The organism is Streptococcus australis, from assembly GCF_003943615.1.
Classification (GTDB): domain Bacteria; phylum Bacillota; class Bacilli; order Lactobacillales; family Streptococcaceae; genus Streptococcus; species Streptococcus australis_C.
The window spans coordinates 173,015-346,802 of the sequence record NZ_RJPZ01000003.1; the positions used below are offsets into that span (position 1 = coordinate 173,015).

Annotated in this window: 152 protein-coding genes, 5 tRNA genes, 1 rRNA gene, 1 other RNA gene, 2 pseudogenes and 1 other annotated feature (1 of these 162 only partly in view); of the genes and pseudogenes, 45 read left to right on the top strand and 116 right to left on the bottom strand. The window is 41.6% G+C overall.

Annotated features, from left to right (window positions below; all coding sequences use genetic code 11):
* From D8785_RS09915 to D8785_RS04590, 21 genes and pseudogenes are all read right to left on the bottom strand, one after another.
* On the bottom strand, positions 1-175 hold the 5' portion of the coding sequence (locus tag D8785_RS09915; RefSeq protein WP_125374618.1) for a C69 family dipeptidase. The gene continues 2,477 nt to the left of window position 1, outside the view; only the first 175 of its 2,652 coding nucleotides appear in the window; its start codon is at positions 173-175; the stop codon falls past the left edge of the window.
* A gap of 242 nt (positions 176-417) precedes the next feature.
* A complete protein-coding gene (locus D8785_RS04490; protein WP_125374619.1) occupies positions 418-1,092 on the bottom strand; it encodes a rhomboid family intramembrane serine protease in 675 nt (224 codons plus the stop codon).
* Positions 1,076-1,615 (bottom strand): 5-formyltetrahydrofolate cyclo-ligase, encoded by a 540-nt coding sequence (locus D8785_RS04495; RefSeq protein ID WP_125374620.1) that lies wholly within the window; start codon positions 1,613-1,615, stop codon positions 1,076-1,078. The genes D8785_RS04490 and D8785_RS04495 overlap by 17 nt, the downstream gene beginning before the upstream one ends.
* Before the next feature lie 12 nt (positions 1,616-1,627).
* On the bottom strand, positions 1,628-2,761 hold the full coding sequence (locus D8785_RS04500) for an N-acetyldiaminopimelate deacetylase (RefSeq protein ID WP_125374621.1): 1,134 nt from the start codon (positions 2,759-2,761) through the stop codon (positions 1,628-1,630).
* Positions 2,762-2,824: 63 nt separating this feature from the next.
* The gene (dapD, locus tag D8785_RS04505; RefSeq protein WP_125374622.1) at positions 2,825-3,523 is read right to left on the bottom strand and encodes a 2,3,4,5-tetrahydropyridine-2,6-dicarboxylate N-acetyltransferase; all 699 of its coding nucleotides are present in this window, start codon (positions 3,521-3,523) and stop codon (positions 2,825-2,827) included.
* A 106-nt stretch (positions 3,524-3,629) separates the two neighbouring features.
* On the bottom strand, positions 3,630-4,610 hold the full coding sequence (locus D8785_RS04510; protein WP_125374623.1) for a hypothetical protein: 981 nt from the start codon (positions 4,608-4,610) through the stop codon (positions 3,630-3,632).
* A gap of 21 nt (positions 4,611-4,631) precedes the next feature.
* A complete protein-coding gene (locus D8785_RS04515; RefSeq protein WP_125374624.1) occupies positions 4,632-5,369 on the bottom strand; it encodes a hypothetical protein in 738 nt (245 codons plus the stop codon).
* 10 nt (positions 5,370-5,379) lie between these two features.
* Entirely contained in the window at positions 5,380-6,111 is a 732-nt protein-coding gene (locus D8785_RS04520) for a hypothetical protein (protein ID WP_125374625.1), read from the bottom strand.
* A gap of 350 nt (positions 6,112-6,461) precedes the next feature.
* Positions 6,462-7,265 (bottom strand): hypothetical protein, encoded by an 804-nt coding sequence (locus D8785_RS04530; RefSeq protein WP_123159622.1) that lies wholly within the window; start codon positions 7,263-7,265, stop codon positions 6,462-6,464.
* A 21-nt stretch (positions 7,266-7,286) separates the two neighbouring features.
* Positions 7,287-8,423 carry a hypothetical protein gene (locus D8785_RS04535; RefSeq protein WP_125374626.1) on the bottom strand — a complete coding sequence of 379 codons (1,137 nt, stop codon included), beginning with the start codon at positions 8,421-8,423 and terminating at the stop codon, positions 7,287-7,289.
* A gap of 183 nt (positions 8,424-8,606) precedes the next feature.
* Positions 8,607-9,083, bottom strand: a pseudogene (pgi, locus tag D8785_RS04540) (glucose-6-phosphate isomerase); the annotation flags it as partial.
* A 440-nt stretch (positions 9,084-9,523) separates the two neighbouring features.
* Positions 9,524-9,895: a PTS glucitol/sorbitol transporter subunit IIA gene (locus D8785_RS04545; RefSeq protein WP_008808177.1), complete on the bottom strand. Its 372-nt coding sequence runs from the start codon at positions 9,893-9,895 to the stop codon at positions 9,524-9,526.
* Between the two features lie 98 nt (positions 9,896-9,993).
* Positions 9,994-10,974 (bottom strand): PTS glucitol/sorbitol transporter subunit IIB, encoded by a 981-nt coding sequence (srlE, locus tag D8785_RS04550; protein ID WP_020992831.1) that lies wholly within the window; start codon positions 10,972-10,974, stop codon positions 9,994-9,996.
* A 16-nt stretch (positions 10,975-10,990) separates the two neighbouring features.
* Positions 10,991-11,533 carry a PTS glucitol/sorbitol transporter subunit IIC gene (gene srlA / locus D8785_RS04555; protein WP_023024625.1) on the bottom strand — a complete coding sequence of 181 codons (543 nt, stop codon included), beginning with the start codon at positions 11,531-11,533 and terminating at the stop codon, positions 10,991-10,993.
* Positions 11,530-12,027: a transcriptional regulator GutM gene (locus D8785_RS04560; protein ID WP_001086645.1), complete on the bottom strand. Its 498-nt coding sequence runs from the start codon at positions 12,025-12,027 to the stop codon at positions 11,530-11,532. Before D8785_RS04560 ends, srlA begins: the two co-directional genes overlap by 4 nt.
* Positions 12,027-13,853: a BglG family transcription antiterminator gene (locus D8785_RS04565; protein ID WP_080981318.1), complete on the bottom strand. Its 1,827-nt coding sequence runs from the start codon at positions 13,851-13,853 to the stop codon at positions 12,027-12,029. The genes D8785_RS04560 and D8785_RS04565 overlap by 1 nt, the downstream gene beginning before the upstream one ends.
* Before the next feature lie 62 nt (positions 13,854-13,915).
* Positions 13,916-14,716: an SDR family oxidoreductase gene (locus D8785_RS04570; RefSeq protein WP_001000838.1), complete on the bottom strand. Its 801-nt coding sequence runs from the start codon at positions 14,714-14,716 to the stop codon at positions 13,916-13,918.
* 183 nt (positions 14,717-14,899) lie between these two features.
* A complete protein-coding gene (locus D8785_RS04575) occupies positions 14,900-16,249 on the bottom strand; it encodes a glucose-6-phosphate isomerase (protein ID WP_125374627.1) in 1,350 nt (449 codons plus the stop codon).
* Positions 16,250-16,671: 422 nt separating this feature from the next.
* Positions 16,672-16,767: signal recognition particle sRNA small type (ffs, locus tag D8785_RS04580), an RNA gene on the bottom strand.
* Between the two features lie 38 nt (positions 16,768-16,805).
* Entirely contained in the window at positions 16,806-17,321 is a 516-nt protein-coding gene (tadA, locus tag D8785_RS04585; RefSeq protein WP_125374628.1) for a tRNA adenosine(34) deaminase TadA, read from the bottom strand.
* A 215-nt stretch (positions 17,322-17,536) separates the two neighbouring features.
* Positions 17,537-18,829, bottom strand: a complete 1,293-nt coding sequence (locus D8785_RS04590) for an adenylosuccinate synthase (RefSeq protein WP_125374629.1) — start codon at positions 18,827-18,829, stop codon at positions 17,537-17,539.
* Between the two features lie 375 nt (positions 18,830-19,204).
* Between D8785_RS04590 and hslO the strand changes: the two genes are divergently transcribed.
* Both hslO and dusB read left to right on the top strand, forming a co-directional pair.
* Positions 19,205-20,077: an Hsp33 family molecular chaperone HslO gene (gene hslO, locus D8785_RS04595; protein ID WP_312023834.1), complete on the top strand. Its 873-nt coding sequence runs from the start codon at positions 19,205-19,207 to the stop codon at positions 20,075-20,077.
* Positions 20,064-21,044, top strand: coding sequence for a tRNA dihydrouridine synthase DusB (dusB, locus tag D8785_RS04600; RefSeq protein WP_006595451.1), 981 nt, complete (start codon positions 20,064-20,066; stop codon positions 21,042-21,044). The genes hslO and dusB overlap by 14 nt, the downstream gene beginning before the upstream one ends.
* 194 nt (positions 21,045-21,238) lie before the next feature.
* Here the strand turns inward: dusB and D8785_RS04610 are convergent, their stop codons facing one another.
* From D8785_RS04610 to D8785_RS04660, 11 genes and pseudogenes are all read right to left on the bottom strand, one after another.
* A complete protein-coding gene (locus tag D8785_RS04610; protein ID WP_125374631.1) occupies positions 21,239-22,036 on the bottom strand; it encodes an NUDIX domain-containing protein in 798 nt (265 codons plus the stop codon).
* The gene (pnuC, locus tag D8785_RS04615; RefSeq protein WP_125374632.1) at positions 22,037-22,819 is read right to left on the bottom strand and encodes a nicotinamide riboside transporter PnuC; all 783 of its coding nucleotides are present in this window, start codon (positions 22,817-22,819) and stop codon (positions 22,037-22,039) included. It abuts the gene before it with no gap.
* Positions 22,820-22,831: 12 nt separating this feature from the next.
* Positions 22,832-23,890 carry an AAA family ATPase gene (locus D8785_RS04620; protein ID WP_125374633.1) on the bottom strand — a complete coding sequence of 353 codons (1,059 nt, stop codon included), beginning with the start codon at positions 23,888-23,890 and terminating at the stop codon, positions 22,832-22,834.
* Between the two features lie 205 nt (positions 23,891-24,095).
* Positions 24,096-24,839: a hypothetical protein gene (locus D8785_RS04625; RefSeq protein WP_125374634.1), complete on the bottom strand. Its 744-nt coding sequence runs from the start codon at positions 24,837-24,839 to the stop codon at positions 24,096-24,098.
* Between the two features lie 162 nt (positions 24,840-25,001).
* Complete coding sequence (locus D8785_RS04630; protein WP_125374635.1) at positions 25,002-25,406, bottom strand: DUF4430 domain-containing protein; 405 nt, start codon at positions 25,404-25,406, stop codon at positions 25,002-25,004.
* Positions 25,387-25,875, bottom strand: coding sequence for an ECF transporter S component (locus D8785_RS04635; RefSeq protein WP_125374636.1), 489 nt, complete (start codon positions 25,873-25,875; stop codon positions 25,387-25,389). The genes D8785_RS04630 and D8785_RS04635 overlap by 20 nt, the downstream gene beginning before the upstream one ends.
* A gap of 11 nt (positions 25,876-25,886) precedes the next feature.
* Positions 25,887-28,316 (bottom strand): ATP-dependent Clp protease ATP-binding subunit, encoded by a 2,430-nt coding sequence (locus D8785_RS04640; RefSeq protein WP_125374637.1) that lies wholly within the window; start codon positions 28,314-28,316, stop codon positions 25,887-25,889.
* 7 nt (positions 28,317-28,323) lie between these two features.
* Positions 28,324-28,782 (bottom strand): CtsR family transcriptional regulator, encoded by a 459-nt coding sequence (locus D8785_RS04645; protein WP_125374638.1) that lies wholly within the window; start codon positions 28,780-28,782, stop codon positions 28,324-28,326.
* A gap of 230 nt (positions 28,783-29,012) precedes the next feature.
* The gene (locus D8785_RS09940) at positions 29,013-29,138 is read right to left on the bottom strand and encodes an LPXTG cell wall anchor domain-containing protein (protein WP_125374639.1); all 126 of its coding nucleotides are present in this window, start codon (positions 29,136-29,138) and stop codon (positions 29,013-29,015) included.
* A 15-nt stretch (positions 29,139-29,153) separates the two neighbouring features.
* Positions 29,154-31,472 (bottom strand): alpha-L-fucosidase, encoded by a 2,319-nt coding sequence (locus tag D8785_RS04655; RefSeq protein WP_260469865.1) that lies wholly within the window; start codon positions 31,470-31,472, stop codon positions 29,154-29,156.
* Positions 31,473-31,621: 149 nt separating this feature from the next.
* Positions 31,622-36,446 (bottom strand): annotated as a pseudogene (locus D8785_RS04660) (Ig-like domain-containing protein); the annotation flags it as partial.
* Positions 36,447-37,058: 612 nt separating this feature from the next.
* Here D8785_RS04660 and D8785_RS04665 point away from each other — a divergent pair.
* Complete coding sequence (locus D8785_RS04665; RefSeq protein WP_125374640.1) at positions 37,059-37,529, top strand: COG2426 family protein; 471 nt, start codon at positions 37,059-37,061, stop codon at positions 37,527-37,529.
* Between the two features lie 236 nt (positions 37,530-37,765).
* Here the strand turns inward: D8785_RS04665 and tsf are convergent, their stop codons facing one another.
* Entirely contained in the window at positions 37,766-38,806 is a 1,041-nt protein-coding gene (gene tsf / locus D8785_RS04675) for a translation elongation factor Ts (protein ID WP_125374641.1), read from the bottom strand.
* A gap of 79 nt (positions 38,807-38,885) precedes the next feature.
* Entirely contained in the window at positions 38,886-39,668 is a 783-nt protein-coding gene (gene rpsB, locus D8785_RS04680; protein WP_048716695.1) for a 30S ribosomal protein S2, read from the bottom strand.
* A gap of 310 nt (positions 39,669-39,978) precedes the next feature.
* Between rpsB and D8785_RS04685 the strand changes: the two genes are divergently transcribed.
* Positions 39,979-40,049, top strand: a tRNA-Cys gene (locus tag D8785_RS04685).
* Positions 40,050-40,165: 116 nt separating this feature from the next.
* Positions 40,166-40,888, top strand: a complete 723-nt coding sequence (locus D8785_RS04690; protein WP_260469866.1) for a hypothetical protein — start codon at positions 40,166-40,168, stop codon at positions 40,886-40,888.
* A gap of 320 nt (positions 40,889-41,208) precedes the next feature.
* Here the strand turns inward: D8785_RS04690 and nusG are convergent, their stop codons facing one another.
* From nusG to rpmG, 3 genes are all read right to left on the bottom strand, one after another.
* Positions 41,209-41,745, bottom strand: a complete 537-nt coding sequence (gene nusG, locus D8785_RS04700) for a transcription termination/antitermination protein NusG (protein ID WP_006595435.1) — start codon at positions 41,743-41,745, stop codon at positions 41,209-41,211.
* A 185-nt stretch (positions 41,746-41,930) separates the two neighbouring features.
* The gene (secE, locus tag D8785_RS04705; protein WP_006595434.1) at positions 41,931-42,107 is read right to left on the bottom strand and encodes a preprotein translocase subunit SecE; all 177 of its coding nucleotides are present in this window, start codon (positions 42,105-42,107) and stop codon (positions 41,931-41,933) included.
* Between the two features lie 9 nt (positions 42,108-42,116).
* The gene (gene rpmG, locus D8785_RS04710) at positions 42,117-42,269 is read right to left on the bottom strand and encodes a 50S ribosomal protein L33 (RefSeq protein ID WP_006595433.1); all 153 of its coding nucleotides are present in this window, start codon (positions 42,267-42,269) and stop codon (positions 42,117-42,119) included.
* A 126-nt stretch (positions 42,270-42,395) separates the two neighbouring features.
* Between rpmG and ypfJ the strand changes: the two genes are divergently transcribed.
* Complete coding sequence (gene ypfJ / locus D8785_RS04715; protein ID WP_125374642.1) at positions 42,396-43,316, top strand: KPN_02809 family neutral zinc metallopeptidase; 921 nt, start codon at positions 42,396-42,398, stop codon at positions 43,314-43,316.
* A 356-nt stretch (positions 43,317-43,672) separates the two neighbouring features.
* Here the strand turns inward: ypfJ and pbp2a are convergent, their stop codons facing one another.
* The gene (gene pbp2a / locus D8785_RS04720) at positions 43,673-45,904 is read right to left on the bottom strand and encodes a penicillin-binding protein PBP2A (protein WP_125374643.1); all 2,232 of its coding nucleotides are present in this window, start codon (positions 45,902-45,904) and stop codon (positions 43,673-43,675) included.
* A 183-nt stretch (positions 45,905-46,087) separates the two neighbouring features.
* Between pbp2a and D8785_RS04725 the strand changes: the two genes are divergently transcribed.
* On the top strand, positions 46,088-46,963 hold the full coding sequence (locus D8785_RS04725; protein ID WP_185759618.1) for an RluA family pseudouridine synthase: 876 nt from the start codon (positions 46,088-46,090) through the stop codon (positions 46,961-46,963).
* Between the two features lie 325 nt (positions 46,964-47,288).
* Here the strand turns inward: D8785_RS04725 and D8785_RS04735 are convergent, their stop codons facing one another.
* From D8785_RS04735 to D8785_RS04890, 31 genes are all read right to left on the bottom strand, one after another.
* Positions 47,289-50,510, bottom strand: a complete 3,222-nt coding sequence (locus tag D8785_RS04735) for a pneumococcal-type histidine triad protein (protein ID WP_125374644.1) — start codon at positions 50,508-50,510, stop codon at positions 47,289-47,291.
* A gap of 10 nt (positions 50,511-50,520) precedes the next feature.
* A complete protein-coding gene (locus tag D8785_RS04740; RefSeq protein WP_125374645.1) occupies positions 50,521-51,456 on the bottom strand; it encodes a metal ABC transporter solute-binding protein, Zn/Mn family in 936 nt (311 codons plus the stop codon).
* A gap of 181 nt (positions 51,457-51,637) precedes the next feature.
* Entirely contained in the window at positions 51,638-51,844 is a 207-nt protein-coding gene (locus D8785_RS04745) for an LPXTG cell wall anchor domain-containing protein (protein WP_260469867.1), read from the bottom strand.
* A gap of 167 nt (positions 51,845-52,011) precedes the next feature.
* Positions 52,012-54,165, bottom strand: coding sequence for a GBS Bsp-like repeat-containing protein (locus tag D8785_RS04750; protein WP_125374726.1), 2,154 nt, complete (start codon positions 54,163-54,165; stop codon positions 52,012-52,014).
* A 113-nt stretch (positions 54,166-54,278) separates the two neighbouring features.
* Positions 54,279-55,334 carry a glycosyltransferase gene (locus D8785_RS04755; protein ID WP_125374646.1) on the bottom strand — a complete coding sequence of 352 codons (1,056 nt, stop codon included), beginning with the start codon at positions 55,332-55,334 and terminating at the stop codon, positions 54,279-54,281.
* Positions 55,335-55,344: 10 nt separating this feature from the next.
* Positions 55,345-56,337, bottom strand: a complete 993-nt coding sequence (locus D8785_RS04760; RefSeq protein ID WP_125374647.1) for a Stealth CR1 domain-containing protein — start codon at positions 56,335-56,337, stop codon at positions 55,345-55,347.
* Positions 56,334-57,434: a UDP-galactopyranose mutase gene (gene glf / locus D8785_RS04765; RefSeq protein WP_125374648.1), complete on the bottom strand. Its 1,101-nt coding sequence runs from the start codon at positions 57,432-57,434 to the stop codon at positions 56,334-56,336. Before glf ends, D8785_RS04760 begins: the two co-directional genes overlap by 4 nt.
* 20 nt (positions 57,435-57,454) lie before the next feature.
* Complete coding sequence (locus D8785_RS04770; protein WP_125374649.1) at positions 57,455-58,453, bottom strand: acyltransferase; 999 nt, start codon at positions 58,451-58,453, stop codon at positions 57,455-57,457.
* On the bottom strand, positions 58,450-59,871 hold the full coding sequence (locus D8785_RS04775; protein ID WP_125374650.1) for a flippase: 1,422 nt from the start codon (positions 59,869-59,871) through the stop codon (positions 58,450-58,452). The genes D8785_RS04770 and D8785_RS04775 overlap by 4 nt, the downstream gene beginning before the upstream one ends.
* A gap of 49 nt (positions 59,872-59,920) precedes the next feature.
* Positions 59,921-61,096 carry a polymerase gene (locus D8785_RS04780; RefSeq protein WP_185759619.1) on the bottom strand — a complete coding sequence of 392 codons (1,176 nt, stop codon included), beginning with the start codon at positions 61,094-61,096 and terminating at the stop codon, positions 59,921-59,923.
* 79 nt (positions 61,097-61,175) lie between these two features.
* Positions 61,176-62,165 (bottom strand): glycosyltransferase family 2 protein, encoded by a 990-nt coding sequence (locus D8785_RS04785; RefSeq protein ID WP_125374652.1) that lies wholly within the window; start codon positions 62,163-62,165, stop codon positions 61,176-61,178.
* Between the two features lie 17 nt (positions 62,166-62,182).
* Entirely contained in the window at positions 62,183-63,157 is a 975-nt protein-coding gene (locus D8785_RS04790; protein ID WP_125374653.1) for a glycosyltransferase, read from the bottom strand.
* 133 nt (positions 63,158-63,290) lie between these two features.
* Positions 63,291-64,439: a glycosyltransferase family 4 protein gene (locus D8785_RS04795; protein ID WP_125374654.1), complete on the bottom strand. Its 1,149-nt coding sequence runs from the start codon at positions 64,437-64,439 to the stop codon at positions 63,291-63,293.
* A 2-nt stretch (positions 64,440-64,441) separates the two neighbouring features.
* Positions 64,442-65,614: a beta 1-4 rhamnosyltransferase Cps2T gene (cps2T, locus tag D8785_RS04800; RefSeq protein WP_125374655.1), complete on the bottom strand. Its 1,173-nt coding sequence runs from the start codon at positions 65,612-65,614 to the stop codon at positions 64,442-64,444.
* 37 nt (positions 65,615-65,651) lie between these two features.
* Complete coding sequence (locus D8785_RS04805; protein WP_125374656.1) at positions 65,652-67,025, bottom strand: sugar transferase; 1,374 nt, start codon at positions 67,023-67,025, stop codon at positions 65,652-65,654.
* Between the two features lie 19 nt (positions 67,026-67,044).
* Positions 67,045-67,740 (bottom strand): tyrosine-protein kinase, encoded by a 696-nt coding sequence (locus D8785_RS04810; protein ID WP_125374657.1) that lies wholly within the window; start codon positions 67,738-67,740, stop codon positions 67,045-67,047.
* 12 nt (positions 67,741-67,752) lie between these two features.
* A complete protein-coding gene (locus tag D8785_RS04815; protein WP_125374658.1) occupies positions 67,753-68,448 on the bottom strand; it encodes a Wzz/FepE/Etk N-terminal domain-containing protein in 696 nt (231 codons plus the stop codon).
* Positions 68,449-68,490: 42 nt separating this feature from the next.
* Positions 68,491-69,222, bottom strand: coding sequence for a capsular polysaccharide biosynthesis protein Cps4B (cps4B, locus tag D8785_RS04820; RefSeq protein WP_125374659.1), 732 nt, complete (start codon positions 69,220-69,222; stop codon positions 68,491-68,493).
* Positions 69,215-70,693 carry an LCP family glycopolymer transferase CpsA gene (gene cpsA / locus D8785_RS04825; RefSeq protein WP_260469869.1) on the bottom strand — a complete coding sequence of 493 codons (1,479 nt, stop codon included), beginning with the start codon at positions 70,691-70,693 and terminating at the stop codon, positions 69,215-69,217. The genes cps4B and cpsA overlap by 8 nt, the downstream gene beginning before the upstream one ends.
* Before the next feature lie 326 nt (positions 70,694-71,019).
* Positions 71,020-71,886, bottom strand: coding sequence for a hypothetical protein (locus D8785_RS04835; RefSeq protein ID WP_185759620.1), 867 nt, complete (start codon positions 71,884-71,886; stop codon positions 71,020-71,022).
* Between the two features lie 150 nt (positions 71,887-72,036).
* Positions 72,037-73,572: a cardiolipin synthase gene (gene cls, locus D8785_RS04840; RefSeq protein ID WP_125374661.1), complete on the bottom strand. Its 1,536-nt coding sequence runs from the start codon at positions 73,570-73,572 to the stop codon at positions 72,037-72,039.
* A gap of 265 nt (positions 73,573-73,837) precedes the next feature.
* The gene (locus D8785_RS04845; protein WP_125374662.1) at positions 73,838-74,302 is read right to left on the bottom strand and encodes an SP_0198 family lipoprotein; all 465 of its coding nucleotides are present in this window, start codon (positions 74,300-74,302) and stop codon (positions 73,838-73,840) included.
* 123 nt (positions 74,303-74,425) lie between these two features.
* Positions 74,426-75,673, bottom strand: coding sequence for a bifunctional folylpolyglutamate synthase/dihydrofolate synthase (locus D8785_RS04850; protein ID WP_125374663.1), 1,248 nt, complete (start codon positions 75,671-75,673; stop codon positions 74,426-74,428).
* Positions 75,674-75,948: 275 nt separating this feature from the next.
* Positions 75,949-76,260 carry a DUF1292 domain-containing protein gene (locus D8785_RS04855; protein ID WP_006595405.1) on the bottom strand — a complete coding sequence of 104 codons (312 nt, stop codon included), beginning with the start codon at positions 76,258-76,260 and terminating at the stop codon, positions 75,949-75,951.
* Positions 76,261-76,278: 18 nt separating this feature from the next.
* The gene (gene ruvX, locus D8785_RS04860) at positions 76,279-76,698 is read right to left on the bottom strand and encodes a Holliday junction resolvase RuvX (protein WP_117744821.1); all 420 of its coding nucleotides are present in this window, start codon (positions 76,696-76,698) and stop codon (positions 76,279-76,281) included.
* Complete coding sequence (locus D8785_RS04865; RefSeq protein ID WP_006597020.1) at positions 76,698-76,964, bottom strand: IreB family regulatory phosphoprotein; 267 nt, start codon at positions 76,962-76,964, stop codon at positions 76,698-76,700. Before D8785_RS04865 ends, ruvX begins: the two co-directional genes overlap by 1 nt.
* A gap of 141 nt (positions 76,965-77,105) precedes the next feature.
* On the bottom strand, positions 77,106-77,657 hold the full coding sequence (locus D8785_RS04870; protein ID WP_125374664.1) for an SP0191 family lipoprotein: 552 nt from the start codon (positions 77,655-77,657) through the stop codon (positions 77,106-77,108).
* A gap of 10 nt (positions 77,658-77,667) precedes the next feature.
* Positions 77,668-78,261 carry an SP0191 family lipoprotein gene (locus tag D8785_RS04875; RefSeq protein WP_125374665.1) on the bottom strand — a complete coding sequence of 198 codons (594 nt, stop codon included), beginning with the start codon at positions 78,259-78,261 and terminating at the stop codon, positions 77,668-77,670.
* Between the two features lie 183 nt (positions 78,262-78,444).
* Positions 78,445-78,843: a transcriptional regulator Spx gene (spx, locus tag D8785_RS04880; protein WP_006595399.1), complete on the bottom strand. Its 399-nt coding sequence runs from the start codon at positions 78,841-78,843 to the stop codon at positions 78,445-78,447.
* Between the two features lie 87 nt (positions 78,844-78,930).
* Positions 78,931-80,073 (bottom strand): recombinase RecA, encoded by a 1,143-nt coding sequence (recA, locus tag D8785_RS04885; protein WP_006595398.1) that lies wholly within the window; start codon positions 80,071-80,073, stop codon positions 78,931-78,933.
* Between the two features lie 46 nt (positions 80,074-80,119).
* A complete protein-coding gene (locus D8785_RS04890; RefSeq protein WP_125374666.1) occupies positions 80,120-81,388 on the bottom strand; it encodes a competence/damage-inducible protein A in 1,269 nt (422 codons plus the stop codon).
* Positions 81,389-81,746: 358 nt separating this feature from the next.
* Between D8785_RS04890 and D8785_RS04895 the strand changes: the two genes are divergently transcribed.
* Positions 81,747-82,784: a S66 family peptidase gene (locus tag D8785_RS04895; RefSeq protein WP_125374667.1), complete on the top strand. Its 1,038-nt coding sequence runs from the start codon at positions 81,747-81,749 to the stop codon at positions 82,782-82,784.
* 52 nt (positions 82,785-82,836) lie between these two features.
* Here the strand turns inward: D8785_RS04895 and D8785_RS04900 are convergent, their stop codons facing one another.
* The 3 genes from D8785_RS04900 to mutL are packed head-to-tail and all read right to left on the bottom strand — an operon-like array spanning position 82,837 to position 85,976.
* Entirely contained in the window at positions 82,837-83,403 is a 567-nt protein-coding gene (locus D8785_RS04900) for a DNA-3-methyladenine glycosylase I (protein WP_125374668.1), read from the bottom strand.
* Positions 83,404-83,412: 9 nt separating this feature from the next.
* Positions 83,413-84,006, bottom strand: a complete 594-nt coding sequence (ruvA, locus tag D8785_RS04905) for a Holliday junction branch migration protein RuvA (RefSeq protein WP_125374669.1) — start codon at positions 84,004-84,006, stop codon at positions 83,413-83,415.
* A 20-nt stretch (positions 84,007-84,026) separates the two neighbouring features.
* Positions 84,027-85,976, bottom strand: coding sequence for a DNA mismatch repair endonuclease MutL (gene mutL / locus D8785_RS04910; RefSeq protein ID WP_125374670.1), 1,950 nt, complete (start codon positions 85,974-85,976; stop codon positions 84,027-84,029).
* Positions 85,977-86,229: 253 nt separating this feature from the next.
* Between mutL and D8785_RS04915 the strand changes: the two genes are divergently transcribed.
* Positions 86,230-86,667, top strand: coding sequence for a LytTR family DNA-binding domain-containing protein (locus tag D8785_RS04915; RefSeq protein ID WP_023027387.1), 438 nt, complete (start codon positions 86,230-86,232; stop codon positions 86,665-86,667).
* Complete coding sequence (locus D8785_RS04920; protein ID WP_023027388.1) at positions 86,664-87,122, top strand: DUF3021 domain-containing protein; 459 nt, start codon at positions 86,664-86,666, stop codon at positions 87,120-87,122. The genes D8785_RS04915 and D8785_RS04920 overlap by 4 nt, the downstream gene beginning before the upstream one ends.
* 187 nt (positions 87,123-87,309) lie before the next feature.
* On the opposite strand, the gene mutS is transcribed toward D8785_RS04920, so the two are convergent.
* Both mutS and argR read right to left on the bottom strand, forming a co-directional pair.
* Positions 87,310-89,853: a DNA mismatch repair protein MutS gene (mutS, locus tag D8785_RS04925; RefSeq protein ID WP_125374671.1), complete on the bottom strand. Its 2,544-nt coding sequence runs from the start codon at positions 89,851-89,853 to the stop codon at positions 87,310-87,312.
* A 106-nt stretch (positions 89,854-89,959) separates the two neighbouring features.
* On the bottom strand, positions 89,960-90,403 hold the full coding sequence (gene argR, locus D8785_RS04930; protein WP_125374672.1) for an arginine repressor: 444 nt from the start codon (positions 90,401-90,403) through the stop codon (positions 89,960-89,962).
* Between the two features lie 102 nt (positions 90,404-90,505).
* On the opposite strand from argR, the gene argS reads away from it, so the two are divergent.
* Positions 90,506-92,194: an arginine--tRNA ligase gene (gene argS, locus D8785_RS04935; RefSeq protein ID WP_125374673.1), complete on the top strand. Its 1,689-nt coding sequence runs from the start codon at positions 90,506-90,508 to the stop codon at positions 92,192-92,194.
* Between the two features lie 165 nt (positions 92,195-92,359).
* Positions 92,360-92,605 carry a MarR family transcriptional regulator gene (locus tag D8785_RS04940; protein ID WP_125374674.1) on the top strand — a complete coding sequence of 82 codons (246 nt, stop codon included), beginning with the start codon at positions 92,360-92,362 and terminating at the stop codon, positions 92,603-92,605.
* A 108-nt stretch (positions 92,606-92,713) separates the two neighbouring features.
* On the opposite strand, the gene nrdI is transcribed toward D8785_RS04940, so the two are convergent.
* From nrdI to malQ, 4 genes are all read right to left on the bottom strand, one after another.
* Positions 92,714-93,181, bottom strand: a complete 468-nt coding sequence (nrdI, locus tag D8785_RS04945) for a class Ib ribonucleoside-diphosphate reductase assembly flavoprotein NrdI (RefSeq protein ID WP_123159926.1) — start codon at positions 93,179-93,181, stop codon at positions 92,714-92,716.
* A gap of 55 nt (positions 93,182-93,236) precedes the next feature.
* Positions 93,237-93,749, bottom strand: coding sequence for an ABC transporter permease (locus D8785_RS04950; RefSeq protein ID WP_125374675.1), 513 nt, complete (start codon positions 93,747-93,749; stop codon positions 93,237-93,239).
* A gap of 174 nt (positions 93,750-93,923) precedes the next feature.
* Entirely contained in the window at positions 93,924-96,182 is a 2,259-nt protein-coding gene (gene glgP, locus D8785_RS04955) for a glycogen/starch/alpha-glucan family phosphorylase (RefSeq protein WP_125374676.1), read from the bottom strand.
* 21 nt (positions 96,183-96,203) lie between these two features.
* Complete coding sequence (gene malQ / locus D8785_RS04960; protein ID WP_125374677.1) at positions 96,204-97,721, bottom strand: 4-alpha-glucanotransferase; 1,518 nt, start codon at positions 97,719-97,721, stop codon at positions 96,204-96,206.
* Positions 97,722-98,187: 466 nt separating this feature from the next.
* Here malQ and D8785_RS04965 point away from each other — a divergent pair, with 466 nt between their 5' ends.
* From D8785_RS04965 to pulA, 6 genes are all read left to right on the top strand, one after another.
* Positions 98,188-99,447, top strand: a complete 1,260-nt coding sequence (locus D8785_RS04965) for an extracellular solute-binding protein (RefSeq protein WP_125374678.1) — start codon at positions 98,188-98,190, stop codon at positions 99,445-99,447.
* 81 nt (positions 99,448-99,528) lie between these two features.
* Positions 99,529-100,824, top strand: coding sequence for a sugar ABC transporter permease (locus D8785_RS04970; protein WP_023027397.1), 1,296 nt, complete (start codon positions 99,529-99,531; stop codon positions 100,822-100,824).
* Between the two features lies 1 nt (position 100,825).
* Complete coding sequence (locus D8785_RS04975) at positions 100,826-101,668, top strand: sugar ABC transporter permease (protein WP_023024736.1); 843 nt, start codon at positions 100,826-100,828, stop codon at positions 101,666-101,668.
* Between the two features lie 245 nt (positions 101,669-101,913).
* Positions 101,914-102,726, top strand: a complete 813-nt coding sequence (locus D8785_RS04980) for a DUF1189 family protein (protein ID WP_023027399.1) — start codon at positions 101,914-101,916, stop codon at positions 102,724-102,726.
* An 11-nt stretch (positions 102,727-102,737) separates the two neighbouring features.
* Positions 102,738-103,721 carry a LacI family DNA-binding transcriptional regulator gene (locus D8785_RS04985; protein WP_125374679.1) on the top strand — a complete coding sequence of 328 codons (984 nt, stop codon included), beginning with the start codon at positions 102,738-102,740 and terminating at the stop codon, positions 103,719-103,721.
* An 8-nt stretch (positions 103,722-103,729) separates the two neighbouring features.
* Positions 103,730-105,781, top strand: a complete 2,052-nt coding sequence (pulA, locus tag D8785_RS04990) for a type I pullulanase (RefSeq protein WP_125374680.1) — start codon at positions 103,730-103,732, stop codon at positions 105,779-105,781.
* A gap of 33 nt (positions 105,782-105,814) precedes the next feature.
* Here pulA and D8785_RS04995 read toward each other — a convergent pair whose 3' ends face one another.
* From D8785_RS04995 to D8785_RS05035, 9 genes are all read right to left on the bottom strand, one after another.
* The gene (locus D8785_RS04995; protein WP_125374681.1) at positions 105,815-106,756 is read right to left on the bottom strand and encodes a YitT family protein; all 942 of its coding nucleotides are present in this window, start codon (positions 106,754-106,756) and stop codon (positions 105,815-105,817) included.
* 73 nt (positions 106,757-106,829) lie between these two features.
* Positions 106,830-108,584 carry an aspartate--tRNA ligase gene (aspS, locus tag D8785_RS05000; protein ID WP_125374682.1) on the bottom strand — a complete coding sequence of 585 codons (1,755 nt, stop codon included), beginning with the start codon at positions 108,582-108,584 and terminating at the stop codon, positions 106,830-106,832.
* 100 nt (positions 108,585-108,684) lie between these two features.
* Positions 108,685-108,921, bottom strand: coding sequence for a hypothetical protein (locus D8785_RS05005; RefSeq protein WP_185759621.1), 237 nt, complete (start codon positions 108,919-108,921; stop codon positions 108,685-108,687).
* Between the two features lie 144 nt (positions 108,922-109,065).
* Complete coding sequence (gene dltD, locus D8785_RS05010; RefSeq protein WP_125374684.1) at positions 109,066-110,334, bottom strand: D-alanyl-lipoteichoic acid biosynthesis protein DltD; 1,269 nt, start codon at positions 110,332-110,334, stop codon at positions 109,066-109,068.
* Positions 110,327-110,566 carry a D-alanine--poly(phosphoribitol) ligase subunit DltC gene (dltC, locus tag D8785_RS05015; RefSeq protein ID WP_006595371.1) on the bottom strand — a complete coding sequence of 80 codons (240 nt, stop codon included), beginning with the start codon at positions 110,564-110,566 and terminating at the stop codon, positions 110,327-110,329. Before dltC ends, dltD begins: the two co-directional genes overlap by 8 nt.
* A gap of 18 nt (positions 110,567-110,584) precedes the next feature.
* Positions 110,585-111,835: a D-alanyl-lipoteichoic acid biosynthesis protein DltB gene (gene dltB / locus D8785_RS05020; protein ID WP_023024745.1), complete on the bottom strand. Its 1,251-nt coding sequence runs from the start codon at positions 111,833-111,835 to the stop codon at positions 110,585-110,587.
* Positions 111,832-113,382: a D-alanine--poly(phosphoribitol) ligase subunit DltA gene (gene dltA, locus D8785_RS05025; protein ID WP_125374685.1), complete on the bottom strand. Its 1,551-nt coding sequence runs from the start codon at positions 113,380-113,382 to the stop codon at positions 111,832-111,834. Before dltA ends, dltB begins: the two co-directional genes overlap by 4 nt.
* 14 nt (positions 113,383-113,396) lie before the next feature.
* Positions 113,397-113,525, bottom strand: coding sequence for a teichoic acid D-Ala incorporation-associated protein DltX (locus D8785_RS05030; RefSeq protein ID WP_006595368.1), 129 nt, complete (start codon positions 113,523-113,525; stop codon positions 113,397-113,399).
* A gap of 173 nt (positions 113,526-113,698) precedes the next feature.
* Entirely contained in the window at positions 113,699-114,964 is a 1,266-nt protein-coding gene (locus D8785_RS05035) for a S41 family peptidase (RefSeq protein ID WP_125374686.1), read from the bottom strand.
* Positions 114,965-115,223: 259 nt separating this feature from the next.
* Here D8785_RS05035 and D8785_RS05040 point away from each other — a divergent pair, with 259 nt between their 5' ends.
* Positions 115,224-115,889: a DUF4947 domain-containing protein gene (locus D8785_RS05040; protein WP_260469870.1), complete on the top strand. Its 666-nt coding sequence runs from the start codon at positions 115,224-115,226 to the stop codon at positions 115,887-115,889.
* 214 nt (positions 115,890-116,103) lie between these two features.
* Here D8785_RS05040 and D8785_RS05050 read toward each other — a convergent pair whose 3' ends face one another.
* Positions 116,104-118,899, bottom strand: coding sequence for a YhgE/Pip domain-containing protein (locus tag D8785_RS05050; protein WP_125374687.1), 2,796 nt, complete (start codon positions 118,897-118,899; stop codon positions 116,104-116,106).
* Positions 118,900-119,033: 134 nt separating this feature from the next.
* Between D8785_RS05050 and D8785_RS05055 the strand changes: the two genes are divergently transcribed.
* Positions 119,034-119,570 carry a TetR/AcrR family transcriptional regulator gene (locus D8785_RS05055; RefSeq protein WP_125374688.1) on the top strand — a complete coding sequence of 179 codons (537 nt, stop codon included), beginning with the start codon at positions 119,034-119,036 and terminating at the stop codon, positions 119,568-119,570.
* A 37-nt stretch (positions 119,571-119,607) separates the two neighbouring features.
* On the opposite strand, the gene D8785_RS05060 is transcribed toward D8785_RS05055, so the two are convergent.
* The 11 genes from D8785_RS05060 to apf all read right to left on the bottom strand — a co-directional run bounded on the left by D8785_RS05060 (position 119,608) and on the right by apf (position 133,276).
* Positions 119,608-120,969 (bottom strand): bacteriocin secretion accessory protein, encoded by a 1,362-nt coding sequence (locus D8785_RS05060; protein WP_125374689.1) that lies wholly within the window; start codon positions 120,967-120,969, stop codon positions 119,608-119,610.
* 27 nt (positions 120,970-120,996) lie between these two features.
* Positions 120,997-123,150, bottom strand: a complete 2,154-nt coding sequence (gene comA / locus D8785_RS05065) for a peptide cleavage/export ABC transporter ComA (RefSeq protein WP_125374690.1) — start codon at positions 123,148-123,150, stop codon at positions 120,997-120,999.
* A 283-nt stretch (positions 123,151-123,433) separates the two neighbouring features.
* Positions 123,434-124,045 carry a 30S ribosomal protein S4 gene (rpsD, locus tag D8785_RS05070; RefSeq protein ID WP_003009175.1) on the bottom strand — a complete coding sequence of 204 codons (612 nt, stop codon included), beginning with the start codon at positions 124,043-124,045 and terminating at the stop codon, positions 123,434-123,436.
* Between the two features lie 583 nt (positions 124,046-124,628).
* Positions 124,629-124,901: a Veg family protein gene (locus D8785_RS05075; RefSeq protein WP_006595358.1), complete on the bottom strand. Its 273-nt coding sequence runs from the start codon at positions 124,899-124,901 to the stop codon at positions 124,629-124,631.
* A gap of 3 nt (positions 124,902-124,904) precedes the next feature.
* Positions 124,905-126,260: a replicative DNA helicase gene (dnaB, locus tag D8785_RS05080; RefSeq protein ID WP_061564521.1), complete on the bottom strand. Its 1,356-nt coding sequence runs from the start codon at positions 126,258-126,260 to the stop codon at positions 124,905-124,907.
* Positions 126,261-126,284: 24 nt separating this feature from the next.
* Positions 126,285-126,737, bottom strand: a complete 453-nt coding sequence (rplI, locus tag D8785_RS05085; protein ID WP_125374691.1) for a 50S ribosomal protein L9 — start codon at positions 126,735-126,737, stop codon at positions 126,285-126,287.
* A complete protein-coding gene (locus tag D8785_RS05090) occupies positions 126,734-128,710 on the bottom strand; it encodes a DHH family phosphoesterase (RefSeq protein WP_398575132.1) in 1,977 nt (658 codons plus the stop codon). The genes rplI and D8785_RS05090 overlap by 4 nt, the downstream gene beginning before the upstream one ends.
* Before the next feature lie 214 nt (positions 128,711-128,924).
* Positions 128,925-130,838 carry a tRNA uridine-5-carboxymethylaminomethyl(34) synthesis enzyme MnmG gene (gene mnmG / locus D8785_RS05095; RefSeq protein WP_125374693.1) on the bottom strand — a complete coding sequence of 638 codons (1,914 nt, stop codon included), beginning with the start codon at positions 130,836-130,838 and terminating at the stop codon, positions 128,925-128,927.
* Positions 130,839-130,846: 8 nt separating this feature from the next.
* The gene (locus tag D8785_RS05100; protein ID WP_125374694.1) at positions 130,847-131,302 is read right to left on the bottom strand and encodes an NUDIX hydrolase; all 456 of its coding nucleotides are present in this window, start codon (positions 131,300-131,302) and stop codon (positions 130,847-130,849) included.
* A gap of 137 nt (positions 131,303-131,439) precedes the next feature.
* A complete protein-coding gene (gene mnmA / locus D8785_RS05105; protein ID WP_125374695.1) occupies positions 131,440-132,561 on the bottom strand; it encodes a tRNA 2-thiouridine(34) synthase MnmA in 1,122 nt (373 codons plus the stop codon).
* Between the two features lie 202 nt (positions 132,562-132,763).
* Positions 132,764-133,276 carry an aggregation-promoting factor gene (apf, locus tag D8785_RS05110; RefSeq protein ID WP_125374696.1) on the bottom strand — a complete coding sequence of 171 codons (513 nt, stop codon included), beginning with the start codon at positions 133,274-133,276 and terminating at the stop codon, positions 132,764-132,766.
* Between the two features lie 230 nt (positions 133,277-133,506).
* On the opposite strand from apf, the gene sdaAB reads away from it, so the two are divergent.
* From sdaAB to D8785_RS05125, 3 genes are read left to right on the top strand one after another with little or no spacing between them, the layout of a single operon-like run.
* Positions 133,507-134,178, top strand: a complete 672-nt coding sequence (sdaAB, locus tag D8785_RS05115) for an L-serine ammonia-lyase, iron-sulfur-dependent subunit beta (RefSeq protein ID WP_023024775.1) — start codon at positions 133,507-133,509, stop codon at positions 134,176-134,178.
* Between the two features lie 9 nt (positions 134,179-134,187).
* Positions 134,188-135,060, top strand: a complete 873-nt coding sequence (gene sdaAA, locus D8785_RS05120; RefSeq protein ID WP_125374697.1) for an L-serine ammonia-lyase, iron-sulfur-dependent, subunit alpha — start codon at positions 134,188-134,190, stop codon at positions 135,058-135,060.
* A 3-nt stretch (positions 135,061-135,063) separates the two neighbouring features.
* Complete coding sequence (locus tag D8785_RS05125; RefSeq protein WP_125374698.1) at positions 135,064-135,690, top strand: HAD hydrolase-like protein; 627 nt, start codon at positions 135,064-135,066, stop codon at positions 135,688-135,690.
* A gap of 164 nt (positions 135,691-135,854) precedes the next feature.
* On the opposite strand, the gene D8785_RS05130 is transcribed toward D8785_RS05125, so the two are convergent.
* The 7 genes from D8785_RS05130 to yfmF all read right to left on the bottom strand — a co-directional run bounded on the left by D8785_RS05130 (position 135,855) and on the right by yfmF (position 142,276).
* Positions 135,855-136,493 carry a LysM peptidoglycan-binding domain-containing protein gene (locus D8785_RS05130; RefSeq protein WP_125374699.1) on the bottom strand — a complete coding sequence of 213 codons (639 nt, stop codon included), beginning with the start codon at positions 136,491-136,493 and terminating at the stop codon, positions 135,855-135,857.
* 171 nt (positions 136,494-136,664) lie between these two features.
* A complete protein-coding gene (locus D8785_RS05135) occupies positions 136,665-137,459 on the bottom strand; it encodes an energy-coupling factor transporter transmembrane component T family protein (RefSeq protein WP_125374700.1) in 795 nt (264 codons plus the stop codon).
* Positions 137,452-138,294, bottom strand: a complete 843-nt coding sequence (locus tag D8785_RS05140; protein ID WP_125374701.1) for an energy-coupling factor transporter ATPase — start codon at positions 138,292-138,294, stop codon at positions 137,452-137,454. Before D8785_RS05140 ends, D8785_RS05135 begins: the two co-directional genes overlap by 8 nt.
* Complete coding sequence (locus D8785_RS05145) at positions 138,279-139,106, bottom strand: energy-coupling factor ABC transporter ATP-binding protein (protein ID WP_125374702.1); 828 nt, start codon at positions 139,104-139,106, stop codon at positions 138,279-138,281. The genes D8785_RS05140 and D8785_RS05145 overlap by 16 nt, the downstream gene beginning before the upstream one ends.
* Complete coding sequence (gene pgsA / locus D8785_RS05150) at positions 139,107-139,646, bottom strand: CDP-diacylglycerol--glycerol-3-phosphate 3-phosphatidyltransferase (protein ID WP_125374703.1); 540 nt, start codon at positions 139,644-139,646, stop codon at positions 139,107-139,109.
* A gap of 96 nt (positions 139,647-139,742) precedes the next feature.
* On the bottom strand, positions 139,743-141,029 hold the full coding sequence (yfmH, locus tag D8785_RS05155; RefSeq protein WP_125374704.1) for an EF-P 5-aminopentanol modification-associated protein YfmH: 1,287 nt from the start codon (positions 141,027-141,029) through the stop codon (positions 139,743-139,745).
* Complete coding sequence (gene yfmF, locus D8785_RS05160) at positions 141,026-142,276, bottom strand: EF-P 5-aminopentanol modification-associated protein YfmF (RefSeq protein ID WP_125374705.1); 1,251 nt, start codon at positions 142,274-142,276, stop codon at positions 141,026-141,028. Before yfmF ends, yfmH begins: the two co-directional genes overlap by 4 nt.
* A gap of 152 nt (positions 142,277-142,428) precedes the next feature.
* On the opposite strand from yfmF, the gene yaaA reads away from it, so the two are divergent.
* Both yaaA and recF read left to right on the top strand, forming a co-directional pair.
* Positions 142,429-142,800 (top strand): S4 domain-containing protein YaaA, encoded by a 372-nt coding sequence (gene yaaA, locus D8785_RS05165; protein WP_125374706.1) that lies wholly within the window; start codon positions 142,429-142,431, stop codon positions 142,798-142,800.
* A gap of 1 nt (position 142,801) precedes the next feature.
* Positions 142,802-143,890, top strand: coding sequence for a DNA replication/repair protein RecF (gene recF, locus D8785_RS05170; protein ID WP_125374707.1), 1,089 nt, complete (start codon positions 142,802-142,804; stop codon positions 143,888-143,890).
* 232 nt (positions 143,891-144,122) lie between these two features.
* Here recF and guaB read toward each other — a convergent pair whose 3' ends face one another.
* Positions 144,123-145,604 carry an IMP dehydrogenase gene (gene guaB, locus D8785_RS05175; protein ID WP_040803190.1) on the bottom strand — a complete coding sequence of 494 codons (1,482 nt, stop codon included), beginning with the start codon at positions 145,602-145,604 and terminating at the stop codon, positions 144,123-144,125.
* Between the two features lie 167 nt (positions 145,605-145,771).
* On the bottom strand, positions 145,772-146,797 hold the full coding sequence (gene trpS / locus D8785_RS05180) for a tryptophan--tRNA ligase (RefSeq protein WP_125374708.1): 1,026 nt from the start codon (positions 146,795-146,797) through the stop codon (positions 145,772-145,774).
* A 51-nt stretch (positions 146,798-146,848) separates the two neighbouring features.
* Positions 146,849-147,073: a binding site (T-box leader), on the bottom strand.
* A 144-nt stretch (positions 147,074-147,217) separates the two neighbouring features.
* On the opposite strand from trpS, the gene D8785_RS05185 reads away from it, so the two are divergent.
* Positions 147,218-148,840: an ATP-binding cassette domain-containing protein gene (locus D8785_RS05185; RefSeq protein WP_061564539.1), complete on the top strand. Its 1,623-nt coding sequence runs from the start codon at positions 147,218-147,220 to the stop codon at positions 148,838-148,840.
* Between the two features lie 62 nt (positions 148,841-148,902).
* Positions 148,903-151,491 carry a YfhO family protein gene (locus D8785_RS05190; RefSeq protein WP_125374709.1) on the top strand — a complete coding sequence of 863 codons (2,589 nt, stop codon included), beginning with the start codon at positions 148,903-148,905 and terminating at the stop codon, positions 151,489-151,491.
* Positions 151,492-151,724: 233 nt separating this feature from the next.
* On the opposite strand, the gene D8785_RS05195 is transcribed toward D8785_RS05190, so the two are convergent.
* From D8785_RS05195 to rlmH, 7 genes are all read right to left on the bottom strand, one after another.
* Positions 151,725-151,798 (bottom strand) — tRNA-Asn (locus D8785_RS05195).
* Positions 151,799-151,806: 8 nt separating this feature from the next.
* Positions 151,807-151,878 (bottom strand) — tRNA-Glu (locus tag D8785_RS05200).
* A 47-nt stretch (positions 151,879-151,925) separates the two neighbouring features.
* Positions 151,926-152,678, bottom strand: coding sequence for a response regulator transcription factor (locus D8785_RS05205; protein WP_125374710.1), 753 nt, complete (start codon positions 152,676-152,678; stop codon positions 151,926-151,928).
* On the bottom strand, positions 152,679-153,599 hold the full coding sequence (locus D8785_RS05210; protein WP_260469871.1) for a sensor histidine kinase: 921 nt from the start codon (positions 153,597-153,599) through the stop codon (positions 152,679-152,681).
* A 398-nt stretch (positions 153,600-153,997) separates the two neighbouring features.
* Positions 153,998-154,141 (bottom strand): bacteriocin, encoded by a 144-nt coding sequence (locus D8785_RS05215; RefSeq protein WP_117744856.1) that lies wholly within the window; start codon positions 154,139-154,141, stop codon positions 153,998-154,000.
* A gap of 240 nt (positions 154,142-154,381) precedes the next feature.
* Positions 154,382-154,455, bottom strand: a tRNA-Arg gene (locus D8785_RS05220).
* A gap of 44 nt (positions 154,456-154,499) precedes the next feature.
* A complete protein-coding gene (gene rlmH, locus D8785_RS05225; RefSeq protein WP_120701438.1) occupies positions 154,500-154,979 on the bottom strand; it encodes a 23S rRNA (pseudouridine(1915)-N(3))-methyltransferase RlmH in 480 nt (159 codons plus the stop codon).
* Positions 154,980-155,181: 202 nt separating this feature from the next.
* Between rlmH and htrA the strand changes: the two genes are divergently transcribed.
* From htrA to D8785_RS05250, 5 genes are all read left to right on the top strand, one after another.
* Positions 155,182-156,360 (top strand): serine protease HtrA, encoded by a 1,179-nt coding sequence (gene htrA, locus D8785_RS05230; RefSeq protein WP_125374711.1) that lies wholly within the window; start codon positions 155,182-155,184, stop codon positions 156,358-156,360.
* Positions 156,361-156,425: 65 nt separating this feature from the next.
* Complete coding sequence (locus D8785_RS05235) at positions 156,426-157,187, top strand: ParB/RepB/Spo0J family partition protein (RefSeq protein WP_125374712.1); 762 nt, start codon at positions 156,426-156,428, stop codon at positions 157,185-157,187.
* 278 nt (positions 157,188-157,465) lie between these two features.
* Positions 157,466-158,806 carry a chromosomal replication initiator protein DnaA gene (dnaA, locus tag D8785_RS05240; RefSeq protein ID WP_398575133.1) on the top strand — a complete coding sequence of 447 codons (1,341 nt, stop codon included), beginning with the start codon at positions 157,466-157,468 and terminating at the stop codon, positions 158,804-158,806.
* 160 nt (positions 158,807-158,966) lie between these two features.
* Positions 158,967-160,103 carry a DNA polymerase III subunit beta gene (gene dnaN, locus D8785_RS05245; protein WP_125374714.1) on the top strand — a complete coding sequence of 379 codons (1,137 nt, stop codon included), beginning with the start codon at positions 158,967-158,969 and terminating at the stop codon, positions 160,101-160,103.
* Positions 160,104-160,166: 63 nt separating this feature from the next.
* Complete coding sequence (locus D8785_RS05250; protein WP_125374715.1) at positions 160,167-160,358, top strand: DUF951 domain-containing protein; 192 nt, start codon at positions 160,167-160,169, stop codon at positions 160,356-160,358.
* Positions 160,359-160,545: 187 nt separating this feature from the next.
* On the opposite strand, the gene D8785_RS05260 is transcribed toward D8785_RS05250, so the two are convergent.
* Complete coding sequence (locus D8785_RS05260) at positions 160,546-161,040, bottom strand: DUF1307 domain-containing protein (protein WP_125374716.1); 495 nt, start codon at positions 161,038-161,040, stop codon at positions 160,546-160,548.
* A gap of 158 nt (positions 161,041-161,198) precedes the next feature.
* Between D8785_RS05260 and ychF the strand changes: the two genes are divergently transcribed.
* The 13 genes from ychF to D8785_RS05330 all read left to right on the top strand — a co-directional run.
* Complete coding sequence (gene ychF, locus D8785_RS05265; RefSeq protein WP_125374717.1) at positions 161,199-162,314, top strand: redox-regulated ATPase YchF; 1,116 nt, start codon at positions 161,199-161,201, stop codon at positions 162,312-162,314.
* 70 nt (positions 162,315-162,384) lie between these two features.
* Positions 162,385-162,954 (top strand): aminoacyl-tRNA hydrolase, encoded by a 570-nt coding sequence (pth, locus tag D8785_RS05270; RefSeq protein ID WP_125374718.1) that lies wholly within the window; start codon positions 162,385-162,387, stop codon positions 162,952-162,954.
* Positions 162,947-166,459, top strand: a complete 3,513-nt coding sequence (mfd, locus tag D8785_RS05275) for a transcription-repair coupling factor (RefSeq protein ID WP_125374730.1) — start codon at positions 162,947-162,949, stop codon at positions 166,457-166,459. Before pth ends, mfd begins: the two co-directional genes overlap by 8 nt.
* 63 nt (positions 166,460-166,522) lie before the next feature.
* Positions 166,523-166,789, top strand: coding sequence for an RNA-binding S4 domain-containing protein (locus D8785_RS05280; RefSeq protein WP_023027435.1), 267 nt, complete (start codon positions 166,523-166,525; stop codon positions 166,787-166,789).
* Positions 166,782-167,150, top strand: a complete 369-nt coding sequence (locus tag D8785_RS05285; protein ID WP_023024832.1) for a septum formation initiator family protein — start codon at positions 166,782-166,784, stop codon at positions 167,148-167,150. The genes D8785_RS05280 and D8785_RS05285 overlap by 8 nt, the downstream gene beginning before the upstream one ends.
* Positions 167,150-167,278, top strand: a complete 129-nt coding sequence (locus tag D8785_RS09870; RefSeq protein WP_006595319.1) for an SP_0009 family protein — start codon at positions 167,150-167,152, stop codon at positions 167,276-167,278. Before D8785_RS05285 ends, D8785_RS09870 begins: the two co-directional genes overlap by 1 nt.
* Positions 167,271-168,554 carry a serine hydrolase gene (locus D8785_RS05290; protein ID WP_125374719.1) on the top strand — a complete coding sequence of 428 codons (1,284 nt, stop codon included), beginning with the start codon at positions 167,271-167,273 and terminating at the stop codon, positions 168,552-168,554. The genes D8785_RS09870 and D8785_RS05290 overlap by 8 nt, the downstream gene beginning before the upstream one ends.
* Positions 168,554-169,828, top strand: a complete 1,275-nt coding sequence (gene tilS, locus D8785_RS05295; RefSeq protein ID WP_125374720.1) for a tRNA lysidine(34) synthetase TilS — start codon at positions 168,554-168,556, stop codon at positions 169,826-169,828. The genes D8785_RS05290 and tilS overlap by 1 nt, the downstream gene beginning before the upstream one ends.
* Positions 169,829-169,833: 5 nt before the next feature.
* Complete coding sequence (hpt, locus tag D8785_RS05300) at positions 169,834-170,376, top strand: hypoxanthine phosphoribosyltransferase (protein WP_125374721.1); 543 nt, start codon at positions 169,834-169,836, stop codon at positions 170,374-170,376.
* A 10-nt stretch (positions 170,377-170,386) separates the two neighbouring features.
* Complete coding sequence (gene ftsH / locus D8785_RS05305; RefSeq protein WP_125374722.1) at positions 170,387-172,357, top strand: ATP-dependent zinc metalloprotease FtsH; 1,971 nt, start codon at positions 170,387-170,389, stop codon at positions 172,355-172,357.
* Between the two features lie 118 nt (positions 172,358-172,475).
* Positions 172,476-172,547: transfer RNA gene (locus D8785_RS05310), tRNA-Glu, on the top strand.
* A 172-nt stretch (positions 172,548-172,719) separates the two neighbouring features.
* Entirely contained in the window at positions 172,720-173,202 is a 483-nt protein-coding gene (locus D8785_RS05315) for a sigma-70 family RNA polymerase sigma factor (protein WP_125374723.1), read from the top strand.
* A gap of 389 nt (positions 173,203-173,591) precedes the next feature.
* Positions 173,592-173,788: ribosomal RNA gene (locus D8785_RS05330) — 16S ribosomal RNA — on the top strand; the annotation flags it as partial.

The window sequence follows — 173,788 nt, forward strand, 5'->3', positions numbered from 1 at the left end:
TGTGTTTTCCGCCATTTGGATAATAAGGATAGTCCTCAGTCCGACCAAAAAGGGTGGTACCATCCTTGGTTAACTGGCGACCAATAATAAACCCACAGCAGGCCTGAACGGCTTGAATTGGTAGGAGTAAGAACGTCATCGCTACCAAAGCTAGTTTAAACAACCATTTCTTCATCGCAAATCTCCTTTTTGCTTATTTTATGTCCTCAAGCGTTTTTTGGACACAAGAAGGTTTTATATACCACCAGTCTACTCCTTTCCAATCAACATTGCAAGCGCTTTCTTTTTTACGTTTTTATTCATTTATTTGTGATATTTCTAGCTTTCTATATCATTTTTAAGAGATATATACAAAAAAACTGAGACTTCACTCAGTTTTCAGATAATTTACAAATGTGCTACAAATCCTTGGAAAGACTAAGATATAAGAGCCCAAGCATATAGAAGACCTGCAACAGCTGTATAAAGGAGCAGAGCTCCCAAGCGCCAGCTTTTTTTCACGCTATCTCGCTCACCATAGACGGGAAAGACAAAGGATAGAATCCCTCCTCCTACCAAGCCTCCTAGGTGACCTGCTAGACTAATCCCGGGCATAAAGCTAAAGAGGATATTGACCAAGATCAATGAAGTATAACTTTGGCTCAGATACTGAATGTAGGGACTCCGAGCAATGAAGCGCAAACTGGCAATAGCCCCAAAGATACCGAACAAAGCGGTAGAAGCCCCAGCTGCGACGACTTCTGGAGAAAAGGCCAAGACAAAGAGATTCCCCATCAAGCCAGATAGCAGATAGAGGGCTAAGAAGGCCTTTGAGCCAAATAAATCTTCAGCGATCCTTCCGAGGAAATAGAGGGTAACCATGTTTAAAACAAAATGCTGCAAGCCAATATGAACAAACATGGCAGCAAGCAAACGCCAGCTCTGAATCGGGTCTACTTGGATTTCATCTCCTAAGACACCCCCAAAATCATAAACAGTTTGGACAGATTCATAGTCAAAACCACGAAGTAGCAACATGGATAGAAAAACGCCAGTTGTTAATAGAAGCAAGCTACTGGTCACTGGGTATTTCTTATCAAATAGTTGATTCATCCACAAGAACCTCCTTAACAGGGACATCATGGGGAGCAGGTGTAAAGTCTACTTCTTGGCAAGCATAGATGGTGCTGACGGTCGCCCCGTCATAATCTGCCAAATAGCGATCGTAATAGCCTCCTCCATAACCCAGCCGATAGCCATCCTTTTGAAAGGCTACTCCAGGAACATGGATCAAATCAATCTCCGACTTATCGATTGCTTGGCTCCCATCCTCTGGTTCCAAGAGGCCAAAAGATGTTTGTTTCAACTTCTGCGAATCATAGGCCACAAATTCCATGCGTCCTTTTGGATAGGTTTTTGGAATGACGACCTGCTTGCCATCTGCTTGAACTGCAGCAATCAGAATACTCGTATTCACCTCATGCGGGAAGGACAAATAGGTCGCTATAACACTTGCTTCTTGGTAAGCTGACAAAGAGCGTAAACGCTGGATCAAGGCTTGATCGGCCCTTCGCTTGGTCTCCGACTCCAAACCTCTCATCTTCTTCAACACACTTTTTCGAATACTTGCTTTCATTTCCATCTTTCTTTATTGGTTAGCTTTCATTTGTAAGAAAGGACTAATAGCCTTTACACCGAAGGACAGGGCTTCTTCCTTGGGACTCATCTGGGGGTGGTGGAGGGCATAAGGGCTGTCCACTCCCAACCAGAACATGACCCCATCCACTTTTGATAAGAGGTAAGCGAAATCCTCTCCGGTCATCGCAGGAAGGATATCAATCAAGGTGACATCTTCTTCTTGATCAAAGAAGGTCATCAACTCATCTGCCAAGTCTGGATTATTTTCTACCGGCAAATAGCCCCCCTGCTTGAGTTCCAGTTCTAAGTCCATATCAAAAGCAGCTGCAACTCCTCTCGCAATCGTCTCGAGTCGCTTCTGGGTCAAGAGGTTCATTTCCATGGTCAGGGTCCGAATCGTCCCATGCAGAAAGGCCGTCTCCGCAATGACATTATTGGTCGTCCCCGCATGCATAGAACCGAAGGTCACAACTGCTCCCTCGATAGGATCAACATTGCGACTAACAATGGTTTGAACCTGGGTGACAAAATAGCTGGCAGCAACCAAGGCATCCTTGGCTTCATGCGGAAAAGCAGCGTGTCCTCCTTTTCCTTTAAAGGTCAGCTTCACTTCACAGGTCCCTGCAAAGAGGGTCCCCCGATTGGTCGCAATCTCACCTACCTTTAAGTCTGGACGGACATGAAGGCCGTAGAATTGGTCAGGCAACCAGTCTCCAAAGGCTCCATCCTCATACATGAGCATGCCTCCAGCTTCATTTTCCTCAGCCGGTTGAAAGAGGAACAAGAGATTGTTCTTAGGTTGTACTTGGACCAGTTGCTCCAACAAGCCCAAGGCTAAGGTCATGTGGATATCATGGCCACAGGCATGCATCCGACCTTCGTGGCGGGACGCAAAGTCAAGACCAGTCTGCTCAACAATAGGCAGTCCATCAATATCCGTCCGCCAGCCAATAGTCTTTTCGGGATTGGATCCCTTCAGAAAAACCAGGATGCCCGTCCGCCAGGTCCGTTGCTCGACGAACTCTTTTCCCTCGGTGATTTCTGCGATGCGCTCCAAAAGATAGGCTTGTGTTTTAAATTCTTCTAGTCCAATTTCTGGGATTTGATGCAGGTCCCGTCGAATCTTTACTAAATCAAGTGTCATATCCGTCTTCCTCTTTTGAGAAGAAGCCGAGGTATCCCCCAGCTTCCTTTTCTTATTCATCTATTAAAGGTTACGCAAGGCATCCTCAAGTGCTGTTTTTTGTTGCGTCTGCTCGTCAATGATCTTGATCACGCGCGCAGGTACACCAGCTACTACCACATTTTCAGGGACATCCTGGGTAACAATCGCACCCGCCGCTACGACAGAGCCATTACCAACTTGAACTCCTTCGATGACGACAGCATTGGCTCCCACCAAGACGTTATCCCCGATTCGGACTGGTTCTGCAGAGGCTGGCTCAATGACCCCAGCTAGGACCGCTCCTGCTCCGATGTGGCTGTTTTTACCAACTGTTGCACGGCCACCAAGAATGGCTCCCATGTCGATCATGGTCCCTGCACCAATTTCAGCACCGATATTGATGACGGCTCCCATCATGATCACCGCATTGTCTTCAATAGTCACCTGATCTCGAATGATCGCACCCGGTTCAATCCGAGCATTCAAATAACGCTTGTCCAGCAAAGGTACCGCTGAATTGCGACCATCTTGCTCTACGATGTAATCTTTATTTTCTGTTAAGTTAACAAGAAGGGGCTCAATCTCTTTCCAGTCTCCAAATAGGACATTGCCTAGTTTCACAACGGATGCTGGAAGATCTCCTGCCAGTTCCCCTTCAAAAGTTACTTTAACATTGGTTTTCTTTTCTGCATTGCCGATAAAGGCGATAATCTCTTGTGCAGTCATTTTTTGTGCAGTCATGGCAATACCTCTTGTTCTATGTAGTCAGTCCTCTAGGAAGATAGGCTCCTTTTGAACTCTTTGATTTTACTATTATAGCATAATTTAACGGACACATTAAATCACGCTATGGTTTCTTTTTAACAGCTATTCCTTTTAGATACCACTGCTCGGAATTTTCCTCGAAATTTAGGGAAACTAGTTCATTGTCTACTGTTGAATAGGAGAGGGTGCAGGAGTATACTTTCTGAGAAGATGAGATGGAAAAATGTGTGACTTCAGGAGTTCCCATTTGAGAAATAACGTCATGAATTTCCTGTCCATCTTGAGAAAAGAGAGCTCTAAATTCTTCTGTTGTTTTGGTCGGCTCTCCTAAAGAATTACCGTAATATCCCATATAGATATTAGTGACCCTATACTCATTGTCATGTCCCAATAGATTAAAACTGACATTTCCACGATTATCCGGTAGTTCATATTGTAAGGTAATTCCCCGATTGTCTGCACTTACATTAGAAAAAAAACCTCTTTTGGCTTTTCCATACTGATTCACAAGTTCTTCTGCGGTCACATTGGATAATTTATTTTTTTGACTGAGAACTAATAACTCGTCAAAATTAAAGTCACGAATCCCATTATCTCCATCTATATAAGGGGAATTTTCGGCAGTCAATTGTCCCGATTTCATATCTGACTCACTCTTCTCTTCCTTTGTTGAGCTAGAAGATTCTGATGTTTGGCTAGAGGAGGCAGATGATTGTTTAGAGGATCTCGAACTGAAAGAATGGCGGTCCTGTTTCTTACTTACTGGGGTATCCTGCTCTGTCTTTTGGGAAGATTGACTCACATAGCCAATTACCCCAATTATAAAAGTAAAGAGAAGAATCACCCCCACGCCAGCTACTAGAAGCGAACCGAAACGAGGCAAGCCTGATCCACGAAAAGCGTCCTCACGGACACTTCTCTTCACTCCTTTTTGATAGCTCCGAAGACTGGGACTTTCAAAAGCTTCTCCTTCAGGTCCACGATCCGAAAAGACTTCAGACACTTCACGATTCCTACTTGGGAACCTAGACCATTCTCTTTGAATCTGTCTATCTTTTTCCATTCCATTTTCCCTTCTATTTACTTACATTTGTTTTTTAGGGTCTAGTTGACGCTTACGCAACAAGTAATAGGAATCCTCTACCTGTTCAAGCACCAATAAATAAGTTTCCCCCTTCTCATCCTGATAGGACAGTTGAAAGCCTTCCTGATCAGGGCCGATTTGGCGTCGGACAAGGGATTGTAAGCCCTGATAGCTACCTAGAAGTGCCTTCAAATCTATCTTTTCTCCAGGTTCTAAGCTCTGATAAACTCTTTCTGAAAAAACTTTTTTCCCATCCCGATCGAGATTGGCCAGACTCGCATCAATCTCTTCTAACAGATAGCTACCATCAACCCCCTTGCTAAAAAGCAAACGGATGGATGACCCCTTGCCTCTGTCGTCCCATCGATAGAGCAGGGAGAGACTGGGCTGTTTACTTGCTGCAGATTGAATGAGGACTTTCTCTTGCGGATGTCCCATCTCCTTCAGAAGGGTCTCCAGGCGACTTCCAGTCTGCTTTAGGCTACTGTTTTGGTTCTTTATCGACAGAGGGAAATGTTCGATCTGATCCAAGGTCCATGACGAATCCTTTTTTTCATTCGTTTCTTTCAAGAGTCGCTCCCCTTGAAATTCTTTCGCTTTAAAAGTTGATAAGTTCCTTATTTCATTTATGGCTGTAGAATTTTTCTGCGGATGACTAAGGACCTCTAGACCCATCCCTAAGAGGAGCGCCAGCAGCAGGAGACCAGGAATTTTTAGCTTCTTGATGACTGTATCCATTTACTCCTCCTTATTCGACCTTGACTAAATGATAGCGAGCATCTTTTTGGGGTTGCAAAGTGAGAAAGACCAGACCCTCTTGTGCACGGTAGGTCAAAACCAAAACTGTCTTTCCATCCTTATGATTCAAAAGCAATGATTGTGGCAAGCCGACCTTTTGTAAAATGTCTTCTAGTTTCATGCCTGTTTTCTCTTTCCCACTAGCAAGACTGGTCAGGACCGCCTTTTTCAGCTGTTTACTTTCTAAATTGTGCTTAGAGCTTGGTTGATAGCCCTGAATAGCGGTCAGATAGTAACCATCCCTCATATGGGTAAATTCAAATTGGTATCTATCTCGACCATCTTGTGTCGTCCCATAGCTGAGCCGAAGGAGTTGCGTTCTAGCTTTTGATTCAAGCCGAGCCTGCTTGGCTCCCCCTAATTTTTCGACCAGGGTCTCTGGGGTCGTCCCCTTGGTGCTTGGCACAAGAGTCGCATCTCCTATTTTAAACTCCAGCAATTTCTCCAAATTCACCCCAACTTCTGGGCGATCTGATTTCGCTAGGAAGTCCTTCAGATAGACTTCTTCCTTACTAAAGGTCACTTGCCGGTCTGGACTTAGCTGGTCTTGTGGTCTCCCAGAAGCAGCGAGTCCATAGCCTACTCCCAGCATTCCGAGAATCCCTATAATAATCCCTCTTTTTTGGATGAAAGCTAAGAGGGTCTTCAGATGTTTTCTTGTTATTTCCTTTACATTATCCATTCTGCAATCGTATCTGTATCCCTTTCCTTCCAACTGTTTACCCCTGTTTCCTATGGTAACATATCCTACTATACCATAAATAGCCCGTCCTCGCTAGAATAGAGAAGAGGCTGGGACAAAAGTCCTAGCCTCTCAATTGTCTTTGGATTGTCGAGCAAGACGCAGTGGTTGAGTGGGCTCTACTACGCTGATTTCATCAGCTTTTACAGTCCTACTCAACTGTGCGGAGGTGGGACGACGAAATCGAATTCTAACCAATTACCGATTTCTGTCCCACTCTCTTTTTCTAGCATTAGGAAAGTTGATTTTTTCTCTTCCCCTACCATTGTGAGGCAGAAAAGTGACCGATCTTAGTCATCGCCTTTTTTAGCAAGAAGGAAATCTCCATCTGATTGTTTCACAAAAGTCAACTTATATTGGTCTGTCGTTGAGGATTTAAAACGGATTGTCATGGTAGTAACAATATCGTGAGTTTTATAGTCTTCATCTGCAGACAAAGAGAGAGAATAAATAGTATTATCTTTCAAGACTTCCTTGTAAGAAACCCCATCCTTACCAGTTTTGGAATCCCCGACTTTAAGCTTGTCATAGTAAGAAGAAGTCATGAAATTGTCCTCAGCTTCGTTATAATCCCCTGAATAATAGAGGTCCTGTAAATAATAGGTATCTCCCTCTTTCTTAAAGGTCAATCTCATATCACGAACGGTATGGTATTGAGAATAGGTATCATCCTGATCTTCTTTTAACTCGCCCCACTCTAAATCAATGAGATCTCTTCTAAATGAACCTTGTAAAGCTTTTCCGTGCTTATCCACAACATCTTCAATGGATGTTCCCAAATTTGAAGTTGAGTAAGTACCAAGCTCGAGGTCAGCCAAATCAGTAATGTTCCATGTGAAATCAGTATCTTCTGGATCAATATACTTTCCAGACTGATCGCGTTTTGATTCCCCTGCATCAGCTTTCGGATGAAGGGCAGGATAGGAACTTTTAGCACTATTTGCTGCACCCATAGAATGGCCGACGAAGAGACCGATAATGACTCCTAAGACGGCAAAACCACTAATACAAGCAATTAACAGACCTTTCCCTGGCTTCTTCTGATCACCAGTTTCTGGCACACCAAATGGTGCCTGTGATTGATTCGTATTCATCTTTCATCTATCTCCTCTATATTAAAAACGTTCTGGACCAATGTATAAGAAGTCCCCATCTGGTTGTGCTAAGAAGCGTAATGTCTTATAATCGTCTCCCACTTTAAGGTTGATCTTTGCAACCACTCGAGTAGAGTCATACTCTTCTCCATCAGCAGTGATTTTTGTCTCTGTACCAATTTGAACATTTTGTTTATGTTTTTTCAAAACTTCTAATAAGGAGGTTCCACCTTTACCAGTTTTCTTATCTCCTTTTTTCAGATCTTTGAATTCTTTCGTGCTCATCTCACGTTCGTTTGAAGTATCTTCATCTTCATCGTCTTCACTAGCATAGACTTCTTCCAAGTTAAAGGCTTCTACAGATTTCAAATAATAGTTACCATCCACTTTTTCAAATCGGAAATAAATATTTTGGTGAGAGGCGTTCTTTGCACGATCCCAAGTAAGGGTCATGCCTTTCTTTTCATATTCGACACTAGTAGCCAATCCATACGTATCAACAATCTGATCAGCAGTCAAGCCATAACCGTCCTTGTTGCTGTAACTTAATGCTGCAAGGTCTTTAAGGGTCCAAGTAAAGACAACCTCATCCTTTTCTGTGGTGAAGCCCTTCTTTGTCTTCTTTGCTTCTTCGCTGGCACGATCTAATCGTTTGGTACGTTTGGCATCTGCTTGAGGTTTAGATGAATGTCCCCAGAAATAACCAGCTCCGCCACCAATCAAGCCACCAAGAAGGAGTGCAAGAATAGAAAAGACAACAAATTTCGTCCATACACGCTTCGGATTTGGCTGAACATTCCATTGCGATTGGAAGGCTTGAGGGGTCCCTTGTTGGTAGAAAGGATTGTTTTCTACCTGAGGAGCTTGGTTTTGGAAAAATTGTCCCTGCCCTCCAGCTTGTGGTCCTTCTACTGGAGAAGACTGTTGAAAGGCTTGCGCTCCTGGTGCGCCAAATGGCTCATAAGCTGTTTGACCATTTTGTGCCCCAAAAGGTTCTTGAACAGTCTGCCCTACTTGTGATCCAAAAGGTTCTTGAACGCTTTGACCAGTTTGGGCTTCAAGAGGTGGTTGAACGGTTTGTTCGGATTGTGCTCCGAAAGGTTCTTGAACAGTTTGTCCCTCTTGTGTTCCAAAAGGTGTCTTGTCTTCTGTTGTCATAATCTCTCCTTTACTAAGAACCTTCGCCCATCATCCTCCCCACTTTTTGTGGCCATAGTTTGACGTGCAAAGTATAAATATAGTAGTTCTACTATATCATAAAACAATCCTTTTTTCCACCTCATTCTGAGATTGGGAAAGCAATTAAAAAACGACCCCTTTCGAGATCGTTTTGTCTGTCGATTAAAGGCGAGCGTTGAGTTCTTTACTCAATTCTTCAAATCCTGGTTTACCAAGAAGGGCAAACATGTTGCGTTTGTATGCTTCAACACCTGGTTGGTCAAATGGGTTGATCGCGTTCAAGTAACCTGAAAGGGCAATGGCTAATTCGAAGAAGTAGATAGTGTAACCAAGAGTGAAGGCGTCTTGCTCAGGAAGAGTCACGTACATGTTTGGCACGTCACCGTCTGTGTGGGCAAGAAGAACACCGTCAGTTGCTTTTTTGTTAACGAAGTCAACGTCTTTTCCTTGAAGGTATCCAAGTCCATCAAGATCTTCTTCCAATGTAGGGATGATCACGTTCTTACGTGGTTTATCCACACGGACAACTGTTTCAAACATGATACGAGTTCCTTCTTGGATAAATTGACCCAATGAGTGCAAGTCTGTTGAGAAGTTAGCTGAAGTTGGGTAAATCCCTTTTTGGTCTTTCCCTTCTGTTCAGGCACCCCTTATGGATGCATCTGCTGGAAATTCCCTTGCACTGGCTGGCTAGTTTGATTGACTTCAAGCTCTTTGCGCTTGACCCTGACCGTCTTTTTCTGGCATGTTTTTATCCTTATAAATTTTGTTGATTTGTCATATTGCGAAAACATTGAAAAACAATGACAAATTTTACAATATTAAAACATAAATTATTTTCCCTATCAAAAAGGGAGTGGGAAAGAACTTCAAACAAGTTAAAAAGTTCATCTTCCCACCCCCGCACAGTTGATCAGGCAATCTTTGGGGCTTAAAAAGCGAAGGAAGATGCCAATCAACCACTGCGTCATCTATTTTTTCTAATTTAGACCCAGAAGCCTGGACTTTTTGTCCAAGCTCTGAATCAATTTTTTAGACTTTTATTTTTCTAAATTGCTTGATTTTAAATTTTGTTATGGTCAAGCAGTTTCGAAAATCTGAATGGTAGAGTCCTTTTCAATTACTACTGCTTGGTCTGCTGCAACATGGAGAGTGCCCGGCAGGCTGCCCTCTTTTGAACCATCAAAAGAAATAGTGATATGGCCCAGTCCAGTTAAATTTTTTTCTACTACATTTCCTACTGCAGTAATCGAATATTCCTGACTATCTACGACCAGCTTTCCACCTTCTAGTATTGCACCTAGAAGATTTTTGTTATCGATTTTAAAACAATACTCTGCTAAGTCTTCTGGAGCTTCTTCTCCAAATAAAATGAGCATATTAGCGTCTTGAATCATATTCTGAGCTTCAGGCCCCACTTGAATTACTTTAGCTTCAAAAATTTTCTTCATCTAATTCCTATTCATCCTTTCTCAAATCTGTCATAAACTTATGTTTGTAGATAAGTTTAACATAATAGTTGCTATATTTACGTGCATCTATCAAAGGTCTACTGATAAAGGCCAATACTAGCTATCCAAGCTACTAGCACCCGCGGAACACCATTGAGAAAGCGTGAATAAAGCACAGAAGGGACACCAACCTCAACTGTTTCAGCCTTGGCTTCAGATAGACCGAGTGCTACAGGAATGAAATCACAACCGTTTTGAGTGTTGATAGCAAATATAGCTGGCAGAGCCATTTGGGGCGGAATATTCCCTTTGCCGATTTCAACTCCAATTAAGGTTCCAATAATCTGACTGATAACAGCTCCGGGGCCTAACAAAGGAGATAGGAATGGCAAGGAACAGATAAAGCCAATCAAAATGAGTCCCCAGATGTTCCCAGCTAGGGGAACCATTAATTTTGCCAGCCAATTTCCAACACCTGAACCTTGAATAACCCCAATCAGCAAGGAAACAAAGGCCATGAAAGGAATGATCGTATTGAGCATTGTTTGTATGGCTTCACGAGCAGCCTGGTTGAAAGTCGCAACGACCTTCCCAGCACCCATCCCAATTCTTGCTACAATACTTGTTTCAGCTTTTTGCTCTGTAATTTTTTTACTAGTATCGTAAGTTGGCTTTTCTGTTACCACAGTTGTCGCTTTTTCGTCTTCATTAGCAGCAGAAATTTGATTAAGACCAACTGCTGACACATAGATTTCCTCGGTTATATATTGAGCTAGAGGCCCACTTTTCCCTGTAGCGACAATATTTATTGTAGGGATCCCCTTTTTAGGATAAATACCACAGCGAAGAGTACCGCCACAATCCACGATTGCTAAAGCAATTTCCTCATCTGGGATAGAAGTTTTAAACCCATTAACAGCTTCCATACCGGTCAAATCAGCAATTTTATCTACAATATCTGGCTTTTCTCCTCCGCCAGTGATATAGATGAATTTATGCTTAGCTTCACTAGGTGTAATGACCAAAGGTCCTCCGAAACCGCCATTTCCTTTAACAACTTTTATACTCTTATATGACATAATTTCACTCTTTCTATCAATCAAATGTTTTACTCAAGGTAACACCTTGCTGTTTTGCTACATAAGCAGTTGTAAAATCGGTCACCCAACCGCCTACAAAGTTCATGACAAGCCCAACAAGCATGTAACGAATGGCTAAGTCCATTTGACTTAAACCTAAAGTTTGAATTCCTGTTGCAATTCCCATCCATACAAACAATTCCCCAGGATTGATATGCGGAAATACACCATTTGAAGTATGGCAGAACTGCATCTGAGCTGCTACAAAACTAGGTTTATAATATTCTGGTAAGAAACGTCCCATACTGATTGCCATCGGATTCCCCAGCATAAAGGCTGAAATGAAAGGTAAAATCATATACCGGCTAACAGGATTTTTGGCAGAAATCTTAGCCAGGGAATTGACCTTCTCTTCTCCCAAGAAAGCGATAAGGGTATTCATTGCAATCAATAGCATTAAGACAAGCGGTACAATATTTGTCATCCAGCTAATAAAGGTTTCTCCACCTAATTGGAAGAGTTTCATAAAACTCTCTGCAAAATTTGTAATGTGATTCATAAGGAACTCCCTTTCTTATTTTTTTTAAATAACTGTTTAATAGATAATTGTAAGTAATTCGCATAAAAGCCGAATCCCAGAAAAGAATCAGATGAACTTGTCTCTTTCTCAATACCTGCCTCATGCCAAAGATAGACTTTTCTAGCATCTTCTATGGCTGATTGCATCAACTTATTTTCTTTTCTCACAAGAGGATTATACTTGTCAAAATAATGGATGTCTTCTCCAACATAATCGTCCATATTTTGAAAACGTGCTAAGATTGTGACTCCTTGCATTTTGCTAGCTTTAAGAACCCGACCGTTTTCATCAACCGCGAACATGACAATCGTACCGGATTTGATTCTTCCGGACTTCCTGCCAATCGCTACGCGCCCCAGTCTTCGGAGCATCGTATAGGTCTTATTGAAGTCTTTGAGTTGCTGCCAGCCGAGGAACATTTGAAATATATAAGCTGCCATGACAAATACAGCGAAAATTATTAGCGAATTCATTAAAATACTCCTTTGCTCTTAGAAAATGATAGAAACTCTGTCTCTGTTTCTACAGCCCTCAAAGCTTCTTTTAGAGAAGGCTCTCCTGCAATTCGAAAAATGTCGTCATACAATTCCAGCAATTCACTCTCCATTTTGCTTTCAATTTCTGAGGGAATGGCGACTAGAAAGATAAATTCAATCCAATCATCTCCTTTTTGATAAGGCTCTTCTAGCTTTCCAAACATTAAAATAGTCTTTGCATAACCCTGGTTAATTGTATGGGGGAAGGCAATTCCTCCACCAAAAATGGTTGATTGTTTTTTCTCCCTATCAATTATCCGATTTCTAAAACCTTCATCAATCATCTGAAGTTTCTCTAACTCTGCAACCATATTTAGCAAGTATTGCTGATAGGTTTTTTGGGGACTCAACCGAAGAAAACGTAAGCTGACTGTTTCTAGATTTTTTTGATGAAAAGCATTGGCCCTCTGCCATTCTTCCCGCAGCCATTGATCATCAAAAAGATGATTAACTTGAATGACTGGAGATTTAGAATCTTTATATTTTAGAGGAACTGTCGTAAAAATCGCGAAATAGTCCTGATTCAAATCCAGATTAAAATCCTCTTCAGAATACTGAGTAATGTCTACATCATTTCCAAGGATTCGTCTGAGTTGCTGAATAATCATCGCAGCAGTTCCTCTTCCTGTTGTGCAAACTACTGCTATCTGCTTGCGAGAACCATTTACAACAGAGTTTTGCTTTCTTAAAATCATTTCAAAATACAAAGCCAGATATCCGATTTCAGATAATTCCAATTCAGAACCAAAAATTGCAGACAGTTCTTCTCCAGCAATTTTCGCCATTTCAAAAGCAAAAGGATATTGAGTTTGAACCTCGCCATGGAATATATCATTAGCTTGCACATGGAAAATCAGTCGATTGATTAAGGGGCCTAGATGAGACTTGATTTCTTCAAATAATTCTTCATCATCAAAGTTAACCAACATTGTTTCTTTGACTTTCTTGACAATCCCTTGAAAAATGTTTGCAAGCTGTTCAGATTGATAAGACGGCTTGCTTAAAGTGTCAATAAAACGGATATTAAACGGAAAACACAAAAAGTCTATTTCAAACTGACTGAGGGAAATCTTATAAGTCATCTCAATATGATAGATTAATTTTTCAACCAAAGGTGTCTCTGTTAAATCATTCCTATAGTAAGGAATAGGGCAACTCAACACCCTAGATGCATAAATACGCTCCACCATAATTGAAATTGTCTTTCGAAGGAGTTCCTTTGTTTCTTTCGGGATTTTATACTCCTGGAGTAGCGTCTCCAGAAAAGAAGATGTTGCCTCGGTGAGTGTCTTTCCTTCAAAGTAAGGGGCCACTTGGTGAATATAGAGCAAGCGCAAATTCAGCTCGGACCCCAAGACCTCCAGCCCACGGTTGGGCTTTCCTGAAATAGTGATAGAGTAACTCTCTGCCAAAGATTTTACTTGTTTTAAATCCTTATTAAGGGTACTTCTACTAACACCTGCCTCCTCAGCCAAGTCGTCAATAAGAAGAGGGGAGGTTGACTTAATTAAACGTTTTAGTAAATAGGCAATTCTTTTACTGGAAGAATTGAAGTCACTCTCCCGTTTTAAACTACCAGATAAAATCCTTTCCAACTCAGTATAGTCATACACCTCTAACATTAACTTATCATCTTGTGAGATAATCTGGATACTCGGAGCCAAAACATCATTTAATTGTTGGATACTCTTTTGCAAGGTTTGCATACTAATATCCAGCTCTGAGCGCATATCTACCAAGGAATAAGTTGGCTGTGAGACCATTTTTTCTAAAATGTTATACCATCGATTTACTATGGTCAACTCTCTTCCTCACCTTCATTTTTTTAACCGCGAGTTTTCCCCCCGGCAATATTTGTAGTGACTCCAGTTATATAGCTAGAACGGTCTGAAATATAGAATGCTACAAGGTCAGCTACTTCCCGTAGTTTACCACTTCGTCCCAAAGGAGTTGTTGAAGTTGAAGCATAACCAGCTCGAATATCTTCTACCGTCTTTCCACGGGTATAAGCAAGAGCTTCCTCATAAGAAAGAGTTCGAAGTCCCGTAGCTTCCATAATTCCTGGAGCAATTCCAACCACACGTACACCATGCTTACCCAGCTCTTTCGCCCATGAACGAGTGTAACTATAGACTGCTGCTTTTGTTGCAGCATAGGCACTTTGTCCTTCAGAACCTTCCAAACCTGCTTCTGAAGCCATGTTCACAATTACACCTTTTCTATTTTTCACTAAAATACGTCCTACTGCCTGACTAACCAAATACAAACCTTTTTGATTAATCATTGTTACTTTTTCAAACGTTTCATCGTCTAACTCGTAAGGACCTTTAGGATTTTCTGCATCAATTAATAATCTGGGAACATTAATCCCTGCATTATTGACTACCGCATCAATATTGCCAAATCTTTCAACTATTTTGGCAACACCCTCTTCTACTTCAGAGCGAGAAGTTACATCAACTTTTACAAATAATAGATTCGGGTGACGCAAATCGTTGTCGCTAAGATCAAAATTCGCTACATTGACTCCTAATTCCAGCAATTCTTCAACGATTGCCTTACCGATCCCAGATGACGCGCCAGTCACAAGAACTGTTTTGCCTTTTATGTTTAACCAATCATTCATTTTGATACCTCTCAAATTTTATTTACAAGGCAATTATACAGCGCTTTCATAAAAGAATTAAGACACTCTTTTTTACACTTTTAAAAAAAATAATAAACTAATTAAGAGGCTTGTACTAAAAATCCACAAGAAATGAACTTGTGGATCTTTTTATATTCTAAATGAACTCAAAGCATATGAGAATCAAAGGCGTGCATTCAACTCAGCACCCAGCTCTTCAAAGCCTGGTTTCCCAAGAAGAGCAAACATGTTTTTCTTATAAGCTTCAACTCCAGGCTGGTCAAATGGATTGATACCATTCAGGTAGCCAGAAAGAGCAATAGCCAACTCAAAGAAGTAAATAGTGTAGCCCAAAGTGAACTCATCTTGCTCAGGCAGTGTCACAAACATATTTGGAACTCCACCATCAGTGTGTGCTAACAGCACTCCATCTGTAGCTTTTTTATTGACAAAGTCAACATCTTTTCCTTGCAAGTAGCCAAGACCGTCCAAGTCTTCTGCCAATTCAGGAATCAGCACATTTTTGCGAGGTTTATCTACACGGATAACTGTTTCAAAGAGGATACGGGTACCTTCCTGGATAAATTGTCCCAGAGAGTGCAAGTCTGTTGAGAAGTTAGCTGAAGTTGGATAAATCCCTTTTTGATCTTTCCCTTCTGACTCACCAGCCAGTTGCTTCCACCACTCAGAGAAGTATTGCAGAGATGGTTCATAGTTAGCTAGAACTTCTGTCAGATAACCTTTACGGTACAAGATATTGCGCACAACTGCATATTGATATGCTTCATTTTCAGCCAACTTATCAGAAGCATAAGCCTTGCGAGCAGCATTTGCTCCTTCCATTAACTTGCTGATATCAGCTCCTGCAGCTGCGATTGGCAAGAGCCCCACTGCTGTCAATACTGTAAAACGACCACCTACACTATCAGGCACTACAAAAGTATCCCAGCCATTAGCATCTGCTTCAACCTTAACTGCACCTTTAGCGCGGTCTGTAGTTGCGTAGATACGTTGGTTAGCTTCTTCTTGACCGTACTTCTTAACCAAGAGTTCTTTGAAGACACGGAAAGCAATAGCCGGTTCAGTTGTTGTACCTGATTTAGAAATCACGTTTACTGAGAAATCTTTGTCTGATACATAGTCTACCAAATCAGCCAAATAGCTTGAAGAGATAGAGTTTCCAGCATAGAGGATCTGAGGTGCCTTGCGTTCTTCCTTTCTTTGCAAGTTTACAAATGAATTATTCAAGAAATCAATAGCTGCACGAGCTCCTAAATAGGAACCACCAATACCGATTACGATCAATACCTCACTATCAGATTGGATTTTAGCAGCAGCCTTTTGAATACGAGCAAATTCTTCGCGGTCGTAGTTTTCAGGAAGGTCCAACCAACCCAAGAAGTCGCTACCAGCACCAGTTCCTTTACGGATCAATTCGTCTGCTGCTGTAACTTGTGCTTGCATGTAGTCCACTTCATGTGGGGCAACAAATTTACCCAAAACTTTTGAGTAGTCAAATTTAATATGAGACATGTTATTCCTCCAAAATTTCTTCTTCTCTATGATATCGCTTTACTGGGATTTAATCAAGGGAAACCATCCTGTAAAACGTTTTCATTTGCTAATTTTTTTATTTTCACAAATCAAGCAACGACGCAATAGCAATAGTTTGCATATAGAGCCTTATTTTGAACGGAACAGACAAAAAAAGGAGCCTCTTCCGAAGCTCTATTTTTACGCTATTATTCTTTGAATCCACTAATGAATTTCGAGATAATGCTAGTGAATTATAGCCCTCACGTCGCAAAGCTCCTCAGGATCAATATCTCTAAACTCATCTGCGATTTGCAGGCTTGTTTCGTTAAGAGCTTTTATCGGTTTACAGCTTTTTCCCTAGCGGGAAAAACTGCATCCATTGCTCTAGGATTCATCTGCGTCCCTTGGACTTGATTCATCAAGAGCAATAGAAAAGAGCACACAGTTCACTTCGCTTAGGGCTGCTGGATTCCTCCCCTGACCCGCTTCACGCAGAACTGTTGCTCCGATAGGTATTATATCATAATTTGTGGATTTTGCAAAGGTCCGGTTTTTATTCTTGTGTTTCGGCCTTGGCTGCGAGCTTGGCTTGTTTTTTTCTTTCCCGGCCTTGGCGGAAGAAGGTTTGCATGATGGCTGCACATTCCGCTTCCAAAATCCCTGTTTCTACTTCTACCCGGTGATTGAGGCGTTCATCTGTCAAAATATCGTAAAGGCTCCCTGCCCCGCCAAACTTCTGATTGGTCGCACCATAAACCACCTGAGGAATCCGGGCCAGACCAATGGCGCCACTGCACATGACACAAGGCTCAATGGTCACAAATAGGGTGGTATCTAGCAAGCGCCAGCTCTCTTCGTACTGATTGGCTTCTTCGATCGCCATTACCTCTGCATGCATGACAGCTCGCTGCAATTCTTCCCGTGCATTGTGGCCCCGTCCAATGATCTCACCATCTTTGACGATGACACAACCAATGGGGATTTCCTCATGGGCCAAGGCGATTTCTGCTTCTTTTAAGGCCTCTCGCATAAAGGCTTCTTTCTCTTCCGTCGTGTAATCTCTCACCATATCTCCTCTCATCTCCACGTTTCATGTTCTATTATATGATGAAGCCACAAAAAAAGCCACCAATGGGTGACTTCTTATAGGGAGATATTATGAAAAAAAGTTTGGATTCTAAACAAAGTTGGGAGGTCTTTGTTTATGGTCTTAGTATAGACCGCGTGTCTTAAAGTAATCTTAAGAAGAAAAAAGTTGAGAGAGAACTCCCAACTTTTATTTGATTATTTACTTGACCAGACACTTTCAAGGATATTGGTTTGGTCACGATCTGGTCCGACCGAGAAGGTTGAAATGCGCACACCAACCAATTCACCGACACGGCGAACATAGTTGCGGGCATTTTCTGGAAGCTCATCCAAGTGGCGGACACCTGTGATGTCTTCTGACCAGCCTGGCAATTCTTCATAGATTGGTTTGCAACGTTTGAGTTGCTCCAAGCTTGCTGGGTAGTAGTCGATGCGTTCTCCATCCAAGTCGTAGGCTACACAGGTTTTCACTGTATCCAATCCTGACAAAACGTCGATTGAGTTCAAGCTAAGGTTGGTAATTCCTGACACACGACGGCTATGGCGCATGACAACAGAGTCAAACCAACCCACACGACGAGGACGACCCGTTGTTGTCCCATACTCATGGCCGACTTCACGAATCCGATCACCTACTTCATCAAAGAGCTCTGTAGGGAATGGTCCATCACCGACACGGCTGGTATAGGCTTTACATACACCAACAACCTTATCGATCTTGCTTGGGCCGACACCTGATCCGATCGTCACCCCACCAGCGACTGGGTTTGAAGAGGTTACAAATGGATAGGTTCCTTGGTCGATATCCAACATCACCCCTTGGGCCCCTTCAAAGAGCACGCGCTTGCCGTTATCCAAAGCATCGTTCAAGATCACGGAAGTATCGGTGACATATTGTTTGATTTGTTGACCATATTCGTAGTATTCTTCAAAGATATCGTCAAAAGAAAGAGCTTCTGCATCATAGAGCTTGGTAAATTGACGGTTCTTTTCTTCCAAGTTGATGCGCAGGCGTTCCGCAAAGACCTCTCGATCCAAGAGATCCGCGATCCGGATTCCCACACGCGCAGCCTTGTCCATATAGGCTGGTCCAATCCCTTTGATGGTGGTTCCGATTTTGTTTTCGCCTTTAGACTCTTCTTGGAGACGGTCCAATTCAATATGGTAAGGAAGGATGACATGGGCACGGTCAGAAATGCGAAGGCTATCCGTTGATACCCCTTCTTCATGGAGATAAGCCAACTCTTTGACCAATGATTTAGGATTGACCACTACTCCGTTTCCGATCACAGAAATCTTTTCAGGGAAGAAGATACCCGAAGGAATCAAGTGCAACTTGAACTTTTTGCCGTCGATCACGATGGTGTGACCGGCATTGTCCCCACCTTGGTAACGAGCAATGACTTCTGCATTGGCTGACAGGAAGTCTGTAATCTTCCCTTTTCCTTCATCACCCCATTGGGTTCCTACTACAACAACTGATGTCATAATTCTTTTTCATATACCATAGATAGTTGCCTATCTATGCCTTTCTTCAAACTAGGGGCAGGAGTCTCACCTGCAAGTTTGTCTTACACCCTATTATAAGAAATTTCCTCGTTTTTTTCAAGGTTGGCTATTTCTTTGCTTGGTTTTTTACCCTTAAAAGTTGACTCTCATTTTCTAAACATCCATCTTTTGACCTTCATATCCCAGCTTATACAATGATCGTTCGTCTTTTACCTTATTTTCTCCCTAAAATAGATCCTAGTCTATTCAGTTTCTAAGCAAGATTCTCCTCAGAAAGATTTTCTCCCTTCACAGTCTAAATAAATCAAGTTACTCCCCTCACCTCTTTTCTTTTTTTATGCTAAAATAGAAGCTATGGACAAAATTATTAAAACTATCTCAGAAAGTGGCTCTTTCCGTGCCTTTGTACTAGACAGTACAGAGACCGTGCGAGCAGCCCAAGAAAAACATCAAACTCAAGCAAGTTCAACAGTGGCCCTCGGTCGGACCCTCATCGCTAGTCAAATTCTCGCAGCCAACGAAAAAGGGGACACCAAGATTACGGTGAAAATCCTCGGTACCAGCTCACTGGGTGCTATTATCACTGTGGCAGATACTCAAGGAAACGTTAAAGGCTACGTGCAAAATCCTGGTGTGGATATCAAGAAAACCGCGACCGGTGAAGTCGTGGTCGGACCATTTGTCGGAAATGGGGAATTCTTAGTCATCACCGACTATGGCACAGGCAATCCTTACCACTCCATGACACCCCTGGTCACTGGCGAAATCGGTGAAGACCTGGCTTATTATTTGACTGAAAGCCAACAAACGCCATCTGCGGTTGGGCTCAATGTGCTTTTAGACGAAAACGACAAAGTCAAGGTCGCTGGTGGTTTCTTGGTACAGGTCTTGCCAAATGCCAAGGAAGAAGAAATTGCCCGCTTTGAAAAACGTATCCAAGAAATGCCTGCCATTTCTACCCTTTTAGCCTCTGACGACCATATTGAAGCCCTTCTTGCTGCCATCTATGGCGAAGAGCCTTACAAACGTCTCTCTGAAGAAGAACTTCGTTTCCAATGCGACTGTAGCAAGGAACGCTTCATGGATGCCTTGGCTAGCTTGCCAGCCAAAGACCTTCAAGAAATGAAGGACGAGGACCAGGGAGCAGAAATTATTTGCCAATTCTGTCAGACAGCTTATCACTTTGACGAAAACGACTTGGAGGAACTCATTCGTGACAAATCTTAATACGCCTTTTATGATTGGGAACGTCGAGATCCCAAACCGGACGGTCCTAGCACCTATGGCCGGTGTGACCAACTCCGCTTTCCGGACGATTGCTAAGGAACTGGGAGCAGGGCTTGTAGTCATGGAAATGGTCTCTGATAAAGGAATCCAATACAATAACGAAAAGACCCTGCATATGCTCCATATCGATGAAGGAGAAAATCCTGTATCAATCCAACTTTTCGGGAGCGACGAAGATAGTCTCGCACGCGCAGCAGAATTTATCCAAGAAAATACCAAGACCGATATCGTGGATATCAACATGGGCTGCCCAGTGAATAAAATCGTGAAAAACGAGGCGGGTGCTATGTGGCTCAAGGACCCTGATAAGATCTACTCCATTATCAACAAGGTCCAATCCGTCCTTGATATCCCTCTCACTGTCAAAATGCGGACAGGTTGGTCAGATCCTTCTCTAGCAGTGGAGAATGCCCTCGCAGCTGAAGCTGCAGGTGTCTCTGCCCTTGCTATGCACGGACGGACCCGGGAGCAAATGTACACTGGTCACGCTGACCTTGAGACCCTTCACAAGGTTGCGCAAGCTCTGACCAAGATTCCATTTATCGCAAACGGAGACATCCGGACGGTTCAAGACGCCAAACAACGCATCGAAGAAGTCGGTGCTGATGCAGTCATGATTGGCCGTGCCGCTATGGGCAATCCTTACCTCTTCAACCAAATCAATCACTACTTTGAAACAGGAGAAATCCTGCCTGATTTGACCTTCGAAGACAAGATGAAGATTGCTTATGAGCACTTGAAGCGCTTGATCAATCTCAAGGGCGAGCACATTGCCGTCCGCGAATTCCGTGGCTTAGCCCCTCACTACCTCCGTGGAACATCTGGCGCTGCCAAACTTCGCGGAGCAATCTCCCAAGCTAGCACCCTAGCTGAGATTGAAGAACTTCTTCAATTGGAAAAAGCTTAAGAACAAAAAAGAGGCTGGGACAAAAGTCCTAGCCTCTCAATTGTCTTTGGATTGTCGAGCAAGACGCAGTGGTTGAGTGGGCTCTACTACGCTGATTCCATCAGCTTTTACAGCCCTACTCAACTGTGCGGAGGTGGGACGACGAAATCGAATTCTAACGAATTGCCGATTTCTGTCCCACTCTCTTTTGTATGTTATTGGTCCTTTTGGCTTTCACTTTCTTTCCAGCGATAGGTCTTACGCGGTTTTTTCTTAGGTACTCGCTTGACTCCCACCTCTTCAACATAGGAACCGTAGGTGACAAGGAAATTATTGGTCAAAATTTCTTTATCTGGATGGATCAGATTCACCAACTCAGTTGCTTCGTAAACAGTGAAAGGTTCTTCTAGGAGATGGAGGAAGGTTGGATTCCAAGCCAAGCGCCCTTGGATCCGCTTGATGGATTCTTGGACAATCTCATAGTGGTCAAAGGCAAAATCTTCAGCCGTCAAGACACGACCATCTAGGGAACACTCCCCTTGTTTGAAGTCCACATCGAGGAAAAGGACCTCTTTGGCATCATCCCCAGCTCGGACCAGATTGACGGCCTCCGCAGGCAAGTAGACCAGGTGGGCAATGGTTATGACCCAGCCCCGTGGATCCCGTCCAGGAGTCGAAACTGTCATTAACTGCTCGACCTTTTGAGGGGTCAACTCTAGTCCAACTTCTTCCTGGACCTCACGGATACAAGCCTGGATAGCATCTTCATGCTTTTGTAAGAATCCTCCAACCAAGGCTACCCGATGCTGACAAGGGTGGGTTTTCCGGCGAATCACCAGGAGTTTCAAGCGCCCCTCCACAAAGCAGTAGGCCACCATATCGGCAGTTACGCTCGGATTTTCATAGGTAGGGTGGTCCTGTTCCTTATACCAACGGAGAAATTCTTCCTCGCTGACGACCGTTTCGTAGTATTCCTTTTCGTTCATTCCTTCCGGAATGCTTGTTGCTGTCATTTAAGCAACCTCCTTTTTCACTGCTTTACTCCACTGATACCAACCGACAAGACTGTTAAGCGTATAAACCCAGTACATACCTTGAATATGGATGCTCTCTCCCCACCAGAGGTAAATACTGAAGAGGTTGGTCGCAATCCAGAAAATCCATTGTTCGCGATAGAGACCGGTCATCAGAAGCTGTCCGACACCATTGGTCGCATCTGTTACACTATCACGGAAAGGCCGAGCACTGTGGATGCTTTTATAGGCGTAGCCCATCCCAATCCAAATCAGAGCTGTTAGGACCAAGTACTTGATCCATTCCACTAAAGTTAATTTCTTAGACTCAAAGTGAGACTTTTCTGCCCCTCCCTGGTCATTGATCCGATTCGATAACCAGACATAGAGACCAATTGGCTGCATAACGAAGAAATACAAGGTCGTTAAAACTTCTCCATAGAAGTTTTTGTTCAAGGCTAGGATTAAATAAATAGCAGAGTTTACTGCCCCAAAGAGATAGTTACTAGCCCGACCCTCTGCTACTAGTATAACACAAACTATTCCTGTCCAGGATGCAAAGAGCCCCAACCAATCGTGACTTGCTTCCTGATTGGTAAACTCTAGGACAAAGGGCACGCTGGATAAAGCAAGCAAATAGAGCCATTGTGTCAACGTGCGGCCAGCGAATAGGTCTTTCCAAAGGAGTTTCATAATTCCTATAAAGCCACGTTTACCAGCTTCTCGATGGACATTTTTTAAATGTTCCCCAAATGTTTGAATTTTTTCTTGTAGTCGTTTCATGCTGCTTCTCCTTTAATCAGCTTGATAAATCGTATCGATGACACGTTTCGCTTCTTCATAATTTCCTAAGTAGTCTTGCCCGAGATAGGCTGTAGGGATATTCGAGAGGTATTGATGGCGGAGTTGATCCAGGTGATTTGAAAAACTGTTGCGAATTTCATCATCTGCCATGGTCATATCACGGAAACCATCATTGACATAGGATCCAATGGGTTGGACAAATAAGATCAGATCCCATTTTTCCTTAGCTAGGATACTGACGAAGAGGTTGTCAAAGGTATCCGTCATACTGGTCTCTTGGCCTTCTACCTCCATATAGTAGTCGTAATAGCCCTTTGTCACCAAAGAGTTGGTATCTGCAATGACTAAGCCACGATTGGCATTACTGTCGATTAATTTTGAGGTTTGATCGTATTGTCCTAGCAAGAGGTAATAGTAATCTTTTGGTGTTAATTCATCATCCCGTACATTATTTCTAATTTGGTACTCCCGAGCATATTCTAAGCTCACTGGCGCATCATAGAAACGGGCCAAATCCTTTGCCAAAGTCGTCTTCCCGTTACTAGCACTCCCCATAATAAGAACCTTTTTCGTAAACTGACGACGGAAGGGTTGGGCGATGTATTTCCAATACTTGCTCGGGTTCTCTCTGATGAGGGTTCCTGAGATGCCAAACTGACGCTCCTGCAGGCGGGCTTCAAAGCCTCGCGCTTCGAGTTCTTCTTGATAAGTCTTCTCTCCAACAAAGAAGATCAGTTCTTCTCTTTCTGCATGATATTGAATGGTCTCTAAGGCTGTTTTCAACCAAGGCTCCCATCCCAAGGGATAGCGGGGAAGATCTGTCTCGTCAAGTTTATAAATTTGAGTGAGTTCATCATTTGAAAAACCTTCTCGGATATAGCGAAAACGTTTCTGCAAAGGAAGGCCAACTTCTTCTCCACGGTCTCCTTTGTACCCAGAAACAATTACACGAACGCGGTCACATTGGCGTTTTGCCCGTTGAATTAAATCAATATGCCCTTGATGAAGGGGGGCAAATGTTCCAAAAACCACTGCCACTTTTTCTTTCATCTTACTGGCTCCTTTTTATTATTATTTCAAAACATGCTTTGCTTATACTTTTATTATAAACTATAATTAGCCAGTGTCAATACTTTTTTATAAAAAAATATATTTTTATAAAATAAAAATTAAAAAGGTCCAACTCTGTATGTTATTATACAGAATTGAACCTTTGATTTCAATCATTTTTTTAATATTTCTTAGTGGCGAGCCATTATTCCCGAATCAAGGCGTGCGTATGTCCATTTTCAGCCACTTGAACACTTGCCACTTGGCCATCTTGACCGATGACTATATCCAAGCTAGCTGTAGATCCATCTTGAGTGGAAATCAAGCCAGCATGATAATGACCATGATCCAAGTTGTATTCATAGCTTCCAATCGTATAGCTCACTGCATCGCCCCCTGGAGTTTGAATGGTCACTTGGCCTCCTTGCCCGATCGTTACGCTGGTATCACGACCATCGGTCCAACTACCTGCTACTGTAGAATAATCCCCTGAGGCATAAGCTAATACACCTTTATAGCGTGGGTTCTCTGTCTTAGAGGCTTGCTCTTTGGCACTTGTGCGACCTTCCTCCAAGCTAGGTAGTTTTGGTTTTTCAGGCGCCGGCGTCACTGCTGGATTCGTTTTTTGAGAAGGGGTTGGAGCCAGGCCTTGATGGACTTTTGGAACTCTTGGTGTCACCGGAGTTGACGGACTTTCTTGGCTGGCTTGTGTTTCGCTCGAAGCGCTAGCAGAAGATGATGCTAGCTCTCCGTTTTGTTGGTTTTGTGTGGTTTTGCTTGTCGCCTTTTTCTCTTCTTTCTTACTAGTAGAACTTTCTTTTACTTGTGCAATTTTACTAGTTGAAGATGGACTGGTTTCCTTTTTCTTTTCTGATCCACAGCCGCTTAAGAGAAGAGCAGCTGTTAGAGCAAGGGTGGATAGACTAAATAAGGTTCCTTTCATTTTCATGGCAATACCTCTCTTTTGTAACATTTGTTACATTTTGTAATATAATTGTAACATTCATTTATGGGGAAGTCAAGAGGATTTCCAATTCTTATAAAAAATAGAAACTAGTTTCAAAAAAAGAGTGAACCCGTGGAGTCCTACTCCAAGCATTCACTCTTTTTCTTATTGATATACTTCTTGATAAAATTCGATAGTGTCTCCATCTTGAACAGTGGTCTCTGCTGCCCCTTTTGGTGCCATCTCTCCATTGATCTTGTACATCCAATAGAGCCCCTTGCTTTCGTCTTGGGCTACTCCATCAATCGAGGTGATGAGGCCACTCTTTTCCTCAATTTTGTAGTTGGCTTTAAGGACTTCCATCAGGTTGGCTTTCTCTGCAACCTTTAGGGTCTTGCTTTGAACTTCCTGCCCTTCAGGGGCGATACTTACAGTAATGGTGATTTCTTTTTCTTTGGCTACTTGTGAGCTAGAAGCTGAGTTTTTCGTAGTCGATGGTGTGCTTTGTCCGCAACTGACCAATACAAGAGCTGCTAGGACAGCAAACAAGCTATAAAGTGTTTTTTTCATGATACAATCTCCTAAATATGACATAAAGTAAAGGATAAAAACAAGCGGTGGAAAGGGCGTGGGCTAGGTTAAAGCTGAAGCCATTGATCAGGGCATAGGTCCACCAAGGCATGTGATAAAGGACAGCATAAAGACTGTCAATCAACATCCCGTAGAGAAAAGATAAGATGCCGACCACTAGGGTTTGGACTTCCAAAGACAAGTGGCGGTAAAGCCCCCGCCAAAGAGTCAAGAGGAGGGCAAAGACTAGAATCTGAGCGACTACCACTGGACTCATCCCCAAGAGAAAAGCCGAGGTGAACATGGTGACAGCCATCACCAAACAGGCGAATGCCCAGTCTTCGAATAACACCAATAAAAAGAAAATGGCACTAATGGGTTGGATATTGGGTAGAAAGGCAAAAGCTTGTCTCAGCACCACACAGAGGGCTGCTAAGAGGGTGATTCGGGTCAAGCGTTTGAGAGGCACTGCAGATCCTCCTAGTCAATCGTGAAGTTCAGCTGACCAGACTTGACACCTACCTTGAGGGTTTGACCTTCTGCAACTTCTCCTCTCAAGAGGATCTCTGCCAAGTAGTCTTCCACCTGGGTCTGGATGGTCCGACGCAAAGGACGCGCTCCCATCTCTGGATCATATCCGTGAGTTGCCAGCCATTTAAGGGCAGACGCTTGGAATTTCAGAGTAATTCCCTTCTCTGCTAGAGATTGAACCAACGGTTTCACCATAATCTTGACAATCTCGTGCATTTGGTCACTGGTCAGGCTATGGAAGACGACCTTTTCATCAATCCGGTTAATGAACTCCGGTCGATAGGTCTTCTTCAACTCTTCGAAGATGCGTTTTTCCATATTGGCTTGGTCAAAGCGAATATCCTTGGCTCCAAAACCGACTGTCTTATCATCTCGTAAAGCAGTAGCTCCCAAGTTTGACGTCATGATAATAATGGTATTGGAGAAATCTACCTTGCGTCCCTTGCTGTCGGTCAAGACACCGTCATCCAAGACTTGCAAGAGAACGTTAAAGATATCTGGATGGGCTTTTTCCACCTCATCAAACAAGAGGACTGAATAAGGTTTGTTGCGGACTTTTTCCGTCAACTCACCACCTTCTTCATAGCCAACGTAACCCGGAGGAGCTCCGTTGAGACGACTAGCCGCAAATTTCTCCATGTATTCACTCATATCAAAGCGAATCAAAGCGGACTCGTCATCAAAGAGGACCTCAGCAAGCGCCTTGGCTAGCTCGGTTTTCCCGACTCCTGTCGGACCGAGGAAGAGGAAGGAACCGATTGGTCGCTTGTGAGACCGGATTCCAGATTGATTGCGGCGAATCGCTCGGCTGATACTTGAGACGGCCTGATCCTGACCGATCACGCGCTTATGAAGTTCCGCTTCTAATTCAAGGTATTTCTTAGCCGCTGTTTGGGTTAGTTTTTCAACAGGGATACCAGAAAGCTGACTGAGCGTCTTCAGGATATCCTCTTCCTTGACTTCTAGCTGGTAACCTTTCGGACTGGCGTCTTCTTTTAGTAGCTGAGCAACTTTTTTCCACTGTCCCTTGAGCAAGGCTTGATCGGCAGCTGTCAAATCGGACTGAAGACCCGCTTGAGGTCCCTCGTTTTGCACGGTCGCTGCCGCCTCATCCAAAAGATCAATAGCTGAGTCTGGCAAGAGGCGACTGGTCAAATACCGATGAGCATAGACAACAGCTGTCTCAATGGCTGGATCCGTAATATGGACGCGGTGGTGACGCTCATAGGTCTTCTTGAGCCCTTGCAAAATAGCGATGCTATCTGCAACAGATGGTTGCTCAATCAAGACCTTAGCAAAGCGGCGTGAAAGAGCAGCGTCTTTTTCAATGTGTTTTTGGTATTCTTCTTGCGTAGTGGCTCCTACGGTCCGTAGAGTTCCACGAGCCAAGGCCGGCTTCAAGATATTGGCCGCATCCAAGGTGGAGTCAATCCCAGAGCCAGATCCCATAATGGTATGGAGCTCATCAATGAAGAGAATGACATGACCATCTTCTTCAATATCATTGATGATGTTGTTCATCCGCTCTTCAAAATCCCCACGGAAACGGGTCCCTGCGACAACATTCATCAAGTCCAACTCTAAGACGCGCATCTTGGCAAGTTCAGTTGGGACATCTCCACTGGCAATCCGTTGGGCCAAGCCCAAAGCCAGAGCAGTCTTTCCGACACCCGCATCACCAACGAGGACCGGATTGTTTTTTGTTTTGCGGCTCAAAATCTGAATCATCCGCGAGATTTCTTGACCCCGGCCAATCACTGGTTCCAAACTGCCATTGCGAGCCATTTCTGTCAGATCTCGGGTATAATCTTCCAAACCACCACTAGTAGAGGCCGGCATGCCCATCATATTTCCCATGGTTTGACGATTTGGTTGCTGGGCCCGATAGAGAGAACGGATAGCCTTGACAGCTTCCTTATCCCAACCTGCTCGTTGTTCCAAGCTCTTACGAAGCTCGACGATTTTAATACCCTCTTCCTGATCATCATAGCGGAAGCCAACATACTCCAATACTTGAGAAGCCAAGGTTCCCCGCTCTAGTAAGAGCGCCAAGAGGACATGCTCCGTTCCAAGGCTTTTGGCATGGACTGCCTGAGCAATCTCTTGGGACCGGTTCATGATTTCTTCTACACGGAAAGAAAAAGGAAATACCTCGTAGCGGCCATCCCTTTGGTAGACTTGACCCGTAATGTGCTCAGCCGCATCTTGAAAATCATCAATCTGCATAGGATAGTCAGTTAAGACGGAACCAGCTACACTATAAGGATTATTGGCTAGGGCTACTAGGATATGCCAGGTATCTAGTGTTTGGGAATCAAAATGACCCGCCAAGATTTGAGCGGCTTCAATCGTTTCTAATAGGGCTTTTGAATAGTTCATAAGGAGATTACATTCCCTTTCTATCGACTTGTTGGATAATTTTTCGTAGGATATTGGCTCGTAAGCGATGGGCTTCGCTTCCCAGAACATCGTCTGTTGTCACCACTAACAAGAGCTCTGCCTCTCTCTTTGTAAGGAGTTTTTCTTCAAATAGCATCTGGAGGATATCGTCAAAAACAGTCTGACTGATCTGTTCTCCAATGCTTGCGCCAAGCTCTTTTAGCATCTGGTGTTGGTCTGAAAATTGAATCTTGCCAATCCGGATATATCCTCCACCTCCACGCTTGCTCTCTACGATGTAGCCTCGACTTTCGGTGAAGCGGGTCTTGATCACATAATTGATTTGACTAGGAACAACTTGGAAAACATCCGCTAATTCGCTTCTCTTGAGCTCTGCGATGCCTGCTTGGGCCAGTAGCGACTTGATATAGGCCTCAATGCTATCTGATGTATTTTTACTTGCCATGATGCTCCTTTCTAACCTTTTCATTCTAGATGAGCCCTCTGCTTTTCAGAGGATCAAAAATGGTCTCATCATCCATGATGTCATTATTGACCTTATCTGACTATTATACAATTTTTACGCCTGTAAATAAAGCAAAGACTACGTCGAGATAGAATCTGAAGCCCCCTTACTGGTAGGCAGAAGGAGCCAAAAAAGAGGCTAGCTATTGCTAACCTCTTGTAGAAGGGACTTTAGGATTTCCGACGAGCTAATTTTACTCTTCCGCCTAAGAGTCCTAAACCAAAAAGTCCGATCCAGGCTAAGAAGCTTGCCTTCTCTGATCCTGTCTGTGGCAGTTTTCCTGCCTTATCTATCACTTGGTTAAAGCTAGACTATGATTCGGTCCCATTTGAACATTCTTGGTTATCCGTCTCATGATGCCAGCCTTGGCTGTAGTGCAGTTTTGGATCTTGATCATCCACTTCTTTGCGATTTTCTGGAAGCAGGTCCTCGTTCATCACTTGGACTGTCAGTTCTGGAATGAAGCCGACTAGGCTTCCTTGATCCGGATACAACAATTTGACCTGAAAGTCATAGACATCGGTCGCTTTTCCTGCAAAATCAAGGGTTGGGACTTGGACTGTTTTTTCTGTCTCTCCATCTGCGAACTCAAGGGTGACATTGGTATCTTTGTAGACCTTGCCATGAACCCCTGTTCCCGGTTCTGTGATGAATTTAAGACTGGTACTTCCTTTAGAGCCACCTTTTCTCTTGACGACGATTCGCGCTGGGTCTCCTTTTTTAACAGCTAAGGTTGGCTGAGCAAACTCAAAGAGGCCTTTTTCTTGATTATTGAGGGCATAAATCCCTTCCGTTGCGATAGCATCTCCCTTGCTATTGACCAAGGTCAAGGTATGGGAACCTGCTTTCAAATCTGGTGTTTCATAAACCTTTTGGCTGCGTTTGCGAGTTGGACTTTGGGTATTAACCGTCGCTAGTTTTTGCCCATCGACATAGACATCCATTTCCCCATGACCTGAGTCTACAGTTGCGACCACATAGGCCTTGGTTCCTTCGAAGTGGTAGGTTGCAGAAGCTCCCGCTTCCTTGGTCCACATAGAGGTGCCTCGAACGCCTTCTCCCTCTTCATTCCATTGGCTATTGCCCCGGTCAGCAGTCCGGTCAGAATGATAGGTCAAACCAAGCGGATAGCCATCGGTTTCTTCGATGCTAGCTGGCGTCTTATAGACCGAGACACCGTTCAAGATTGGAGTGGCTTGGGCATCAGTAATTGACACTCGGAGGTAGCGACTATCAACTGGTTGCCCTTTGATCAAACGGCGATATCCAACGGTTGACCCAGCTCCAAAAGGAACCCATTGGCCATTCACCGCTACATCGATGGTGAAACCGGAAATCCGTTGGCCTTTTTCGATGGTTTCTTTGAGCTCTACCACATCAAAATGTTGCTCTTTTCCAAGATCGAGGACAAAAGAGCCGGTCTTGGCATCATCGGCAGGGGCCCAACTGGTCTTTTCATCGCCATCTGTCAAATGGCTAGCTGCGTAATGCGAATTGCGCCGTGTCGAGTCAGCTTCTACCAAAGCGCCCTCCGCATAGTCCACGCTGTAGAGTTGGTCCAAAGTCTGGCGGAATTCTTTCAAACGGGCCACATCGGCATCCACAAATTTTCCATCTTGATTGGGTGGAATATTGAGCAAGAGTGGCGTTCCACGACCGACAGATTTGAAGTAAATGTCCATCAATTCACGCAGGGACTTAGGCTCTTGATTGTCATGGTAGAACCAGCCAGAGCGAATGGAAACATCCGCTTCTCCCACTGAGTATTGTTTCCCTTCCGGATCTCCATGGTTGAGATAGCTATTGGATGGATTGTTGCGAATCTTATCCGGATTGACCTTATGCCAAACTGGATCTCCAGCAATCCCCTTTTCATTTCCTATCCAACGAACATTGGTGGGCTCAGCTGAGAAGATAGCAATATCCCCTTGGGCCTTACGGATGGCGTCAAACCACTTATCGAAGGTATAGGTTACTTTTTGAGCCCCATCGCCACGCGCTCCATCCATCCAGACTTCAACAAATTTGCCTTTGTTTCCATATTTAGGATCTTCAAGGATTTCTTTGAGCTGGTTGAGATAGTATTCGTTGTATTGCTCCTCTGTATCCACATGGTAGAGCGGGCTGTGGGCATCCCAAGGGGAGAGGTAGACTCCCATATCCATGTCATACTTGCTAGCAGAAGCCGAAACTTCGGCTAGGATATCACCTTTTCCTTCCTTCCAACCACTTTTGGCAATTGTATGGTCGGTGTATTTAGAAGGGTACAAGAGGAAACCATCGTGGTGCTTGACGACCATGATGGTCCGTTTGAAGCCAGCATCTTTCAGGGTTTTGATCCACTGATCGGTATCCAGATGCTCTGGATAGAAATAATAAGGATCTTCTTGCCCATCCCCCCACTCACGATCGTAGTAGGTATTCATCCCAAAGTGGATGAAGGCTGCCAGTTCTTCGCGGTGGTATTGCATTTGAGCCTTGCTAGGAAGTGGTCCGTAATCTGCAATTTCAGGCTCCTCATCTGCAGTAGCTACTGGTTGGGTTGCTTCTGTCCCTTGGCTGACTGCTCGGTTTTCTTTCTCACTCGTTACAGGTGAGGAATGTTCTGATTCTTCCTGATGGTCTTTCACAGTGCTCTCCTCCTTTCCTTACTCTTTAACAAACCTCATTTTGATGGCCGGTGACTTTCACCATTCTATGCTTGCTCATATTTGGTTAGTTGAACAAAAGTGATTGTTGCTTTTATCTTCAAATATCCTAGACTGTTCCCACAGTTTGACATCGTTTGTGAGATGGAGGCGGTATTCTCGTAAGATGGTGCCATCTTCCGCTTTGTGGATGACACGGATTGGCTCACCTTCATGGACGCTTAGCACAACCGTTGCAAGACCATGATGGCTAGCTGTCGCTTCCACCTGAGGATAAGCTCGATCACGCGCATCGATGTAGTAATCTGTCACACTTGGGTTGACCCCTGGCAAAACCTCACCATTGACACGAATGGTCACTTGGCTCTTTTCTTCTGCCACAACCTTATTGGCAAATACTTGAATCTCTGAAATAGAGCTTCCACGTTTGCCTTCTGGTGTCTTCATGCGGATCCGAACCGCATAAGTGTCGACTTTATCAAAACTAAAATGATTCATCTTGCCAGCTGCTACCGGTTCTTGAACGGTGAGGTTGCTGACTTCTTTCCAGTTAGCTGGGTTGTTAAATGGATGATCTGTTTCGTCTTTGACGCGATTTGGATTGCTTGGTACTGTTGGGATTTGCTCACCCGCATAGTACTCGATCACATATTCACTCGGAGCCCCAACGCCGTGGTCTTCGTGGAAACCAACATGGAGGTTATCCACTGCACGCTTGGTCAATATACCAGAGTCCCCAAACAAGATACCAACAGAATCTTCCGCATTGTCACGGCCCCAGTTGGTCCAACGGTTGGCTGGAGCATCGGTAAAGGAAATGACCTTGTCGTTGACCTTAGCAACTGGATCCGCATCGTTAGAATCACTTGCAAAAGCGAGTGGCAAGACGGAGCCTGTCCATTGTTCTGCTACATTGGCCCCTTTGACTGTGTTTGCGGAAACACGAATATGGAGACGGGTTGAAAGGTTGGTTCCTTCTACACGACCGGAGACAACAACTTCTCCTTCTTGGGCCAAGAGTTGCGGATCTACCGTATCCCAGGCTACCTTGGCAGCATAGGTCTTACCATTGGAGTGATAAGTTCGCACGCTTTCTGGAAGTGCTGGTTTTTCACCGACTGGAGTTGTGGTGCTGACTTCTTCTACAGCGATAATGCCTTCAACTGTGACTTGGGCTTGGGCTTCTTTTTCCACACCCTCTACCTGACCTGTGACAGTAAAGCTATGGTAATCCTTGACTTGATCTGCTATTACGGCATCCCAGGTCACGCGTTTTTCTTTCGGGAATCCCTTGTCATACTCAACCAACACTGTCTCTGGAAGAGCTGGCAAAACGTTTCGATCGGTGCTGATCCGTACAGGACGTACCTTGACAACTGTCTTTTCTTCTGGATTTGGCGTGATGGTAAAGGTTAATTCTCCTGTTTGTCCTTGGAAGCTAGCTTGTAAATGAACCAATCCTGCTTCCCGTAGTTCCAAACCTTTCTTGCTTGCGACTGCTTTTCCTTGACTACCGGCTGCTGTTACCACATCGATTTGATCCGCTTGGAGACTAGCTACACTGCCATCTTGGTAATGAGCTAGGACATCAAGCGTGACTGTTTGGTCTTCCTTGAGCTCTTGGCCTTCTGGCAGACGCAATTCTAAACGCTGGATCTGTGGACTTTCTTCCTGGAATTGCACAGCATAGGTCTGTACAGCTCCCGTATCCTTAGCAGTGACAAAAATTTGAGCTTTCAAACCATTTTCTCGATTGGCTTGTAGGACCGTCACTTGGGCATTTTCTGTACTCGCTGTGACCTGACCAGGCTCTTGACCATAAGCCAGCGGACGGAAAATCGTATGGTTGCCACTACCAAATTTTGGAAGCGCTACTCCATCTAGTTGCACTGTTGGTTTCTTAGCCTTGCTGACTGTTCCACCTACAACCACTAGTGTCGCTTGGACTGTTCCCCCATTACTTAATAGTCCTGTCGCCTTCAAGCGAGCACCTGGTGTAGACAATTGCTCCTCTTGACCGGCTTCCAAGGTCCATTGATCAACGTCATAACTAGCTGTTCGACCATCTGTAAAGACCAATTGCACAGCCTTATCCACAGTTGCTAGATCCGCTCCCTGAGGGATTTGTTTGATGACTGGAAGGACTTGTTCCACACCGATTACATCAACCAGAGCCTCTACCGTCCGGCCTTGAACATGACCTGTCACACGAACTTGCCCAGCACGACTAAAGTCTGCCTCATCCCATTCAACGGCTTCTTCTTGGGCCATGCCATCGTTATAGACGACAGATACGTGACTTGGAAGCTCAGGTACTTCACCTAAGTAAACTTGTGTCCGAACCGGTTCTACTCCCAAGATAAAGCGTTCTTCCTGCTCCTTCTTACCTGTAAAGAGACTGACTTGGTCTGATTGCAAGCGGTCTGAATCAGCATAAAGAGTAAAGGATCCTGCTTGCTCAGTTGATTTGACAATGACCACCCCTTTGCCGTTAAAGGCCCGACGTTGCCATGAGCCATCTTCCTGTGCTTTGTAGCGTTCACGGCTGGCTTGTTCCCCGTTGTCGACGCCGACAATTTGGCCTTGTCCATGCAGATGGAAATGCACCAAATTATTGGCAGTTGGCACGACACGGCCTGCTTCATCAACGATTTCATAGGTAATATAAGTTAAATCTTTACCGTCTGCCGCAATGGCGTGCTCTTCTTTTAGCAGACGAACACCTGCTGGCTTCCCAGCTGTTTCGATCTGATCGCGGGCAATTACTTCCCCTGCTTCGTTGCGGGCAATGGCTTCCACTTTACCTGGTACATAAGAAACCAACCACTCTAGATAGAGTTCATCCGGATTTGCCCCTTCCTGATAGGTCCGGCCATCAGCTGTGGTTTTCTTAGTAAAGGTCTTCACCCCTTTTGATTCCCCATTGACAATCAATTCCACACTATGAGCATTGGAGAAGGTACGGACAGGAATCCGTCCTTCTTCATCCATGACACGATTGGCCAATTCTTGATTGTCCCAGTTCCAATGTGGCAAGAGATGAACCATTGGATGTTTCTCAGCTGACAACCATTGACTTTGGTAAAGATAAAAATCATTCTTTGGAAGGCCAGCAGTATCCACGATCCCGAAATAAGAACTTTTCACAGGTGTGTCATTCTGGTTGTGCCATGGTGTTGGTTCACCGATATAGTCTGTACCTGTCCAAATAAATTGACCTGCATAGCCGGCATGATCGCGGTCAAAGGTCCAAGAGGCTGTCGCTGTCCGACCCCAACCAACCCGGTCATTGCCGTAGTCTGATTGTTCATAATGGCGGTCTTCTTGGTTGCTTCCTACCCATTCTCTTTCAGGGTGGTAATAAGAGCCCCGTGTCCGCGTTGCAGAGGAGGTTTCAGAACCGTAAATGAGCCAATTGGGATGTTTAGCTCGTAGGCTTTCGTAGTTGGCCTCTGAATAGTTAAATCCAACCGCATCGAGCTCTGCTGCTACCTTTTCATGGTCTCCTGAACCATCGCCAAAGCGGAATTTATCAGCCCCCATGGTGACATAGCGAGTTGCATCCACTTCCTTGATGGTCTTGACCAACCGACAAACAGTTGCGACAGACTTATCAGATCCATCTGCTTCACCGATTTCGTTACCGATGGACCACATCACAATAGAAGGATTGTTCTTCCCTCGCTCTACCATGGTCCGAAGGTCATAGTCAGACCATTTATCCCCTTTACGAGCTTCTGGATGGGTCGCATCCTTTTCGAAGAAACGACCGTAATCGTATTGCTTCTTGCCACCATACCAAGTATCAAAAGCTTCTTCTTGGACCATCAAGCCCAATTCCGCTGCAATTTGCAGAGTTTGTTCACTCGCAGGGTTGTGGGTCGTCCGGATAGCATTAACTCCCATGTCCTTCATCTGTTTGAGACGACGATATTCAGCCTTGTAATTTTCTTCGGCTCCAAGTGCCCCGTGGTCATGGTGAAGGGAAACACCGTAGAATTTCGTAGCCACTCCATTGAGGAAGAAGCCACCTTCTGGCGTCCAGTTCAGATAACGGTAGCCAAAACGTTCTTTTTGCACATCGACCAACTGCGAATCGCGATAGACCCGAGTATACAGAGTATAGAGGGCTGGGTTATTGGTTTTGACATCCCAGAGGGTCGGTTTTTCAACATGAAGGGTATGAGACAGGTTGATCTCTTGACCAGCCAAAACGGATTGCACCTCACTACGCACCTTTTCACTGACCACTTGACCACTTTGATCAACGATTTCGTATTCTGCATAAATACTATGGGCTTGATCATCTTGGTTGACAATACGACTCTTCACTAGAGTATCGACTGCCCCATTCTTTTGTTCTTCTAATTTTGGACTAGTGATGGTGGTCCCATACTTGGCCACATGAACCTTATCTGTCACACTGAGTTTGACATCACGATAGATCCCACTTCCTGAATACCAACGACTACTTGGTTGTTGGTTGACCACATGAACCGTGATGGTATTTTCACTTCCATCCGCATTTAAATAAGGGGTAATATCATAAGAAAAGGCATTGTAACCATTTGGATAATGACCAACCAATTGCCCGTTTACATAGACTTTGGAATCCATGTATACTCCACCAAATTCCAAGCGCACCTTCTTATCGAGGTCCTTGTCGTCCAAACGGAAGGTCTTACGATACCAAGCATCCCCACCGTTTAATTGTCCGCCTTCATTTTGAGCGGGAGACTTGTGATCAAAGTCAAAGAAGATCGACCAATCGTGAGGCAAATCTAATTTTTTCCAGTTTTTAATATCCACCTGGCGACCTTCTGCACCAGGAGCTGCATTTAATTTGAAATACCAGTCCTTGTTAAAGTCTCGTTCGCGATCTTGCACCATATCCTCCGCTACTTGTTTTTGGTCCTTCGTAGCCTCTTCAGTAGCCCCAGCAGAACGTTCACTTGTTTGATGGCTGTTCTACTTCTTTATACTCCTGCACAGGAATACCAACAACAAAATTCTACTGGGTGACTACTACTTTTTCAGCAATCTCATCACCTTCCTCTTCTGCCATCCCTGCTTTTTTATTCACTTGAGCCAGGGCTCCCTGTACTCTGAAAAAAGAAACACCGATGAGGACCGTAAAAGCTCAAACCGTTAGTTTTCGAATACTACATACACTACACTTCTTAAAAAACAACTTAGTCAACAATACCTATAATTTAATAATTGATACAGTAAATATCTTCAAAGTACTCAAAAATGTACCGAATCCCACATTATAACTATACCAAATAATAAAGGTTAGACAAGGGATGTAGTTTACAGTCTTTAGTTTGATCAAAAAGAACTATAATTTGTAGAGAATAGAAAAGATTCTTCGTTTTTTATATAGATTCTCATAAGCCAATATAAATTAACTTTACATTTTTGTATTTTGAATTCTTCGAAATCATTAATTGAAAGTTAGTCAGTGCATCGTTTTTTTAATTCTGAAATACTAGATTTTTATCTTGAATAGTTGTGAATTTATATAAGATAAGGTAGAATGAAAAGGATGAATTGAAAGGATAACACATGAACTACATTATTACTTTTTTGATCTCCATGATTCCACTGGTGGAGCTTCGTGGAGCTGTTCCCTACGCTATCTCTACCGGAATTCCTCTTTGGCAAGCCCTCCTGATCGGGGTCATTGGCAATATGCTTCCCGTCCCTATTATCTTCTTTTTCGCTCGCCATATCCTGGAATGGGGAAAAGAGAAACCTCTTATCGGGAATTTCTTTACTTGGTGTCTCAACAAGGGACATCGTGGAGGACAAAAATTAGAAGAGGCCGCAGGAGATAAGGGAATCTTTTGGGCCCTGCTCCTATTCGTCGGCATTCCTTTACCAGGAACTGGAGCTTGGACTGGAACCCTTGCCGCCTCTATTCTAGACTGGGACTTCAAACGGAGCGTCCTAGCGGTCATGTTGGGAGTCATTCTAGCAGGTCTCATCATGGGAATCCTCTCGCTCCTCTTTGGATTAGATACCTTTGCGCATTAATCATAAAAGAGGTTGGGACAAAAGTCCTAGCCTCTCAATTGTCTTTGGATTGTCGAGCAAGACGCAGTGGTTGAGTAGGCTCTACTAGGCTGATTTCATCAGCTTTTACAGCCCTACTCAACTGTGCGGAGGTGGGACGACGAAATCGAATTCTAACGAATTGCCGATTTCTGTCCCACTCTCTTTTCGTCTTGCAAAAAAAGAGGTTTCCATAGAAACCTCTTATCTTTTTATTCTTAGTTATTAAGAGCTGCTGCCATTGTAGCTGCAACTTCTGCTTCAAAGTCATTTGAAGCTTTTTCAATACCTTCACCAACTTCAAAGCGAACGAATTCAACAACTGAAGCATTTACTGATTCAAGGTAAGCTTCCACTGTCTTGCTGTCGTCCATGATGTAGACTTGTGCAAGAAGTGTGTATGCTTGGTCAACTTTAGTATTGTCGAGCATGAAGCGGTCCATTTTACCTGGGATGATTTTATCCCAGATTTTTTCTGGTTTACCTTCTGCTGCCAATTCAGCTTTAATGTCAGCTTCAGCTTGAGCGACAACTTCGTCAGTCAATTGAGCTTTAGATCCATACTTCAAGTGTGGAAGAGCTGGTTTACCAACCATTGCACGGCTTTCGTTATCTTGGTCGATCACGTGGTTCAATTGTGCCAACTCATCTTTCACGAATTGCTCATCCAATTCTTTGTATGAAAGAACAGTTGGTTTCATTGCAGCGATGTGCATTGAAATTTGTTTAGCAAGTGCTTCGTCTCCACCTTCGATAACAGAGATAACACCAATACGTCCACCGTTGTGTTGGTAAGCACCAAAGTGTTGTGCATCTGTTTTTTCAAGCAAAGCAAAACGACGGAATGAGATTTTTTCTCCGATTGTAGCAGTTGCAGATACGTATGCTGCTTCAAGAGTTTCACCTGAAGGCATTGTCAAAGCAAGAGCTTCTTCGTTGTTAGCTGGTTTACCTTCAGCGATTACTTTCGCTGTTGCGTTTACCAATTCAACGAATTGAGCGTTTTTCGCAACGAAGTCAGTTTCAGCATTTACTTCAACTACTGCTGCAACGTTACCGTTCACATAAACACCAGTCAAACCTTCAGCGGCAACACGGTCAGCTTTTTTAGCTGCTTTAGCCATACCTTTTTCGCGAAGCAATTCGATCGCTTTTTCGATATCACCTTCAACTTCAACCAATGCTTTTTTAGCGTCCATGACACCAGCACCAGATTTTTCACGCAACTCTTTAACAAGTTTAGCTGTAATTTCTGCCATTTTGTTTCTCCTATATTTTTTTAAAAATAGGAGAGCCGGGCTAAGCCCCGCCCTCCTAGGTAATTACTATTTATACGAATTAAGCGTTGTCGCCTTCAACAACTTCAACGATTTCTTCGATTGAATCTGCTTGAGTTTCAGTTGCTGCCAATTCAGCTTCAACTGATGCAACTGCATCTTCACCTTGACGTCCTTCGATAACAGCGTCAGCCATTTTCGCAGTGATCAATTTAACAGCGCGGATAGCATCATCGTTAGCTGGGATGATTACATCGATATCGTCTGGGTCAGTGTTTGTGTCGACCATCGCTACAACTGGGATACCCAATTTCTTAGCTTCTTTAACAGCGATTTGCTCTTTGTGTGGGTCAACAACGTACATTACGTCTGGGATACGAGGCATATCTTCGATACCACCCAAGAATTTTTCAAGACGAGCGCGTTGTTTGTTAAGAAGTGCAACTTCTTTCTTAGGAAGAACGTCGAAGATTCCTTCTTCTTCCATACGTTTGATTTCTTTCAAACGAGCGATACGTTTTTGGATTGTTCCCCAGTTAGTAAGGGTACCACCCAACCAACGGTGGTTGATGTAGTATTGACCTGAACGAACAGCTTCTTCAGCAACAGCTTCAGCAGCTTGTTTCTTAGTACCAACAAACAATACAACTGCATCGTTTGCAGCAGCTTCACGCATGAAGTCATATGCTTGGTCAGCGTATTTTACAGTTTGTTGCAAGTCGATAACGTGGATTCCGTTACGCTCAGTGAAGATGTACTTAGCCATCTTAGGGTTCCAGCGACGAGTTTGGTGACCGAAGTGTACACCAGCCTCAAGAAGTTGTTTCATTGAAATTACTGCCATGAGTAAATTCTCCTTTTTGTTTTTTTCTCCTCTCCCAGACGTCAGCTTGCAACACGACCACAAGGGCAACGGTGCCACAATGGTTCCGGGATGAGTATTTATTGCTTTACGCAACTTTATAAGTATAGCAGATTTAGAAGCTTTTTGCAAGTCATTTGAGAGAAATTCCTAGACTTTCCTGCTTTTCTTCAGAGCCTCCCTCCTTCCTTTATTTTTCACCACGATTCTCATTCTTTCCCTTTCATAGGTTCTTTGTCAGAAAATTTTTCTTGACCTTATCTGATTTTTAAGATAAAATAGAATATGTCGTGGCGGTATAGCCAAGTGGTAAGGCACGGCTCTGCAAAAGCTTGATCGTCGGTTCAAATCCGTCTACCGCCTTCACAAACAAATATCAATGAGCCCAGCAATGGGCTTTTTTGATACTTCAGCTGGATTGAACCTCACTTTCGCCTCTTTGGAAGTGATCGTGTTTTTCAATCATGAAAGGAAAAGATATGATGAAAAAAGTTACCTTATATGCTCTCAGCGCCCTCTCTTTGGCCATGCTCACTGCTTGCCAGCCAGCACAGAAAGAGACTCAACAAAGAAAACCTCTTGTTAGCAGCTCTAAAAAAACTTCTAAAAGCTCTAAGAGTTCTAGAAGTTCATCCTCTAAAAAGTCAACCAGCAAAAAGGATTTTTCATCAGGCTTCAAGGACGATGATTCTCATAGCTCTTCAGATTCTAACACGCGCGAGGATCCTAACTATACGATGAGCTTGATGGACCAAGGAGAATCACTAGAAGCTATCGGGGATATCCCTGAAATGCCAAAATGGGCTGCCTTCAAAGAAATTAAAGTGGAAATCCTTGTTGGAAATGAAGCTCTTGCTCCTACTTCAAAGGAAGAAGCCATCAATAAGTTAGGTCCTATTGATTCCACTTATGGTGATAATGGTTACTGGAATGGAGATGGCTATGCTATCTTGATTGATTTTAATGAAAAAGGCCAAGCTACTAACAAAATTGCAACCTTGCCTAACTCTAAAAAGGTGACGAATCTCAAGGATATTCAACCTGGAATGAAGGCTAAAGAAGTCATTGAAAAACACGGCCGTCCAGAAACTGTTTTCGTCTTTGGCTACGCGACGATCTTTACTTGGAAAGGTGAAGACGGGAAGGACTACTCTGTCGGTTTTGACAAAGAAACAGTCTTCCAAGTTTCTGAGCCTGCATAAAAATTCCCTTTCTTCGGATTTCTTTTCTGATCCTATTCAAGAGCCCTCAGTTGCTTTTCTCACCGATGGGATAGAAGCCCTTCTCATAACACACAAACCCTCCAAGACATTGGTCTTGGAGGGTTTCTTTGAATAAGAGGCGGGGACAAAAGTCCTAGCCTCTCAATTGTCTTTGAATTGTCGAGCAAGACGCAGTGGTTGAATGGGCTCTACTACGCTGATTTCATCAGCTTTTACAGCACTACTCAACTGTGCGGAGGTGGGACGACGAAATCGAATTCTAACGAATGACCGATTTCTGTCCCACTCTCTTTCATTCCTTACAATTCTGCAATTTGATTGAGGTTGACTTCTGCCACAGTGTCATTTCCAAACATGGTGATAATCATTTTCACCTTGTTGTTATCGATTTCTGTGATCTTACCAGTGTAATCTGCAAAAGCTCCATCGATGATGCGTACAGTATCTCCTACCTTCACATCAATGTTGAAATCTTGAACTGTTTGTCCCATCGAAATCAAGATGTTACGGATTTCGTCTTCCAAAAGGGGAGTTGGTTTTGAACGGTTCCCGTGTGATCCAACAAATCCAGTTACGTTTGGTGTATTCCGAACGACAAACCAAGCTTCATCCGTCATGACCATTTCTACCAAGACATAACCAGGGAAGCGATTTTCTTCGATTTCTTTTGTTTTCCCGTTCTTCTCGATTTGCACAGTTTGAGTAGGGATTTCTACACGCAAGATGTTTTCCAACATGTTATATGTTTGTGCGCGTTGAAGAAGGTTTTCCTTCACTTTGTTTTCATATCCTGAGTAGGTCTGTAGGACAAACCAGCCTTTGTCAAAACTATCCATTTTTATTTCCTTTCTTATCTACCAGAAGGAGTTCGTTTCATCACGATACTAAAAAAAGCCTTCTGGCTCTTGTTTTCCTAGCTCCATTATAACATAAAACCGGAGAAAGCAAAGAAGTTTCTCTTGTTTTTCTTCAGCAAGACAAGAAAAAAAGCATCCACATGGGACGCAGATTTATTTCTTTTTTAGAACATATCGATTAGCTTCAAAATACCTTTAGCCACTACTTGGTCAAACAAATAAATCAAAGCTACAAAAAAAGCGGTGTACTCAATTACTGAGATAAAATTTTTCCATCTTTCCTTGCGATTTGGCCAAGTCGTGTTTTTCAGCAAGACAAAAATATCTTTAAAAAATTTCACAACATTCTCCTATCTGGTTTCTTTATGAATTGTATATTTGCTACAATGTTTACAAAATTTGTTAACTTCTAGACGTTTTGGTTTTGGCGTCGCACTCAACTTGATTGAGTAGTTGCGTGATCCACAAACCGTACACGCTAGACTTGCTTTTTTTAATGCCATAACGCCTCCATTCACACCATTATAGCAAGTTTTCCACTATTTGACAAGCTCTTCTGCTCTCTGGAAGCGTATTTTGTTTGGCTTTTCTCTACGATTTGGTACAATATAGAGGATAAAGGAGAAATTATGAAAAGCGATCATCTGAAAGAAAGTAAAAACATTGAAGACCGTCGCGGGCAAAGTGGTGGAAGCTACTCATCTGGCCGCTCTGGTGGGAATTTAGGGGGTGGTATTTTACAAATCCTCCTCTCACCTGGAAGCTTCAAGAGCAAACTAATCTTGATCCTGGTCCTCATCTTTTTGAGTGGTGGAGCTGGATTGAGCGGGCTATTTGATCAAGGCCAAGCCACGCAGAACTATAACTCAGGACAAGTCACGCGCCAAAGCAATACCCAGGTGAGTGACGGAGATAGCAAATTCGTCAGTCAAGTCCTTGGAACTACTGAGGACTTCTGGGGACAAACCTTCCAAAATGAAGGGCGGACCTATCACAAGCCAACCTTGGTTTTCTATACAGGTCAAACGCGAACTGGCTGTGGGGTAGGCCAAGCATCTGCCGGTCCCTTCTACTGTCCGACAGACCAAAAGATCTATTTGGATATCAGCTTCTACAAAGAGCTAACCACCAAATACAAGGCTAGCGGAGATTTTGCCATGGCTTATGTCATCGCTCACGAAGTCGGCCACCACATCCAAAACGAATTAGGGACTCTTCAGAGTTACCAGAAAGCCATCCGAGGAAAAAGTGAGACAGAAAAAAATGCCTTAAATGTCCGTTTGGAACTTCAAGCTGACTATTATGCGGGCATGTGGGCTCGTTACATTGAAGAGCAAGGCCTCATGGAGACGGGAGATATCGAAGAAGCGCTCAATGCTGCCCACGCCGTGGGAGATGACACCCTTCAAGAACAAGCCTACGGCTACTCCGTTCCTGATAGCTTCACCCACGGGACTTCTGAACAACGGATGCGCTGGTTCAAACGTGGTTACCAATACGGCGACTTTGAACATGGAGATACCTTTAGCGTCTCTGATAAAGATTTGTAACAAACCTAAAAATAGAAGCCTTTCAGATCATCTGAAGGCTTTTTTAGCACCCTATCGACAGCTAGCTAAGCAACGAAAAATATTTAAAAAATCCTTTCCATTCAAAATCATCTTTTTTATTGAAGGGTCTCCCAGTTATTTTATGTAAATATAGTTTCTCTACAATTTAAAGAGAGTGGGACAGAAATTGGTCATTCGTTAGAATTCGATTTCGTCGTCCCACCTCCGAACAGTTGAGTAGGGCTGTAAAAGCTGATGCAATCAGCGTAGTAGAGCCCACTCAACCACTGTTTCTCGACAATCCAAAGACAATTGAGAGGCTAGGACTTTTGTCCCAGCCTCTTAACGTCTATTTTTTAGAATCCAAACCAACCTTTGAAGGTATCCCAAGCATTTTGCGCTTTTCCAGGAATATCTGCTTCATCGATTGCTTTTTTGGCATCGTCTACGATCCCTGCAGCGCGTTCTTTGACCGTATCAAAGAATCCCTTGTCCTCTTTTGGACTCTCCGTTTCTGTTTCTTGACCGACAGGAGCAATTCCATTTTCCTCGTAAGAATTTTCCTCATTGTCAAAGCTGGTTCCATCTGTATAAGGAAGGACGCTATTGGCTACATTTCGGAAGATCACTGAAGCAGTCTCTGCACTGGTTCCTGTCAAATAGTGGGTTTCATCCGTCTTAGGGAATCCTAGCCACTGGCTAATGACCACATCTGGCGTGTAACCAATGACCCACTGGTCTCCGGAAAGATCAGGGTTGAAGTCCGTTTCAGTCGTTCCTGTTTTACCAGCCATGGTATAGCCATATGGTGCTGCGTTGACACCCGTTCCGTTGGTAAAGGTTCCCAACATCATATTGGTCATTTTCCTATTGGCGGAGCTGCTGAGCACTCGTTTCGATTTTTGACTATGACTTTTCACGACCTGACCGCTAGCATTTTCAATCTTCGTAATGAGATGGGCATCATTCATCACTCCATCGTTGGCAAAGGTTCCATAGGCCTGAGCCATCTGAAGCGGATTGGTCGTCACTCCAGATCCGAGGGCTACTCCGAGAGATCTGTCCACCTTGTCCATATTGAGACCAAATTTTGTCCCGTAATCAAAGACAGTATTGAGCCCCAACTCATTGGCTGTCGCTACAGCTGGAAGGTTGAGAGATTCTGCCAAGGCTTGGTACATGGGAACGGTCGGGCTACCTTGAATGCCACCGTAGTTATCGACTGTATAACTACCGTAGACCTTGGTCGTATTGTCCAATTCTTTGTTGGTCGACCAGCCCTTGGCAACAGCTGGACTATAAACGACGAGAGGCTTAATGGTAGAACCAGGACTTCTCGCAGATTGAGTCGCATAGTTATAGCTTCTAAAGCCAGCATCTTGGTCACTGGCCACGCGTCCGACGATCGCCCGCACTCCTCCGGTCTTAGGATCCAGAGCTACGCTACCAGATTCTGCCCGCGTGCCATCTTCAGCAACTGGGAAGAGATCTACATTGTCATAGATGACCTGCATGCTGGCTTGGTAATTCTGGTCCATCTCTGTGTAGATCCGGTAACCATTCTTGATAATATCTTCTTCTGTTAGACCATATTCGTTGACAGCCTCGTTGATAACCGCATCGAAATAGGACGGGTATCGATAATCTTTTGACTTGCCTTCATAGGCATCCACCAACTGTCCATGAATGTCGACTGCAGCGGATTGATCTGCTGTGGCTTGGTCGATATAACCAGCTGCAACCATATTTTGTAGGACCGTATTACGACGATTGGTTGCGTTCTCGACTGAATAAAGGGGATTATAAATTTCTGGCCCCTTGAGCATACCAGCAAGGACAGCTGACTGATCCAAAGTCAACTCACTAGCAGAGACACCAAAATACTTCTTAGAAGCGTCTTCAATTCCCCAAACCCCATTCCCAAAATAGGCATTGTTGAGGTACATGGTCAGGATTTCTTTCTTACTATATTTTTTGTTAATCTCGAGGGCCAGGAAGAACTCCTTGGCCTTCCGCTCAACCGTCTGATCCTGAGAAAGATAGGCATTTTTGGCCAACTGCTGGGTGATTGTCGAACCCCCACCTGAACGACCGGCAGTCAAAATCGCTAGGAAGAAGCGACCGTAGTTAATCCCACTATTTTTGTAGAAACTTCGGTCTTCCGTAGCAACAACCGCATTTTGTAAGTTTTCGCTAATCGCATCTAACTCAACATAGGTCCCTTTTTGCCCCGTTAAGCTACCTGCTTGGTTCCCATCCTTATCATAGATGATTGTGGTCGCCTTGAGGGCGTTTTGCAGATCTGCTACATTGGTCGTCTTGGCTATGTAGAAAAGATAACCTCCGACGACGAGACTAAAGGTCAGCCCAATCAGTAGGAAGATCTTGGTCAAGTGATACCTGCGCCAAAAGCGTCTGATCGGATGTTGGGAGTGAGATTTTCTCCGTGAATTCTCCGACCGGCTATAGGTTGGAGCTTGCTCTTCCCCGTCCGTTGATAATTCAACCTCTTCCGCAATCTTCCTTGGTTTTTTCTCTCGTTGGAAATGACGAATCATTCCCTCCATTAATTCTTTTAATTTATTCATAGTCCCTATTTTATCACCTTCCTAACGTCTAGACAAGAAAGACCTTCGCAGAAACGGATGCTTTTAGTTTTCTTTAAGGTTGCCATCAAGTATACTCTAGAGCGGGTTTTAGCAACTTCTTCCTCCTCTCCTTTTCCTCCTTCTCATCTTTTCTTTTCCCTTGCTTTCTGATACAATAACACTATGCAGTATACTATAACGATACCAAGTGCCTTGCCCGCTATGACGGTCAAAGAGGCCCTTGAAGATTATTTTCTCATCCCACGAAAGATTCGTCATTTTTTGCGAACCAAAAAACATGTCCAAGTCAATGGGGAGACCGTCCACTGGCAATCGATGCTTGAAGCGGGTGACCAACTCACCCTCACCTTTGATCCGGAAGATTATGAAGAAAAGGATCTCTTGACAGGGGATGCTAGCCTGGTCGAAACCCTCTATGAAGATGAGCACCTCATCATCGTAAACAAGCCGGAAGGCATGAAAACACACGCCAATCAACCAGATGAAATCGCCCTTCTTAATCATGTCTCCACTTATGTTGGGAAGACCTGTTATGTCGTTCATCGCTTGGACAAGGAAACCAGTGGAGCTCTTGTCTTTGCCAAGAATCCCTTTGTTTTACCCGTCCTGAATCGGCTGCTAGAAGATAAGAAAATTCAACGAGACTATTGGGCTCTAATCTTAGGCACCTTACCCAAAAAGCAACTGATTTATAAGGACAAATTAGGCCGTGATCGCCATGATCGACGCAAGCGTATTGTCGATCCTCGAAAGGGCCTCTATGCGGAAACCCATGTGACTAGCTTAAAGACTTTCAAGCGCACCAGCTTAGTCAACTGTCAGCTCCAGACAGGTCGCACCCACCAGATCCGCGTCCACCTCTCTCACCATGGCCATCCAATCGTGGGAGACCCTCTCTATAACCCCGAGAGAGCTCCTCGTCTCATGCTCCATGCCCACCGCTTGCGGCTTACCCATCCCTTCACCTTAGAGAAAATTCAAGTTGAGGCCACGTCTCCAAGTTTTGAGAAAGGCTTAAAAGAGCAAACGTCTCCATAGAGCAAAACTCCTGATGTTTCTATTCTAGTGGACTAGAAGAATCTTCCTAAATGACTAAAAATAAAAGTCATTTTTTGAAAATCATCTAGCTGTTTTATGTAAAAAGAAAGTTTGTCTACATCTAAAAGAGGCTAGGACTTTTGTCCTAGCCTCTCAATTGTCTTTGGATTGTCGAGCAAGACGCAGTGGTTGAGTGGGCTCTACTACGCTGATTTCATCAGCTTTTACAGCCCTACTCAACTGTGCGGAGGTGGGACGACGAAATCGAATTCTAACGAATTACCGATTTCTGTCCCACTCTCTTTCTGTTATTTCTACATCAGTCCTATTCCGTCGTTTCTTCACTTGCGACTGGACTGGCTTCTGTTTTTTCTGACTCTGGTGATGGGGTCTGAACAGGATCTGAAGCCTCTTCCTTATTTTGGCTAGGATCGCTTGTAGCAGGACTTTGAGGGGCTGGGTCTGCTTTGTCTGCTTCCGCCACTACTGTCGATGGAGCTGCTAGCAATTCATCTCGAAGAACTTGAATCGCTTGTAGCAAGGCTTTCTTGTCGCTCCTTGGATCAGCTAGTTGATCAAAGAGAGCTTCTAAGCGTTCAAACTGAGCATCACTGGCTCCTTTTTCGGCCAATTGTTGGTGGAGAGCGATCAACTGGTTATAAATCTCTTGATAGAGGGCCACATCTCCAAGTTGAGGTTCCTCTGTTTTCTTTTGCTTTTGTTGTTCAATCGTTTCACCAACTTCACGCAAAAGACTTTTTCCTGCAGTCAAGGCCTTGTCAGCATCGGGCTCTTGCTGTACCTGTTCCAAACGTTCTTCAAAGGCAGGACGCTTGCTTTCTTCTACTTGTGGCAAAAGAGAGCTGATTTGTTCCAAAAGGGTTGTCAAGAGACTAGAGCGTTGACGGGACTCTGTCTTTTCATCCAAGTCACCATAGACCCCTTTGAGGAAGTCGTAAACAGCTAGGTTATAGGACGGAGCATCTCCTCCCTTTTGATCTAGAACTGTTTTTTCGATTGGATAGGTTGGAGCATTTTCCTGGGACAGTAGCTGGTCAATCGCTTGCTTAGCTTGGTAAAGTTCCATGAAATGGGCTTTTGAGTCCCAAGCTTCTTCAAAGGCTTGAGCCCGGTAAAGCTTCAAAGCAAGGTCTGATGCTGTCGCCCGTAATTCCGGTGTCAAACGCGCATCACTTAAACTTTGGTAGAAATACTTGAGGTAGTCCACCGAAGTCACACCAGTCCGATCTTGCATCTCCTGAATAGCTTGCAACAATTTTCCTTCTTGCTCCAATCGTTGGCTATCTTTAGCTGTATAGGCTTCCTGCAACTGAGAAACCAGGCTTTCTTTCTTGAGTTGGAAGGCTTCGGTATCTAGCAATCGAACCTGCTCCAACAATTCCTGGTAGCGACGGTCCAAGGCCGTCTCTTCTTTCGGTTTGACTTCCTGGGTCGCATGAATATATTCCTTGTCAACTTGCTCAAGACTCGCCAAGTACCCTGCTGTTGAATTGCTTGGGAAGTTTTTAACAGTTTCTAAGAATTGACCCAAGTTCAACTCAATCCGTCTTTGTTGCAGAGGGTCTGAAGCGTACAAAGTCCGACTTTCTGCTAGGAGTTGGTTGACTTTGTCCTCTACAGCTTTCTGATCCAAGTCACCTTTCTGGTAAGCTGCTTGGATGGTCGGCAGACGGTGAGCCAAGTAGTCCGCCAAGCCTGCTGAGCGCACCTTGATATAGTGGTTATGGTCCCCATGCGGAATGACAAACTGACCATTCTCGATTTGCATCGTATAAGGGGAAATACCAGAGCGAAGTGCTGTTGCATAGAGCTCGTTGATAAAGTCTAGCTCAGGATTTCCTGTTTCAAGTGGAATCCGGACATGTTCCTTCCGAACTGCATAAGGGTGGATATGGGTTGGATCGTATTCTTGGTCTGGATTGTTAAAGACAAAGAAACCATTGGAAATCTTGATAGCTTCCCGAGGGACGCCGTAAGTCTGGCTAATGTACTGAATTTTTTCTTCATCCGAAGCATCTCGCGAATAGGTCGCTACATCATCTGTCAGTGGTTGTCCCTTGTCTTCTTCCTTCTTACCAGCTAACACTGCCTCTGCAGCTGCGATCTCTTGAGGAGAGAGATCCTTCTTGTAGAAGTAATGGGCATGGTCTCCGTGAGCGACCATATAGCCCTCGTCATCCTTGCTGATGACATGGTCTGCATGGAATCCATGATCGTGCTCATGGGCCTGTTCGCCTTCATGATGATGATCATGATCGGCTTCATGGTCCTCATGGTCATGCTTGTGATGAGGATCTTCCTTCTCATGGTCGTGGTCCTGATTGACTGGTTTTGTGTCTGGGCTTGAAGGTTGAGTTGGACTCTCTTCTTTTGTGATACTTCCACCTTGTGTACGGGATAGTTGGAACTGTCGTGCCAACTCCCGCTCTAAAGGCGAAAGGAGACTATAAGGGATGAAATGGAAATGATCCCCATGAGGATAAACTACCCCTTGATCTGTCCATTTGGTAATCTTACTTGGATCAAAAACAGAACCATCCGACTCAACATGGCGCTCTGAAAGCGGGGTATGCTGCAACTCTTTCTGTAGGCTTTCCAGACTTCGCCCTTCTGTCGTCACTGTTGGATGGGGAAGAGGAGTGGAGAGCGCTGGAGTGACAGGTGCTGGAATCGGTTGATTCGGATTAACCGGTGCAGTTAACTGGATAGAAGGGGGCAATACAGGTTTTACCTCATTTTTCCCCCCTCTACCATTTAAGATAGATAAGGCAGCAGCTAATTCTCCAGCTGATAAAGCGCTCTTCGGAATAAAGTGGTAATGTCCCCCATGAGGCACGATAAAGCCATCTCCTGTATCAGAAATCACATCCCCAGGATGGAAGACATAGCCGTCATCTGTCCGATAACCACCTTGGCCAGGCTTGACTCCTGCTGTCAGACTAGCCACCGTTTTTCCTTCTTGTAAAGCTTGACTCGGCTGACTAAAGTCTCGAGTTTTTCCAGCTTTTTGAGAGGGTTCTGTCGCAGCTGACACAAACTCCCCATTTTTCTGTTGGGCAATTTCCTCCACCGAACGGACATTCAGCGTATGTTTCGGATCGGTTAGGTAGAGGTAGTAGGTCCCATCCTTCTTGATAATATAGCCATCTCGCACCTGTGTGACAATATCCGATTGTTGCAGTTGGTAAGTGGGATCACGTAAAATCAGCTCCTCACTAAAAATCGCATCGTAAGGGACTTTGCCGTTGTAGTAATGGAAATGATCTCCATGGGAAGTCACAAAGCCCTCATCCGTAATTTTAACCACAATCTGCTCTGCCTGGATCTTTTCCTTCGAATTGACGGTTTCAATGCTTTCTTCCTGCTTGTTTGAGCGGCTATCTGACTTTTTCTTGTCTCCTTGTAAATACTGCACCTGATTCTGATTCTTTTTGTCTTCCTTGACTGGTGCTTGCTGACTTAAGGCATAGGCGCACAAACCCAAACCTAAGGTTGCTACTAATCCAATTGTTGCTTTTTTCTTCATTTCTTTTTACTCACTCCTGTAATTCTTTCGCTAGACTAGCCATATTTTCTTCTAAGTTTTCTAAGAGATCTTTATTATTTTCCGGATCCGCTTCGAGAGGATCTAACACCTTCACTTTTGCCCCTGTCGCTTTGGCAATGCTATCGGCCACCTTGGACGAGGTATGCTTCTCCACAAAGATCGTCTGAACTTGATAATCCTTGACAAACTGCTGAATCTCAGCCAATTGACGGGCTGTTGGTTCCTGCTCAGGCGAGATCCCTGCGATTCCTAATTGTTTCAGACCAAAACGCTTGGCTAGATAAGAGAAGGCTGTATGTTGGGTCACAAAGGTCTTTTGTGCCGCTTTTTCAAAGAGAGGCTGGTATTTAGCCACCAAAGCCTCACAGCGTTTTTCAAGTTTTTGGGCATTGGCCTCATAATAACTTCTGTTCTCTGGATCAATATTTCCCAATTCTTGGGCGATGATCTTCCCTTCTTCAGCGATTTTCAGTGGATCCATCCAAGTATGAGGGTCATACAAGTTTTTTGCATCCTTTCCTTCCGTATCCTCAATATCCTCTAATCCAGCAACCTTATCCAATTCCATTCCTTTGCTGGCTTCGATAACTCGCAGTTTCGAGTCTTGCAAGCTAGGGTCTAGACGCCCGGCCCAAGATTCGAGTGTGTGAGAATGGTAGACAAAGACATCCGCGTCATAGATCTGGGCTGTCTCCTTGGCCGAAGGTTCGTAATCATGAATCCCAGCACCTGACTGAACCATCCAGACCTCGTTTCGATCGCCTGAAATTTCCTTAACCAGGGAATAGACAGGATAGAAACTCGTCACAATTTTGAGTCCCTTTTTCGTTGGGCCAGCTCCAGAACTTCTCTGGCTTCCACAAGCCACCAACAACAAGAGGCAGATGAATCCAATTCCTAAGACTCTTAGTTTTCTCCCAAACATGTATAATCCCTTTCTTTTTCTTAATCGGTTTATTAAACAGTTAATTAACTAGTTAATAATAACGCTTATTTTTTAGTTTGTCAAGATTTTTTTGTATTTTTGATCACACAGAAAAAAGAGGCCCCTGAGGGCTTCGTCAATTCTCTCGATTAGTTAAATAATTGTTGATCAAGAAATGCGCTTATTTTTTCTTCTTTTTAAAAAGATAAGCTGCACCGCTTGCTACTACAAAGGCTAATACCAAGCTAATCAAGGAGATGGTGGTACCAGTGCTTGGAAAGAAACCAATCTTCTTACCTGGTTTCTTAGACCCTGGTGTAACTGGTTTTGTAGGTTCATGTTTATTGGTTAGAACAACATTACCTTGACCATCATCTATATCCGTCACTTGGTAACCTGTTGAAACATCTACTCTTCGACCGTGTAGGTGGTAGCTTTACCCTTGACAATTTTGTCTAAGTCCGCAAAGAATCTAAAAAACCAGCCCCTTCATAGAGCTGGTTGTCTTTCTATTATAGAAAAGTCCTTAGGCAAAAATGCTGAAATCCTTATTTGTTATTTATAACGTGGTGTAGCAAATCCTCGGATATTCCCGTGTCCGATACGGTAAACATTGCGTTTTACGGTTCCAACATCACCTGAATTTCCTTCGATTGTGTGAATAAATCCATTTTCGACACGTTCTACAATTCCAATATGGTCTGCAAAACCGTCATTCGACTGAGAATATTCATCCCAGTTAAAGGTAATGATGTCCCCTGACTTTGGTGTAGAGGCCCCATTTTCATTCCAAATACCCAAACGTTTAAAAATTTGGATATGGCGCTCTACGCCACACTCACGACCAATCAAATGACTAAGTCCTTCGCGTTGGAAGACTGTTGTGACAAAAACATCGCACCAATCATCAGAATTTTTTACAGCGTATCCAACTGGTAGGGGATGTACGCTATTATAATCCTTGACCAATTGAAGATGGGCTGCGCTTCCGCTACGAACACCGACAAGACTTGCTGCAGCTCGTAAAATACGATCTCGTTGACCATTAGAAACATGAGGATTGTATGCTGTTTGATCAACTGTATCACGAGGTGAAAGAGCTGTTTGACCCAGGTTAAAACCTTCCACTCCACCATCCACATAGTCCACATAGACGTGCGTTGTATAGTTCCCTTTCTGGTATTGGTGATTCACTGCAGAGACCTGTACTTCGGTATGCATACCAGAAGGTGCTGTAGAATACCAGTAGAGATTTTCTTGATGAACTTGAGACCAAACAGCAACACGGATGTACTTAATCTGACGCCCTTGAGATGCCTGATCCACCGCTACCGTATAAGTACCGTTATTCGAGTTCACATCCTTGATGTAGGTCTGTGTTTTGGTCTTAGCATTACGGAATTCAACGTCTGTAGTTGTCCCACCAACACCGACTCGTGTGCCATCATTCTGAATGTAGTATAGGTGAACAAAGTACTTCCCAGTGGAATTTTTATGGTCACTAGCCTTCACAGAAATCTTGTAGTCTCCGTTTGCTTGACGAGTCGCTTCGTACCAACGGATATCATCTTGACCATCCTTATCAGACCAAGTTGGAACTTGAACAGTCCGCACGCCTTTAGGGCTGTAAACATCCTTAATGACGACGTCAAAGGTTCCCGTATCCTTGTTGTTGTTTTGAATAATAAGGTTGCCACTTGGATAGGATTGACGCACTTCCGTCGTGGTTTCGGTGATGTAGTTTCGTTGGTTGCCATTGTCCACATAGTAGACATGGACATTATACTTACCGGTGTCATTCTTATGTTCAGATGCCTTAATGGTTGCACGATAGCTACCATCAGCTTGCTTAGTTGCCTTATGCCAGATGAGGTCATCTTGCCAGTTTTGATTTGACCAGGTCGGAATCAAGACTTCCTTCAAGCCGTTTGGCGCTACAACATTACGAACCACAGCGTCAAACGTGCCAGTCGAAGCATTATTATTTTCAATCGTTACTGTACCACTTGGATAGGATTGACGCACTTCCGTCGTGGTTTCGGTGATGTAGTTTCGTTGGTTGCCATTGTCCACATAGTAGACATGGACATTATACTTACCGGTGTCATTCTTATGTTCAGATGCCTTAATGGTTGCACGATAGCTACCATCAGCTTGCTTAGTTGCCTTATGCCAGATNAGGTCATCTTGCCAGTTTTGATTTGACCAGGTCGGAATCAAGACTTCCTTTAAGCCAGTTGGGGACACTACATTGCGAACAACTGCATCAAAGGTTCCTGTGACTTCGTTGTTATTTTCTATACTTAAATCCCCTTGAGGACGACTTAGAGTACTAACTGTACGGCCAGACGGAGCCTTGGAACCAGCACTATAGAAAGTAGTGGTCCCCGTTACTGGTTTTGAAGTTGACTCAGAGGATGGGGCAGATTGTTCTGCTGAAATAGGCTTTGTTTCTACTGGTTCGTCTACCTTCGTAACTTCTGAGCTAGTAACTGGAAGCTCTGTTACTGGGGCTGGCGCCACATATTGATGAGTCCCTTCTTCTTGCTTTTCCTCGACAACTGGTGCTGAACTAGCTTGTGTCGTTACTGCTTCACTTTCAGTGATTGCCGATTCTTTCACTCCCACTTCATCGGCATGGGCAACTTGAACTGAGGCAGCTAGCAATACAGCTGCACTGGCAAAATAAATGAAATCCTTTTTTCTCATTTTCATTCCTTTAATCATATTTTATCCCTCCTATTTTAGCATACCGAGAGGGATTCGAAAAGGTTTCTAGGCGTTTTTTCTAAAGAATATAAAAAAGAAGCCTTTTTAGGCTTCTATTTTACAATTTTATTCAAGGCGTTTGTTAAATAACTTCCATTACGAATCTTTTGGCCAATCCTTTTTGCATTGACAAGCAAGTCTTGGTAGTCCTGATCGTCTAACTGTTCAAGCGCTTGAGAGAGATCATACAACGATTCCACTGCAATCCCACAACCATTCTCTAAGACAAAATGTGAAAGAGCTGACTGTTTCCACACCACAAGCGGGAAGCCTGATGCCAGATAAAGTGAAGCCTTGTGAGAGTTGTTATAGCGAAGGTACTCACCAAAGACGCCACTACAGGTCTCAGCGCTATCACCATCCCAGACAAGCCCAAAACCACCCTCAAGAGCTGCTGGTAACTCGTCAGGTAGGAATGACCCAAAGTAAGCCTCATTCGCAAGAGCTCTGCTCTCGTCGAAGCCAACACCATAAAGGTTATAAGCAGGTTCTTCAGGAAGAGAGTAAAGATAACCAGCTTTTTCCTGAGCTAAATTACCAGCCACAATAATTGGCTGATTCTTAGTAAGACCCGTCTTCTCTTGGAAATTTGGAATCAAATAGTCGAAAATACCAAGGCTAACAATCTTATCCGCCTCAACCCCTTTATCCACCAAAACAGATTTCATGATTGGATTGTGGGCAATAATACCATCAGCTGCACCAAGAAGACCTGATTCTTGAATTTGAATGCGAATCTTATGCTTCAAAGGGAAATTCTCAACATTGACATAACGAAGAGCTTCTAAATCGTGAATAATAAAATGAACTTTTACGCCTTTTTTCTGCGCTTTCTTTACATGATGTGTTGTGAAAAAACTATGATGAAGCATTGGGAACTGAATCAATAACTCATCACCTTGCTTTAGTTGATTCAAGGCCTGACCAATAGCCTTGGATTTATGAAGCTGTGCTTTAAGTGTACTCATCTCGTACCAATTATCAACTGAAAGAACCAAGGCTTGATAACCTTCTCTCTTTACAATTTCTTCAACATCATTACGTGCCTTATTACCGGCATTTTTAACATTGTTATCGTGTAAAAATTCTTCTTTTAAATAGTATTTCATCTCTTATTTCTCATTTTTCAAAAGCTGATTTTTCAGGATAGCGTTCTTTCAAGATTTCCTTAAAATGAATGATATTCTCCTCTTTAAAGTCAACATCATCATTCACACAAAGAAGTTTTTTATGTTTATCTTTAAAGATACTCTCTAATCGATCCACTTGATTCAGGTCTATCGACTCTCCAACATTCTTTGACATAGGATAAAACTGATTACTTTCAATTTGCCAATGCTGACAGATGTATTGATTAACATCTACTCCATAGTCTCTCAATTGATTTCGTGACGTTTTATCTAAGGTTTCACCCTCAATTTCCCATAAATGTGCCAAGGTACTCTTTTTCATTGGAACAGGTACATGCTGGTTCACATAGCCTGTTGGTCCCCATGGCAAAAGTAACAAGTTTTTCAAAACTAAAGACCCATAACGATAATTAAAGAATTTCCAAGGTGAAGATTTTAAGGCTTTTTTATTAGGAAAATGGCGATAAATCAATTCAACATTATTGTGATAAGTATTGGTAAATGGTGACCAAGGAACCAAAGCATCATAAACCGCTAAAAGCTTCGGTTGCCCATTCTTATAAAAATCCGAAGGTTGACTATCTCTGATTAAGTACATATCATCATTGAAATAGAGATAGTTTTCCGACAAGCCTTCAATCCGATGGAGGTTAAGCTCAATAGCCGCTGAATTATAAGTAGGTAAATACTCTTTAGGGATAAATTCTTTATGAGTAACCAACTTGAGTTTTGGATGCTCTAAGTTTAACCATTCCGGTTTTTGGCCATTGGTGACTAAGTAAACATGATTTACCCAAGAAGCATGCTTTTCAATCATTCGAAACCAATAATTAAAAATGCCGTAATCACGATAGCGTTGCTCACCATCGATTTCTTGGTCTATTTCTGCTATTTGATCTGTCACGACTTGTTTCTCGCGGATAAACTCCAGGTCACTTCCGTCAACCCAAAGAACCACGATATCAATTTTATCTTGCGTCATTTAGTAAATTCTTTCTCAACGACCTCTAGAGCACGCTCAATGACCACGTGCATGTCATAGTATTTATAGTCTGCTAGGCGCCCACAGAAGATAACCTTGTCATTTTTAACTGCTTCTTCTTGGTACTTGGCAAACATAGCGTTGTTCTTTTCATCGTTGATTGGATAGTAGGGTTCATCCCCACGTTTCCAGTCAGCTGGGTATTCACGGGTGATGACTGTCTTCGGTTGGGTTCCATACTCGAAGTGCTTGTGCTCAATGATCCGAGTATAAGGAATTTCTCGCTCGGTGTAGTTGACTACAGCATTACCTTGATAATTTTCCTCATCCAAAATTTCGTGTTCAAAACGCAGGCTACGGTACTCCAACTCCCCGTGCTTGTAGTCAAAGTACTGGTCAATCATCCCTGTAAAGACTACTTTTTCCGCTGATGCTTCCAGCTCTTCACGATTGGCAAAGAAATCAACCCCAAGCTCTACTTCTACATCGCCCAACATGTTTTCAATGATGACATTGTAACCACCGATTGGAATACCTTGGAAACGGTCATTAAAGTAGTTATTATCAAAAGTCAAACGCACTGGGAGGCGCTTGATGATAAATGGTGGAAGGTCTGTTGCAGAACGTCCCCATTGTTTTTCCGTGTATCCTTTGATCAACTTTTCATAGATATCTGGACCAATCAACTTGATGGCTTGTTCTTCCAAGTTTTTTGGCTCAACATCTTTCATATCCGCCGTTTGTTCCGCAATCTTGTCCTTAACTTCTTGTGGAGTCTTAGTGCCCCACATAGCGTAGAAGGTATTCATGTTGAAGGGAAGATTGTAGAGCCCCCCCTTGTAATTAGCCACCGGTGAGTTGATATAGTTATTAAACTCAGCAAACTGGTTGACATAGTCCCAAACTTTTTTGTTGGACGTATGGAAAATGTGGGCACCATACTTGTGAACATTGACTCCTTCAACTTCTTCGCAGTAGATATTGCCACCAATGTGGTCCCGTTTATCAATGACTCTTACTTTTTTGCCACGCTTGGTTGCCTCATGAGCAAAAATTGCCCCCGATAAACCAGCACCAACAATCAGATAATCGTACATAGTTGTCTCCTATTTATAATTTATAATTTAACGATTCGATTGAAATAAGGGATTTTCATTAATATTCCAACCACAATAAAACTTACACTCAATGTGAAGATGAGAAAAAACAAATGTGCTCCTGCAAAACTAAATCCAACTGATTTCTCCCACACTTTCATAACATATGTATGTATAACAAAAATTCCCATAGTTTGATTAGAAAGATAGATTATCCATCTGTTTTTATCTGTATTTAAATCAAACGTCAGTACCGTCAAAAAAGTCCCTAAACTTACAACTTTCACAAAAATACTATCATAAAAATATTCAGCAAAAAGATTATGGTGAATATACTTCGCTAGCATAAATAAGATTAACGGTGAAGCAAATAGTAAAACTACGGTTATTTCTTTCATCCAACTCCTAAAACACTTTTTAAGAGTATCCAAGCTAAATTGTGCTAGAAATCCACCTAAAATATAATAGAAAAACCAGGTCCATAATCTAAATGTCTGTATAACATAAACTTGCACTGGCATTTGAAGTAAAATATTTGTCAGCTCAACTACCAAACCGATAATTACCAGTACAGAAAGAACCAACAAATACCGTTTTTTTGATTTTAGAAATTTTTTCAAAATTGGTAGACACAAGTAAATAAGAATTAAAGCACCAAAAAACCAAAACTGGAAAAAATAACCTCTTTGTAACAAAGAACCCAAAACTTTTTTAATTGGGTTTTCTGAAAAATCCCTCTTATAAATCCAAATGATTAAAGTCCATATAGATACGGTTACAAGAATCCATTTTATTTTTTGCAGGATGTATGAATAGCTTATTTCATTTTTTCCCAATAACAAATAGCCATTTACCATAAAAAATAGCGGAATTGAATAGGTACCTAAGTAATATAAGTATGTTAAGTAATTCCAAGATCCAGTTTCTTTAAATCCTGGCATTGTGGTATGGAGTAAAACAACTCCTATACAAGCCATAATTTTAAGCAAATCTAGGTTTGTATTCCGTACTTTCTTCATTTCGATTGTTTTCCTATTATTTGTTTTAACTCTTTCACATCTACCACTTTCAGAACTAGAATAGCAAGCAGGTAAATGAGGACACCAAGCACTGCATACACAAGAACATTTAAAGTAGGTGAAAAATGCAAGAATGGTTTTGCACTTAGCAACAAGCCATACATTATAGCAGAAGCGAGAATAATTTTTGCCATAGCCCCAAGAATCGGTACTTCCTTGAGGTAATGACGGGTATAGTACAATTGAATTCCCCAGACCAAGGATTCTGTTAAAACCGAAACAATGGCTGCACCGATAAAACCAAAGTGAGGCAAGAAGAGCAAATTCAACCCGACACTGACAATGGCAGGAACAGTGGTCGAAATCATAAATTCTTTGTTTTTATCATGCGGGATGAGGATTTGAATCCCCATGATATTGGTCCAGCCGATAAAGAACATTCTAAAAATCATGATGGCTATGGCATAACGCGCATCCTGGAAATCCCTCCCTAGGAAGAATTGAACAAAGTCATCATTGACAATCAGCATGCCGGCAATGATGGGGAAAATGACCAAATTATAAATCAAAAAGGACATTTGGTGCATCTTGTTGACAGCCTTGTGGTACCCTGAGGATAAGAGGCTCGATACCCGAGGCAACATGACACTTCCCAGTGAGGTCACTAGGGTCAGCAAAATATTGACCAATTTCAAGGCCTGATCATAGATCCCCACATCCTTTGTAGAGGCGAGAGCCCCCAGCATGGTCCGGTCAAGGGTGACATAGAGGGAAATAGCAATCTGCGGTAAAAAAAGCAGAATGACCGGTTTTAAATGCACCCGTGCATAAGCCATATCAAAATGGGCTTTCCCAATAAATTCACGGGCGGGCAACCACATACTGAGCTGACCTAATAATTCAAAGATCGTTAGTAAGAATACATAGAGATAAAGATCATTAGCAGACTTAACAAACAAGAAGATGGAGATGACTCCAACCAGTTTGACCGTGATATTTCGAATCGTAATCTTGCGAAAGTCCTCTAAGCCCTGAAAGAGCCAGGAAATATCGAGCCCTTTTGATACTAAGCAAAGGCCCAAGATATAGGCAACAGGATTTTGCATGGAAGGAAGGGCCAAGAAAAGCAAGAGATAGAGTAAAATGGAGACAAAGGTCGCGCCTAACTGGAGAGTATAAATCCCCCAGAAATTCTTTTGGATGTCCTTGCGGTGTCCTGAGATCTCCTTGGTTCCATAATTGGCTACTCCTAGGGTCGCTAAAAGGATAAAGTAGGTGACAATGGAGTTGAAATAGCCGTAAGTCCCTAAGTCATCTGAACTAAAAACCCGTGTCACATAAGGTGTGGTGATAATCGGTAGAATAATCACTAGCAACTGGTAGGAGAGATTATAGGCGTAATTTTTAAGAACTTTCATAAGGATGTAACTCGTCTTAATCTTTCTTTTTAACTGGACTTAACTCTTTTTATTCAATTTTATTATCTGGATTCATAATAAACAATCGACTGATGAACAAAATTAATGGAGAGTAGCGAAGAACCAACATCTGAGGATCGAACATTCCATGGATAATCATAATTCCTAGGCAAGCCAGTACGATATCTTTTTGAATGGATATGAAATATTTCATAACTTTAGTAAGAGCAAACAACATGAAGGCACTGACAATCAAGCCATCAATAACCAATAATTGAACAAAAGAGCTATCAATATAATTGTAATTACTAGTGAAATTTCCAAACATATCAAGAGTTGTAAAGGAAATTGGTTGCCCTAACCAAGATACACCAAAATTTCGGAAACCATCCACACTGAGACGCAAACGATTATGCGTAAATTGATCGACTAAGTGAAAAAGATTACCAGATGAATAAAAACAGAAATATAAGATAACAACTAAGGCTAGAATAAAACCATAATTCGTTACTCGAGAAATCCAAAAATTCTCAATAATAAAACCTTTTTTAAATATTTTGATACTAAATAAAGCATATGTGAGTATCAAAATACTTAAGTAAAATGGACTAGATGTCGAAGTTTGTTGGTGCATATATATCGTAGCCGAAAGTAAGACCAGCAATTCCATGTAAGATATTTTTTTACCACGAAACATCAGATAGCTACACAAGGCAAAAAACATTCTCTGTGAAGCAAATGATACATAGTTAAAACCTAAACTAAAACGATAGCCACCATCCGCTCTCATAAACATATTCGAAATCACGCCCTTATTGCTAGCAAAAATCGTCAAAATAAGGACTAGAAATGTAGCAAAAGAAAAAGTTCCTAGTAGCTTTCTATAATCTATATCTCTGGCAGAAAAAACTAGTAATAAAACGTTTATGTCAAGTAAACCATCACGATTTTTTGAAACTATCAACATTGAAAAGAGGAAGGCCAGTGCTATCAACAACGATTTCCAGTGAAATCTAAAGTAATACAAGGTCTTCGGAAGAGTGATAAACTCTTTTATAAAAATCATGATAATAGTAAAATAGAGAAGCATCCTATACAGGGATAGAAAACCATCTAATCGAATGAAATAAGTAGTTGTGGCTAATGAAGCAACAACTACCCACACAAACAGTGTAGATAAGTATATTTTTTCTGAGATAAAACGATTGTTCATCACAATAGTCATCCAAACCTTTCAATCATAATAATAAAGTCTTATTACTGGTATCTATAAAAAACCTCTCACAACTAAATAGTGAATCCCCCTATTTTATCAAGGTTTGTAGTTTTTTTAAAAAAATTACTGTCAGATACATTCTGAGATGTAATAACCGCCTAATTAGAGGATGAAGCGGAGAAGTAGTTTTTTTTAGCAAGGCAATCATCTCTTGATTTCTACACAAGACCTCAACATAGTGTCGTTTTTTAGAAAGAGACATCTTTTGCTCTGATATGTTCTGAATATTACTCATCAGGATGCGTGCCTTTATTTGATCTATAAATTGATCATCATGAATATTCCAGCTTGTCATCAACTGATCAACTTTTCCTAGTTCTTCCAATTGGTAGATCATACGATTAGGATTATACTGTCCCATCGCAGAATCTACTCTTCCTGAAATATAGACATAATAACCAGATTTCAGCAAGAAAACCGCATTAACATGCTGGTAAACATTCAGATTGAAACGAACATCTTCTCCTAATTCATAGGATTCAAAAACAATTTGATGTTCCTCCAGAAATTCTCTACGGTAAATTTTATTCCAAACAGTATACATCATGTCTGTTAACCATAATTCTTGAAAAAGCCCAATAAAATCACTTTTGTCTTTTTTTCCTTCAGTAGGGAGTATTTTTTCCGATCGATTTATTTCTGATAAGTTCTTTTCAATCGAATTATAGTAACTAAACACTACTAAGTCTAATTGTGAATCTAATTGACTTTCTACATCTGAAAATAGATTTCCCACAAGATAGTCATCCGCATCCACAAAACAAATGAACTCGCCTTTTGCTTTGGCTAAACCAAAATTACGGGCTGAACCGACACCCTTATTTGGAATATGATAGGCTGTAATATTTGCAAACTGAGCCGCATAATCCTCACAGATTTGACCACTCTGATCTTTGGAGCCATTATCAATCAACAAAATTTCCAAATCCGCATAATTTTGAGCAAGTAGACTATCGATACAACGAGGGAGATAATTCTCTACATTATATACCGGTACAATGACTGAATACTTTATCATAATCTCCTAAATTTCTCTCACTTCATCCCTTGTATAGCGAAAGCCAGCTTTAATAAACGCATACGGTACAACAAATATTTGATTCTATTTGGAATAGATTTTATTTCACTACACGTCAATTTATTTTTTTCTAATTCCTGTTTCACTTCACTTGTAATATCACTATAATTTTTATGTAGTTTAGCTTTATATAAACTAGCCAGTATGTGCGTTAAACCATTTACATAATAAAGTTGTGAGATGTGGAACTCCTCTTGGTTCAATTGAGAACGAACAAAATCAGAATAAAAAACTTCTTTGTAAAACCCAAACATATCTATAAACTTCTTCTCATTCCAAGACTGTGTAATAGAATCTGGGTTATCGATTAAGTAGTGATAGTACTTTTGATTTGTCGCATAAACCTTCTTTGCTGAAAGAAAAAGCTTGTAATTGGTTCCCAAATCTTCATAATATTTCCCTTTTGGAAATAGGATATCATGATCCATAAATAGAGACTTCCTATAGATTTTGTCGTTAGCAAAACCTGTAATGTAACTATGCTTCAACATTTCTACAAAAGCATCTTTCCCCTCAAAGACTATAGTCACTACTGAATCCGAAACTATAGCATCTTCTTCACTCTTAACAAACTCCCGGTTAAAAGAAATGATATCAAATTTTTGAGATTCAAGCGCTTCTGACAAGGCTATAAAGGTATCTGGCTCAATCCAATCATCCGAATCAGGAAAATAAACATATTCTCCCTTGGCCTGAGAAAGACCCGTATTCCTAGCTTCTGAAAGTCCGCCATTCTCCTTATGAATAACTGAAATAAAGTCATACGTTTTGACATAGTTATCACAAATTTGAGGAGAATGATCAGTACTTCCATCATCTACAAGTAGAATTTCATATTTTTTCCAATCTTGGGCAATTACGCTTTCAACACATCGTTTTAAATACTTTTCGACATTATATACTGGAATAACAACAGTTAAAAGTGGTTTCATAGATACCCCACCTAAATCTTTATTTTATGTTCAATACTTTCTGAATAGATCTAACTAACTTACGACATTTAAAAGTAATCGGTTTATAAAACCAGCTCTACCGTAGTCTTGTTCCTTCAGTAAACTTATATTCTTAATTCTTTTTATACAACTCTGAGAAATTCCGAATATAACTTTGTAAGGAGAAGAGTTCTTTTTGGCGTTGGACAGATGCCTTACCAAATTGCTCTCTCTTCTCGGTATTGTCAGCCAATTCTTGAATAGTCTTCGACAATTCTGCAGGCTGATTTGGTGTGGCGAGAAGGCCGTTTTCACCTTCCTTGACCATTTCACAGACACCGCCATGACGATAACCTACTACAGGTTTTCCACAAGCCATGGCTTCGAGGACGACTGTTGGTAATGGATCTGGATTGGTACTTGGCAAGACAAAGATATCAAACATATTATAGAGTTCTGTCGTCTTGCTATAATAGTCAATTCGCTTGATTTGTCCAGCTACTGGTGAGTCTGAAATAGCTTTTTCCAGCTCATCCACGCGCCACTCTTCTCCCTCAAATGCACTACCTGCTAAAAAAGCTACTGCTTTTGGATTGGTCTGTAAGATTGGAGTAACAGCTTCTAGGAAGTCCCCTTGCCCTTTCCAGGCATTCACTCGACCAACCATACCGATCACCAAAGCACCCTGCGCAATTCCAAACTGGTCACGAACAGCGCTAGCAGCCATCACCTGATATACAGCATTATCGACACCATTATAGATGACTTGAACCTGATCGTCTTTCACATAGCGAGACTGCTTCACGTGGTTTGCTACAGCATTTGAAACTGTCACAATCGTATCGGCATAGCGCCCCATCAAAAAGTTGATAAAATCAGAAATTGCTTTTGGTTTGACGATAATTTCGTGCACATGCCAAATCAAAGGAAGTTTTAACTTCCGCTTTAGGTAAATTCCTTCAAGAACCGCTGTGGTGTTATTGTGAACAAGGGTAATCCCATTTTCTTTAGCATATTTAGCAATTTGCTTTGAATAACGATTATAGGAGGCAAAATACTCAAGAATTCCCTTAGGATTAAAATATTTACGGCGCAAGATTGGGTAATCAATAACTTTAACCTTAGCACCAACCTCTTCCAATGCACCCACTAAGACACCATCATTGGGTAAGATAACATGTGCCTCAAAAGCATCTTGATCCAATCCTTTAATAAGCTCCAACAAAACTTTGTCAGCACCATACATTTCGGCACCAGCATGGAGATATAAAATTTTCTGCATTTCTATCCTTTAAATACTTTCTCGTAGTCTGTAACAATCTTTTCCCAAGTAAAGGCTTCAGAGATACGTTTACTTGATTTTTGATTGAGGTCTTCGATTGCTCGATCACCCAATTGTTCAGCCTGATCAATAACGCTTGCCAATTGGTCTTTCTTCCAATAGAGAGCTCCCTCTTCACCGACTTCACGGTTAAAGCCAACATCTAACAAGAGGTTGAGTTTAGTAGACTCGAGCGCCTCAAGAAGGGACGGATTAGTCCCTCCTACCTCATGACCATGGAAGTAAGCAAAGGCATTCTCACGAATGTATTTGAGCAATTCTTGATCATAGACAGTCCCTACAAACTTCACTCGAGGATCCTGATCAAATCCAGTATCTTTACGCAACTGTTCATAGAACTTGTTTTGTTCCACATTGGTAATAAGGACAAAATCTTTCTGAGAGTTTGACCGCATAAAACCACGAATCATGGCCTCGTAGTTATTTTCAGGTACAAAACGTCCAACAACAAGGTAGTAGTTTCCTTCTGAGACTTGCTTGTCTGCAAACCAAGTCCGTACTTTCTCGTCTTCTTTACTCAGGATAGATTTGCTTGTATCCGTTCCATAGGCAATATAGGTCGTCTTAGGCTGATATTTAGCGTAGTCCTTTTGAATATAGGCTTCGATATTCTTGCTATCACAAATCAAAAGATCGGCGTGTTTAACCATGAGTTGTTCAGAAAATTTCCAGTACTTACGGACTGGAAGACTCCATTTTGCACGAAGCCATTCATGGCCATCCGGATTGACCATCAGAGTCCCTCCAATCGCCTTGATTTTCTTTTTTATTCTTGAAATAAAGGGACCAATCCGACAAGCCAAAACATAAAAGATTGGAGCTTGATCCTTGTTTTCTTTAGCCATTTCAATGGCCTTATTAAGAGCCGCAATATCATAAGCAATGGCACGCGCAGGACCGATATTAGGGACATCAATGTTATAACAGATTGCTCCATTATGCTCGAAAGCATCTGCAGTAATCCCTGATTTTGCAGAATTCTCCCGCATACAAGCTACATAGTATTGAATCTCTCGGTCTTGTTGGCACTCTGTCAGCTTTTCGACAAAGGTTTCAAAACCACCATATTTCGCTGGAATTCCCTTAGAACCCACGATATAAACTGACTGTTTCATTTTTCTCCTTACATGGAAAGGACGAAGCAGGAATTTCCTACTTCGCTCCATCTCGTTTAAATACCACTTTGATCGTTTTCAGCAAGATTTTAATATCTGACCAAATGGTCCAATCATCAATATAAGATACATCTAAGCGAACCACTTCGTCAAAGTCTGTAATCTCGCTACGGCCACTCACCTGCCAGAGCCCTGTAATACCGGGCTTAAAGCTCAAGCGTCGTTTTTGTTCTGGAGTGTATTTCTCATACTCATCCACTGTTGGCGGACGGGTTCCAACTAGACTCATATCTCCTTTTAGGACATTAAAGAATTGTGGTAACTCATCCAGACTGGTCTTCCGGATAAAGCGCCCGATCGGCGTAATCCGAGGGTCATTGTCCATTTTGAACATGCCACCGGTCATGGTGTTTTGATCCATCAATTCTTTTTTCCGCTCCTCTGCATCAACATACATGGAACGGAATTTATAAAATTTGAAATAGCGCCCATTTTTCCCGACCCGTTTCTGGGCAAAAATAGCAGGTCCTCCATCCTTGCGAATCAAAGGTACCAATACAATCGCTACCAAGCCACAGATGAGCAAACCCACCAAGGATCCACAGATATCGATCACACGTTTCGCAGTCACATGGCTAGGTTTGTAGAAATTAGTCGAGAAGGTAACGACATTGAGTCCAGCCATTTCTCGAATTCGTTTATTCCCTGCAAAGTTTAAATCAAAAGCATTGAGGTTAACTGTAACGTCGATCCCCATAGTTTCAAATTGCGAGACATATTCACCAATGTCATACTCTTCACTTGGAAGATTTAGAAAGACTTCGTCTACCACTTCATAGGTCGCATAAGCCAACAGGTCTTCCTTCGGAACAACCCGAACAGTTGGGTGTTGAAAATTTGGGCGGTCCAATACCGTCACTGCAACCACTTCACCACCGCTATCATTTGACGAAAGAAGCCGATCAAGAACTTTATCTAGACGAGAATTGGCCGTAATCAAGAGAATCTTGTGACTTCCTTTGAGGCTGTAATAGAAGCGACGCCAATAGCGTTTGATGAGGTAGTTCATCAAATAAAGGACAAGTGTTAGAAGAAATAGAAAATAAATCATCCCCCGACGGGAAAGGGAAAACTTCTCCTCCAAAAAAAAGCTCGAAAAACTAATTGCAAGCGCAAAACACAAACTATATTTCAAGGTTTGTAAGAATTCAACGAGATGTCCACGTTTGAAATAATCTTGGTTGTAATCACTGACGTAGAAGGCTACGAAATGCAATAAATACAGATAGAAAATTGTATTAGAGTGGATTTCTGTCTCTGTTACAAAACTAAACAAATAAGCCACAACTAAGACTGGTAAGCTTTGGAAAAATGCCAAAGCAAATTTGTGAAATCCCCTTCCTTCTGTCATAATATCTCTATCCTATTCCTTATCTTTTTTTCCCATAATTGCCATAGTTCCCGTAATTACCGTAGGAACCATATTTTTCTAATTGAACATCAAATTTATTGAGGACCACTCCTAGGAATGGTGTTCCTGTCTGTTCCAGTTGCTCTTTAGCTTTTTGTACAGCCTTGCGACTCACAGCTCCTGATGCCGTCACGACCAAGCTTCCATCACAACGTTGAGCGATAATAGCCGCATCAATGACCATCCCAATCGGAGGTGTATCAACAATAATATAGTCATAATGATTGCGAAGTGCCTCAATGATAACTTCAAAATTTTTACTTTGTAAGAGGCCTGTAGGGTTAGGAGAAATTTGCCCCGACAAGAGAACGTCCAATTTTGGATAGTCAGTTGTCGCAATCGCTTGGGAAATTTCACTCTTGCCAGAAAGCACTTCTGTCAAGCCAGAAACACGTCCCTGGCTTTTAAAGACACCTGTCATGACCGAGTTACGGATATCCGCATCGACCAATAAGGTGCGATAGCCCGCACGCGCAAAGGCTGTCGCCAAATTCGTAGAAATAGTTGATTTTCCTTCGTTAGGTTGCACAGATGAAATGGCAACGACCTTAATATTCGTCCCACTCAACTGAATATTGGTACTCAAGGCATTAAAATACTCTTCGGCCTGAGTCATCGCTGCTAATTTGCTTTTTACAATTTCTAAGGTTGCCATGAATTCTCCCTCTTACAGTTTCTTCACACTAGGGATCACGCCTAATAGAGTGATGCCCATCACTTCTTCGATGTCTTCTGGTTTCTTCACACGGTCATCCAATACTTCTGACAAGATCACCAGAATGGAAATCAATACACCGCCAAGGACAAAACCAATGACAACATTTCGTTTGATATTTGGTGAAGAAGGATTTTGCGGAACAACTGCCTCATCCAATGTTGTCACGTCAGATACCTTGGTTACAGCAATAATTTTTTCTGCCGCAACATCTTTCAAGCCATTCGCGATACGAGCTGCTTCTTGGGGGTCTGGGTCTGATGCTGTGATGGACAAAATCCGAGTATCCGCTGGCACTGCCACTGAGACTTTCTTAGCAAGCTCTGCAGGAGTCATTTCCAACTTCAACTCTTCGATAGCTTGGTTTAAGACATTTTGAGAAAGGATAATCTCACGATAGTCTTTAACCAAGTAGGATCCTGCTTGAAGATCTTGGTTGGTCAAGGCATTGTTTTCTTGGTTCTGACGACTTACCACGTAGATACGGCTGGTACTTTGGTAAATTTTCTTCGCTACAAAAGCGCTGTACCCTAGGGCTCCAATCGCAAACATTAAGGCCGTAATTAGAATAGAGAATTTACGACGCCATAAGGTTTTAAAGAGGGAGACCACATCCAATTCGATCTCTTGGCTCTCTTGGTTTTTCATATTCACTTTCTCCTTTTCAATCCCCATGATGGAACTTGATTGTTAAAATAATTCGTTATTCAATAATGTTTGTTGATTTTCAACAAAGAGGGCACGTGCTCGATCACTGCCGTAGCGTTTTTCTATCAACTGGTAAGCTTTTTCCATGTATGGAGGGCGCTGATCAACATTGTGCATATCGCTTGCAACAAAATGGACCAAGTCCTTGTCCAAGAAATACTGGGCACGTTGTTTCATGAACTTGTAGCGATCACCAAATAATTTAGGCTTGAGGACACTAGAACTATTGATCTGGGTATAGCATCCCATTCGGATCAATTCCCGCACCCGTTTTTCATTCTTTTCCAAACAGTGGTAGCGTTCAATATGGGCAACCACCGGAGTCACTCCTAAGCGCAAGACTGCGCTTAAGGCTTGATGAATCTCCTTGTAGGGCGTCGCCATACTAAATTCAATCAAAGCAAAGCTGGTCTCGGCAAGCGTTGGAATAGTCCCAACTTCTAACTTTTCTAGGATATCTTGCGTATAGTAGATTTCTGCTCCGAAATGCAAGGTCATTTCAGGCAGATAGGTCTCGACCATCTCTTTTACTGCTAAGTAATTTTGATAGATTTTCTCTTCTGGTGTTTCAAACATCCCTTTTCGACGATGGGATGTCGAAACGATGGTACGAACCCCTTGACGGTAGCTTTCCTCGATGAGGAGTTTGCTATCCTCAATCGTCTTTGGTCCATCATCCACATCAAAGACAATGTGTGAATGAATATCAATCATTGTTATTTCCTTCCATGGTTTGGTTTATCTTTTCTTTGGCTTGTGTCACACTATCAGCATTCAACTCCATCATGTAGAGGGAAGATCCTGGCATAGCATATGAAGGCAAATCATTTCGTCCTTGTCCAGTGACCGCTTGTGAAGTCACCTTGTAGCTTCCACCAGTCTCCAACTGTGTATTCACCAAATTCATAATTGTTGGCAAGGGCATATTGGTTTGCAAGGAATCTTGTAAACCAGAAACGATTTCATTGTAATTGCTCAATGCTTTGGTTGATGTTAATTTATGGATAATGGCTGCGATCACTTTTTCTTGGTTCTTCCCGCGATCGTTGTCTCCACCTTCAAGTGAGTAGCGCTCACGGACAAAGCCAAGGGCTTGCTCCGAATCCAAGTGAACTTTTCCTACAGGGAAGTGGTAGTTTCCGTGTAGACTTGTAAATTCTTGATCATTCTCTACATCAATCCCTCCGACCAGGTCGACGAGCTTCAAGAAGGATGTGAAGTTTAATCGGACATAGTAGTCAATCTTGATGCCATACAAATTTTCTAATGTATGAATAGACGCATCTACTCCATAAATCCCAGCGTGGGTCAATTTATCCCCTTGGTTGTTTCCGCCATCGGCGATCGGTACATAGGCATCACGCGGAGTGGTGGTCAGCAAAACTTGCTTGGTCTTTCGGTTGACCGTCATGATAATATTGACATCAGACCGAGAAACCGAAGTCACTGGGCCATAGGTGTCAATTCCACTAACATAGATGTTAAAGGTGTCCGCATTCGCATCCGCCTTAGCTTTGGTTTCAACTTGACGACGAATCTTGTAAGAGTATATTTTCTTTAATTTTTTCGCATAGTCAGCATCCACACTTGCAATAGTATCTTCAAAGGTACTATTCAAGACAATGGCTTGTGTCTTGTCTTCTTGTAGGGCCTGGTAAGCCGCTGCATAAGATTCCACATCTTCAATGGTCAAGTCATGCTGGCGAGTTTTCTTCACTTCTTCTACCAAGGCTAGAAGATCGTCTGCGTTATTGTTTCCCGTAGGTGCTGCTACACTGCTAATTTCTTTGATATCTTGGATTGGACTATCCGCCTTGACGTAGACAGCCATTTCAGATTCCGTATAGTTGGCATTGCGGTTCACATTTCCAGCGATATCGACCAATTGTTGGGTGACATAGGTCCCCACGGAGGTACCTAGCAAGCCTAGAACCAATAAAAATAGCGTCGTCTTTTTAGCCTTGCCTGCAAGGATCAAACCCAAGGTTAAAAAAAGTCCGCCAATTAACAATACCGTCACAAGTATATTCAAATAACGGAAAGCTAGGATATTGTAACTAAAGACATTATAAAGAAAGAGCCCCGCCACAAGTAGTGTTAAAACCCAGAGACCACTATTTACAATACGTAGCTGATCCCAGCCACTTGTTCTGATTGAATGTTTGTTTTTTCTACTTCGATTCATTTTATCCCCCATACTATTTTCTTAAATATTATAACATAAAATTGCCCTACAGATCAGAATCTATGCCCATTTCTCCACTATTAATTTTATACTATTCTGAGCTCCCTGTACAGCAATACGGGAAAAAGAAAAGGGCAAATAAAAAAGGATGGGACAAAAGTCCCAGCCTTTTTTATTTGCATTGTCGAGCAAGACGCAGTGGTTGAGTGGGCTCTACTACGCTGATTTCATCAGCTTTTACGGCCCTACTCAACTGTGCGGAGGTGGGACGACGAAATCGAATTCTAACGAATGACCGATTTCTGTCCCACTCTCTTTTTATGGGTTTATACTTTATCTTTTGAGGTAGAACTTGTGCCTGAATCCTTGCTAGTTGAGGAATCACTCTTTGAGGTATTACTTCCTTTACGAGTTTCAGCCCCATCAGCAGAGTATTCGTTTACAAAGATTTCCTTACGTAACTCAAGGAAACTTTCATCACTAAGGATATAACGCCCTTCTTTGGTTTTTGTCAATTCTAACGTGTACTCGCGTGGTTCGATGTATCCAAAGTCTTCATTCAAGCGGTCAAAGGCATAGTAGAACAAGAAATTGTTCAATAGAGACAAGCGTTTTTCTAGCTCTGGATCTGTGTTGTCTTCTAATTTTTTAACATCTTCAATTCCGTTTTCAAAAAGGCTAGATTTTGCACGGTTGATCAAGTTAGCCAAGTCACGTGTTGCAATGGCACGAGATTTGAATGTAACTGTCGCAATATCTCCTTCGTCTTCAACCTTGGTGATCTCATAGTCATCACCGATAGTTGCTAGCACTTTGAAACGAGCTTGGTCAAACAATTCCAATATTTTTTCTGGAGTAAATGTTTCAGTTGTGAGTTCAAGTGTGAAGTCTTCTGCAGGTAGATATTTTGGTGCATTTTCATCAACATATTTTTCGGTAATTTGTTTTTTCCACTTGTCAACTGACGTTCCCATCAAGGTTGTGAAACCAGAAGAATGGTCAGTGAAGATGGCACGAAGAATGATATCTCCATCTTTCTCAATTTGTTTTTTTGTTTTTTCCTCTTTTGATTCACTAGATTGTTCTACTTTATCCTCTTTGGCTGCTTTTTTCTCAGTAGCTGGTTTTGACGAACAAGCTGCCAACAACAGCAAGCAGGCTGATAAGATACCGTATTTTACGAGCTTTTTCATAAATTCTCCTTATTTTTTATAGATTATGTTCATTATACCAAAAATAGCCTCCCTGAACATTCTTAGACAAGCGTATGTCAATAAATTGTAATGTTTTGTCTCTACTTCGTAACAAAAAAGATCCCTTCTCTTGCGGAGGGATCTCATCGCCTATAGCATGGGCGCAAATAACTGCATAATCTCTTTGATCAAATGCTGGTACCAGGTGATTCGGAAAGTATCCAACTGGATCTGCTGAGACACGGAGAAAATCCCTTGAAAATCAGCTCGGATCTTGGTCAATTCTGGGCTTCGATACATCCAGACCGCATTCTCATAGTGATGAACCAGACTCCGATAGTCAAAATTGATGGTCCCGACTACTGCGACTTCATCGTCGGCCAATACTTGCTTGCTATGGATAAAGCCTGGAGTGTACTCATAAATTTTAACCCCTGCTTCCATCAGATCTGGATAAGCCCCTCGAGTAACGATTTGGATTAACTTTTTATCCGGAATGTAGGGGGTCACGATACGTACGTCAACGCCTCGGAGTGCCGCATTTCGAATATCTTCTGTCAAATCATAATCAATGATTAAATAAGGGGTCGTAATATAGACATAGTCCGTTGCCTGATTGATGATATTCTGATACACAGCCTTACCAACCTGGGACTTATAAATCGGTTTCGGTCCACTACCAAAGGGGATATAGAAACCTTCACCATCTACCGCTTGGTTTTCCATATGGTATTTATCAAAATCTTCAATTTCTCCCTGGTTAATGTACCAGTTCATGAGAAAAAGTCGCGTCAAGGCCTTGACAGCTCGACCGTCCAAGCGTACTGCACTATCTTTCCAACGGCCGAAGCGTTCTCTCTGGTTGATGTACTCATCCGCCAGGTTGACCCCACCTGTATAACCAATCTGGCCATCAATGACCAAGATCTTTCTGTGGTCTCGGTTGTTATAGGCCACCGTTAATCGTGGCACCACCTTATTAAACTTGTGGGCATCAATACCTAACTTGCGCAAGCGTTTGGAATAGTTTCCCTTGAGGGTCGCCATACAGCCAATATCATCGTATAACAGCTTCACTTCTACCCCTTCTTTAACTTTCTCAAGTAAGATATCTAGGATGCTGTTCCACATCAGACCTTCCTCGATGATATAAAATTCGAGAAAGATAAATTTCTTGGCTAAGCGCAAATCCTCCAACAATTGTGGAAACATCTGATCCCCTAGTGGGAAAAAGGTCGAAGCTGTACCGTTGTATAGGTCTGCATTGTGATCCATGGATAGAATAGACTTGACCATCCCATAGACGGCCTTGCTCTCTTCCTTTAACTGGAGGCGAAGCTCGCGGCTGTTGTCCTCACGGAAATTCATGGACTCCATATTTTCCAACTGAACCATTTCTTTTTTGGACAGACGACGCTCCCCAAACATGAGGTAAAGAAGGGAACCAAAGACGGGGATGACAGCAATTAAGAGCCAGGTCACCTTGCTCTCTGGAGGCATATTTCGGTTGACAATCGCTAAAATGGTCGAGATGTACAAGAGGACCATGATGGTGACAGACATCCAATTGGGGAACCATTCATTCAGCCAAAAGAAGGCCGCAAAAGACAGCCAGAGTTCAAACCCCATAAAGAGGATACTGAACCCATATTTGGACATTAACAATCGAAGCTTTCGAAAACTCACCCTCATTCTCCTTCTTTTATAATCCCTACTAGTATACCAGTTCTAAGAAGGGAGCGCAAACCCGATAAAATGAAAAAGAGAGGCTGGGACAAAAGTCCGGCCTCTCAATTGTCTTTGGATTGTCGAGCAAGACGCAGTGGTTGAGTGGGCTCTACTACGCTGATTTCATCAGCTTTTACAGCCCTACTCAACTGTGCGGAGGTGGGACGACGAATTCGAATTCTAACGAATGACCGATTTCTGTCCCACTCTCACTTCAGCTATTTTATTGCTTGGTTAGAACGATCGTGTCCTGATCATCCAACTCTTGGTCCGTTTCTTTCAGGGTCAATTGTTGCCCCTCCAATTGATAGCGGTAGCCATCATCTCCGATATAAATGATCTGGTTAGTAGCATCTAGTTTCACTGGCTTGATTTCTTGTTCTCCATCAGGCTCCACAGCTGTCCAGGTTCCTGTATCTCCTGTGACAACTAAAGTGATCTGATCCGCTTCATCTATCCCTTTGTAGGTTCCGTCGATATTGCCTTGAGCCACTTGAGTGTTTGTAGTATTTAAACTAGATGAACTTGAGCTTCCATCAGAAGAACTTCCTTGTGTATTCGTTGTCTTTGCTTCGGAAGCAGTCACCTGACTATTAGATTGTGAAGACAGTGGTGTTTGCTGGTTTGAACATGCTCCAAGTAAGAGGACTGTAGCTATTGCTAATAAAACAGTCATTTTCTTTGCCATGGATGGTCTCCTTTCGCGCCAACTTTTTTTAACGGACTTCCCCGTTCATTTGTGGCTCATCTTCAGTATACGATAGAGGTGGTTTTTGGTCAATCTTTATGACTGACTGATGAAGGTTACTGCCTATAAAGGATTCTTGCCTTGCTCTAATAGATAGGCGCGAACTTCTGAAATGAAGTAGAGTGAGCCAGTGACAAATAGCAGCTCTTGCCCATCTTGTCGGCTATAATAATCCTGTAAGTAATCTCTGAAATCAGCTACATAAGGATAACCTAAGCCATCCGCCTCTTGGACAACCTCCCCATATGCAAAGGTCGTCACCGTTAAGTCCGCCTCCGGCAAGTCTCTTGAAAAGATCTCCAACATCCCCTTGTAATCTTTACGCTTTAAAGCACCAAAGAGGATCTTCACCCGCTTATCTGAAAAGGTACGCGCATATTCGACTAATCGATGGATGGCATGAGGGTTATGAGCGCCATCTAGATAGACTCCTTGCCCAAAGTTCTCCAGACGACCCGGCCAGCTAGTCGCTTGCAAAGCCTCCCGAACACAGTTTTCATCAACTTGCTTCCCTCTCTGCTCCATAAAGAGGAGAAAGGCTTCGAGAGCCACCGCAGCATTCTCTTCCTGGTAAGCTCCATTGAGACCAATTTTTAGCGAATCAAATCGGTGCTGGGCATCTTGGAAGACACCCTTTACCAGTTGGAAATCGTCTCCATAGCGAGCTAGCGAACAGCCTGTTGCCTTGGCCTCTTCTATGCAGACACGCTCAGCCTCTTCAGCCAGTGGACCAATAACAGCCGGCTTCCCTGCTTTAAAGATTCCAGCTTTTTGAGCAGCTATGGCCTCTAGACTTCCTCCCAAGGTATCTTGATGATCCAGACCTACTGAGGTAATCACTGCTACTTCTCCTGTGATGACATTGGTCGTATCGAGGAGGCCCCCAATCCCAACCTCAATCAAGGCCAAGTCTACTTCTTGCTCATGAAAATACAAAAAGGCCAAGAGGGTGATAATCTCAAAGTAGGAGAGTTGGTCGTGAGTCTCGAGAAGCTGAGACTCCATCTCTTGGATTCTCTGACCCAAGCGAATCAGATCCTGATCCGAAATCGGTTGCCCATTTATACAAATCCGATCATGCATACTAACGATATGCGGAGAAGTAAAGGTCCCAACTTTCAGACCATGCTGCTGGAATAGTTGTCGCATAAAAGCAATGGTTGATCCCTTCCCGTTTGTCCCTGTCACATGGATCATAGGAACTGCTTCATGAGGGTTCCCTAAGAGCTTTACAGCCTGTTGCATGCGCCCCAAGCCTGAACGAAAATTGAGTCCAATTCGACTATTCATCCATTCTTCAATTTGATTCATTTCTTTCTCCTAAAAGAAAAGAGCGATCAAGCCACCTTGCTGGCTCACGCTCCGCTATTTCTTTAATTGCTACTCCGCTTCTAGTGTTCCTAGAAGCAGAGCTAAAAACGTCCCCCGGACGTTCCAACTCTCTCCAGCTTCTAGGAGTTGGGCTAAAAACATCCACTGGATTTACTTGCGGTCTGCATTTTCAACGCAAGGGTAAAAATGTTCACTGAACATTCCAACTCTCTCCAGCTTCTAGGAGTTGGGCTAAAAACATCCACTGGATGTTTTTACTCCTCCATAAAGCTGTTGAAGACTTCTTCAATCATATTCCATTCATCATCTGAATCTTCTGGGATTGGTTGAAGGTCGCCTTCTGTTCCGTCTTCGTTTTCAGTAAATGAGTATGCTTGGATTTCTACTTCACCATTTTCATCTTCTTCTGCATTTGCAGGAATCAAAAGAACATAGTTTTTACCAAATTCTTCTTTTCCATCAATGGTCAAAAGAATTTCAAACAAGGTTTCATTTCCTTGCTCATCTACCAATGTAATCAATTCGCGTTCGTCATGGTTGTGATCATGATCATGATTGTGTGCCATCTTTTTTCCTCTTTTTTTCTAAAATTTTCGATCTAAATAATTTTGTAAAATCAACTGGGCAGCCAATTTATCAATGACTTTTTTACGCTTATTTCGGCTGATATCCGCTTGTTCAATCAGCATTCGCTCCGCTGCAACGGTCGTCAAACGCTCATCCTGATACTCAACCGGCAAGTTGAATAACTCTTCAAGGCGCTTCCCATAAGCTTGACTCGCTTCCACTCGAGGGCCGCTTGTGTTGTTCATGTTTTTTGGTAAACCAACGACAAAGCGATCAACCCGGTATTCCTTCACCAGTTCAGAGAGACGGTCAAAGCCAAACTCTCCCTTCTCCTCATTAATCTGAATAATCTCCAGACCTTGAGCAGTAAAACCTAATGGATCACTGATGGCTACTCCGACTGTCTTCGAGCCAACGTCTAGTCCCATAATTCTCATTAGAGATCGATCCCTTGCCCTTTCAAGTAGTAACGAACCAATTCTTCAACAATTTCATCTCGTTCGTACTTACGAATTTGGTTGCGAGCGTTGTTATAACGAGGTACATAAGCAGGATCACCACTGAGTACATAACCAACGATTTGATTGATTGGATTGTAGCCCTTCTCATCCAAAGATAAGTAGACATCCTTTAATGTATCACTAATTTCTTTACGATTTGAATCGTCAAGATTAAAACGTACTGTTTCGTCTGTAAATCCCACAATACCACCCTCTTTCTTTATATTAGTACTATTATACCATAATTTCCATACCTTTTCAAACGAAAAATATTGATTTTACGGGCTTTCTTGAACTTTTCATCACTTGTTTTTGAAAGCAATCTTCTGCATTTTTCAATGACTTTATTTTACTTCTTTAAAGCCATTTTTTTCCATGTTTTTGATGAAGAGCGTTGGAGAGTAAGTCTTGATCATTTTGCAAATATCTCCCAAGTCTTCACTGTTTTTAATGTCATCGAAGTCTACTTTATCAGGATCAATCTCAATCTCAGAGACCATTGCTTCACCTGTCCAATCTGATGTCACTGTAATCCCATCGTAGTCTCTTAGTTCATCAATGCCCCCTTCACCTTCATAGCCCTCAATCAAGGCTTGCTTGGCACCCTCTTTATCATCCTCAGCATCGATCAACTTCTTGATTTCAGCTTTGAATTCATCCGACACATGAGTCGATAGTTTGATTGAAACTTTCTTGTATTTCTTTCCTTGGTAAGATACTGTCACTGTAATTTCTTGTTTACCTACCACGTCATCCTCATCGACATCTCTGTCAATCTTAAAAGTCCGAGTGACGACGCTATCTTTCGATAAGGACTTGCCCCCTTTTGATTGAGAATTCCCACAACCTACCAAGACAAGCAATCCTGCAACGACTAGTAATAGAATTTTTTTCACGTTTTTCTCCTTATTCTTCTTTTGCTCCATTACGGAGTAGATTATCCATGTATTCTGTTGGTGTCAACTTCAACAAATCTGCAACATTGGCTGTTTTGAAGTACTCTAACTCCACTGCTTTTTTCGTATCCAACTGGGTGAAATCATAGGTGATGACCGTTTGGTATTCATTTTCATTTGGTACGGTCAGTTCAATTGTAAAACCTGGAAGAGCCCGCGCCTGTTTGAGTTGCTCATCCTTGTCCATTGACTCCACCATCAATCGTTGGGTTTCTTCGAGACCAACCTCTTGAATGGCATTTTTCAATTCATCACTGACAGGAGTGGTATTGGTCATGACCAATTTTTGTAATTGTTCCCCTTGATAGGTGATGGTCTGTTCTTGGCGAATACCTTTCTCATCTGTCGGAAGAACAAAATGTTTGGTAAAGACTTGCTGCTCTTCTGCCTTTTCTAACAGATTTCGATTTTCTTTATTAAACGATTCAATTTTAGCACTGTTGGATTTTTGAACACTGGAAGAATCGGTTTTCCCATGTTTCTTCTGTTCACAAGCTGTCAGCGCCAGGAGCAAAACTCCTAGACAAATAAGCTTCTTTTTCATGTTATCTCCTTTGATAAGCTTCTATTAAGGGATTTTGCCCACAGAAGTATTGTATCATAGAATTCCCTGCAAAAACATTCTTACAACCATTTTTTGTGGATTCTTTATCAAGACACAAAAGAAAAAGTCGAGATCGTAGGATCTCGACTCTTCTCAGTAGCTAAACGATTGGCTACTTGTTTCTTATAGGGCTGCTCTTAAGCGAGCCTCCGCATTTTCAACATTTCGTACAGAACGTGGTAAAAAGGCCCGAATATCATCTTCCTTATAACCAACTTGAAGTCGCTTGTTATCCACTAGGATAGGGCTTTTCAAGATTCGTGGTGTTTCTAAGATGATATCGATGACTTCATTCATGCTGAGGTCTTCAATATCGACCCCTAGATTCTTAGCATATCGATTTTTTGAAGAAACGATACTTGCAATTCCATTTTCTGTTTTGGTCAAAATATCGAGCAATTCTTCTTTTGTAATTCCTTCTTTACCAAGGTTTTGTTCTTTATAGATCAACTGATGAGCATTTAGCCAAGTTTTGGCTTTTTTACAACTCGTGCAACTTGAAACTGTATAAATTTTAATCATGTATGCACTCCTTTCGCCACACGATAATAACATTGTAGTATATTATACCATAAAAACCATCAGTCTTTCGACCTATTTTGAAAAAAATTACTCTTCAATCTCAATTGCATCATCAAGATCTAGTGTCACTTCTTCAACAAGTGGGCTTTCAGCTACTTCATCTTGTGCAACTACAGCAGTGTCATCATCGATCAAACCAAAACGCACGCGCACTTGGTGATCAATCTCATCAAAAATTTCTGGATGGTCTGCCAAGTATTTCTTAGCATTTTCAGAACCTTGGCCAATCTTCTCGCCGTTATAAGAATACCAAGCACCAGCTTTTTGGATCAAATCGAGGTCTGTTGCAATTTTCAGCAATTCGCCAGTACGTGAAATTCCTTCTCCGTACATGATTTCAACCATAGCTTCCTTGAACGGTGGAGCTACCTTATTTTTCACAACCTTGATCTTGGTTTCTTTACCAACGTTGGTATCTTTTTGATCCCCCGTTCCCTTGATCTGGGTATTCCCACGAACATCTAGACGAACAGAAGCATAGAATTTAAGGGCACGACCACCGGGTGTGGTTTCTGGATTTCCAAACATGACCCCAACTTTTTCACGCAATTGGTTGATAAAGATGGCAATGGTCTTGGTCTTGTTGATAGAAGCTCCGAGTTTGCGCATGGCTTGACTCATCATCCGTGCTTGCAAACCAACGTGGCTATCCCCGATATCGCCATCGATTTCTGCGCGTGGTACTAAGGCAGCAACAGAGTCAATTACGACCAGATCAACGGCACCTGAGTCAATCAATTTACCAGCAATTTCAAGTCCTTGTTCCCCTGAGTCTGGTTGAGACAAGAGGAGTTCATCAATATTGACCCCAAGAGCTGCTGCATAAGATGGATCCAAGGCATGCTCGGCGTCGATAAAGGCAGCAATGCCTCCTTCTTTTTGGGCTTGAGCTACTGCATGGAGGGCAACGGTTGTTTTACCTGATGATTCTGGACCATAGATTTCGATGATCCGACCTTTTGGATAACCACCAGCACCCAAGGCAATATCAAGAGCCAAGGAACCAGAGCTCATGACTTGTACTTTTTGTTCTGCGCGTTCGCCCAGACGCATGATGGATCCTTTACCAAAGTCTTTTTCGATCAACTTCAGGGCATCATTGAGGGCTTTTTCACGCTCATCTCCAAATTTCTTTGAGATATCATCTAATTTTTTCTGTTTTTTCGCCATTCTTTTCTCCTCTGTTCAAAGCGTAGTGTTTTACACCTTCTTTTTATTATAGCAAATTTTCATCTAATAATACAGTCTTGCGTACCAGATTAAAGGCATGGAGGACTGCGACTTTACGAACATCCATACGACTCCGGCCAGCGATATTGACCTTGATCGATTGGGCTCCTTTAGGACCCGCAACTCCAATAAAGACAGTTCCTGCTGGGTGCCCTTCCAGACTATCTGGACCGGCAACACCTGTCAGACTGACTCCATAGTCAGCCCCTGTTAAGAGACGGGCTTGTGCCGCCATCCGCTCAGCTGTACGGGCAGAGACCACTCCGTGTGCTTGTAACTCAGTTAGGGGGATTTGGAGCATTTTGCTCTTTTCCTCTATGCTGTAGGTGACGAAACCTCCTGGCAAGACCGCTGAAGCTCCTGAGAAATTAGCCAGAGTCGACTGGAACATCCCGGCCGTCAAGCTCTCCGCTGCGGTCAGGGTCAAGCCCTTCTCGCGCAAGAGTTCAAAAGCCATCTTAGCTAGGGAATTGTCATCTCCATAGCCATAGAAGAGCTGGCTCAAGGATTGACCATCCAAGGTCTCATGACGGAGAATCACTTGCTCCAGTTGATCCAATTTCTGATCTGCTCGCTCTTGTGATGTAGCCTTGGTCGACAAGCGCAAGGTGACTTCTCCGGTCTTAGCATAAGGGGCCAAGGTTGGGTCCGTTTGACCATCAATCACATCCGCCAAGACGGTTACCAGCTGGCTTTCCCCAATCCCAAAGAAGCGCAAGACACGTGAATAGAGCTTCTCTCCTGTCGCTAGAAGAGGCACCAGCTCATCATTGACCATGGGTTTCAATTCACTCGGAGGACCAGGCAAGACCACATAGCTAACGCCCTCTACTTCGATCAGCCCTCCCACTGCCAAACCGGTTAGGTTTTGGAGGGGCGTAGAGCCCGTTACTATTTGAGCCTGTCTCAGATTATTGGGAGTTCGGACATGGTCTGGCCGACTGGCAAAGAAGCGATCCAACTTGGCCATTGCTTCGGGATCAAATGTCAAGTCTCTATCCAAGAACTGGGCTAGGGTTTGCTTGGTCAGATCGTCTTCGGTCGGCCCCAGACCTCCTGTGAGGATGACGAGATCACTTCGATCGCGCGCAATCGCAAGAACAGACAAGAGACGATCAGCATTATCTCCAACTGCAGTTTGGAAATAAACGTCGATCCCTAGACTGGCCAACTTTTCTGATAAGAATTGCGCATTGGTATTGACAATTTGTCCAGTGAGAATTTCGGTTCCCACTGCAATGATCTCTGCTTTCATAACGCCTCCACTTATACTATTCGTAATTTTTCTTCATTGTAACACAATTTCCTAAATTATTTTAAAAACAGATTGAAGAAAAAGTTCATTTTAGGTAACTTTCTTCAATCTTTTTCTTTTAGAGTATTATAAAGTAAAAAAACTCTTATAAATTCCGTTACATCAATATTCTTAAGAGATTTAACTACGTGGTAACCAACTTCTAAAAGGGCTTGCTAATATTCTGAAGTAAGCACATCGAGCGGTTATTTTTCTATTGCTTTATTGACATAAAATCGTATCTCTAACGCTATTCCTTATATTTTTCTATCATTTTTTATGATACAATAGCATCAATTTATTTTTAGGAGGATAATATATGACTTCTACTATTGGTATTATAAGTTTATCTAGTGGGATTATCGGTGAAGACTTTGTCAAGCATGAAGTGGACTTGGGTATTCAACGTCTCAAGGACCTCGGACTCAATCCTATCTTTTTACCTCATTCACTAAAAGGCTTAGATTTTATCAAAGAACATCCTGAAGCTCGTGCAGAGGATTTGATTCAGGCCTTTTCTGATGATAGTATCGACATGATCCTATGCGCCATTGGTGGAGACGATACCTATCGCTTACTACCTTATCTTTTTGAAAATGACCAACTACAAAAGGTTATCAAACCAAAGATTTTTCTCGGTTTCTCGGATACGACCATGAACCATCTCATGTTGCATAAACTAGGAATCAAGACTTTTTACGGCCAATCCTTTATAGCAGACATTTGTGAGTTAGACAAAGAAATGTTGCCATATAGCCTCCACTACTTCAAAGAATTGATTGAGACGGGAAGAATCTCAGAAATCCGCCCTAGTAACGTTTGGTATGAGGAACGGACTGATTTTAGTCCCAAAGCCTTGGGAACACCTCGTGTCAGCCATGCAAATACAGGTTTTGACTTGTTACAAGGCAATGCTCAGTTTGAGGGAGAAATCCTCGGTGGTTGTCTTGAGTCTCTCTATGATATTTTTGACAACTCTCTACACGCAGATAGCACAGACCTCTGCCAAAAGTACAGACTCTTCCCTGACTTATCCGACTGGAAAGGAAAGATTCTATTGCTAGAAACAAGTGAAGAAAAGCCTGAACCTGATGATTTCAAAAAAATGTTGCAGGCTTTAAAAGAAACTGGGATATTTGAAGTCATTAGTGGACTCTTGGTCGGAAAACCTATGGATGAAACCTTCTATGACGACTATAAAGAGGCACTATTGGATATCATTGACAACAATATCCCGATTATCTATAATCTGAATGTTGGCCATGCCACACCAAGAGCGATTGTTCCTTTTGGAGTCCACGCGTATGTAGACGCAACGGAGCAAGTCATTCGCTTTGACTATCACAAAGAAAGCTGAGATGAATTTCTCAGCTTTTTTCTGTATTCTCTGATGTTCTAGATATCTAACGTCACTTATTTCCACTTTTCCATTCACAATCATTCTCATGATCATTGACCAGTCCTGCTGCTTGTAGGTAGGATAGGACCGCAACGGGGCCTGTAAACTTAAAGCCTCGCTTTTTGAAATCTTTGGATAATTTCTCAGATAGAGCTGTTTTGGCAGGCGCCTGCCGGTAATCCGGGACGTCATTGCTGATGGTTTTCCCCTCAACAAAAGACCAGAGATAGCTATCAAAAGAGCCGAACTCTGCCTGGACTTGTAAAAAGGCCTGGGCGTTGGCCCTTGTCGCAAAGATCTTGGCTCGATTTCGAATGATGGCTGGATTATCTAATAAAGCTTCCAGCTCCTCATCCGACATCTCTGCGACACCTTGAAGGTGATAGCCATGAAAAGCCTCACGGAAAGCCTGCCGTTTATTGAGTACCGTCTCCCAAGAAAGTCCCGCCTGATAGGTCTCCAAGCAAAGCAACTCAAAAAGGGCGTGGTCGTCATGGAGGGGCTGTCCCCATTCCTCATCATGATAGGCTACATATAGTGGGTTGTTCATTTTTACCCAGCCACAGCGTTTTGGCATAAACTTCTCCTATTTCACCAGCATCTTAAGAGCAGACTTGATATAGTTCTCTGCTGTATCGGTCGTACCTTCAAAGAATTTCTTGATTTTCTTGAGCTCCGCCGCCTTGTAGCCCAAAGCCAACATGGCTTCCATGGCTTCTTCAAGGGCTTGGTTTTCTTCTGTCGCCTGAGCTTTAGATTGAGCTGGTGCATCCTCTAGATCAAGGTTAATCTTACCTTCTAGGTCCAAGACCATCTGTTGGGCTGTTTTCTTGCCGATCTTTGGAAACTTGGTCAAGTAGGTGATGTTCTTACTTTCGATGGCTTGAACAAGGCCTGCATTGTCATCCGCAGCGATGATGGCTAAAGCTGAGACTGGGCCAATTCCAGAGACCGAGATCAAGTTCAAAAAAAGCTTTTTCTCTTCTTCGGTCGCAAAGCCATAGAGAAGATGAGCGTCTTCACGGACTACTTGATGGAGATATACTTGCACCTCTTGGTTCATTTTGCCAGAGTAAGCGTAGGGATTGGCCACATGTAAGAGATAGCCGATCCCAGCTGTTTCCACCACGATGTATTTGGCAGTGATTTTCGTTAAGCTTCCTTTAATGTATTCGTACATAAGATTCCTTTATTCTTTGTTTAATATTTGCCTAATTCCCGTAGGCTGGTGTGATTTTCCTGAATGCGTCGGAACATCTTTTCCATGTCCGACTTGGTGAAGTTGACCAAGACCGGACGGCCATGAGGGCAGTTATAAGGGTTGTCACATTGGGACAGTTGGTAGATCAGATCGCGTGCGGAGTAATCATCCAGGGTGTGATTAGCCTTGATGGATCGTTTGCAGGACATCATGATGGCCAACTCCGCCCGGTATTTCTTGATGGACACTTCCTTGGTCAAGAGGAGCATGTCACACATCTCATAAATGCCCGACTCGATCTCTTCTTCCTTCATCCAGACCGGATGCTCCCGCAAGATCAACTGGTTGCTTCCATATTCTTCCAAGTAGACTCCCACTTCTTCTAGGAGGTGCTTGCGCTGTTGCAGGCGGATCAGATCGTCCGCAGGGAACTCAAAGATATAAGGCACCAGCAGTTGTTGTTGACTGCCATCCACGTCCCCGATGCTCTCTCGGTATTCTTCGTATTTGACCCGCTCTTGGGCCGCATGCTGGTCAATAATGTAGAGGCCCCCATTACCTTGGGCAAAGAGATAGGTCCCATGCATCTGGCCAAAATATTCCAACTCTGGGAAGGTTGATGTTTCCTCACCCTCCAGCTTGTCATAGGCCTTGTCTAGACTAGCCAGATCCAACTCTGGGTGGTCTAGTTGGTCGTACTGAGGCGTCTTTCGCTCCGCAAACTTGATAGCTGGTGACTTAGTCTCCTGATTTCCCTCTTCTGGGGCAAAGAGAATCGTTTGCTCTGGGCTTGTTTCACCACTTGGACGAGATTCCCCAACCTCTGGACGGACAAAGAAATCTCCCTTGTCTCGGTCGTAATAGAGGCTGTTTTCTTTTAGGGGGAGACTGGTCTGAACCGGCTTTTCTGTTCGACGAAGTGTCGATTTGGCCAGATTTTCCAAAGCATCTGGAATCAGATCTTGCTCTTTCAAAGTGGAAACAATCGCTTGGGAAATCAAGCCCATCAGTTCTCGTTCTTTAGAAATACGGACCTCTTGCTTGGTCGGGTGGACATTGACATCAGCTAGATAGGGGTCAATCTGGATATTGATGACCGCTATCGGGAAGCGTCCGACCATGAGTTTACTGCCGTAGCCATCCAAGATAGCCCGGTTGAGCAAGAAATTCTTGATGTAACGGCCGTTGATAAAAAGACTAATATAGTTGCGATTGGCCCGGGTCAGTTCTGGCAAAGAGACGAAGCCGGACACTTCAAAGTCCAAATCACCTGTCTCGATGGCAACCATTTTCTTGGCGGTAGCAAGGCCGTAGACTCCTGCGATGGCTTGGCGGAGATTTCCCGTCCCTGCCGTCCGTGTCATTTCATGGCCGTCATTGATCAAGGTGAAGGCAATCTCTGGATGGGCCAGACTCAAGCGATTGAGAATGTCGACGATATGGGACAACTCTGCCTGTTGGCTCTTCATATATTTGAGGCGAGCTGGTGTATTGAAAAAGAGGTCCTCGATCTTAATTTTAGTCCCCACAGGGCTAGTCGCCGGCTCAAGAGAAGCGATTTCCCCCCCTTTAGCCTCTAGCTTGGTTCCATGACTGGCTCCTTCCTGAGCTGTTAGAATGGTCATAACACTGACAGAGGCAATGGAGGGCAAGGCCTCGCCACGGAAGCCTAGGGTCCGAATCCGAAAGAGATCGGCTTGACTCTTAATCTTACTAGTCGCATGGCGACGAAGGGCTAATTCCACTTCCTCGTGGGCAATCCCTTGTCCATTATCCGTGATTTGAATGGTCTTTAAGCCCGCTTCTTCAATCTCTACGACAATCTGACTGGCTCCTGCATCGATGGAGTTTTCAACCAGTTCCTTGACCACACTAGCAGGGCGCTCGATGACCTCACCGGCAGCGATCTGATTGGCTAGAATTTCTGGTAATTCGATAATCTGTGACATAGCTTCCCCTCTTATCTTTTATACGCGCATAGGTAGAACTATTATACCATATCTCTAAGGAAGGCCTCCGTTTATAAAACCTTATCCCCTAGCTCCACTAAATATACTGGGCTTCTACCAGATAAACAGACAAAATGACCGAATATGCAAAAAACCTTGTCTTGATGCCTGAAAAAGTGTTTAATAGAATTGTAAGCAAGAGGTCCTGCTAGCGGATCGCTTACCTTACGTCAATCAGTTAGAAGGGATTTGTATGAAAGTAACAGTAACCATTGACCCCCATTTTCAAGAAGAAGGCGTAGCTATCACAGCGCCACAACCTAGCGAACGCATCCAGAAAGTCCAACAATTCATAGAGGAATTGGACCAGAAGGAACGCTTGCGAGCGAAAAAGGATGGGGAAACCTATCTTGTAGAGACCCACTTGTTTCATCGTTTCTATATTGAAAACCGGCAAGTGGTGGGGGAAACAAAGGATGACCACTTCATCCTCACAGGTCCTCTCTACCAACTCTCTGAAGACTTGCCCATCTACTTTTTAAAAATTTCCCAATCTGAAATTATCAATACCAAAGAAATCGATCACCTGCATTTTACCGGTAGCGGATCGGTTCAAATCTATCTCAAAAACGGAAGGATGACTTACTCCTCTCGTCGTTATTTAAAAGCTATTAAGGAGAAACTCTCATGATGAAAAACCATTTTACCAACGCTCTGAAAGGGATCTTGATCGGTCTCATCCTCTCTATCCTCTTTTCTTTTTTAAACTCCCCTTCCACTTATACGCCTCTCAGTCCTAGCTCAGCTGTCGGCCAGTGGATGCAAGCCCACGAAGTTCATGGATCCCTTGTTATGCTCTATTGTACCCTTATCTGGGCCGGTATCGGACTCCTCTTCAGCTTGGGGAGTGTCCTTTTCAACAAAGATTGGAGCTTGCTTCGCGCGACCGTCAGCCACTACCTCTTGATGCTCTTTGGTTTCCTACCTTTAGCAACCTTGGGTGGCTGGTTCCCAATGAAAATCAGTTTTTATCTCTCTGTCATTTTTGAGTTTAGCTTCGTCTATCTCATTGTCTGGGCTGTCTCTTACTACCTCAATAAAAAGAAAGTGGATGACATCAATCGTCAATTGCAAGGAAAGGCTTGATAAATAAAAAGAGGCTAGGACAAAAGTCCTAGCCTCTCAATTGTCTTTGGATTGTCGAGTAAGACGCAGTGGTTGAGTGGGCTCTACTACGCTGATTTCATCTGCTTTTATAGCCCTACTCAACTGTGCGGAGGTGGGACGACGAAATCGAATTCTAACGAATGACCGATTTCTGTCCCACTCTCTCTTATATTCTCTTTTTCATCTCGGCAACTGCCATCATGACTTCCATCGGGGTCATGTTGTAGATATCGAGATTGTTTAATTCTTCTAGTACTGGGTGAGTGGTGTCTGCCGCAAACAGAGATAACTGCTCTCCAAGCTCTTGAGAGGATTGCTTGGTTGGAGCTGCTACTGGCACTTCTTGGCTTTGGCCTTCTAGTTGACTCAGGATGGCATCTGCCCGCTTCAAGAGATCGCTTGGCAAGCCTGCAATCTTAGCTACATGGATCCCGTAGGATTTATCAGCAGGTCCCTCTTCGATCCGGTGCAAGAAGGTCACTTGGCCGTCCTTCTCCAAGGTAGCGACGTGGACATTGCGCAAGCAAGATAGGGTCTGCTCCAAGTCGGTTAGCTCATGGTAGTGGGTGGCAAAGAGCGTCTTAGCCCCTGTCCGGTCATGAATGTATTCGATAATGGCTTGGGCCAGAGCCATGCCATCATAGGTCGCCGTTCCCCGTCCCAACTCATCAAATAAGATAAGAGAGGCTGGAGTCGCTTGGCGAATGGCATTGTTGGCCTCCATCATCTCAACCATAAAGGTCGACTGGCCGGACACCAAGTCATCTGCCGCCCCAATCCGAGTGTAAATGGCATCAAAGAGAGGGAGGGTCGCCGCCTGAGCTGGTACAAAGGAGCCAATCTGGGCCATAATGACAATGATAGCCAATTGACGCATATAGGTGGACTTCCCGCTCATATTGGGCCCCGTAATCAACTGGATATCACAGGTCTCATCCATAAGGATACTATTGGGAATGTAGCTTTGAGCTCCCATTACCTTCTCAACAACCGGATGACGGCCCTTTTCAATCCGGATATCACGCGCCTCTTGGAAGACTGGACGGGTCAGTTGTTGCCTTTCAGCCACACAGGCCAGCCCCTGCAAAACGTCCACCGTCGCTAGAGCTTGGGCTAGTGACTGCAAGCGCTGAATGTACTTGCCGACTTCCTCTCTGATTCGTAGGAAAATCGCATACTCCAGACTGGTTGATTGTTCCCGAGCTTCTAGCATCTCTCCTTCGATCCGAGCCAATTCTTCTGTCCCAAAGCGCTCGGAGTTTTTCAAGGTCGCCTTGCGGAAGAAATGAGCTGGCACACGGGATAATTGGGAGTTGGTCACATGGAAATAGTAACCGTCTTTTTTGTTGTAGTCAATTTTAAGACCGGTAATACCACTGGCTTTGCGTTCCTTGGCTTCAATTTCTGCAATCCAGCCGGTCCCTTCTCGGAGGACGACACGGTACTGATCCAGAGTTGGATCAAAGCCGGTACGGATGATATTGCCTTCTGTCAGAACGATAGGGGCATCCGGATCAATAGCCGCTTCGATGAGACGGCAAAGCTCTGGTAGCTCATCTAACTGAGCAATGAGGAGGTCTAGAACAGGCTCTCCCATCTCGACCAAGAGCGATTTGATCAAGGGAACGTGGCGTAGCGTTTCGCCCAATTGCAAGAGGTCCTTGGGAGTAATCTTACCAAAGGAGACCCGACTGGCCAAACGCTCGATGTCATACACACCTTTGAGACGATCTGCCAGATCACTTCGCTCAAAGAAATGGTCCAAGAAGACTTGGATAATCTCTTGGCGCTCTTCGATCCGATGGCGATCCATTAAGGGTTTCTGGATCCAAGCCCGCAAGAGACGTCCTCCCATGGCTGTCTTACTTTCATCTAGGAGCCAGTAGAGGCTACCGTGTTTTTTACCTGTCCGGGCATTCTCTGTCAAGTCCAAACTCGCCTTGGTCGCATAATCCATCTGCAAGAAATCACGGACTTCATAGTGATGGGCAGGCTTGATATGGTGGAGCTCCCGCTTCTGGGTTTCCTGTACGTATTGGAGCAGACCTCCAGCCGCTATTCTCTCCAAATGAGTCAACTCAGCCCCTAGAAGTTGAACATCCTCCGCCACTTCTGAGATAGGGGAGAGTAAGAGGTTCATTTGGCCAAGAAGGACTCTTTCTTCCATTTCTGACAAGGAGTAGGTCAAGACAATTTCACGCGCCCGCAGGTTTCGTATTTCCCCACAGACCATGGCAAAATCATTCAAACTAGTGACCTGAAACTCTCCAGTCACCAAGTCCATATAGGCAAGGCCATAATCCGTCTCATCATGAGACAAGGCTACCAAGAAGTTGTTGGCGCTGTCTGGCTTGGTCGAATCGACAACGGTCCCTGGAGTAATGACTTGGACCACTTCCCGCTTGACCACACCGACGGCTTGCTTAGGATCTTCCATCTGCTCTGCAATAGCCACCTTATAGCCTTTTTCGATCAAAACATCGATGTACTGCTGGGCTGAATGATAAGGTACTCCAGCCATGGGAATCGGATTTTCTGCATTTTTATTCCTTGAAGTCAAGGAAATCTCTAAAATCTGTGCGGCATTGACGGCATCTTCATAAAAGAGCTCGTAAAAATCCCCCATCCGAAAGAGCAAAAACGCATCCGGATAGTCTTTTTTGATATCTAGGTATTGCTGCATGCCAGGTGATAGTTTTTCTGCTGCCATATCGCTCCTTTTCTCTATCATTTCATTCATTCTGAGAACTTGCTCCAACACTAAACTGACATAAAAGGAGGGCCGATCCCTTTCTGGACTGGTCCCTCGCCCTTGACTAGTGACTAGAATGTTGGAGAATGGTCTGCTGGACCGTTTGTGCGACTTCTTGGTCCTTGCAAACAATTAAAAGGGTATTGGCCCCTGCGACGGTTCCAAGGATTTGATCATCCAAAATTTCATCGACTGCATTGGCTAAAATGGCCGCCTCTCCAAGCTCCGTCCGAACAACCAGTGTGAACTCTGCTCTCGAGACCACTTGTGCATATTGAGCCATCAGTCTAAAAATATCTGTTCGATCCGGTTCATCGGCTAATTTATAATAGAGGCCACCCTTCTCTTTTACCTTAATCAGACCAATTTCTCGCAGATCTCTGGATAAGGTTGTCTGGGTCACTCCCGCCCCTCTCTGATCTAAACGGTCTTGAATTTCTTTTTGCGTCGATAACTTCTCATTTTGGATAATTTCTCGAATCAAAAGCTGACGTTCATCTTTTTTCATTTTTGCTCCACTTTTGAATAATTATACTTTGATTATACCAAAAAGTTTGAAGAAAGGCCGAATTTTGTGATAGAATAGTAACAAAAGACCAAAGGAGCTACTATGAATCATAAAGAACTTATTGCAAGTGAATTGGCAAAAGTCATTGAAGGCTTAGACCAAGAAACTATCTTAAATTTACTAGAGCAACCAAAATCTTCAGACCTCGGAGATATCGCCTTTCCTGCCTTTTCTTTGGCTAAAATCGAACGCAAAGCTCCTCAAGCGATTGCTGCTGATATTGCGGAAAAAATCGATGCCTCTCACTTTGAAAAAGTCGTTGCTACTGGTCCTTACGTAAACTTCTTCTTAGATAAATCACAAATCTCTGACCAAGTCATCAAATCTGTTATCCAAGCGGGTGCTGACTATGGACAACAAGAAGAAGGGCAAGGAGCGAACGTTACCATCGACCTTTCTAGTCCAAACATCGCAAAACCATTCTCAGTTGGTCACTTACGTTCAACCGTTATCGGGGATGCTATTTCAAATATCTATAAAAAAATGGGCTACAATACCATTAAAATCAACCACTTGGGAGACTGGGGTAAACAGTTCGGTCTCTTGATGGTGGCTTACAAAAAATGGGGTAGCAAGGAAGCTGTCGAAGCCAATCCAATCGACGAATTGTTGAAACTTTATGTTCGCATCAATGCCGAAATCGAAAACGATCCTGCTTTGGACGATGAAGGACGTCTCTGGTTCAAGAAATTGGAAGATGGAGATCCAGAAGCAACTGAATTGTGGCAATGGTTCCGTGACGAGAGCTTGGTAGAATTCAACCGTATCTACAAACTCCTCGGTGTTGAATTTGACAGCTTAAACGGAGAAGCTTTCTACAATGACAAGATGGACGAAGCTGTCCAAATCCTTGAAGAAAAAGGCTTGTTGAAAGAGTCTAAGGGGGCTAGCATCGTTGAGTTGGATGATGTCAACCTACCACCAGCTATGATTAAAAAATCAGATGGTGCCACTCTTTATATCACTCGTGATATCGCAACCGCTATCTACCGTGCACGGACTTACAACTTTGTGAAAAACATCTATGTTGTCGGTCAAGAACAATCCAACCACTTCCGTCAGTTAAAAGCTGTTTTGAAGAAGATGGGATTTGAATGGAGCGACGATATGATCCACGTTGACTTTGGTTTGGTGACAAAGAACCGTCAAAAATTGTCAACTCGTAAAGGAAATATCATCCTGCTCGAACCAACTCTTCAAGAAGCTATCTCTCGTGCCAAAGCTCAGATCGAAGAAAAGAATCCTGAACTAGAAAACAAGGAAGAAGTAGCACATGCAGTCGGTGTTGGTGCGGTTAAATTCTACGATTTGAAGACAGACCGTCGAAACGGGTATGACTTTGACCTTGAAGCCATGGTATCCTTCGAAGGAGAAACTGGACCATACGTTCAATACGCTTATGCTCGTATCCAATCTATCCTTCGCAAAGCCAACTTCACACCATCTGCAGATGCGACTTATAGCTTGAGCGATCCTGAAAGCTGGGAAATCATCAAGCTTCTCCAAGACTTCTCTCGTGTTGTCAAACGTGCTGCTGAAAACTATGATCCATCCTTGATTGCCAAATATGCCATCAACTTGGCTCAAGCCTTCAACAAGTACTATGCTCACACTCGGATCTTGGATGAAAGCCCAGAACGTGATAGCCGTCTTGCTCTTAGCTACTCAACAGCAGTTGTTTTGAAAGAAGCGCTTCGTCTATTGGGTGTGGATGCGCCTGATAAGATGTAATATCTTCCTTACTTTTTGATAGGAACCGTCTCTTTTAGGGGGTGAGAGGAATAGCTAAATAAGCCTTATTTAGTTCCATCTCACTCCTTTTCTCATGTTACATACACCTATATTTTTAGAGATTAGCGCTTCCCTTATCTATTATCTTATCTTCTGGAGAACCCTATGAACCAAACTGTTTACATTCTTATTTTAGTTAGCCTGCTCATTCTCTTTTTAATCAATAAATACGAGAGAGAAAAACTGCAAAAGATTCTACAAGAGCAACTCTTAAAAGATGAAACCTTCAAAGCAGGCATCAAGGAGCAAATCCAAACGACGGAAAACATCAACGATGTCATCCACGCTATCAACAAGGACTATCACCTCGGCCTCTTACTTTCGAAAGAAATCACAGATCACTTAAAATAAGCAACAACAGAGGAGGCGAGAAAATAAATCTCGCCTCCTCTTCTCTGCTAATCATGCAACCTCCTCCCATAAAAAGAAACCCCAAGCCTAGGCTTGGGGTTTCCAATTTTAAAAGTGATACAAGTCTTCGATAATACCAGCTACTTTTTTGATATCCCCTAGCATCCCTCGCATCTCAAAGTCTGCTAGCATAGGGAAGCCAAAGCGTTGACTGTACTGCTTGGCCGTTAGGCAATATTGATTATTGAAGTTGCGGTTTCCAGATCCCACAACTCCCAAGCATTTAGTGGCATTGTCTCCGTAGGCAATAAAGTCTGCTACATCTGTCGTTAGAATCTCCACATCCCCATTATCAACACCATTTCCTCCTTCAAGATAGGTAGGTAGAAAGGCGATAAAAGGAGTATCGACTTCAAAGAAGGGCTTCCCTTCTTTGACCAGGTCTTTGACATGGATCTTTTCAATGACCAAGTCAGGATACTGCTCCCATAGATAGTCACTGAGGCGACGGACAAAACTTTCAGTGTTTCCACTTAAACTGATATAGACAAAACATACTTTCATTTTTTTCTCCAATCAGACCAGTTCCTCTTTTTTGTCCAAAATTAGAGGAGCTTTTACATGCTATAATCTAAGCTTGAAGGTCGCTAGCTGGTCTATTTTTCAATTTGTAGAGGAGGATTCCCAAGTAAACAAGGGCTACAACTACACTCAAGACAAGTGCATATAAGCTAGAAGCCTGTAACAAAGTCCGCAATTTATCTGTTGTGATCACCGACATGGAAGAACGATAAGACCAGAAATTGTGCAAGCTTATTAAGAGGAAGGCTCCAATTTGACCCATATAGGCATAGGTTGCCTTGACAATATCCTTTTTAGATAGGAAGAAATAGCCAACAGCAATCAAGCCCCCAATCAAAAGAGATATCAACAACCAAGCAATCGGTCCGCGTAGTGCTACGATTAATTTTTCAAGGAAGGCTTTGTATTCTTCCCGTTCAAGAGCAGTGGTTAAGTTCAAAGAAGCTGCCATTTCATCTGTGACCTCCACTTTAGCCAATCCAAAGAAGGACTGAGCAGTTAATAGAGTTCCCATCGTTGACAGGGCTAGTAAGACATACATATAAATCGGATTTTTCTTCATTGTATTTCCTCGTTTCTAATATCCATACTATTTATTATAACGTGAACCGAAGGGAAGCGCAAGTTTAGATTTCCCCGCTGATCCTGTACTAAAAAAGCTCCCTCTAAATCAGGATATGATCCAAAAGGAGCTCTTCTTTTCTAAGTATATTGCTTCTAGAATACTGAAAGCAAATTAGTTCAAGTGCCAGATATCTTCGTTGTACTGAGCGATGGTACGGTCAGATGAGAAGAATCCTGCTTTGGCAATGTTGACGATGACTTTATCCAACCATGCGTCACGGTCTTCATAGTCAGCAAGCATTTGCTCTTTCACTTTGATGTAGTCTTCCAAGTCAAGAAGAGTCATGAACCAGTCTTTGTTGATCAATTCGTTGTAAAGACGTTCTAAGCGTTCTTTCTTACCAACTGCAAGAACAGCGTCGCTGACGATGAAGTCAATCAATGGTTTGATAGCTTCACGAGCGTAGAATTCGCTTGATTTGTAAGCTTCTTTTGCGTAAAGGTCGATAACAGTTTCTGAATCTTCACCGAAGATGTAGATGTTTTCGTCTCCAACCAACTCAGCGATTTCCACGTTTGCTCCGTCCATAGTACCAAGAGTCAAAGCTCCGTTCAACATGAATTTCATGTTACCAGTACCTGATGCTTCTTTAGAAGCAAGTGAGATTTGTTCTGAGATATCACATGCTGGGATGAGGAAGCTTGCTGCAGTAACGTTGTAGTTTTCAACCATTACCACTTGCAAGTGTGGTGCTACTGCTGGGTCGTTTGCGATCACTTCTGACAAGCAAAGGATCAAGTGGATGATGTCTTGAGCGATTGTGTAGGCAGGAGCTGCTTTACCACCAAAGAATACTGTGATTGGACGAGCAGGGATATTACCAGCCTTGATGTCAAGATATTTGTGGATCACATACAAAGCGTTCATTTGTTGACGTTTGTACTCGTGAAGACGTTTGATTTGGATATCAAAGATAGAGTTTGTATTGATTTCCACACCTTGGTGTTCTTTCAAGTGACGAGCCAATTTACGCTTGTTATGAGCCTTGATGCTTTCCAATTTTTCTTTGACAGCAGCCTTGTCTTCGTATGACAAGAGTTTTTCAAGCTCATCAGCTTCGTGGTGCCAATCGCGTCCAAGAATCTCATCCAAGTAGTGAGACAAGCTTGGGTTCGCATGCATGAGCCAACGACGGAAGGTGATCCCGTTTGTTTTGTTGTTGAATTTTTCTGGGTAGATGTCGTAGAATGCTTTCAACTCAGAGTTCTTCAAGATTTCAGTGTGGAGTGCTGCTACCCCGTTAACACTGTATCCGTAGTGGATATCCATGTGAGCCATGTGTACACGGTCGTTTTCATCAATGATTTGAACAGCTGGGTCTTTGTATTCTGCTTTAACACGGCTGTCCAATTCTTTGATGATTGGTACCAAGTGAGGAACCACTTCTTCCAAGAATTCAAGAGGCCATTTTTCAAGAGCTTCAGCAAGGATGGTGTGGTTGGTGTAAGCAGTCATGCTACGAACGATAGAAATTGCTTCATCAAGTTCGATACCACGTTCAGTCAAAAGACGGATCAATTCAGGGATCACCATTGATGGGTGAGTATCGTTGATTTGTACAACTGCGTAGTCAGCAAGGTCGTGCAAGTTGCTTCCTTTTTCGATCGCTTCGTCGATGATCAATTGAGCACCGTTTGAAACCATGAAGTATTGTTGGAAAATACGGAGCAATTCACCTTGACGGTCACTATCATCTGGGTAAAGGAAAAGAGTCAAGTTGCGAGCGATGTCTGTCTTGTCAAAGTTGATACCCTCTTTGATGATTGAAGAATCAACTGAATCCAAATCAAACAAACGCAAACGGTTTTTAGTAGCTGTTTTGTAACCAGGTACATCGATATCATAAAGAGTAGATGTCAATGTAAAGTGTGCAAATGGCACTTGGTAGCTACGACTTGAACGAACCAACCAGTTTTGGTCAGTCAACCAAGCGTTAGGAATTGTTTCTTGTTGGTTGTTTTTAAGAACTTGTTGGAAAAGACCGAAGTGGTAGTTCAAACCAACCCCGTCACCGTTCAAACCAAGTGTAGCGATTGAGTCGATAAAGCAGGCTGCCAATCGTCCCAAACCACCGTTACCAAGTGATGGTTCCAATTCTACTTCTTCGATTTCGATCAACTCTTTACCTGCATCAGCAAGTTCTTTCTTAACTTCGTCATAAAGACCAAGGTTGATCAAGTTGTTTGACAAGAGTTTACCAATCAAGAACTCAGCTGAGATGTAGTAAACTTTTTTCTTACCAGTGTTGACTGGTTTTTGGCTACTTGCAAGTTTGCTGTAGTTAAGAAGAGCAAGGTAAAGCTCCTCGTTACTACAATCTGCGATAGATTTATTGTAACGATTTTGTACAAATTCTTTTAATGGTAACATTTTTGTGTCTCCTGAAATTTTCTATTGGTTTGAATCCACCAAATTTTCATTGATTCGGCGATAAATGGTTGTCAAGTCAAGTAAGTTTTCCTCGACAGCTGGTGTCAATTGATCTGCTGTCATTCGCCATGACCAGTTTCCACCAAGGGTAGATGGGAAGTTCATCCGAGCTGAACCATCCAACTCTAGCAAGTCTTGCATAGTGGCGATAGCCATAAAGCTTACTGATGAGAAGACTGTACGAAGCATCGCATGCACGACTGTTTCATATTCCTTGCGGTTTGTATAACGTGCCATGTACTCACGAGTTGGATCGTCAATTTCATTGCGATACCAACCAAGAACAGTGTTGTTGTCGTGTGTTCCTGTGTACATGACAGAGTTGTTTGGTGCCAAGTGAGGGCTGTCAATGCTTTCGTGATCTGGGTTGAAGGCAAATTGAAGGACTTTCATCCCTGGGAATCCAGTACGCTCACGAAGTTCGATGACTTCGTCAGTCATGAAACCAAGGTCTTCTGCGATGATGTTCAAGTCACCAAGTTCTTCTTTAACCGCTGCAAAGAGTTTGTAGTCAGGTCCTTTGACCCATTTACCAGGTGCTGCTGTATCAGAACCAGCAGGGATTTCCCAGTAAGACTCAAATCCACGGAAGTGGTCAATCCGAACGATATCGTAGATTTTAAAGCTTTCACGCAAGCGTTCAATCCACCATTTGTATCCATCTTGGTCCATTGCTTCCCAGTCATAGATTGGGTTCCCCCAAAGTTGACCATCCGCAGAAAACTCATCTGGAGGGCAACCTGCAATGTGAGTCGCTTTTCCGTTTTCTTCTGTTTTAAAGAGATGTGGATTTGCCCACATATCGCTTGAGTCTTCCGCTACGTAGATTGGCATATCTCCTACAATTTCGATGTGGTTATCGTTAGCGTATGCTTTCAATTTCAACCATTGTTTGAAGAAGAAATACTGTGTCACTCGATGGTAAGTCAATTTATCTTCCAATTGAGCGCGGTAGGAAGCAAGAGCTTCTGGTTGACGAGCGCGAATCGCTGCATCTGGCCACTCTGTCCATGCTTTTAATTCAAAATGTTCTTTAATGGCCATGTATTCAGCGAACAATTCCAACCAAGCTGCATTTTGCTCTGCAAATCGGCTGAAGTCATCCCAATCACCTGTTTTGAGAAAAGCTTCAACCGCTTTTTCTAGAAGAGGACGACGTTGCTCGAAGATCTTGGCATAGTCTACTTCAGTTGGATCTTGACCAAAATCAATACCTTCTACATCAGATGCATCCAAGAGCCCTTGTTCAATTAAAAGATCAAAGTCAATAAAATGGGTGTTGCCTGCAAAAGCCGAGAAGGATTGGTAAGGAGAATCACCGTAGCTTGTTGTTCCGAGAGGCAAAATTTGCCAATACCGTTGCTTGGTACGAACGAGAAAATCCACAAAATCGTAGGCTGCTTGGCCAAACGAACCGATTCCATACTTCCCAGGCAAGGATGAAATGTGCATCAAGACACCACTTTGGCGTTTTTTCATTGGGGGTACCACCTTTAGTTTAATATATTTTTGTTTTAAGAAAATAGACGAACCTTCTATACTGTTTCTGATCCACTCCAACTCTCAGAAAGAATAGAAGAAGGGCAGTCATCAGACATAGAACTGAATTTAACCTATTTATAAATGACCCTAGATCATCTTTATGCAACGTTCAAGGAAAACGTTTGCGTTATTATCCATTATAAAGTAATCCTGTGGTTTATGCAAGAGGTTTCCTAAACTTTTATGTTTTTTCTGCAGGTTAACCCTATGCCTAGTGTATCCCTTTCTCATTTTCTTGTCAACTATTTGTGTGTATAATAGAAGATAAAAAAATTTTAAAAATTTTTGCACAAATACTTGCAAACGTTTTCTCCCTGTGATATACTATTCGTGTTAAGGAAAACGTTTGTCTAAAACGTTTTCAACTAATAATCTTATTTTTATTCTTTAGGAGGAATAAATCATGAAACGCACAATTCTTCGAAGCGCTGCTGTACTTGGTACAGTCGGATTCGCATCACTTCTTTTGGTAGCTTGTGGAGGCAAAAAAGAAGATTCTTCTTCTGCTACTAAAAACGAGTTGACTGTCTACGTCGATAATGGTTACAAATCTTACATGGAAGAAGCTGCGAAAGCTTTTGAAAAAGAAAGTGGTACAAAAGTAAACATCAAGACTGGTGACGCTCTTGGTGGTTTGGACAAATTGTCTCTTGACAACCAATCTGGTAAAGCTCCAGACGTTATGATGGCACCATACGACCGCGTAGGTGGTCTTGGTAACGACGGTCAATTGGCTGAAGTTAAATTGAACAAAGATAGCAAGACTGACAAAACAACTGAATCACTTGTAACAAACGGTGGCAAAGTATATGGAGCACCAGCAGTTATCGAAACATTGGTTCTTTACTACAACAAAGACCTCCTACAAGAAGCTCCAAAAACATTTGGTGAACTTGAAGAATTAGCAAAAGACAGCAAGTATAACTTCGCTGGTGAAGAAGGTAAAAACACTGCCTTCCTTGCTGACTGGACAAACTTCTACTATGCATACGGACTCCTTTCAGGTAACGGTGGATATGTCTTCGGTAAAGATGGTACTGATCCAAAAGACGTAGGTTTGAACAACCAAGGTGCCATCGACGGTATCGAATACGCGAAAACTTGGTACGCTAAATGGCCTAAAGGATTGCAAGACACTAAAGGTGCTGCAAACTTCATCCAAACTCAATTCCAAGAAGGTAAGACAGCTGCCATCATCGATGGACCATGGAAAGCATCTTCATTGAAAGAAGCTAAAGTAAACTACGGTGTAGCAACTATCCCTACCCTTCCAAACGGAAAAGCATATTCTGCCTTCGGTGGTGGTAAAGCTTGGGTTATCCCTGCAGGTGCTAACAACCCTGAAGCAGCTCAAAAATTTGTTGACTTCTTGACTACAACTGATCAACAAAAAGCCTTCTACGATAAGACTAACGAAGTGCCAGCTAACACAGAAGCTCGTGAATACGCTGTTGGTAAAAACGATGAGTTGACAACTGCCGTTGTTAAACAGTTTGAAAATGCACAACCAATGCCAAACATCTCTGAAATGAGTACTGTTTGGGATCCAGCTGCAACTATGCTCTTCGACGCTGTAAGTGGTAAGAAATCTGCTAAAGATGCTGCTGACGATGCTGTTAAATTGATCAAAGAAACTATCGAACAAAAATTCGGTGGCAAGTAAAACAGTTCCCAAGGGGCTGGGAATCTTTCCCAGCCTTTCGCTGTGATGTGGCCTCTGACCGCTCACATATAAGGAGTCGATATGGAAACACAACAAAATCCAAAAAAGGCAATGTGGTTATCCCTCATTCCTGGCTTGGGACAAATCTATAACAAACAGAAAGCAAAAGGATACATCTTTCTCGGTGTAACGCTTGTCTTTCTCGCTTACTTTTTCGGGCTTGGTTTGGGGGAATTGTCCAAACTCATCACCCTCGGTACCGTCCGTGGACAAGATAACTCTCTTTTTATCTTAATCCGTGGTGCCTTCCACTTAATTATCACAGTCGTTTATTTGATGTTCTACGCTCTGAATATCAAAGATGCGGGTACTGTAGCCAAGCGGATTAATAATGGCATTCGAGTACCGATGACCCTAAAAGAGATGGTGAATGCTATCTATGAAAATGGCTTCCCCTATCTTTTGATCATCCCTTCTTATATTGCCATGACCTTTGCAATCATCTTCCCCGTTTTGGTTACCCTGATGATTGCCTTTACCAACTATGACTTTAAGCATACAGCTCGCTTTACACTCCTTGATTGGATCGGACTTCAAAACTTCACCAACATGTGGACTTTGAGTACCTTCCGTTCTGCCTTTACATCTGTATTGGGATGGACCTTGATCTGGGCCTTAGCAGCTTCAACACTTCAAATTGTTCTTGGTATCTTGACGGCCATTATTTCTAACCAACCATTCATTAAAGGAAAACGCATCTTCGGTGTCATCTTCCTTCTTCCATGGGCGGTTCCTGCCTTCATCACTATCTTGACCTTCTCAAACATGTTCAACGATAGTATCGGGGCCATCAATGCGCAAGTCATTCCTTTATTTGCGAAGATTTTCCCATTCTTAGATGGGGTTCTCATTCCTTGGAAAACGGACCCTACCTGGACAAAAATTGCTTTGATTATGATGCAAGGTTGGCTCGGCTTCCCTTACATTTACGTCTTGACACTGGGAATCTTGCAATCTATTCCAAACGATCTTTATGAAGCAGCCTATATCGATGGGGCGAATGCTTGGCAAAAATTCCGCAACATTACCTTCCCAATGATTTTGGCTGTTGCGGCACCAACGCTCATTAGCCAATACACCTTCAACTTTAACAACTTCTCCATTATCTACCTCTTTAACGATGGTGGACCTGGATCTGTTGGAGGAAATGCTGGTTCGACAGATATCTTGATTTCTTGGATCTATAAATTGACAACGAACTCATCACCTCAATACTCAATGGCTGCTGCGGTTACGTTGATTATCTCTCTGATTGTGATCTCTATCTCGATGATTGCCTTCAAGAAACTGCACGCATTTGATATGGAGGATGTGTAAAATGAAAAACTCAGTTCAATTTAAACGCCGCCTTAATCATTTCTTGACTTACCTCTACTTGGTTGTCCTATCCATCGTCATCATCTATCCCTTGTTGATTACGGTTCTTTCAGCCTTCAAAACTGGTAACGTCAGTGCCTTTACGCTTGATTTCAGTGGCAGTCTCAGCTTTGATAACTTCCAAAAGCTCTTTACGGATACCCTCTATGGCACTTGGTATCTCAATACCTTGATTATCGCCATTATTACCATGGTTGCTCAAACATCCATCATTACTCTAGCAGGGTACGCCTACAGCCGTTACAACTTCTTGGCTCGTAAGCAAAGTTTGGTCTTCTTCTTGATTATCCAAATGGTGCCTACCATGGCTGCTTTGACTGCCTTCTTCGTTATGGCCTTGATGTTGAACGCCTTGAACCACAGTTGGTTCCTGATCTTCCTCTATGTCGGTGGAGGAATTCCAATGAACGCTTGGTTGATGAAGGGTTACTTCGATACAGTCCCAATTTCACTTGATGAATCTGCAAAATTAGATGGTGCTGGACACTTCCGTCGCTTCTGGCAAATCGTCCTTCCATTGGTTCGTCCAATGATTGCGGTCCAAGCACTTTGGGCCTTCATGGGACCTTTTGGAGACTACATCTTGTCTAAATTCTTGCTTCGTGACGAAATCAACTACACGGTAGCGGTTGGTCTTCAAACCTTTATCAGTGACCAAAAAAATCAAAAGATTGCCTTCTTTGCGGCAGGTGCGATTCTGATTGCAGTCCCAATCTGTGTGCTCTTCTTCTTCCTCCAAAAGAACTTTGTTTCAGGCTTGACAGCTGGTGGGGATAAAGGATAAAATAAGGTTTTCTATCAGAAGTTTGTCACCTTCCTTGGATAGGTATAACTTCCATCAATGAAGAAAAGGAGGAGAATTCCTCTCCTACTTTTCTCCCAGTCACATAAATTTTATCTTTAAGGAAAGGATGGGAGTGGGACAAGGATAGCAAGTTGATTGATTTGCTACCGGTCTCTCTCCCATCTTTGGTTAAGGATAAAATCTTGCTATGCTCTCCACATTTCGGAGATTAGAAAGGTCAATTCATGCCCTATCCATTTAATTATTTTTCCAGCCTTTTTCAGGTAAGAAAAGCCTTTGCGAACCGTAAACAACTCAATTGGTTCCAAATGATTTTCACCTCACTCTTTCTTCTATCCTTGACCCTCATTCCTGTCGCCGTTCAAAATGCGGAACTCCAGACCTACCCTTTAACTACCTTCGTTAGCGATGTCTTTGATCCCTTAACGGAGGATGTTATGAAGGACTTGAAAGAAAGTGTCCGTATTGAAGAGCATGAACTAGTCTATAACAGTCATTTTGGAGTTCATAAGAACAAAGCTGGCCATGTTATCATCGGTCATCACGAAGGGACTTCGTTAGGTGAAAAATTAACCCTCTATTTCGATAAGACCCAACTAGTGATTAGCAGAGAAAACAAAGAACTTGCAAGTATTCCTTATCAGGCAATCAATCAAAAGAGTCTCGAAAATAAAGATGCTTTAAGCCAAGCCATTTCCAAAGATTGGTTCCAAGCCAATCGATTGGCAGTTAGCCTCTTCCTCGTCCTCTTCTCAGGTTTCTTATCTGCTGTGAATTTTGCAATTTTAGTATTTGGAGCTTCCTTCTTCCTCTTCTTGACACGGAAGTCACGTCTCTTCTCTCTCAAGACCTTCAAAGAATGCTTCAACTTCACTCTCAACTGTCTTGGATTGCCTATTTTGGCGAGCGTTCTGATCAGTTTATTGTTCCACCAAGTCTTTACCACAACCATCTTGATCCAAAATATCCTATTTGTCTTGTTCCTCGCGCTTGCCTTCTATAAGACTCATTTCCGGGATCCAGATTACAAACCTTAGGGAGGTCCTTTATGCGTGTCACCATCAAAGATGTCGCTAAACTAGCTGGCGTTGCACCATCTACCGTTACACGAGTGATTCAAAATAAATCTACCATCAGTGAAGCCACTAAAAAACGGGTTCGTTCTGCCATGGAAGAACTGGATTACCATCCAAACCTCAATGCTCGTAGCTTAGTGAGCCAGTCCAGTCAGGTGATTGCCCTTGTCTTGCCTGATGAAAGTGATGTGTTCTTCCAAAACCCCTTCTTCCCTACGGTCCTCCGTGGGATTAGCCAGGTCGCCTCTGATTATGGCTATGCGATTCAGATTTGTACAGGGGCTAATGAAACCCACCGCCTCGATCAACTCAAACAAATGATTTATGGTAAGCGGGTAGATGGACTCATCTTCCTCTATTCCAAATTGAATGATCCTCTGGTTGACTTCTGTATTGAAGATAAATTTCCTTTCTTGATTTTAGGGAAAGCAACTTCACCTTTTGTATCCTTAGTCGATAACGACAATGTTAAAGCAGCCTTTGATGCGACCGAATATTTTATCAACAAGGGATACCAACATATCGCTTTCCTTGGAGGAAATAAGGAATTGGCTGTTTCTCAAGACCGCTACAAGGGCTATCAAGAAGCTCTTGCCAGTCATCAAATCCCTCTTCGTGAGGAATTGGTCAAATTCTCCTTTGGTTTCTTGCTTGAAGAAAATTCTTACCAAATCATGGATACCCTGCCTTTTGAAAAACTGGAAGCACTCATGACAACGGATATTCTAGTTGCCGAAGGGGTCCGGAGATACCTGATCGACAAACAAGTCGATCTTCCGATTATTTCCTTCGACTCCATTAAACCACGGATTCCAATTGACGCCTATATTGATATCAATACGGTTGAATTAGGACGTGAATCTGTCAGAACCTTACTCCAAATTATTAAGGATAACAAGGAAAACAAAACCGTTTGCTATAGACAGCTCATTGAACACTCGATTATTGAACTTTAGGAGAACCCATGACCACTCACTTTGTAGCTTATTTAGATGACCAAGACTTGATTCGCGTGGAAGGAGGAGAGAGCGTAATGGCCTCTCTTCCTTTTACATTGACGTCTGGTTCCAACACGATTGAACTCCTGCCGACGGAGGAAGAAAATACTCTTCGGAGCCCCCTTCCCGTCGACATGAGTCAAATTTATACTCTTTCAAATGGTAACGGAGAGTCCTGTCTCCTCCACTTCCGAGATGTTGTCCGTCAACCCATCTTTGATCAGCTTTATGCTTATGATGGAGAGGATTTAGGAGCTCATTACTCAAAAGAACAAACGACCTTTGCCTTCTGGGCTCCTATCTCTCAAGAGGTTGAGCTCTTAATCAACCAAACTGCCTACCCGATGGAGCGAACAGAAAAAGGAGTTTGGCGTCTAGTACTCGAGGGAGATTGGGAAAAAGCCCCTTATGCCTACCAGCATCAGGTTAATGGTGTAACCCATATCGTTCATGACCCTTATGCCCTCTCTTCTGAAGCCAATTCAGGAGTTAGCTATGTCATCGACCGCCACAAGATTGAGCGCCCCATTCAGAGAGCAGCGACTCAACTGGATCCGACTCAAGCCGTTATTTATGAACTAAGTGTTCGAGATTTCTCCATGCAAAAAGAAGCCGGATTCCAACACCCTGGGACCTTCCCTGCCTTGTTAGAATCTCCTAAACATGAAAACCAGACCTTTGGCTTTGATTACTTGAAATCCCTGGGCATTACTCATGTTCAGCTCATGCCCCTCTATGATTTTGGAAGCGTGGATGAAACCAACCCTGTCGCTGGTTACAATTGGGGCTATGACCCTGTGCAATACAATGTCCCTGAAGGAAGTTTTAGCACCCAGCCAAATGATCCTTACCAACGGATTCTTGAGCTACAGCAAGTGATTGATGCCTACCATCAGGCAGATCTCAGCCTCATCATGGACGTCGTTTATAACCACGTTTATCTCTCTGACGATTTTGCCTTTGAGCGGATTGTTCCTGGCTATTTCTACCGTTATGACCAAGACCGCCAACGGACCAATGGGACCTTCTGTGGTAATGATGTAGCTAGTGAACGGGCTATGGTTCGCAACTACATCAAGCAATCCGTCAAACAATGGGTTCAACTCTACGGATTTGATGGCTTCCGCTTTGACCTGATGGGCATTCTTGATCGCCAAACCATGATGGAAATTCAAGAAGAATTAAGCGCTATTTACCCCAACATTTACCTTTATGGGGAAGGGTGGAAGATGGATACCGGACTGGATCCTGAACTCCTGGCTCATCAATACAATGCCCGTCACCTTCGTCCTTATGGCTTTTTCAGTGACAACTTCCGAGATACCGTTAAACGAAGCATCTTGAAGGAAGGACGTGTAGAAAGTCGCTATCAGGCCAATGATCTTGCCAATATTTTGACTGGCAATGTCGGACTCAAAGGAGCAGCCCACTTTGTGCGTCCTCAACAGGCGATTAACTATGTGGAATGCCACGATAACGCAACCTTCTTTGACTATCTCAAGGTTGAAGATCCAAATATTTCAGAGGAGAAGCGACAGGCTAAAGCTCGTCTCGGTTTGCACCTCGTTCTCTTGTCTCAAGGCGTTCCCTTCCTACATGCTGGCCAAGAGTTCTATCGCAGCAAAGGCTTAGAAGAAAATACTTACAATCTTCCAGATGCTCTAAATCAACTAGACTGGCTTTCTTCTACAGCCTATGAAAGAGATATTCAGTTCCTTCGCGAATTGATTGCCTATCGTAAAGAGGAAGACCTCCTCCACCTAGAGAACGCCCAAGCCATTCGAGACTATTGTCAAGTTACTTGGACTTCGGAAAACACCTTCACTTACAGCATCGAAAAAGATGGACGCAAACTTCTTATTTTAGTCAACCTGGGAGAACAAGAGTGGACTTATTGGCTCAAACAGCCTGCTAGATTAGCAATTGCTCATCCCCATGTTTATACAAAAGAGCAACAAGTTTCTCAAAGAGAATTCACCATTCCAGCCCATGGTTGGATTTTAGTAGAACAAGCATAAAAAATTCCTGCAAGATAGGCTTGCAGGAATTTTTTAATCTTCCACCTCGACAAAACGTCCAATAATATGAACATTATCTGATATGGTAATAAAAGCTTGAGGATCCGCTTTTTTCATTAAAAATTTAAACTCATTAAACTCTGCTCTGGTAATAACGGTGAGCAAGACTGCTTTTTCCTGATGATTATAGGTCCCTTCGGCATTGTGGATAATCGTTGCACCACGATGCAATCGCTTATGAATTTTCTCAATAATCTTATCCGGTTGGCTAGTGACAATCATAGCTTGCATCCGCTTCTGCTTGGTAAAGACAGCATCTGTCACTCGACTGGAAACAAAAATGGTAATCATCGAATAGAGGGCGTACTTCCAACCAAAGGTCATTCCCGCTATTAACATGATGGTCCCATTGACGATGAGAGAAATTTTGCCGACGTTCTTGCCCGTTCGCTTTCGAATGGTCAAACTAACAATATCTGTTCCCCCACTTGAGATATTATTACGAAGGGCAAAACCAATCCCTGTCCCCATGACAACACCTCCAAATAAGGCGTTCATAATAGGGTCATTTGTGAGAGTAACTACTGGAACAAATTGGATAAAGAAGGAACTCATAGACACCGTGATAAAGGTGAAAATGGTAAACTTATGGCCAATTTGATACCAAGCGATGATCATTAATGGCAGATTGATGGCATAGAATGACAAAGAGACCGGAATGGTAAAACCTAAAAATCGATCACTAAGTGCAGATATAATCTGGGCCAATCCTGTCGCACCACTGGAATATACACGTCCCGGCTGGAAAAAGAAGTTCACGGCAACGGCAGATAAGAAGCCATAGACCAAAGAAGCCGAAATTTTTTCATCGTACTTCTCTCGGGAAATACTTTTTAAGACCCTTAGTAATTTAAAGTTATAGGCCAATCTTCGTATATAATAACGCAAGATCTTGCCTAAGCGAGTTTTTTTCATGATTATCTCTCAATTTATAAATAAAGGGAAAATCCCACAAGTAGCTTTTGGTAATTTTCCGCTTTTACTATCCTTATTCCTCAGTTTTTACTTCTACTTGTAGGCTCAACTCTTCCAGTTGTTTATCAGCTACTGTAGAAGGAGCTTGGGTCATTGGATCCGTTGCCTTATTGTTCTTAGGAAAGGCAATGACTTCACGGATATTCTCTTCACCAGCTAACAGCATGACAAAACGGTCCAAACCAAGAGCTAATCCACCATGTGGAGGGAAACCATAATCCATGGCTTCTAGCAAGAAACCAAATTGCTCTGTCGCATCTTCTTTTGAGAAACCGAGAGCTGTAAACATTCGTTCTTGCAATTCTTTTTGGTTGATCCGGAGACTTCCTCCTCCAAGTTCATAACCATTAAGCACAATATCATAGGCAATGGCACGTACCTTGGCAAGATCGCCCTCTAATTCATGAGCTGTATCTGCTTGCGGAAGTGTAAATGGATGGTGGGCACTCATGTAACGCCCTTCTTCTTCAGACCACTCAAACATTGGCCAATCGACCACCCATAGGAAGCTGAATTGACTATCGTCAATGAGGTCCAATTCCTTGGCAATTCTACAACGAAGGGCACCTAATGTTGCGTTGGCTACTTCTAGTGTATCTGCTACAAAGAGAACCAAATCCTTTTCTTCCAATTGTAAAGCACTTGTCAACTCTGTTGTCATACCTGTCAAGAACTTAGCAACTGGCCCATTTAAAGCACCATCAACTACCTTGACCCATGCTAGACCTTTTGCCCCATATTGCTTGGCTACTTCGGTCATCTTATCGATATCTTTACGAGAGTATCGGTCTGCTGCTCCTTTTACCACAATGGCTTTTACTGCGGGAGCTTCTGAGAAGACCTTGAAGTCTACGCCCTTTACAACTTCTGTCAAGTCTGTCAAGAGCATCTCAAAACGAGTATCTGGTTTGTCAGAACCATAAAGAGCCATAGCATCATCGTACTTCATCCGTGGGAAAGGAAGGGTCACTTCGATGCCCTTCGTTTCTTTCATAACACGTGCGATTAAACCTTCCGTAATATCTTGAATTTCTTGCTCTGTCAGGAAGGAGGTTTCTAAATCGACCTGTGTAAACTCAGGTTGACGGTCGCCACGTAAATCTTCATCACGGAAACATTTGACGATTTGATAATAGCGGTCAAAGCCAGCATTCATCAACAATTGTTTGGTGATTTGAGGGCTTTGAGGCAAGGCATAAAAATGCCCCTTGTTGACGCGAGAAGGTACGAGGTAGTCACGCGCCCCTTCTGGAGTTGACTTAGAAAGGAAGGGTGTCTCCACATCAATAAATTCCAACTCATCCAAGTAATTACGGATAGAGTGCGTCACCTTGGCACGCAATTTTAAGTTTTCCAACATTTCTGGACGGCGCAAGTCCAAATATCGATAGCGTAGACGAGTATCGTCATTGGCTTCAATACCGTCCTTGATCTCAAATGGCGTGGTTTTTGCAGTATTGAGGATAGTCAAGGAAGAAACATGCATTTCAACCTGGCCTGTTGCAATTTTATCATTCGCTTGCTGTCTGGCAGCAACTTGACCTGTCACTTCGATCACATATTCGCTACGAAGGCTCTCGGCCGTTGCCATGACTTCCGAGCTAACAGTTTCCGGATTGATGACCAATTGCATAATCCCTTCACGGTCCCGCAAATCAATAAAGATCAAGCCACCCAAATCACGGCGTCGACTCACCCATCCTTTGAGGGTTAGTTCTTGTCCAATGTGTTCCTCGCGAACACGCCCAGCATACATGGAACGTTTCATTGTATTTTTACTCTCCAAACTAATATTCTTCCTTCTATTTTACCATAAAGCCTGTCAGATAAGTGCTTTTCCAGAGATTTTTCCAGAAAAAACAGTTCTTTTATTCAGCTTTTTTCCCGGTAGGAGCTTTCTCTTGTTTTGCCTCTTCATCGTATAGCGTTGGGGCCAACATTTTCATCAGGCTAGCTGTTCCAAAACGCATGACGGCTGCCAAGACCCCAAATATTGGAGCCAAGCTACGGAAAAAGAAATCTCCTCGGACGAATTGGGTGATGAGGCCCGTAATGAGAAAGATCACTATTCCTTGAAGAATCGCATAAAAAGCTATTTTCTTCATTGTTTTCATCTTGTACCAGTTCCTCTCTTTGTATTAGACAGACTTATCCACAAGTTTGTGGATAAGTCTGTGAATATGGGGATAAGTTCATTCAAAACCATAGGAAAAAAGGTTGAGACTGGGTATTCTCAACCTCTTCGCATCTTACTTAAATTGATCCGGCTGACCTTTATAGTTAGCCCAGTCTTGACTTAAGAAACGATTGTTAATCTTGTATTCAGGGGCAGGTTGAGGGTTGGAGACAAAAGGATCAACTGCTTTATCAAATGCCAACCATCCATTCCAGCCCATATGAATGGTATCTTGCATAAAGTAGGGTTTATCACCATCTTTAGAAAAATCAGCAATATGGGTAAAGCCTTGACTTTCTAATTGGTAACGGATTTTTTCAACTGTCCGTTGATACATTTCTTTACTCAAACCTGTATAGGCCATCCATTTAGAGTTAACTGGAGGGATGACAAAGATCACATTGGTTTTCGATTGAGCAAACTGATCCAAGACGAGTTGTAAATCATTGTATTCTGGAGATTGCTCATAGGATTCATTCTTTTGGAATCCTTTGAGTTTCTTTAACTTACTAGCAAGGCGATGGGTGTAAAAGTTATTACTAATGCCTAGATTATTATTATTAGTTTTCTTTTTGGCTTCCGCCGTCGCTACCTCTTCCAAGGCTTCGTAAGAAAATGTATCCGGTAAAGCATCTAAGCGAGAGAGTACTTTTTTCTCATAGTTGCTATTGTTCATTGCCGTAAAGGTGCTAAAGAAGGCATCCTCCCGACGAACAAAGCGCATAAGGGTCTGATTGAGACCTTTTTCAAAACTAGATAGATTTCGACCTTTGGCCAGCTTCTGAACTCCTCCCTGCATAGCAACATTAGGGTATTGTTGCAAAAGACGAGACGCCGCATACTGGCTTGCTGGTCCAGCTTCATGGTTGGCCAAAAAGCTAGTTAATTGATCGCTATTAAAGTATTGCTGAAAGGCTGATGAATCATAACCATCCTTAGTGAACCACTGGGGCGATACCACATAGACTGCTGTTTTCCCTTCTAGTTGAGGAAGGATTTGTTGCATCCCAAAATATTGGTTCAAGGACGCTGCTCCTCGTTGCCCTAGAAAATAGGGACGATAAGAACGATCATACTTCTCAGCTAGTACTGCTGGGTGGACGATATCAAACCGCAACCATTCGCTAGAACCAAAGAAAGGTACAAAACGATAGTTGGGATCCCCGAGCGCTTCTTCTTTACGGGCACGACTTTTAAAGCCTTCTGCTGTCAAGCTCACTGCAGCCTTTTTCTCCTCTGTCAGATTATGTTTATGGTTAATCGGATAGAAAAAGAGAAGAGTAGCGACCAGAGCCATGGCGCAAAAGACAGGACCCAGAATCAGCCACAATCGTTTAAGCATTCTGAAGCTCCATGACACCTTCTACGATTTTGTTGGCTGTGTTCCAGTCATCACGACCAAATTCAGATACTGGAACCCGAATATCGAAGCGGTTTTCCAATTCAACAATCAATTCAACGGTTCCCATGCTATCAAGAACACCCGCATCAAAGAGATCCTCATCCATCATATCTGAGACATCTTCCATAAACAATTCGTCAATAATTTCAATTACTTGTGATTTTACATCCATTTTTCATTTTTCCTTTTCTTATTTCATTTTTGGAAACCATTGCTGATCCAAGAAACCTGAGAAAATCAGGAAGGACAGCATAACGGTATTGAAAGTAATAAAGATACCAAGAGCCTGGGTCCAGCGATTGTCTGGTAGGGGCTCCAGTCCTTTTGCTTTGCGTTCTTTATTGATGGTCTTTTTCTTCCGCAACCAAGCGTCGTTGATTACAAGACCCAGACCGTGGAAGAGACCATAAGCTACATAATACCAGGTCACCCCATGCCAGAAGCCCATGACCAACATGTTAATGATATAGGCAACGTTTGACGTTGTAATCCGACTCTGAAAGACCTTGTTGCGCATCAAAACCATGACTAGACGCATAAAGACAAAGTCACGGAACCAGAAGGACAAACTCATGTGCCAACGATTCCAAAATTCCTTTAAGTCACGTGACTTAAAAGGGAGATTAAAGTTGATTGGGCTCTTAATTCCCATCAAATTAGATGCCGCAAGGGCAAACATAGAATAGCCTGCAAAGTCAAAGAAGAGATCCAAACCAAAGACATACATGACCCCTAAGGTGCCCAGGTTAAAGATTCCCCCTTGAAGAAGGGCATAGGTCTTGACGTGTCCTAGTAAGAGATGACCAAAGATATGAGCTAGAATAAACTTATAGAGGAAGCCAAGCATGATATACTTGACGCTCTGCTCCAACATATCTAGAAGCTCATCTCGATCCGGAATCGTCAGATAATCTTCATTGAAGCGTTTGAAGCGGTCGATCGGCCCACTTGAAAAAGTCGGCATAAAGAGCAAGAAACGCAAGAATTCCCAGAGACTAAAGTCTTTGAGGGTTCCGTCTCGCATCTCGATAATCATGCCCACTGCTCGGAAGGTCAGATAAGAGATCCCAAGGAAGCCCATCCAAGACTGGGTGCCATCAATGGCTGGTTGCACCTTCACAAAAACCAAGGGCAAAACGACCAAGAAAGAGTGGAGGTAAAAGACCCACTTGTTGTCACGCTGGCTTCGATAGAATTTATAGGAGTAGACCCAAAGGATTTGCCAAAAGAGGTAGAAAAGAACCGCATAGATTTGTTTCAAATCCGTCCCTGTCAGCATTAGAACAATAAAGGCGAGACTGACCAAGGCTTCATAGACTGGGAATCGCTTTTTAAAGAAGAGGCCAACAAAGATGGGCAATAAGGCCCCAATCAGATAAATAAAGTAGACCGGGGTCCCATAGGGTTCTAAATGAGGGAGCTGTTTCAAAAACTCGATCATCGGTTGTTAACCTCACTAATCAACCCTTTGATGTCGATTTTCCCGTTTGGAGTTAGCGGTAAACTATCACGGTAAAGGAATTTTGAAGGCATCATATAAGACATCATGATGTGTTCCAAATCTTCCTTGATGGCTTTCGTAATATCAATCTCGCGTTCAAATTGCTCTTTGACGCCATCTTTTAAGATGACATAGGCCAAGAGATTTTGAACCTTATGATCTTTGTTGTAGCGTGGCACTGCAACAGCCGAGTCGATGTACTGAGATTTGTTCAAGTTTTGAGAAACATCTTCTAGCTCAATACGATAGCCGTTAAACTTGATCTGGAAGTCCATTCGACCACCATAGAGAAGAAGACCTTCATCTGTCATGGTACCAACATCTCCCGTATGGTAGGCTGGAAGTCCTTCAAATTCAAAGAAGGCTTCTGCTGTTTTCTCTGGATTATTCATATAACCTTTTGAAACAGCCGGTCCAGACACGATAATCTCTCCTTGCTCTCCATTTGGTAATTTGTTTCCTTCCTCATCAATGATGAAGGTTGGAGAATCTTCTTTAGTATAACCAATTGGCAAGCGTTTAAGAGTCGCTAGCATCTCATCTGTGATAGCAACTGCCGACAAAGCTACCGTCGCTTCTGTTGGTCCATAAGCATTGATAATCCGAGCATTTGGGAAACGCTCGCGCAGTTTTTGAGCCGTTTTAACCGTTAACTCTTCCCCATCAAAGTAGAAATGGGTAATGCCTGGCATCTTTTCAGCATTGAAATCTTCAGACAACATGGCCATATCTGCAAAAGATGGCGTTGAAGTCCAGATAGCAATCGGAAGAGAAAAGATGGTCGCAAAGAGTTGTTTAAAGTCTTGAGTAATGGCTGATGGAAGGGCAAAAAGGGTCCCTCCAAGAGCTAAGGTCGGTGCCCAGTACATGACAGACAAATCAAAGGAATAGGGTGGTTGGGCCAACATTTGCGGACGCTCTGGCGTCGCAAATTCCTTGTCTGTAATCATCCAGTTGGTGAAGCTGAGCAAGTTGTCGTGTGAAATTTGCACCCCTTTTGGTTTTCCAGTTGTCCCCGAGGTAAAGATAATGTAGTAGTTATCATCCCCCTTGACCGGATGTTGCAAGTCATACATATTCTGAGCCGCATAAGCTTCACGCACTTGCTCCAAGGACATGACTGGAGCAGCTGGGTTTTCAATTGGAAACTCATTGATGGCGATAATTAAGCTTGGCTCAGCCACTTCAACAATAGCAGACACGCGCTCCAAGGCAGAGTGGCTGTCAATTGGGATATAGGCGTGGCCAGACTTGGTCAGGGCCACAAAGGTTGCCAACATTTCATATTCTTGTCCACCAAAGACCACAACAGGTGACTTTTCAGGAAGTCCCATTTGGTCAATGTGGGCTGCTAAGCTATCTGAATCAGCCTTCAATTGGCCATAGGTATGCTCTTCTCCAAGGACATTGTAGACAGGATAGTCTGGTTGTAGTTGGGCGTAACGTTCAATCGCCTCAATCATATCAGTAATTGGTTGGTTTGACACGGTAGGGATCTCCTTTAGAATTCATTGTAAATAAAGCCACCTTGACCTTGACCAAGGTAACTAAAGAAATAGAGTAGGGCTAAGAAAATAGCGAAATACAAGATTGTTTGCCCTATAAATTTATAAAGTGTTTTATGTTTCATCTTTTTCACTCTTCATTTTGATTATCACTGACTATTTTACCATTTTTTGTTCAGTCATAGCAATCCAAACACAAGGAAAAAATACTAGAAAACGTTACCATAAGAGACAATTGAGATCTGCCCTTAGATTGATTGCTTTTCTGATTTAAGTCAACCATCATCTAATCTAAGCCTTATTTTGCCGTTCCGCGACTCTGACGAATCAATTCAGAACACTTGTCTACTTCTACGTCTCTTTCAAAATGAGCTGGAGTCCAGGGAATTTCTATATCCGGTTCAACACCTTTATCCGTCATTCCTCTACCTTGATCTACGCTTAGACAGCGAGAAGTAGGAAACATCAATCGATAATCACCATAATCAACGGTACAACAATTGGAATAGTCTAAAATTCCGAGAGTTGGTCTACCTACCACCGTTACCTTCTTAAACTGCTTCATCATCTGGACAAAATTGTCCCCAGATGAAGCACAATAGATATCTGATAAGATAAAGATCTGTTCGGGATATTGGCCGCCTCTAACCTCTGGGAAGAATTCCTCGTTTTCTTGCTGATACAGCACATAGCCTTTGCCCCGATAGCGGAGTAGATCCTCTTTCATCTCTTCAAGGAGTTTAATTGTTTCGGAACTAATCTCTTCCTGTTGCATCCAGTCCTCAAAATCCTTCAAGCGTAAGTCGACATTGCGTTCCGTGTAGAGAATTTCCATGCCATCATCATCCCAGTCAAGCGAATCATAGCCCTGACCCTTCTCTAAGCCTAGATGTAATAGAGGGAAATATAAAGAATCTGTCCCTCCACCGTTCTGTCGGACATCAATGAGAAGGAACTTGACTTCCGTCATCATCGGTAAACACTCTTGGTATAAGCGACTAATAGCTTCTTCATCCATAAAGTTATCCAGACAAAGATAAAGAATCTCATCGTCTAACCGTTTCCAAAAAATCTGATCTTGGATCGGCTCTCGACTGGGCGCTACTTCAATGGTCTTTTCTACCCCTTCTCGAATCAGGGTGACTCTTTTGGACTGAGAGACCAAATCCGCCCATTCTCGGTAGTGTCTTTCGGGGGTCTTACTTATAAAATAGTCCTTATGAAGAGACGCCACCTGCTCCAAGTCACTTCCATCCAGACCTAGGATCTGATCCCCTGCCTGGAGACCAGTGTCTGCATGCGCCTTTTCAACATAAAGTTGATGGTCCATTACACGTAAGAGAAAGCCTTTCTGACCAGCTTTTTTATTCTGAAAGGAGATGTGCCCAATAATACCAAAACTGGCTAGGTAGGACCTGACTTGATAAAGAAAGGCATCATCCGCCATATCATCTGTTATTTTTTCCCGAAAAGGCTCTGGATCACATCCTTTTCGATCTTTGATAGTAGATGAATCGTGAGTCATAATGGAGACGATATCTTCAAAAATAGCTCTCTTTCTCATGCAAGACTCCTTAATTTTTTTAGAAACAGTATACCACTTTTCCTTAAAAAGTTCTTAAACCCCTAAAAAGAGGCTGGGACAAAAGTCCTAGCCTCCTCACTTCAAATAAGATCACAACGAGCTGTCCCTCACAGGAGAGAAGCTGTATGAAATGATTTTCTATTTCATACAGCTTCTCTTCTATTTTTTCGTGCTTTCCAAGCTTTTATAATGTACAATAGAAGAAATAACGTTCTATGATTAGAAAGGGATTTACATTATGTCTAAAAAAATCACTCTCCTTGCAACTCTCTTTTTGAGTCTTTTCTTCTTGACAGCCTGTATGTCTGATTTTCAATCATATTTCAAACCGGAAGAAACAAGCACTCGTCCCTCCTCTAAAAAACAAGAGAAAAGTGAAAAAGAAGCCTCATCGTCTAAAAAATCATCTAAAGCTAGCTCTTCGAACAAAGAAAAGAAAGAGTCTAAGACAGAAACCAGCTCTAGCAAAAAAATAGAGGATCTCCCTGCCAATGCTAGCGAAGCTCCGACGGACAAGATCTATGCAACTGGCGATTCTGTCGTTTACTATAAAAAAGATGGTGACGCCTTAGAAGCCGCTACACCGGATTACGAAGGCTATACTAAAAACATTGTTAAAAAAATACTTGGGGAACCCGAAAATAACCTGAGCGACCCAGAGTATTTGATCGAAACTTTTTCAGAAAAGGAACGGGAAAATCTGGTGAAACTCTATCAAGAGGGACACTTAACAGAAGAACAGCTTCGTGCTTTTTGGGCTGGTGCGATCGATATCGCTCAAGCCACTCGATTCGGTCAAACTTACACGGTTTATACTTACAAACAGGGCCAAGTGCAGCTGGTCTTCAAAGAAGATAACCTTATCTACATCACTCCAAATCCAGAAGTGCTTTATTTTAACTAAGAAAAAGGGGCTGGGACAAAAGTCCTAGCCTCTCAATTGTCTTTGGATTGTCGAGCAAGACGCAGTGGTTGAGTGGGCTCTACTACGCTGATTTCATCAGCTTTTACAGCCCTACTCAACTGTGCGGAGGTGGGACGACGAAGTCGAATTCTAACGAATGACCGATTTCTGTCCCACTCTCTTTGTTTCACATGAAACTATGGATAGAGGAAGTTTAGTCTTCTTCCATCTTTTGAGGTTGATAGGCCAGCATTCCTAAACCAATACACAACACCAAAACCAGAGTAAGGAAGGTGACTTGCCCGCCTATCTGACCAGACAAGGAAATGGTTTCCCTTAGTCCCGATACGGTATAGCTCATCGGCAACAGTGGATGAATGGTTTGGAAGAAACGATTGGTAAGGGCAAGCGGATAAGTTCCTGCACTAGAAGCCAGTTGAAGGAGCAAGAGAATCAAAGAGATAAAAGCTCCTACCTTGTTGTTCCATGTCGTTAAAGCAGTCACCATGGACATGAAGGTCACACTTCCTAGCACACAGAGGAAAAGAGTCAAAGCTTCATGGTTTGCTGCCATTCCTAGCAGATGAACAGCTCCGTAGACCAAGACACCAGCCAAGACAGCAATTATCCCGTTCACTTCCAATCTCGATTTCAGCCAAGCCCAACGACTTTCTGGATGACGCCCAGATGGCAATTTGGCAAAAATCATATTGGTAGAAAGAGCAGCGACGAAAAGGGCAACTGATATCATATAAGGCGCCATTCCCACTCCATTCACTGAAACATTATCATGGTCTGTCTTTGAAAGGGTAATTGGATCTGACAATACGCTTGCATTTTCTTTTTCAGTGCTAGCGCTATTTAATTGGTCCTTAGCCGAACTCAAGCCTTGACTGAGATTCTGACTACCTGTTTGGAGATCCCCCAAGCCCCCGACAAGAACCTGGCCTCCTGTCGCTAATTGACCAGAGCCATCAGCTATTTTAATTGCACCATCCGCCAATTGATGAGAACCTGATAGTAACTGACCTGATTTATCCGATAACTGATCAACACCTGATACGAGTTGATCAACACCACTAGCCAAGACTGGTGTTTGAGTATTTAATTGACCAATCCCACTGGCCAGTTGTCCAGCACCTGTTGTTAATTCGCTAGACTTACTAGTCAATTGGTTGGCCCCTGAAACTAATTGGTCCATTCCCATAATCAGAGTTGGCATCTTTCCATTTAGTTCTCCCAATCCTGTTGCTAGTTGACTGCTTCCAGATACCAAATCCGCAGATTTCTGCTCCAGTTGACTGGTCCCCGCACTCAATTGAGTAGCGCCTGCTATCAAGGTGCTGCTATTATCATTAAGCTGACTAGCTCCGCCAGCTAACTGATCCACCCCTGTCGTATAGAGTTGCACTCCTTGGTTGAGAGTTTGGCTAGCTGGTAGAAGTTGCTCTGTCACTGCTGTCTGCACGGAGCTCAAGCTAGTTGAAAGAGTATTCAAGGTAGACGAAGCTGTTGGCAAGATCTGATTAGCACTTTCTTTTACTGTGGCCAAAGGACTCTCGGTCGTTAAGCCTTCTTGCAAGCCTTGAACAGTAGTTATAATCGCTTGAGCAGCAGTCTCCGTCGTACTTGAAGTAGCAGAGACAGCAGACGTCAGTTCTGCCTGTTGTTCGGCTGTCATCGATTGATAGGCAGCAGTAGCTTGAAGATTGGCTAGTACTGAATTGCGGTCAGCCTGTGCTGCGGCTGAAATCCCTTGAGCAGAGGTGGCAATGGTTGCCAATGCTGTGCTGAGCTGACTAGTATCTCCGCTCGTGTTCTGAATAGCTTCATTTAATTGGGTGAGGCCTGCTGTTAATTGGGCAAGCTGCTCTTGTTGATTTGGTGACGGAGAAAGTTGTGTAGATAAGGTTTGAATTCCTGTTTCTAACTGGGATACTCCATTTCTCAATGCTTCCGATTGACCGCTTAATTGACTAGCTCCACCACTGAGAGTAGCAAGCCCTGTGCTATAGCTGGTTAGACCACTCGTCAAATTGCTAGCACCAAGATTCAACTGACTGACTCCTTTTGTGTAGGTATCCAGTCCTGTTGTGAGAGTGTTCATTCCTGTATGCAATTGGCCAATTCCAGAGGCTAACTGAGGCGTTTGACTAGCCATTTGGTTCAAACCATCTCCAAGTTGTCCAACACCAGACGTATAGGTCGTCAGTCCACTATTAAAGGTGGTAAAACCATTATGAAGTTGCCCAACTCCCGATACGAGGGTCGGAACTTTCTCCTTCATTTGGTGAAGACCTGTCCCTAATTGGCCAACTCCATTGGTGTAGGCCAAGAGTCCTGTGCTAAGAGTCTGTGCCCCATTTGAGAAAGACAGACTCGAATTGGACAAGGTTGTCAAATGGTCTGTCAGGGTTTGCCCACCCTCTTTTAACTGACCAGCACCGGTTGCCAGCTTTTGACTTCCTTCAGCTGCTGTTCCCATCCCTGTCTTCAAACTCCCCATCTTCTCAAAAAGAGCGTTTGTATAGGTTTTGGTAACATTACTAGCAACGGTTTGCTGAATTTTTATCATGGCTGAATCACTCATCTTACCAGCAATAAAGCTATGGCCACTAGATGTTTGGTAGGCAATAGTCATTTGTTCTGGATGATTGGTTAAGATAGAAGCCGCTTTAGCGGATAGATCTTGGGGCAAGGTTACCACCATATAATAATCACCCTTTTTCAGTCCTTCTTTAGCTGCTGTTTCATCTACAATATGAAAATCCAGTGCATCACTCTTCTCAAAATTGGACACCATGTCTTTTCCAATTGTCAATTCTTGTTCTTGATAACGAGCTGGCTGATCTTGATTGACAACTGCTACCGGCAAGTTCGAAACCTTGCCATAAGGATCCCACATAGAAGATAGAAAGATCACATTATAGAGAGCTGGTATCAAAGCAACCCCTATCATCACAACGATAACGGTCGGTTTCCTAAAAATCGCTTTCCATTCCTTAAACATTTTTGTCTCCTTTTTATACACATTGTCTATTTTTTTGATATAATTGATTATACAGTTCTTTTGAAAAACTGCAAGTTAAATAACTAGTTTTTGGACACTGTGTATAATTTTGTATATAAAAGAAAGGGACTAGAATGGTTACCGAAAGCAACAAGCGAATAAAAACAAAACGGATCATCCAGGAAGCCATGGTTGACCTGCTTCATAGAGAGTCCTTTGATGAAATTTCAACCGTTCAGTTGGCAAAAGAGGCTGGTATCAGCCGAAGTAGCTTCTATACCCACTACCGCGATAAGTACGATATGATCGAGCGCTACCAACAGGAATTTTTCCACAAAGTTGAATACATCTTTGACAAACAACAAGAAGATAAACACCAAGCCGTTACCGAAGTTTTCGAATTTCTCACCAAGGAGCCCCTCTTTGCTGTCCTTCTAACCGAGAATGGGACAAAAGAAATTCAATCCTTCTTACGGCATAAGCTACAAGTTCTACTAGTCGATAGCTTACAAGACCGTTATGGACATCGATCTTTGACAGAAATCGAAAGAGACTACAGTTCTGTCTACCTCACCAATGCCTTCTTTGGAGTCTGTCAAATGTGGGTTGCGCGTGGGCAAAAAGAAAGCCCGCAACAAATGGCAGACTTCCTATTAAAAATGCTGGAATAGAAAAAGAGACCTCGGTCTCTTTTTCTATTCTATTTCTTTAGTTCCCTGCTCCTAAGAATTGATCCACAAAGAAGCTGAAGTAAGATTTTTCTCCTGTAATCAGGACACACTTCCCTTCCAAACCGTACCGCAGAAGTTTAGCCTCATGATCCTTGAGACGAAGGACTCCCTCTATTTTGAAAAAGTTCCCCTGTTCTGTCCGAGTTGCACTCGAAGCAATAGAGCTAATACGAGCCTCTAGCGTAATTGGTTTTTGTTTACTACCCTGTGTGCTAAAGCGAATCCGATCTCCCACATGAATCGTGGCTATATCTTTTGAAGGAATATAGGTGACGATCTTGACTTCTTTTTCTTTCTGAATGAGAGGATAAACTTGAGCCAGAGGAGTGCCTTCCGCTACAATACTCGCTCCTTTTGTTTCATCATTCAAATGCAGCACCCCTTCATCCTTCGCTAGAATCCGAGTCTTCTGAAGAAGATTTTCTTGTGTTTTTACCTTACTGTCTAGATCTGCGATTTGCTGAGAAAGAAGCAGAAGATCTTGTCCGACCTTACTCAGCTGTTGAGCTTTCAGGGAGGCTATTTGACTGTCTAAACTGGTCGAAAAAGCTTGTTGGCTTCCGGATCCCGCATATTGGATTCGATAATTCGAAATATTCGCCTCTAACTGCTGGATTTGACTGTCCAGCTGACTAATAAAGGAAGCTTGGGCTGGAGAGTTTTCCTCTCCATGTGGTTGCTGAGCGTAACTCTGGTAGAGAGAGTAAAGTGGATGAGTCGCATCCAGATTTCTCCCCTCTACTAGAGCTGATTTTAGACTATGGTAATCAGCTAATCGCTTCTCTTGGTCTTGGATAGCTTGGCCAATTTCGGCTTGGCTTGAACTGGCACTGGCATTTTGAGAAGCAATGGTTGCATTTTGTTGATGAGCTTGAGCTTGGAGAATCGCTATCTGTTGCTGGTAATCCTTAAACAGCTGGTCATAACCAAAATGCTCATTTCCTGTAAACTGGCTTTCTCCTGTCTCAATGCTGGTTTTCAATAATTTTAATTGTTCCTCCTGTTTCTTTAAGAGGTCTAGCTGTTGGCTTAAGCTCATTCCTTGTTGTTTTTCCTGGTCCTCTTGGTATTCTACCAAGATTTCTCCCTTTTTAATCTCTTTATTTTCCTTCAAATGGTTGACTTGAATGGGAGAATTACTAGTTGATTGGATTTGATCAATTACGCGCGTAGCTTCAATTGTCCCTCGACTGGTCAAGGTCACTTCCTTCTTGGCAAAGACAGAGAATCCCACAACAAACAGTAGTAAAAGAAAACAAGGAACTACCCATAAACTAGCAAAATTATGGAAACGTTTCTGATAGAATTCTGCACTTTCAAAATATTTTTCGTTCATCATACTCTCTTTTTTTCTCCTAGTCCTCTCTTAACAAGTAACCAAATGGCTGTAATAGCCATTCTTTTTCAGTAGTTCTTCATGGCTTCCCTCTTCCTTAAGACAACCTTGGTCCATGAGGAAGACTTTTTCAGACCGTTCTGCAATCGTTAACCGATGGGCGATAAAGATAATGGTTTTATCTAAGGACATCAAGCGATCCACAATTTTCTTCTCCGTCAAGATATCTAGGCTGCTGGTCGCTTCATCCAGAATCAGAATCGGAGCGTCCGTTAACAAGGCACGCGCCAAAGCAATCCGCTGCCGTTGTCCACCAGAAATTCCCATACCATCCGTTGTTAATTCCGTTTGGTAATTAAGGGGCATGCGTTCAATATCTTCTCGAATTCCTGCGATTTCAACAGCGCGCAAGATATCTTCCTGACTCGTTCCTTCCCGAGCTCCTAGTAACAAGTTCTCTAAGATCGTGCCATTAAATACATAGGGCTGCTGGGGCAAATAATTGATTTGCTGACGGAGCAAGGTTTTATCCACTTGCTGGATATCCCTTCCTCCCAGACGAATCGTTCCTTTATGGGGTTGGTAGAAATTCACCATCATCTTTGCTAGCGTTGTTTTTCCAGAGCCTGAAATACCGACAAAGCTCACCTTGCTCCCTTTTTTGATCCTTAAGTTAATATCTGTTAGAACATTGGCCCCAAAACCGTACTTGTAGTCTACTCCCTCAAAAACCAGATCACCATCGAGAGCCTCACGCTCTTGAAGGGGCTTCTTCTCTGCGAACTCAGAGTCTATCAGATAGACTTCATTCAGACGGGTATTGGCCACTCGGGCGGCTTGAAGTTTGGTTTGGAGGTTGATCAAATTCTCTAGAGGCCCTGTGAAATAAACAAGGAGAGTATTGTAGGTAATCAGCTGACCCAAACTCAATTCTTGCTTCATGACCAAATGAGCTCCCATCCACAAGACCAAAACATTCAAAATCAACTGGGCCAAGTGCTTGAGCCCCTTTTGAAGACTTTCGGCCTTGCTCATGGCAAAGGACTTCTTCAGATAATCCACAAATTCCGAGTCAATCTTTTGATAGCGACTGCGTTCACTGGTCAAAGACTTGATGGTTTCAATCCCATTGATATCTTCGATAATAGAAGAAGACAAGACACTATTGGCTTCCATGGTTTCATTATTTAAGCGCTCGAAAGGTTTCATAAAGGCAAAAATAATGACCGCATAAATCGGCAGCAAGAGAATGGTCAAGAAAAAGAGATGAGCATTTTGACTAAACAGGACTACTGATAAAATCAGAACGATGGAAAGATCCAAAAAGATTGAAAGCAGCGTACTAGCCAGAGCATCAATAATGCGGTTGGCATCTGTAAAACGCGACACCACTTCCCCTGTCCGTCGAGTTGCAAAGAAACTCATGGGCAACTGAAAAACATGCTTAATATAGGACAGAATGACATCAATAGACAAGCGTTGGCCTAAAACAAGGAGCAAGTAATCTTGCGCGTAGGTGAGGACTTGCTGTAAGATGTAAACCACAATCAAACCTAGTGAAATCACAGTCAAGGTCTGCTTCATCTGATCAGGCACATAGGTATCAATAATTGATTGTAGGTAGTAAGAACCAACAATATTGATAAGGGTTACCAATAAAGTTGCAAGAACAATATGAAGGACCAATTGTCGCTGTTTAAACAAAAGAGGGACAAAGTCTAGGAGCCCATTTTTCTTTTCCTTACTAGGTTGATAGGCCGGAGTCGGGGCCAAGGCAATGACAATCCCTGTCCATTCCTTTTCAAACTCTTCGATCGTCAATTTGGTCATCTTTACTTTTGGATCTGGATCTGCTACGTAAAGATGTTTTTTATCTTTCTTATACACTACGTAATAATGAGGGAGACGCCCATCCTTGATCACGTGGACAATCAAGGGATAGGTCACTCCTTCCAAGTCAAAAAGTGTGCGATCTGCTCGGAAGGCGCGTGTCTCAAATCCCAACTCCTCAGCCACCTTGACCAGACCTAAGGCGGTCGTTCCATCTGCAGTCGTTTTTGCCTTCTCCCGCAGACTAGCTAAAGAATAGTATGATCCATAGTAGCCAAAGACCATGGCTAAAGCTGCAACACCACAGTCTCTCATGTCAACTTGTTGGCGATAATGTTTTTTCTTAAATCCCATAAGAACCCTTTCCAATCGTTTGTTTCATCTTAACAAAAAGGACTAGCTGAGAAGAAAAAATCGCTATTTTGTTTATTATTTTAGGTATTTGGTCATAAAAATCTCCAAATCAGGAGAATGATCATTTATTTTGAAAAAGAAAAACCGCCTATTTTTACAGGCGGTCATTTCTTTCTATGAAGCAAGCATAGGGAACAAATATCTAAGCAAACCCAGAAATCAACGCTTTAAGACAAAACAAAAAGCCCACTGTTGTAGGCTTTCTGCAAGTTTTTTCTTAAAATTAAAGCATTTTGTTGTAGAATTCAACGACAAGTGCTTCGTTGATTTCTGGATTGATTTCATCGCGTTCTGGCAAGCGAGTCAATGAACCTTCCAATTTTTCAGCATCGAATGATACGAATGCTGGACGTCCAAGAGTTGCTTCAACAGCTTCAAGGATAGCTGGAACTTTAGCTGATTTTTCGCGAACTGAGATCACTTGACCTGGAGTTACACGGTATGAAGGGATATCAACGCGTTTTCCGTCAACAAGGATGTGACCGTGGTTAACGAATTGACGAGCTTGACGACGAGTAGTCGCAAGTCCAAGACGGTAAACAACGTTATCCAAACGACGTTCCAAAAGAAGCATGAAGTTGAAACCGACAGTTCCTTCTTTGATCTTAGTAGCTTGTACGAACAAGTTACGGAATTGTTTTTCACCAAGTCCGTAGGAGAAACGAAGTTTTTGTTTTTCAGCTAATTGCAAACCGTATTCTGACAATTTTGAACGGTTGTTTGGTCCATGTTGACCTGGTACGTAGTTACGACGTGCCAATTCTTTACCTGTACCTGTAAGTGACAAGCCAAGACGGCGAGATTGTTTCCAAGATGGTCCTGTATAACGTGACATTTGAAATGTCCTCCTATAAAAATAATTTTTTTGTAGGAAATAACGTTTTAGACAAACCTGATTCGTTCAGAAAGCCTTCGCCCAAACAGCAAAGGTTACTTTTCTAGCTGGCTTCCTGTTGACGAGCTTCATTTTGTCCTGCTGTCATTTCGCACAAATTCTATTATACCACCAATACCAGTCCTTGTAAAGTTGCTTTCTCGTTTTTTTGTATTTCTTTCTATAACCGAAGAGTAAAATGGTAGCTTCTAGCTAGTGACTTTCTAAATCGCTAATTTCGGCCTTCGATTATCGTGTTTTTCCTACCCTATCCTATAATTTTATTTTGTTTACACGTATCTTTACAACTTTTTTACAACTAGTCAATCATAATGTTTTTAACACCCTTCCGAATCTCCCTATTGTAGCAAGATTAAGAACATTAATGAGAAGACTCTTCAAAAGAATGCCTGTCTATTATTGACAGATTTGATTGTAAAATTGACACCTTTGTCAATATCTTTATATGGCTATAACAATCATTTAATTAAAAAAACCATCTCCGAGAAGAGACGGTTGAAATTTGTAGCTCACCCTAACCAAATTAGTCTAAGTAATGAATCAGATTTTTCTCAGTTAAAATATCTGAGTAAGTATAAGATTCGACATAGGTTGTTGCTGGTTCACCAGGTAAACTATTTTCATTTGTGTATTCAATAATAAACAAAGAAGGATAGACTTCAATTAATCGACCAAACTTATTTTTTTGACGTTTACGGCCATTTTCCAAGGTCATTTCTACAATTTGACCTTCATGAGCCTTGATTTCTTCTTTGATTTTTTTCATTTTTGCTACATCAGTAAATGCATCACTCATCCATTATTCCTCTACTCTCTTTGATATGCTGGAGAATTTATTATATTCCTTTTGGAAGATTAACTCCACTGTTCCACGCGCTCCCGAACGGTTTTTTTCAATGATGACTTCAACCTTATTATTTGGCAGGCCTTCTTCTTCCTCACCCGCACGCTCATAGTAGTCATCTCGATATAGAAAGGCAACAATATCTGCATCCTGCTCGATGGATCCTGATTCACGGATATCAGATAGAACCGGACGTTTGTCTTGTCGTTGTTCGACTCCCCGAGATAGCTGACTAAGGGCAATGACGGGAACCTTTAACTCTTTCGCCAAAATTTTTAATTGACGAGAGATTTCTGAGACTTCCTGTTGACGATTTTCACGTCCAGTCCCAGTAATCAACTGCAAGTAGTCGATGAGGATTAACCCAAGATTACCAGTTTCTTGTGCTAACTTTCTAGAACGAGACCGAATTTCTGTAATCCGAATACCAGGAGTATCATCTATATAAATGCTCGCATTGGCTAGATTTCCTTGTGCAATTGCATACTTCCGCCACTCATCGTCTGTCAACTGACCGGTACGAATAGAATGGGATTCAATCAAGCCCTCTGCTGCCAACATCCGGTCTACCAAACTTTCAGCACCCATTTCCAGTGAGAAAATAGCAACTGTTTTATCCAACTTGGTTCCGATATTTTGGGCAATGTTAAGAGCAAAGGCAGTTTTACCAACGGCTGGACGAGCAGCAAGAATAATCAACTCTTCTTCATGAAGACCTGTTGTCATATGATCAAGATCTCGATATCCCGTTGCAATCCCGGTAATATCCGTTGTCTGCAAAGACCGAGTTTCAAGACTTCCAAAGTTGATATTTAAGATGTCCTTGATATTCTTGAAACCACTCCGATTGGCATTTTCACTTACATCAATCAGAGCTTTTTCTGCACCTGCAATAATCTCATCCGACGGACTAGCTCCATCATATGCTTGATTTATGCTCTCCGTTAAACGAGCAATCAAACGTCTCAGAACCGCTTTTTCAGAAACGATCTTTGCGTAATATTCCGCATTGGCTGAGGTTGGAACAGAGTTGATGACTTCGGCTAGATAAGAGAGACCACCGATATTTTGCAAATCCCCTTGACTATCTAAAATATTGCGAACTGTTGTCGCATCAATAGCATCTCCCCTGTCTGCAAGGTCAATCATGGCCTTAAAAATTAACCGATGGGCATATTTAAAGAAATCTGCTGGCTCAATAAACTCACGAACAAAAACCAGTTTTCCCTCATCAATAAAGATGGCTCCTAAGACAGATTGCTCTGCTTGGATATCTTGAGGCTGGGTTCTTAATTCTTCTATCTCAGCCATAGTCATTCCTTTCTAACGATTTACTTAACCTTCATTTACTCGAATTTGGATAACACCTGTAATATCCTGATAAATTTTAACAGGCACATCAATCAAGCCAACAGAGCGAATTGGGGAAGTCACTTGAATGTGACGCTTATCGATTTTAATTCCAAATTGTTTTTGTAGTTCTTCTGCAATTTTTTTATTGGTAATAGAACCAAATGTACGTCCATCGGGACCAATTTTTTCTGTAAATTGGACAACAGTCGTCTCTTCTGCTAATTTTGCTTGAATGTTTTTCGCTTCTGCGACTAGTTCCGCATGAGCTTTTTCTTCAGATTTTTGCTTACCACGAAGCTCCCCAATCGCTTGGGCATTGGCTTCCTTGGCTAAATTCTTTTTAATTAAAAAGTTTTGCGCATAACCTGTTGGGACTTCTTTAATTTCCCCTTTTTTTCCTTTTCCTTTTACATCTGCTAAAAAGATAACTTTCATTCTTCTTCCTCCTTATCCTTTTGGACCTCTTCTTGAATACAGTCAATCAACTGGGCACGAACCTGATCTATTGTTGCACCTTCCAATTGAGAAGCCGCAGAATTAAAATGACCTCCGCCTCCCATTTGCTCCATAATTTTTTGCACGTTGACTTTGCTTCTGCTTCGAGCTGAAATGGAAATGCTTCCCTGTTCATTCAAAGCAATAACAAAGGTAGCTTCAATTTTGGACATGGCCAACATACTATCCGCTGCTTTACTAATGGTAACTGTTCCATAAGGAACATCTTCTGTTCCCGTTGCCACAATAATATGTGGGAAGACCATTTGACCATTTAGGATCAATTCATTTACTTCGCGGTACTCATCGAAGTTAATAGCTGAAATTTCCTGGATGAGGACACTATCACTGCCTCTGCTTCTCAAATAACTAGCTACATCAAATGTACGACTTGTCACACGAACTGAGAAATTCTTGGTATCCAACATAATACCTGCCATCAGAACACTGGCTTGAATCTTATTCAAGCGGTTCTTCTTAGAATTCTGGAACTGAAGCAATTCAGTAACCAACTCACTCGCACTACTTGCACCACTTTCAATATAAGTGATCATGGCATTTTCAGGGAAGTCTTCATCCCGTCTATGATGATCAATGACAATAACTTGGGAAAACTTCTCATACAAATCATTTGAAAGCGTAAGAGCTGTCTTCGAATGGTCCACCATAATCAAAAGGGATTGATCCGTTACCATCCGTAAAGCATCTGAAACCGTTAATAGTTTAGTCGCTCCATCTGATTGAATTTTTTCAACCGCTCGTTCGATATCCTGAGCCATGGACGTATCATCATAAACTGCATAAGAGCGTTCGTTGATATTGTTTGCAAATAATTGCATCCCAATCGATGCTCCTAAAGCATCCATATCTAATTTTTTGTGGCCAACAACAAATACCTGATCAACCGATTTAATTTTTTCGGAAATAGCTGTCATCATAGCACGAGTTCGCGTACGAGTGCGCTTGATAGAAGAAGCTGTCCCACCTCCAAAGAAAATAGGATCCTTACCTTCTTCTCTTTCTTTCACAACCGCTTGATCGCCTCCTCGGACTTCAGCTAAGTTTAGATTCGATAAAGCAACTCTACCAATTTGATCATGATTGCCGTCCCCGTATGAGAATCCCATACTTACTGTAATTGGTAATTCACGATTTTTTGCTTCCTCACGGAATTGGTCAATAATAGAAAATTTGGATTCCATTAATTGTTCAAGGACCGTATAGTCGGTAAAGAGATAAAAACGATCCATCCCAACTCTTCGGTAAAACATATGGTATTTTTCCGAGAATTCTTCAACAAAGTTTGCAATAAATCCATTGATGCTACTGATATCTGAATCAGACACAACATCTTCTAAGTCATCATAGTTGTCTACAGACATAATCCCGATAACCGGTCTAGTGGTAACAAGACCGACGTTGGCTTCGTACTCGCTTGAAGCATCAAAAAAATAAACGACACTGGCTTGGGAATCCAGATAAACCGAATATTTTTTATCCCCAATGGTTGCGTAATGGCCTTTACCCTCAAAAGGAATTGCCAAAACTTGTTGCAGGTATTCCACATCAAATTGTCCATCCTCAGTGGAGAAAATCAACTCCGCATAGGGATTAAACCACTCGACTTCATTGGTTTCACCGTTTACCTTGATCACACCAACTGGCATTTTATCCAGTAGCGAGGCCAATCCATTTTCAGCCTGATGATTGACATATTGAATTTGTTCTAACTCATCTAACTCTACTTGCTTTAATTGATGAAGAAAAAGATAGATGACACCAGAAAGAATCAACAGAATCACAAATAAATTTGCAATTGTGCCACCCATTAATCTGGAACTGATGGCTAATATAATAAATGCTAACAAACCTACCATACAATAATGGATAGGAGTCATACGAAATTTTTTCATCATAAACCTCTGTTGGGCCATTATACCATAAAATATAAGAAAAAGCGAGGCCAGTCAAGCCTTTCCGCCAAACAAACGGCTGACATCGATCATGGATTGATCGCTCACTTGTCAAGTGTTGTAAAGGATGTTTACACCGTTGTAAATAAACCATAAAATGAGAAAAGAAGTAGCTATTCAGCCACTTCCTCCACCTATTTACATCCTCATCAAGTTAGGATTCTTTTTCTTGGTTCTTAGAAATACTCCGGCTCTTGCCTTCAAGATAAACCATCAAGATAGAAATATCAGCTGGGTTGACACCTGAAATCCGACTAGCTTGACCAATGGTCTCTGGATTAATCAGTTTGAACTTCTGACGAGCTTCTGTTGCGATGGAGTCAATATCATCCCAGTCAATATTGGCAGGAATTCGTTTTTCTTCCATTCGTTTCATCTTTTCAACCTGATCTAAAGCTTTTGAGATATAACCCTCATACTTAATTTCTGTTTCAATCAGTTCGATGATCTTATCATCTAACTCTTCAGCAGCTGGTCCGATAAAGTTGACAACATCTTGATAGGATACCTCTGGTCGACGTAAAAATTCTTTGGCAGTGACTGCATCTGTTAATGGTTTGAAGCCAAGTGCTGTGACTTTTTCATTGGTTTCCTTTACAGGTTTTAACTTGATACTGTCAAGACGTTTCATCTCGTTTTCAAACTGATACTTCTTGGTTTCAAAACGTTGCCAACGTTCATCGTCAACCAAACCAACCTCGCGCCCAATTTCTGTCAAGCGCATATCTGCGTTATCATGACGTAGAATCAAGCGATACTCAGCACGACTGGTTAACAAACGATAGGGCTCGACTGTTCCTTTAGTCACCAAATCATCAATCATGACCCCGATATAGCCGTCGCTTCGTTTCAAAATGAGTTCTGGCTTTCCTTGAATTTTCAGAGCCGCATTAATCCCTGCCACAATTCCTTGGCCAGCAGCTTCCTCATATCCAGATGTTCCATTCGTTTGGCCCGCTGTAAAGAGACCTGATATTTTCTTTGTTTCTAAAGTTGCCCGTAACTGATGTGGAAGAACCATATCATACTCAATTGCATAACCGGTACGCATCATCTCAGCATTTTCTAGCCCCTTGATTGAATGAACTAGTTCTCTTTGCACATCTTCTGGTAAACTTGTTGACAAACCTTGGACATATACTTCTTCTGTATTGCGTCCTTCTGGCTCTAGGAAAAGCTGGTGACGTTCCTTGTCAGCAAAGCGAACAATCTTATCTTCAATGGATGGACAATAACGAGGCCCTACGCCCTTTACAACACCTGTAAACATCGGAGCCCGGTGTAAATTACTGTTGATGATCTCATGGCTTTGACTATTGGTATAGGTTAACCAACAAGGGATTTGATCCTTTAGATAGTCCTCGTCTCGTGAATTGTAAGAAAAGTGATTTGGATTTTCATCACCAGGTTGAATTTCTGTTTCCTCATAATTGATTGACGATGCCTTTACACGAGGTGGCGTCCCTGTTTTGAAACGACCAATTTCAAGGCCCAGGTCTCTTAAATTATCTGCTAGTTTAATCGAAGCAAGGCTGTGATTTGGTCCTGACGAATACTTGAGATCTCCAATAATAATTTCTCCTCTGAGAGCTGTTCCTGTCGTGACAATAACAGCCTTAGCTCCATAGGCTTGGTGGGTCGCTGTTACAACTCCTCTGACCTTTCCATCTTCGACGATGATCTCATCAATAACTGACTGGCGAAGGGTCAAGTTTTCTTGGTTCTCAACCGTCTTGCGCATTTCCTTAGAATAAAGTTCCTTATCCGCTTGGGCACGAAGCGCACGGACTGCTGGCCCCTTTCCTGTATTCAACATCTTCATTTGAATGTAGGACTTGTCAATATTCTTAGCCATCTCTCCACCGAGGGCATCTACCTCACGGACCACAATCCCTTTTGCAGAACCACCAATCGAAGGATTACATGGCAAAAACGCCAACATTTCTATATTGATGGTTGCAAGTAGAACTTTACAACCCATGCGGCTCGCAGCAAGCGAAGCTTCTACACCCGCATGCCCCGCTCCGATTACAATAATATCGTATTCTTCTATAAAATTATAAGTCATCTTTTCTCCTATTCCTCCAGTTTAATATGTCGTAATTGTCCGTCCCATTCTGGTAAGGCCGTTTTTAGAAATGCCGGCTTCAGATCAACACTAGATAAGGCATCTAAAGCAAGCCACCGGCAAGGTAAGGACTTTGTATCTTCCTGCATGGCTAAAGGGGCATCTTCTAGCAAGTCCACAAAATAATGAAATTCTATGTTATGGTAGTGGATTCCAGCTTGTTTAAAGCGATTTTCAACAATGAAAGCTAGCTGACCAGCTCTAGATGCAACGCCAAGTTCTTCTTTTACTTCTCGAACAACAGCAGCTTCTGTAGCTTCATTCACTTCAAGAGCGCCACCGATTGTATAAAAACCATCCTTATCTTCTATGACCAACAACCGACCATCTTCTACAATTAAGGCAGTGGCTCTCACACCAAAGACCGTCTGATTCAACTTGGTCCGAAAATCCTGTTCTTGCATGTTACTTCCTTTCGAAACGACACAAAAATAGTCAAAACTCTGAGAAGTGCAGGACAAAAAAGCCTGCAACATCCATGAGCTTTGACCATCATTTCTATTGCTGTTATTATTGTAGCAAATTGAGCAAATTTGTCAATTTAAATATACTGACAAACTTCTCCATCCCGATAGGCATTGTCAATCAAACCACCACCGAGACACTCTTCGCCATCGTAAAAGACAACAGCTTGCCCAGGCGTAATAGCCCGTTGAGGTTCTGCAAAAATGACCTCAGCCTTGTCACCCTTGACATGAACCGTCACTTTGGAATCTGGCTGACGATAGCGGAACTTGGCTGTACACTCTAGTGTAAACTCTTCCGGCATCTCTCGTGTAAAGTGAACTTGACTAGCTTGTAAACTTGTTGACATGAGCGCTTCATGATAGAAGCCTTGACCGACATAAAGAATATTCTGACTCAGATCTTTACCAACTACAAACCATGGGGCATTGTCCCCACCTTGTTGACCACCAATTCCAAGACCACCCCGTTGACCGATTGTGTAATACATCAAACCAGCATGTTCGCCCATATCACGTCCATCTACAGTCATCATTCGGCCTGGCTGGGCAGGGAGGTAGTTACTGAGAAACTCTTTAAAATTCTTTTCACCGATAAAGCAGATCCCAGTGGAATCTTTCTTTTTAGCTGTTGCCAATCCAGCCTCTTCTGCCAAACGGCGAACCTCAGGCTTTTCCAAATGTCCCAATGGGAACATGGTTTTTTGAAGTTGCTCTTGAGACAATTGGCTTAAGAAATAAGTTTGATCCTTCCCATTGTCAACGCCACGTAGCATATGAACAATGCCGTCCTCATCTCGCGCCACGCGCGCATAATGCCCTGTCGCTACATAATCGGCACCGAGAGTCATGGCATAATCTAAGAAGGCCTTAAATTTGATCTCCTTGTTACACATGACATCCGGATTTGGTGTACGGCCTGCACGGTATTCTGCAAGGAAGTATTCAAAGACGCGATCCCAGTATTCTTTCTCAAAGTTGACAGAATAGTAAGGAATGCCAATTTGGTCTGCGACTGCTGCTACATCCTTGTAGTCTTCCGTAGCTGTACAGACCCCATTTTCGTCTGTGTCGTCCCAGTTTTTCATGAAGATGCCAATGACATCGTAACCCTGTTGCTTTAACAACAAAGCCGTTACAGATGAATCGACACCGCCACTCATTCCAACAACAACACGTGTGTTCGAGTTATCACTCATAGGTTTCTCCCATCTTTTCGTTTCTCACGATTGAAGGTCGTGGTTTGCTTCAACGATTGAAGGTCGTTTTGAGCATTATCAATTGTAACACGCTTTATAGTAGAAAACAAGCATCTTGCCATTCTTCTGATTAGCTATTCTATTTACGTTTACAGCTCTGTAAATCAAAAAAGAGTCCAATTGCTGAACTCTTTCATCTACTTTAATACCAGCCATTAGCCAACCAGAAGTTTTTAGCTGCAGACCATGATCCATAGCGGTTAACAACGTATTGATTGGCTACTTTCTCCTGATTTGCTTCGGATAAATCACCGTTTAAATAAGAAAGGGATAACTGGTAACGACCATAATATTGCCCGTTTTGAGCTGTATAACTGCCACTTGATTCTTTCTGAGCAATCCATTCTTTAGCTGCTGCATCTTCAGCACTCAAGCCATCTGAAGCAGATAACGTAGTGGTTGCTTGCTCTGTAGTATTAGTTGTTGCCTTGTCATCTTCAATCTCTAAAACTTGACCAACTGTAATGAGGTTGACATTGCTAATCTTATTTTTCTGAGCAATGGCATCAACTGTCGTATTCTTCTCCTTAGCGATAGCTGATAAGGTATCCCCAGACTTTACAGTGTAAGATTCTGCACTGGCGAGAACGGGAATTAACATTCCTGATAATAAGCTAAGTCCGATAACACGTTTTACAAACATTTTTTTATTCATGGTTTTACACTCCTTTTCTGTATGTTCTCTATCTTACAGAAGAAATGTTTCAGAAATTTTATGAAAATACGTCAAATGTTTCAAACATGTGTTAGCGAGAATAAATATTACCTCAAATAAACTAGTTTTAAGTATCTTTTAAGGTTAAAACAAAATTTCCCTCTTAAATAGAAGAAAACATGCCCTAGATTTGTTATAATGAAAGAAAAGAAACCCTAAGGAGCTGACTGATGAATTCGCTTAAATTCCAATCCGTATTTGATATTATTGGACCGGTTATGATTGGACCTTCTAGTAGCCACACTGCTGGAGCTGTTCGTATTGGAAAAATTGTCTCTTCAATTTTTGGAGAGGATCCGACAGAAGTTGAATTTCAGTTGTTTAATTCCTTTGCCAAAACCTATCGCGGCCATGGGACAGATTTGGCCCTTGTAGCTGGTATTTTAGGTATGGACACAGATGATCCAAGAATCCCCAATAGTCTTGAAATTGCTCATGAAAGAGGAATTCGAATCGTCTGGTCTATTCAAAAGGAGAGCAATGCTCCTCATCCAAATACGACGACCATCACGGTAAAAAATGAGCATAAAACCATCTCCGTCACAGGAATTTCCATTGGTGGGGGAAATATTCAGGTAACTGAATTAAATGGTTTCGCAATTTCACTGAACATGAACACCCCAACTATTATTATCGTTCACCAAGATGTTCCTGGGATGATTGCCCATGTTACAGAAGCCCTTTCCCGTTATGATATCAATATTGCCCAAATGAATGTAACCCGCGAAAAAGCCGGCGAAAAAGCTATCATGATCATTGAGGTAGATTCTCGAAATTGTGATGAAGCCATTGAGTTAATCCGTCAAATTCCCCATTTACACAATGTGAATTTCTTTCAATAAGGAGACCCCATGTTTTATTCAATTACCGAACTAGTTGAGCAAGCGACCCTCCATTATGAAGGAAATGTCGCAGAATTAATGATTGCAACCGAGTTTGAACTAACTGGCCGTGATCGAGAAGAGGTTCTGACTCTTATGACACGTAATCTTGAGGTGATGAAAGAATCTGTCCACTTAGGCCTCAATGATCAGCTTTCTCGAAGTGGCTTGACAGGAGGAGATGCTGCAAAACTAGATCGCTATATTCAATCTGGAAAAGCCCTCTCTGACTATACTGTCCTAACTGCTGCCAAAAATGCTATCGCTGTCAACGAACACAATGCAAAAATGGGCTTGGTCTGTGCTACTCCAACTGCTGGATCAGCTGGTTGCCTACCTGCTGTTCTTACTTCAGCCATCGAGAAACTCCATTTAGATAAACACCAACAATTGGAATTCTTATTAGCGGCTGGAGCCTTTGGACTGGTGATTGCCAACAATGCATCGATTTCTGGAGCTGAGGGAGGCTGTCAAGCAGAGGTTGGGTCAGCATCTGCTATGAGTGCAGCAGCTTTAACGCTAGCAGCGGGAGGCAGTCCCTACCAAGCTAGCCAAGCTATTTGTTTCGTCATCAAAAATATGCTAGGCCTGATTTGTGATCCTGTTGCAGGACTAGTTGAGGTTCCTTGTGTCAAACGAAACGCTATGGGAGCGAGTTATGCATATATTGCAGCGGATATGGCTCTGGCAGGAATTGAATCCAAAATCCCTGTTGATGAAGTCATCGATGCTATGTATCAGGTCGGATCAAGCCTACCAACTGCCTTTAGAGAAACGGCTGAAGGTGGTCTGGCAACTACTCCAACTGGGAAACGACTACAACAAGAAATTTTCGGAGAGTAATCTATGAAGTATATATTTTTCGACTTGGATGGGACCTTAGTCGATAGTTCCGAAGGTATTGAGACCACCTTTCTACACACTTTTAACCTGCTGGGGGTTCCTGCACCTGATAAAAAAACGATTCGAACCTTTATGGGCCCTCCACTCGAGGTTACATTTACAAACCATGTTCCAAAAGAACTTGTCACAAAAGCTGTAGAAATCTATCGTACCTATTACAAAGAAACCGGCCAACAGCAAACCCATCTCTACCCAGGTATCAAAGAACTCCTTCATCAATTGAAGGAATTGGATTACCACTTATTCATCACCACCTCTAAGAATCAGGAAGTGAGCCTCGAAATAGCCCATTCACTAGGAATTGGTGATTACTTTGAAGGGATTTATGGTTCTATCCCAGGTTCCATGCACAAAGCTGATATCATTCAGCGTGTACTGTTGGATCATGAAATTCCAAAAGGTGAGGCTTGTATCGTTGGGGATACTAAATTTGATATCATTGGAGGAAAAACCATTGGCATTCATACAATTGCAGTCAGTTGGGGTTTTGCACCTCTAAATCAATTAAAAGAGGAAACTCCTGATACCATCATAGACTCTCCCCTAGATTTACTCACTTATTTAAGTTGATAAAGAGGTTTACAATTTTGTAAACCTCTTTATGTATGAAATAACGCTAGGGTAAGAGTACACATCGGTCATCAACGTTGACGAATACTATCGTACCTCTTTACAATTCTTTCCCACACTTGTCAAGATAAGAAACAAAATAAAAAGAGGGTTTCCCCTCTTTTTTAGTATCCCCAAGCTGAAAGTCCTTGGTTTGAATAGGCATTATAAGCTGCTTGAATTTGATCGTCAACTGTAGCAGTTGAACCCCAACCTGGCATTGTTTGGAAAAGACCACTAGCCCCAGACGGGTTGGCTGCGTTCACTTGACCATTTGATTCGCGAGCAATGATTGCTTCCCAAGTTGATGCAGGAACACCTGTTAATTCAGCCATTCGAGCCGCTGCATAGGATCCAGTCTCTCCAGCAGTATTTCCATTAGCAAGTACAATCCCATTTCCAGAATTCGTAACAACTGGTGCCGCATTATAAGTCGCAGTAGTAGTTGTTTCTGCTGCTACTTGATTTGTAGAAGATCCAGCTGCTGGTTCTTGACTTACTGTGGCAGTATTTACTTTGTTGATCAATGAGTTTGAACGTTCACCCAACTCAATAATTTGACCAGCATGGATCAAATCTTGATTGCTGATTTGATTCAATTCAACAAGCTTTTCGATAGTAGTGTTATTCTTAATCGCAATTTCTGATAAAGTATCACCATTTTTTACTTCGTATGTTTCAGCATTCACTACCACACCAGTAACAAAAAGTGAAAGAACTGAGATAATAGAAGTTAATGTCCATTGGACCTTTTTTGTGTTCATCAATACATTCTCCTTTCGAACATAATACTATCTTACACATTAAATGTTACAGTTAGTTATATTTTATGTTACAAAGGTTACAAAAACATGTATTTTTCATGCAAAAAACGCTATAAATAGCGTTTTTCTTCATCTTTTTAGAAAAAATCCCCTATATGTAGTGGTGGTATTCTAATATTTCAACCAAAAAATGAGAGCACCAACTGCCACTATAGATAGAATAGCTATACTATCTATGGCTTGCCATTTTAACTGTCTGTATCGGCTTCTTCCCTCTCCACTTTTATAACCTCTTGCCTCCATGGCAATTGCAAGAGCATCTGCACGTTTAAAACTTGATGCAAACAAGGGAATTAAAATCGGTATAAAAGAGCGAATCTTTTGAAGGAGATTTCCTTCTCCAAAATCAACCCCTCTAGCTCTCTGTGCATTCATAATGCGAATTGTATCATCCATCAGAGTGGGGACAAAACGGAGGCTCATAGACAACATGAGCCCAATTTCATGAGCAGGTACTTTGATCATTTTAAAAGGAGTTAACAGCTTTTCTACTGCATCTGCTAAGCTTAAGGGTGTGGTTGTCAGCGTTAAAATCGTTGAAAATACAACAATGAGAATAAAACGACAAAAGATCACACCAGCTTGCGCAAGACCTTTATCCGTTACAGTCAAAAAATAAAATTGAAATAAAGTCTTACCGCCAGTCGTCGCAAACAACTGAAAGAGTGTGGTGAATGCGATAATAAAGACCATAGACTTCAAGCCATTAATAAAAAAACGGAAGGGGATCTTAGCAATCAAAATCAAAGCAAGGGCCAATAAAAATAACAGAACATTCGTCACCACATTATTAGCCCAAAACAAAATAACAATTAATAAGAAAAGTCCCAGTAACTTTGCTCTTGGATCCATACGATGGAGAATGGAATTACCTGGTACATATCGTCCTAAAATCATACTATTCATGTCCAATTAACTCCTTAAACTCCTGTAAAGTGATTGGTAAAATTGGCAAAGATAGTCCTTTTTGACGTAAACGCCAAGCAAATTTCGTCACTTTAGGTACACCTAATTGAATATTTTCTAACCCTTCTACATCCTGAAATACGTCCCTTGGGTGCCCAGACCTCACAATTCGTCCTTTTTCCAAAACATAAACAAGATTTGCGTATTCTGCCACATCTTCCATAGAATGACTAACAAGAACGATGGTCATGCCAGCTTGATGAAGTGACGCAAATAGCTTCATTAATTCCCGTCTGCCTGAGGGATCCAAGCCAGCTGTCGGCTCATCCAGTACCAAAATTTCAGGTTCCATCGCTAAAATGCCTGCAATCGCAACCCGTCTCATTTGTCCTCCAGATAATTCAAAGGGACTCCGTTCAAACAACTCTTCAGAAAGACCGACTAAACTCAATTTCTCCTTGGCAATACTTTCAGCTGACTCTTGGTCTACTCCAAAATTTTGAGGACCAAAAGCGACATCTTTTACCACAGTCTCAGCAAAGAGTTGGCTTTCTGGAAATTGAAAGACAAGACCAACTTTCTTCCGAAGGTTCTTTAGCTCTTTTTGAGAGGACTCAGAATCAATCTGTAAATCATTCATTTGCACTTCCCCTCGACTGGGTAAAAGTAGACCATTTAATAATTGGAGAATGGTTGATTTTCCACTTCCAGTATGCCCAATTAGAGCTGTATAAGAACCGCTTGGGATTTCCATATTCACATCAAAAAGAGCTGCACCTTCAAATGGAGTTCCTTCTTGATAGGTATAACTAAGCTGTTTTAAAGCAATTCCCATAATAGTTTTTCTAGCTCTCCTTCAGTCTGATAGGTTTCTCCTACTGGAAAACCTTTTTGATGTAACATGCTTCGCAATCGATTCGCGAAAGGTTCCTCTAGTCCAATTTCATCTAAATCATCTCTAGAAAAGAGTTCTCTTGGAGTCAGATCCAAGGTCGCTTTCCCTTTTTCAAAGAGAATAACTCGATCACTTAGGGAAACTTCCTCTAAATCATGGGTAATAGAAATAACCGTTAAACCGTATCGTTGTTTGACTTCTCGAACCGTCCGAATCAGTTCCAAGCGCCCTTCAGGGTCCAACATACTGGTCGCTTCATCTAAAATGATAATTTTAGGTCGTAAAGCAATGATTCCTGCAATCGCCACCCGTTGCTTTTGTCCACCGGATAACCTAGCTGGTTCACGATCCTTAAACTCATCCATGCGAACCATCTTCAAAGCTTCATCTACTCGTCGAACCATTTCATCTCTTGGAATCCCTTGATTTTCCAATCCAAACGCCACATCATCTTCTACTGTAGCTCCAACAAATTGGTTATCTGGATTCTGAAAAACCATACCAATCTCACTACGTTTTTCCCAAACGTTTTCAGGAGTTAGCAAATCTCCAGAGATATAGATTTCACCCGATTCGGGTTCCAACAAACCATCAATCAAACGAACCACTGTTGATTTACCACTTCCGTTATGTCCGATAATGGATAACCATTCACCATGTTTCACGTGAAACGAAATATCATTTAACTGATGGTGCTCATCTGTTTTTTGGTATTTAAATATAAGATTTCGAACTTCTATAATATTATTCATTTATCTAAAGGTATCTTTAAAGAGGTAGGCACTGCCTTTAAAGTATTCATATCCAGAGTAGACTGTAAAGATTAGCGCAACATAAAGCGTTAGTTGGCCCAATAAATCCCAATGAAAGAGAAGGAAAATAATGGCAAACATTTGTGAGAAGGTTTTAATTTTCCCAGGCATAGCTGCTGGCAAAACAACTCCTCCTGTTTCAACCAATAACAGACGGAGGCCAGTAACAGCTAATTCACGGCAAATAATAACTGCAGTAATCCAAGCCGGAACCATCTTTAATTCAATCATCATAATAAAGGCAGACATGACAAGAAGCTTATCAGCCATAGGATCCGCAAATTTCCCAAAGTTACTCACAACGTTCCATTTACGAGCCAGATAACCGTCTAAATAATCGGTAATACTTGCAACCGCAAATACGATAGCTGCTGCCACATGCCAGACATAACTTTTGCCAAATATTAGCATCACAATAAAAATGGGAATAAACACAATTCGAATCAGTGTTAAGGCATTAGGAATATTTTCTTTTTTCATTCTAGTCTCCTTACTAGTTTACATAATAGTTTACATCTAGTTGACAAAATCGACCTCGATTTAATTCGACAAAATCATTATTCCATTCTATCCCTATTACTTAGGAAAAATAATAAAGTCCGTCATGTCACAAGCGTTGACAAAATCTCGCCCAACCTTTACAACGTCTTGTAAAGATATACTTTGTAAAATTTTTGGAAGGTCAAATAGATTTTCACCCGTTTCAATTGGATTAAATTGAGTGGCGATATAATCCAAGGAATTCAAACCATGTAAAAAATCACCAAACATTTCGCTTTTAATCGTATCCAAATGCTCTTGGGTCACATCGGGATCTTTCTCAAAATTTTTTATGGCTGTTCTGAACTGATGGGATATACTGACAGGTTCAGAAGTGTCCATCGTTAACATCACAAAGTGAAACGAAGATTCTACTTCAATTTCGAGTGTCAAGGAGTTGTCAAGTTTACCAACTTCATAAAGCGACTGAAATCGCTTGGATGTCCACCCAAACATCATTGCAAACAATAATTTTAGGATAATCTTATAGCGATACTGGTAAAGAGGAGAAATTTGATTTCTTCCACGAATTCCAATTGCTAATTTTGGTGAAGCAACTTCCATCCGACTTGTCTCATTTTGAACAACCGGATTTAAGTCTACAGGTGAAATGTGAGGAAGAGGATTTGAAGAAGCCTTCATCTCAAATTCAGAAACAAGGTTAACAAGGCTGTCAAGTTCAAAATTTCCGACAACCACTAATTGCATATTGGATGGTTGGTAGAATAAATCGAAATTTTCCTGTAAACTCTCTTCATCAATTTGAGAGAGAGAAACTGTCGTACCTGCAATATCTTGGGCCAAGGGTGTATCTGGATAGAGATTCGCCAGCGCCCTAAAGAATAATTGGTAGTCAGGACTATCTTGATACATTTCGATTTCTTGTTGAATAATCGATCGTTCCTTCTTTAGAGAATCCTTTGATAGATGAAGAGATTGTGTCATCTCCAGTAACAATCTCAGACTTTCATTGACATACGAGGTAGTCGAAAAAAGATAACTGGTCTGTGTAAAGCTAGTAAAGGCATTACTTTCAGCTCCCAACCGTACAAAATGTTGTAAATAATCTTGACCGTCTTTATCTTCAAATAATTTATGTTCAAGAAAATGTGCAATTCCTGCTGGAAATTCTTTTACACCTTCTATTCCATCCATTGTAAATTTTGTGTCAACTGAACCAAATTTAGTAGAAATGATTGCATAGCTTTCATTAAAATCCGTTTTTGGAATTAAATATAACTTCAATCCATTTTGGAGAGTTGTCTGATAAACACATTCTCCAACAGCTGGATACTCTATTTTCTCCAAATCTTTCTTTATCATTCTCTTCCTTCCATAAAATAGACCGCTTGTAATTTGAGTGATTTGGCAACAGCCATAATTTCATCTTTCGTCACCAGTTGAATGGCTTGAATCCAATCATCAATTGACAAGAACTGTTTTCCTAAAGTGGATTTTAGATAAGCTCTTTCAATCAAGGTGCCAGGTCGATCCTGCGATAATTTTACAGCATTTATTATCATTTCTTTTGTCAAGCGCAACTCTTCACTGGTAAACTTCCCTCTCTTCAAGTCACTCACTTGACGACTCATCAGAGTCATCGTACGGGTTCTATTTTTTCTATCAATCCCTGCATAGATACGCATAAAATGAGAAAAAATATCAAAATGGCTGGAGATAGTATAAGCCAACCCTTCTTTTTCTCGAATGACTGTAAACAATTTTGAGTGAGAGAAAGCCCCCAGTAAACCATTTAAAACAATTAAAGCAAAATGCTCTTTCTCCCCATACTGAACAGGAAAGTGATAACCTAATTCTAAAATAGATTGATGAGTCTCTCGCTGTTCCAGTCCTTCTCTGACAATATTTGAGAAAGATTGTGTATAAAAAAGGTTGACATTAGATTTACGAGGTTGTAAACCAAAGTTACTGATCTTTTCAATGACCGCTAGTTCATTGAAATCCCCCATAAAGAAAAAGTCAATCAGATTTGTTTGAAGCATTTCTTGAAATGCTTGATAAGCTGACTTTTCATCCTCATTCTGAATCTGCTGGACACTTCCATACTTACTTAGTTTCATGTCAGCTTGATCATAAAACAACCGATTCAATTGTTGGTGAGCATAATAAAAATGATTTTCAATTTCTGCTTCTAGTTCTGTGATAAGATTTTTTTTCTCTACTAAAAAAGTTTCTGAATGAAAGCATCCATTTTCTGCAAGAGGAGCATTAAGAGATACCTTTAATAGATCCAACATCTGATCTGTCAAGACATTTTTCTTGCTCAAAAAAGCATCACGGACATAGGATAAATTAATATCAATGTAGTGTGTTTGGCCACGTTTGGAAACAGAAGTAGAAAAATTGGCTCCATACAAGTTCGCCAACTGTTCTCTAAATTGCTGAGAAGTTGGGTAAAGTTGATTGGCTGTTTCTATCATGCGTGAGGCTAGAACCCGTCCTGCTATTGTTTCTTCAGAAAGGGGGGCCGAGAATCGTACTTTTATCTCATTGGTCTTAAATTTTTCTGATTTTATAAAATGGATTCGAACACCAGTAACTAATTCCATCGTTATCCTCGTTCTAACAAATATTACTCTTCATTATATCACGAAATCCCAGTAAAATCTTTCCTAGACAGATTAAAAAACGTTTACACTGACTCGCCCTATCTTAGGTTTTTCATCCTTTTATGGTATAATAACAATCATTGAGGTGAACTATGAATTATAAACTTTTTGATGAATTTATCACACTACAAGCCCTATTTAAAGAACTGGGAATCATCCAAAGCGGTGGAGCTATCAAAGCCTTTTTACTGGAAAATCAAGTAGAGGTCAATGGAGAAGTGGAAACCAGAAGAGGACGTAAATTACGAGTAGGAGATAGTATCGAAGTCATTGGTGATAAGGAAATCATAACGATTGCACAACCAAGTCCAGAAGAAATGGAAGACTACCAAGCGGACAAGCTAGAAAAAGAACGCGTTGCTCAATTGGTGAAGAAATTAAACAAAGAACAGAAACAAAAAAGAGATACAAAACCAAAAAAAGAGGAAAACAAACGGAAACCCGTTCGTTTCCCAGGGACATAATATGTGGCTTAAATCCATACATATTCAGAAATTTCGAAATTATAAAGAAGTAGATCTCCAATTCCACTCTGGTTTGAATATTTTCTTAGGCCAAAATGCTCAAGGCAAAACCAATCTCCTTGAGTCCATCTACTTTTTAGCCTTGACCCGCAGCCATCGGACTCGTTCCGATAAAGATTTAATTCATTTTCAAGAGGAACAATTTACCGTTTCAGGAGTGGTAGAAAAAAAGACCGGCTCTATCCCTCTAGAAATTTCCTTATCCTCAAAAGGAAGAGTCACTAAAGTGAACCACTTAAAACAAAGCAAGTTATCAACATATATCGGTAACATGAATGTGGTTCTCTTTGCTCCAGAGGATTTACAACTCGTTAAAGGATCACCTGCTCTTCGTCGCAAGTTTATTGATATTGATTTAGGTCAGATGAAACCCGTTTATCTATCGGATTTAACAGCCTATCATCATGTTTTAAAGCAGCGAAACAGTTACTTAAAGACGGCGAACACAGTAGATCCAACCTTTTTAGATGTATTAGATGAACAATTAGCAGATTATGGTAGCCGAGTCTGCATCCATCGGAAAGATTTTCTTAAAAAATTGGAAAACTTTGGCAAGGAAAAACATTTTGAAATTTCCAATCAAGCCGAAAAACTCACCATTCGGTATGATTCCTCCATTCCTTTTCAAGATGAACAAACGCTTCGCCAATCCTTTCTCACCTTGCTTCGAGAAAATCGGACCAAGGATCTTATCAAAAAAACAACCAGTGTCGGTCCTCACCGAGATGACATTAGTTTTTACATCAATGACATGAATGCGACTTTTGGTAGCCAAGGTCAGCACCGCAGTGTTGTTCTTTCATTAAAACTGGCAGAGATTTCATTGATTGAATCCTTGACGAATGAAAAGCCTATTTTACTCTTAGATGATGTCATGAGTGAACTTGACAATAATCGTCAACTACATTTACTAGAAGTTATCTCTCGTGACATCCAAACATTTATTACAACTACAACCCTAGATCACCTAAAAGACTTGCCTGAAGACTTAAAAATCTTCAATATTCACTCAGGTCAAATTGACGAATAATTAACAGCATTGTCAATTTCAATTTACATCTTTTTGACACAACAAAAGAGAGTGGGACAGAAATCGGTCATTCGTTAGAATTCGATTTCGTCGTCCCACCTCCGCACAGTTGAGTAGGGCTATAAAAGCTGATGAAATCAGCGTAATAGAGCCCACTCAACCACTGCGTCTTGCTCGACAATCCAAAGAAGATTGAGAGGCTAGGACTTTTGTCCCAGCCTCTTTTTCTTTTTTATTGAACGGAGTAGTTTGGTGCTTCGTTGGTAATTTGAACATCATGTGGATGGCTTTCTTTCAAACCTGCCCCGGACATTTCAACAAATTGCGCATTTTCATGCAATTCTTGAAGGTTGGCAGCTCCAACATAGCCCATACCAGAACGAATACCACCAATCATTTGGAAAACGATATCGGCTGCTGATCCTTTATAAGCAACCCGACCTTCAATTCCTTCTGGAACCAATTTGTTAGCTTCATTGACAGAACCCTGGAAGTAACGATCACTAGATCCCTTCTTCATAGCTGCAATGGATCCCATTCCACGGTAGGTCTTAAATTTACGACCTTGGAAAATTTCAGTTTCTCCAGGAGCTTCGTCTGTTCCAGCAAACATGGAACCAAGCATAACTGCATGACCACCCGCAGCCAAAGCTTTCACAATATCACCGGAATACTTGATACCACCGTCAGCAATGATTGTTTTTCCATATTCACGCGCAACAGCAGCTGCATCATAAATCGCTGTAACTTGAGGAACCCCAACACCAGCAATTACACGAGTTGTACAGATTGAACCAGGTCCAATCCCAACCTTAACGACGTCAACACCTGCATCATAGAGAGCACGCGCTCCCTCAGCTGTAGCAATATTACCTGCGATCAAAGTGCGATCTGGGAAGTGAGCGCGAATTTCAGCAATCTTACGAAGAACCCCTGCAGAATGACCATGGGCCGTATCGATCACAATCGCATCCGCACCAGCTTCAAACAATGCTTCGGCACGCTCAAATGTGTCAGAGGTAACACCCACCGCACCTGCTACTAAAAGACGACCAAATTCATCTTTAGCTGCATTTGGAAACTCAATGACTTTTTCAATATCCTTAATGGTAATCAAACCTGACAAACGACCATTCTCATCTACCAACGGCAATTTTTCAATACGGTGTTCTTGGAGAATCCGTTCAGCAGTTTCTAAATCCGTGCCAACTGGTGCAGTTACTAGATTCTCGCTCGTCATATGATTTGAAATTGGTTGATCATAATCAGAAATAAAACGTAAATCGCGGTTGGTCAAAATCCCAACGAGTTTACGATTTTCCATGGTTTCAACAACAGGTACACCACTGATACGGTACCGTCCCATGAGTTCATCGGCTTCAGCAATGGTATGTTCAGGTGTTAAGAAAAATGGGTCAATGATAACGCCGTTTTCAGAGCGTTTTACTTTACGAACTTCATCTGCTTGTTGGGCAATGGACATATTTTTGTGAATAACGCCAAGTCCTCCAGCACGCGCAATGGCAATGGCCATTTGGCTTTCAGTGACTGTATCCATCGCAGCTGTGATGATTGGGATATTCAACACGAGGTTATCCGCCAATTTTGTACGAAGATCTGCATCGTTTGGTAATACATGACTTTCAGCTGGAATGAGCAATACATCATCGAAGGTATAACCTTTTTTCAAAAATTTAGTGTCCCAATTTGACATTCCCATTTTCCTCTTTTCTTTCTTTTTGAGCCAAGCTCGTCTTTTTTGATTGATAATATCATACCATTCTAAGATAATTTGTCAATCATTTGTACAATATTTCAAAAAGAGGTGTTGGAACCTCTTTTGAATCATTTATTTTATTAGATCATCTTCACATCAAGAGCTTATTTGAAATAGTTTAAGCCCATAGCAGTCTTGACTTGATCAAGCGTTTCTGCTGCAACCGAACGAGCCACTTCACTACCCTTTTGAAGCATGTCATAGACTTGTCCCATATCTTTAGCAAATTCAATCCGCCGTTCGCGAATAGGACCCAACTCTCTCTCTAGAATCTCTAAAAGATAGCGTTTGGTTTTAACATCACCTAAACCACCCCGTTGGTAATGGTCTTTCATGTCTTGAATAGTCGCCTGATCTTCTTCTTTTCCAAAAACATCCAAATAATGGAAAACCATATTTCCTTCAATTTTTCCTGGATCTTCGACACGAATATGCTCAGGGTCTGTGTACATACTCATCACCTTTTTCTTCAAGGTGTCCATATCATCCGCTAAATAGATGCCATTCCCAAGAGATTTAGACATTTTGGCATTTCCATCCAGACCAGGCAAACGACCCGCCGCCTCATTTTCTGGGAAAATTCCCTCTGGTTCAACCAAGACATCACAATGATAGGCATGATTAAAAGAACGGACGATTTCACGTGTTTGCTCAATCATGGGCTTTTGGTCGGTCCCAACAGGTACCAGATTGGCTTTAAAAGCGGTAATATCTGCTGCTTGAGAAACAGGATAAACCAAGAAACCAGATGGAATAGACTCTCCGAACCCTTTTTGAGCAATTTCTGTCTTAACGGTTGGGTTGCGTTCCAAACGTGAAACAGAGACCAAATTCATGTAATACATGGTCAATTCCGCTAACTCAGGGATTTGACTCTGAATAAAAATGGTTGATTTATTTGGATCCAATCCTGCTGCTAAATAGTCTAGAGCAACGTTTCCGATGGATTCGACAATGGTTTGTGGGTCTTTAGCATGATCCGTTAAGGCTTGCTGGTCTGCTAAAAAGACAAACATCTGATACTTGTCTTCGTTTTGCATAAGAACTCGATTCTTCAATGAACCGACATAGTGTCCAATATGGAGTTTCCCAGTCGGGCGATCTCCAGTTAAAATAATCGGCTTGGTCATTTTTCTTCCTCCCTGAAGTACAAAATAAAAGCCCACGCATAGCAAAAACTATGCGAGGGCGTCTGAGACACGGTGCCACCTCACTTAGAACAACATGTGCTGTTCTCTCTAGCTCATCACAAATGAGCTGCACATAAGGCCTGCTAGCCGAATCTCTATTGGTTCAGATTCTATTTGAATATCAGTCCATTTCATGCTAGTTCGTTGCTTATTTTCAGCGACCATAAGCTCTCTAAAAAACGAATCTAGACTACTCTTCTGATTGATTTTCATTATATAATGACATCAAGGGAAAGTCAAGTTATTCTCTCTTTTATCATCCATAATCATCTCCCTCGACTGCTTAAGGGTATTCATTGAAAAATCAAGCGTTTTCTAGTAAAATAGGCTTATATAGACAGAAAAAGAGGAGAACTATACGTGCTAACAGTTACTGACGTCTCACTACGTTTTAGTGATCGTAAACTTTTTGATGATGTCAACATCAAATTTACAGAAGGAAATACCTATGGTTTGATTGGGGCCAATGGTGCTGGAAAATCAACCTTTTTAAAAATCTTAGCTGGAGATATTGAACCAACAACTGGTCACATCTCTCTTGGACCAGACGAACGTCTTTCTGTTCTTCGTCAAAATCACTTTGACTACGAAGATGAGCGTGCCATTGACGTCGTTATCATGGGAAATGAAAAACTTTATAGCATCATGAAGGAAAAAGATGCTATCTATATGAAGGAAGATTTTTCAGATGAAGATGGTGTCCGTGCAGCAGAGCTTGAAGGAGAATTCGCTGAACTAGGTGGTTGGGAAGCAGAAAGTGAAGCTTCACAACTCCTCCAAAATCTGAATATTCCAGAAGAGCTCCACTACCAAAATATGAGCGAATTGACTAATGGAGATAAAGTGAAGGTTCTCCTTGCCAAAGCTCTCTTTGGTAAACCAGATGTCCTTCTTTTGGACGAGCCAACCAACGGTCTTGATATTCAATCCATTACCTGGTTAGAAGATTTCTTGATTGATTTTGAAAATACTGTTATCGTTGTATCCCACGACCGTCACTTCTTGAATAAAGTCTGTACTCACATGGCCGACCTGGACTTTGGAAAAATCAAACTCTATGTCGGTAACTATGATTTCTGGAAAGAATCATCTGAACTGGCTGCCAAGTTGTTAGCAGATCGTAATGCCAAAGCAGAAGAAAAAATCAAACAATTACAAGAATTTGTGGCTCGTTTCTCTGCCAATGCTTCAAAATCTAAACAGGCAACTTCGCGTAAAAAGATGCTTGACAAGATTCAGTTAGAAGAAATTGTCCCATCCAGTCGGAAATACCCATTTATCAGCTTTAAAGCTGAACGAGAAATCGGGAATGATTTGTTGACAGTAGAGAACTTATCTGTAAAGATTGACGGTGAAACTATTCTTGACAACATCAGTTTCATCTTGCGTCCAGGTGACAAAACAGCTCTTATCGGACAAAACGACATCCAAACTACTGCCTTGATCCGCGCCATTATGGGTGAAATCGAATATGAAGGAACTGTCAAGTGGGGTGTCACAACAAGTCGCTCTTACTTACCAAAAGACAATTCAGCTGACTTTGCAGGTGGCGAGTCAATTCTTGACTGGCTCCGTCAATTCGCAAGTAAAGAAGAAGATGACAATACCTTCCTTCGCGGATTCCTCGGACGCATGCTTTTTTCTGGAGACGAGGTTAACAAGCCTGTAAACGTCTTGTCAGGGGGAGAAAAGGTGCGCGTGATGCTTTCAAAACTCATGCTTTTGAAGTCAAACGTTCTTGTACTTGACGATCCTACAAATCACTTGGATTTGGAATCTATTTCAAGCTTGAACGATGGATTGAAAAACTTCAAAGAATCGATCATCTTTGCCAGTCACGACCATGAGTTTATTCAAACTCTTGCCAACCATATCATTGTTCTTTCAAAAAATGGTGTCATTGACCGAATCGATGAAACCTATGACGAATTCTTAGAAAACCAAGAAGTTCAAGCAAAAGTCAAAGAACTTTGGAAAGACTAAGAAATCACTCAAAATGATCAAAAACCCTGGAACCTTTGTTTCAGGGTCTTTCAATAGACCATATGAAATTTAAAAACTATTTATCACACCCCATCATATTTTACTTTACAGCTTTTTTACTTCCCTTTACAATCTTATTTTTTGTCTACCTCAGTCAAGGTATTTATTGGGGTAGTGAAACTTCTCCTTTATTAGGCGATGGTTTTCATCAATACGTTATTTTTGACGTTACCTTACGAAATATTTTACACGGAACCGACAGCCTTTTTTACAGCTTTACAAGTGGACTTGGCTTGAATTTTTACGCCCTTTCTAGCTATTATTTGGGCAGTTTTTTATCTCCCTTTGTCTTCTTCTTTGACAGTTTATCCATGGTTGATTCCGTCTATCTCTTTACACTGATAAAAATAGGATTGATAGGGCTGTCAACCTATCATTCCATTAAGGAAATCTATCCTCAACTACAAAAATTCTTGATCCTTTCACTGTCAACTTCATTCGCTTTAATGAGTTTTTCTATCAGCCAGATTGAAATCAAAACCTGGCTCGATGTCTTTATTTTAGCTCCTCTTATTCTGTTGGGTTTACACCGTCTAATGACTCAAAAGAAGCGCGTCCTCTACTTTACAAGCTTGACAATCCTCTTCATCCAGAATTATTATTTTGGTTTTATGATGGCCCTCTTCTTAACTTTATGGTATTGTACGCAACTTTCTTGGGACTTTAAAAAAAGAATATCTTCTTTCTTAGACTTTACAGTTGTGTCAATTTTAGCGGGGATCACTAGCTTGATCATGATTTACCCCACTCTTTTAGATTTACGAACTCATGGGGAAAACTTTACCAAAATTACAAGAACCTTTACAGAAAATAGTTGGTACTTAGACGTCTTTGCAAAAAACTTAATTGGTAGCTTCGACACAACAAAGTATGGGGCTATTCCTATGATCTATGTTGGTCTCTTCCCATTTTTACTTGCCTTTCTATTTTTCTTTGTCAAATCGATTCGGTTTCACGTGAAACTAGCCTATTTGACTTTATTAGTCATTCTTATTGCAAGCTTCTATTTACAAGCTTTAGATTTATTCTGGCAGGGGATGCATGCTCCTAATATGTTTCTTCACCGTTATGCCTGGCTATTTTCATTGACTATTTTGTTTATGGCAGCAGAAGTCCTCAATCGGATAAAAGAAATCAATTGGCATCGACTCAGTCTAGCTTTTAGTCTAGTTAGCATTGGATTTATTCTTACTTTTATCTATCGCAAGCACTATCATTTCTTAACAAGCAGTCATTATGTATTGACACTAGAATTCCTCCTTGTATTTTTTACTGTGACACTCGCCTTTACAGTTCGTAAACTTTCTTATTCCATTTTTTCTGGTGTGATTCTTTTCTTCTGTCTCTTTGAAATCAGTATAAACAGTTATTATCAGATAGATGGGATTGCAAATGAATGGGTATTTGCAGCTCGTTCTTCCTATCAAGGAAAGATTCCAGCAATTGATAAGTTGACATCAAGTTTACAGGATGATCAAAATTTCTACCGTACAGAGATTCTCCAACCTCAAACAGGTAATGACAGTATGAAATACAATTTTAGAGGGATATCCCAATTTTCATCTGTCAGAAATACAGATACCAGTTCGACCTTGGACAAGCTTGGTTTTAAATCAGATGGAACGAACTTAAACTTACGCTATCAAAACAATACTTTACTAATGGATAGTCTGTTCGGGATCAAATACAATATTACAGATAGAAATCCTCAAAAGTTTGCTTTTCATAAATTGGAAACTCAAGGAAGTCAGACACTATATCAAAATGAAAAAGCTCTTTCACTAGCATTTCTAACAGCAAGTCCCTACAAGGATATCCAATTTTCTAATCTAACCTTGGATAACCAAAAGAATTTTCTAAATCAGTTAACAGGCCAATCCTTAACTTTCTATCAGCGATTACAGCCACTGAAAACTAATTCAGACAATCCTTCTCAAGGACCTCAAAAGGCTAAAGTTGAAGCAGACAGTTTTCTAACTTATGCCAGTATCGAATATGAGCTCTACGTTCAAAATGATAGTCAACTTTATGTGAACCTTCCTTCTTTAGAATTTGAGAATGAAGATTATACTGACGTTGAAATCATCACGAATGGCCAAGTCAACCGCTATACAACAGACAATGTATTTCCCTTCTTCTCCATTGGTCACTTTAAAGCAGGAGAAACTGTTAAGATTCGAATTGCCTTCCCTGAAAATTCGACAGTAACCTTCCAAAATCCAGAATTTTTTGCTTTGAACCTTCAAGCCTACCAAGAAGCTTTTGAAGCATTACACCATCAAGAAGTTCATGTACAAACCAAAGGAAATACTGTCACTGCAGATTTTACAGCAGATCATCATACAAGTCTCTTTTTCACGCTTCCGTATGATAAAGGGTGGACAGCGACGATGAATGATCAGCCTGTCCCTATTCGAAGAGCCCAAAAAGGATTCATGGCTGTTGATGTCCCTAAAGGAAAAGGACAGGTTATTCTACAATTTATTCCACATGGGTTGAAAGAAGGAACCATCGCTTTCCTACTTGGGATCCTTTCCTTCGCTGGCTACAATGCTATTCGAAATAGATCTCGATCCTCAAAAAATCAGTAAAGATGCATCATAAAGAGGCTGGGACAAAAGTCCTAGCCTCTCAATTGTCTTTGGATTGTCGAGCAATACGCAGTGGTTGAGTGAGCTCTACTAGGCTGATTTCATCAGCTTTTATAGCCCTACTCAACTGTGCAGAGGTGGGACTACGAAATCGAATTCTAACGAATGACCGATTTCTGTCCCACTCTCTCTTATTTTAAACAAAAAAAGCATCCCTTAGGATGCTAGTTTAGCTCCGCCAGTAGGACTCGAACCTACGACATCATGATTAACAGTCATGCGCTACTACCAACTGAGCTATGGCGGAATGAGATATAGTCCGTACGGGATTCGAACCCGTGTTACCGCCGTGAAAAGGCGGTGTCTTAACCCCTTGACCAACGGACCATGTCATTAACAGAACATATCCCATTATACCATCGATTCAAAAATTGTCAACCCTTTTTCTGTATTTTATTTAATAATTCTTCGACCCTTTTCACCTGTGTACGAGAGACAGGGCAAGATGTCTCCTCTTCTAACATCAAGAGTCTCTTGCGACGATCAAAATTGACAATCATTCTTTGATTGACTAGATAGGACTGATTGGGACTAAAGAAATGATTGTCAACATCTTTTTCAAGTATATCCTTGATAGTCCCTAAAAATTCCTTTTGAAAATTCTTTCCAACAAGTCGCAATTTGTGGGAAACTCCAGTTGTCTCAATGTACAATATATCTCGATATGGAACTCGAATTTCCATATTTTTGAAACTATACTCAAAGAAATCAACGATATTTTTATTTTCAATCACATTTTTCTTTAAGTAGAGAATACACTCTCGAATTTTTTCTTTAAACAAGTTTTCATTCAGTGTTTTCTCAATAAATTCAAGAGCTGATACCTTGTAACGATAGGTAATAGTAGCAAATTCCGATTTCGTCGTGATAAAGGCAATGATCGCAAAAGGATTGACCTCACGAATCATTTGAGCTGCCTTGATACCAGCTTTTTCATCCCCTTTGATATCAATATCAAGGAAGAAAAGCTGATGAAAATCACCATTGGTTAGATACTCCTTCAGTTCAGTTATTTTACTGGTGGAAACAATATTTAATCGTAGGCCTTCCTCCTCAGCGATAGCTTTCACATGTTTCTCTACTCGAACTTGTTGAGAAATTTCGTCCTCTAGCAATACAATATTCATCTATCTTCCTTTCTCTCCAATAACTAAGCTCTGCGTAAATCTTCCATTGATTAATTCTGTCTCTAGAAAAATAGCAGCATATTCTCCAATAAGATCTTTTACAATCGCAAGGCCCATTCCTCTACGATCCCCTTTAGTTGAAAATCCCTTTTCATAGAGTCGATTCCAATTAATCGGCTCATCAGAAATAGAGTTCTTTATAATCAAATGCACTCCATTTGGCATATTAAAAACCGCTATTTGAACTTCTTTTTCTTGACTCATTTTAGCAGCTTCAATTGCATTATTGACTAAAATTCCGACAGTTCGTACGAGATCCAACAATCTCATTGGAACCTTTTCAATAATGTCTTCTGTTTCAAAGGTCAATTTGACACCCATTTCCTCTGCATAGATCCACCCCCTACTTAGGATACTTCTCAAAGCAGAATCTCGAATATTTCCTAGGTCAAATCCTGTATATTCTTCTTTTTGGAGTTGGCCATAGCATTCCTCAAGAACATCTTTTTGAATTCGTTTAATATCCTCAATATTCTCTTCCTCAATCGCCAAATTTAAGGAAGTGATAATATTTCCAAAATCATGACGAAAACCTTTTAATTCTAAATAGAGGCCTTGAATTTTATTCATATACTGTTCCATTTGGCGCTGTTCAAACCTCTTTTGCTTCAACTCCATTTTCTTTTCATACCAATCTCGAACTGTCTTCATCTGAACCATGGTTCCGATAAACATCAAGAAACAAATCGTTGCTACCATACTACCAAAACTATTGAAATGACCAATATCACTTATCCAATGAGAAGCATTCAATACTATGGTTAAAATAAGATAACTAACAATCAATTGCTGGACAAATTTCTTAAAAACCCGCTCTTTAAAATAGAGAAGATTCACTTCGAGAATGGTTAATAACTTCATGATTAAAACAAGTGAGATAATTCGGATAGTCAAAAAATAATAGTCAGAGTATTGGTGAATTATACTATCGCCAAAAACAGAAGAAGTGATTACAGATAAAAATGTATCTGTACTTTCAACTGCTAAATAAATGACGAATGAATATAAAATAGCTATCTGACGTTGAAGATTACAAATAAAATAGTAATAAAGATACAGAAATAGTGGCCATAAACATAACATTAGATAATCGATATTTAAATCAAAGTAATCTAAGAACATTGTAGTCAAAAATACAACAACAATGCCTAATCCTAAAATGAATCTATGACTGTACTTGTTAAGTTTTTGATCAATTTTTAAAAAAGATAAAATAATTGTAAAAATAGTTAAAATTGAGAATAGGGTATTTAGAAANATCAGTTTCCTCCCCTACCAAAAATAAGCCCAATAAGTTCAGAAAAGTTGTTTTTTTTGCGTTTATCCCCTCCACAAATTTGCTGCAGTTCTTTTTCTGTAAGAACTTTAAATGCCTTAGAAACTGTTGATGGATTATTTTTCATAAAAAACTCCTTATAATTTATTTGATTATTAAATTATTAAATTTAATATACATAAATTTTAGTAAAAAATCAAAGACTTTTTTAACATTTCCGCTATTTGGTTCATTTTTACAGCTATTTGGAACGAAAAATCTAGTTCTTACAATTTTTTTATCCCATATGTTTAGAAATAATCTAGTTTCTTTTAAAAACTAGATAACAAAAAAACGTGATTTGTATAAAAATCACGTTCTTTTATTTTGATCCCAGCAGGATTCGAACCTGCGACCGTTCGCTTAGAAGGCGAATGCTCTATCCAGCTGAGCTATGAGACCAGATGTCTTCTTATTCTATCAGAAAATAGGAGGAGCGTCAAGATTCATTTATGGTAAGGACTTCCCTGTTGAATCATAAATGCCCGATAGATTTGTTCTATCAAAACAAGCTTCATCAATTGATGGGGAAGAGTTAACTTTCCAAAACTCATGAGTAAATTCGCTCGTTTTTTTACAGCTAGAGACAAGCCTAGGCTTCCTCCAATCACAAAAGTAATTTCAGAATATCCTCTTACTGTTACCTCTTCTAAGGTTTGACTAAACTTCTCAGATGGAAATTGTTGTCCTTCAATTGCTAAAGCAATCACATAGTCACGATCTCCAACTTTTGCTAAAATGCGATTTCCTTCTTTTTCAAGGATTTGCTGATTTTCTAAGTCACTGGCCCGATCTGGAGTTTTCTCATCCGGCAATTCTATCATTTCTACCTTCGTAAACCGACCCAAGCGTTTAGTATACTCAGCAATACCATCTTTTAAATACTTTTCTTTTAATTTTCCAACTGTTACAATCTTAATTTTCATATTCATATTCTAACACAAATAAACTTATACACAAGTCTTCAATAAACAGGCCTGAATCTATCTTTTGAAAAATGGCTCTATACTCATGTTTTTCACACTTATACACAGTTTTCCACAAGTTGTGGAAAAAATCTCCATTTTAAGTTATAATTAAGAAATAAGTTCTATACTTTTCCATAATTGGAACAAATAGGAGAAAACTATGAAACAATCATCAAATTTTCTAAAAAAATCTTTGCAACTTTTACTTGTTCTTGTCATTGGTTTTACTGGAGGAATCTTAGGAACCTTAACCTCTTTCCAGTTTACCAAAGGGAATTCTGCAAATTCTAGCCAAGAAATAAAATCTACCAAAGTTAATCGTGCTTATAAGAATACAACATCAACTAGTGAAGCTGTTGATAAGGTTAAAAATGCGGTTGTTTCTGTTATTACCTACGCTGAAACCTCTGAAAAAGGCTTCATTAATGGAGAAACAGACTCTGATCCAGAAGTAGCTAGTGAAGGTTCAGGTGTTATCTATAAAAAAGATGGGAAAGATGCTTATGTAGTAACCAATGCTCACGTGTTAATGGGAGCAACACAAGCCGACATTCTTTTTGCAGATGGAAACAAAGTTTCCGGAGAAGTTGTTGGTTCAGATACCTTCTCAGATATTGCGGTTGTCAAAATCAGTTCAGATAATGTTACGACCGTGGCTGAATTTGGGGATTCCTCTAAATTGACTGTCGGCGAGACCGCAATCGCTATCGGTAGTCCTTTAGGGACAAAATTTGCCAATTCCGTTACCCAAGGGATTGTTTCCAGTCTCGGACGTACTGTGAAGCTCAAATCAGAAGACGGTCAAAATGTGTCTACAAAAGCTTTGCAAACAGATGCTGCAATTAACCCAGGGAATTCTGGTGGTCCCCTTATCAATATTCAGGGACAAGTCATCGGAATTACCTCAAGTAAAATCTCTTCAAATGGGCAAACTGCGGTTGAAGGAATGGGATTTGCTATTCCTGTAAATGATGTACAAAATATTATTGAACATTTAGAAAAAGATGGGAAAGTCATCCGTCCAGCACTTGGGATTACCATGATGGACTTGGCTAACCTATCCTCTTCTGATCTTAGCCAATTAGACATTCCAAGCAAACTCAAAGGTGGGGTTCTTGTCCGCTCAGTTGAAAATGATATGCCAGCATCCAAACATTTACGTCGACTAGATATCATTACAAAAATCGATGATACAACCATTGAATCAACTGCGGATTTACAATCTGCCCTCTATTCTCATCAAATTGGTGATAAAATAAAAGTCATTTTCTACAGAGATGGTAAGCAAAAAACAGCAACCATTGAACTAACAAAATCTACAGAAAATCTTGGAAATTAAGTAAATTTACAACAGTGTCAACACACCTTTACGAAATTGTAAAGGTGTGTTATGCTATATACATCATGGAAAAAATTGATATTATTGACGTAAAGCAAATACGAACCAATCCTTTTCAACCTCGTCAAACCTTTGTACAAGAGAAATTAGAAGAACTCGCAACCTCAATCAAAGAAAATGGATTAATCCAACCTATTATTGTTCGAAAATCTCCTATTGTTGGTTATGAACTACTTGCTGGAGAAAGACGCTACCGAGCAGCTCAAATGGCTGGTTTCAAAGAAATCCCTGCGATTATAAGAGATTTATCAGATGATGACATGATCAAACAAGCCATTATCGAAAATTTACAAAGAGAAGATTTGAATCCAATTGAAGAGGCCGAATCCTATCAACATCTTATTGATAAAGGGGCTACCCATGAAGAAATTGCTCAATTTATGGGAAAATCTCGTCCTTACATCAGCAACATGGTCCGTTTACTTCATCTCTCACCAGCTGTCAAAGACGCTATCAAAAACGAAAAAATTTCACAAGGACATGCCCGTATTTTAGTTCCCTTAAAGGAAAATCTACAAATCTATTGGCTGGAACGAATTCTTAAAGAAGGACTAAGCGTTCGTAGTTTGGAAGAAAAGGTTGGTCAAAAAAAGAAAACACCAAGTAAAAAAGAGAAGGAACTCTTTTTAGCACAGGAAGAAAATAGACTAAAAAAGATTCTAGGAACCGAAGTTGAAATCCATCTGACGAAACAAGAAAAAGGAAGTATTCATATTTCATTTAACAATCTTGATGAATACCAACGAATTATTAACAGTCTCAAATGAGGCTGTTATTTTTTATAGAAGAATCAACAGATTTATCCACTTATTTAAAACTCTTCCTTACTTGCTATTCCTACTTTATTCGATCTTATCCCCAACTTGTGGATAACTTCTACACACATTGGGGATAACTATTCACATATTGTGGAAAAACTCTTTTTTATTCCCTCAGAATAAGTTGTGGAAAACTCCCTCCTTTTATGATAAAATAAGAAAAACATAGCAAGTAAAAATGAATAGGAGGGCGATAGGTGTCAAGAGAAGAAACCTTCTGGAATCGTGTGATTGAATTAAGTAAAAAGACATTTAAAAAAGAAATTTTTGACTATTTTGTCCTTACTTCAAGACTCATCAAAGTTGATCAACAAGAAGCTATTATTTATTTAGATGCGGAAGTAAAGAAATTGTTCTGGGAAGAGAATATGACAAAGGTGATTCTGACTGCTGGATTTGAAATTTATGCAGTAGAATTAACCATTTCCTATCAATTCAATCTTGAAGAAGAGGAAGAAGAAAAAGAGTTTGTCCCTCTTTCAGAAACGAATAGAGACTATGCAGTTAGCCATACTCCAATCATCGATTTGCCTCCTATCCAAACAGGGTTAAAAAAGAAATACACCTTTGATAATTTTGTAAGTGGAGACGGAAATCAATGGGCTTTGGCTGCCGCTTTAGCAGTTTCTGAAAACCTAGCTACCACTTATAATCCTTTATTTATCTATGGAGGACCTGGTTTAGGAAAAACGCATTTACTCAACGCGATTGGGAATCAGATTATGGAAAACTACCCAAATGCTCGAGTAAAATACATCCCAGCAGAATCCTTTATCAATGAATTTTTAGAGCGTCTTCGCCTCAATGATATGGATACCTTTAAAAAAACCTATCGAAACTTGGATCTGCTCTTAATTGATGATATTCAATCTCTTGGAGGGAAAAAGGTTACAACTCAAGAAGAGTTCTTTAATACCTTTAATGCTCTTTATGGGGATAACAAGCAGATTGTCCTAACCAGCGATCGTAGTCCTGATCATTTAGATAGCTTAGAAGAACGTCTCGTCACGCGCTTTAAGTGGGGCTTGACTCAAAATATTACACCACCAGATTTTGAAACTCGAATCGCTATTTTGAGAAATAAAATCGAAGACCTGGACTTTACTTTCCCGGATGATACACTCGAATACCTAGCAGGTCAATTTGATTCTAACGTCCGAGACTTAGAAGGTGCTTTGAATGATATATCTCTCGTGGCAAGAGTTAAAAAAATCAAAGATATTACAATTGATGTCGCAGCTGAAGCCATTCGAGCTCGTAAGAATGAAGCTTTACAAATCACTGTAATTCCTATTGAAAAGATTCAAACAGAAGTTGGAAAATTTTACAATGTCAGTGTCAATGAAATGAAAGGCTCTCGACGGGTTCAAAATATTGTCCTAGCTCGACAAGTAGCGATGTACCTCGCCCGCGAAATGACTGATAATAGTCTTCCCCGTATCGGGCGTGAATTTGGAGGAAAAGACCACACAACGGTCATGCATGCTTATGAAAAAATCAAAGGGATGATCGAAATTGATGACAATCTCAGACTCGAGATTCAAACCATCAAGAAAAAATTAAAGTAATATCATGTGGACAATCATAGAAAAACTTGCTTCTTTATCCACATGTTGTAAACAAGTAACCTTTCAATTCCTGTCTGGCTTTAGAAGAGTTTTCCACATGTTCCACACACTCTACTATTACTATTAACTTACTAATACTAAAATAATAAAAGGAGATCTCATGATCAATTTTTCTATTAACAAGGCCTATTTCTTACAAGCTTTAAATACGACAAAAAGAGCCATTAGTTCAAAAAATGCAATTCCTATCTTATCCACTATTAAGATTGATGTATCTTCTGAAGGAATTACTCTCATTGGATCAAATGGACAAATTTCAATTGAATATTTTATTTCTGTTAAAGATGAAAATGCAGGACTTCTAGTAACAACACCAGGAGCTATTCTCTTAGAAGCAACTTTCTTTATCAATGTTGTCTCAAGTCTACCAGATGTCGTTTTAGATGTGAAAGAAATCGAACAAAAACAAATTGTATTAGTTAGTGGGAAATCAGAAATTACCCTTAAAGGGAAAGATGCAGAACAATATCCTCGTATTCAAGAAATTTCAGCTAGTAACCCGCTAACGCTTCCAATTCAAACTTTGAAGAAAATCATTTCTGAGACAGCTTTTGCAGCAAGTACCCAAGAAAGTCGTCCGATTTTGACAGGAGTCCATTTTGTTCTTTCTGATCACAAGGAATTAAAAACGGTGGCAACGGACTCTCATCGCATGAGTCAAAAAAATATTACTCTTGAAAAAAACGGGGATAACTTTGATGTTGTGATTCCAAGCCGTTCTTTACGCGAATTAACGTCTGTCTTTTCAGATGAAATTGAACAGGTTGAAGTCTTCTTTGCCAATAATCAGATTTTATTTAGAAGTGACAATATCAGTTTCTACACTCGCTTGTTGGAAGGAAACTATCCAGATACGGATCGCTTGATTCCAACAGAATTTAGTTCGGAAGTAACATTTAAAGTTGCTCATCTTCGCCAAGCAATGGAACGGGCCCGTCTTTTGTCTAATGCTACTCAAAATGGTACTGTAAAATTAGAAATCGCTAGTGGGGTCGTTTCTGCTCACGTAAATTCTCCTGAGGTAGGGCGCGTGAATGAAGAAATTGATACAGAAGCAGTTTCGGGAGATGATTTGAACATCAGCTTTAATCCAACTTATTTGATTGACGCTTTGAAAGCTATTGAAAGTGAAAAAGTCGTCATTCGCTTCATCTCTGCAGTTCGTCCCTTTACATTGGTACCAGCAGAGGAATCTGAACGCTTCATTCAATTAATTACACCAGTTCGGACCAATTAAGGGCCAAAAGCTAGCATCAAAAAGGCTAGCTTTTCGTCTTATATGTTGATGAAAGGAAAATCCATGTATCAGGTCGGTGATTTTGTAGAAATGAAAAAACCCCATGCTTGTACCATCAAAGCAACAGGGAAAAAAGCCAATCGTTGGGAAATTAAGCGAGTAGGGGCAGATATCAAAATTCGTTGTAGCAATTGTGATCATATGGTCATGATGAGCCGTCACGATTTTGATCAAAAAATGAAAAAAGTATTGTAAAAGAGAGTGGGACAGAAATCGGTCATTCGTTAGAATTCGATTTCGTCGTCCCACCTCCGCACAGTTGAGTAAGGCTGTAAAAGCTGATGAAATCAGCGTAGTAGAGCCCACTCAACCACTGCGTCTTACTCGACAATCCAAAGACAATTGAGAGGCTGGGACTTTTGTCCCAGCCTCTTTTGTATTATTATTTTAATTCTTCAAATTTTCCATCTTTTACTTCTTTAAAACCATTAGATTTAAAGGTTTTAAGTGTTGTCTTGTAGCCGATGTAATCAACATTTTGATTTTCTTGTGCAGCAATTAACTGATTTTTTTGTAATTCTTTTAAATCTGCCTTGGTATAATCAATCTTTGTTTTTTCAACAAGATAGTCATCCTTATATTCTGCAGAGTGTGAGAATCCTTTTACATCTTTGAATTTCTTATCATATTCATCAATAACTTCTTTTAATCGTTCTTTTGGCAAGCCTGCTCCTTCGTAGTAGATAATACTTGTAGAATCTGTACTTAAAATTTTATCACCTTGATATTCAACAACTACACGAATGTCTGTTTTCTTATCTTGGTTAATTAATTGAAGGTAACCTTTTTTTGTACTTTGTCCACAAGCTCCCAGAAGAAAGAGAGTAAAGACTGCTAAAAGAGGCAGAAGGATAGATTTAATTGATAGTTTTTTCATGACAAAAACTCCTTTATTATTGTTGGTTTGATTATACCATATTTTTACTTTAGGAAACGTTACAGTTTAGTAATAATTCAGAATCCATTTTTCATCCCTTTGTTCTTTGAATTATGATATAATAGATAGGATTGAAATGGGAACGGAGAAGAAGAAAAATGGCTTTAACAGCAGGTATCGTTGGCTTGCCAAACGTTGGTAAATCAACTCTATTTAACGCAATTACAAAAGCAGGAGCAGAGGCTGCAAACTATCCCTTTGCAACTATTGATCCAAACGTTGGAATGGTAGAAGTTCCAGATGAACGTCTCCAAAAATTGACGGAAATGATCACTCCTAAAAAGACAGTTCCAACAACCTTTGAATTTACAGATATTGCGGGGATTGTAAAAGGTGCATCAAAAGGAGAGGGACTTGGAAATAAATTCTTGGCCAACATCCGTGAAGTTGATGCCATTGTTCACGTAGTTCGTGCCTTTGATGATGAAAATGTCATGCGGGAGCAAGGACGTGAAGATGCCTTTGTCGATCCATTAGCAGATATTGATACCATTAACCTAGAGTTGATTCTTGCTGACTTAGAATCGGTGAATAAACGCTATGCGCGTGTGGAAAAGATGGCACGTACGCAAAAAGATAAGGAATCCGTTGCAGAATTTAATGTTCTACAAAAGATTAAGCCTGTCCTTGAAGATGGGAAATCAGCTCGTACTATTGAATTTACAGATGAAGAGCAAAAAGTAGTCAAAGGACTCTTCCTCTTAACTACTAAACCAGTTCTTTATGTAGCAAATGTGGATGAGGATGTCGTTGGAGACCCAGATTCAATCGATTATGTGAAGCAAATTCGTGAATTTGCAGCAACAGAAAATGCAGAGGTAGTGGTGATTTCTGCGCGTGCTGAAGAAGAAATTTCTGAGTTAGACGATGAAGATAAAAAAGAGTTTCTTGAAGCCATTGGGTTGACAGAATCAGGTGTGGATAAGTTGACGCGTGCAGCTTACCATTTACTTGGACTGGGTACTTACTTTACAGCTGGTGAAAAAGAAGTTCGTGCTTGGACCTTCAAACGTGGGATGAAAGCTCCTCAAGCTGCTGGTATCATCCACTCTGACTTCGAAAAAGGCTTTATTCGTGCAGTTACCATGTCTTATGATGATTTGGTAAAATACGGATCTGAAAAGGCTGTAAAAGAAGCTGGACGCTTGCGTGAAGAAGGAAAAGAATATATCGTTCAAGATGGCGATATCATGGAATTTCGCTTCAATGTGTAAAGAAAACAAGTAAATAACCAAAAGGTTGGAAACAAATTCCAGCCCTTTTGGCTTTTGAAAGGGAAAGTAAATGACAAAATTAATCGTCGGATTAGGAAATCCGGGAGATAAATATGTGGAAACCAAACACAATGTAGGGTTTATGCTAGTGGACCAGCTTGCGAAGTCTCTCAATCTCACCTTCTCACATGATAAGATTTTTCAAGCAGATGTAACTTCCACTTTTATAGATGGAGAAAAGGTCTTTTTGGTCAAACCAACCACTTTTATGAATGAGAGTGGCAAGGCCGTACACGCGCTTTTGACCTATTATGGCTTAGATGTGGAAGATTTGGTCGTGATTTATGACGACTTGGATATGGAAGTTGGCAAGATTCGCCTTCGTGCTAAAGGATCAGCTGGAGGCCACAACGGAATCAAGTCGATCATCAACCATATTGGAACTCAAAATTTTTATCGAATCAAGATTGGAATCGGAAGACCTAAGCATGGTATGTCAGTGGTCCACCATGTCTTAGGAAAATTCGATCAGGATGATTATGCCACCATCCTCCTTGCTATCGACAAATCAGAAGAAGCCCTTCGTTTTTATTTGAAAGATGGTCAATTTGAAAAAGCAATGCAACGATACAATGGATAAATACAAGACACTGGTTGATTTATTTCAACAAAACAAAGATATCAGAAAATGGCAACAGGACCAGCAAAAAAGAAGTCGCTCTCTTTTACTAGGTCTGTCTTCATCCACTAAAGCCATTACGATGGCAACAGCTGTTGAAGATGGTCACAAGGTCTTGGTATTGACCTCTTCTCAAAATGAAGCAGAACGGCTTGCCAGTGATTTACTGGGATTATTAGGTGAAGAAAAGGTCTATCTTTTCCTCGGAGATGACAATCCCTTGGCAGAGTTTGTCTTTGCTTCCCAAGAACGGGTCTTTTCTCGTTTGGAAGCTCTGGACTTTCTCCTAGCTCCAGAAAAAGAAGGAATCGTTATTGCCAATGTAAGTGGTAGCCGTTTGCTCTTACCTAATCCAAAGACTGTCAGCTCTATGATTCAATCTTTCTCTGTTGGGGAAGAGCGAAATCTGACAGAATTGAAAGTTACCCTACTGGCCATGGGCTATCAAAAGGTTTCACAGGTAAGCCAACAGGGAGAGTTTAGTCTTCGAGGGGATATTTTAGATCTTTTTGAAGCCAGTCAAGATCTCCCTTATCGCCTGGAATTTTTTGGAGATGAGATAGATGGCATTCGAACTTTCTCTCCAGAAACTCAACGTTCACTAGAAAATCTAGATGCGATAACAGTTCATCCAGTTAGTGATATGTTACTAACTAAAGATGATTTTTTAAGAGGACAGAAGAACCTAGAAAATCTGATTCAAAAAAGCCCTAATCCAGAGTTCAAATCCTATTTGACTGAGATTCTCACAGAGGCGCATCACCAGCGACTCCATGCAGATAGTCGAAAATTTCTCTCTCTTTTTTATCAGCAAACCTATACTCTCTTTGATTACCTGCCCAAGCATGCTCCTGTTTTTTTGGATGATTACCATAAAATCATGGATCAGGAAACGCGGTTTGATGTAGAAGTTGCTAACCTTTTGACGGAGGATTTACAAAAGAGTCGTTCTTTTTCTGAAGCCCAGTATTTTGCGGACAATAGCGCGCACTTACGCACTTATAAACCAGCTTCTTATTTTTCAAATTTCCAAAAAGGCTTGGGAAATCTGCGATTCGATGCCCTCTATTCTTTTAACCAATACCCCATGCAGGAATTCTTCAGTCAATTTACTCTCTTAAAAGATGAAATTGACCGTTTCCGTAAACAAGATTACACAGTTATTCTTCAGGTGACGAGTAAACAAGGCTTCCAGCAGTTACAAGAGCACTTGAGAGACTATGGGATTGACCTAGATTATCTTGCGCCCGATCAGCTTCATCCAGGACAGAGCCAGTTGATCATCGGTGGTTTGGCTCGTGGATTCCACTTTGTGGATGAGAAGATTGTCCTCATTACAGAGACAGAAATCTTTCAGAAAAAGGTTAAAAGAAAGATTCGTCGGCAAACTATTTCCAATGCTGAGCGGTTGAAAAACTACAATGAGTTGGAAAAGGGAGACTACGTCGTTCACCAGGTTCATGGAATTGGTCAGTATTTAGGACTAGAAACCATTGAAATTTCTGGCGTTCACAGAGACTATGTCTCCATCCAATATCAAAATGGGGACCGGATTTCCATTCCTGTGGATCAAATCCAGATGCTGTCCAAATATGTTGCGAGTGATGGCAAGCCTCCTAAAATCAACAAACTGAACGATGGTCGCTTTCAAAAGGCCAAACAAAAGGTCCGTCAAGAAGTAGAGGATATCGCAGATGATCTGATTCAACTCTATGCAGAGCGCAGTCAATTACAAGGATTTGCTTTTACTCCAGACGATGAGAACCAAGAAGCTTTTGATCAGGCTTTTCCATATGTTGAAACAGATGATCAGATTCGCTCTATCCAAGAAATTAAGAAGGATATGGAGTCTTCAAGTCCTATGGATCGCCTCTTGGTCGGTGACGTGGGCTTTGGGAAGACAGAAGTAGCCATGCGAGCAGCCTTTAAAGCTGTCAAAGACCACAAACAAGTGGCTGTATTAGTTCCGACAACGGTCCTAGCTCAACAGCACTATGCCAATTTTAAAGAACGCTTCGAGGCCTTTCCAGTAGAAGTCGATGTCTTGAGTCGTTTCCGGAGTCGTGCTGAGCAAAAAGAAACTTTGGAAAAACTTAAAAAAGGCCAGGTCGATATTTTGATTGGAACCCACCGTCTCTTGTCTAAAGATGTGGAATTTGCTGATTTAGGTCTTATCGTGATTGATGAGGAGCAACGGTTCGGTGTCAAACACAAGGAAACCCTCAAAGAATTAAAGAAAAAGGTCGATGTCTTAACCTTGACGGCAACGCCCATTCCTCGTACCCTCCATATGTCTATGTTGGGGATTCGGGATTTGTCCGTTATTGAAACCCCGCCGACCAATCGTTATCCTGTTCAAACTTATGTCTTAGAAACCAATCCAACCATTATACAAGATGCCATTCGTCGGGAGATGGATCGGAGAGGCCAGGTCTATTATCTCTACAATAAGGTGGACACCATTGAGCAAAAGGTTTCAGAATTACAAGAATTAGTTCCAGAAGCCTCTATTGGTTTTGTCCATGGACAGATGAGTGAAGTGCGGTTAGAAAATACCTTGATGGACTTCATTGAAGGTGAGTATGATATTTTAGTCACAACAACCATTATTGAAACAGGAGTAGATATTCCTAATGCCAATACCCTCTTTATTGAAAATGCCGACCATATGGGCTTGTCTACCCTTTACCAATTGAGAGGCCGGGTCGGACGAAGCAATCGCATTGCCTATGCCTACTTGATGTATCGGCCGGACAAAACCTTGACAGAAGTTTCTGAAAAGCGCCTAGAAGCCATCAAAGGTTTCACTGAGTTGGGATCTGGTTTTAAGATTGCTATGCGAGACTTGTCTATTCGAGGTGCGGGAAATATTTTAGGAGCTTCTCAGTCTGGTTTTATTGATTCTGTCGGATTTGAAATGTATTCACAGTTACTCGAAGATGCTATTGAGAAGAAACAAGGAAAAGAGAAAAAACGTCAAAAAGGAAATGCGGAGCTCAATCTCCAAATTGATGCCTACATTCCAAGTGACTATATTTCCGATGAACGTCAAAAAATTGAAATTTACAAACGCATTCGAGAAATTCAAATTCAAGAAGATTATGAGCTTTTGCAAGACGAATTGATTGATCGATTCGGAGAATACCCAGATGTGGTAGCCTATCTCCTAGAAATAGGCTTTATCAAATCTTATCTGGATCAGGTCTTTGTTAAAGTAGTCGATCGAAAAGACCAGCAACTAACGGTGAAATTTGAGCCAATTACTAAGCAACTTTTCTTGACTCAAGATTATTTTGCTGCCCTATCAGCAACTAATTTAAAAGCTCGTATTGCAGAAAACCAAGGATTGATTGAATTAATCTTTGATGTGCGAAATAAGAAAGACTTCGAAATTTTAGAAGGCTTGCGACAATTTGGGGAGAAATTACTAGCCATCAAGCAGGAAAAATTGGAAAATCAAGACTAGAAAGAAAGATTTTACTGGGCTCTTTCTAAAAAAATGGTACAATAATACATTAGAGGTGATACGATGAGATTAGATAAATATTTAAAAGTTTCCCGCATTATCAAAAGACGCCCTGTAGCTAAAGAAGTAGCCGATAAGGGGCGCATCAAAGTTAACGGGGTCCTAGCGAAAAGTTCAACCGACTTGAAGGTAAATGACGAAATTGAAGTTCGCTTTGGAAATAAGCTATTGACAGTAAAAGTATTGGAAATGTTAGATAGCACCAAAAAAGAAGATGCGTCTAAAATGTATGAAATCATTCGTGAAACAAGGATAGAAGAAGATGCCTAAAAATATTGTACAAATGAATAATCGGTATATCCAAGACGAACACCAACGTCAGAAATACCAGAATGAGGAGCGAAAAAAACAGAACCGATTTATGGGTTGGGTTCTCATTTTAATTATTTTATTGTTCATCCTTCCAACCTATAATCTGGCTCAGAGTTACCAGACGCTTCAAAAACGCAAACAACAATACGTTCAATTGCAAGAACAATATCAGCAAACCCTTGAGGAAAAAGAATATCAAAAGGATATCGTAGAGAAATTGAAGGATGACGAATACGCTGCAAAATATGCACGCGCAAAATATTCCTTCTCTAAAGATGGTGAATATATTTATACGATACCTAACTTATTACCGAAATAATGGAAAATATTGTAAAAACAGTTCAACAATTTCTAGAATATTCTGATACAAAATTAGAAGAGTTAGCTAAAAAGAATCAAGCCTTAAAATTGCAGGAAGAAAATCAGGAAAGGAGCAAGGATGAATAAGTTAGTTTATTGGATGGTTTTTCCTACTTTCTTAGCCATCCAACCCTTATCTGATTCCTCCCAGCCCCAAGTTCCTTTAACTTCTGATTCCTCTTACACTAGCCAACTAGGGACTCAAGACCATTTCTTTGTCTCCATCCCGTCCAATCCAAATGTTTATCAGCCAATCGTGACCTATTCAGATCCAGAATTGAGTCAAAAAGCTGGGGAAATCAAGCCTGATACTCCCTTTACGGTTGATCAATTATTTGTAAATGACCAAGGAAAATCTGTTTTTAAATTATCGAATAAACAGTATGTAGTAGCTGATCAAGATCAAATTTACGAAGATTCGATTTTGGAATTAACAGATGAAAAAAAGACCATGTGGCTGACAGGATCCTTCACCGTATATGATCAACCCTTGGTAAATGGCGCAAAAAGTAAAAAAACAAGTCTGGCTCCTTATAGCAAGGTTGAAATCACTAAGAGTGCCAAAACTTTAAAAGGGACCTACCTAGAAATTTCTGGCCAGGGTTGGATTTCAAAAGATGAACTTTCTGCTACAGATAATCGGATGGAAAAAGTTCAAGATATTCTGAATCAGAAGTACAACAAAGATGGAATTGCAGTCTACGTGAAGCAAGTGGATACTGGAAAGACTGCCGGGATACATGAAGATCAGGAAATGTATTCTGCTAGTATAGCCAAGCTCTTATATTTGTACTATACTCAAAAAGAGTTGAATGAGAATCAAGTCGATTTGCAGACACCTTTAAAGTATACAAAAGAAGTCAATGATTATCCTGGATCTTATGAGCCGGAAGGTAGTGGAAGTATTTCAAAAACACCAGATGATAAAGATTATACCGTCGCTGATTTGATTAATCGGGTGGCTAAAGAATCTGATAATGTTGCTCATAATATTTTAGGCTATTATGTGACGCATCAATCAGATAAAGAATTTCAAAAGGTGACCAATAAGATTGCAGGAAAAACATGGAATGTAGAAAATAGAATGGCATCTGCAAAAATGGCAGGGAATGTCATGGAAGCTATCTACCAACAAAATGGTGGAATCATTGATGCTTTGTCGGATACTCGCTTTGATGATCAACGAATTTCAAAAAATATCCCCGTCAAGGTCGCTCACAAGATTGGAGATGCATATGATTTCCGTCATGATGTCGCCATTGTTTATACAGATTCACCGTTTATTTTGGCTATTTTTACGGATCACTCTGATTACGAGACTATCTCAGAAATTGCAAAAGATATTTATGAGGTCTTACAGTAATGAAAGAAAAATTTCTTCAGTTCTGTCAAAAGGAGGGGCTTTTTGAATCTCATCAAAAAGTCCTTTTGGCTTTATCAGGAGGAGTGGACTCCATGACCTTACTGGATTGGCTCTACCATTATCAGCATCAATTGGGAATCGACCTCGTTCTTGCCCATGTCAATCATCACCAACGTATTGAAGCTGACAAGGAGGAAAGAGGAATTCGGGAATTAGCTGAAGTAAAACATCTACCACTGAAGGTTGCCCATTTCTCTGGTCCTTTTTCTGAAAGCCGAGCTAGACAATTCCGCTATGACTTTTTTGAAAAAGTGATGAAAGAAGAAGCTTGTAGCGCTCTCGTTACCGCACATCATATGGATGATCAGGCAGAGACCATTTTGATGCGTTTGATTCGTGGAAGTCGTCCGCGGCATTTAAAAGGAATTCCTTTAAAACAACCATTTGGGCAGGGTGTGTTAATTCGCCCGCTCTTATATTTCAAAAAAGGGGATTTTCCAGAAATTTTTCATTACGAGGATAAAAGCAATCAGTCTTTAGACTATTTCCGTAATCGTGTTCGTCATCGTTATCTTCCACTGTTAGAAGAAGAAAACCCTCAAGTGACGAGTGCTTTGGTCAACTTAGGAGAAGATCTCAGTCATTGGCACCAGGCCTTAAAAGAATTGACCAAAGATTTGAGTCCACAAGATGTGACACAGTTTCAAAAACAATCACCAGCTGTTCAAATTTATTTGCTAGAAGAGTATATAGCTAGCTTTCCAGATTTGCAATTGAGTCGGGCGCAATTTGAACAACTGCATAGAATAGTAGTGAATAAATCCAATACGCAACAAGTTCTAAAGAATGGTTATGAAATTTATAAAGATTACCACTATTTTGAAATTCGGAAAATCAGTCGTAGGACGGATGACCGACTGTCAGAAGATTTGTTACAATTTGGGACCATAAAGGCAGTAGGGGCTTATCGCTTTTTATTTGGAGTGGAACCGAGCGATTCATATATAGAGGCTATCCCACTTCCAAACAACCATCCAGTTTCTATTCGATCCCGAAAAAGGGGAGATCGTATTCTAATGAACGGTCACCATAGAAAAGTTAGCAGATTATTGATTAACCAAAAAATTCCCTTAGATCAACGAAATAACCTGGTAGTTTTAGAACAAGATAAGCAAATACTAGCTATTCCTGAAATTGCGATCAGTGATTTGAGTAAGGAATTAAAAAATGATATAATGAGGGATACAATTTATATCCAAAAAATAGATAGNTAGAAAAGATGTTAGAGAACGATATCAAAAAGATACTCATTTCCCACGATGAAATCGTGACTGCAGCCCGTGAACTTGGTCAAAAACTGACAGAAGATTACCAAGGAAAAAATCCAATTTTAGTAGGGATTTTAAAAGGATCCGTCCCGTTTATGGCAGAATTGATTAAGCATATTGATACGCATATTGAGTTGGATTTTATGTTGGTTTCTAGCTATCATGGTGGGACTTCAAGTTCAGGTGTGATTAATATTATCAAAGATCTGGATCAAGACATTAAGGGAAGAGATATTCTCTTTGTTGAAGATATCATTGATACAGGTAAAACTCTCAAGAGTTTGAAAGAATTATTTGAAGGACGTCAACCGGCATCTGTCAAAATTGCTACCTTATTGGATAAACCTGAAGGACGCTTGGTTGAAATTGAAGCAGATTACACTTGTTTCACTATTCCAAATGAATTTGTCGTAGGTTATGGTTTAGACTATGATGAGAACTATCGAAACCTTCCTTATATTGGAGTTTTGAAAGAAGAAGTGTATTCAAAATAGAGGAAACTATATGAAAAATAACAAAAACAATGGTTTTGTTCGAAATCCTTTTCTATATTTATTGATTATAGTGGCTGCTGTTACAGGTTTTCAGTATTTCTTTGCTGGAAACAGTATCGGACAAAGTCAGCAAATCAATTATACAGAATTGGTAAAAGAACTTAAATCAGACAATGTCAAGGAAATTAGTTACCAGCCAAACGGTAGTGTCATTGAAATTTCCGGTACCTATAACAAAGCAAAAACTAGTAAGGATGATTCAGGGATTCAGTTTTTTACTCCAAGCCCAAGCAAGGTGACTCGCTTTACTAGTGTGATCTTACCGTCCGATTTGACGGTTCAAGAATTACAAAACTTAGCATCCGAACATAAGGCTGATATCACCATTAAACGGGAAAGCTCAAGTGGAATGTGGATTACCATTCTGACTTCAATCGTTCCCTTTGTGATTGTCATGTTCTTCTTCTTCTCCATGATGAACCAAGGCGGTGGCGGTGGCGCCCGCGGTGCTATGAACTTTGGTCGTAATAAAGCGCGTGCTACCAATAAGGAAGATATCAAAGTTCGTTTTTCAGATGTTGCTGGGGCTGAAGAAGAAAAACAAGAACTTGTTGAAGTGGTTGAATTCTTAAAAGATCCAAAACGCTTTACAAAATTGGGTGCCCGTATCCCAGCAGGAGTCCTTCTTGAAGGCCCTCCAGGGACTGGTAAGACCCTTCTAGCAAAAGCAGTAGCAGGTGAAGCCGGAGTACCTTTCTTTAGTATTTCAGGTTCTGACTTTGTTGAAATGTTTGTCGGTGTTGGTGCAAGCCGGGTTCGTTCTCTATTTGAAGATGCTAAAAAAGCAGCACCAGCCATTATCTTTATTGATGAGATTGATGCTGTGGGACGTCAACGGGGAGTTGGCCTTGGCGGAGGAAATGATGAACGCGAACAAACCCTCAACCAGCTCTTGATTGAGATGGATGGTTTTGAAGGAAACGAAGGTATCATCGTGATTGCAGCCACTAACCGTTCAGATGTTCTAGATCCAGCTCTTCTTCGTCCAGGCCGTTTTGACCGGAAGGTTTTGGTTGGGCGTCCAGACGTGAAAGGACGAGAAGCTATCTTGCGTGTCCATGCTAAAAACAAACCATTGGCCAAAGATGTTGACTTGAAACTAGTTGCCCAACAAACACCAGGATTTGTTGGAGCAGATCTTGAAAACGTCTTAAACGAAGCAGCTCTAGTAGCGGCTCGTCGCAATAAGAAGGTCATTGACGCATCTGATATTGATGAAGCAGAAGATCGTGTAATTGCTGGTCCTTCTAAGAAAGACCGGACAGTTTCTCAAAAAGAACGTGAATTGGTTGCTTACCATGAGGCAGGTCATACCATTGTCGGTTTAGTCTTATCTAATGCACGTGTTGTCCACAAAGTAACCATCGTCCCACGTGGACGAGCTGGCGGTTACATGATTGCTCTTCCTAAAGAAGACCAAATGCTTCTTTCTAAAGAAGATATGAAAGAGCAATTGGCTGGATTGATGGGAGGACGTGTTGCGGAGGAAATCATCTTCAATGTTCAAACCACAGGAGCTTCCAATGACTTTGAACAAGCGACCCAAATGGCGCGTGCTATGGTAACGGAATATGGAATGAGTGAAAAGCTTGGTCCAGTTCAATACGAAGGCAACCATGCCATGTTTGGAGCTCAAACGACTCAAAAATTCATTTCAGAGCAAACAGCTTATGAAATTGATGAAGAAGTAAGAAGTCTCCTAACTGAAGCTCGCAATAAAGCAGCCGAAATCATCCAAAATAATCGTGAGACTCATAAATTAATCGCAGAAGCCTTGTTGAAATACGAAACCTTGGACAGTGTTCAAATTAAGTCATTGTATGAAACAGGAAAAATGCCAGAAGATACTGATTTAGAATTAGAAAAAGAATCTAAACCATTATCTTATGAAGAAATTAAATCTAAAATGGAAGAAAAATAGCAGATAACCTTTTAGTCTTCCAAATTTTATAAAAGGAGCCGAAATTTTCGGTTCCTTTTTTTAAAAAAAGTATTGACAGATGAAAATGAACTGATATAATAGATTACGTTGTAAAAATGGTCCGTTGGTCAAGGGGTTAAGACACCGCCTTTTCACGGCGGTAACACGGGTTCGAATCCCGTACGGACTATCGCAAAAAGTTGTTACATTAGTAGCAACTTTTTTTTGTATGCTAAAAACACTATNCTGCCATTCTCACCAAAATAATGACCGATTAGAGCTAAAAAAGATTCAAAATAGAAAATAAGCACAAATAAATCCTAACCTCCTTTAAAATAAAGACAAGTTAGAAAGGAGGTCCAATGAACTTTAAAAAATCATATGAAAAAGTAAAATGGATAGTATGGAAATGTGAAAAGGAATTTTATATTCATCTTTGGGATCATGCAGATTGGGAACAAGAAGGTAGACTGGTTCTATATGAGTTACAGATAAGTAACCCTGAAGTAGAAGAAAATGAAGAAATCCTATTAACCTACTTCAAAACAAAGTTTCGAAATCACATAAAGGATAAAGTTAGAAAACAAGAGAGTGATAAAAGGAAGTTAAATAAGGTACCCTATACAGAAATCGGAGAGATTAGCCATCGACTTCGATCAAAAGAACTTTTTTTGGATGAATTAGTCCTATTAAGAGAAGCCTTAAAAGAGTTCCGAAAAAATCTAACCGATCAAGAAAAAGAAGATTACGACAAATTACTAATGAACCAGAGATTCTCAGGAAGAGCAAAGATGCGTAGAAGGCTCCAAGAATATTTGAAGGATTTCAAGCATCATCATTTATGAGAGTGGGACAGAAATCGGTAATTCGTTAGAATTCGATTTCGTGGTCCCACCTCCGCACAGTTGAGTAGGGCTGTAAAAGCTGATGAAATCAGCGTAGTAGAGCCCACTCAACCACTGCGTCTTACTCGACAATCCAAAGACAATTGAGAGGCTAGGACTTTTGTCCCAGCCTCATAAAAATAAAAATTTAAAAAAATAGAAAAAAGATATTGACAAGAATAATTGGTCGTGATATACTAATATAGTTGTCGCGCGAGAGCGACAAAGACCTTTGAAAACTGAACAAGACGAACCAATGTGCAGGGCACTATAACGGAAGTTATAGTAACTGAACAATAAAAAAACAATAAATCTGTCAGTGACAGAATGAGTTTAAGACAAACAATTATTTTAATGAGAGTTTGATCCTGGCTCAGGATGAACGCTGGCGGCGTGCCTAATACATGCAAGTAGAACGCTGAAGGAAGGAGCTTGCTCTTTCCGGATGAGTTGCGAACGGGTGAGTAACGCGTAGGTAACCTGCCTGGTAGCGGGGGATAACTATTGGAAACGATAGCTAATACCGCATAACAGTAGATATTGCATG

Bases quoted from the DNA above. Each gene is read 5' to 3' on its own strand.
- D8785_RS05285 (WP_023024832.1), top strand. From the start codon at position 166,782: ATGCCTAAAAATATTGTACAAATGAATAATCGGTATATCCAAGACGAA.
- D8785_RS05135 (WP_125374700.1), bottom strand. From the start codon at position 137,459: ATGAATAGTATGATTTTAGGACGATATGTACCAGGTAATTCCATTCTC.
- D8785_RS04515 (WP_125374624.1), bottom strand. From the start codon at position 5,369: ATGGATACAGTCATCAAGAAGCTAAAAATTCCTGGTCTCCTGCTGCTG.
- D8785_RS04970 (WP_023027397.1), top strand. From the start codon at position 99,529: ATGGAAACACAACAAAATCCAAAAAAGGCAATGTGGTTATCCCTCATT.
- D8785_RS05130 (WP_125374699.1), bottom strand. From the start codon at position 136,493: ATGAACACAAAAAAGGTCCAATGGACATTAACTTCTATTATCTCAGTT.
- rplI (WP_125374691.1), bottom strand. From the start codon at position 126,737: ATGAAAGTTATCTTTTTAGCAGATGTAAAAGGAAAAGGAAAAAAAGGG.
- D8785_RS04985 (WP_125374679.1), top strand. From the start codon at position 102,738: ATGCGTGTCACCATCAAAGATGTCGCTAAACTAGCTGGCGTTGCACCA.
- D8785_RS04520 (WP_125374625.1), bottom strand. From the start codon at position 6,111: ATGGATAATGTAAAGGAAATAACAAGAAAACATCTGAAGACCCTCTTA.
- D8785_RS05235 (WP_125374712.1), top strand. From the start codon at position 156,426: ATGGAAAAAATTGATATTATTGACGTAAAGCAAATACGAACCAATCCT.
- D8785_RS04775 (WP_125374650.1), bottom strand. From the start codon at position 59,871: ATGAAAGTTCTTAAAAATTACGCCTATAATCTCTCCTACCAGTTGCTA.
- D8785_RS04855 (WP_006595405.1), bottom strand. From the start codon at position 76,260: ATGGCACACAATCATGATCATGATCACAACCATGACGAACGCGAATTG.
- apf (WP_125374696.1), bottom strand. From the start codon at position 133,276: ATGAATAAAAAAATGTTTGTAAAACGTGTTATCGGACTTAGCTTATTA.
- D8785_RS05145 (WP_125374702.1), bottom strand. From the start codon at position 139,106: ATGAATAATATTATAGAAGTTCGAAATCTTATATTTAAATACCAAAAA.
- trpS (WP_125374708.1), bottom strand. From the start codon at position 146,797: ATGACCAAGCCGATTATTTTAACTGGAGATCGCCCGACTGGGAAACTC.
- D8785_RS04590 (WP_125374629.1), bottom strand. From the start codon at position 18,829: ATGACATCAGTTGTTGTAGTAGGAACCCAATGGGGTGATGAAGGAAAA.
- cpsA (WP_260469869.1), bottom strand. From the start codon at position 70,693: ATGAATCGAAGTAGAAAAAACAAACATTCAATCAGAACAAGTGGCTGG.
- D8785_RS05280 (WP_023027435.1), top strand. From the start codon at position 166,523: ATGAGATTAGATAAATATTTAAAAGTTTCCCGCATTATCAAAAGACGC.
- D8785_RS04890 (WP_125374666.1), bottom strand. From the start codon at position 81,388: ATGAAAGCAGAGATCATTGCAGTGGGAACCGAAATTCTCACTGGACAA.
- mnmG (WP_125374693.1), bottom strand. From the start codon at position 130,838: ATGACTTATAATTTTATAGAAGAATACGATATTATTGTAATCGGAGCG.
- D8785_RS04875 (WP_125374665.1), bottom strand. From the start codon at position 78,261: ATGAAAAAGAAGCTTATTTGTCTAGGAGTTTTGCTCCTGGCGCTGACA.
- D8785_RS04610 (WP_125374631.1), bottom strand. From the start codon at position 22,036: ATGACAGCAACAAGCATTCCGGAAGGAATGAACGAAAAGGAATACTAC.
- D8785_RS04510 (WP_125374623.1), bottom strand. From the start codon at position 4,610: ATGGAAAAAGATAGACAGATTCAAAGAGAATGGTCTAGGTTCCCAAGT.
- D8785_RS04535 (WP_125374626.1), bottom strand. From the start codon at position 8,423: ATGACAACAGAAGACAAGACACCTTTTGGAACACAAGAGGGACAAACT.
- mnmA (WP_125374695.1), bottom strand. From the start codon at position 132,561: ATGAGTGATAACTCGAACACACGTGTTGTTGTTGGAATGAGTGGCGGT.
- D8785_RS04740 (WP_125374645.1), bottom strand. From the start codon at position 51,456: ATGTTTGGGAGAAAACTAAGAGTCTTAGGAATTGGATTCATCTGCCTC.
- D8785_RS04630 (WP_125374635.1), bottom strand. From the start codon at position 25,406: ATGAAAAAAACACTTTATAGCTTGTTTGCTGTCCTAGCAGCTCTTGTA.
- pgsA (WP_125374703.1), bottom strand. From the start codon at position 139,646: ATGAAAAAAGAAAATATTCCTAATGCCTTAACACTGATTCGAATTGTG.
- srlE (WP_020992831.1), bottom strand. From the start codon at position 10,974: ATGTCATATAAGAGTATAAAAGTTGTTAAAGGAAATGGCGGTTTCGGA.
- sdaAA (WP_125374697.1), top strand. From the start codon at position 134,188: ATGTTTTATTCAATTACCGAACTAGTTGAGCAAGCGACCCTCCATTAT.
- rpmG (WP_006595433.1), bottom strand. From the start codon at position 42,269: ATGGCATTAAAAAAAGCAAGTCTAGCGTGTACGGTTTGTGGATCACGC.
- D8785_RS04645 (WP_125374638.1), bottom strand. From the start codon at position 28,782: ATGGCAAGTAAAAATACATCAGATAGCATTGAGGCCTATATCAAGTCG.
- D8785_RS04570 (WP_001000838.1), bottom strand. From the start codon at position 14,716: ATGAATGATTGGTTAAACATAAAAGGCAAAACAGTTCTTGTGACTGGC.
- hslO (WP_312023834.1), top strand. From the start codon at position 19,205: ATGGACAAAATTATTAAAACTATCTCAGAAAGTGGCTCTTTCCGTGCC.
- cps4B (WP_125374659.1), bottom strand. From the start codon at position 69,222: ATGATTGATATTCATTCACACATTGTCTTTGATGTGGATGATGGACCA.
- D8785_RS04545 (WP_008808177.1), bottom strand. From the start codon at position 9,895: ATGAAGAAAATTTTTGAAGCTAAAGTAATTCAAGTGGGGCCTGAAGCT.
- ruvX (WP_117744821.1), bottom strand. From the start codon at position 76,698: ATGAGAATTATGGGACTAGACGTTGGCTCGAAGACAGTCGGAGTAGCC.
- malQ (WP_125374677.1), bottom strand. From the start codon at position 97,721: ATGAAAAAACGCCAAAGTGGTGTCTTGATGCACATTTCATCCTTGCCT.
- pbp2a (WP_125374643.1), bottom strand. From the start codon at position 45,904: ATGAATAAATTAAAAGAATTAATGGAGGGAATGATTCGTCATTTCCAA.
- D8785_RS05090 (WP_398575132.1), bottom strand. From the start codon at position 128,710: ATGAAAAAATTTCGTATGACTCCTATCCATTATTGTATGGTAGGTTTG.
- D8785_RS04850 (WP_125374663.1), bottom strand. From the start codon at position 75,673: ATGAATCAAATTGAAGAATGGATGAATAGTCGAATTGGACTCAATTTT.
- tsf (WP_125374641.1), bottom strand. From the start codon at position 38,806: ATGGCAGAAATTACAGCTAAACTTGTTAAAGAGTTGCGTGAAAAATCT.
- D8785_RS09870 (WP_006595319.1), top strand. From the start codon at position 167,150: ATGGAAAATATTGTAAAAACAGTTCAACAATTTCTAGAATATTCTGAT.
- D8785_RS04560 (WP_001086645.1), bottom strand. From the start codon at position 12,027: ATGAATTCGCTAATAATTTTCGCTGTATTTGTCATGGCAGCTTATATA.
- D8785_RS04790 (WP_125374653.1), bottom strand. From the start codon at position 63,157: ATGAAACCACTTTTAACTGTTGTTATTCCAGTATATAATGTCGAAAAG.
- D8785_RS04565 (WP_080981318.1), bottom strand. From the start codon at position 13,853: ATGGTCTCACAGCCAACTTATTCCTTGGTAGATATGCGCTCAGAGCTG.
- yaaA (WP_125374706.1), top strand. From the start codon at position 142,429: ATGAATTATAAACTTTTTGATGAATTTATCACACTACAAGCCCTATTT.
- D8785_RS04575 (WP_125374627.1), bottom strand. From the start codon at position 16,249: ATGTCTCATATTAAATTTGACTACTCAAAAGTTTTGGGTAAATTTGTT.
- glf (WP_125374648.1), bottom strand. From the start codon at position 57,434: ATGTACGATTATCTGATTGTTGGTGCTGGTTTATCGGGGGCAATTTTT.
- pulA (WP_125374680.1), top strand. From the start codon at position 103,730: ATGACCACTCACTTTGTAGCTTATTTAGATGACCAAGACTTGATTCGC.
- D8785_RS04965 (WP_125374678.1), top strand. From the start codon at position 98,188: ATGAAACGCACAATTCTTCGAAGCGCTGCTGTACTTGGTACAGTCGGA.
- yfmF (WP_125374705.1), bottom strand. From the start codon at position 142,276: ATGGAATTAGTTACTGGTGTTCGAATCCATTTTATAAAATCAGAAAAA.
- D8785_RS04810 (WP_125374657.1), bottom strand. From the start codon at position 67,740: ATGGCAACCTTAGAAATTGTAAAAAGCAAATTAGCAGCGATGACTCAG.
- D8785_RS04500 (WP_125374621.1), bottom strand. From the start codon at position 2,761: ATGACACTTGATTTAGTAAAGATTCGACGGGACCTGCATCAAATCCCA.
- htrA (WP_125374711.1), top strand. From the start codon at position 155,182: ATGAAACAATCATCAAATTTTCTAAAAAAATCTTTGCAACTTTTACTT.
- comA (WP_125374690.1), bottom strand. From the start codon at position 123,150: ATGGGATTTAAGAAAAAACATTATCGCCAACAAGTTGACATGAGAGAC.
- D8785_RS04785 (WP_125374652.1), bottom strand. From the start codon at position 62,165: ATGATAAAGTATTCAGTCATTGTACCGGTATATAATGTAGAGAATTAT.
- dnaN (WP_125374714.1), top strand. From the start codon at position 158,967: ATGATCAATTTTTCTATTAACAAGGCCTATTTCTTACAAGCTTTAAAT.
- glgP (WP_125374676.1), bottom strand. From the start codon at position 96,182: ATGTTACCATTAAAAGAATTTGTACAAAATCGTTACAATAAATCTATC.
- ftsH (WP_125374722.1), top strand. From the start codon at position 170,387: ATGAAAAATAACAAAAACAATGGTTTTGTTCGAAATCCTTTTCTATAT.
- dltD (WP_125374684.1), bottom strand. From the start codon at position 110,334: ATGCTTAAACGATTGTGGCTGATTCTGGGTCCTGTCTTTTGCGCCATG.
- D8785_RS04940 (WP_125374674.1), top strand. From the start codon at position 92,360: ATGAACCAAACTGTTTACATTCTTATTTTAGTTAGCCTGCTCATTCTC.
- nusG (WP_006595435.1), bottom strand. From the start codon at position 41,745: ATGGATAGTTTTGACAAAGGCTGGTTTGTCCTACAGACCTACTCAGGA.
- D8785_RS04735 (WP_125374644.1), bottom strand. From the start codon at position 50,510: ATGAAGAAAAAAGCAACAATTGGATTAGTAGCAACCTTAGGTTTGGGT.
- pnuC (WP_125374632.1), bottom strand. From the start codon at position 22,819: ATGAAACGACTACAAGAAAAAATTCAAACATTTGGGGAACATTTAAAA.
- D8785_RS04665 (WP_125374640.1), top strand. From the start codon at position 37,059: ATGAACTACATTATTACTTTTTTGATCTCCATGATTCCACTGGTGGAG.
- ypfJ (WP_125374642.1), top strand. From the start codon at position 42,396: ATGAAAAGCGATCATCTGAAAGAAAGTAAAAACATTGAAGACCGTCGC.
- D8785_RS04495 (WP_125374620.1), bottom strand. From the start codon at position 1,615: ATGAAAGCAAGTATTCGAAAAAGTGTGTTGAAGAAGATGAGAGGTTTG.
- aspS (WP_125374682.1), bottom strand. From the start codon at position 108,584: ATGAAACGTTCCATGTATGCTGGGCGTGTTCGCGAGGAACACATTGGA.
- tadA (WP_125374628.1), bottom strand. From the start codon at position 17,321: ATGGTGAGAGATTACACGACGGAAGAGAAAGAAGCCTTTATGCGAGAG.
- recF (WP_125374707.1), top strand. From the start codon at position 142,802: ATGTGGCTTAAATCCATACATATTCAGAAATTTCGAAATTATAAAGAA.
- D8785_RS05250 (WP_125374715.1), top strand. From the start codon at position 160,167: ATGTATCAGGTCGGTGATTTTGTAGAAATGAAAAAACCCCATGCTTGT.
- D8785_RS04975 (WP_023024736.1), top strand. From the start codon at position 100,826: ATGAAAAACTCAGTTCAATTTAAACGCCGCCTTAATCATTTCTTGACT.
- D8785_RS05050 (WP_125374687.1), bottom strand. From the start codon at position 118,899: ATGTTTAAGGAATGGAAAGCGATTTTTAGGAAACCGACCGTTATCGTT.
- D8785_RS05060 (WP_125374689.1), bottom strand. From the start codon at position 120,969: ATGATGAACGAAAAATATTTTGAAAGTGCAGAATTCTATCAGAAACGT.
- mfd (WP_125374730.1), top strand. From the start codon at position 162,947: ATGGATAAATACAAGACACTGGTTGATTTATTTCAACAAAACAAAGAT.
- D8785_RS04755 (WP_125374646.1), bottom strand. From the start codon at position 55,334: ATGAAATACTATTTAAAAGAAGAATTTTTACACGATAACAATGTTAAA.
- mutS (WP_125374671.1), bottom strand. From the start codon at position 89,853: ATGGCAGCAGAAAAACTATCACCTGGCATGCAGCAATACCTAGATATC.
- D8785_RS05005 (WP_185759621.1), bottom strand. From the start codon at position 108,921: ATGAAGAAAATAGCTTTTTATGCGATTCTTCAAGGAATAGTGATCTTT.
- D8785_RS04490 (WP_125374619.1), bottom strand. From the start codon at position 1,092: ATGAATCAACTATTTGATAAGAAATACCCAGTGACCAGTAGCTTGCTT.
- dapD (WP_125374622.1), bottom strand. From the start codon at position 3,523: ATGACTGCACAAAAAATGACTGCACAAGAGATTATCGCCTTTATCGGC.
- hpt (WP_125374721.1), top strand. From the start codon at position 169,834: ATGTTAGAGAACGATATCAAAAAGATACTCATTTCCCACGATGAAATC.
- spx (WP_006595399.1), bottom strand. From the start codon at position 78,843: ATGATTAAAATTTATACAGTTTCAAGTTGCACGAGTTGTAAAAAAGCC.
- D8785_RS05260 (WP_125374716.1), bottom strand. From the start codon at position 161,040: ATGAAAAAACTATCAATTAAATCTATCCTTCTGCCTCTTTTAGCAGTC.
- D8785_RS04620 (WP_125374633.1), bottom strand. From the start codon at position 23,890: ATGAAAGAAAAAGTGGCAGTGGTTTTTGGAACATTTGCCCCCCTTCAT.
- D8785_RS05140 (WP_125374701.1), bottom strand. From the start codon at position 138,294: ATGGGAATTGCTTTAAAACAGCTTAGTTATACCTATCAAGAAGGAACT.
- D8785_RS04815 (WP_125374658.1), bottom strand. From the start codon at position 68,448: ATGAAAAACCAAGAGAGCCAAGAGATCGAATTGGATGTGGTCTCCCTC.
- D8785_RS04725 (WP_185759618.1), top strand. From the start codon at position 46,088: ATGCAGTATACTATAACGATACCAAGTGCCTTGCCCGCTATGACGGTC.
- D8785_RS04770 (WP_125374649.1), bottom strand. From the start codon at position 58,453: ATGAAGAAAGTACGGAATACAAACCTAGATTTGCTTAAAATTATGGCT.
- D8785_RS04980 (WP_023027399.1), top strand. From the start codon at position 101,914: ATGCCCTATCCATTTAATTATTTTTCCAGCCTTTTTCAGGTAAGAAAA.
- rlmH (WP_120701438.1), bottom strand. From the start codon at position 154,979: ATGAAAATTAAGATTGTAACAGTTGGAAAATTAAAAGAAAAGTATTTA.
- D8785_RS04690 (WP_260469866.1), top strand. From the start codon at position 40,166: ATGATGAAAAAAGTTACCTTATATGCTCTCAGCGCCCTCTCTTTGGCC.
- D8785_RS05290 (WP_125374719.1), top strand. From the start codon at position 167,271: ATGAATAAGTTAGTTTATTGGATGGTTTTTCCTACTTTCTTAGCCATC.
- D8785_RS04625 (WP_125374634.1), bottom strand. From the start codon at position 24,839: ATGAAAATGAAAGGAACCTTATTTAGTCTATCCACCCTTGCTCTAACA.
- dltB (WP_023024745.1), bottom strand. From the start codon at position 111,835: ATGATCGAGTTTTTGAAACAGCTCCCTCATTTAGAACCCTATGGGACC.
- ychF (WP_125374717.1), top strand. From the start codon at position 161,199: ATGGCTTTAACAGCAGGTATCGTTGGCTTGCCAAACGTTGGTAAATCA.
- D8785_RS04950 (WP_125374675.1), bottom strand. From the start codon at position 93,749: ATGAAGAAAAATCCGATTTATATGTATGTCTTACTAGCCCTGTCAACG.
- D8785_RS05030 (WP_006595368.1), bottom strand. From the start codon at position 113,525: ATGAAACATAAAACACTTTATAAATTTATAGGGCAAACAATCTTGTAT.
- D8785_RS04640 (WP_125374637.1), bottom strand. From the start codon at position 28,316: ATGAACTATTCAAAAGCCCTATTAGAAACGATTGAAGCCGCTCAAATC.
- recA (WP_006595398.1), bottom strand. From the start codon at position 80,073: ATGGCGAAAAAACAGAAAAAATTAGATGATATCTCAAAGAAATTTGGA.
- D8785_RS04795 (WP_125374654.1), bottom strand. From the start codon at position 64,439: ATGCAGAAAATTTTATATCTCCATGCTGGTGCCGAAATGTATGGTGCT.
- D8785_RS04530 (WP_123159622.1), bottom strand. From the start codon at position 7,265: ATGAATACGAATCAATCACAGGCACCATTTGGTGTGCCAGAAACTGGT.
- D8785_RS05315 (WP_125374723.1), top strand. From the start codon at position 172,720: ATGAACTTTAAAAAATCATATGAAAAAGTAAAATGGATAGTATGGAAA.
- D8785_RS05125 (WP_125374698.1), top strand. From the start codon at position 135,064: ATGAAGTATATATTTTTCGACTTGGATGGGACCTTAGTCGATAGTTCC.
- D8785_RS04900 (WP_125374668.1), bottom strand. From the start codon at position 83,403: ATGCCAAAACGCTGTGGCTGGGTAAAAATGAACAACCCACTATATGTA.
- dnaB (WP_061564521.1), bottom strand. From the start codon at position 126,260: ATGGCTGAGATAGAAGAATTAAGAACCCAGCCTCAAGATATCCAAGCA.
- D8785_RS04780 (WP_185759619.1), bottom strand. From the start codon at position 61,096: ATGACTATTGTGATGAACAATCGTTTTATCTCAGAAAAAATATACTTA.
- D8785_RS04760 (WP_125374647.1), bottom strand. From the start codon at position 56,337: ATGACGCAAGATAAAATTGATATCGTGGTTCTTTGGGTTGACGGAAGT.
- mutL (WP_125374670.1), bottom strand. From the start codon at position 85,976: ATGTCACAGATTATCGAATTACCAGAAATTCTAGCCAATCAGATCGCT.
- argS (WP_125374673.1), top strand. From the start codon at position 90,506: ATGAATCATAAAGAACTTATTGCAAGTGAATTGGCAAAAGTCATTGAA.
- D8785_RS05215 (WP_117744856.1), bottom strand. From the start codon at position 154,141: ATGAAAAATAATCCATCAACAGTTTCTAAGGCATTTAAAGTTCTTACA.
- D8785_RS05190 (WP_125374709.1), top strand. From the start codon at position 148,903: ATGAAATTTAAAAACTATTTATCACACCCCATCATATTTTACTTTACA.
- D8785_RS04805 (WP_125374656.1), bottom strand. From the start codon at position 67,025: ATGACAGAAGGAAGGGGATTTCACAAATTTGCTTTGGCATTTTTCCAA.
- D8785_RS05035 (WP_125374686.1), bottom strand. From the start codon at position 114,964: ATGAGAAAGAGAGCTATTTTTGAAGATATCGTCTCCATTATGACTCAC.
- srlA (WP_023024625.1), bottom strand. From the start codon at position 11,533: ATGAATCACATTACAAATTTTGCAGAGAGTTTTATGAAACTCTTCCAA.
- D8785_RS05040 (WP_260469870.1), top strand. From the start codon at position 115,224: ATGTCTAAAAAAATCACTCTCCTTGCAACTCTCTTTTTGAGTCTTTTC.
- dltC (WP_006595371.1), bottom strand. From the start codon at position 110,566: ATGGATGTAAAATCACAAGTAATTGAAATTATTGACGAATTGTTTATG.
- sdaAB (WP_023024775.1), top strand. From the start codon at position 133,507: ATGAATTCGCTTAAATTCCAATCCGTATTTGATATTATTGGACCGGTT.
- D8785_RS05100 (WP_125374694.1), bottom strand. From the start codon at position 131,302: ATGCAAGAACAGGATTTTCGGACCAAGTTGAATCAGACGGTCTTTGGT.
- D8785_RS05075 (WP_006595358.1), bottom strand. From the start codon at position 124,901: ATGAGTGATGCATTTACTGATGTAGCAAAAATGAAAAAAATCAAAGAA.
- D8785_RS05055 (WP_125374688.1), top strand. From the start codon at position 119,034: ATGGTTACCGAAAGCAACAAGCGAATAAAAACAAAACGGATCATCCAG.
- D8785_RS04845 (WP_125374662.1), bottom strand. From the start codon at position 74,302: ATGGCAAAGAAAATGACTGTTTTATTAGCAATAGCTACAGTCCTCTTA.
- argR (WP_125374672.1), bottom strand. From the start codon at position 90,403: ATGAAAAAAGATGAACGTCAGCTTTTGATTCGAGAAATTATCCAAAAT.
- D8785_RS04915 (WP_023027387.1), top strand. From the start codon at position 86,230: ATGAAAGTAACAGTAACCATTGACCCCCATTTTCAAGAAGAAGGCGTA.
- cps2T (WP_125374655.1), bottom strand. From the start codon at position 65,614: ATGAAACAGTCAGTTTATATCGTGGGTTCTAAGGGAATTCCAGCGAAA.
- D8785_RS04895 (WP_125374667.1), top strand. From the start codon at position 81,747: ATGACTTCTACTATTGGTATTATAAGTTTATCTAGTGGGATTATCGGT.
- rpsD (WP_003009175.1), bottom strand. From the start codon at position 124,045: ATGTCACGTTATACAGGACCATCTTGGAAACAATCTCGCCGTCTTGGC.
- D8785_RS04995 (WP_125374681.1), bottom strand. From the start codon at position 106,756: ATGAAAAAAACTCGCTTAGGCAAGATCTTGCGTTATTATATACGAAGA.
- D8785_RS04920 (WP_023027388.1), top strand. From the start codon at position 86,664: ATGATGAAAAACCATTTTACCAACGCTCTGAAAGGGATCTTGATCGGT.
- D8785_RS04835 (WP_185759620.1), bottom strand. From the start codon at position 71,886: ATGAAAAAGCTCGTAAAATACGGTATCTTATCAGCCTGCTTGCTGTTG.
- D8785_RS05210 (WP_260469871.1), bottom strand. From the start codon at position 153,599: ATGAAGTTATTAACCATTCTCGAAGTGAATCTTCTCTATTTTAAAGAG.
- ruvA (WP_125374669.1), bottom strand. From the start codon at position 84,006: ATGTACGAATACATTAAAGGAAGCTTAACGAAAATCACTGCCAAATAC.
- rpsB (WP_048716695.1), bottom strand. From the start codon at position 39,668: ATGGCAGTAATTTCAATGAAACAACTTCTTGAGGCTGGTGTACACTTC.
- D8785_RS05205 (WP_125374710.1), bottom strand. From the start codon at position 152,678: ATGAATATTGTATTGCTAGAGGACGAAATTTCTCAACAAGTTCGAGTA.
- guaB (WP_040803190.1), bottom strand. From the start codon at position 145,604: ATGTCAAATTGGGACACTAAATTTTTGAAAAAAGGTTATACCTTCGAT.
- pth (WP_125374718.1), top strand. From the start codon at position 162,385: ATGACAAAATTAATCGTCGGATTAGGAAATCCGGGAGATAAATATGTG.
- yfmH (WP_125374704.1), bottom strand. From the start codon at position 141,029: ATGATAAAGAAAGATTTGGAGAAAATAGAGTATCCAGCTGTTGGAGAA.